The 230686-nt window shown below is 40.6% G+C and carries 171 protein-coding genes, 3 tRNA genes and 9 pseudogenes (1 of these 183 running past the window's edge); 132 read left to right on the forward strand and 51 right to left on the reverse strand.

Features of this window, described 5'->3' with window-relative positions:
* The 5 genes from GD631_RS11735 to GD631_RS11755 form a co-directional block, all read right to left on the reverse strand.
* On the reverse strand, positions 1 to 3018 hold the 5' portion of the coding sequence (locus GD631_RS11735; protein ID WP_143260381.1) for a SusC/RagA family TonB-linked outer membrane protein. The gene continues 135 nt to the left of window position 1, outside the view; only the first 3018 of its 3153 coding nucleotides appear in the window; its start codon is at positions 3016 to 3018; the stop codon falls past the left edge of the window.
* 19 nt (positions 3019 to 3037) lie between these two features.
* A complete protein-coding gene (locus GD631_RS11740) occupies positions 3038 to 5269 on the reverse strand; it encodes a surface glycan-binding family protein (RefSeq protein ID WP_143260382.1) in 2232 nt (743 codons plus the stop codon).
* 12 nt (positions 5270 to 5281) lie between these two features.
* Positions 5282 to 7420: a heparin-sulfate lyase HepC gene (gene hepC, locus GD631_RS11745; protein WP_143260383.1), complete on the reverse strand. Its 2139-nt coding sequence runs from the start codon at positions 7418 to 7420 to the stop codon at positions 5282 to 5284.
* Positions 7421 to 7989: 569 nt separating this feature from the next.
* On the reverse strand, positions 7990 to 12051 hold the full coding sequence (locus GD631_RS11750; protein WP_143260384.1) for a hybrid sensor histidine kinase/response regulator transcription factor: 4062 nt from the start codon (positions 12049 to 12051) through the stop codon (positions 7990 to 7992).
* 211 nt (positions 12052 to 12262) lie between these two features.
* On the reverse strand, positions 12263 to 13633 hold the full coding sequence (locus tag GD631_RS11755) for a TrpB-like pyridoxal phosphate-dependent enzyme (RefSeq protein WP_143260385.1): 1371 nt from the start codon (positions 13631 to 13633) through the stop codon (positions 12263 to 12265).
* 132 nt (positions 13634 to 13765) lie between these two features.
* Between GD631_RS11755 and GD631_RS11760 the strand changes: the two genes are divergently transcribed.
* The 4 genes from GD631_RS11760 (at position 13766) to GD631_RS11775 (ending at position 18392) form a co-directional block, all read left to right on the forward strand.
* Positions 13766 to 15595: a TrkH family potassium uptake protein gene (locus tag GD631_RS11760; protein WP_143260386.1), complete on the forward strand. Its 1830-nt coding sequence runs from the start codon at positions 13766 to 13768 to the stop codon at positions 15593 to 15595.
* 4 nt (positions 15596 to 15599) lie between these two features.
* Positions 15600 to 16286, forward strand: a complete 687-nt coding sequence (locus GD631_RS11765; protein ID WP_143260387.1) for a potassium channel family protein — start codon at positions 15600 to 15602, stop codon at positions 16284 to 16286.
* Between the two features lie 234 nt (positions 16287 to 16520).
* Complete coding sequence (locus GD631_RS11770) at positions 16521 to 17072, forward strand: DUF4738 domain-containing protein (protein ID WP_143260388.1); 552 nt, start codon at positions 16521 to 16523, stop codon at positions 17070 to 17072.
* Positions 17073 to 17195: 123 nt separating this feature from the next.
* Entirely contained in the window at positions 17196 to 18392 is a 1197-nt protein-coding gene (locus GD631_RS11775) for a heparin lyase I family protein (RefSeq protein WP_185911450.1), read from the forward strand.
* 105 nt (positions 18393 to 18497) lie between these two features.
* Here the strand turns inward: GD631_RS11775 and GD631_RS11780 are convergent, their stop codons facing one another.
* From GD631_RS11780 to GD631_RS11790, 3 genes are all read right to left on the reverse strand, one after another.
* Positions 18498 to 19274, reverse strand: a complete 777-nt coding sequence (locus GD631_RS11780; protein WP_143260389.1) for a DUF4373 domain-containing protein — start codon at positions 19272 to 19274, stop codon at positions 18498 to 18500.
* A 22-nt stretch (positions 19275 to 19296) separates the two neighbouring features.
* Complete coding sequence (locus tag GD631_RS11785) at positions 19297 to 19641, reverse strand: SH3 beta-barrel fold-containing protein (protein WP_143260390.1); 345 nt, start codon at positions 19639 to 19641, stop codon at positions 19297 to 19299.
* A 224-nt stretch (positions 19642 to 19865) separates the two neighbouring features.
* A complete protein-coding gene (locus GD631_RS11790; protein ID WP_143260391.1) occupies positions 19866 to 20267 on the reverse strand; it encodes a DUF4119 family protein in 402 nt (133 codons plus the stop codon).
* Positions 20268 to 20404: 137 nt separating this feature from the next.
* On the opposite strand from GD631_RS11790, the gene GD631_RS11795 reads away from it, so the two are divergent.
* The 20 genes and pseudogenes from GD631_RS11795 (at position 20405) to GD631_RS11890 (ending at position 41971) form a co-directional block, all read left to right on the forward strand.
* Positions 20405 to 21358 (forward strand): tyrosine-type DNA invertase cluster 3b, encoded by a 954-nt coding sequence (locus tag GD631_RS11795; RefSeq protein ID WP_280526307.1) that lies wholly within the window; start codon positions 20405 to 20407, stop codon positions 21356 to 21358.
* A gap of 346 nt (positions 21359 to 21704) precedes the next feature.
* Complete coding sequence (locus GD631_RS11800) at positions 21705 to 22301, forward strand: UpxY family transcription antiterminator (protein ID WP_008025447.1); 597 nt, start codon at positions 21705 to 21707, stop codon at positions 22299 to 22301.
* Positions 22279 to 24693 (forward strand): polysaccharide biosynthesis/export family protein, encoded by a 2415-nt coding sequence (locus tag GD631_RS11805; RefSeq protein WP_185911451.1) that lies wholly within the window; start codon positions 22279 to 22281, stop codon positions 24691 to 24693. Before GD631_RS11800 ends, GD631_RS11805 begins: the two co-directional genes overlap by 23 nt.
* Positions 24694 to 24708: 15 nt before the next feature.
* The gene (locus tag GD631_RS11810) at positions 24709 to 25842 is read left to right on the forward strand and encodes a Wzz/FepE/Etk N-terminal domain-containing protein (RefSeq protein WP_143257183.1); all 1134 of its coding nucleotides are present in this window, start codon (positions 24709 to 24711) and stop codon (positions 25840 to 25842) included.
* A 19-nt stretch (positions 25843 to 25861) separates the two neighbouring features.
* Entirely contained in the window at positions 25862 to 27274 is a 1413-nt protein-coding gene (locus tag GD631_RS11815; RefSeq protein ID WP_152287997.1) for an undecaprenyl-phosphate glucose phosphotransferase, read from the forward strand.
* Positions 27275 to 27332: 58 nt separating this feature from the next.
* Entirely contained in the window at positions 27333 to 28085 is a 753-nt protein-coding gene (gene kdsA, locus GD631_RS11820; protein ID WP_143257196.1) for a 3-deoxy-8-phosphooctulonate synthase, read from the forward strand.
* A complete protein-coding gene (locus tag GD631_RS11825) occupies positions 28082 to 29029 on the forward strand; it encodes a KpsF/GutQ family sugar-phosphate isomerase (protein ID WP_143257197.1) in 948 nt (315 codons plus the stop codon). Before kdsA ends, GD631_RS11825 begins: the two co-directional genes overlap by 4 nt.
* 13 nt (positions 29030 to 29042) lie before the next feature.
* Complete coding sequence (locus GD631_RS11830; protein ID WP_143257198.1) at positions 29043 to 29696, forward strand: acylneuraminate cytidylyltransferase family protein; 654 nt, start codon at positions 29043 to 29045, stop codon at positions 29694 to 29696.
* A gap of 119 nt (positions 29697 to 29815) precedes the next feature.
* Entirely contained in the window at positions 29816 to 31252 is a 1437-nt protein-coding gene (locus GD631_RS11835) for a lipopolysaccharide biosynthesis protein (RefSeq protein ID WP_143257199.1), read from the forward strand.
* Complete coding sequence (locus tag GD631_RS11840) at positions 31236 to 32084, forward strand: hypothetical protein (RefSeq protein WP_143257200.1); 849 nt, start codon at positions 31236 to 31238, stop codon at positions 32082 to 32084. The genes GD631_RS11835 and GD631_RS11840 overlap by 17 nt, the downstream gene beginning before the upstream one ends.
* Positions 32085 to 32219: 135 nt before the next feature.
* Positions 32220 to 33059: a hypothetical protein gene (locus GD631_RS11845; RefSeq protein WP_143257201.1), complete on the forward strand. Its 840-nt coding sequence runs from the start codon at positions 32220 to 32222 to the stop codon at positions 33057 to 33059.
* Between the two features lie 113 nt (positions 33060 to 33172).
* Positions 33173 to 33991: a glycosyltransferase family 2 protein gene (locus tag GD631_RS11850; RefSeq protein WP_143257202.1), complete on the forward strand. Its 819-nt coding sequence runs from the start codon at positions 33173 to 33175 to the stop codon at positions 33989 to 33991.
* Between the two features lie 13 nt (positions 33992 to 34004).
* Positions 34005 to 34826, forward strand: coding sequence for a glycosyltransferase family 2 protein (locus tag GD631_RS11855; RefSeq protein WP_143257203.1), 822 nt, complete (start codon positions 34005 to 34007; stop codon positions 34824 to 34826).
* Between the two features lie 7 nt (positions 34827 to 34833).
* Positions 34834 to 36177, forward strand: a complete 1344-nt coding sequence (locus GD631_RS11860) for an O-antigen ligase family protein (RefSeq protein WP_143257204.1) — start codon at positions 34834 to 34836, stop codon at positions 36175 to 36177.
* Positions 36178 to 36228: 51 nt separating this feature from the next.
* The gene (locus tag GD631_RS11865) at positions 36229 to 37050 is read left to right on the forward strand and encodes a hypothetical protein (RefSeq protein ID WP_143257205.1); all 822 of its coding nucleotides are present in this window, start codon (positions 36229 to 36231) and stop codon (positions 37048 to 37050) included.
* Position 37051: 1 nt separating this feature from the next.
* A complete protein-coding gene (locus GD631_RS11870; RefSeq protein WP_143257609.1) occupies positions 37052 to 37870 on the forward strand; it encodes a glycosyltransferase in 819 nt (272 codons plus the stop codon).
* Positions 37871 to 37874: 4 nt separating this feature from the next.
* Entirely contained in the window at positions 37875 to 38843 is a 969-nt protein-coding gene (locus GD631_RS11875; RefSeq protein WP_143257610.1) for an NAD-dependent epimerase/dehydratase family protein, read from the forward strand.
* Positions 38844 to 39478: 635 nt separating this feature from the next.
* Positions 39479 to 40825 (forward strand): annotated as a pseudogene (locus tag GD631_RS11880) (ATP-binding protein); the annotation flags it as partial.
* A gap of 161 nt (positions 40826 to 40986) precedes the next feature.
* Positions 40987 to 41433, forward strand: coding sequence for a PepSY-like domain-containing protein (locus GD631_RS11885; RefSeq protein ID WP_143257206.1), 447 nt, complete (start codon positions 40987 to 40989; stop codon positions 41431 to 41433).
* Positions 41434 to 41470: 37 nt separating this feature from the next.
* The gene (locus GD631_RS11890) at positions 41471 to 41971 is read left to right on the forward strand and encodes a PepSY-like domain-containing protein (protein WP_143257207.1); all 501 of its coding nucleotides are present in this window, start codon (positions 41471 to 41473) and stop codon (positions 41969 to 41971) included.
* Between the two features lie 64 nt (positions 41972 to 42035).
* On the opposite strand, the gene GD631_RS11895 is transcribed toward GD631_RS11890, so the two are convergent.
* The 3 genes from GD631_RS11895 to GD631_RS11905 all read right to left on the reverse strand — a co-directional run bounded on the left by GD631_RS11895 (position 42036) and on the right by GD631_RS11905 (position 46904).
* Positions 42036 to 43244, reverse strand: a complete 1209-nt coding sequence (locus GD631_RS11895) for an L-serine ammonia-lyase (protein WP_143257208.1) — start codon at positions 43242 to 43244, stop codon at positions 42036 to 42038.
* A 19-nt stretch (positions 43245 to 43263) separates the two neighbouring features.
* The gene (corA, locus tag GD631_RS11900) at positions 43264 to 44316 is read right to left on the reverse strand and encodes a magnesium/cobalt transporter CorA (protein ID WP_143257209.1); all 1053 of its coding nucleotides are present in this window, start codon (positions 44314 to 44316) and stop codon (positions 43264 to 43266) included.
* Positions 44317 to 44402: 86 nt separating this feature from the next.
* Entirely contained in the window at positions 44403 to 46904 is a 2502-nt protein-coding gene (locus GD631_RS11905) for an endonuclease MutS2 (protein WP_143257210.1), read from the reverse strand.
* A 134-nt stretch (positions 46905 to 47038) separates the two neighbouring features.
* Here GD631_RS11905 and GD631_RS11910 point away from each other — a divergent pair.
* The 11 genes and pseudogenes from GD631_RS11910 to GD631_RS11960 all read left to right on the forward strand — a co-directional run bounded on the left by GD631_RS11910 (position 47039) and on the right by GD631_RS11960 (position 58097).
* Positions 47039 to 47123, forward strand: a tRNA-Ser gene (locus GD631_RS11910).
* Positions 47124 to 47225: 102 nt separating this feature from the next.
* Entirely contained in the window at positions 47226 to 48161 is a 936-nt protein-coding gene (gene rlmF / locus GD631_RS11915) for a 23S rRNA (adenine(1618)-N(6))-methyltransferase RlmF (protein WP_143257211.1), read from the forward strand.
* A 5-nt stretch (positions 48162 to 48166) separates the two neighbouring features.
* Positions 48167 to 48442, forward strand: a pseudogene (locus GD631_RS11920) (YoaP domain-containing protein); the annotation flags it as partial.
* A gap of 214 nt (positions 48443 to 48656) precedes the next feature.
* The gene (locus GD631_RS11925) at positions 48657 to 50414 is read left to right on the forward strand and encodes a helix-turn-helix domain-containing protein (protein WP_143257611.1); all 1758 of its coding nucleotides are present in this window, start codon (positions 48657 to 48659) and stop codon (positions 50412 to 50414) included.
* A gap of 65 nt (positions 50415 to 50479) precedes the next feature.
* Positions 50480 to 50842: a DUF488 domain-containing protein gene (locus GD631_RS11930; RefSeq protein WP_143257212.1), complete on the forward strand. Its 363-nt coding sequence runs from the start codon at positions 50480 to 50482 to the stop codon at positions 50840 to 50842.
* A gap of 84 nt (positions 50843 to 50926) precedes the next feature.
* Positions 50927 to 52159 (forward strand): Cof-type HAD-IIB family hydrolase, encoded by a 1233-nt coding sequence (locus GD631_RS11935; RefSeq protein ID WP_143257213.1) that lies wholly within the window; start codon positions 50927 to 50929, stop codon positions 52157 to 52159.
* Positions 52156 to 53271, forward strand: a complete 1116-nt coding sequence (locus GD631_RS11940) for an isochorismate synthase (protein WP_143257214.1) — start codon at positions 52156 to 52158, stop codon at positions 53269 to 53271. Before GD631_RS11935 ends, GD631_RS11940 begins: the two co-directional genes overlap by 4 nt.
* 19 nt (positions 53272 to 53290) lie before the next feature.
* Complete coding sequence (menD, locus tag GD631_RS11945; protein ID WP_143257215.1) at positions 53291 to 54958, forward strand: 2-succinyl-5-enolpyruvyl-6-hydroxy-3-cyclohexene-1-carboxylic-acid synthase; 1668 nt, start codon at positions 53291 to 53293, stop codon at positions 54956 to 54958.
* Between the two features lie 3 nt (positions 54959 to 54961).
* The gene (menB, locus tag GD631_RS11950; protein ID WP_024986206.1) at positions 54962 to 55786 is read left to right on the forward strand and encodes a 1,4-dihydroxy-2-naphthoyl-CoA synthase; all 825 of its coding nucleotides are present in this window, start codon (positions 54962 to 54964) and stop codon (positions 55784 to 55786) included.
* 172 nt (positions 55787 to 55958) lie between these two features.
* On the forward strand, positions 55959 to 56984 hold the full coding sequence (locus GD631_RS11955; RefSeq protein ID WP_143257216.1) for an o-succinylbenzoate synthase: 1026 nt from the start codon (positions 55959 to 55961) through the stop codon (positions 56982 to 56984).
* 21 nt (positions 56985 to 57005) lie between these two features.
* Complete coding sequence (locus GD631_RS11960) at positions 57006 to 58097, forward strand: AMP-binding protein (protein ID WP_143257217.1); 1092 nt, start codon at positions 57006 to 57008, stop codon at positions 58095 to 58097.
* A 349-nt stretch (positions 58098 to 58446) separates the two neighbouring features.
* On the opposite strand, the gene GD631_RS11965 is transcribed toward GD631_RS11960, so the two are convergent.
* Positions 58447 to 59064, reverse strand: coding sequence for an RloB family protein (locus GD631_RS11965; RefSeq protein WP_143257218.1), 618 nt, complete (start codon positions 59062 to 59064; stop codon positions 58447 to 58449).
* Between the two features lie 9 nt (positions 59065 to 59073).
* Positions 59074 to 60261, reverse strand: coding sequence for an AAA family ATPase (locus GD631_RS11970; protein ID WP_143257219.1), 1188 nt, complete (start codon positions 60259 to 60261; stop codon positions 59074 to 59076).
* Between the two features lie 386 nt (positions 60262 to 60647).
* Between GD631_RS11970 and GD631_RS22335 the strand changes: the two are divergent.
* Positions 60648 to 60776: pseudogene (locus GD631_RS22335) on the forward strand (DNA-binding protein); the annotation flags it as partial.
* Between the two features lie 128 nt (positions 60777 to 60904).
* On the opposite strand, the gene GD631_RS11975 reads toward GD631_RS22335, so the two are convergent.
* Positions 60905 to 61468 carry an RNA polymerase sigma-70 factor gene (locus tag GD631_RS11975; protein WP_143257220.1) on the reverse strand — a complete coding sequence of 188 codons (564 nt, stop codon included), beginning with the start codon at positions 61466 to 61468 and terminating at the stop codon, positions 60905 to 60907.
* A 376-nt stretch (positions 61469 to 61844) separates the two neighbouring features.
* Between GD631_RS11975 and GD631_RS11980 the strand changes: the two genes are divergently transcribed.
* From GD631_RS11980 to GD631_RS12045, 14 genes are all read left to right on the forward strand, one after another.
* Positions 61845 to 63065, forward strand: coding sequence for an InlB B-repeat-containing protein (locus tag GD631_RS11980; RefSeq protein ID WP_244983328.1), 1221 nt, complete (start codon positions 61845 to 61847; stop codon positions 63063 to 63065).
* 172 nt (positions 63066 to 63237) lie between these two features.
* Entirely contained in the window at positions 63238 to 64158 is a 921-nt protein-coding gene (locus GD631_RS11985; protein ID WP_143257221.1) for a FecR family protein, read from the forward strand.
* A 253-nt stretch (positions 64159 to 64411) separates the two neighbouring features.
* Complete coding sequence (locus GD631_RS11990) at positions 64412 to 67732, forward strand: SusC/RagA family TonB-linked outer membrane protein (protein ID WP_143257222.1); 3321 nt, start codon at positions 64412 to 64414, stop codon at positions 67730 to 67732.
* A gap of 22 nt (positions 67733 to 67754) precedes the next feature.
* Positions 67755 to 69395, forward strand: a complete 1641-nt coding sequence (locus GD631_RS11995; RefSeq protein ID WP_143257613.1) for a SusD/RagB family nutrient-binding outer membrane lipoprotein — start codon at positions 67755 to 67757, stop codon at positions 69393 to 69395.
* Positions 69396 to 69430: 35 nt separating this feature from the next.
* Complete coding sequence (locus GD631_RS12000; protein ID WP_244983330.1) at positions 69431 to 70495, forward strand: glycoside hydrolase family 18; 1065 nt, start codon at positions 69431 to 69433, stop codon at positions 70493 to 70495.
* A 21-nt stretch (positions 70496 to 70516) separates the two neighbouring features.
* Positions 70517 to 71716 (forward strand): DUF1735 and LamG domain-containing protein, encoded by a 1200-nt coding sequence (locus GD631_RS12005; protein ID WP_143257224.1) that lies wholly within the window; start codon positions 70517 to 70519, stop codon positions 71714 to 71716.
* A 193-nt stretch (positions 71717 to 71909) separates the two neighbouring features.
* Positions 71910 to 72449, forward strand: coding sequence for an RNA polymerase sigma-70 factor (locus GD631_RS12010; protein ID WP_143257225.1), 540 nt, complete (start codon positions 71910 to 71912; stop codon positions 72447 to 72449).
* Between the two features lie 47 nt (positions 72450 to 72496).
* On the forward strand, positions 72497 to 73486 hold the full coding sequence (locus GD631_RS12015; protein WP_143257226.1) for a FecR family protein: 990 nt from the start codon (positions 72497 to 72499) through the stop codon (positions 73484 to 73486).
* 174 nt (positions 73487 to 73660) lie between these two features.
* Positions 73661 to 76966: a TonB-dependent receptor gene (locus GD631_RS12020; RefSeq protein ID WP_143257227.1), complete on the forward strand. Its 3306-nt coding sequence runs from the start codon at positions 73661 to 73663 to the stop codon at positions 76964 to 76966.
* Positions 76967 to 76988: 22 nt separating this feature from the next.
* On the forward strand, positions 76989 to 78590 hold the full coding sequence (locus GD631_RS12025; protein WP_143257228.1) for a RagB/SusD family nutrient uptake outer membrane protein: 1602 nt from the start codon (positions 76989 to 76991) through the stop codon (positions 78588 to 78590).
* A gap of 26 nt (positions 78591 to 78616) precedes the next feature.
* Complete coding sequence (locus GD631_RS12030) at positions 78617 to 79567, forward strand: glycoside hydrolase family 18 (protein ID WP_143257229.1); 951 nt, start codon at positions 78617 to 78619, stop codon at positions 79565 to 79567.
* 20 nt (positions 79568 to 79587) lie between these two features.
* A complete protein-coding gene (locus GD631_RS12035; RefSeq protein WP_185911452.1) occupies positions 79588 to 80712 on the forward strand; it encodes a DUF1735 and LamG domain-containing protein in 1125 nt (374 codons plus the stop codon).
* A 33-nt stretch (positions 80713 to 80745) separates the two neighbouring features.
* A complete protein-coding gene (locus GD631_RS12040) occupies positions 80746 to 81771 on the forward strand; it encodes an Ig-like domain-containing protein (RefSeq protein WP_143257231.1) in 1026 nt (341 codons plus the stop codon).
* Between the two features lie 98 nt (positions 81772 to 81869).
* Positions 81870 to 83435, forward strand: coding sequence for a sulfatase family protein (locus GD631_RS12045; RefSeq protein ID WP_143257232.1), 1566 nt, complete (start codon positions 81870 to 81872; stop codon positions 83433 to 83435).
* 95 nt (positions 83436 to 83530) lie between these two features.
* Here GD631_RS12045 and GD631_RS12050 read toward each other — a convergent pair whose 3' ends face one another.
* Positions 83531 to 84007, reverse strand: a complete 477-nt coding sequence (locus GD631_RS12050; protein ID WP_004314742.1) for a Dps family protein — start codon at positions 84005 to 84007, stop codon at positions 83531 to 83533.
* Between the two features lie 135 nt (positions 84008 to 84142).
* Here GD631_RS12050 and GD631_RS12055 point away from each other — a divergent pair, with 135 nt between their 5' ends.
* The gene (locus GD631_RS12055; protein ID WP_143257233.1) at positions 84143 to 85069 is read left to right on the forward strand and encodes a hydrogen peroxide-inducible genes activator; all 927 of its coding nucleotides are present in this window, start codon (positions 84143 to 84145) and stop codon (positions 85067 to 85069) included.
* Positions 85070 to 85087: 18 nt separating this feature from the next.
* Here the strand turns inward: GD631_RS12055 and GD631_RS22170 are convergent.
* Positions 85088 to 85203: pseudogene (locus GD631_RS22170) on the reverse strand (DMT family transporter); the annotation flags it as partial.
* Between the two features lie 11 nt (positions 85204 to 85214).
* Between GD631_RS22170 and GD631_RS12060 the strand changes: the two are divergent.
* A pseudogene (locus tag GD631_RS12060) lies at positions 85215 to 85355 on the forward strand (aquaporin); the annotation flags it as partial.
* A 126-nt stretch (positions 85356 to 85481) separates the two neighbouring features.
* Here the strand turns inward: GD631_RS12060 and GD631_RS12065 are convergent.
* On the reverse strand, positions 85482 to 86204 hold the full coding sequence (locus GD631_RS12065; protein ID WP_143257234.1) for a NigD1/NigD2 family lipoprotein: 723 nt from the start codon (positions 86202 to 86204) through the stop codon (positions 85482 to 85484).
* Positions 86205 to 86380: 176 nt separating this feature from the next.
* On the opposite strand from GD631_RS12065, the gene GD631_RS12070 reads away from it, so the two are divergent.
* The 10 genes from GD631_RS12070 (at position 86381) to GD631_RS12115 (ending at position 101534) form a co-directional block, all read left to right on the forward strand.
* Positions 86381 to 86929 (forward strand): RNA polymerase sigma factor, encoded by a 549-nt coding sequence (locus GD631_RS12070; RefSeq protein WP_143257235.1) that lies wholly within the window; start codon positions 86381 to 86383, stop codon positions 86927 to 86929.
* Between the two features lie 6 nt (positions 86930 to 86935).
* Positions 86936 to 88234 carry a porin family protein gene (locus GD631_RS12075; protein WP_143257236.1) on the forward strand — a complete coding sequence of 433 codons (1299 nt, stop codon included), beginning with the start codon at positions 86936 to 86938 and terminating at the stop codon, positions 88232 to 88234.
* Positions 88235 to 88446: 212 nt separating this feature from the next.
* Positions 88447 to 89043, forward strand: a complete 597-nt coding sequence (locus GD631_RS12080) for an RNA polymerase sigma-70 factor (RefSeq protein ID WP_143257237.1) — start codon at positions 88447 to 88449, stop codon at positions 89041 to 89043.
* 67 nt (positions 89044 to 89110) lie between these two features.
* Positions 89111 to 90073 carry a FecR family protein gene (locus GD631_RS12085; protein WP_143257238.1) on the forward strand — a complete coding sequence of 321 codons (963 nt, stop codon included), beginning with the start codon at positions 89111 to 89113 and terminating at the stop codon, positions 90071 to 90073.
* Between the two features lie 76 nt (positions 90074 to 90149).
* The gene (locus tag GD631_RS12090) at positions 90150 to 91709 is read left to right on the forward strand and encodes an ATP-binding protein (protein WP_143257239.1); all 1560 of its coding nucleotides are present in this window, start codon (positions 90150 to 90152) and stop codon (positions 91707 to 91709) included.
* Positions 91710 to 91879: 170 nt separating this feature from the next.
* Positions 91880 to 95299 (forward strand): TonB-dependent receptor, encoded by a 3420-nt coding sequence (locus GD631_RS12095; protein WP_143257240.1) that lies wholly within the window; start codon positions 91880 to 91882, stop codon positions 95297 to 95299.
* A 12-nt stretch (positions 95300 to 95311) separates the two neighbouring features.
* Positions 95312 to 96658: a RagB/SusD family nutrient uptake outer membrane protein gene (locus tag GD631_RS12100; protein WP_009041181.1), complete on the forward strand. Its 1347-nt coding sequence runs from the start codon at positions 95312 to 95314 to the stop codon at positions 96656 to 96658.
* A 21-nt stretch (positions 96659 to 96679) separates the two neighbouring features.
* Positions 96680 to 99211, forward strand: coding sequence for a glycerophosphodiester phosphodiesterase family protein (locus GD631_RS12105; protein ID WP_143257241.1), 2532 nt, complete (start codon positions 96680 to 96682; stop codon positions 99209 to 99211).
* 30 nt (positions 99212 to 99241) lie between these two features.
* Positions 99242 to 100162 carry a glycerophosphodiester phosphodiesterase family protein gene (locus GD631_RS12110; protein ID WP_185911642.1) on the forward strand — a complete coding sequence of 307 codons (921 nt, stop codon included), beginning with the start codon at positions 99242 to 99244 and terminating at the stop codon, positions 100160 to 100162.
* 16 nt (positions 100163 to 100178) lie between these two features.
* Positions 100179 to 101534, forward strand: coding sequence for an MFS transporter (locus GD631_RS12115; RefSeq protein WP_143257242.1), 1356 nt, complete (start codon positions 100179 to 100181; stop codon positions 101532 to 101534).
* Positions 101535 to 101670: 136 nt separating this feature from the next.
* Here the strand turns inward: GD631_RS12115 and GD631_RS12120 are convergent, their stop codons facing one another.
* Positions 101671 to 103239: an ATP-binding protein gene (locus GD631_RS12120; RefSeq protein WP_143257615.1), complete on the reverse strand. Its 1569-nt coding sequence runs from the start codon at positions 103237 to 103239 to the stop codon at positions 101671 to 101673.
* 232 nt (positions 103240 to 103471) lie between these two features.
* On the opposite strand from GD631_RS12120, the gene GD631_RS12125 reads away from it, so the two are divergent.
* The 11 genes from GD631_RS12125 (at position 103472) to GD631_RS12170 (ending at position 115408) form a co-directional block, all read left to right on the forward strand.
* Entirely contained in the window at positions 103472 to 104092 is a 621-nt protein-coding gene (locus GD631_RS12125; RefSeq protein ID WP_004315628.1) for an RNA polymerase sigma-70 factor, read from the forward strand.
* 127 nt (positions 104093 to 104219) lie between these two features.
* Positions 104220 to 105215 (forward strand): FecR family protein, encoded by a 996-nt coding sequence (locus GD631_RS12130; protein ID WP_143257243.1) that lies wholly within the window; start codon positions 104220 to 104222, stop codon positions 105213 to 105215.
* Positions 105216 to 105260: 45 nt separating this feature from the next.
* A complete protein-coding gene (locus GD631_RS12135) occupies positions 105261 to 108659 on the forward strand; it encodes a TonB-dependent receptor (RefSeq protein ID WP_143257244.1) in 3399 nt (1132 codons plus the stop codon).
* 15 nt (positions 108660 to 108674) lie between these two features.
* Positions 108675 to 110057, forward strand: a complete 1383-nt coding sequence (locus GD631_RS12140) for a RagB/SusD family nutrient uptake outer membrane protein (RefSeq protein ID WP_008770866.1) — start codon at positions 108675 to 108677, stop codon at positions 110055 to 110057.
* A 78-nt stretch (positions 110058 to 110135) separates the two neighbouring features.
* On the forward strand, positions 110136 to 111938 hold the full coding sequence (locus tag GD631_RS12145; protein WP_143257245.1) for a glycerophosphodiester phosphodiesterase family protein: 1803 nt from the start codon (positions 110136 to 110138) through the stop codon (positions 111936 to 111938).
* Between the two features lie 15 nt (positions 111939 to 111953).
* Positions 111954 to 112847 carry a glycerophosphodiester phosphodiesterase family protein gene (locus GD631_RS12150; protein ID WP_143257246.1) on the forward strand — a complete coding sequence of 298 codons (894 nt, stop codon included), beginning with the start codon at positions 111954 to 111956 and terminating at the stop codon, positions 112845 to 112847.
* 13 nt (positions 112848 to 112860) lie between these two features.
* Entirely contained in the window at positions 112861 to 114216 is a 1356-nt protein-coding gene (locus tag GD631_RS12155) for an MFS transporter (protein ID WP_143257247.1), read from the forward strand.
* 126 nt (positions 114217 to 114342) lie between these two features.
* Positions 114343 to 114477 (forward strand): hypothetical protein, encoded by a 135-nt coding sequence (locus tag GD631_RS22280; RefSeq protein WP_004302294.1) that lies wholly within the window; start codon positions 114343 to 114345, stop codon positions 114475 to 114477.
* A gap of 8 nt (positions 114478 to 114485) precedes the next feature.
* On the forward strand, positions 114486 to 114731 hold the full coding sequence (locus GD631_RS12160; protein ID WP_004315521.1) for a hypothetical protein: 246 nt from the start codon (positions 114486 to 114488) through the stop codon (positions 114729 to 114731).
* Between the two features lie 49 nt (positions 114732 to 114780).
* Positions 114781 to 115122 (forward strand): type II toxin-antitoxin system RelE/ParE family toxin, encoded by a 342-nt coding sequence (locus GD631_RS12165; RefSeq protein WP_143257248.1) that lies wholly within the window; start codon positions 114781 to 114783, stop codon positions 115120 to 115122.
* Positions 115103 to 115408, forward strand: coding sequence for a helix-turn-helix domain-containing protein (locus GD631_RS12170; protein ID WP_004325432.1), 306 nt, complete (start codon positions 115103 to 115105; stop codon positions 115406 to 115408). The genes GD631_RS12165 and GD631_RS12170 overlap by 20 nt, the downstream gene beginning before the upstream one ends.
* Before the next feature lie 237 nt (positions 115409 to 115645).
* Here the strand turns inward: GD631_RS12170 and GD631_RS12175 are convergent, their stop codons facing one another.
* A complete protein-coding gene (locus tag GD631_RS12175; protein ID WP_185911453.1) occupies positions 115646 to 117763 on the reverse strand; it encodes a virulence-associated E family protein in 2118 nt (705 codons plus the stop codon).
* An 87-nt stretch (positions 117764 to 117850) separates the two neighbouring features.
* Complete coding sequence (locus tag GD631_RS12180) at positions 117851 to 118081, reverse strand: DUF4248 domain-containing protein (protein WP_004305834.1); 231 nt, start codon at positions 118079 to 118081, stop codon at positions 117851 to 117853.
* Between the two features lie 193 nt (positions 118082 to 118274).
* On the opposite strand from GD631_RS12180, the gene GD631_RS12185 reads away from it, so the two are divergent.
* The 3 genes from GD631_RS12185 to GD631_RS12195 are packed head-to-tail and all read left to right on the forward strand — an operon-like array spanning position 118275 to position 119396.
* Complete coding sequence (locus GD631_RS12185; protein ID WP_004305836.1) at positions 118275 to 118778, forward strand: HU family DNA-binding protein; 504 nt, start codon at positions 118275 to 118277, stop codon at positions 118776 to 118778.
* The gene (locus GD631_RS12190) at positions 118775 to 118966 is read left to right on the forward strand and encodes a hypothetical protein (RefSeq protein ID WP_004302306.1); all 192 of its coding nucleotides are present in this window, start codon (positions 118775 to 118777) and stop codon (positions 118964 to 118966) included. The genes GD631_RS12185 and GD631_RS12190 overlap by 4 nt, the downstream gene beginning before the upstream one ends.
* On the forward strand, positions 118953 to 119396 hold the full coding sequence (locus tag GD631_RS12195; protein ID WP_004305837.1) for an N-acetylmuramoyl-L-alanine amidase: 444 nt from the start codon (positions 118953 to 118955) through the stop codon (positions 119394 to 119396). Before GD631_RS12190 ends, GD631_RS12195 begins: the two co-directional genes overlap by 14 nt.
* A gap of 27 nt (positions 119397 to 119423) precedes the next feature.
* Here the strand turns inward: GD631_RS12195 and pflA are convergent, their stop codons facing one another.
* Positions 119424 to 120152: a pyruvate formate-lyase-activating protein gene (gene pflA, locus GD631_RS12200; protein ID WP_143257249.1), complete on the reverse strand. Its 729-nt coding sequence runs from the start codon at positions 120150 to 120152 to the stop codon at positions 119424 to 119426.
* Between the two features lie 15 nt (positions 120153 to 120167).
* A complete protein-coding gene (gene pflB, locus GD631_RS12205) occupies positions 120168 to 122396 on the reverse strand; it encodes a formate C-acetyltransferase (RefSeq protein WP_004305839.1) in 2229 nt (742 codons plus the stop codon).
* Between the two features lie 240 nt (positions 122397 to 122636).
* Between pflB and GD631_RS12210 the strand changes: the two genes are divergently transcribed.
* A tRNA-Ser gene (locus GD631_RS12210) sits at positions 122637 to 122721 on the forward strand.
* A gap of 78 nt (positions 122722 to 122799) precedes the next feature.
* Positions 122800 to 122887: transfer RNA gene (locus GD631_RS12215), tRNA-Ser, on the forward strand.
* Between the two features lie 74 nt (positions 122888 to 122961).
* Here the strand turns inward: GD631_RS12215 and nuoE are convergent.
* From nuoE to nuoF, 3 genes are read right to left on the reverse strand one after another with little or no spacing between them, the layout of a single operon-like run.
* A complete protein-coding gene (gene nuoE / locus GD631_RS12220; protein ID WP_143257250.1) occupies positions 122962 to 123438 on the reverse strand; it encodes an NADH-quinone oxidoreductase subunit NuoE in 477 nt (158 codons plus the stop codon).
* Between the two features lie 19 nt (positions 123439 to 123457).
* On the reverse strand, positions 123458 to 125224 hold the full coding sequence (locus GD631_RS12225; protein WP_143257251.1) for an NADH-dependent [FeFe] hydrogenase, group A6: 1767 nt from the start codon (positions 125222 to 125224) through the stop codon (positions 123458 to 123460).
* An 11-nt stretch (positions 125225 to 125235) separates the two neighbouring features.
* Positions 125236 to 127143 (reverse strand): NADH-quinone oxidoreductase subunit NuoF, encoded by a 1908-nt coding sequence (gene nuoF, locus GD631_RS12230; RefSeq protein WP_143257252.1) that lies wholly within the window; start codon positions 127141 to 127143, stop codon positions 125236 to 125238.
* Between the two features lie 506 nt (positions 127144 to 127649).
* Between nuoF and GD631_RS12235 the strand changes: the two genes are divergently transcribed.
* From GD631_RS12235 to GD631_RS12250, 4 genes are all read left to right on the forward strand, one after another.
* Positions 127650 to 128195, forward strand: coding sequence for a DUF3575 domain-containing protein (locus GD631_RS12235; protein ID WP_143257617.1), 546 nt, complete (start codon positions 127650 to 127652; stop codon positions 128193 to 128195).
* A 31-nt stretch (positions 128196 to 128226) separates the two neighbouring features.
* The gene (locus GD631_RS12240) at positions 128227 to 130281 is read left to right on the forward strand and encodes a carboxypeptidase-like regulatory domain-containing protein (RefSeq protein ID WP_143257253.1); all 2055 of its coding nucleotides are present in this window, start codon (positions 128227 to 128229) and stop codon (positions 130279 to 130281) included.
* Positions 130282 to 130284: 3 nt separating this feature from the next.
* Complete coding sequence (locus GD631_RS12245) at positions 130285 to 132651, forward strand: hypothetical protein (RefSeq protein ID WP_143257254.1); 2367 nt, start codon at positions 130285 to 130287, stop codon at positions 132649 to 132651.
* 315 nt (positions 132652 to 132966) lie between these two features.
* Entirely contained in the window at positions 132967 to 133341 is a 375-nt protein-coding gene (locus GD631_RS12250) for a hypothetical protein (RefSeq protein WP_143257255.1), read from the forward strand.
* Between the two features lie 211 nt (positions 133342 to 133552).
* Here the strand turns inward: GD631_RS12250 and GD631_RS12255 are convergent, their stop codons facing one another.
* The 3 genes from GD631_RS12255 to GD631_RS12265 form a co-directional block, all read right to left on the reverse strand.
* Positions 133553 to 134398: a pilus assembly protein N-terminal domain-containing protein gene (locus tag GD631_RS12255; RefSeq protein WP_143257256.1), complete on the reverse strand. Its 846-nt coding sequence runs from the start codon at positions 134396 to 134398 to the stop codon at positions 133553 to 133555.
* Positions 134399 to 134475: 77 nt separating this feature from the next.
* Entirely contained in the window at positions 134476 to 135663 is a 1188-nt protein-coding gene (gene uxuA, locus GD631_RS12260; protein ID WP_143257257.1) for a mannonate dehydratase, read from the reverse strand.
* 34 nt (positions 135664 to 135697) lie between these two features.
* On the reverse strand, positions 135698 to 136513 hold the full coding sequence (locus GD631_RS12265; protein WP_143257258.1) for an SDR family oxidoreductase: 816 nt from the start codon (positions 136511 to 136513) through the stop codon (positions 135698 to 135700).
* 117 nt (positions 136514 to 136630) lie between these two features.
* Between GD631_RS12265 and GD631_RS12270 the strand changes: the two genes are divergently transcribed.
* Together GD631_RS12270 and GD631_RS12275 are read left to right on the forward strand one after the other, a co-directional pair.
* Positions 136631 to 137494: an AraC family transcriptional regulator gene (locus GD631_RS12270; protein ID WP_143257259.1), complete on the forward strand. Its 864-nt coding sequence runs from the start codon at positions 136631 to 136633 to the stop codon at positions 137492 to 137494.
* Positions 137493 to 137696, forward strand: a pseudogene (locus tag GD631_RS12275) (glycoside hydrolase family 97 C-terminal domain-containing protein); the annotation flags it as partial. The gene GD631_RS12270 and the pseudogene GD631_RS12275, both read left to right, overlap by 2 nt.
* A 75-nt stretch (positions 137697 to 137771) precedes the next feature.
* Here GD631_RS12275 and GD631_RS12280 read toward each other — a convergent pair.
* From GD631_RS12280 to GD631_RS12305, 6 genes are all read right to left on the reverse strand, one after another.
* Positions 137772 to 138155, reverse strand: a complete 384-nt coding sequence (locus GD631_RS12280; RefSeq protein WP_143257260.1) for a DUF3037 domain-containing protein — start codon at positions 138153 to 138155, stop codon at positions 137772 to 137774.
* Positions 138133 to 138915 (reverse strand): HipA family kinase, encoded by a 783-nt coding sequence (locus tag GD631_RS12285; RefSeq protein ID WP_143257261.1) that lies wholly within the window; start codon positions 138913 to 138915, stop codon positions 138133 to 138135. Before GD631_RS12285 ends, GD631_RS12280 begins: the two co-directional genes overlap by 23 nt.
* 482 nt (positions 138916 to 139397) lie before the next feature.
* Positions 139398 to 139871, reverse strand: a complete 474-nt coding sequence (locus GD631_RS12290; protein WP_185911454.1) for a copper resistance protein NlpE N-terminal domain-containing protein — start codon at positions 139869 to 139871, stop codon at positions 139398 to 139400.
* A gap of 57 nt (positions 139872 to 139928) precedes the next feature.
* Positions 139929 to 141221, reverse strand: coding sequence for a hemolysin family protein (locus tag GD631_RS12295; protein WP_143257262.1), 1293 nt, complete (start codon positions 141219 to 141221; stop codon positions 139929 to 139931).
* 232 nt (positions 141222 to 141453) lie between these two features.
* Positions 141454 to 142239 (reverse strand): M48 family metallopeptidase, encoded by a 786-nt coding sequence (locus tag GD631_RS12300; RefSeq protein WP_143257263.1) that lies wholly within the window; start codon positions 142237 to 142239, stop codon positions 141454 to 141456.
* 32 nt (positions 142240 to 142271) lie between these two features.
* Positions 142272 to 144650 carry a TonB-dependent receptor gene (locus GD631_RS12305; RefSeq protein ID WP_143257264.1) on the reverse strand — a complete coding sequence of 793 codons (2379 nt, stop codon included), beginning with the start codon at positions 144648 to 144650 and terminating at the stop codon, positions 142272 to 142274.
* A gap of 181 nt (positions 144651 to 144831) precedes the next feature.
* Between GD631_RS12305 and GD631_RS12310 the strand changes: the two genes are divergently transcribed.
* Both GD631_RS12310 and GD631_RS12315 read left to right on the forward strand, forming a co-directional pair.
* Positions 144832 to 145266 carry a putative signal transducing protein gene (locus GD631_RS12310; protein WP_143257265.1) on the forward strand — a complete coding sequence of 145 codons (435 nt, stop codon included), beginning with the start codon at positions 144832 to 144834 and terminating at the stop codon, positions 145264 to 145266.
* Between the two features lie 26 nt (positions 145267 to 145292).
* A complete protein-coding gene (locus GD631_RS12315; RefSeq protein WP_143257266.1) occupies positions 145293 to 146111 on the forward strand; it encodes an alpha/beta hydrolase in 819 nt (272 codons plus the stop codon).
* Between the two features lie 408 nt (positions 146112 to 146519).
* Here GD631_RS12315 and GD631_RS12320 read toward each other — a convergent pair whose 3' ends face one another.
* A complete protein-coding gene (locus GD631_RS12320) occupies positions 146520 to 147314 on the reverse strand; it encodes a DUF4595 domain-containing protein (RefSeq protein ID WP_143257267.1) in 795 nt (264 codons plus the stop codon).
* 6 nt (positions 147315 to 147320) lie between these two features.
* Entirely contained in the window at positions 147321 to 148802 is a 1482-nt protein-coding gene (locus tag GD631_RS12325) for a S41 family peptidase (RefSeq protein ID WP_143257268.1), read from the reverse strand.
* A 178-nt stretch (positions 148803 to 148980) separates the two neighbouring features.
* Between GD631_RS12325 and mnmA the strand changes: the two genes are divergently transcribed.
* The 3 genes from mnmA to GD631_RS12340 all read left to right on the forward strand — a co-directional run bounded on the left by mnmA (position 148981) and on the right by GD631_RS12340 (position 150722).
* Positions 148981 to 150048, forward strand: a complete 1068-nt coding sequence (mnmA, locus tag GD631_RS12330) for a tRNA 2-thiouridine(34) synthase MnmA (protein ID WP_143257269.1) — start codon at positions 148981 to 148983, stop codon at positions 150046 to 150048.
* Positions 150049 to 150136: 88 nt separating this feature from the next.
* Entirely contained in the window at positions 150137 to 150391 is a 255-nt protein-coding gene (locus GD631_RS12335; RefSeq protein WP_004316007.1) for a hypothetical protein, read from the forward strand.
* On the forward strand, positions 150381 to 150722 hold the full coding sequence (locus GD631_RS12340) for a type II toxin-antitoxin system RelE/ParE family toxin (protein ID WP_143257270.1): 342 nt from the start codon (positions 150381 to 150383) through the stop codon (positions 150720 to 150722). The genes GD631_RS12335 and GD631_RS12340 overlap by 11 nt, the downstream gene beginning before the upstream one ends.
* 70 nt (positions 150723 to 150792) lie before the next feature.
* On the opposite strand, the gene GD631_RS12345 is transcribed toward GD631_RS12340, so the two are convergent.
* The 7 genes from GD631_RS12345 to GD631_RS12375 all read right to left on the reverse strand — a co-directional run bounded on the left by GD631_RS12345 (position 150793) and on the right by GD631_RS12375 (position 163687).
* Complete coding sequence (locus GD631_RS12345) at positions 150793 to 151452, reverse strand: response regulator transcription factor (protein ID WP_143257271.1); 660 nt, start codon at positions 151450 to 151452, stop codon at positions 150793 to 150795.
* 88 nt (positions 151453 to 151540) lie between these two features.
* Positions 151541 to 152131: a DUF4251 domain-containing protein gene (locus GD631_RS12350; RefSeq protein ID WP_099146392.1), complete on the reverse strand. Its 591-nt coding sequence runs from the start codon at positions 152129 to 152131 to the stop codon at positions 151541 to 151543.
* A 67-nt stretch (positions 152132 to 152198) separates the two neighbouring features.
* Positions 152199 to 153626: a Na+/H+ antiporter NhaC gene (gene nhaC, locus GD631_RS12355; RefSeq protein ID WP_143257272.1), complete on the reverse strand. Its 1428-nt coding sequence runs from the start codon at positions 153624 to 153626 to the stop codon at positions 152199 to 152201.
* A gap of 154 nt (positions 153627 to 153780) precedes the next feature.
* Complete coding sequence (locus GD631_RS12360) at positions 153781 to 154215, reverse strand: hypothetical protein (protein WP_143257273.1); 435 nt, start codon at positions 154213 to 154215, stop codon at positions 153781 to 153783.
* Between the two features lie 45 nt (positions 154216 to 154260).
* Positions 154261 to 155436, reverse strand: coding sequence for an MFS transporter (locus GD631_RS12365; protein ID WP_143257274.1), 1176 nt, complete (start codon positions 155434 to 155436; stop codon positions 154261 to 154263).
* A 26-nt stretch (positions 155437 to 155462) separates the two neighbouring features.
* On the reverse strand, positions 155463 to 157907 hold the full coding sequence (gene pbpC / locus GD631_RS12370; RefSeq protein ID WP_185911455.1) for a penicillin-binding protein 1C: 2445 nt from the start codon (positions 157905 to 157907) through the stop codon (positions 155463 to 155465).
* A gap of 149 nt (positions 157908 to 158056) precedes the next feature.
* Positions 158057 to 163687: an alpha-2-macroglobulin family protein gene (locus tag GD631_RS12375; protein WP_143257275.1), complete on the reverse strand. Its 5631-nt coding sequence runs from the start codon at positions 163685 to 163687 to the stop codon at positions 158057 to 158059.
* 100 nt (positions 163688 to 163787) lie between these two features.
* On the opposite strand from GD631_RS12375, the gene bamJ reads away from it, so the two are divergent.
* Positions 163788 to 164189, forward strand: coding sequence for a BamJ family beta-barrel-assembly machinery protein (gene bamJ / locus GD631_RS12380; protein WP_143257276.1), 402 nt, complete (start codon positions 163788 to 163790; stop codon positions 164187 to 164189).
* Positions 164190 to 164206: 17 nt separating this feature from the next.
* Here the strand turns inward: bamJ and GD631_RS12385 are convergent.
* From GD631_RS12385 to GD631_RS12400, 5 genes and pseudogenes are all read right to left on the reverse strand, one after another.
* Positions 164207 to 164592, reverse strand: a pseudogene (locus GD631_RS12385) (LytTR family transcriptional regulator DNA-binding domain-containing protein).
* A gap of 52 nt (positions 164593 to 164644) precedes the next feature.
* Positions 164645 to 164758 (reverse strand): annotated as a pseudogene (locus GD631_RS22340) (AraC family transcriptional regulator); the annotation flags it as partial.
* A 128-nt stretch (positions 164759 to 164886) separates the two neighbouring features.
* Positions 164887 to 165249 carry a DUF1622 domain-containing protein gene (locus GD631_RS12390; protein ID WP_143257277.1) on the reverse strand — a complete coding sequence of 121 codons (363 nt, stop codon included), beginning with the start codon at positions 165247 to 165249 and terminating at the stop codon, positions 164887 to 164889.
* Between the two features lie 284 nt (positions 165250 to 165533).
* On the reverse strand, positions 165534 to 166544 hold the full coding sequence (locus GD631_RS12395) for a GGGtGRT protein (RefSeq protein WP_143257278.1): 1011 nt from the start codon (positions 166542 to 166544) through the stop codon (positions 165534 to 165536).
* Between the two features lie 19 nt (positions 166545 to 166563).
* On the reverse strand, positions 166564 to 167265 hold the full coding sequence (locus tag GD631_RS12400; RefSeq protein ID WP_007759112.1) for an iron-sulfur cluster assembly scaffold protein: 702 nt from the start codon (positions 167263 to 167265) through the stop codon (positions 166564 to 166566).
* Between the two features lie 237 nt (positions 167266 to 167502).
* Here GD631_RS12400 and GD631_RS12405 point away from each other — a divergent pair, with 237 nt between their 5' ends.
* The 23 genes from GD631_RS12405 (at position 167503) to GD631_RS12510 (ending at position 203835) form a co-directional block, all read left to right on the forward strand.
* Complete coding sequence (locus tag GD631_RS12405; RefSeq protein ID WP_143257279.1) at positions 167503 to 167901, forward strand: HsmA family protein; 399 nt, start codon at positions 167503 to 167505, stop codon at positions 167899 to 167901.
* A gap of 95 nt (positions 167902 to 167996) precedes the next feature.
* The gene (locus GD631_RS12410) at positions 167997 to 170558 is read left to right on the forward strand and encodes a Kelch repeat-containing protein (RefSeq protein WP_143257280.1); all 2562 of its coding nucleotides are present in this window, start codon (positions 167997 to 167999) and stop codon (positions 170556 to 170558) included.
* Between the two features lie 134 nt (positions 170559 to 170692).
* Entirely contained in the window at positions 170693 to 171757 is a 1065-nt protein-coding gene (locus tag GD631_RS12415; RefSeq protein WP_185911456.1) for a LamG domain-containing protein, read from the forward strand.
* A 23-nt stretch (positions 171758 to 171780) separates the two neighbouring features.
* Complete coding sequence (locus GD631_RS12420) at positions 171781 to 174771, forward strand: SusC/RagA family TonB-linked outer membrane protein (protein ID WP_143257281.1); 2991 nt, start codon at positions 171781 to 171783, stop codon at positions 174769 to 174771.
* A 14-nt stretch (positions 174772 to 174785) separates the two neighbouring features.
* Positions 174786 to 176429, forward strand: coding sequence for a RagB/SusD family nutrient uptake outer membrane protein (locus GD631_RS12425; RefSeq protein WP_143257282.1), 1644 nt, complete (start codon positions 174786 to 174788; stop codon positions 176427 to 176429).
* A gap of 18 nt (positions 176430 to 176447) precedes the next feature.
* Positions 176448 to 178352 carry a GxGYxYP domain-containing protein gene (locus tag GD631_RS12430; RefSeq protein ID WP_143257283.1) on the forward strand — a complete coding sequence of 635 codons (1905 nt, stop codon included), beginning with the start codon at positions 176448 to 176450 and terminating at the stop codon, positions 178350 to 178352.
* A gap of 101 nt (positions 178353 to 178453) precedes the next feature.
* The gene (locus tag GD631_RS12435; RefSeq protein ID WP_143257284.1) at positions 178454 to 180730 is read left to right on the forward strand and encodes a GH92 family glycosyl hydrolase; all 2277 of its coding nucleotides are present in this window, start codon (positions 178454 to 178456) and stop codon (positions 180728 to 180730) included.
* A gap of 147 nt (positions 180731 to 180877) precedes the next feature.
* The gene (locus GD631_RS12440; RefSeq protein ID WP_143257285.1) at positions 180878 to 181459 is read left to right on the forward strand and encodes an RNA polymerase sigma-70 factor; all 582 of its coding nucleotides are present in this window, start codon (positions 180878 to 180880) and stop codon (positions 181457 to 181459) included.
* 147 nt (positions 181460 to 181606) lie between these two features.
* Positions 181607 to 182575 (forward strand): FecR domain-containing protein, encoded by a 969-nt coding sequence (locus tag GD631_RS12445; RefSeq protein ID WP_143257286.1) that lies wholly within the window; start codon positions 181607 to 181609, stop codon positions 182573 to 182575.
* 197 nt (positions 182576 to 182772) lie between these two features.
* Positions 182773 to 186135, forward strand: a complete 3363-nt coding sequence (locus GD631_RS12450; protein WP_143257287.1) for a SusC/RagA family TonB-linked outer membrane protein — start codon at positions 182773 to 182775, stop codon at positions 186133 to 186135.
* A gap of 28 nt (positions 186136 to 186163) precedes the next feature.
* Positions 186164 to 187906, forward strand: a complete 1743-nt coding sequence (locus GD631_RS12455) for a RagB/SusD family nutrient uptake outer membrane protein (RefSeq protein ID WP_143257288.1) — start codon at positions 186164 to 186166, stop codon at positions 187904 to 187906.
* Between the two features lie 31 nt (positions 187907 to 187937).
* On the forward strand, positions 187938 to 188909 hold the full coding sequence (locus GD631_RS12460) for a BT_3987 domain-containing protein (protein WP_244983332.1): 972 nt from the start codon (positions 187938 to 187940) through the stop codon (positions 188907 to 188909).
* A gap of 17 nt (positions 188910 to 188926) precedes the next feature.
* Entirely contained in the window at positions 188927 to 190600 is a 1674-nt protein-coding gene (locus GD631_RS12465; RefSeq protein WP_143257289.1) for a GxGYxYP domain-containing protein, read from the forward strand.
* Positions 190601 to 190683: 83 nt separating this feature from the next.
* Positions 190684 to 192081, forward strand: coding sequence for an alpha-L-fucosidase (locus tag GD631_RS12470; protein ID WP_244983366.1), 1398 nt, complete (start codon positions 190684 to 190686; stop codon positions 192079 to 192081).
* A gap of 17 nt (positions 192082 to 192098) precedes the next feature.
* Positions 192099 to 195683 (forward strand): glycoside hydrolase family 2 TIM barrel-domain containing protein, encoded by a 3585-nt coding sequence (locus GD631_RS12475; protein ID WP_143257291.1) that lies wholly within the window; start codon positions 192099 to 192101, stop codon positions 195681 to 195683.
* Between the two features lie 571 nt (positions 195684 to 196254).
* A complete protein-coding gene (locus GD631_RS12480) occupies positions 196255 to 196755 on the forward strand; it encodes a DMP19 family protein (protein WP_008021714.1) in 501 nt (166 codons plus the stop codon).
* Positions 196756 to 196837: 82 nt separating this feature from the next.
* The gene (locus GD631_RS12485; RefSeq protein ID WP_143257292.1) at positions 196838 to 197602 is read left to right on the forward strand and encodes a hypothetical protein; all 765 of its coding nucleotides are present in this window, start codon (positions 196838 to 196840) and stop codon (positions 197600 to 197602) included.
* A gap of 32 nt (positions 197603 to 197634) precedes the next feature.
* Entirely contained in the window at positions 197635 to 198180 is a 546-nt protein-coding gene (locus GD631_RS12490) for a Yip1 family protein (protein ID WP_143257293.1), read from the forward strand.
* A gap of 9 nt (positions 198181 to 198189) precedes the next feature.
* Positions 198190 to 198642 carry an SsrA-binding protein gene (gene smpB, locus GD631_RS12495; protein WP_004310798.1) on the forward strand — a complete coding sequence of 151 codons (453 nt, stop codon included), beginning with the start codon at positions 198190 to 198192 and terminating at the stop codon, positions 198640 to 198642.
* An 86-nt stretch (positions 198643 to 198728) separates the two neighbouring features.
* A complete protein-coding gene (metH, locus tag GD631_RS12500; protein WP_143257294.1) occupies positions 198729 to 201476 on the forward strand; it encodes a methionine synthase in 2748 nt (915 codons plus the stop codon).
* 12 nt (positions 201477 to 201488) lie between these two features.
* A complete protein-coding gene (locus GD631_RS12505) occupies positions 201489 to 202091 on the forward strand; it encodes a nitroreductase family protein (RefSeq protein WP_143257295.1) in 603 nt (200 codons plus the stop codon).
* A gap of 68 nt (positions 202092 to 202159) precedes the next feature.
* Entirely contained in the window at positions 202160 to 202285 is a 126-nt protein-coding gene (locus GD631_RS22345; RefSeq protein WP_004296931.1) for a symporter small accessory protein, read from the forward strand.
* The gene (locus tag GD631_RS12510; protein ID WP_143257296.1) at positions 202282 to 203835 is read left to right on the forward strand and encodes a sodium:solute symporter family protein; all 1554 of its coding nucleotides are present in this window, start codon (positions 202282 to 202284) and stop codon (positions 203833 to 203835) included. Before GD631_RS22345 ends, GD631_RS12510 begins: the two co-directional genes overlap by 4 nt.
* A 57-nt stretch (positions 203836 to 203892) precedes the next feature.
* On the opposite strand, the gene GD631_RS12515 is transcribed toward GD631_RS12510, so the two are convergent.
* Both GD631_RS12515 and udk read right to left on the reverse strand, forming a co-directional pair.
* On the reverse strand, positions 203893 to 205284 hold the full coding sequence (locus GD631_RS12515; protein ID WP_143257297.1) for an MltF family protein: 1392 nt from the start codon (positions 205282 to 205284) through the stop codon (positions 203893 to 203895).
* A 44-nt stretch (positions 205285 to 205328) separates the two neighbouring features.
* Complete coding sequence (gene udk, locus GD631_RS12520) at positions 205329 to 205940, reverse strand: uridine kinase (RefSeq protein ID WP_032811829.1); 612 nt, start codon at positions 205938 to 205940, stop codon at positions 205329 to 205331.
* A 107-nt stretch (positions 205941 to 206047) separates the two neighbouring features.
* Here udk and GD631_RS12525 point away from each other — a divergent pair, with 107 nt between their 5' ends.
* The 11 genes from GD631_RS12525 (at position 206048) to GD631_RS12575 (ending at position 221562) form a co-directional block, all read left to right on the forward strand.
* Positions 206048 to 206347, forward strand: coding sequence for a Dabb family protein (locus tag GD631_RS12525; protein WP_008021731.1), 300 nt, complete (start codon positions 206048 to 206050; stop codon positions 206345 to 206347).
* Positions 206348 to 206362: 15 nt separating this feature from the next.
* Positions 206363 to 208417, forward strand: a complete 2055-nt coding sequence (locus GD631_RS12530; protein WP_185911457.1) for a protein-disulfide reductase DsbD family protein — start codon at positions 206363 to 206365, stop codon at positions 208415 to 208417.
* Between the two features lie 149 nt (positions 208418 to 208566).
* Positions 208567 to 209169, forward strand: a complete 603-nt coding sequence (locus GD631_RS12535) for an RNA polymerase sigma-70 factor (RefSeq protein WP_143257299.1) — start codon at positions 208567 to 208569, stop codon at positions 209167 to 209169.
* An 86-nt stretch (positions 209170 to 209255) separates the two neighbouring features.
* Positions 209256 to 210245, forward strand: a complete 990-nt coding sequence (locus GD631_RS12540) for a FecR family protein (RefSeq protein WP_185911458.1) — start codon at positions 209256 to 209258, stop codon at positions 210243 to 210245.
* 208 nt (positions 210246 to 210453) lie between these two features.
* Positions 210454 to 213897, forward strand: a complete 3444-nt coding sequence (locus tag GD631_RS12545; protein ID WP_143257301.1) for a TonB-dependent receptor — start codon at positions 210454 to 210456, stop codon at positions 213895 to 213897.
* Between the two features lie 23 nt (positions 213898 to 213920).
* Positions 213921 to 215312, forward strand: coding sequence for a RagB/SusD family nutrient uptake outer membrane protein (locus GD631_RS12550; RefSeq protein WP_143257302.1), 1392 nt, complete (start codon positions 213921 to 213923; stop codon positions 215310 to 215312).
* 27 nt (positions 215313 to 215339) lie between these two features.
* Positions 215340 to 217304, forward strand: coding sequence for an outer membrane protein assembly factor BamB family protein (locus GD631_RS12555; RefSeq protein WP_143257303.1), 1965 nt, complete (start codon positions 215340 to 215342; stop codon positions 217302 to 217304).
* Positions 217305 to 217310: 6 nt separating this feature from the next.
* Entirely contained in the window at positions 217311 to 218192 is an 882-nt protein-coding gene (locus GD631_RS12560) for a sugar phosphate isomerase/epimerase family protein (protein WP_143257304.1), read from the forward strand.
* Between the two features lies 1 nt (position 218193).
* Positions 218194 to 219252: an MBL fold metallo-hydrolase gene (locus GD631_RS12565; RefSeq protein ID WP_143257305.1), complete on the forward strand. Its 1059-nt coding sequence runs from the start codon at positions 218194 to 218196 to the stop codon at positions 219250 to 219252.
* 21 nt (positions 219253 to 219273) lie between these two features.
* Positions 219274 to 220173: a glycerophosphodiester phosphodiesterase family protein gene (locus GD631_RS12570; RefSeq protein ID WP_143257306.1), complete on the forward strand. Its 900-nt coding sequence runs from the start codon at positions 219274 to 219276 to the stop codon at positions 220171 to 220173.
* Positions 220174 to 220185: 12 nt separating this feature from the next.
* Positions 220186 to 221562 carry an MFS transporter gene (locus tag GD631_RS12575; RefSeq protein WP_143257307.1) on the forward strand — a complete coding sequence of 459 codons (1377 nt, stop codon included), beginning with the start codon at positions 220186 to 220188 and terminating at the stop codon, positions 221560 to 221562.
* A 137-nt stretch (positions 221563 to 221699) separates the two neighbouring features.
* Here GD631_RS12575 and GD631_RS22445 read toward each other — a convergent pair.
* Positions 221700 to 221780, reverse strand: a pseudogene (locus GD631_RS22445) (AAA family ATPase); the annotation flags it as partial.
* 142 nt (positions 221781 to 221922) lie between these two features.
* Here GD631_RS22445 and GD631_RS12580 point away from each other — a divergent pair.
* The 8 genes from GD631_RS12580 to GD631_RS12615 all read left to right on the forward strand — a co-directional run bounded on the left by GD631_RS12580 (position 221923) and on the right by GD631_RS12615 (position 230615).
* Complete coding sequence (locus tag GD631_RS12580) at positions 221923 to 222576, forward strand: DUF2490 domain-containing protein (protein ID WP_143257308.1); 654 nt, start codon at positions 221923 to 221925, stop codon at positions 222574 to 222576.
* Between the two features lie 325 nt (positions 222577 to 222901).
* Positions 222902 to 224806, forward strand: coding sequence for a fimbrillin family protein (locus GD631_RS12585; protein WP_143257309.1), 1905 nt, complete (start codon positions 222902 to 222904; stop codon positions 224804 to 224806).
* Positions 224807 to 224879: 73 nt separating this feature from the next.
* The gene (locus GD631_RS12590) at positions 224880 to 225371 is read left to right on the forward strand and encodes a PaaI family thioesterase (RefSeq protein ID WP_143257310.1); all 492 of its coding nucleotides are present in this window, start codon (positions 224880 to 224882) and stop codon (positions 225369 to 225371) included.
* A gap of 245 nt (positions 225372 to 225616) precedes the next feature.
* Positions 225617 to 226468, forward strand: a complete 852-nt coding sequence (gene hisG, locus GD631_RS12595) for an ATP phosphoribosyltransferase (RefSeq protein ID WP_143257311.1) — start codon at positions 225617 to 225619, stop codon at positions 226466 to 226468.
* An 82-nt stretch (positions 226469 to 226550) separates the two neighbouring features.
* Positions 226551 to 227840, forward strand: a complete 1290-nt coding sequence (hisD, locus tag GD631_RS12600; RefSeq protein ID WP_143257312.1) for a histidinol dehydrogenase — start codon at positions 226551 to 226553, stop codon at positions 227838 to 227840.
* Positions 227833 to 228897 carry a histidinol-phosphate transaminase gene (gene hisC / locus GD631_RS12605; RefSeq protein ID WP_317190149.1) on the forward strand — a complete coding sequence of 355 codons (1065 nt, stop codon included), beginning with the start codon at positions 227833 to 227835 and terminating at the stop codon, positions 228895 to 228897. Before hisD ends, hisC begins: the two co-directional genes overlap by 8 nt.
* 3 nt (positions 228898 to 228900) lie before the next feature.
* Entirely contained in the window at positions 228901 to 230025 is a 1125-nt protein-coding gene (gene hisB / locus GD631_RS12610) for a bifunctional histidinol-phosphatase/imidazoleglycerol-phosphate dehydratase HisB (RefSeq protein WP_143257314.1), read from the forward strand.
* Between the two features lie 29 nt (positions 230026 to 230054).
* Positions 230055 to 230615: a dual specificity protein phosphatase family protein gene (locus tag GD631_RS12615; RefSeq protein WP_143257315.1), complete on the forward strand. Its 561-nt coding sequence runs from the start codon at positions 230055 to 230057 to the stop codon at positions 230613 to 230615.
* Positions 230616 to 230686: the final 71 nt, after the last annotated feature.

A 230686-nucleotide genomic window follows, 5' to 3' on the forward strand; every position in this document is an offset into this window, starting at 1 on the left:
CAGGTTCTGTGCAGTACCATATATGCGAAGTTTAGATATATGGATTTTGTTAATCCATTTTTTCGGCAGACTGTATCCTAATGTCATGTTTTTCAGTCGTAGGAATGATCCGTCTTCTACGAAACGTGAGTATACGTCTCCCTTTACATAGCCTTTTGTTGAAGGTACCTTGTTAGATGCATTAGTCGGACTCCAACGATCTGCAACTTCTGCCAGCATATTGTAGCGTTGGTCTTGCGAACCGGTTGCGAACTGACGAGTTGCGTTGAATACATCATTACCATAGCTATATTGTAACATAAAGCTAAAGTCTATGCCTTTGAAACTAAAAGAGTTGGTGATACCTCCAAACCATTTTGGCATGGCATTACCGATGACTGTACGGTCAGCGGTAGTGATCTTTCCATCACCGTTTTGGTCTTTGTATTTTACTACGCCCGGAGCAGCTCCACCGTCATAACGTGTGTTGTTCGTAATACCCGGTTTCAAGATAAGCTTTCCTGTAGCGGCTGAAGTGTAGAAGTCGTCTACTTGATAAATGCCATCAAATTCATAACCGTAAATCAATCCTAATGATTCGCCTACTATGGCACGGTAGTCAGATTGAGTATAATTGGTTCTGTCAAAGTTTGAGTATGCTTCCGCATAATTGGCACCGGAAGATAAAGCTTTCAACTCATTGCGAATGAATGAAATATTGAAGTCTGTACTCCAGGTAAAATTACGATTTTGGATATTAGTGCTGTTAATAGCCAATTCGATACCACGATTCTGGATTTTACCAATATTCTGCATTTGTGATGAGAATCCGGTAACATACGCTAGGTTTTGCGCAAGTAGCAAGTCTTTGGTATTTTTGATGAAGAAGTCAGCTGTAACATTCAGACGATTATCAAAGAATCCAAGGTCAACACCCAGATTGGTGGTACTTGAGCCTTCCCATTTCAAATTTTTATTCTTCAGGTGAGATTGGGTCAGTACAGTGGACGTTGTGTTACCAATACCATATTTACTCTGTGTATAGAGGTCTAATGATAGGAAATTAGCAATACGGTCGTTACCTACAATACCCCATCCTAAACGAAGTTTCATGTTAGATACAAAAGGAAGATTCTGTTTCATGAATTTTTCTTCCGAGATACGCCATGCAGCGGAGAAAGCCGGGAAAAATCCCCATTTATTTTTGTATGAGAAAACAGTAGAACCATCCGCACGTACAGTAGCTGTCAGCATATATTTGTCGTTGAATGAATAATTTCCCCGCGCAAAAAATGATAACATGGTTTTATCTCCAAACGAGGTGTTTACTTTACTGGGAACTGCACCTAAACCTAGATTGTCATTACCGATATTATCTGAAGGGAAATTTTTTGCTTGTCCCAATAAGAATTCGGAACTTCTGTATGAGAGTTCTTCACCTAACATTATTTCATAGCGATGTTGCTTTATTTTTTCAACCCATGTTAATTGGTTATAATTGGTCCAACGTTTTTCGCGTCCCATCTGAGTCTCTCCATAAGGCATTTGACCATTGGTGTATGCCTGTCTTGTCTGAGTTTTATAGAATACATCTCTGCGAGTATTGGTTGTGTTGTATGTACCGGCTGTCTTAAATGTTAATTTCTTAGTGATTTTAGCAGTAAGAGACAAATTGGCACTCCACATTTCAGAACGCTTGTTGTCCGTCGTATTTTCAGCTTGTAAGATGGGGTTCACTTGTGCCAGACTTTCGCCTGTTTCCAGCATAGCCGGGTCAATTGCGCTAGCCAGTAATTCTTCATTGGTTTTAGCCAGACCTCCTGTAGGACGTGACCTTAATATCTGTCCTAACATATTGAAGCGTCCTCCATCACCGGAAGTTCCGGCACCTTCTTTCAATGTATTGGAATAATTGATAGTAGCATCGGCTGTAATATACTTATTAATCTTCTGATTGATACGAACTTTACCGGTTGTTTTAGTGAAACCACTATTTCTAAAAATACCGTTCTCTTTATAATGAGAGAAAGAAGCAGAGTATTTGGTGCCGTCATTACCTCCTGTTACGGAAATGTTATGATCTTGTGACCAGGTAGGACTGAAAGTTTCTCCTTGCCAATCTACTGATTCTACTCCAATATAGTCGTCCAAAGTACGATATTTGTAATATTCTCCTGTTTCGGGATTGATTTCATTGCGGTAATAACCGGGGATAAATTTAGTGTCCAGTTCTCCCTGTAGTTTTACAAATTCATAAGCGTTGAGCAGGTCCAATTGCTTGGTGATTTTACGGTAAGTAGCAGAACCATTGTAGCTGACTACAGGTCTACCTGCCTTACCTGATTTAGTGGTTACCATCACTACACCATTAGCTGCGCGTGCACCATAAATAGCTGATGAAGAAGCATCTTTTAGGATTTGAATAGATTCAATATCAGAGTTTGCCAAGTAGTCAATGTTGTCAACCTGGAAACCGTCAACAATGTAAAGGGGAGTAGCATCACCGTTTAATGTTCCTACACCACGAATCTTAATATCAAATCCTGCACCTGGAGTTCCGTCAGTTTGGGTAATTTGTACACCAGCTACCTGACCTCCTAAAGCTGCCATGACAGAACTACTTTTAAATTCTTCTATATCCTTGGCTGCAACAGAAGCTACGGAACCAGTCAAATCACTTTTTTTCATAGAACCATAACCTACTACGACAACTTCATCTAAAACAGCATTGTCCGGTTCCATTTTAATGTTTAACTTTTTATCTGTTTGAGCAATTTTTACTTCTTGATTTTTATAACCAATATAGCTGAATACCAGTGTCGAACCTTTTGAGGCTTGGATAGTAAAATTACCATCAAAATCTGTTGTCGCTCCAGTTTGAGTCCCTTTTACCATGACGGTAGCGCCAATCATAGGCATGTCCGTCTCGTCTACTACTACACCTTTGATATTTTGCGCTGAAACGTAGATTGTAGCTATGAGAGCTAAGAGGGTGAACCACCCTCTTTTGCTCATTGCTTTTGTAGATATATTGTACATAATTGTAATGTCTTTTAATTTAGAAATTTTCATCAAACCATATCAATAATGGGAATGCTCTTTTAGCAGTATTACCTAAATCAGCGGAGTTACCGGAAATTTCATAAGTCATTTGTCCGGTCATGATACCGTTTGCATATTGTCCTCCATCTTCATAAGTTGGGTCTCCATACCACTTATTCGGATTTATAGTAACAGCCCATCCTTTATTGGGGTCAACATAACCTAGGGCATTTGTTAACTTAGTATTTGCTTTTGTGTTCTCATAATATGACATTGGTGCTTTGGCTCCATAATTAGGTACTTTTGAACCGTAATAATTGCGCCATACCTGATTCATAAAATAGGTTGGATCAGCTGGAGTCATAGGTTCTGTGTTCTTGTTGTCTGTGCTGATAGCTCCTGATTTATGAGATTTAGGACCTTCTAAATTTTGATAACGGAATGAGCGGCGATAATCCAGCATAAATCGTGACATATCTGTTACTCCGACAATTGTAGGTTCTGTAGAAGTTCCTCCAGTTTTGGGGTTTACTTTGAATACAAATGGAGTATATTCTATTCTAATGGGGTTTGTATTAGGATTAAAGTCAAAAGCAACGAATGTTTTGAAAGTTCTTGCTAGATCACCTTCTCCGGCAGTGGCTTCTATTATAAGATAAGCCATAGGAGCATCACCTCCTTTGAAATTATCCGGCGAGAATCGAACTACACCTGTTGTCTCATCAATCATAGGATATCCTGTTTTATTCGGATCGTCTAAGTTGAATTTAGTGGCTATCTTCCACTTGAAAGCAATACCTTTACCATCTAAATTCGTTTCTGGAGTTAAAACTAAATTTCCTAACTCTGCTGCACTTCTAATACGGTATTGTGAAGCTTCTGTTGCCTTGTCTAATCCGAGGTTGTTACCATAATATACATACACTATATTATTAGGATTTGGGGTAACTGTTAATAAGAAAGTGGTGATAGTCGGATTTCCCTTGCTGTTATCAGCTTGTACCTTAACTTCATATTTTCCTTCTGGTATACTATTGCCTTTTTTCGCACTAATCTTACCATTACTTGGATTGATTGTCAATTGTCCTTCAAGTTTTGGGTCAAGGTTTACGAATGAATAGGTGACATAGTTTCCTTGCATTCCTTCTTTGGGTTGAGCTGATATAGGCGCATATTGTGCTATTTCTAAAGCTGCGTATTCAAATCCTGATATAGGAGTGATTTCATCAACTACTTGTATCGTGAATTTGGTTGGCATTTCTACTCCTTCCGGAGCGAATTTATTGGAAACTTTTACAGTAATTTCATAGTTTCCGGCTTCTGTGATACCATGTCCTTTAGCGATTGATATAACTCCGGTTGTTTCATTGATAGTTACTTTTCCTTCTGCTACTTCCGGATTAATGTTAGCTATACTGAACTTAGCTTCTTCTGTTGAACCTTCAATGACAGGTATTGGGCTGGTGTATTCAGTTTGTCCGTTTGTTTCGGACTCTTTTTCCATAATACCTTTATTGGCTGTATTGTACGTTACATCTATTGGCTTGGAAGTCAGATTGAATGTGATGGCATCAGCAAATATACCTTCTCCTGCTAAAGTAGTCAGTTTTAATGATACTTTGTGCAGACCCGGCTTCATCTTCTTTATTGTCTCTTCATCCGGATTAATAGAAATAACTCCACTTGTAGAGATTTTGAAGAATTCCTTTTCCGGACCTTCGGCTATTGCATAGCCGCTGATTGTGACGTGTTCGCCTTCTGTTACTACTTTTGCAGTAGCTTTTGATTCTCCGATTTCTTCAAAGTCGATTTCAATATAATCAGGTTCTACTTTAATTCCATCAGGAACGCTGGGTAACATTTTTACTTGTATGGCATCTTTGAATTCATGGTAGTTGCCATTACTATTACATCCTACGGAGATGGAATATAATCCTACCGGTAGATTATCAGAGTTAGCAATACGAACACTACCATCTTTACTGTCAATGATAAATGATTCGGATGTGTATGGTTCACCGTTAAGAGTGATTCCGGTGATAACGAAATCTGTTGGTTCACCTCCTGTATATGTGGGCTTTTCAATCACTGCAGTCATTGATGGGCCTATATCAGTGAGGCTGTAATAATAGATGGCAAAGCCAGTTGTGTTGGTAGTCTCTGTATCCGTGCATGAGAAGCCCGTAATAGTCAGGACTACTATAGATAAGATTGCCAGGAATCTAGAGGTTAGTTTTTTTAAATTCATAGTGTTATGATATTAGTTATTATTTTCTGGTATTGTATAGCTTAACTCATAAGGAGTACCATTTACCGTGACTTTGATTGCAACAGCTTTTCCTGTGTAACCTCCATCGGTAAATTCAGCATTAATTGTAGTACCTGTTGGATTGGAAGTCGGGTATATGACGGTAATAGCACGAATTGTTTCTCTATCTTTGTTCTTTCTAAGTGAAATTTTATATCCTAAACGATTTTCAATATTAACCACACCATGATCATTGGATACGTTGCTTTTAAAAGTTGCAGATGAATCATAATCTTCAGATGATGTATAAATAACAATATTGTTATTATCACTGTAGTTAGTATGTATGCCATGGGCTGCTTTGGAATTCGAATTGTCGAAAGTTATTTCATTTTCAGGTGCACAAAGATTGAAATTCAAATTGTATTTGCCTGTATTATACGCTTCTTCAGGATTTTTCATGTATAATTCATCAACAAGCACAAAGAACTCTTTGTTGACATGGAATACAGAACGTCTATGGGTTAGAGATGAATTTTCGTATGGTTCATTCTCTGTAACTATGTAATTTGTATTGTCTTGTGTTCCTTTATGGACATAATGACCTTCCATCTTATTGATATTTGTGGTCGTAATCGTCATTGTATTATGCCAGAAACTTTGGCTATATTTATCTCTGGCGGGATCACCACTATATGCATATACACCTGCATCAGGGAAGAAGTTACGTCCTTTATGGAATAAGCTGAATGTATTATTATCCGCTTGACAATGCCATTTCTTTTTAGGATTATAGTTGTTCTTTAAGATGAACATGGACACCTTACTAGGGTCTTGATCCCATCCATTACGTAGCATGTAATAACCGGAATATTCGTATGCTTTTAATGTATAAGTTGGTTTTTTACCTTCTTTACCTTGGGTAGCCATCCATTTCATACCTTCGTTGTCCGGAAACATCTGTGCATAGCGTGTGAAATTCTTTATCAACATACTCTTTTGCATACGTCCTGAACGAGTATCGTTAAAATTTTCTACAGAGTAGTTCGGATAAACTAAGTCCATCACAAATTCTGTTGCTTTACGTAAGGACGGCATATAATCGGCTGAAAAATAATGTGCTTTATTATTCTCCTTTGCCACTTCGTAGGCGTTATAGAAGTCTGAAATAGCACCTACATGATAACTCGGGTCAAGCTCATTTTGTATACCGTCGGGATTGAACTGTTCTTTTATTTGTTCATTTAATTTGCGGGTACCTTCTTCCACCCATTCTTCTGCTTTCTTTAGTTCCGGGAATAAAACACCAGCTAAAGTAAGTGAATATAACTGTGTTACTAATATATTACCTTCCGGTTTATAGAGTTTGCGGATGCTCTCCACCTGATCTACATACTGAGTGAGAAAGATGGATAACCATTCAGGAGTGAAATTGGCAGAATGTATATAATAGGTCATTAAATCAGCTTGTGAGCTAACTCGCTCTGCGATTTGTAATCCGGACCATGGAAAATATTCATCCTTAATAACTTCCGGACATGGATAATTTTTCATCCAGTCGGTGAAAACTTCTTTCCAAGACAATATGTATTTCTCGTCTTTAGTCATGTAATAAGCTTTAGCTTGAGGTATCATCCACTGATGACGATGACGCTGATATTTGAACTCATTATCTGTTATGCCGTCAACCTTTAAGTTCCAATTTATTGTTCCATCACTATTTTTGAAAGAATAGTAAGTATCTTTTGACTCGTCTCTAACTCCATCGGTTTCTCCCCTAGTTTCAGGGAAGTTCCTTACATAAAAACGATAGTCCAGAGCTTGATTTGCAATGTTTAGTTCCACTGCTGATGCTGTAGTTCCTAAAAGAGTTACATTCGGGTTTACTACATCTGTACGCATACGATAATAATCTAGTAATGCATTAGCAGCCAATTGATAGTTTCCTGCTTCATAGTACTGTTTTACTTTTTCTAGACCTTTATAATCCAGATTGATGACCTCAAATAGTTTTTTGTCAATTCCTTCACCTTCGTCGGGAAGAATCGTTTCTTTGTCGTTGTTGGGTTCTCCAATGATTAATTCATCTTTGTCGTCTGTGCAATTAGACAAAAAGAACATTGCGAATAAACAAATAAAGATGTTCTTCATACTTTATTAGGTTTTAATTATTAAAAGTTATATTTTACTGTTTGCAAATGTAATCTGTTTATTTAGAAATGCTAATCCATCTTGTTCACACTTTGTTCAAAAAATGATTTTTTGATATTAATATTGTTGAATCATATATTAATAATGTTTAGAAAAACGGTTTTTAGGCTGATATTAAGCTTTTTATACATCATAATGTAACCTTCATCCTATTACTAATTCATTTTGATACAGGAAGGAAACGGTACGGAGACGAACTGAACGCTAGTTGTCAATAATCAATAAGAGATAAGCTGTCTTAATACTGTGTTTAGTTTCTTACTCTTCTATAAATAATAATTAGCTCTACATTCTAGTTTGCGTTCCACTTAAGTCGAACGATAGAACCACTTAAGTTGAACTATCGCCCCACTTAAGTGGAACGCAAATTTATTAGGGAACTAAGAAAATAATAGCTCCAAGAAGAATTATTAAAAAGACTATTGCGCTAGATTAATCCTTGTAACTATGAATTTAGCTCAAAACCCTACTGAAAAAAAGAAAAGTACTGTCTTATACATTGGGGTTGTTTATCCTTTTGCTTTCTTAATATACTCCGTAGGCAAACATCCGAAATACTTTTTGAAACTCGTAGCAAAGTAAGACGGCGTATTAAATCCTACCATTGTGCTGACCTCTGCTATTGTATAGCGGCCATCCTTCAGTAATTTTGCCGCTTCATTGAAACGAATCTTGCGTATAAAGTCGATAGTCGATTCACCTGTGATGGCTTTCAATTTGAGATGCAGATTAGAACGGCTCATATTCATTTCTCTGGCGAACTCGTCGGTAGAGAATTCAATATTATCCATATTCTTTTCAACGATGGCTACGGCACGTTTCAACAAAGCTTCGTCCATGGCGTTGAACGTAATCTTTTCCGGTTCTACTTCCAGAGATTTGGAATATCGTTCAAGCATACGCCTGCGGGTACGCATCATGTTCTGTATCTTCGTAGTCAGGATAGCCAGCGAGAACGGTTTCGGGATATAATCATCTGCGCCCATTTGCAAGCCTTCCATCTGATCTTTGGTTTCGCTTTTGGCAGACAGGATGATCACAGGAATGTGACAGGTACGGATATTCTGTTTCACATTCTTGCACAGCTTGATTCCATCCATCACAGGCATCATGACATCAGTCACAATAATGTCCACTTCATTCTCTTTCAACTTTTCCAGGGCTTCTTCACCATTTCCGGCTTCCAGTGTATTGAAAAGTTCGGCAAGTCCGCTACTTAGGTAATGGCGGATTTCATTATTATCTTCTACGATAAGAATCGTACCACGTTTCTTGTCACCGGTTTCGATCGTTTCGTTTTCTACCTTTTCCGTATCAATGAAATACATTTCTTTCGAGTTGGTAGAATAAACCTGCTCTTCCTCATTTTTAGCGTCATTAGAAGCTAATTCGGAAGGTTTGTAGATGTTTATATCCTGTGGCAGATAAACAGAGAAAGTACTGCCTTTGCCTTCTTCACTGTCTAACTCAATATGTCCGTGATGCAGTTCCACCAAACGCTGTACCAATGACAGCCCGATGCCGCTTCCTACGTGCTCACTCTCTATCTGATAGAAACGTTCGAATATTTTTCCCTGCTTGTTGATAGGAATGCCAATGCCTGTATCACTAACTTGCAGCACCAGCCAGTTGTTTTCCTCTTTCAGCGTAACAGTAATGCTTTGCCCACTTTCTGTATATTTGAAAGCATTTGAAAGCAGGTTGTTAACGATCAGTTCCAGATAATTCGGATCGAAAAGTTCCTCTTTCTCTTCCAGCTCGGAGTGGAGAGTATAAGTAATCTTTTTGTGGCGTGCCAGTTTATCGTAGAACAAGAAATTATCCTGTATCAGTTGGTGCGCATTCTCTTTCTTTACTTTCAGCTCGAAAACCCCCAATTCGGCACGGCGATAATCCATCAATTGGTTGACAAGATGTAATAGACGATTGGCGTTGCGCTGGATATATTCCAGCTGGTTACGAGTCCAGCGATCACTAATCTTATTGATTATTTCTTGTAAAGGAGCTAAGATGAGAGTTAACGGCGTGCGAAGTTCATGCGAAATGTTGATGAAGAAACGCATCTTCATCTGATTGATTTCTTCTTGATGCTCCTTGTCCCTGCGTTCAAGTTCCAGTTCTGCTTCCATACTCTTACGCATCCAGAAGAAACGGAAGACGAAAGTGATAAAGCCAATAAAAGTGGCGAGGAAAATCATGATTGCCCACCAGGTCTTGTACCATATAGGGAGAACTATGATTTCCAACATCGTAGGTACGGTGTTCCATTTTCCGTCGCTATTGGCTGCTTTTACTAAAAAATGATAAGTGCCTTGTGGCAGGTTGGAGTAGGAGACAGTACGTTTGTCTGTCAGATAATACCACTCTTTGTCATATCCTTCCAATTTGTAAGCGAAAGTATTATGTTGTCCGGAAATATAATTGGATACTACAAATTCAATCGTGAAAGCAGTTTGCCATGATTTCAGGGTGATACTTTTTGTCTCATTGATATTCTTAGTCAGGATACCGGTTTCATCATCCGGACGAACTGTCTTGTTAAACAGTTGAAGTTTGGTGATAACTACCGGAGGCGTATAAGGGTTATCCAACAACAATTCCGGGCGGAAAGTAGTGATTCCGTTGATGCCTCCGAAATACATTTGACCACTTGAAGTACGACAGAACGAAGAAGTATTAAACTGATTACTCTGTAACCCGTCAGATTCCGTAAAATTACGGAACTTCTCTGTCTCCGGATTGAAACAGGAAATGCCACGGTTGGTACTTACCCAAAGACGTCCGAAAGTATCTTCCAGAATACCATATACCACATTGTTGGGTAAACCGCTAGCCGTAGTATATCGTTTGATTTTCTTCTCTTTCTCATTAAAACAGTAGAATCCTTCACGCGTACCTACCCAAATGATACCGTTGGTAGCCTCGTAAATGCAATTGGTAAACGTCTTTGTTACAGATGATTCCGGAAGAATAGGCGCCTTTTCTATCTCGATTCCTTCCTGCTGAAAGACAGATATACCTTCCTCGCCTCCGATCCAAAGCCGTTTATGGGAATCTCTGAACAGGATTGTGATTCGTTGTGAAGTAAATGGAGTACCGTCCTTTTCCTTATCAATGGTGGTAAAACTCCTTTTTTCCGGGTTAAAACTAACCAAAGCACTTAATGTCCCCAATAAGAGATTCCCTCCTTTGTCAGGAAGAATAGCATATACATTCTCATTAACCAACTGGCTGTTCATCTGATTAAAACTTTCCATTTTTCCGCTGTTTCGATGGAGAACAGTCAGTCCGCCGGCATGTGTACCTATATATACAAGTGATTTTTGTTCATCTACATATACGGCTTTGATATTGTTGGAACCAATACCGATTTCCCGTTCGTCTTCCTGTAAGATATAGTGCGTAAACTGTTGTGTCTTTGTATTATATAGATTCAAACCACCATCATTTGTTCCTATCCATAAATTCTTATCCTTATCTTCCGTAATGCAGCTGACTACGTTATCGCTTAAAGAATTCTTATAGGGAATACGCTGGATATTCTTAAATCTGTTGCGGATAGGATGATAATAGTTCAATCCCCCGAAATAGGTCCCAAGCCACATGCCTCCTTGCGAATCCATAAAAATACTGCGAACCGAACGTTGTGACAAACTACCGTTTTCTACCGGACTGCTACTGTAGGAAACGAAAGAATCGCTTCCTTCATGATAAATGTTTAGATCATTAAACGTTCCTATCCATAAGCGATTTTGCGAATCCAGTGCCAGAGAGCGGATATAATTGGAACTGATACTTTTAGGATTGGAAGAAGAATGATGGTAAGCCTTGACCTCTTTCGTTTTTGGATTGAGCAGAAGCAGGCCGGCTCCTTCGGTAGCTATCCATATACGGGTAGGAGATTGCTGCAAAATGGCCTGAATCTGTTTCGTTTCCGTTATCGGAGTAATCTTTTCCAGTTTCTTTTGAGGAATGGAATAGCTGTAAAGCCCGTCAACCGGGGTACCGATATAGATAATATCCCCCTGTCTGTAAAGAGCTGAAGCTATAAGCTTGTGCATAGCGGTACTAAAAGAATCGTCTACAAACTTGGATTCTTTAATATCGAACATGGTCAGACCTTCTTGTGTGCTTATAAGCAATTGTTCCGGTGAGATTTCTGCAATACCGTTGATTTGTTGCCGTTTGCCCTTTTTCTCATAGAAGAAATTTCTGAACTTGTCTTTTTCTTCGTCATAATATGACAAACCATCTCGCGTACCAATCCAGACACGTCCCTGACTGTCAGTCTTTACGATTCGTGAAATGTCATTAGCAATACTGTTCGGATCCTCTTCATTATGTTGATAAACTGTAAATGAATACCCGTCATACTTGTTTACTCCATCATAGGTAGCGAACCACATATTACCTCTTTGGTCCTGATCGATAGAGAATACGGTGCTTTGTGACAATCCTTCGTTAATAGAAATATAAGAGAAGTTAATTTGCTCCGGAACTTCAGAAAAAACGCAATTAACCCCTATACATAGAAAGAGTAGACAGATTGTTATTTTTTTAAGGCTGTTCATTATTAGTTCATAAGATTAATAATGGCATCAAAGATAGCAAAATCTTTTATATGGAGGTATTCAATAGAGAGAAAGTAAATATAGGGGATGAAAAAATACCACAGATTATACCGATTACCACAGATTTTTGTATCAACAATCTTCGAATTACAATTAAATCTGTGGTAATCGGCGTAATCTGTGGTGAAACTTGAAATTGGTAGGCAATTTATTATTTAGCTAAATCTCCTATTTCGTCTAAATTCTTTTGAATATCTTCGTCATTCAATGTATAATTCACCAGATCACCGGCCAAATACTTATCATAAGAAGCCATATCGATCAGACCATGTCCCGAAAGATTGAACAGAATCACTTTCTCTTCTCCTGTCTCCTTACATTTGTTAGCTTCGCGGATAGCCGCTGCAATAGCGTGGCTGGATTCGGGAGCCGGAATAATACCTTCAGACTGCGCAAACAGGCAACCGGCTTCGAAAGATTCCAGTTGCTGTATATCTACCGCTTCCATCAGATTGTCTTTGAGCAACTGTGAAACGATTACACCTGCGCCGTGATAACGAAGTCCACCGGCATGGATATGAGCCGGAGCAAAATTGTGTCCCAAAGTAAACATCGGCAGCAACGGAGTATATCCGGCTTCATCACCGAAGTCATACTGGAACTTACCACGTGTCAGTTTCGGACAAGAAGCTGGTTCGGCAGCAACGAAACGAGTCTTTTTTCCTTCCTGTATCGTGTGGCGCATGAACGGGAAAGAGATACCTCCGAAGTTGGAACCACCTCCGAAACAACCGATCACGATATCCGGATATTCGCCAGCCATTTCCATCTGTTTTTCAGCTTCCAGTCCGATAATAGTCTGGTGAAGAGTCACATGGCTAAGTACGGAACCGAGCGTATATTTACAGTTAGGAGTCATTTGTGCCAGTTCGATAGCTTCCGAAATAGCTGTTCCCAATGAACCCTGGTAATTGGGATGTTTAGTCAGAATATCTTTACCGGCACGGGTAGACATGGATGGAGAAGGAGTGACCTGTGCTCCGAAAGTCTGCATAATGCTGCGGCGGTATGGCTTTTGTTCATAACTGATCTTTACCTGATAAACGGCGGCTTCCAGACCGAAAACCTTGGCTGCATAAGAAAGAGCGGCTCCCCATTGTCCGGCACCGGTTTCAGTGGTAATGTTGGTCACTCCTTCTTCTTTGCAATAATAAGCTTGTGCCAATGCAGAGTTCAACTTATGCGAACCGATAGGGCTTACGCTTTCGTTCTTAAAATAGATATGAGCCGGAGTGCCGAGTGCTTTTTCCAAACCATAAGCACGGACCAGCGGAGTGCTGCGGTAGTACTTGTACATTTCACGCACTTCTTCCGGTATTTCGATCCATGCATCTGTCTGATTCAGCTCTTGATGACACAGCTCTTTTGCGAAAATCGGATATAAATCTTCTGCTTTCAGCGGTTGTTTGGTTCCCGGGTGCAACGGAGGCATAGGCTTGTTCACCATATCGGCCTGAATGTTGTACCAGTAATGTGGAATTTCTTCTTCCGGTAGGATATACCGTTTTCTTTTTTCACTCATAATATTGTAGTTTTTTAGTTTTCTGTTGCCAAAAGTAGTCAAATTTTTAATATTCAGAAAATTTTGTCAACAAAGAATCGTGTTTGATTGTTATTTTAATTAAGTTTGCACGACCCCGTTAAAAAAGATGATATGAAGATTTATCATAAGTTTTTATTGTATCAGAATAAACTGCTAAAACCCTATGTACGTATCTTGTTAGGGCTGGTAGAAGCACTCACCTATCTGGCTTCCTTATTATTGATTGTCGGAGTAGTATATGAACATGGCTTTCCCTTATCTATTGATGAAGTGGCGAATTTGCAGACATTGTATAAAACTGTCTGGATCATTTTTCTGATTGATGTAACTTTACATATCTCGCTGGAATACCGGAATACCAAAAAGCAATACCGGCGATTAGCCTGGATATTGAGCGGATTGTTATATCTCACTTTAGTACCCGTCATATTTCATCGTCCGGAAGAAGAAGGGGCCATTCTGCATATTTGGGAATTTCTGGATGGGAAGTTTTATCATCTCTTGTTATTGTTAGTCCTTTCTTTCCTCAATCTGTCCAATGGACTGGTGCGTCTATTGGGACGGCGTACCAATCCGTCTTTGATATTGGCAGTCAGTTTTATGGCTATTATTCTGATTGGAGCAGGTTTGTTGATGCTTCCGCGCTGTACGGTAAATGGCATCACTTGGGTAGACTCTTTGTTTACCGCTACCAGTGCCGTATGCGTTACAGGCTTGGTACCGGTAGATGTGTCCACTACATTCACCACTTCAGGGTTAGTTGTCATTATCCTGTTGATTCAGATTGGTGGATTGGGAGTGATGACATTAACCAGTTTCTTCGCCATGTTCTTTATGGGAAATACCTCCATCTACAATCAGCTCGTTGTGCGTGATATGGTTAGTTCCAATTCGTTAGGCTCTTTATTGTCTACCTTATTATATATATTAGGTTTCACCTTAGTGATTGAAGGGATCGGCATGCTTTCGATTTGGTTTAGTATTCACGGTACGTTGGGAATGACCCTGGAAGGAGAGTTAGGTTTTGCTGCTTTCCATTCTATTTCAGCTTTTTGTAATGCAGGCTTTTCTACGCTTTCCGGCAATTTAGGAAATCCGATGGTGATGACCAATCACAATTGGCTGTTTATTTCCGTTTCTCTACTGATAATCTTTGGTGGTATCGGTTTCCCCATCCTTGTCAATTTCAAGGATATTGTATTGTATCACTTCCGTCGTTTCTGGAAATTGATCCGTACCCGCAAATTGGAACGGCATAAAATGCAACACCTCTACAACCTGAATACGAAAATCGTGTTAATCATGACCTTTCTGCTTTTATTAATCGGCACATTGGCTATCGCAGCTTTTGAGTGGAATGCTTCCTTTGCCGGTATGCCTGTGGCAGACAAATGGACTCAAGCTTTCTTTAATGCCACTTGTCCGCGAACAGCCGGTTTCAGCAGTGTCGACCTGGCATCATTGAGTGTGCAGACATTATTGGTTTATCTATTTCTGATGTGGGTTGGCGGTGGCTCACAGTCCACGGCAGGTGGTGTGAAAGTGAATGCTTTTGCGGTCGTAGTTCTGAATCTTGTGGCCGTATTGCGTGGCACTGAACGAGTAGAAGTGTTCGGTAGAGAATTGTCTTACGATTCAATCCGGCGTTCCAATGCAACAGTAGTCATGTCATTGGGAGTCTTATTTATTTTTATTTTTACATTGAGCATACTCGAACCGGGTGTTTCCATTATGGCATTGACTTTCGAATGTGTCTCTGCGCTTAGTACCGTGGGATCCAGTCTGAATCTGACCCCTCATTTGTGCGACGCAAGCAAACTATTGGTGTCTTTGTTGATGTTTATTGGCCGTGTGGGGTTAATAACATTGATGTTGGGCATCGTCAAACAGAAAAAGAATACAAAATACCGTTATCCGAGTGATAACATCATAATAAACTAAAGATATGAAGTATATTATTATTGGTTTAGGAAATTACGGCCATGTGTTGGCGGAAGAATTGTCCGCCTTGGGACACGAGATTATAGGTGCGGATATTAGCGAAAGTCGTGTAGACTCTATCAAAGATAAGGTTGCTACTGCTTTTGTCATTGATGCCACTGACGAACAGTCATTATCAGTATTGCCATTGAATAATGTGGATATAGTCATTGTAGCGATTGGAGAGAATTTTGGTGCGTCGATACGTGTCGTTGCTCTGTTGAAGCAGAAAAAGGTTCCCCGTATCTTTGCCCGTGCTATTGATGCCGTACATAAAGCGGTGCTTGAAGCTTTTGATCTGGAACGAATTCTGACTCCGGAAGAAGATGCTGCCCGTAGCTTGGTACAACTGCTTGACTTCGGTACTAACATGGAAGGATTCCGCATCGATCAGGATTATTATGTTGTGAAGTTCACGGTTCCGAAGAAATTTGTAGGATATTTTGTGAATGAGTTAAACTTGGATGAAGAGTTTCATTTAAAAATGATAGGATTGAAACGGGCGAATAAGATCACTAACTGTCTGGGTATTTCTCTGACCGAGCTTCATGTGAAGAATGAATTACCGGGAAATGAGAAAGTGGAAGAAGGAGACGAATTGGTTTGCTACGGTAGATACCGCGATTTTCAAACTTTTTGGAAAGCTATTTAGCTGGAGTAGTTATAATATAAGTGTGAAAATAGATTCTTATTAAGTACAAGTGAGCAACTTTTGTAGTTAGTCATATATAGCAACCTACGGCCCATATACATTGCAGCTTAAATCCGTATTTGCCCTAAAAGTATTCCTTCTTTCCTGCAAATGTAGGAAAAATGTCGGTTACACTTGTAAATATCCCGCTCTTTTTGTTCCTTTGCCATCCATTTATAAACAGAAAACTTACGTATGAGAAAACTAATTTATTTGCTTTTGTTGCCGTTGGCGGTGGCTGTGACTGCATGTGGCGGTAAAAAAGGATCTTCAGATAATCAGTCGATGCTGACAAGAATAGACAGTATAGATGCTCACGGATTGCAACGTATGCAGACGTCTAAGAGCGAAACTAACTTTAAGTTCAAAGGAAAAGATTATCATTCCCTCGTTTCACGTACTCCGGACGAAAGTCTGCCTCATGTGACAAACGAGATGGGAGATACTTACGTCGACAATAAAATAGTGCTGCACCTGACACGCGGTAATGAAACGATATTGAACAAGACATTTACCAAAAATGATTTTTCATCCGTAGTCGATGCAAAATTTCTCTCGAAATCTATATTGGAAGGAATTGTATACGACAAGACCACTCCGCAGGGCATTGTGTATGCCGCAAGTGTTTGTTATCCGCAGACAGATTTGTATATGCCGCTTTCTATAACGATCACTGCCGATGGAAAAATGAGTATACAGAAAGTAGATATGCTTGAAGAAGATTTGAACGATGAAGCACCCAATTAAGCTTTTAGGAGGGTGTTGACAGCAAAATTACACAAATGTGAAAACATTTGAGACAAACGAAAGGCAGCCGATGAGGTTGCCTTTCGTATTTTTGCACCGTCAACAAACTTAATACCGAATAGAATGAAGAAAAGCATTTTTGTTATTTGCGTGCTGGCATCAGGATGCATGGCGATGGCTGAACAAGTCGAGAAACCCGGTCCGGCTATAGAAACACAGACTTTGGTGCCACTGACTGAGCGTGTAAATGTACAGGCAGATTCGGCATGTGTCAATCAGATTATAGATGGTTGCTGGGTAGCAGTCGGAGCTAAAAAAAAGCATGCCATTCAACGTGATTTCAACCTTATGTTCAACGGAAAGCCTTCTTATCGTTTTGAACTGAAAGAAGATGATAACACATTATCCGGATATGCAGCGGGGGAAACAAAAGGGCGTGCGGAATTTTCTTATTGTTATGCAACTTCCGATGATTTCAAAGGCAAACCAGCCGATACATATAAGAAAGCACAAATAATGAAAACTGTATATCATCATGGAAAAGGTATTTGTCCGCAAGGTGCTTCCCGCGATTATGAGTTTTCGGTATATATCCCTTCTACATTAGGCAGTGATGTCTCCACCATTTTTGCTCAATGGCATGGAATGCCGGATCGTACTTTGGTACAGACTCCACAGGGGGAAGTGAAGAAACTGACAGCTGATGAGTTCATGGAGTTGGACAAGACTACTATTTTTAAGAAAAACATGGGATACGAAAAGAAACCCAAGCTGGACAAGCAAGGTAATCCAGTGAAAGACAAACAAGGCAATCCCGTTTATCAAGCCGGAAAGGCCAACGGATGGCTGGTGGAACAAGGTGGCTATCCTCCATTGGCATTCGGATTTTCCGGCGGATGGTTTTATATCAAAGCTAACTCCGACCGTAAATGGCTGACAGATAAAGACGACCGTTGCAACGCAAATCCGGAAAAGACACCGGTTATGAAACCTGTGACATCTACATATAAAGCATCGACCATTGCTTACAAAATGCCTTTCGCCGATTTTCCGAAAGATTGTTGGATTACATTCCGTATTCATATCGATTGGACAGTTTATGGCAAAGAGGCGGAAACAATTGTGAAGCCGGGTATGCTCGATGTACAGATGGACTATCAGGAAAAAGGGAAAAAGGTTAATAAACACATTGTAGACAATGAGAAAATCATGATTGGACGTAACGACGATGATGGTTATTACTTTAAGTTCGGTATCTATCGCGTAGGTAATAGCACGAAGCCGGTATGTTACAATCTGGCAAACTATTCAGAGAGGTAATTAGTCAGAAGGTAGAAAGAGAGTGATATCCGGATGTCCGTTTAGTGAGCATCCGGATATTTTTTATTCTGCCCGTTGCGGGCATATTCTAACCGACCTGTTTCTTCATCGCTTGTTTGTCAGCGCGGCAATGATATACTTCCCCGGCGCGCCGATCTTGCTCCAGCTGGTACTGGAAAACAGCCTCCATACCTGCGTGCCCTTTCTTCCATAATCCGAGAGCCGTAGAATCGTCTGCTTCTCCTCCGGACTAGTCACTTTGTAGCGGTCCAGACTTTCAATCAGCCCGTTGATATTATGAGTAGCCTGATTGTATGCATACCCCGGAATTTCAAACGAAGCATCGCGTTTATCTTCTTCTTCAGAATATAGTTTAGTTTGGTTTAGTTTAGTTTGTCGAAAAATGTCATCATTTTCCGAACTCACCTTCACTTGAGTCGGCAAAATGTCTACATTTTCTTTGTTCAACTCGCCTTTTTGTCTACCATTTTTTTCTTTGGGCGCTAATAAATAGGGTAATTGGGAGTAATCAATTTTTCTCCGTACCGTAGCTTCCATCCAAACTTTCTGAATCTGTTCCGAAGTCAATACTCCGTATTGGTCGTACGTCTCTTTATGGAAAAATCTCTTTTCCAGCAGTAGTTCCACAATCTTTTCCACCATCTCCTCTTTAATGCCTTCTCCTATTTTGCGTGCAAAAATCAGATTTTGTTCTTTTCCCCAAGAGATATAGTATCCTTCTTTGTAGATTTTACAAAGCAATCTCAAAACGATATAAGAAGCTAACACTCCAAATTTGGCTTCTAACAATTCCATGACTTCTTCTTCGAAAAAGTTTGCAGATGTAGGGAAATAGGGTATCCCTTTATTAATCATACTCATCGTTCAAATTCTTTTATTAACGTTACACAATCGCTTTCCATTCAAGCAGGTTCCCGATCATAAATCTTCTCCATGCATGCTGTTCCGTACTCCAGTAGACAACCGATTCTTGTCTTGCCGTGTTTTTATACTCCCGATGAAAGAATTTTTCGTATCCTACCAATGTGCCTTTTTCCATGCAGAAGGTACCATCCTGTTTGTAAAAAGCGATCATGGCATTTCCATATTGCATGCGCTCTATCAGCTCTATACACCTTTGCGCAATTCTTTCCGCAGATTTTTCCGAAAATCCTTTTTCAGATACGATACGTCTTTTCCATACTAACTTACAAGATTCCATCTTACTTCTGTTGATTTTTCTTTTCATTGAAAAAATAATTAAAATTAAAAATACATGTTTAGTGAAGTGAGAATACTCCCTTAAAGATAGTGACGCTATGTTGTCAGTATAGTGACGCTATCCTTCTCTTATAGTGACGCCATCCCGACAGGATAGCGTCACCATTTTTCCGGGATATGATTCTCTGTTTCTAGCCGGTTAAAAACGGCGTCAAAAGTATAGCTTGCATTTCATCCGCACAATTATTTTTGTCAATACTTGTTTCTGGCCTTTTCTTTGGCCTGTCTTTCTTCCTCTTCCAGCTGCTCTCTTCTGGCTCTTCTAATGACGCATAATTCAGTCTCTATGCTGCTGACTTCCATAAGTTTATACCCACCATGTTTGTGTATGTATAAAATTTCTTTCTCATGGATATGCTCCGCCAGATCCTTGAGCTTTTTGGAGTAGTGGATATGAGCTTCCCCTTCTTCAAACTTCTGCAGATAGACCGTGAGTAAAGCGGTTGCATCTCCGGTGAGCCCGCCTCTTTCTTCCAGTTCATCTTTGCTAATGATTTCCACTCTCTGATGTCCTCTTCCATTCTTTTTCGGGTTTTGAACATTGTTCTTTACTTGTGTTTTAGATTCTCCGTGATTTGTCTTTTTGTTAGCCATGATTTGCTAATTTTTTAAGAGGTTAATAAAACTAAAAAATAATATCGCATTTGTCAAGTGTGCTCCAGGTCTGCCAAAAGATTTGTTCTTTTGTCGCTTGCCAAATGGTATAATATATAAAATAACTAGTGATGCAAATGATGAACAGAAATGGATTTAGCCGGTGTGCGGAATTCTACATCGGTCGTTTGCGGAAGGAGGGGAGACATTCTACTGCGCATGTCTACAAGAACGCGCTCTTCTCTTTCAGCAAATATTGCGGCACGTCTAACGTGTCGTTCAGACAGGTCACCCGTGAGCGTTTACGGCGTTACGGTCAGTATCTTTATGAGTGTGGCTTGAAGCCCAATACGATTTCTACGTATATGCGTATGCTTCGTAGTATCTATAACCGTGGAGTGGAAGCGGGCAGTGCGCCTTATGTTCCGCGACTGTTTCATGATGTCTATACAGGTGTGGATGTCCGCCAGAAAAAGGCTTTGCCTGCTACGGAATTGCATAAGCTTCTGTATGAGGATCCTAAATCGGAACGCTTACGTCGTACGCAAGCTATTGCTGCCCTGATGTTCCAATTTTGTGGAATGTCGTTCGCTGATTTAGCCCACCTGGAGAAATCGGCACTCGATCAGAACGTGTTGCGATACAACCGTATCAAGACCAAAACCCCGATGAGCGTGGAAGTGTTGAATACTGCAAAGGAAATGATTAACCAGCTCCGTAGCAAGGAAGATTCTCATCCTGACTGTCCGGATTATCTGTTTGATATTCTTCGTGGGGATAAAAAACGGACGGATGAAGGAGGTTATCGGGAATATCAGTCCGCTCTCCGTCGATTTAATAATTCTCTGAAGGACTTGGCAAGAGCTTTGCATTTGCAATCTCCTGTCACTTCCTATACGCTTCGTCATTCTTGGGCAACGACTGCGAAGTATCGGGGAGTCTCCATTGAAATGATTAGTGAATCATTGGGGCACAAATCTATAAAAACGACACAAATCTACTTGAAAGGCTTTGGACTAAAAGAACGTACAGAGGTAAATAAAGGGAATTTATCTTACGTTAGAAACTGCTGTGTAGGTGGTGTGAAATAGTAAAATGCTAATAATCAGAATTAAACTATGTGTATTACTTCTTAGGTAACGGAATTAAATTTGACGCAAAGATAGACAAAAACACGAATAGAAAGCAAATATTCCTCCACTTTTTTTCGTTTTATCTGAAACATAGAGCAAAAAACTATCCGAACATGAAATAACCTTATTTCCATGCTCTATACTTTTTATTGCCTAATCTCTAGATTTTTCCCGTTGAGTATTAGGCCTTTCCACATTCTACGCCTTTGTCATGTGCGTGATTTCTATTTTCATCATAATGTACGTTTCGTGTATGTGTTATCCGTTACCTAAGAAGTAACGGAATAACATGGGGTAAAAAAATATGATTTTAACGAAACCAAAATCAGTAAATGCCGGGCCTATTAGTGGGACAGGGGAAGGCGTAGCACACTCAAAACGCTGGTATGTAGCACTCGTTCGAATGCATCACGAGAAGAAAGTATCCGAGCGTTTGTCTAAGATGGGAATTGATTCATTTGTTCCCGTTCAGCAACAGATCCATCAATGGAGCGACCGTCGAAAGATGGTTGATACAGTCTTGCTTCCCATGATGGTTTTTGTTCATGTCAATCCAAAAGAGCGTATGGAAGTCCTGAGCTTCTCCACTGTCAGCCGTTATATGGTGATGCGTGGTGAAAGCACTCCTGCCGTTATTCCTGACGAGCAGATGGCTCGTTTCCGTTTCATGCTCGATTATTCCGAAGAAGCAGTCTGTATGAATGATACTCCACTGGCGCGTGGTGAGAAAGTTCGTGTGATTAAAGGTCCTTTGAGTGGCCTTGTCGGCGAACTCGTGACTGTCGGGGGGAAGAGTAAGATTGCCGTTCGTTTAAATATGCTTGGCTGTGCTTGTGTAGATATGCCAATCGGTTATGTAGAACCCACAAAGATTAGTAATGACGATACAAAAAAACTTTAACGTATTTCTATTCATTCTACTGTTAGGAGTTTTTTCTCCTTTGATGGCTCAAACTATGAGCGATTCTCAAGTATTGGAGTATGTCAAAGAGGGGATTAGACAAGGGAAAGAACAAAAACAATTAGCCTCAGAACTTGCACGTAAGGGCGTGACCAAGGAACAGGCTATGCGTGTGAAGCAGCTTTATGAGCAGCAGAACAACGTCAATGCTTCTACTGCAACGGGTACTGATGTCAATGAATCACGCCTTCGTGAGGAAATGAAGGAGAACACTTCCGATATGCTGGAAGACCATCCGAGCACCCAAGATCTTGCACGTGGCAATCAGGTTTTCGGACGTAACATCTTCAATACTCGTAACCTGACTTTTGAACCCAGTGTCAACATCGCCACCCCTTTAAATTACCGTCTCGGTCCGGGTGACGAAGTTATTATCGACATCTGGGGAGCCAGTCAGAACACTATCCGCCAACAGATTTCTCCTGATGGCACGATCAACATTCAGAAAATAGGTCCCGTCAACCTGAACGGCCTGACTATTGCTGAAGCCAATGACTATCTCAAAAAAACATTGAACAAGATATATAATGGTCTTAATAATACGAATGACCCTACTTCTGACATCCGTCTGACTTTGGGCAGCATCCGTACTATTCAGATTAATGTAATGGGTGAAGTAGTCCAGCCGGGTACTTACTCTCTGTCATCCTTTTCTACTGTGTTCCATGCGCTTTACCGTGCCGGTGGAGTCAGTGACATAGGAAGCCTTCGTAATGTGCAGCTGGTACGTAACGGTAAAAATATCGCCACAATTGACGTCTACCAATTTATCATGAAAGGAAACATTCAGGATGATGTTCGTCTGCAAGAAGGCGATGTTGTGATTGTTCCCGCTTATGACATATTGGTAAAGATCGACGGAAAAGTGAAACGTCCGATGCGCTTCGAAATGAAGAAGGATGAGAACTTATCTACTCTAATCAGTTATGCCGGTGGGTTTGACGCTGACGCCTATACCCGTTCACTGCGTGTCGTACGCCAGAACGGACAGGAGTATGAAGTGAACACTGTCAAAGACCTCGATTATAGTGTCTATAAAATGCGGAATGGTGATGTTGTGACCGCCGAGGCTATCCTTAACCGCTTTACTAATAAGCTTGAAATCCGTGGTGCCGTTTACCGTCCCGGTATCTACCAGCTAAACGGTAAACTGAATACCGTCCGCGAATTGGTGAACGAAGCCCAAGGCTTGACAGGTGATGCTTTCCTTAACCGTGCTGTCCTTTATCGTCAACGTGAGGACCTTACTACTGAAGTTATTCCTGTTGACATTAAATCCATCATGGATGGTACTTCTCAAAATATCATCCTGACGAAAAACGACATTCTTTATATTCCGAGTATCCATGATTTGGAAGATAGGGGAGATGTTGTAATCCACGGCGAAGTGGCCAAACCTGATTCTTATCCTTATGCGGATAATATGACCCTTGAAGATTTGATCATTCAGGCAGGTGGATTGCGTGAAGCCGCTTCTGTTGTTCGTGTGGATGTATCTCGTAGAATTAGGAATCCCCGTAGTACAGTGGATAACGATACTATCGGTCGGACGTATACATTTTCCCTGAAAGAAGGTTTTGTGATAGATGGCACACCGGGTTTCGTACTTCAGCCTTATGATGAGGTTTATGTACGTCGTAGTCCGGGTTATCAGGCCCAACAGAATGTAGTTGTTGAAGGTGAAATCCTGTTCGGAGGGTCTTATGCCATGACCAGTCGTGAAGAACGTCTTTCAGATTTGATCAATAAAGCGGGAGGCGCTACGAATTATGCCTATTTACGTGGTGCCAAGTTAACCCGTGTAGCTAATGCAAGTGAAAAGAAACGTATGGGTGATGTAATCCGCCTAATGAGCAGACAGTTGGGAGAAGCTATGATTGACTCTTTAGGTATCCGTGTAGAAGATTATTTTACAGTTGGAATTGATTTGGAAAAAGCACTGGCTAATCCTGGTAGTACAGCCGATATTGTCTTGCGTGAGGGTGACGTGATTTCCATTCCGAAGAACAATAATACAGTCACGATCAATGGTGCTGTGATGGTTCCTAATACAGTTTCTTATATGAAAGGTGAGAATATCGATTATTACTTGAATCAGGCCGGTGGTTATTCTGAGAATGCGAAGAAGAGTAAGAAGTTCATCGTTTACATGAATGGTCAGGTAACTAAGGTTAAGGGTAGTGGTAAGAAACAGATTGAACCTGGTTGTGAGATAATTGTACCTAGTAAGGCTAAGAAGAAAACTAATATAGGTAATATCTTGGGTTATGCTACTACATTTAGTTCATTGGGGATGATGGTGGCATCTATTGCTAATTTAATCAAGAAATAACGAATACCTTTATTTATGTCTACTTTGATGGAACAAGCATCTGAAAAGGAAACAAAACAGTTGCATAATAATCACAATGATGAGGAGATCGAAATTGATTTGATGGATCTTTTTCGTAAGGTTATAGGTATTCGTAAGAAAATCTATAAAGCTGCCGGTATTGGACTGATAATTGGTGTTATTGTTGCAATAAGTATCCCTAAGCAGTATACGGTTGAAGTTACCCTTTCTCCGGAAATGGGTAATAACAAAGGTGGTGGTTTATCCGGTTTGGCTGCTTCCTTTTTAGGAAGTGGAGTTTCTATGGGAGATGGTACTGATGCCTTGAATGCTTCCTTATCTGCTGATATTGCCTCTTCTACTCCTTTTTTACTGGAGCTTTCCGCAATGGATATACCGGTAACAAAGAATAAAGTCATGACATTGAACACCTATTTAGATGAAGAAACATCTCCCTGGTGGAGTTATGTAATCGGGTTTCCTGGAATGCTAATTGGTGGGGTAAAGTCTTTGTTTACTGAGGAAGGTGAAATTACATCTTTTGATAAAACAAGTCAGGGCGCAATTGAGCTTTCAAAGAAAGATTTGAGGAAAATTGAGACTCTGAAGAAAATGATAACTGCTTCTGTGGATAAGAAAACCTCAATGATTTCCGTTACTGCAACTTTTCAGAATCCTAAGGTTGCTGCAGCCGTAGCCGACTCTGTAGTTAAGAAGTTGCAGGAATATATAATAGACTATCGTACTTTCAAGGCGAAAGAAGATTGTATTTATTTGGAGAAACTTTTCAAAGAACGTCAGCAAGAATATTATGCAGCTCAGAAGAAATACGCAGACTATCTGGATTCTCATGATAATATAATTTTGCAGAGCGTTCGTGCCGAACAGGAACGCTTGCAGAATGATATGAGCCTTGCTTACCAGGTATACAGTCAGGTTGCCGGTCAGCTTCAGATTGCCAGAGCTAAAGTTCAGGAGGAGAAACCTGTATTTGCCATTGTAGAGCCTGCTGTTGTACCATTATATCCTTCGGGAACCAGTAGGAAAGTATATGTTTTAGCTTTTATTTTCCTATCAGTTTGTATTGTTATCTCTTGGAATCTATTCGGAAAAGATTTTCTGAATAAGTTCAAAGAAGTATGTGCCTAAAATCAATCTTTAATGTGATATGGTATCAACCACCAGTCAAATCAATAAATTTATAGAATTTGTAGCAGTTCTGGGAGATCTGATCATTCTGAACCTGGTATTGTTCTTTCTCCTTTTCTTTTGGGAGGAAGCTTTTGTTTCTTTACCTTTCTCTTGTAGAGTCTCATGGATGATGACTTCGTTAAGTCTTTGCTATCTGGCCTGTTCGGGCTCCCGTGGGAGGGTTTGGGATAGTCGGGGAATTCGTCCTGACCAACTTGTATTGCGCGTGTTGAAAAATATTATAGCTTTTTCCATCTTTTGGGCATGTATCATGACTTTTAGTGGAATCTCTATCTATTCTCCTCTTTTCTTTGTTGCATATTTCTCTTTTCTCTTTGTCATCTTAAGTATTTATCGCATTGTTATCCGTCATTTCCTGATAGTCTATTGTGCTAAGGGAAAGCATAGACGTTATGCTGTTTTTATAGGTGGAGGCAATAATATGCAGGTTTTGTATGAGGAGATGGAAAGTTCTCTGGCGTCTTCTCTATATGAAGTTGTGGGTTATTTTGATATTAAACCGAATGATGCTCTTTCTTCGCAATGTTCTTATTTGGGTAATCCTGATGGCTTTTCGGATTTTATGTCTGCACACCCGGGAATCAAACATGTTTTTTGTTCTCTGTCGATGGAGGAGGGACGTTATAATTTTTCTATTATGAATCATTGTGAAAACCATTTGCTATATTTTCATGGTGTTCCTAATGTTTGCAAAGGTTTTCCGCGTCGTATTTGGCACAGTATGGTTGGCAATATGCCTATCTTGAATTTGCGTTATGAGCCTTTGGGTAAGATGGAGAACCGTATCTTAAAACGGCTATTCGATATTATTTTTTCTAGTCTTTTTCTGGTTATAATTTTTCCTTTTGTTTATCTCATAGTGGGAAGTATTATAAAATTGACTTCTCCCGGTCCTGTATTCTTTAAGCAAATGCGTACGGGTTTGAATGGTGTGGATTTTGTGTGTTACAAATTCCGTTCTATGAAAGTGAATGATGAAGCCGACAGTAAACAGGCTACGGCTGATGATCCCCGTAAAACAAGATTTGGAGATTTCCTTCGTCGTTCTAATATTGACGAACTTCCCCAGTTTATCAATGTCTTTAAGGGTGATATGTCGATAGTAGGTCCCCGTCCTCACATGTTGGCTCATACGGAGACTTATGCCCGGTTGATTGATAAATATATGGTGCGGCACTTTATAAAACCTGGAGTAACCGGTTGGGCTCAAACACATGGTTTCCGTGGTGAAACAAGAGAACTTTTACAGATGGAGGAACGTGTTAAGGCTGATATTTGGTATATGGAGCACTGGACAATGCTGCTTGATATATATATCATTTATAAAACTGTGGCGAATGTGATTGTGGGGGAGAAGAATGCGTATTAAGAAGGTTGAAATATAGTATTGCTAGTTTTTTTAATTATAATAATATCACAAGCTTAACATGAAACCGTTTTTTATAGCAGGTCCTTGTGTCATTGAATCAATGGATGTACTACAAGAGGTAGCGGAAGAATTATTGCGGATACGTAAAAAGTATCAAGTACAAATTATTTTCAAATCATCTTTTGATAAAGCTAACAGGACATCTATTCATTCTTTTCGTGGTCCTGGGTTAGATAAAGGATTACAAATGCTTTCTGATATAAAGTCAAAATATGAATTGGAATTATTGACAGATATTCATGAGTCTTATCAAGCTATCCCTTGTGGAGAAGTGGTGGATGTATTGCAGATACCTGCTTTTCTTTGTCGTCAAACAGACTTGCTTATTGCTGCTGCAAAGACCGGAAAAATTGTAAATATAAAGAAGGCGCAATTCCTTTCTGGAGATGATATGCAGTATCCTGTGCAGAAGGTTCGTGAATCAGGAAATGATAATGTATGGTTAACAGAACGAGGTAATACTTACGGATACAATAACCTTGCAGTGGACTTTAGAAATATTTCGGATATGAAAAAGTATACCGATGCGGTTGTTATGGACTGTACTCATTCTGTGCAGCGTCCTGGTGCTGCTGGCGGTAAGACGGGAGGAAATAGAGAATTTGTGCCAGCTATGGCATTGGCAGCAAAGGCATTTGGAGCCGATGGTTATTTCTTTGAGGTTCATCCTGATCCTGAAAAAGCATTGAGTGATGGACCCAATATGCTTTATTTGGAAGATTTTGAAAATGTAGTTCGGTCATTATTATGAATAATATAAACCAGTATGCCGTTAAATGCTTTCAAGATGAGGCACAGGCAATATTAGACTTAATACCTCAACTAACAGACGATTTTTCTAGGTCTATAGACTTGATATACAATTGTCGTGGTCGTTTTATTATAACTGGAGTAGGAAAATCTGGGCATATTGGAGCTAAGATTGCAGCTACTCTTGCCAGTACAGGGACACCTTCTTTCTTTGTCAATCCTTTAGATGCGTATCACGGTGATCTTGGTATGTTTACTTCCGATGATGTTGTAATGGCGATTTCATATTCAGGTAATACTGATGAATTACTTCGTTTTATTCCATTATTATTAGAAAGACGTATTCCTATTATAGGAATGTCCGGAAATCCAAATTCTTTATTAGCTCAATATTCAAATTATCATTTGAACATTTCAGTAAATCATGAAGCTTGTCCTCTAAATCTAGCTCCAACTTCCTCGACTACAGCTACTTTGGCTATGGGTGATGCCATTGCATGCGCTTTGATGAGAATTCGTCATTTTAAAACTTCAGATTTCGCGCAGTTTCATCCAGGGGGTAGCTTGGGAAAGAGATTGTTATCTAAAGTTAAAGATTATATGGTGTCTACTAATCTTCCTATTGTTTCTCTTGAGAGTAAAGTAAGTGATACAATAATTGAAATTAGCAAGACTAAACAAGGAATAGCAGTTGCCATTCATGATAATAAAGTGGTAGGAGTTGTAACTGATGGTGATGTTCGTCGTGCTATGCAAGATAAAAAAGATATTTTCTTTTCATTAACTGTGAAAGAGATAATGAGTTGGAATCCTAAGACCATTACAGAGACAGCTAAACTATCGGAAGCAGAGGATTTGATGAGAAAGCATAATATACATTCTTTGATAGTTATTGATGAGAATAATCAGCTTTCGGGTATTATTGATGCTTTTTCTTGTTTATAAAATGTATTCAAATATGAAAATAGTCGCATTTGTTCCTATCCGTTTGAATAGCAAACGGGTAATTGGTAAAAATCTTAGGTTATTAGGTGGTAAACCATTGATGTGTTATATCCTTGATGTATTGGTTAAGGTGAAAAATATTAATGAAGTCTATGTATTCTGTAGTCAAGATGAAATAGTAAAATATCTTCCAATGGGAGTGAAATTCATAAAACGTCCTGAATATCTTGATCAAGATGAAACTTTAGGAAGAGATATTTATGAAGAATTTGTCAAGAATGTGGATGCTGATATTTATATATTAGCACATACAACTTCCCCCTTTATAAAACAGTCTACAATAGAGTTGGCACTTGATAAGATTGTTAATGGTGGTTATGATTCGGCATTTAGCTGTGAGAAAATTCAGACTTTTACTTGGTTTCAAGGGAAACCTTTAAATTATGATCTAAAGGAGATTCCTCGTACACAAGTTATAGAACCTATTTATGTTGAGACGAGTGCGTTTTTTATGTTTAAGCGTAATATATGGACTGAATATAAACAGCGTATTGGTTTTAATCCTTATATAGCACAGGTTGATAAAATTGAAGGTGTCGATATTGATTGGCCTGAGGATTTTGAATTTGCGGAGAAAATTTTGGAGGTATACGAGAAAAATGATTAATAAGTATCCTAATAATGAATGCTTAATTATCTTGGATATGCCATTCGCGAAAATAATATTATTTTAAAGGCATATTATAGTTTTGTATTATATAGGGGGATTTTTTGACTATTGGGCTAATGGGGAAATATTCACGATTAGGTAAAAATACAGTGTTAGTGTTCATAGGGAATGCTAGCTCAAAGTTGGTGGGATTACTGATGCTTCCATTTTACACAAGGTGTCTTTCTGTTGAAGATTATGGTACAACAGATATTATTAATGTATATGTTACCTTTTTATTGAGTATAGTGTCATGTTGCATTGCGGAGTCGATTTTTATTTTTCCTAAAGGGCAAACCTACGAGAAACAACGTGAGTTTTTATCATCTGGATTAGCATTTTTAATAATAGCATTTCTTGTCACAGGAATTATATTTGTAGGAGTGAGTATCGTGGCAGATTGTTATTCAATTGAAAATAGTTTTACTCAAAATATTTGGCTAATATATGCTCTGCTAATAGCCCAATTGTGTCAACAGTTATTTCAGCAATTTGCCCGTAGTATAGATCGTATAATGGTATTTAGTGTTGCTGGTATCGTACTTACTGCCAGTACAGCACTTTTTTCCTTTTCCTTGATTCCCCATTTGGGGGTAGTAGGGTTCGTTCTATCTTTAGTGTTGGCGAATTGGGCTACTACTGCTTATTCTCTGTTTTGTTCTACAGCATATCGCTTTATCTCATTGTCTGCAATTAGATGGGACCGATGTAGAGAAATGTTGAAATACTCTATTCCACTTATTCCTAATGGGATCATGTGGTGGTTGGTCAGTGCACTCAATCGTCCTATAATGGAAGCCAATCTTGGTATGCATGCTATTGGACTTTTTGCTGTTGCAAATAAATTTCCGGCTATTCTTACTATGTTATTTGCTGTATTTTCTACATCGTGGCAGATTTCAGTAATAGAGGAGTATGGGAAAGAGGGATTTAATGAATTTTATAATAAAGTATATAAGTATGTTGTCCTAATGCTTGTCCTATTGTTTATCATAATAACCTTATGTAGCAAAATGCTAATATATATTTTCGCTTCATCAGAATATATTGATGCTTGGATGTATATTCCAGTTTTGACATTGGGCGCTGTTTTTTCAGCTATTTCCAGTATGTCCGGTGCTGTTTTTTCAGCCGCTAAAACGAGTAAGTACTTCTTTTATTCTAGTGTATGGGGAGCAATGACAGCTGTGTTACTAAATTTTTTGCTTATACCATATATTAGTCTGATGGGAGCAACTATTAGTGTATTGTTATCCTTTGCTGCAATGGCGTTGAGTCGTGTTTTGTATAGCAGAAGGTACATTGAATTACGAAATAACTCTTCTTTATTAATTATGATATTACTATCTGTATTAATACTTGTTCTTACTATTTATTTATCATCAAATAGAGCCTTGTATTATGTATTTATACTATTGATAACAATTCTTATTCTATTAGTAAATAGAAATATATATGTGGATTTTAGAGTGATATATAATAAAATAAAAAAAATAAATGAAGAATTATATTAAACAAACTATATTCCTGCTGCTGTATATTTGTAATTTATTATCAAAAGGAGGATTTTGTGGACGATACTCATATAAAAAACGTTATTCCGGCAGTATGGTTATACTGGCTAATGGTCCTTCATTGAAAGAGGTGTTACCTGAGATAGGGGTAAAAAAGGAATTTGATAATGTGGAGTTTACTGTAATGAACTTCTTTGCTTTTGACTCTGCTTTTCTGAGAATAAGGCCTCGCTTCTATTGTCTTGCTGATCCTATGTATATTAGAGCTGATTCTCGGTATGAGGAAGTTAAAAAACTGTTTCTTTTTCTTCAGGAAAAAGTTGATTGGGATATGAATCTATATATACCGAAAGGGTTTGGGAAAAAGAATTTTCTGCGTTATTCTTCATTGACCAATCCTTACATTCATATAGTTACTGTAAATGCGACTATATATGAAGGGTTTGAATGTTGGAGGCACTGGTTGTATAAGAAGAACTTGGCAATGCCTCTTATTAGTACAGTTGCACAATTAGGAATATATGTAGCTATCAATAGCGGATTTCAGAATGTAAGTCTTTATGGTGTAGAACATAATATGATTTGTTCTTTGTTTGTAAATAGTGAGAATCAATTGTGCAATAGAATGGAGCACTTTTATGACCACTCTGTTGTGCTTAAGCCTATAATAAAAGCTGATACTAATGAGCAATTTAAAATAACTGATTATCTCACAGAAATGGGGGCATTGTTTCGAGGTCATGATTTGTTGGCAAATTATGCAAAATTGTTAGATGTAAGAGTAACTAACTGTACTACTGTATCAATGATTGATAGCTATGATAGAATATAATAGTATAACAGGAGGTTTGTTAGTAGCTAAAATGAAAAATATGGTCTATTTTTATTAGTGCTCAATTTAGACTTTAAAAGATGCAAGAATTATGTTGTGGATTAAATAAGCTGAGATTGAAATAATATTACTTATATGAAGAAACTAGTTTTACTTTCCTTTGCTAATTCTATTTATGCTCAGTCATTGGAACGTATAAAAACTGAAACAGAATGTTTCCCTTTCACTGAAAGATATTTTTATACTGAGTTGGATTTCCCTGAAGAATTTAGAAAAGAGCTTCATAATAAAAAATACAGGCGTGGATATGGATACTGGAGATGGAAATCATATTTGGTTAAAAAGACGTTAAATTCATTAAATGATAATGATATTATTATATGGACTGATGCAGGTAATTTTTGGAATATAAAAGGGAAAAAACGTTTTGAAGAATATCTGAATTTTGTAGAGAAAATAGAGTCTGGTATTGTGGTTTTTGAGCAACCTTTTTTAGAAAAAGATTATACAAAAGGCGATCTGCTGGAATATTTGGATGTTTATAAAAGTGATGAAATAGTCATGTCATTACAATTATGGGGGGGATGCTTTATTCTTCGGAAGACTCCTTGTTCTATTGCATTTGTAGAGGAGTGGGAGGCAGTTCACTCTAGCTGTTATGATTTAATAACTGATAAAAAATCAAATATAAGTAATCTTAATGGTTTTATAGAACATAGACATGATCAAAGCTCTTTCTCTGTTATAGTAAAGAAATATGTTCATTTAGCTATTCCTTATAATGAAGTTTATGATATTCGAAGTGGGTGGGAAAATATGAGTGCATTCCCGATTCAAGGAAAAAGACTTAGGCATAAAGATCGCACTTTGTGGAAGAAGATAAAAGAGTATTTATTATTACCATATAGATGTTTGTTAGGATTGTATTTAATTATATTTGAAAATATGTATTTTAAAAACAAATTTTGGTACTAAGGTTAACATTTAAATTTCCAGATGATTTCGTGAATGTCGAGTGAAGGAGTGTAATAATTTAGCTCGTTGCATTTGTCTTTTTAATATTATATATAGGATAAATTGGATAGTATATGAATTTACAAAATAGTCCATTAATAACTATTGTAACGGTATCATATAATGAAGTATCTACAATAGAACAAACAATTCTTTCTGTTATTAATCAAACGTATTCTAATATTGAATACATTATTATTGATGGAGGTAGTGTGGACGGAACGGTAGATATAATTAAAAAGTATGTAAGTAAAATAACTAGTTGGGTTAGTGAACCTGATAAGGGGATTTATGATGCTATGAATAAAGGGATTTTAAAAGCAAAAGGAAAATGGATAAACTTTATGAACTCTGGTGACTGCTTTTATAGTAATGATGTTGTAAGTCAGCTTTTTCTGGACAAAAAATATGATGACTGTTGTTCTGTAATTTATGGTGATAGAATTTCAGTTTATGAAAAGGCTAAATATTTACATAAGCCATCTCCTTTAAACGATTTTCCCAAAAGATTCCCAATTTTCCATCAATCAACATTTATATCTACGCCAGTAATGAAAGAAATTATGTATGACACAAATTTGAAAATTTGTGCTGATTATAATTTTTTTTATCAAAAATGGAAACAAGGGGATAATTTTACTTATGTAGAAAAAACTATTTCTGTATGTGAATGTGAAAATGGTGCATCTACGCTTTATAAGAATGATATGAAGCGGATAAAAGAGGATATGTTTATAAAATATGGCAGAGTGAATTTCTTGTGTAAGATAGTTTTGGTGAAAGTGCGATTTTTTTCGTTTATTAAGATTTTGTATTCTTCCGTATTTCCAAAATCTTTTGAGCGTAGGAAATATTTGTCACTCAATAGAAATCCTTATATGGTTAAACTGTAATAGTCTGAATAATATGCAGAAGAAAGTTTCTATTGTAGTTTGCTGCTATAATCAAGGGAAGTATTTATCTGAAGCTATAGAAAGTATATTGTTACAAACCTACAAGGAATGGGAATGTATAATAATAAATGATGGTTCAAGTGATGATACAGAAAAAATTTCTCTAGTTTATGAGAATAGGGATAGGCGTATTCATTACATATATCAAGAGAATCAAGGGGTTTGTAAGGCTAGAAATAATGCTATTGATGCTGCTCAAGGTGAGTATATACTTTGTTTGGATGCTGATGATAAAATATCTAACAATTATTTGGAATTAGCTGTGAAAGAATTAGATGATGATCCTGATGTTACTGTGGTTGCATGTGATTATCAATACTTTGGAAGAGATTTTAGAATAAAGAAGCTTGAACCATATTCAATTGAAAAACTCATGGGGCACAATTTATTTGTTAACTGTTCCATGTTTAGAAAATCAGATTTTATTCGTGTTAACGGATTTAATGAAAATATGGTCGCAGGACTTGAAGACTGGGATTTTTGGTTAAGCGTTTTAGAAGATGGTGGTAAAGTGAAATACTTGGATGGAGTTCATTTCTATTATCGAATTAAGCCAATGAAATATTCCAGAAATTATTCCACTAAGAAGAGGGAGAATTTTATTAAATTGAGGGAGCAGATGTGGAGAAATCATAAAGAATTATATTCGAATGTATATTCAACTCCTTATTATTCGGAAGAATATAGACAAATTGCGAATTCTATAGAATACAAAATAGGCAAGAAAGTATTTGCTATTTTTAGCTTTCTTATTAGCATACTAAAAATAAGATAAGGATCTTATGATTGGATATGTTTTTTATTTTATATATTTTGCATTGTCTTTTTATGTGTTAGTACCTTTTATCTGTAAAGGTAAATATATACATCTTTCAATGTTACCATTGCTTTTTTTTCCACATTTTAATACTACTTGTTTTTTAAAATTGGGATTGACCTTTTCATTTTTTGAAATTTATCTCTTTGTTTTTTCTTTCTTGATTTTGTTAACAGGCTTTAGTTTAAAAAATGTATTCCGATTGAATATATCTGGTAAAATCTTTGGCTTGTTTCTTATTATCTCTATTCTAAGCATTCTTATAGCACAATTTAGAATTGAGTTAGGCGATTTGAAACCGTCTACATTTTATAAGGAGTCACCGGTTGTTCGTAGTTTTATGTCATTAAATAGATTGTTTGTATATCCTGTATTATTGTCATATATTCGCTCTTTCTATATAAGGAAAAATGTTGATATACCTTTCTACTTTAAGAAATATTTGGCATACTCAGGGATTATTCCCTCTATTGCGGTTATATTGCAGGCTTGTGGAATAGAGTGCTTACTATTATTTAATAATCCTTCTTTTTCGGAAGGTGTGGAGTGGAAGTCTCCAGGCAGGCCATTTGGTTTGTCTTATGAAGCGTCTTTTTATGCATTTATGTGTTTGTTTTCTTTTGTGGGAGTTTATTATGCGGTTCGGGATAATGTAATTTCTGCTTTTAAAGGATATGTTTTATATGTCCTCTATGCTGTAGGGGTTCTTTTATGTATATCAAGAACTGGAATGCTTGTTTTTATTTGTTTTATATGTTTGAAGAATTGTTCGAAACTGAATTTTAAAAGAGTCGTTTTTGTATTGTTGATAATTGGATTGTTAAGTCAAATAAACTGGATGGGGTTTAATATGATGGATCGATTGGTATCTTCTTTTGATTTTGAAGCTGATAGATCTACGGTTGAAAGATGGGGATCGGCAGAAGGACTATTAAATTTAGCAATTCATAAGTCTTTGTTCTTGGGAGTAGGTATTTATAATTATTTTTACTATGTAATGCCGTATATTCCAAGTGAAATGTATCATTTAATGAATTATTCAAATTCGGACAAGGTTGTATCCTTCAATTTTATATTGCAATTGTGGGCAGAATGGGGAGGGATCCTCTTTTTGTTCTTTTTCTCTTTTGTATTTTACAAGTTATATAGGATAAGAAAGGATGGAGTAATGACTGATTGGTTTCTTTATTTTTTTATAATCTCTTTATCTGTTCAATTGATGAATTTTTCGTTACCTTTTTTGATATTGTTATATCATTCAAATTATAATGCTTCTTCGTTGGAGGAAAATTTTAAATTAAGAAATTGATATGTTATGTTGTCGACCTTAAGATTTTATTTACTTTTAATAGACGATATAGTGAAATATGTTTGTAAAATATTTCATATAAAAGACGAATTGTTAATAACAGGGCAAAAGCTTCGAAAGAATATAGAAGATGATACTGTTTATGTTTGTGTTCATGAATGGGGGGGGTATCCAATCATACGAAAAAAAACATTAAAAGATGGGAAGACTTTTACTTGTGGATTAAAAGCACAACTTATGCGATATGAAAAAGAGCGAAAGAGTAGGTTGGTCGATTTGACTGTAACAATGTCTGATAGTAATAAATGTAAGGATTTGGATTATATAAAAAAGCATTCAGATAATTTTATTGAAGTTTCAAATGTTGGAATGGATTTTAGTGGATATGCTTCATTTTATAAAAGAATAAGAGGAAACTTAAATTCTTATGTAATACTATCTAACAGTTCTGTAGATATATCTCAAGATATTTTTTTGGATGGATACATTAAGTATATGGAAGATAATCCGGATGTTGGTATTTTAGGAATATCATATTCTACCAAAATGTATCAGACTTTAATTCGTCGAAATTTTATGCCTCATATTCAAAGCTTCTTTCTATTTACAACGACAGATGTGTTAAATGAAATCGTTGAAAATAATCAAGGGCATTTTCCTGGTGAGAATGTCAGTAATAAGAGATTATTGATTCGTGAAGGAGAAATAGGCCTCTCTACTCTTGCATTAAACCTGGGATATAACTTGGCTGTTGTATTTCCAACTACAGGTAAGCCTTTTAAGTTTGTAAATCATTTACAATGGGACAAACCTTTGGGAGATATTCGATTGAAAATAGATTGTCCTAATAGAATAACTCCTATTAATGAATAATATGATTACAGTTTCTATTGTAACTTATAAAACGGATATAGAAGAGCTTTCGAAATGTATTCATTCATTAAGCACTCCTTTTGTATCAAAGATTTATATCATAGATAATTCAAAAGAAAAGTATATTGAAAATTTTTGTTTGAATTATGCTAATGTGGAATATATTGGTAGTGAAAATATGGGATATGGTGCAGGGCATAACCAAGCTTTGAGAAAAGTGCTTAATTCAAGTTCTATCTATCATCTAGTACTTAATTCAGATGTATATTTTGAGCCGGATGTATTGAAATGTTTGGCTGATTATATGGACTCAAATGAAGATGTGGCTCAAGTACAGCCTAATATTATATATCCCGATGGAAGAATACAATATACCTGTAGATTATTGCCTACGCCTGTTAATCTTATTTTTCGTAGGTTTTTGCCAAAGAAAATGATTGGTAAAATAGACGATCGATATTTGCTTAGATTTAATGATCATACCCAGGCTATGAATATACCTTATCACCAAGGTAGCTTTATGTTTTTCCGTACAGAGTGTTTTAACAAGGTAGGCTTATTTGATGAACGTTTCTTTATGTATCCTGAAGATATAGATATAACTCGACGTATGCATAAATATTATAAAACTATATTTTGGCCTGGAGTAACTGTTGTACATGCACATCGTGCTGCTTCTTATAAGAATAAGAAAATGCTTAAAATACACATGATTAATATGATTAAATATTTTAATAAATGGGGATGGGTATTTGATAAAGAGAGAAGGGATTGGAATAAGCAATTATTGAAAGAATTATCATATAATAAAAAACAATAGAATGATGTCCTATTTTATATTTGGCGGTTCCGGTTTTATCGGTACGCACCTTATTGCTCTAATTGATAATTTATATCCGGGTACAAAAATATACAATCTGGATATTGTGGAGAATAACCATGAAGGTAAATCTACATATATCAATTGTGATGTTCGTTCTGAAATAAATATTGATATTCCCGTTACTTCCGAAGACGTCATCTTTAACTTTGCAGCCGTTCATCGTACCCCGGGACATCCTGATCAGGCTTATTTTGAGACGAATATTCGTGGTGCAGAGAACGTATGTGCTTTTGCCGAGAAGTTCGGGATAAAGAAAATCGTTTTTACCAGTTCCATAGCTCCTTATGGTGCAGCTGAAGATTTGAAAACAGAAGAGACGCTTCCCACACCGAACACACCTTATGGAATTTCTAAATTAGTAGCTGAAAAAATACATACGATTTGGCAGACAAAAAGGCCGAACGAACGACAACTTACTATTGTTCGTCCAGGTGTGGTATTCGGTAAAGGGGAAAATGGTAACTTTACCCGTTTGTATTGGGGTATCCGTGGCGGTAAGTTTTTCTATCCGGGCCGTAAAGATACGATTAAAGCTTGTATTTATGTGAAAGAGTTGATTCGCTTTATGCTTTATCGTTTGGAGAATCATAATGAAGGAGTAGAGTTATATAACTGTACATATGAACCAGCTTTTACTATCGAGCAAATAGTAGAAACGATGAAAAAGGCGACGGGACTACAACGTACCATTGTCAAGGTGCCGGGAAGTCTTCTAATGACAGTTGCAAGTATTGTCGGTCCGTTAGGGGGAAAAGCTTTGGGTATTTGTCCTGCTCGTGTGAAGAAGTTAATGATTTCTACTAATATATGCGGAAAGAAACTGGCTGATTCGGGGTATAAGTTTCATTATACATTTGAAGAAGCTATTAAGGATTGGTATAGAGATAATGATAATAAGTATTTGAGATGATTTTTCTGAAACAATTTGGGTATATAAAATAAATGTTGAAAATGTTGAGATGTAATAAACACGTGAGTGTTTCGTATGTGAGATGAAAAAATGTAGGTCCCTAGCTTCATGCTGTAAAAAGCATGATTCTCCTACATTGTGGATTAGAAATAGCGCGACGGCGCATTTCTAATCTACGCCCTGACATCGGAGGTTAAAGCCGATGTGAATTTCCCACTATATCAACTGTCTGTGAAGATCGTTGATATTTTAAAATTGAAATCATAACTTTTTAAATAAAAGAATAGCTCATAGTGGGCTAAGAGGCGTAAAAAGGCTCGATAGTTACACAATGAGTACCAAAAAATATGTAGGTCCCTAGATTCATGATAAATTCATGAAATCCCTACATAATGCGGGTTGGAAAGAGTACGGCGGTATATTTCTAACTTAGCTCTCATATCGGTGTAAAAACTGATATGTATCTATATGTGAAATATGCCAGCTGTCTGTGAAGATCGTTGGCATATTGTTTTTAGGGGAGATATTGGTTAACTCTATCTTTTTGTCTGTTTAAGAAAAAATAATAATGTCTTGTATAATACCTGTTTTCGGATTTACTTGTTATCTTTGTGATGTATATATAATATATATATATGATTGATATGGAAAATTTGCAAAGATTATATCCTATCGGGATACAGACATTCTCGAAGATACGGGAGGGAAATTACCTCTATATTGATAAAACAGAATATGTTTACCGGATGACACATTCGGCTTCTGACTATATGTTTTTAAGTCGCCCACGGCGTTTTGGAAAGTCATTGCTCACTTCTACGTTACACAGTTATTTTTCCGGTCATAAAGAACTGTTCAGAGGGTTGGCTATTGAGAAGCTGGAGAAAGAATGGATGGAGTACCCGGTACTACATTTCGATATGAGTACCGCCAAACATGTAGATGAGGAACAGTTATTTCAAGAATTGAATTTGAAACTATTCAATTACGAAGAAATTTATGGAAGGTTAGAGGAGGAGATTAATCCCAATCAACGTTTGATGGGGTTGATAAAGCGTGCTTATCAACAAACAGGTAAGAAAGTGGTCGTACTTATCGACGAATATGATGCTCCTTTGCTGGATGTGGCGCATGAACGGGAAAATCTTGATGTATTGCGCAACATCATGCGCAACTTCTACAGTCCATTGAAAGCGTGTGATCCTTATCTGCGATATGTATTTCTGACTGGTATTACCAAATTCTCCCAACTCAGTATATTCAGCGAACTTAATAATATTGAGAATATTAGTATGGATGAACCTTATGCTGCCATCTGTGGTATTAGTGAGGATGAAATACGTTTTCAAATGAAAGAAGATGTGGAGGGATTGGCGAAGAAGTTGGAGGTTACTCCAGAAGAAGCTTTGATGAGGCTGAAAGAAAATTATGACGGGTATCACTTTACTTATCCGTCGCCTGACATATACAATCCATTCAGTCTGCTTACAGCTATGGAAAAAGGTAAGATTGGTTCTTATTGGTTTGGCAGTGGTACGCCTACATATCTGATAAAGATGCTGGATAAGTTTGGAGTAGAACCTTCCGAAATCGGGAAGAAAAAGGCCGCTGTAGAGGATTTTGATGCACCAACAGAAAGGATGACAAGCATTATCCCGTTGTTATATCAAAGTGGTTATATTACGATAAAGGACTATGATGAGGAATTGGACTTATATACATTGGATATCCCCAATAAAGAAGTAAGAATAGGCTTAATGAAAAGTCTTCTTCCATATTATGTTGCTAGTAAAGCACCGGAAACCAATACTATGGTGGCGTATCTTTCTCGAGATATCCGTAATGGGGATATAGATGCTGCATTGCGTCGTTTGCAAATGTTCTTGTCCACCATACCTCAGTGCGATAATACGAAATATGAGGGACATTATCAGCAGATATTTTATATCATATTCAGTTTATTGGGGTATTATGTGGAGGTATGAATGGCAGGCGGGGTTTATTAAATCCCGCCTGTTTTTTAGGATGGTTAAAGAATACAAAAAAAGAGCAAACTCATAATATTCCTAAATCTTTCTGGAATCTGTATCGTTATTTGTAGCATAGAATAAAGTATAGTATTAACGCTAAAAGAATAACGATCATGAAGAAAATTCTATCTCTACTTGTACTGGCTCTAGTAGCCGTGCAGTTTTCATTCGCAAAAGATGTGATAACTAAAGACATGAATCAGTTGCCGCTTCCGGCACGTAATTTTATCAATAGTAATTTTACAAAACCACAGGTTGCTCATATCAAAATTGATAAGGATATGATGGAATCTACCAAGTATGAAGTGTTATTGATGGATGGTACGGAAATTGATTTTGACAGTAAGGGAAACTGGGAAGAGGTAAGTGCAAAGAAAGGACAGACTGTTCCTGTTAGTATTGTTCCGGGATTTGCTGTCAACTACCTGAAAGCACATAATTTTGTGAATGAAGGAGTGACGAAAGTGGAACGTGACCGCAAAGGGTATGAGATTGAATTGTCTACCGGGCTTTCTTTCAAATTTGATAAGAAAGGAAAATTTATCAAGGCTGATGATTAACTAGTTGCAGTAAATAGACCTAAACAAAAAGATAACTATGTGGAGATTTAAGTTTAGCGCATGGGCAGTAGTGTTGCTTGTGACTGCCCTTTCTTTCGGCGCATGTGATAATGACGATGATGATACTTTTGTTCCGCCCAGTAATATTACGGAGGCCTTGAAACAGGTATATCCGGCTGCCCAGAATATAGAATGGGAGATGAAAGGTGCTTATTATGTAGCTGACTGTTGGGTGAGCAATGATGAATTGGAAGTCTGGTTTGATGCTAATGCCAACTGGGTGATGACAGAAAATGAACTGAACAGTATTGATCAGTTGGTGCCGGCTGTTTATACGGCTTTTATAGATTCTAAATATAACGCGTGGATAGTGACAGATGTATATGTGTTAACATTTCCACAGAATCCGATGGAATCTGTGATTCAGGTGAAACAAGGTAGCCAGCGCTACTCGCTTTATTTCACGCAGGATGGCGGATTGATACATGAGAAAGATATCAGTAATGGAGACGATACGAATTGGCCGCCAACTGAATAACTTTTAATCATAAAAATGACAACGGACTATTTCTATAAAAGGAATAGTCCGTTGTTTTTTATAATTACATTTGTTTGTAATCCTTGGCCAATCCTCCTTCACTTGTTTCTTTATAGAGTGATGGCAGGTCATGGCCGGTCTGTTTCATCACTTGCACTACTTTGTCGAAAGAGACGCGGTGCATACCATCGGTGAAGGCTGAATAAAGATTTGCGTCTAGCGCACGTGCAGCCGCATAGGCATTTCGTTCGATGCAGGGGATTTGCACTAATCCGCAGACTGGGTCGCAAGTCATTCCCAAATGGTGCTCCAAGCCCATTTCTGCTGCATACTCAATTTGTGCAGGACTGCCCCCGAACAATTGATTGGCGGCAGCCGAAGCCATTGCGCAGGCAACACCTACTTCTCCCTGACAACCTACTTCTGCTCCGGAAATGGATGCGTTGAATTTGACGATGTTGCCAAACAAGCCGGCAGTAGCTAACGCACGTAAAATGCGCATATCGCTAAAGTCACGGCTTTTTTGAAGATGATAAAGTACGGCAGGCATGACTCCGCAGGAACCACAGGTAGGAGCGGTTACTATTTTACCGCCGGAAGCATTTTCTTCACTTACTGCCAAAGCATAAGAGAAGACGAGTCCTCTGGATTGAAGGGATTGTTTGTATCCGGTAGCACGTATGTAATAAGTGGAAGCTTTCCGCCGGAGATTTAGTGGTCCGGGTAGTACGCCCTCAGCTTCGAGCCCACGATGAATGGCATCTTTCATGGTGCCCCATACTTCAGCCAGATAGTCCCATATATCTTCTTCCTCACATTCCTTTACATATTCCCAATAACTTTTTCCGGTATCTTCACACCATTGGAGTATTTCAGTCATGTTTTCCATACCATATACATCGGGGCTTTCGATGGTTGGATTGTCATTGTTTTCTGCTAGTGCACCGCCTCCGATGCTATAAACAGTCCAATTCTCCTGTACTTTATCGTTGTTATCCAGAGCCGCAAATGTCATTCCGTTCGGATGGAATGGTAGAAAGACTTTGGGTTGCCATACAATTTCTACCGGGGCAGTGGGTTGTAAGGTGTCTATAATGGCTACATCCGTCATGTGCCCTTTGCCTGTAGCAGCTAAACTGCCGTAAAGGGTTACTTTAAAAGATGCAGCATCCGGATGACGTTCCAGAAACATTTCGGCAGCTTTGCGCGGTCCCATAGTGTGGCTACTGGAAGGTCCTGTGCCTATCCTGTATAGCTCTTTAATCGATTTCATGGCTGATGATGTGTTTTTGTTAATACCATTTCTTTTTTCTGAAGTACAAATATACAATAATACCGATAATTGCCATTACAATCCAGGCAAATAAATACCCATATTGCCATTCGAGCTCGGGCATCCATTTGTAATTCATTCCCCATACTCCGACCAGAAATGTCAAAGGGATAAAGATGGTGGATACGATGGTTAACCTCTTCATGATGTCGTTCATACGTAAATCATTGTTGGAGATGTACAGATCGACTAATGAGGAAAGAGTTTCCCGGCAGATCTCAATGGTTTGTAATACAAATTGCAAATGGTCGTTCACATCATTGAAAAAGGCACGGTTCACTTTGTGAATGAGCTGGTTTTCTGCCCGCAGTAACTTTATATATTGTTCTTTTAGTGGAAGGATGGATTTTTTCATCAGCATATATTGGCGTCGTAATGACTGAATCTGAATACCAATGTCATCGCCGCTGGTGATGGTGAGCAGTTCTTCTTCCAAATCTTCGAGTGCGTCATCAATGGAAGAGATTGTTGAAATATAGTTTCCCATGATGCTGTTGAGCAGCACGCTAAGTAGATAATCGGTTTGGCGGCTGCGTATCTTCAGGACATCATTACGAAGGGCGGAACTGACATCATCGAAGAAGTCGGTTTCTTTTTCGAGGAAAGTAAGTACGTAGTTATTACCTAGAATGAGGCAGACTTGCTGTTGGAGCAACTCGTCCAGGTCGTTGTCTTCTTTATGTTCGTTGGGGTAGAATATTTTTAAGATCAGGACGATGTATTTGTCATGCTCTTCTATCTTGGTCGGATGATCCGCATTCAGTATATCTTGCAGGACTAGGAAGTCTATTTCAAAATGACTGCAAATTTCACGGATAGTCTCTGTATCTTTCATTCCGTGTATTTGTAGCCAATTGATCCGATCGCTGGTCAGTGTTCCCTTGATGGTTTGAAAGGTGTCATTAGCACTTTCCTGCATCTCGGTAGCGTTGTAAGTACAAAGATGTAAGTGGGTAGGAGTATGACTGTCTCCTGTGTAAATAAGCTTTTCGCTTAACAGATTATTCTTCATGCTTTATTCTCGTTTTAGAAAACCACTGTAACAAAGGTAGTGGTTTTCTAAATGAGAACAAGTTCTTTGGACGTTTTGTTTACAAGTTAATCAAAATCGACTACTGTGATTCCGGCACCGCCAAACTGCACATGTTCGTCGGCATAATGACTGACTCCTGGTACAGTGGCCAGATACTGGCGGATAAGTGTACGAAGTATTCCCGTTCCTGTGCCGTGAAGGATACGTACACGGTCCATACCGACTAATATGGCGTCATCGATAAAATAGGTGACTGCTTGCAGAGCTTCGTCTCCACGCATTCCACGTACATCAATGTCTTGTTTGAAGCTAAGCTTTTTTTCGTACATCTGATCGTGTGTCTGGCTACTGACAAAGGTACTTTTGGCGATTCCTTCCGTCTTGGGTGCATTATTGGTACGTTCCAGGCGGTCTATTTTTACGGTCGTTTTTATACTTCCAAAAACAACGGTCGCATTTTTACCACTGATTTCCATCACTTGACCGACACTTGTCTGTCCTTTGATTTTTACATTCTCACCTACTGCAATCGGTACTACTTTAGGAGCACTTGAAGGGGAAGAGACTACGGCTTTCGGCTCGTTTTTCTTATTTTTCTTCCGTTCTTGTTTCTCCTTTAGTTTCTTCATTTTCTGTGCAATCTTCTCTTCATGCTCTTTAGAAGCCAGCGCATCTAAAGAAGTTCGGAAGTCTGTCAGTTCCTGACGTGCCTGGCGTGTCTTTTCCTTTTCAGCTTGTGCTTCCTTGATTGTGCGTATTGTGTTTTCAATGCGTGCATTGGATTCCTGAAGCATCCGTTCCGCTTCTTCTTTTGCTTGCCGGATGATCTCTTTCCGTGATTTTTGCAATTCTTCCATTTCCGTTTGGTAACGGGTAATGGTTTCTTCCATGTGCTTTTCCCGTTGACGGATGGTTTGACGTTTTCCTTCCCAGTAACGCTTGTCGCGCACGATGTCCTGAAGGTATTTGTCGGCATTGATATATTCACTTCCTACGATTTCCGAAGCATCTGCAATGACATCTTCCGGCAACCCGATTTTTCGTGCGATTTCTACGGCAAACGAACTTCCGGGATTTCCGATTTGTAGCTGGAAAAGTGCTTGCATGAGATGGCGGTCGTAAAGCATGGCTCCGTTCACTACTCCTTCATGATCTTCGGCAAAATGTTTCAGATTCTGGTAGTGGGTGGTGATGACTCCGAATGTTCCTTTCTGGTTGAAACGTTTCAGGACGGCTTCGGCAATAGCACCTCCAATTTGCGGTTCCGTACCTCCACCGAACTCGTCAATCAGGATGAGGCTCCGTTCGTTGCAATTCTTCATCATGATTTTCATATTGGTCAGGTGAGAAGAGTAGGTACTCAAATCATCTTCAATAGATTGCTCATCACCAATATCGATAAAGATGCTGCTGAATATACCGGCGTGACTGCGTTCGTGCAAGGGGATGAGCATACCGCATTGCAACATATATTGCAGTAAACCGACTGTTTTCAGACAGACGGACTTGCCTCCGGCATTCGGACCGGATATAATAAGGATGCGTTGTTTTTGATTCAGTTCTATATCCAGTGGTACAACTTTCTTTCCATGTTTGGCAAGTGAGAGTTGTAGTAAAGGATGTACGGCCATTGTCCAGTCCAGTAATTGTTCATTCTCTACGGCAGGTTTCAGACTGTTGGTCTGTATGGCGAAATAGCTTTTCGCACGGATAAAATCTATTTCTGCCAGAAATTCGTATGATTGAAGAATTTCCGGGATAGACGGACGGAGCACGTTTGAAAACTCGGTAAGGATGCGAATGATTTCGCGCCGTTCGTCGCCTTCGAGTTCGCGAATACGGTTGTTGGCTTCTACGACTTCCGCCGGTTCTATAAACACTGTTTTTCCGCTGGCGGATTCATCGTGTACAATACCTTTGATTTTTCGTTTGAGTCCGGGTGCGACGGGGATCACCAAACGTCCGTCACGCATAGTGGGAGCTACGTCTTTATCTACGTATCCTTCGGATTGTGCGCTGCGTAGGATGCTGTTTAACGAGCGGGAAATATTTCCCATCGTACTGGCAAGCTCACGACGTATACGGGCTAATTCGGTGGAAGCATTATCCTTGATTTTTCCATATTTGTTAAGGATACCGTCTATTTTTCCTATCAGTTGAGGGAAAACAGCTATATCTCCTGCCAGTCGTTTCAGGCTGGGGTAGGGGGTGTCGTTCTCTTCTTCATCTTCATTTCGGTGGAGAAAGCGTACAATGTCGCGGATGGTTTCTAATGAACGGCGCAGGTCGAATAGTTCTTGCTCGTCCAGATACATTCCTTCTATCCGCACTCGCTTTAGTGAGGGACGGACGTCAAAGAAAAATTGATCGGGAAATCCGTCTTCTTCCTGGATGATGCGGACAAACTCTGTTACCTGGTTTAATTTCTCCTCAACTTCTTCATGTTGCTCCGAAAAGGTCATATCTGTGACTCTTTCTTCGCCTAAAGTGCTAAGACACTTATCTTTTAGTAACTGTCTGATCTGGTCGAATCCTATCTTTTGCTCAAAATTTTGAGGGTATATCATATCTTTGGTTCTTGCTAATGGACTGCAAAAATACGATTATTTCGCGAAAAAAATATCAGAATGTTTGCAGATTTAAAAATGATTCGTACCTTTGCACCGCTTTCAACGGAAAGCACTTCTGATAAAGGAGTTTTGGAGAGGTGGCAGAGTGGTCGATTGCGGCGGTCTTGAAAACCGTTGTACTGCGAGGTACCCGGGGTTCGAATCCCTGTCTCTCCGCTTTTAATCAATAAAAAAATCCCTGTAAAGTTATACTTTGCAGGGATTTTTTATTTTGTGTATGTGTATCAAAAATGGAAGATTCTCTGTATCTTTGCCGGCATGGCACAAAAAGGTGAGTTACATATAAGAAATAAACACAATGGTCAATACGATTTTCCGTTGTTGATAGAAAATTATCCTCCACTTAAGAAATTCGTATCACTTAATCCTCTGGGTGTACAAACTATAAACTTTTTTAATCCGCAAGCAGTAAAAGCTTTAAATAAAGCATTGTTAATCAGTTATTATGGCATTCGGTACTGGGATATACCGAAACAATACTTGTGTCCACCCATTCCCGGAAGAGCGGATTATATTCATTATATTGCCGATCTTATTCAGCCGGATAGGGTAGTGAAAGATTTGCAGGCAGAGGACGAGGATGTGAACGAACAGAAATCGAAATGCAGATGTCTGGATGTTGGGGTAGGCGCAAATTGTATTTATCCGATTATAGGGCACACAGAATATGGATGGACATTTGTGGGCAGTGATATTGATCCGGTTTCGATTGAGAATGCACGGAAGATAGTGACTTGCAACCCGGTATTGGCACATAAGATTGACTTGCGGCTTCAGAAAGACAGTCAGAAGATTTTTGAGGGAATTATCATGCCTGACGAATATTTTGATGTTACGATATGTAATCCTCCGTTTCATAGCTCTAGGGAGGAAGCGGAAGATGGGACCTTGCGTAAATTAAGTAGTCTGAAAGGTGTGAAGGTGAAAAAAGTACAATTAAATTTTGGCGGGAGTGCGAATGAACTTTGGTGTGAGGGTGGAGAAATCCGTTTTATACTGAATATGATTTCCGAGAGTCAGAAATATCAGAAGAACTGTGGATGGTTCACCAGCTTGGTTTCAAAGGAAAAGAATCTCGAAAAGCTATGTGCTAAATTGAAGTCTGTGAATGTATCGGAGTATAAGATTATCAGAATGCAGCAAGGAACTAAAAGCAGCAGAATACTAGCCTGGAGATTTTCTAATAATTCATAACAATCAGTGTATTGACTGGTGAGTGTCCCGACCGGGATGGAATAGTAGTGTATTATACTCATCGCTGTCCGTTTACTGAATTCCATGTTCGCGGTTCTTTGGTCAATGCAGCCAGGAGTAAAGATCTCCCATTAAAAATAATAAAATTAGAAACTATGGAACAGGCACAAAATGCGCCTACCCCAGCCACTATCTTTACTCTTTTTTATAATGGGAAGTTTGTTACGACCGATTTAAGCGTATGTATTGAAGGGCGGTTGGGAAAAGCTTTAAGCTTGTGATTTTATGAGAGAAATATTGATCAGGAATTAGAGATTGAATAATAAGGATGACTGTGTCTCGATAGTGAATAATAAAGACACAATCTGTGTCTTTACTCTTTTTACGATAGCTAATGTTTCTTATTTTAATTTTGCAAAATTAAAATGCGCCTTGCACTTTTTATAGAAAATACATACCTTTGGGTGCTAAATGATTAAACACGATAAGGAATTTATGCGTTTTTGGGTATGTATTTTTGTGCTTTTATTTGTACACAATCAATTTTCGAGGGCTGATAAAATAATAAATAATGATTCTCTATATACTGAAAAATATATCAGAAATATTTATATTTCCGATCCTAAACGTGCTTTAGAGTTATTAGACGAGGCAGAAAGCAAAAAGGCATTCTCTTTACGGCTGATTTACGAATTACGTAGTTTGTCATACCGTAATATGTATATGAATAAACTGGCTTTTATGTATGCCCGAAAGTCATATCTGCTTGACTCCATATCTCAAAGGGAACCGAAGCATATGTTGAAGATGACGGTTTTTATGGCTGAACTTTCATCTGTGATGAGTAAATATAATGAGAGTATGAGATATGCTCTTAATGGGATTACGCAGGCGCAGAAACTAAAAGATCGGGAAGCCGAAGCCAGGTTGCTTTTTTGTATAGGAGAGAATAATTGGAGGTTGTCATTAAAGGATGAGGCATACAAATATTTTGACCGTACTATTGAATTGTTGCGCGGTTCAAAGGATATGCGGGAGATGATGTTGCTTTCTTATTATTATGGGGCCGAAATGGGATTTCTAATGACTGACTCTCGTATCAAGGAAGCTTTGAGTCTTGCTTATGAACGTGAGAAACTTCTTAAAAAATTAGAGAAATTACCCCAAATTCCTGAAGGGTACGTGGATGGTCAATATAGTTACTTATATGCAAAATTGGCCTATATCTCCTGTCTTGAAAAGAAATATGTTCAGGCGGAACAATATTACCAGCAATATCAGGCATTGAAAGAATCTCAAACTCCGGACGGTAAAATGTATTCGATACCTTATTTAACCCTTTCCGGACAATATGAGAAAGTAATTGATAATTGCAGAGACTTCAAAGAACTGTTAAGGACACAACAAGATACCTTGAATGCTCAATATCTTACTATTCTAAATAAAGAAGTACAAGCTTATCTGGGTATGCATCGTTATAAAGAAGCGGCAGCGATACGCGAAACTATTATTGCGATAACAGATAGTATCAATAATAGAGACAAGGAAAATGCAGCATTGGAATTGAATGCGATGTATGGAGCTTCTGAAAAGGAGGAATATATTGCCGAACAAGCCTCTCAATTAAAGATAAGAAATATCTCACTCAGCTTTTTGATATGTATAATTGTACTTATCTTGTTTATACTGTGGCGTTTGTGGCGTTTCAACCATATTGTCGAGTATAAAAATAGGATGCTTGCCAAACTTATAAATGAAAAATTTGCCAACAGAAAAGACGGTAATCAGTTGTCGGAAGCGGATGAGCAATTGGCTATCTCATCGGATTTGGAGCCGGAACTGATTTCATCTGAAGAGCAGGAAGAACTTTTGGATGAAACAAATAAAGAAAGTGGGGAGGAAGAAGAGAATAAAAAGATATTTCAGGAGCTGAATGATATCGTTATTCAGAAACAGTTATATCTTTCTTCAGAATTGTCGAGAGAAGATCTGGCACAAATCGTACATCTGAATAACGCACGTTTTGCGAGGATGATAAGAGAATGTACCGGAACCAATTTCAATGGATATATCAATGAATTGCGCATTAATTATGCCATTGAACTGATGAAAAAGTATCCTAACTATACAATACGTGCCATAGCGGATGAGGCCGGATTTAATAGCACCCCGATTTTATACAGCCTTTTTAAGAAAAAGACGGGAATGACTCCTTACGAATTTAAAAAAGCACAGGATTCGTTACGAAATTGAATGGATTTCGCTAAACAATTTTCGCATTTTCCGGTTTATCTATTTATAATTAACTATAAATAGAAATGATACAGGTTAGGATAAAGCGGGTTTACGAAGATTTTTCAGAAACAGATGGTTACCGGGTACTGGTAGATAAACTATGGCCACGCGGCATGAAGAAAGAATGGCTGAAGTACGATTACTGGGCAAAAGATATTACACCGTCTTCCACATTACGGGGATGGTTTCATGAAGATATTCCCGGACATTGGGAAGATTTTGTCGTACAGTATCAGAAAGAACTCGATGCTTCTCCCGCAATGGCTGATTTTCTGACTCTTATCAAACCGCATCCGGTGATAACACTACTTTACGCTTCCAAAGAACCGGTGTATAATCATGCCCGTATCCTTCGCGATTATCTGGAAATGCGTCTGAAAGAGTGAAATTAAAGTAATTTTTATCTGTTTACGCTTTCTGTCGTTCACTCAATTTCCTACCTTTGTAATCTAAATCAAAATCGTGTAATCATGAAGTATAAATTATTGGTTCTTGATGTAGACGGAACACTCCTCAATGATGCGAAAGAAATTAGTAAACGTACATTGGCTGCCCTGTTGAAGGTTCAGCAAATGGGAGTACGTATTGTGCTGGCATCCGGCAGACCGACTTATGGCCTGATGCCGCTGGCCAAGATGCTCGAACTTGGAAACTATGGAGGTTTTATCCTTTCCTATAATGGCTGTCAGATTATCAATGCACAAAACGGGGAAATTCTGTTTGAACGTCGGATTAATCCCGAAATGTTGCCGTATCTGGAAAAGAAAGCCCGTAAAAACGGTTTTGCCTTATTCACTTATCATGATGATACGATCATAACGGATTCTCCTGAAAATGAACATATCCAAAATGAAGCCCGGTTGAATAACCTGCAAATAATCAAAGAAGAAGAATTTTCTGCTGCCATTGATTTTGCGCCTTGTAAGTGTATGCTGGTCAGCGATGATGAAGAAGCACTGCTTGGTCTGGAAGATCACTGGAAGAGAAGACTGAATGGAGCGTTGGACGTATTTCGTTCGGAGCCTTATTTTCTGGAAGTAGTTCCCTGCGCCATTGATAAAGCCAATTCTCTGGGTGCTTTGCTGGAGGTGCTGGATATGAAGCGCGAGGAAGTGATTGCTGTGGGCGACGGTGTGTGTGACGTAACAATGATTCAATTGGCCGGGCTGGGCGTAGCTATGGGACATTCACAAGACTCGGTGAAAGCCTGTGCCGATTATGTGACCGCTTCGAATGAGGAAGACGGAGTGGCCGTTGCAGTGGAGAAGGCTATCATAGCCGAAGTGCGTGCAGCCGAAATTCCCCTTGACCAACTGAATGCGCAGGCACGCCACGCATTGATGGGAAACTTGGGAATTCAATATACTTATGCTGACGAAGACCGTGTGGAAGCAACGATGCCGGTAGACCATCGTACCCGTCAGCCTTTTGGCATTTTGCATGGTGGAGCTACTCTTGCATTGGCGGAAACAGTTGCCGGACTTGGTTCAATGATTCTTTGCCAGCCGGACGAGATTGTAGTAGGAATGCAGGTCAGCGGAAACCATATATCTTCTGCACATGAAGGGGATACAGTGCGTGCAGTAGGAACCGTTGTACATAAAGGACGTTCCTCCCACGTATGGAATGTAGACGTGTTTACTTCAACAAACAAACTGGTGTCTTCCATACGGGTAGTGAACAGCGTGATGAAAAAGAGATGACCGACGAAGAAATAAGTAACTTGACAACTATTGATGCATTTATTCAGCGTAAACAGCCGTTTGCTGTTTACCGTATTCCCGGAGAGAAAGTTCCCCGTCTGTTGACGCAGGCGGAAGGAACGGTCCGCTTGATATACGATCTGAAAGAACTGAACGGACAGAGAGGATTTGTAATTGCTCCGTTTCAGGTGAGTGAGTCATGTCCGGTTGTATTGATTCAACCCGATCAGTGGGGACAGCCTTTACCGATGGATGATGATACGGAGGAAGACCGGGAGGTAGCGTTGTGCCTGCAAGGACAAGAATCATTTCTGACTTCTTCCACGGAGGAATATGCGGTATGCTTTCATACCTTTATAAATGCGTTACGTGACAGGACTTTTGATAAACTAGTGCTTTCCCGTCATCTTACAGTTGATAAAGTAGCTGATTTCTCTCCTTCGTCCATTTTTCGGGCGGCTTGTAAACGTTATATTCATTCGTATATATACTTATGTTATACTCCGCAGACAGGTATCTGGCTGGGAAGCACTCCCGAAATCATTTTATCGGGTGAGAAGGACGAATGGCATACGGTTGCGCTAGCCGGAACGCAGCCTTTACAAGATGGCAGACTACCGCAAGTGTGGGATGAAAAGAACCGGAAAGAACAGGATTATGTCACTTCTTATATCCGCCGTCAGCTTCTTTCACTGGATATCCATTCTACGGAGAACGGACCATTTCCTGCTTATGCCGGTGCTTTGTCACATTTAAAAACCGATTTCCGGTTCGCTTTGAAAGATAATAAAGGTTTGGGAGATCTTCTGAAAGTTTTGCATCCGACACCTGCCGTATGCGGCTTGCCGAAGGAAGAAGCCTATCAGTTTATTTTGCGGAACGAAGGTTACGACCGACGCTATTACTCTGGCTTTATCGGATGGCTTGATCCGGAAGGGCGAACAGACTTGTATGTAAACCTGCGCTGTATGCATATCGAAGATAAACAACTCACTCTTTATGCCGGCGGTGGATTATTGGCCTCTTCGGAATTGAATGACGAATGGCTGGAAACGGAGAAGAAGTTGCAAACTATCAAACGGCTGATTGCAGTGCCTCCTTTAAAATCATAAACTACTAATAATTATCATCATGTATACAGACAAGAAGAACATACTCCAGTTGGTTGCGTTGCTCGAGGCGCATGGGATTACTAAGGTTGTGTTGTGTCCGGGTAGTCGTAACACGCCCCTAGTGCATACTTTGTCTAATCATCCGAATTTTACCTGCTATCCGGTGACTGATGAACGGAGTGCCGGCTATTTTGCCATCGGTCTTGCGTTGAATGGTGGTAAGCCTGCAGCTGTCTGCTGCACTTCCGGTACTGCATTATTAAACCTTCATCCGGCTGTGGCAGAAGCATTTTATCAAAATGTTCCTCTGGTCATTATTTCTGCAGACCGTCCCGCTGCTTGGATCGGGCAGATGGATGGACAGACTGTACCACAACCGGGCGTATTTCAGACGTTGGTCAAGAAGTCGGTAAACCTTCCGGAGATTCATACGGAAGAAGATGAATGGTATTGCAATCGTCTGGTGAATGAAGCATTGCTGGAGACGAACCATCATGGAAAAGGACCGGTACATATCAATGTACCTATTTCTGAACCATTGTTCCAGTTTACGGTTGATTCGCTTCCTGAAGTGCGTGTCATTACCCGTTATCAGGGATTGAACGTCTACGATCGTGATTATAACGATTTGGTCGACCGGATGAATAAATACCAGAAGCGTATGATTATCATCGGTCAGATGAATCTTATCTACCTGTTTGAAAAAAGATATATCAAGTTATTATATAAACATTTTGCCTGGTTGACGGAACATATCGGCAACCAGACAGTTCCCGGTATTCCGGTAAAGAACTTCGATGCGGCGCTTTATGCCATGCCCGCAGAGAAGGTAGATCAGATGGTTCCAGAGTTGCTGATTACTTATGGGGGACATGTCGTTTCCAAACGATTGAAGAAGTTTCTCCGTCAGCATCCGCCTAAAGAACATTGGCACGTATCGCCGGACGGTGAGGTGGTCGATTTGTACGGCTCATTAACTACGGTGATCGAAATGGATCCGTTCGAGTTTTTGGAGAAGATAGCCAGTTTGCTGGACAATCGGACTCCTGAATATCCCCGTGTGTGGGAAAACTATTGCAAGATCATTCCCGAACCGGAGTTTGCTTATTCGGAAATGTCTGCCGTCGGTACGTTATTGAAAGCCTTGCCGGAGTCATGTGCCTTGCATCTGGCAAACAGTTCAGTGGTGCGTTATGCGCAATTATACTCAATTCCTTCTACGATTGAAGTTTGTTGCAATCGGGGAACAAGCGGCATTGAAGGCTCATTGTCTACTGCTGTCGGTTATGCGGCAGCTTCCGATAAACTGAACTTTATAGCTATCGGAGATTTGAGCTTCTTTTATGATATGAATGCGTTGTGGAATGTCAACGTTCGCTCCAATCTGCGTATCCTTTTGTTAAATAATGGAGGAGGAGAGATTTTCCATACCTTGCCGGGATTGGATATGTCGGGTACATCACATAAATTTATTGCGGCAGTCCATAAAACGTCGGCCAAAGGTTGGGCAGAGGAACGTGGATTCCTCTATCTGCAAGCGCAAAATGACGAAGAACTGGCTGAAGCGATGACAACTTTCACTCAACCGGAAGCTATGGAACAGCCTGTGCTCTTAGAGGTGTTTACCAACAAAAACAAGGACGCACGCATGTTGAAAAATTATTATCATCAATTAAAACAAAAATAGATTATGTCAACACAAAGAGAGTGGACAACCATTAGAGAATACGACGATATTCTTTTTGATTATTATAATGGAATTGCCCGTATCACGATTAACCGTGAGCGTTATCGGAATGCGTTTACTCCGACAACTACTGCTGAAATGAGTGACGCATTGCGCATCTGCCGTGAAGAAGCGGATATTGATGTGATTGTGATTACCGGAGCCGGTGATAAGGCATTCTGTTCGGGTGGCGACCAGAATGTGAAAGGACGTGGCGGATATATCGGAAAAGACGGTGTGCCTCGTCTTAGCGTATTGGATGTGCAAAAGCAGATTCGCAGCATCCCGAAACCGGTAATTGCTGCCGTGAACGGTTTTGCCATTGGCGGCGGACATGTACTTCATGTGGTATGTGATTTGTCCATTGCGTCGGAAAATGCCATTTTCGGTCAGACAGGTCCTCGTGTAGGTAGCTTTGATGCCGGATTCGGTGCGTCTTATCTGGCACGTGTAGTGGGGCAGAAGAAAGCACGCGAAATCTGGTTCCTCTGCCGGAAGTATAATGCACAAGAAGCATTGGATATGGGATTAGTGAATAAAGTAGTTCCCTTGGAGCAGTTGGAAGATGAATATGTGCAGTGGGCGGAAGAAATGATGCAGCTCAGTCCGTTGGCTTTACGTATGATTAAGGCCGGATTGAATGCCGAACTCGACGGTCAGGCAGGTATTCAGGAACTGGCAGGTGACGCAACATTGCTCTATTATCTGACAGATGAAGCACAGGAAGGGAAAAATGCGTTTTTGGAGAAACGTAAACCGAACTTCAAACAATATCCGAAATTTCCCTAAAATCGGTTTTACCACAGAGTACCACAGAGTTTGCTTTTTCTGCGCTTAATCCCGATTTTTCTGCAAAGCAAGACTGTGAGGAGAGAACGCTAGGAGAACTGCAAGAGATATAACTTACTAAAACTTCATGAGACTCTGCGTTATTCTGTGGTGAATTGAAAAATTATGCACGATGAACTGTAAAATAGAAATTATTCCCCAATTGCTCCATTTCAAGCAGCCTGCCGGAACTTCCCGGGGAACATATACCACGCGTAAAGTCTGGTATCTTCATTTCACCTCTCCTGACTTCCCTGGCAGAGTGGGAATAGGAGAGTGTGCACCTTTGCCCGCTTTAAGTTGTGACGATCTTCCTGATTACGAAGATATATTAGTGAAAGCCTGTCGGAAAGTAGAGAGGGAACAAGGTAGATTGGATATGGATGGCTTGTGTGACTATCCTTCAATTTTATTTGGTCTGGAAACAGCCATCCGGCATTTCTTTGCAGGAAACTGGGCTTTAAGTGATACGGCTTTCTCACGTGGAGAAGTTGGAATTCCGATTAACGGTCTTATCTGGATGGGAGATTTTCAGAACATGTTATCCCAGATTGAGAAAAAGATGGAAGCTGGGTTTCGCTGCATCAAGTTAAAGATAGGTGCCATCAATTTTGAAGAAGAACTGACATTACTGCGTCATATTCGTGCGCGTTATTCTTCCAAGGAAATAGAGTTGCGTGTAGATGCAAATGGTGCTTTTTCTCCGGTCGATGCAATGGAAAAACTGAAACGTCTGTCCGAACTTGATTTGCATTCCATCGAACAGCCGATCCGTGCCGGACAATGGGAGGAAATGGCCCGTCTTGCTTCCGAATCTCCGTTACCGATCGCTTTGGATGAAGAATTGATAGGATGCAACACGCTGGAAAAAAGGCAAGAACTGCTTTCAACAGTCCGTCCGCAATATATCGTTATAAAACCTTCCCTTCATGGAGGAATATGCGGAGGAGATGAATGGATTATCGAAGCAGAAAAGCAGCATATCGGCTGGTGGATTACTTCCGCACTAGAATCAAACATTGGTTTGAACGCTATTGCACAGTGGTGTGCAACATTCAGCAATCCGTTGCCGCAGGGACTGGGAACAGGGGCGCTCTTTACAGACAACGTGGAAGTGCCTCTTGAAATAAGAAAAGATTGTCTATGGTTTTGTAAATGATGGCATTTAAAGGATATTCCGATGGTATTTGATCGAAAACAACAATGCTTGTTACTGGAAGGAAAAGAATATACTTCTGAAGATATACGCCAATTGATAGCCGGAGGGGCGGAGGTTCATTCTCCTGCTCTATGGGATTTATATCTTTTCCTGAACGAATGGTTTAATGCTTCTCCCGTCATTACTGTCTACACGTCAGGCTCCACAGGTACACCTAAAGAATTGATTGTACGTAAAGATCAGATGATGCAAAGTGCGCGTCTGACTTGTGAGTTTCTGAATTTGAAAGAAGGTCAGTCGGCATTACTATGTATGAATCTTCGTTATATAGGTGCGATGATGGTGGTTGTGCGTTCGTTGGTTGCAGGTTTGAATTTGATTGTACGTCCTGCTTCCGGTCATCCTTTAGCGGATATAAAAGAACCTTTGGGATTTGTGGCAATGGTCCCATTGCAAGTTTATAACACATTGCAGATTCCCGAAGAAAAAGAGCGATTAAAACAAACGGATATTCTGATTATAGGAGGCGGAGCCGTTGATGAGGCTCTAGAGGCGGAGATCAAACATCTTCCGACCGCAGTCTATTCTACTTATGGCATGACTGAAACTTTATCTCATATTGCTCTCCGTCGTCTGAACGGAACATCAGCTTCTGAACATTATTATCCATTTTCTTCAGTAAAATTGTCTTTATCCGCAGAGAATACGTTAATCATTGATGCCCCTTTGGTATGTGACGGAACATTGCAAACCAATGATATTGCACGTATCTATCCCGATGGAAGTTTTATGATTCTAGGCCGGAAAGATAACGTTATCAATAGCGGTGGAATCAAGATTCAAGCAGAGGAAATAGAAAAAGTCCTTCGTCCGTTTATTCCTCTGCCGTTTGTTATCACTTCAGTTCCTGACCATCGTTTGGGGCAGGCAGTGACCTTATTGATAGCGGGGCAATTGGATACAAAAGAGATAGAAGATAAATTGCAGACAATATTAGAACCATATTACCGTCCCCGTTATATTTTGACAACAGATTGCATTCCGCAAACGAAAAACGGAAAAATTAGTCGTGCGGAATGCCGTGCTTTGGCATTACATATTTTGCAGCACTAATGTCGCTATTGCAGGCGATAATGTATTAGCTTCTCACTTCCTCTCTTAGAAGCAAGTTCCATGTTGGTTTTGGAACATTCTATGTTTCTTGATTTTCCTCTCATACCAATACAATTTCACGGAACAAGTCAACTATATTCGTAAAATAATTGATAGTAAAAAACTTAAAGTATGAAAGGATAGTCAGGATATGTGCCTGAGATTAAATATTCCATCACACATATCTTAAATTTTAAGAAATAATAATATTCACGTAAAAATTTCTACAAATCAGAAGATGTAGAAGCATTATAACTTTTGCCAGCCTATATTTATTATTGAATATAGGTTCTTACAAGGTTAAATCTGGCTATTTCTTCATCACCTCATGAAAGAATTCTGCCATTTCGCTATAAGTATGTTCACGTCCTTCTTTTGATTTAGATAATATCGATTTTTCAGAATTCCCAATTGCTTTATCAAGATCCCCTCCATTTGCAAGCAAGAAATTATGTAATCCTTTGCATTTTCTGCTCAAAAAATCTTCGGTCTTTTCATAACTACAAATTTGCTCCAATTCTTTCGCCAATTCATTGGAGTTATTGAATTGTTGAGTCGTATATTTGAAATGATATAAGAACCATATTTCCAAACAGCGCTCGTTCTCAAAAAAACGTATTAGACTTTCTGTTCCCTGCCGCTTCTTGATGATCATTTTTTGATGATATTTTGTCTTTAGTCTTAAATAATTCTCTCGATTACGCCCTTCTTTCTTATTATCCATGTCAATTAGACAGAATATCATGTTATATCCGTCATTAATACATTGTTCTATTCGACGTTCCAATTCAGCCATGCTAGTGGCATGGTTGGGAACAACTGGTTTCACTTGTGCATGAATAACACCTTCTAATGACTTCAAATAATACTTTTCAGTCGGCCCTTCACCAATAACAGCTATTGTTGTTTTTGTTTTCCGCGTTTTCATATCACTTTTTTAAAAAATGGAACCTAATTCCGGTTTTGCACCAAGTTTTCCTGTTCTATATGCCTTATAAAGAGATAGATTTTTGTGCAATCCAAATTCAGAAGCACAATAAAGTTCAGTAGAGGCATCTTCCTTTGATTTCTCAGTAAACCAAACCATATCCCGACGTATAAATTCTTCATCCAATAACTGCTGGTCTTGTGTCGTGAACAGTATTTGTGAATTGGCTGTATTCATCATAAAAGTCGTCAGAAAATGGAGCAAAAGATCATAATGCAAATTACTTTCTATTTCATCAAAACTATATATATGATCTTCACGTAACATATTGAACATACATTCCTGTAACTGAAAATAGCGTAATGTCCCCAATGATTGGTCAATAGAAGATAAAGTAAAATCAGATCCGTCTATGGTGTGATGAGTAAAAAAAACATCTTTGCCACTTTGCATTCTTGCTTCATTGTCAATACTTATATTAGAAATATTAAAATCAGCCTTTCGCATAGCCGATATAAAATAATCTTTTTTCTCTTTATTATCAATCAATTGCTGGGCAATATCCAAAAGAGTATTTCCCTTCATACCATGCACATACCGAACAATCCAGTTATAGGTATCACGGAATATCTTTGCATCTTCATTTAGAGATACTTTTGCGAAAGTAGACAGTACAGTATGATTATTCAAAGTATTGTCTACAATTGTTTTCTTACTTTTCAAATGCAAACCGACTGTACGACCAAATTCAATATCCGGTACTACATCTTCATGGACAAACTTCCGACTATAAAATAAAGATAATACTCCATTAGGAGCATATTCCATTTTTTCAGAAATGATATAGCGGTTATTATACTCCACTGAATAGTCGTATCGTACTTGCCCTATATAAAAGGACACGGACAATCGGGTATTTTTATCCTTATCCAAAGCAAACGGATAAAAAGGTATAGCCTGTAGCTTATTAGTATAGGGAGACACCAACATTCTCCATATTGTTTCATAGGCATAGAGAATATTACTTTTTCCGGAAGCATTAGCCCCATAAAGTATAAGCATACGATTTAACCGCATCCCCGGTTTGATTTCGACAGTCAATAACTCATGAGAGGTCTTGTCTTTGGTAGCCTCGAAAGATAACACCTGCTCTTTTCGTATTGACATGAAATTTTCTATACCAAGTTCTCTAATCATACATTCATCTTTTTATTTCGTAACTTTCCTACAAAAATAACAAATCATCTGCACAAAAGATACTTTTCTTGCTATTATTTCACTTTTTTATCTTTTGGAGTAATTTCTTATTATCACCAGTTGATTAATTCCATTCTTTATGAAAAGAGCTGACTTCCTGTGACAATAAGTGACACTATAACCTAAATCATACAAATACGCCCTATCTTGCGTCAAAATTATGGTGTAACTTAAAAGAATATCATTATTATGGAAGTCATTTACATTGAAACCAAGCTGTTTGAAAAGATGATGAATCAATTCAACGCTTTTACAAAACAAGTAGATTCGCTTTGTCAAAAAGTCGATGTCAAAAATCTTAGTGCATGAATGGATAGCTAAGATGCCAAACCCTAAGAGATAACGGTAAATTACTTTATTCACAAATCCAGCACAAGATTTTCTATAAGCCGGAAGATGTAGAGGCATTATTGACTTTTGTCGGGCTTCAACGGAAAGAGAAAATTTTAAAATAAAAAAATATAAATCAATAGGTCATGAAAGGAATTATAATGAAAGGCAACAAACAGGTTGTTGCTTTTTTCAAGGCATTGGACATTTTTGCATAGATAATGAGAAACAGTACAGAAAGAAACTATTCGAATTAGGTGCGAAAAAAGAATAAAAGAAACAGTGGCATATAGTCTTTCAGTTCATTCCGCAAAAGTTCCATGGTTTTTTGTTTGTACCGGTTGATGGATTTTACGCTAAGATTCATTTCTTCTGCAATTTCCACATGAGTTTTTCCCTCAAAGAAACTTTTTACAAAGACTGCACGATAGTTGTCGGGTAGTTTATTTAATGTTTCATACAACATTCTGTATAATTCGTCAAGTGTATATACACTATCCGGCTCTAATTCATAAATAGGTGTCTTCTTTTGTATATTTTCAGCATAACTCCATTCATATTCCTGGTGCTTCAGGAAGTTCAGACAATTGTTTTTCACGCACATTTTGATGTATCCCAATGCCGTGTCCGATTGTAGGTTAAAAGAATCCGTATCCATCTTGTCCCATAATGAAGTAAATACATCCGAAACAATATCTTGGCGTATATCCTTATCATCAATAAACCTTTTCGCATACAGGCAGAATGGGGCGTAGTATTCCTCATAAAGTTGTTTGAAAGCTTGTTCCTTGGTATGTTTAGAAGAAAATATTTTCATTATTTAGAGATTCTGTGTTTTCCATTCTGCTGCAAATATATAATAAGATACTTATCAAAGCCTAATTTTCTTGCTATTTTTTTGTTTCTCGGATAAGCATTGTTGCTTCATTTTATTTCAATTTGAAAAAAAATGGATTTGCTTGTCCCTTTTGGTTGAGGTCAGTTGTATTATTAGTGTTGTTAAACTTAAAAGAATAGCTTATGGAATTACATCTCAATTGAATTAATGCCATTAGATACCTTTGGCAATAGCCATTTTCCTCTTATTTTTTAGTCCGGGGTCTCGCAAATACTGGCGGACATTAGAAAAGGAGATTATTGGTAACGTTAAATCATTTAGTAATAAATTTATTAATCAACAAAAAGTTAGAAACATGAAGCGATTAAGGTTTTTATTTTTGACCGCAGTTTGTGCCATGTTCTTCTCGTGTGGAGAAGATGAAGATTATCAGAATTATTTAGTTACCGCATTTGCCGGCTATGGTGGTGCTGTTGTTACTGTTGACAAAGAGAAGGCGATGGCTGGTGAAATAGTAACTGTTGTGGCAACTCCGGACGAAGGCTTTCTGTTTAAAGAATGGAAAGTAAGAGTCGGTAATACAGTGATTGAGAACATACAAGCTAACCCTTCTACATTTACTATGCCTCAGGAAGATGTAGTGGTTGTAGCTACGTTTATGATAAGAAATGATGTACTTGAAAGGATTACCGATCCGGCATTAAAAGCTTATTGCCAGTCCAGAATGGATACGGAGCAGGAAATAGATGGGGTTATTTATCCAAAGTGGGATATGAATGGTAATGGTGTGCTTTCTCCTGACGAAGCGGCAGTGATAAAGGCAATTGATATCACTGGAGGTGTAAATGGGGGCAAGATAAAAAGTGTGGATGAACTAGTTGAATTTACAGGACTGGAAGTGTTGAAAGTTAGTGGAAATGAATTGACTACATTAAATGTAGCATGGTCTAAACTTGCAAAACTTGATTGTAGCCATAATAAATTGAGCAATTTGTCCGTAGGAAAAAGTGAAAATCTTAAAGAGTTATATTGTAACAGTAATCATTTGTCCTCATTGAAGTTGAAGGCTATGCTATATGAAGATGGTTTTATGCTTCATTGTGGTAACCAAACAACAATAGATGGAGAAGCTCGTACGGTTGAAGTGCTATTGTCTGAGGAACAAATAGCTTTTTGGGAAAGTAATCTGAAAAAACTGAATGAAAATGTAAATGTGGAAGTTCAAACTATGCCTAATACTGATGTCTATTTAACAATGACTGATGCATATAAATATTCATATGGCAGTTTGACGCTAATACTTTCGGATGATGATGGTAATCGTATACAATTAAGTTTGAAATTATCCGAGTTGCAACCGGGAGAATATTCTAAAGCCCAAATAAATAGTGCATATGTGACAGTGACAGGTGGGGGCAGTTATAGGAGTTTAGACTCTGACGATCCCGGTTCGTTTATTGTAAAATATAATGCAGTTAGTGATATTTATACTATAGAAGGGGTCTTAAACTTGCGTGCAAATGCATCGTATCCTTCTGTTAATATTGTAGGATTTGAATATACAGGACCGTTGTAGTCTATATTGACAGAGAAGAGAATGGAAAAATATTCGTAGATTTTCCTTATGTGTAGATTAAAGAGTCTACGGATGTTTTTTTCAGATTATTGAAAAATGATTGGCTTTTGATGTCCCTTTTCAATGAGTCGATTGTACTATTAATATAGTTGCAATTATAAAAAAAGAAAGTATGGAAAATAAGGATTGGGAAGTATCATTTCGAAAAGCACAGGCATTAGGCGATGATATTAGAGAACTAGAATCGATTGATGTATTAGCTTCTTATCGACAGTCTAAAGTTAAAATAAGAAGTCAGAAAAGGATGAAACGGTATAATCAGCTGATGCGTTGCGCTGCATTTTTGTCTGTACCTCTGTTGTTAGCTTCTTTGCTTTTCGGATATTTATATTTTGTAGAACCGGAAGAAGAGATAAGATATGCAGAAGTGACTTCTACAATGGGAACAGTGACACGTTATGAACTTCCGGATCATACTGTGGTATGGTTAAATTCCGGTACTACGTTACGTTATCCTACTATGTTCAAAAAAGATAATCGCAGTGTAGAACTGAGAGGAGAAGCCTATTTTGAAGTGGAAGCAGACCATAAACGTCCGTTTTGGGTTTATACGCCGAATGGCCTGAGGATATATGTTTATGGTACTAAATTCAACGTTGCAGCTTATGATGATGATGGTTATATAGAGACAGTGTTGGAAAAGGGTATGGTAAATGTCGTTACTCCCAATCATGAGACAATTATTTTAACTCCCGGTGACCAATTGCTATATGACAAACATACTTCGCGAATAGAGAAGGAGAAAGTTGATGTTTATGGAAAGGTGGCATGGAAAGAGGGGAAAATGATTTTCAGAAATGCTTCGTTGGAAGAAATATTAAAACGGCTGGAACGTCATTTTAATGTGGATATCGAATTCAATAATCATTCGGGAAAGACATATAATTATAGGGCTACCTTCCGAAATGAAACGTTGACACAGATATTGGACTATCTGGCAAAGTCGGCAAATCTGAAGTGGAAAATCCAAACGCCGGAACAGCAAGAGGATGATACACTTACGAAGACCAAAATAATAGTAAATTTATATTAGTAAATAACCTTTAAAAAAGACTATGTATGACGACACAGAATAGAGAATAAAAAAAGGAAGAAAGCTGCTGTCAACAGCTATCTTCCCCTCGTTTTTCAAGATTCACGGTACAGGGTCTCGCAAACGCTAACCGGAATCAAAACCTTAGTTCATTTAGTAATAAACTTTAGTCAGCTACAAATGTATGAAAAAAAATCATTCATTTATTGCATTATGCTTTAAATATGCTTTAAATCTAAAACTTCCTTTAGTTATGAGGATTAGTCTAACATTGCTTTTTGCAGTCGTATTGCAACTTTCTGCAGCAAATGGCTATGCCCAACGCATACGGGGTACCATTTCAATGAACAATGTATCTGTAGAACAGGTATTGAATAAGATAGAGGAAAGTTCGGATTATGTGTTCCTTTATAATGATAAGGCGATTCAGAAGGACCGCATTGTTTCAGTGAATAATAATTCCGGCAAGATACAGGACATTCTGGATGAAATATTCCGGGGTACTTCTATATCTTATACGGTGGTGGATAAACAAATTATTCTTTCCACGAAACCTTTCGTGCAGAAAACAATGGAAGATGCGACTATTCTGGTAAAAGGTATAGTAAAGGATGTGAATGGCGAACCTCTTATTGGAGTAAATGTAAAGGTAAAAGGTTCAAATATCGGTACAATTACAGATATTGACGGTAATTTTACGATTAGGACAAAGAAAGGGGATGTCCTCGAATTTTCTTATGTGGGATATACGGTTCAAAATGTAACAATTACGGGAAATGCGACTTTGAATATTGTACTTCAAGAAGACAATGCAGTGCTTGACGAAGTCGTTGTCACTGCATTGGGTATCAAGCGTTCGGACAAGGCGTTGAGTTATAATGTGCAGAAATTGGGCGATGCACAATTTATGTCTGTCAAGGAAGCCAGTGTGCCGAATGCGTTGAACGGTAAGGTGGCAGGTGTCACAATTAGCCAAGGGGCTTCCGGTATCGGTGGGTCCACAAAGGTGGTGATGCGTGGTAGCAAGTCTGTAAACGCGGAAGGAAACAATAATGCATTGTATGTGTTGGACGGTATACCGCTTCCCGACCTTTTCCCGCGGAGAGGGGCTACCTCTAATGCACAGTATGGAGGAGTGGACGAAGGTGACGGTATCTCCAATATCAATATGGAGGATATTGCGGAAGTGACTGTGTTGACAGGACCTTCGGCAGCTGCTCTTTATGGTGGTCAGGCTGCGAATGGAGTAATCATGTTGACCTCCAAACAAGGAGGACTGAAAGACGGAAAGCCTCGTATTTCATTCTCCCATTATTCCGATTTCTACCGACCGCTTCTTTTGCCGAAGTTGCAAAATACGTACGGAAGTCGTACGGATGAATTTTCCAGTTGGGGACCGAAGCTGGAGACTCCTGCGAATTATGATCCGGCAGATTTCTTTGACACAGGCATGAGTTTCTCTAACAGCATCGGGGCACAGTTGGGAACGGAGAATCATAAATCTTATATTTCTCTTTCTTCTTATAATGCCCGTGGGGTAGTTCATAATAATAATCTTGACCGCTACAACGTTTCCTATAATGGTACATATACCATTACGGAAAAACTTTCTTTGGGAGCTACTTTTATGTATACGAACAAGAAAGCGCAGAATATGCTTTCGCAAGGTGACTATTATAATCCGATTGTACCGATTTATCTGTTTCCTCGCGGTGATAATATAGATAAGTATAAATCATATGAACGTTACAGTGCAGACAGAGGATTCCCGGTTCAATTCTGGCCCTATGGCGACCAAAAGAGAAGTATCCAAAATCCGTATTGGATTACGCACCGTAATTTCAATATAAACCATAACGAGCGTTTTATTATTGGTGGAAGTTTGAAATATACGTTCAATGAATGGTTTAACATCAGTGCCCGTTTCCGTACGGACCGCGATAACAAGAAGAATGAAATCAAAAATTATGCTTCTACATTGCTGTTGCTGGCTTCCAGTTCGGATAAAGGCTCATATTTGTTGGCAACGGAAAAGAATATACAGGATTATGGAGATGTGATTGCCAATTTCCAGAAAACGGTATCGGACTGGGGATTTGTAGTCAATGCGGGTGCCAGCTTTAAGAATGCATCATTCGATTATACTGCCAACTCTAATAAACTGGAGTTTGGAGCGCCTCTTGCTAGCGTAGCCAATAAGTTTACATTGAACAACCTGACTCCGGAACCCCAATATCAGGAAGGTAAAAAGATGAAGTCGCAAGCTGTATTCTTCAGTGCTTCTGTGGATTGGAAAAGAAAAGTATTCTTGGATGTAACAGGACGTAACGAATGGACTTCGTTGCTTGCCAATACCAAAAACAAGAGTTTCTTCTATCCGTCGGTAGGTATGTCTTTTGTGTTGACAGAGTTCTTCAAAGTGCCGGAGAAAATATTGACGTTCTCCAAACTTCGTCTGTCGTATGCTAAGGTAGGAAATGTGCCGATGTCACTTGCCGGAATCACTATTCCGTCTTATCCGATTAGTCCGGGCGGTGGTGTAAGCATCAATCCCGACCTGCCTATCGACAATTTGAAATTTGAAAAGACACAGTCGTTTGAAATTGGTCTGAATGCCCGCTTCCTGAATAACAAGTTGGGATTAGACATAACATATTATAACGCTAACACCTACGACCAGTTGTTCAAGTTCAGAGCACCGGAAAGCAGCGGTTATGCCAACTTCTATGTGAATGCCGGTAAAGTAAACAATAAAGGTCTTGAGGCTTCCATTGATGCGGATTTGACATTCGGAGATTTCAATTATTCACCGAAACTTACGGTTACCTACAATAAAAACAAGATCGTGGAATTGGTGAGGAATATACCTAATCCGTTCACCGGAGCCGATATGAATGTTTCGCATTTCGACATGGGAGGGCTTTCTTATTCATTCCGCAACTATATAGATGAGGGCGGTTCTATCGGTGATATATATGTCAATTCAGTGAAGAAAGATGGAAACGGATATGTGTATGTGAATCCGAATACCTTGAGCATGATGGTGGACAATGAAAATCTGATATATGCAGGAAATACTAATCCGGATTGTTCGCTCGGATTTAACAATACGTTCAGCTATAAAGGTTTTACACTCTCATTTCTGATTGATGCCCGGATTGGCGGAAAAGTGGTTTCTGCCACACAAGCTGTTCTGGACTCTTTCGGTGCATCCGAACAGAGTGCGAAGGCACGTGACAATGGTGGTGTGCTTGTAAACGGAGTGCTGATGGATGCGGAAACTTACTATACTCAAATGGGAGCAGGTACAGGTGTATTGTCCAATTATGTATATGATGCTACCAATATACGTTTGAGAGAAGCTTCGCTTTCTTATCGTTTTAAACCTTTGTTTAAGAACTTTGTGAAAGATTTGACTCTGTCCGTGACCGGGCGTAATTTGTTTATGATTTACAATAAGGCTCCTTTCGACCCGCAGCTGACTTCCTCAGTGGGTACTTTCTATCAAGGTATAGATTACTTCATGATGCCGAGTCTAAGAAGCTTCGGTGTGAGTCTTAAATTTACATTATAATTAAATTAACAAACAGATGAAAATGATACTAAATAATAGATATTTCGGCAAAAGTCTGCTTCTGGTTTCTGCTTGTTCTTTGTGGATGTTAGGAGCTTGTACAGGAGATTTCATGGAGACAAATACCGATCCCAATGCTGTTACGGAAGAAGAGTTGGGATATGACAACTTGGGTACGGGCTCGATGATAACGCAGATGCAGTATCAAATGTATCCGTGCATTACAAAAGACCAAAATATAGATGTCAATAACTATCAGAAAATGTTCAGCCTTGCCGGAGACATTTTTTCCGGGCATCAGGGAGCTTCCAATATGTTTGACAGTAACGGAAGAAATAATACGACGTATGATATGTATCCCGACTGGTGTGCGGCAGCTTATACTGTGGCTTATCAGAATTATATGACTCCTTGGTATACCCTTTACACCAAAAGGAATATCAATCCTTCCACATTTGCAGTGGGACAGATTTTGAAAGTTTTCGGTATGCACCGCATCACGGATATGTATGGTCCGATTCCTTATAAAGATTTCGCACCAGCTTCCGATGTTCCGTTCACTTCACAGCAAGTCATTTATGAACAGTTTTTTAGCGAACTGGATGAAGCAATTGGGATATTGAAAGAATTCATCAAAGATAATCCCGGTGCCAAACCATTGGTAAGTTATGATAAGATTTATGGCGGGGATTTTGAAAAGTGGGTAAAATTTGCCAATTCTTTAAAGTTGCGCCTGGCTCTTCGTATCGTGTATGTAGACGCAAAGATGGCTCAACAGAGAGCTGAGGAAGCGATAAGAGAGGGTGTGTTTATTGATAATGAGGATAATGCCATGTTAAAAGTGGATGGTTCTGCAACGGTCAATCCTTTGTATATGATTTGTTACACTTACAATGACAGTCGTTTGGGAGCAACTATGGAGGGTTACTTGAAAGGGTATGAAGATCCTCGTCTGGATATTTGGTTTGCTAAATCAGAAGTTTCCGGATTTAAAGAATATAATGGAATCAGATGCGGCAGTATGTTCAATGGAAATGATTATAAGATATTTTCTAATCTGAATGTCTCTTCAAGTACCCCTATCCAGTTTATGAACGCTGCGGAAGTCTATTTTCTACGTGCGGAAGCTGCTTTGCGTGGATGGAATGCGGGGGGAGACGCAGAGACATTGTATGAAAATGGGATTGCGACTGCTTTCTCCCAACCGTTGGGGGCTACTCAAGCAAAAGCAGGAGATGCAAGTGCGTACATGAAACGGACCACTTTACCGAAAGGTTATGTTGACCCCAAGAATTCCAGTTATAGCGACAGTAGTACGGGACAAGTGTCTGTGAACTGGGCAGATGCTACTGATTTTGATGAAAAGCTGGAGAAAATTATAACTCAAAAGTGGATTGCTCTGTTCCCCGACGGACAAGAAGCATGGAGCGAGTTCAGAAGAACAGGATGTCCGAGAGTGATCCGGGTGGCTAGGAACAATAGTGGCGGGCGCATCGACACTAAAAAACAAGTGGCAAGATTGCCTTATCCTACCAACTTGTCGAAAGACTATCCCGATTTATACCAGGAAGCAGTGAATAATTCCGAATTGTTGGATGGCGCAGACAATGGCGGTACGAAACTTTGGTGGGATAAAAGAAGTGATAAACCTTATCAGAATTAAAAAATAGTGTGTAATCTTAATAGTTTTATATTGATATGAAAAACGATCGGATAATAAAAATTCTGTGTTGCATATTTATGGTGACTCAGATTATCGGATGTAGTGACTGGATAGAAGCTGAACCGACTATTTTGCCGGAAATGAAATATAAGGAATTGACACCGGAAGAAGAAGCTGCATTGATTGCTTACAAGAATTCGGATCATAAGATATTTTTTGCATGGATGAATTATAGTCCCGCTACTTCTTCTATGCAGACCCGGTTAAGAGGTATTCCTGACAGCCTTGACATCGTCTCATTCTTTACCGGATATGTGAATAATAAACAGAATCGGGAAGATGTGAAATTCCTTCAGGAACGGAGAGGTACCAAAGTATTGTTGACAATGTGGCCGGATAAATATTTTGCTACGACTGGAGAAGGGAGAGAGGACTTGGATTCGATGATAGTATATGCTGAGAATCTGGTTGATTCTATTTATACATGGGGATTGGACGGATTTGATTTGGATTATGAACCAAGTTTCGGTGGAGATAGTTATACCACAGAAATGATGCGTACTTTCATTGATGTAATGAGTAAATATTTGGGACCTAAGTGTGATGAGCAATATAAAGTGAATGGTAAACATAAATTGTTGGTTGTTGACGGACAGTGGAATGACGCTGAATATGCAGACCGTTTTGATTATTTTATCGGTCAGGCATATAATGCCAGTTCCGAAACTTCACTGAATAACAGATGTCAGGATGGATGGGAAGATTATGGAAAAGGATTTCCGAATGAAAAGAGGATCTTTTGTGAATGGGTGAGTCAGGTTGGCAATGCATTTGGACAAGGTGGGGTGAATTATAGATATAACAATGAATATATTCCAAGTTTATGGGGAATGGCTCATTATGCTGCTGAAAGTCCGAAGAACGTGGCAGGTTGTGGTGCGTATGTGTTGCAGTTTGGATATGCTGAAGGAAACCATTTGAATTTGCCTGTGCCACCTAATAATTACTATTATGCACGCCAGGCGATTCAGATTATGAATCCTGCTGGTAAAACAGTGGAAGATGAATCTGATGAAGTAGAGGATGAAGTTGAAGAATAACAATTATAAAGTTGTAAAGAAATGAAGAATTTATTCACAAAAAATAGATTGGCTGTTGCGTGCCTTTCATGCCTTGCCTTTATAGGAACGGCCTGCAATGAAAGCATAGATGTGGAAGCTGTGTATATCACCGCTGCTGAAAAAACTCCTATAACGACTTTTTCTGCAACGAATAATAACGATGAACTAGGAATAACAATTTCCAGTTCGTTGATTGCAAATTCAAATATAGAAGGTGAATTGATGATTGACAATTCGTTGGTGGAACGCTATAATAGTGATCATGGAGAGTCTTACAAGACTCTGCCGGAAGGTGCTTGTGTGTTGTCGAGCAGTTCTGTGTTGGTAGAAAGCGGCAAATATCGTTCCGAAGCGGTGAAACTAGTGGTAAAGGACATAGATGCCATACAGAAAGGCGTTAATTTCTTGTTACCTGTAAAATTGGTTAGTAAAAATAAGGATTATCCTAGTTTGCCGGGAAGTGATGTTTTATATGTCATAGTCAACAGGAAGTTACTTGTGAATGTTCCTAAGCTGAATGGACAGAATTATTTTAAGATAAACTTTAAGGATAATGATGTCAGCAGATTCCAGAATATGAGCGCATTTACTATCGAAACAAGAGTAAGTTTATGGGAATTCCCTAAATACTATGGTGGTAATCTAATGAGTATTATAGGTTTTCCTGTTGGAGAGAATGCAGAGAAAGGTACATGGATTTTTGTAGATGGAACTCCAGACCGTGTGGGAGGTGAAGGTGATGTGCCTGTCTTTATGTTTGCAACGAAAGGGTGGTCTGTGTATGCTGGTAAGTTGGGATATACACTCGAAAAGAATGCTTGGTATCATGTAGCCGGAGTATTTGAAAATAATACCCTGTCTTTGTACATTGATGGAATTTTGTTTGTACAAGCGGAATATGCAAATCCGATTTCATTGTCAGATAAGTTCTACATTGGAGCTGCACCGGGAGTGCAAAACGGTTTCTATTTGAAAGGTTCTGTGAGCGAAGCACGTTTTTGGACAAGGGCATTGTCTGCTTCCGAATTGAAGAATCCGCTTCATCGTTGTTTTGTAGAAGTTGACAGTGAAGGGTTGGAAGGCTACTGGAAGCTGGATGATATGAGTGACGAGTGTAAAGATTATACCGGACATGGTCATACTGCTGTAAAACAAGGAAGTGGCGCTATAGAATGGATGACTGAAGTACCTTGTCCTTGATTCTTCTAGTTTATTTGTAAGTTTGACTTAAATAAGAAACCGTGTTCAAAAGATTCTGAACACGGTTTCTTTATTTTAGATTCCTTTATTGTTTACTGGTAAATTTGTTTTTATTATTGCTATTATTTGTTTTTTTGTGCAAAAGCTTCTACTTTTGGCTTCCATAAAAAATGATAATAACCGAAAATCTCTGATGACACATATTGGTGAACAAGAAAAGAAGAAGAAATTCGAGCAATTTTTCATTCTTACTTTTCCGAAGGTAAAAGCTTTTGCATGGAAGATTTTGCGTTCGGAAGAAGATGCTGAAGATATTGCCCAGGATATATTTGTCAAACTGTGGGATAATCCGGAAATCTGGGAAAACAAAGAAACATGGGATAGTTATATCTATACGATGGCTCGTAATCAGATCTATAACTTTTTGAAGCATCAGTCCGTAGAACTTAGTTATCAGGAGAAGCTGTTGCAGGAAGATTCTCCCTCTTTTGAATTTGACATATACGACAAGCTTTATGCAAAGGAACTGCAACTTCTGATAAAACTTACTTTAGATAATATGCCGGAGCAACGTAGAAAGGTTTTCTCTATGAGCCGGCAAGACGGAATGAGTAATCAGGAAATTGCTGATAGACTGCAACTTTCTATTCGTACAGTGGAGCGCCACATTTATCTTGCACTACAAGAATTAAAAAAAGTCATCTTAATTGCATTTTTTTTCTATTTCAGTTGAGTAGTCCGTTTTAGCAAGTTGTCTATATTATATAAGGCAAATCTAAAATGAAGAATTATATTCAAAAAATTATCAATGTATTCACTGCTTCCGAGCATAGTGGGAATGTAACCAAAGAAGTACATCAATGGTTATTGGATGAAGAACATGCTGACGAAAAAGATGCTGCATTGAATACATTATGGAACGAAACAGAAGGAAAAGTTGATGCAGGCACATGGACTTCTTTAGAGAATGTATATCATAAAGTCGGAGTATCTGCCGGCACTAAAAAGCAATATCGGTTGTTTCCCTGGAAATATGCGGCAGCAGTCGCTGTGTTTGTTGTATCAGTGTCCGGTACATTTTGGTTAACAAAGAATACGTTTAAAGAGAAAACGGTTGCAATGATCGAACAATATATTCCTGATGGAAAAACACATGAGTTTGAATTACCGGATGGTAGTCGGGTATATGTGAATTCTGGTACATTATTGCTTTATCCGGATGCGTTTAAAGGGGATACCCGTACTGTTTATCTGATAGGTGAAGCTGATTTCAAGGTTAAGAAGAATCCGGATAAGCCCTTTATTGTGCGATCTGCAAATATGTCTGTTACGGCTTTGGGTACTGAATTTAATGTGTCAGCTTATCCTGAAGATCCGGAGATGGTTGCTACTTTGATTCAGGGTAAGGTAAAAGTCGGCTATGAACAGTCGGATAATTCTTATATTTTGAGGCCAGGACAGCAGGTCGTTTATAATCGAAAGACAGCTCAAAGTAAAGTAGCAGATGCGAATTTGGAAGATGTAACTGCTTGGCAAAGAGGACAGATTATATTTCGTGGGAGTACTATGGAAGAAATCTTGTTGACTTTGGAAAGGCGCTTTGATATTACTTTCCAATATAATACGAATTTGTTTACTAACGATGAATATAATTTTAGCTTTAGCAAGAATACAGATATTGGAGAAGTGATGGAAGTGATAAAAGAAGTAACAGGAAAGTTCACTTACAAAATAGATAAGAATATTTGCTACATGAAAACAGTAGAATAGAATAAAAAACTTGATTGTTTAACCTTAAAAAATATCATTATGTAAAAAAGTATCCGGAAATAGGATGCCGCCTAGTTCCGGATATGAAATAAGTTTTTTAGTATTAAAAAGTAAAATACTTAACTTTTGATGGAATTAATATTATGAGTTTAACACTAAAAACGCTACGAAGATATGAATTTATATCTAAAAACAGCTAAAAGTACACTAATTATTTGCTGCTTGTTTATACTACAAACAGCAGTATTTGCCCAAAGTAATATTCGTATTACTATAAAAAATGCAGAAATCACTTTGCAGAATGCACTAATCGAAGTTGAAAAACAATCCAAATTATCTGTTGCTTATAATCAGTCTCAACTTTCAGATAAGCGACAATTATCCTTGAATATTGTCAATCAACCACTAGAAGCCGCTCTAAATACAATTTTGAAAGGAACCGGATTTTCTTATAAATTGACTGATAAGTACATCATGATTGTTCCTGAGAAAAAGGAAACGAACTCTCAGACTACAAAGACTGTAAAAGGAAAAATTGTTGATGAGAAGGGAGAACCTTTGATTGGCGTGAATGTAGCAGTGGATGGTACTAATACTGGTACCATCACCGATTTGGATGGAAATTTCTCTATGTCAGTTTTGGCTAATTCTACTTTGAAAGTATCTTATATTGGATATGCCACTCAGTTAATAGCCGTTTCCGGAAAGGATTTTTATAGTATAACCATGCGTCCGGATAATGAAGTGTTGGATGAGGTGGTCGTTACTGCTTTGGGTATCAAACGCGAAGTAAAATCATTGACCTATAATGTACAAGAAATGAAAGCTGCCGATCTTACTACTGTAAAGGATGCTAGCTTCATGAATAGCCTGGCAGGTAAGATTGCCGGTGTGACTATTAATCAAAGTGCGTCCGGTATTGGTGGTTCCACCCGTGTTGTGATGCGTGGTTTGAAATCTATAACGAATGACAACAATGCTTTATATGTAATCGACGGTATTCCTATGGCTTCTATGCGTTCTAATCAGGAAAAAAGCTTTTATGAGAATGCCGATGGAGGAGATAGTGATGGGATTTCCAGTATAAATCCGGATGATATCGAGTCAATGTCCGTATTGACGGGTGCGGCGGCTGCAGCTCTTTATGGTTCGCAGGGTGCCAATGGTGTTGTGCTGATTACAACAAAAAAAGGAGAAGAAGGGAAATTGAGAATTAATTACTCCAACGATACTCAGTTTATGAGTCCGTTGGTAATGCCTGAATTTCAAACAACTTATGGATCGGTGGAAGGTGAATTTGCCAGTTGGGGAGCTAAAAAGGATGCCACATGGGAACCTAAAGATTTCTTTCAAACAGGGTTCACAGAAACGAACTCGTTAGGTTTGTCCGCAGGTAATGACCGCAATCAGACTTATTTTTCAGCAGCATCGACTAATGCGCGCGGTATTATACCTAATAATACTTATAACCGGTATAATTTTACCTTGCGTAATACCACTGAATTAATAAAAGATAAATTGACATTGGACATGAGTGCTTCTTATGTGATCACCAATGACAATAATATGATGTCTCAGGGGCAGTACCATAATCCTCTTGTGGCGTTATACCTTATGCCCAGAGGGGATGATTTGAATAAGTATAAAGTATATGAACGTTATAATAGTGAGAAATATTATGATGTGCAATACTGGCCTTATGGTAATCAGGGAATGGCAATCGAAAATCCGTATTGGATTGTAAATCGTGAGAATATGAGTAATCATAAATCACGTTATATGTTCTCGGCAAATTTGAATTATAAGGTGTTTGACTGGATGAATGTTGTTGGCCGTATGCGTATAGATAATAGCAATGACACCTATGAACGTAAAATTGCGGCCTCTTCCGACCAATTGTTTGCATCAGAGTATGGTAATTATATGAATATGAAGTCGGGATATAAAAATACCTACGGTGATGTTATGGCCCAAGTTAACAAGCGTTGGGAGAATTGGGGAATTACAGCAAACCTAGGTGCCAGTTTCAATCATCAAACCTATGAAATGACGAATTATGAAGGGCATCTGGCGAGTGTTCCTAACTTTTTCTCTTTTAACAATATAAGTAAGAATGGTGCAAATACTAAGGCCGAACAGGGCGGATATATAGATAATAATCAGGCCGTGTTTGCAACTTTCCAATTAGGATATAAGAGTTGGGCATATCTGGATTTGACTGCCCGTAATGACTGGTTCTCTACTCTCGCTAATACTGATAATGAGAGAAGCGGGTTCTTTTATCCGTCGGTAGGGGTATCGGCAGTTGTTAGTGAGATTGTTGATTTGTCAAAAGCATATATCTCCTTTTTAAAAGTCAGAGCTTCATATAGTGAAGTTGGTAATCCTCCGATGCGACAGATTACGATGCCTACATATACTATAAAAGATGGTGTTGTCAATACCTCTTCAAGATTATTGAATCCTGACCTGAAACCTGAACGTACAAAATCGGTAGAGGTAGGTATGAACCTGAAAATGTTTCAGAATTTGCTGAATATTGATCTTACCTATTATAATAGTAATACCTACAACCAGTTTATTAATTATACCATGCCGCCAAGTACAGGTTACAGTGATTATATGCTGAATGGCGGTAAGGTAAACAACTGGGGGATTGAGGCTCGTTTGGGTATCAATACCAATCTTGGGCCTGTGAAATGGAATTCAAATCTGACTTTCACAATGAATCGTAATAAGGTTGTCTATCTGTTGCCTGGTGGTGCTACCAACCCAATTACAGGAGAACCTATTTCCATTACAGAAATAGAGCCTTTCAATCCTCAAGGAAGCTATAAGATGATAGTGAAAGAGGGAGGTACTTTGAGTGATATTTATGTGACAGGGTTGAAGATGGACTATTTGGGCAATATCAAAGTTGACGCGAATACCGGTGCTATTGAAGCTGATCCGAACACCTGGATAAAAGCCGGTAGTGCGGCACCCCGATTCAATTGGGGATGGAACAACAGTTTTAGTTGGAAAGGAATTAATCTTAGTTTCTTGATTGATGCTCGTATCGGTGGAGTAGGTGTTTCGGCTACACAAGCTAAGATGGATTATTATGGAACTTCTAAAACATCGGCTATAGCACGTGATAATGGTGGAGTAAACCTTAATAGCGGTCGGGTGACTGCAAAAGATTATTATAATGTGCTCGGTAATGGTTCGACCGGAGTCCTGTCAAACTACGTCTATAGTATGACGAATGTACGGCTTAGAGAAGCGACTTTAGGATATACTTTCCCGACAAAATGGTTTGGTAACCAGATACAAAATCTGACAGTGTCGCTCATTGGCAAAAATCTATTCATGTTCCACAATAAGGCACCTTTTGATCCGGAGTTATCTGCTTCTACGGGTACATATTATCAAGGGTTTGATTATTTTATGCAACCAAGTGTACGTAGCATTGGGTTTAGTGTGAAATTCCAATATTAATTAACCAGAAAGGAATAATACAATGAAAAGATTAGGAAAAATAAGACGTATAGTATGTACATTGGGAGTAGCTATGATGATTACTTCATGTACTGATAATTATAAAGAATGGAATACCAACCCTACTGAAGTTCCTGAAGACATGTTAGTCGGATTGATGAAAATCGGTAACTTCTTTCCTGCTATGCAGATGGACGTAATACCTACCAGTGATGTCGATGCTAATCAGTTTCAACGTGCTCAAAATTTGTGTGGGGATATGCATTCCGGTTATATGACTCCGATCGGTACGTGGGGGACGAGCTCTGCAGTTCATTATAATTTGCGATATGACAAATGGAATGATGTTGCTTTTGAAGTGGCATTTACTAATGTGATGCCGGCCTGGAAACAGATCCGGGATAATGGCAAGGAGGAATTCCCGGAGGCTTATGCGGTTGCGCAGATATTGAAGGTGGCAACTATGCATCGAGTAACAGATATATACGGACCTTTGCCTTATTTGCAATATGGTCACGGGGGATTAGAAACTCCTTATGATTCGCAGGAAGATATCTATAAATCTTTTTTTATAGACTTGGATGAAGCAATAGCAGAGTTGCAGAATTATATTGCTATCCATCCGGGAAGTAAACCTTTAAATAAATATGACCTGGTATATGGTGGTGATTTTACTAAATGGTTGAAGTTCGCAAATTCCTTAAAACTACGTTTGGCTATGCGCACATATTATGTGAATGGATTTGAGGTGAATGGAAAAACTTCACGGAAATTAGCCGAAGAAGCAGTAAAAGACGGAGTTATTACAGAAAATGCTGAAAATGCTTTGTTGCAATCCGGAAACGGAATCTCGGTATTCCATCCGTTGAAAATTTGTTGGGACAATTATTCGGATGTACGTATGGGAGCTGATATTGAGTCTATAATGAAGGGATATAACGATCCCCGTCTTTCTAAATATTTTCAGGAATCAGAATATGGAGACGCCAGTGATAAATTTCATGGTGCCCGGTTGGGAGTCAATGTTACGGACAAGAAAAATTATGTCAAGTTGTCTTCTCCGAATATATTTGCCGAAAGCCCCGTTCAATGGATGTGTGCAGCGGAAATTTATTTTTTGCGTGCAGAAGGAAAACTCCATGGCTGGAATATGGGTGGTGAAGTTGAAGAACTGTATAAGGCAGGTATCACGAAATCTTTTGAACAATGGGGAGTTGCTTTAGGTGATTATTTGACAAGAGGTGATACGTATAAACCTGTACGGTTTACTGCGCCATCGGGAACATTGGGTAGTGTGGCCGCAGCATCAACGATTACCATTGCATGGAATGAAAATGATGTGGCGGATAAGAAGCTGGAACGTATTATTACGCAAAAGTGGATTGCCATGTTTCCGGAAGGACAAGAAGCTTGGAGTGAATATCGTCGCACCGGTTATCCCAAGTTGTTTGATTTGTATGGTACGAATGCTAGTGCAGGGCAGGTAGATAAGTCCGGTCCCCGTCGTATTCCATTCCCATCTACAGAGTATGATACAAATACAACGGAGGTCAATAAAGCCGTGACTGATTTTCTTGGTGGTAATGACTATGGAAATGTAAAGTTGTGGTGGGATAAGAAATAATTAATCACGTATTTAATTTTATTATTATGAATAAAATAATTAATAGAATCTTTTGTTTTTTCGTATTGGCTATAATTATAATAGCATGTGATACAGAAATAGAAAATATTCCACTTCAAAAGCCTGTAGTGCGCGATGCTCAATATTACGAAAATTTGAGAGCTTATAAAAAGTCCAAACATCAGTTGGCTTTTGGATGGTTCGGAGGTTGGAAAGCAACCGGAACGTCTCCGGTAAAATATTTGCGTAACTTGCCCGATAGTGTAGATGTGGTATCTATTTGGGGAACTTGGCATAGTTTGACCCCTGCACAGATTGAAGACTTGAAATATGTGCAAGAAGTATACGGTACCAAGGTGACATTTACTATCTTTTCCCATAATATGGCTAACTTTCCCGGTAACTTTGAAAATGTAGCGGAAAATATTCCAGCCGTAGCAAAGGCTGTGGCTGACAGTGTTTTCAAATATGGATATGATGGGGTTGACTTTGACCATGAGTGTAGTGGAAGTGATTTATTCAATAAGGCAGTGAATATGACTACTCTATTGAGAGAAATGCGTGCTAATCTGGGAGAAGACAAGCTTATTTGTGTAGATGGATTCATTGAAAAAATCACAGAAGAAGGATGGCAATATGCTGATTATGCAGTTGCGCAGGCATATGGTACTTCCAGACCGTCCTCACTGCAAAGTAGGTTTAATACAGTGAGTAAATATATTGCTCCGGAGCGCTTTATAGCTACGGAAAATTTTGAAAGTTATTGGTCAACGGGAGGAGTTGACTACGCTGATCCGGAACTGGGCACTATTCCTTCTTTGATTGGAATGGCACGTTGGCAGCCGGAAAATATAACGGAAAATCAACATAAAGGAGGAGTGGGAAGTTATCATATGGAATATGAGTACAACCATACGGATATTGAATATAAATATCTTCGTGAAGCTATTCAGATAATGAATCCTGCAAAGAAATAATGTCTAAAAAGAAAAAAGATATGAAGGTAAAATACATATTATTGACTATATTTTGGGTAGGCATCCTGTCAGCCTGTACAAATGCGGAAACATTTAAAGATGTTTTATACTTTACCGGTACGGAAGATTCTCCTGCTGTTAAGTATACTATAGATGGACCGACTGAAATCGGAGTGACGGTTTCAGCTTCTTGCCAGACTATGAGTGATCAATCTATAAGAATCAAAGTAGATCCGGATAAATTGGAAGGCTATAACGCGCTGTACGGGAAAAAATATAAAATTGTCCCGACCGAGGATTATATGTTATCCAATAATGAGATTATGTTGAAAGCTGGTGGGAACATTTCAGAACAATTAATCTTTTCTTTATTGAGGACTACAAATTTAGAAGAGGGAGTCACTTATTGTGTACCTTTGACTATCACGGATGTAACTGGAGATATGCCTGTTTTAGAGTCTTCCCGGACAATGTTTCTTGTATTGAATCAGGTGATGATTGTCAATGCCGCTACTCTTTCTCGCACTAATATGCAACTTCCTTTTGAAAGTGAACCTTCATTGGCAAGTGTTCCGCAGGTGACAATGGAAGCAAGGGTTAAGGTTAATAAGTTTGCTACGGCTAGTCCCTATATTAGTACTGTAATAGGAGTAGAAGAGGAGTTCTTATTGCGATTTGGAGATGTTACTATTAAGCCGAATCAAATACAATTGGCAGGTGGCGGTTACCCCGTAACGGGAAAAACAGAATTTGAAGTTGACAAATGGTATCATCTTGCCGTTGTATTTGATGGTTCCAGTATTAAGCTTTATGTTAACGGTGAATTGGACGGACAAGTAGATGCGCCACGTGGACCTATTACTCTATGCGGAAATACCGATAAACGTAGATTCTGTATTGGTTCCTCGTTGAATTCCCGCTTTTTGGATGGCTCCATAAGTGAAGTCCGTGTATGGAAGAAAGCTCTGACGCAGAATGAGATTCAGAATAATATGTGTTATATTTCTCCGGATTATTATCAGGATATGATTGCTTATTGGAGATTTAATGAAGGAGAAGGTTCGGTAATCAAAGACTGGACTGGTAATGGCTGGGACATTAATAAGACTCTTAGTTGGACAGAAGGAGTACGTTGTCCCGAATAGAAAATCAACCAATCAATTAATAATTAGGCAAGTATGAAAAAACAATTACTATATTTAATGTTTGCTATGACTGCTATATGTGCGGCTTGTAGTGATGATGACGAAATCTATCAGGCGGAGGCGGTGAAGAATCCTGTTACTGGAGTTTCTGTTGAAAATGAATTAATGACCGAAGAAGGAGTTATTACGCTTGAGGGATTAGGAACTACCACCACCTTGCATGTGAGTGTTATTCCGGACAATGCTGGCAATTTGGAGGAATACTCTTTCAGATTTGGCTCGAGCAATGTGGAAGTTTTTACTGTAGATCGGGAAGGGGTAATTACGAGTGTTGCTTCAGGTGAGGCAGAACTGACTGTTACATTGGTGGATAACGCAAATGTGGTGAGGTTTCAGTCCAAATATAGAGTAGCTGTAGATTATGTGGTGAAGGTTGAGGAAATCATTGTGGCTGGTGGATTTGAGAGTTTGAGCCTGAAAGTAGGTGATACTTTCGATTTGAATGCTAATCTCACCGTATTACCGGATAATGCGGCTGATAAATCTGTCTCTTATAATTTGAAAGAAGGAAATGAAGTCATTTCATTGGATAATGGCATAATTGAAGCTCTTGGAACGGGTGTTGCGGTTATTGAGATAATAGCGAATGATGATAGCGGAGTTTCCAAAGAACTTACGATAGAGGTAAAAGATGCATCTGATATAGATGTGCATTTCAAATTCACAACGGCACAGTGCCAGTCTATGGAGGGTAATTTGGTGCTGATTCTTATGGATGAGCCTGGTAATATGGCAGCGATTTTAATCAAGCAGTCGGCTTTACTTCCAGGAGAATATTCTAAAGCTCAAATAGATGAGATTTCATATGTGAACTTAAAAGCGTCAGACCTTGGTAACAATAGAAACTTTGATACTGATAACCCAGGTTCGTTTACTATCCAGTATGATGAAACGACTCGGATTTATACTATTCAAGGGGCGCTTAATTTACCGGCGAGTCTCCCACATCCCGCAATTACTATGGGCTTTGAATATACTGGTTACATAAATATACGATAGATTGTATATAAGTAGGACTTTGCTCTCGTTACAGATATCCTGTAGCGAGGGCTGTTCCAAATAAGCAGAAGTTTTTTTGATAAAATAAAAATAATACAATGAATAAAATCTTTTCACTGACTGTGTTGGGGGTATTGGCTGCATACTCGAATGGAAAAGCTTGGGCGCAAAAGAATACAGAAAATGAACGTCCCAATATTCTTTTTATTCTAAGCGATGACCATACCTCTCAAGCATGGGGAATTTATGGAGGAATATTAGCCGATTATGTGCAAAATCCTAATATTCGCCGTTTAGCTTCCGAAGGAGTGGTGCTGGATAATTGTTTTTGTACAAATTCAATTTCTTCACCCAGTCGGGCTTCCATTCTTACAGGGGCATATAGCCATAAGAACGGAGTATATACATTAGCCGATTCATTGGATACTTCGTTGCCTACGATTGCGACAATATTGAAGCAGGCCGGATATCAGACCGCTTTGGTAGGCAAATGGCATTTGAAGTCACAGCCACAAGGATTTGATTATTATTCAATCTTTCACGATCAAGGTGTATATCGTGATCCCTTATTTATCAATAGTACTGATCCTTGGCCCGGTAATCGTAATTTTGGTGAGTGTATACAAGGTTTTTCGACAGATATTGTGGCAGATAAAGCAATTGAATGGATGAAAAACAGGGAGGATAAACAGCCGTTCCTGATGTGTTGCCATTTCAAGGCTACCCATGAACCGTATGATTATCCAATCAGAATGGAACATTTGTATGATGGGGTTGTTTTCCCTGAACCGGAGAACCTGATGGATTGGGGTCCCGAGACTAATGGAAGAGGTTTTGTCGGGCAAAAGTTAGAAGAAATAGGAAGACGGTGGGAATTAGCTTCTGCTGATCCTGACAAATGGTGGTGTCGTTATCCAGGATTGCCGTTTACTACTAAAGGGATGCAGCATGCAGCCGCCCGTAAAGCCATATATCAAAAATACATTAGAGATTATTTGCGTTGTGGAGCAACAGTAGACGATAATATAGGCAAACTGTTGTATGCCTTGGAGGATATGGGAATAGCCGATAATACAATTGTAGTATATGTTTCTGATCAAGGCTATTTCTTAGGAGAACATGGGTTCTTTGATAAGCGTATGTTTTATGAGGAAGCCGCCCGTATGCCTTTTGTTATTCGTTATCCTAAAAAACTTCCAGCTGGAAAGAGAGTGAAAGATTTAATCTTGAATATTGATTTTGCTCCCACTTTAGCCCAGTTTGCAGGAATAAACTCGTTCGAAGGAATGCAAGGACATAGTTTTGTCGATAATCTTTGTGGGCGGACACCGGAAAACTGGCGTAAGAGTTTTTACTATCGTTACTGGACACATCACACCATTCGTCCTGCACATATGGGAATCCGTAACGAACGTTATAAACTGATTTTTTACTATGGCGATCCATTGGATATGACAGACGGGCAGGAAGCTTCTACTAAACCAGTGTGGGATTTTTATGATTTACTGAAAGATGCGGAAGAAAATCATAATGTGTATAATGAGAAAGAATATGCTCCTGTCATTAAACAAATGAAAAAAGAAATGATCAAACTACGTATGGAAGTAGAAGATACAGATGGAAAATATCCACAAATGCAGAAGCTTTTTGACGAATCATTTTGATCCCGGAGAGAAGAAAAGAACACCAAAAGAGAGAATATTCCTTTAAGGGAAATATCCTCTCTTTCTCGCTTAAAAGCCTAAACCTTTTATCTTGATTACTTGCTATTATAAGCAGTCAACATCCAAACTAGTTTTTCCTGTTCTTTCAGATAATCACTCATCATGGAAACGGTCACTTCATCTCCGGCTTGAGAAGCGATAGACAGAATTTTACGTTCTTCACCGATCAGATAACTGATACTCTGAAGGATATTGTTCAGTGCCTGTTCGCCGTTGCTCACCTTATCTACTTCACTGATATTCGCCACTTTCAGATAATCGCTGAATTTGTTGGCAGGAGTACCGCCCAACATCAAGATACGTTCTGCAATTTCATCCACCTTTTCGGCAGTGTCATCGTACATTTTTTCGAATTGGCTGTGGAGAACAAAGAAATCATGTCCTTTGATATTCCAGTGGAAACCGCGGAGATTGGTGTAATACACTTGGAAGTCTGCTAATAGTTGTTGCAAAGATGCCACTACGTTGTTTGCTCCCGATTCGTTCAGTTTGATAAATTCTAAAGTTTTCATATTCTTTATTTTTAATGATTTATACTTGTTTTCTTTTTTTCTGTACTGCAAAGATAAGGCGGAAAATGCTTGTTGTCAAACTGAAAATTTCTATCTTTGCATAGATGAAATCTATAACTTAATATGATTTGATAGATGACGATACAACAATTAGAATATATACTAGCCGTAGATCAGTTCAGGCATTTCGCACGGGCAGCCGAATATTGCCGTGTGACGCAACCCACTTTGAGTGCCATGATTCAGAAGCTGGAAGATGAATTGGGAGTAAAATTGTTCGATAGAACGGTACAACCTGTTTGTCCGACCCCCATCGGGCAGAAAGTGATAAATCAGGCTCGTGTGATTCTAGCACAGGCGGCTCAAGTAAAAGAAATCATCAGTGAAGATAAGCAGTCATTATCAGGTGTGTTCCGTTTGGGAGTATTGCCAACTATCGCTCCTTATTTGCTTCCTCGCTTTTTCCCTCAACTGATGGAGAAATATCCCGAACTGGATATTCGTGTCACGGAAATGAAAACACAGGATATTCAGCAGGCTTTGCATGCCGGTGATTTGGATGCAGGGATTATTGCCAGTAAATTAGAAGACACATTCTTGACGGAAGAAACTCTTTTCTATGAGCAATTTTATGCTTATGTATCACGGAAAGAACCCTCATTCAAACATGACGTTATCCGCACTTCCGATATAACCGGTGAACATCTTTGGCTTTTGGACGAAGGACATTGTTTTCGTGACCAACTTGTCCGTTTCTGTCAGATGGAAGCGGTGAAGGTTAGTCAGATGGCTTATCGTTTGGGAAGCATGGAAACCTTTATGAGAATGGTAGAAAGTGGAAAAGGAATCACTTTTATTCCCGAACTGGCAGTAACTCAATTGACGGAAGAACAGCGACAATTAGTACGTCCGTTTGCTATCCCCCGACCGACGCGGCAGGTGGTGCTGGTGACAAATAGAGATTTCATTCGTCACAGTTTGCTATGTGTTCTGAAAGAGGAAATAAAAGCAGCGGTCCCCAAAGAAATGCTTACTTTGCAGTCCATACAATGTTTGCTATAATAAATAGGAGATTGAGAGGATTCCGGAGAAATTCATAGGAGTGAAGTCATAGCTCGATCCTTGCTTGATAAATGCGTTTACGATGTGCTCCATGTGGTAGAGGCAAATATGATATAAAAAAGTCCTTTGTTCATTTTATTGGCTTGTCTTTGCTTTCATTTTTGTATTAGTGGTGCTCGGCTCTACCGATTCGAAGAGGGGAGCGGGCAATCTGGCAGGACTTGCCACCGGTTTGACTCTTGTATTGGTACATATTGTATGTATTCCCATCACAGGGACTTCCCTTTATAAGAATAACTTCTTATATAAAGATAAAAGGGCGGCAGTTTCACAACTACCGCCCTCTTTTGCGTAATTAATATATTATATTAAAAAAGAGTGTGTTTTGCACATTTACATTAGATTTATAATCTTAGGGAAATTTTACTTCATAAGTTTTCGGTCCGCCATAGATCGTATTGACACGAATTCTTAATCCTTTTTTCCCTTCCATCCGGTCTTTAATCTTATCCAGTTTGAAAGATACATATCCTTCGCCTAAGCTTTGAGGATAATCACCTTCACTGTTATGACGGAATTCCAGATTGATATATTCGTCCTCCGCATTGTCCTCGTCAGTAGTGGGAGCAGACTCTTCTTTGTCGTTGATCACCAGATTCAGGAAATGTTTTTTATCTTCACTATGCGTTCCATAATATTGGAATTCAATCGTCAGATATTTATTATCCTTATTGATCCACATATAAGTCGTGTTGATCTTGTCATCTCCGACTTTTTCTTCGTCATTGTCATCTTCACCCATCGTGATGATGTCTTTAGTTAAGATTGGATTGATACCTCTCACCTGAATATTATGGTCGTATCCATTCACAGGCTCTTCCAGCTCGTTAAATATCACAAAAGCTCGTTGTCCTTCCACCCAATCTTTATTATTCCATCCTTGCGCATTACTGGGATACATCTTTTTCCCGTCATCCAAAGTGAAATAAAATTCCTTGCTATCCTGGCTAATCATATTGATGGTACTGATAACCAGAAGATCGGACGGGTTGTCATCGTTGTCCAAACATGACTGGAGAATCGGCATTGTAGTCATAATAGCAAAGATAAAGGCAATGAATTTCAATTTCTTCATATACTTACTTAGGTTTTAGATTATATAAAATGGTTCCTTTGTATTGTGAAAATGCAGTGGGATAGAAAATATTGCATTTGAATCTGTTAAAGAAACAAAAGTGATAAAAGAGTTGTTCTCTCTATGCAGTATTTCTATCTTTGCTGCATTTATAAGTTAAACACGTGTATAAGAGAATGGAAGAATTAGAGTTGTCGGAACAATGCAGGCTAGGCAATAACCAAGCTCGCAAAGAACTGTATGAGCAGTATGCGGGACGTCTGTTTGGCATCTGTCTTCGTTATACCGGCGACCGTGATACGGCCCAGGATCTGCTTCACGACGGTTTTTTAAAGATATTCGATTCCTTCGACAAGTTCACCTGGAGGGGTGAAGGCTCCCTGCGGGCTTGGATGGAAAGGGTGATGGTCAACACAACTTTGCAATATCTCCGGAAAAATGATGTAATCAATCAGTCGGCACCATTAGAAGAGTTGCCTGAAGAATATGAAGAACCGGACGCTTCTGATGTAGAAGCTATTCCACAGAAAGTGTTGATGCAGTTTATAGAAGAACTACCTGCCGGATATCGTACAGTGTTTAATCTTTATACATTCGAAGACAAATCGCATAAAGAAATCGCACAGGAATTAGGTATTAATGAAAAATCTTCGGCTTCGCAACTATTTCGTGCGAAGAGTGTATTGGCAAAAAGAGTAAAAGAATGGATAATGCATAATGGATAGATAGAGATGGAAGAGAAAGAATTGTGGATGAATAAGTTGAAGGAGAAGCTCGCGGATTATTCCGAGCCGGTGCCTGCTTCCGGTTGGGAACAACTGGAGAAAGAACTTATGCCTCCTGTGGAGAAGAAAATATATCCTTATCGAAAATGGATGATGGCTGCTGCGGCTGTTATATTGTTAGCTGTCGTTTCGTCAGTAAGTCTGTATTTTCTGGGGACACCGGCTGCGGATGAAATACGTCATATAAAAACTCCGGCATTGGCATCTACACCCGATGCGTTGCCGGGTGTGCAACAGCCGGATGTGCAGGGCACTTCCGTAGAACCTGTTTTGCGACCTGTGGCTCGTGAAGACCGTTTGGCGAAAATTGATAAGAATTTTACAGAACAGAAAACAAATGCAGAGCAATCTGCAATAGAAAATAACAACGAACCTGTAACAGGGAATGAAAATAATCCTGTGATTGAGGAAGACCAGACGCTCAAAGGCGAGACGGAGCAGACGAAAAATGGAGCCAAACAGGTAGACAGTGAAAATGTGGGTCAGGCTACGCAGTCACAGGATACCGAACGGTCGAACAACAGGCCGCGTCGCCCTTCCGGCAGAGACAAGCTGCATATTCCGGCAGAAAAAAGAGCATCTCAAAAAGGAACATGGTCCATGGGACTCTCGGTAGGAAATTCGGGCGGAGCATCCACAGAAGTCGGTGCCGGCTCTCATGCTTATATGTCTCGTGTGAGTATGCTTTCTGTTTCCAACGGTTTGATGGAGATACCTAACGATCAGACATTGGTTTTTGAAGATGGAGTGCCTTATCTGCGTCAGGCAAAACAAGTGGTTGACATTAAGCACCATCAGCCTATTTCTTTCGGATTGTCCGTCCGTAAAGGGCTGGCAAAAGGATTTTCTCTCGAAACGGGATTGACTTACACGTTGCTTTCTTCGGATGCGAAACTGGCGGGTGAAAATCAGCAGATAGAGCAAAAACTGCATTATGTCGGTATTCCGCTGCGTGCCAACTGGAATTTTCTTGATAAAAAATTCGTTACTCTCTACGTTTCCGGTGGAGGTATGGTAGAGAAATGTGTTTATGGAAAGCTCGGTTCCGAGAAAGAAACTGTGAAACCTCTGCAATTCTCGGTATCCGGTGCGGTAGGTGCACAGGTGAACGCAACGAAACGTCTGGGTATCTACGTAGAACCCGGTGTTGCTTATTTTTTCAATGACGGTTCGGATATGCAGACCATACGTAAAGAGAATCCGTTTAATTTCAATATACAGGCTGGTATCCGCCTGACTTATTAATGAGAACTACCTTACTGAACATAGTGACGGTATCCGTTCAAGATAGCGTCACTATCCTGATTAGATAGCGTCACTATCCTGACCGGATGGCGTCACTATCCTGATATTAGTATCTTTTTCCTCATAAAAATCGGATAATTGAGAAAATATTAATAATATTGTCACCTGTTAATGGTCTATGGTTGCATACCTTTGTTGCAAAATTCTAAGCTATGGTGAATTTTACAGATGAAAAACATTTATTAATTGATTTAAAAGACGGTTCTTTTCAAGCATTTGAAAGATTGTATAATATGTACAGCGGTAAACTGTACAATTTCATTATGCGGCTTTCTTCCGGCAATCAATATATGGCTGAAGAAGTAGTGCAATCCACTTTTATCCGTATATGGGAAGTGCGTGAGAAAGTCGATACCAACGCTTCGTTTATTTCTTTTCTTTGTACGATAGCTAAGAATTTACTGATGAATATGTATCAGCGTCAGACCGTTGAATATGTTTACAATGAATATCTGCTGAAAAGCGGACTAGACTGTGATTCGCAGACGGAAGATACTATTGATCTCCGTTTCTTAAACGATTATATCGACTCATTAGCAGAAGAATTGCCGGCACAGCGAAAGAAAATATTTATCCTCAGTAAGCGTCAGAACTATACGAATAAGGAAATAGCCGAAATGATGGGAATTTCTGAAAGTACAGTTGCTACACAATTATCTTTGGCGGTGAAGTTTATGCGTGAGCAGTTGATGAAGCATTATGATAAGGTAATTGCACTTCTGATCGCCTTTTTTGTTAATGAAATGTAATTGTAATACACGTTTTTGGATAGTAGATAGGATGAAAATGTATACTTGTAAATAAGTAGGAAAGAAGATGGATAAGATATATTATAAAGAACTGATTGAGAAGTATTTCGACGGAAATATAACGGATGCTGAAATAAAAGAGCTCTCCGATTGGATAAAGAACGACCGCCATTTACAAAACTGGTGGGAAGAAGAATTTTCCAAATCGGATGCTGATATTAATCCGATGCTGCGTGACGAACTATTTGCCCGAATCAAAGAAGAGACACAAGGAAAAGAGAAAACAAGAACTGTTCGCATGAATCCTTGGAAATGGGCTGCCGCCATCGTTTTACCCATTTGTATTGCCTTCTTCACCTACTATCTTATAGATTCTTCGCAAACAATGGGAGCTCCCTTTATAGTAAAAGCCGATAAAGGAGATAAAGCAACCATTGAATTGCCGGATGGAACGAATGTCGTTCTCAATTCAGCTTCACAATTAAGCTATCTGAATAACTTCGGAGAAAATGTACGTCGTGTGCAACTGAATGGTGAAGCCTATTTCAAAGTAGCTCATGATGAAAAGCACGCCTTTATAGTACAGGTAGGCGATTTGGAAGTGAAAGTACTCGGTACTTCTTTTAATGTATCTGCCTATGAAGATGCTAAAGACGTGACAGTCGTTCTTTTGGAAGGAAAAGTAGGGGTTTATGCGCAGAAAACATCGCATATCATGAAGCCCGGCGACAAAATAGAATATAATAAAGCCACTCATAAGATAACAGCCACTCAAGTACACCCGAGTGACTACATTGAATGGACGAAAGGAAATATCTATTTTGAGAAAGAATCTTTGGAAAATATAATGAAAACCCTTTCACGCATTTATGACGTAGAGATTCGTTTCGACTCCAATAAACTACCTAATGAATATTTCACCGGAACCATTCCGGGAGGCGGTATACAGAATGCGCTGAATATTCTGATGCTTACTTCACCTTTCTATTATGAAATGGACGGTTCGGTGATTGTCTTGAAGGAGAAATAAGTGGAACTTTCATTGAGTATCTTTGTTTATTCATTGAATAACGTCTATATTTGTGGTACACTAATTTGAAGATGCAATGAATATATTAGAGCGTAAATTGCCGATAGGGATACAGACATTTGAAAAGATGCGTGCAGAGGGGTGTTTGTATGTGGATAAAACAGCCATTATATATCAGATAGCAGCTACTAAAGTGCCTTATTTCCTTAGTCGTCCCCGTCGTTTTGGCAAAAGTCTGTTAATTTCTACTTTTGAGGCCTACTTTCAAGGTCGTAAAGACCTTTTTGAAGGCTTGGCAATTGAAAAGTTAGAGACGAAGTGGGAGCAATATCCGGTTCTACATCTTGATTTGAATGCGAAAAAATATGAGACGGCGGCAGATTTGGTCGCCATGCTAAACCAGTATTTGGAGAAATGGGAAGCCGTATATGGTGATGAGAAGAAAGACCGTAGTCCTGAAGAACGTTTTAGTTATATCATTGAGCAAGCCTACCTGAAAACAGGAAAAGGAGTTGTGGTATTGGTTGATGAGTATGATAAACCTTTGCTGCAAGCCCTTTTAGATGAGAACCTGTTGGATGAATACCGTCGTATTCTGAAAGCCTTTTATGGTGTACTGAAAAGTTCCGACCGCTATCTTCGGTTTATATTCTTGACAGGAGTCACAAAATTCGCCCAGGTAAGTGTATTCAGTGATTTGAATCAACTGAATGATATAAGTATGAAAATTCCTTATGCCAATATTTGTGGTATTACTAAAAAGGAGTTAGTATCCACATTTACTCCCGAGTTGGAGCGGTTGGCAGAAGTGCAGGAGATGTCTTTTGAAGATACTGTCGATAAAATGACGGCGATGTACGATGGCTATCACTTTACATATAGCGAAGATGGATTGTTTAACCCCTTCAGTGTCCTCAATGTCTTTGATGGATTAATGTTTGATAATTACTGGTTTCAGACCGGTACTCCTACCTATCTTGTAGACCTACTGAAACAAAGTGATTATGATTTACGTTTGCTGATAGATGGCTTGGAAGTAGGAAGTTCCGGATTTGCCGAATACCGTGCAGAGACAAAGAATCCCCTTCCGATGATCTACCAAAGTGGTTATCTGACAATTAAAAACTTTGATAAATCATTGAACCTATATACGCTAGGTTTTCCGAATGATGAGGTCAAATATGGCTTTCTTAAATTCCTGATCCCCTATTATACACCCATCTCTTCTGATGAAACGGATTTTAATGCAGTTAAGTTTGTCCGTGAACTTCAGTCGGGCGACGTTCATTCCTTTATGGAACGTATGAAATCATTCTTTGCCGACATTCCCTACGAATTGAACACAAAGACCGAACGGCATTATCAGGTTATCTTTTATCTCGTCTTTAAGTTGATGGGACAATATGTAGATGCAGAAGTCCGTAGCGCAAAAGGTCGTGCCGATGCCGTGGTGAAAACGAAAGACCGTATTTATGTATTTGAGTTTAAACTGGAAGGAACAGTAGACGAAGCTCTGAAACAAATAGATGAAAAAGGATATTTGTTACCTTACCGGACAGACGGGCGTGAGCTAGTAAAAGTGGGAGTTTCCTTTAATGCTGAAGAACGTAATATTGGTGAATACAAAGTAATATAATCGTTTATTGAGTAAAATATAGAATAGAGCCATTCCGGAGCCCACTACTTAGGAATGGTTTTTTTGTTCTCTGAATTGAATAAGTTAACGAGAGTTAAAGTCTGATAGGCGATTGGACGAGTGAGTATAGTAGTCTGTATACCTATCAAACAACTTAAAAGTTTTGATATATGAAGCACAAAACAACCTTTGAAAAGCTCCCTCAAGCAAATGCAGGGAGAAGTAAGAACTGGAAAACACTGCGGGCTATCTGTCTGCTATTGTTTTTAAGCGTTTCTTTCACCGCTTATTCCCAAATAACAGTGAATGTGAAAGACATCTCTTTAAGGGCCTCGTTAAAGAAAATCGAGCAAGTAAGCAATTACAAATTCTTCTATAATGAAAGCCTTCCGGAGCTAAATCAAAAAGTATCGTTAAATGTGAAAGATGCAACGATTGAACAAACCATGCAACAACTTTTGGGTAAAATGGAGTTAACCTACAAGAAAGAGCAAGAGAATGTCATTGTATTGATTCGTAAAGCCCAGGACAAATCGATAACTAAAAAAATAACAGGTACTGTTGTCGATGAAAAAGGCGAACCAGTCATTGGTGCCAGTATTGTGATAAAAGGTGAGTCGCACGGAACGATTACAGATTTTGATGGAAAGTTCACATTAGCAGACGTACCGGAAAAGGGAATATTGACCGTCTCTTATATCGGTTATAAAACAGTTGACCTTTCTGCCACAGGGCAGACATTCGTAAAAGTTGTACTTCAGGAAGACAGTAAAATGATAGACGAGGTTGTTGTTGTCGGCTATGGAGTCCAGTCACAAAAGCTGGTCACTACTTCTATCAGTAAAGTAAAGATGGAAAATATAGATCAGGGTAATGACTATAATCCGATTAAAATGCTGCAAGGACGTGTAGCGGGTGTGAATATCTCCTCTGCATCAGGAACTCCGGGAGAAGCACCGAATGTCACCGTTCGTGGTATCGGTTCCGTTAGTGGGGGAAGCTCGCCGCTTTATGTGGTCGACGGTATCCCCAGCGAAAAATATCCTAATCTGAATCCGAATGACATTGAAAGTATGGAAGTCTTGAAAGACGCTTCCGCCGCTGCCATCTATGGTTCGCGTGCCAATGCCGGAGTTGTGTTGATAACGACCAAATCAGGTCAGCAAGGTAAGACGAAGATAGAGGTGTCCGGTCGTTACGGATTCGCTTATTTGGCCAGCGACATTGAAATGGCCAATTCGATGGAATATATGAATACGATGCAAGCCGCTATTGATAATTACAATGTGCAAATGGGAGCTAACCTTCAATTGTATGTTCCTTCTCAAATTCAAGAAACCAATTGGGTGAAAGAAATATCAAGAAAAAACTCGAAAACAGGTACCGGCTCTATCAGCATTTCCGGTGGAAATGAAAAGACCACCTTCTTTGCTTCTTTAGGCGCTAATACTCAAGAAGGATATTTGAATAAGAGCAGCTATGACCAGTATAATATGCGTGCCAAATTCACACATAAAATAAACAACCTGTTCAAACTGAATATGAATCTGGCAGGTTCGGCCAGCCGTTCAGACTTATTGGAAGAAACGAGTACCAGCTTGAAAGTACTTCGTACAGCTCGTGAGGAGCAGCCCTGGTATTCACCTTATAAAGAAGACGGAACATCTTATAAAGTGAACGGGACAGATATTTTGCGCCACAATCCGGTGATGCTGATTAATGAAGAAGACTGGGTAGCTAAGAAATATCAACTGTCTGGTGTGTTCAGCATAGACGTAACTCCTTTCAAAGGATTTAAGTACACACCGACAGTAAGCGTATATGGTATTTTGGACAACACATCTAAAAAATTGTCGGACAAGCATGATGCCCGTAAAAATAGCAGTGGTTGGGGAGCATTAGCCGAACAAAAAGACCAGAGTTTCCGCTATGTGATAGATAATATATTCTCTTACAACAATGAATGGAATAAACTAATTTACTCCGTCATGTTGGGACATTCGTTTGAGAAATACACTTATGAACAATTCGGGGCAAAGAGTGATAACTATGCTAACGGCGCATTTCCTTCCTCCAACTTTGATTTAATCAATGCAGGTCCTAATATTTACGCCGGAAATATTAGTTATACCTCTTATGCCTTAGAATCCTATTTCGGACGAATCGCTTTGAATTGGGACAATAAATACATACTGAATGCTTCTTTGCGTAGTGATGGTTCTTCCCGCTTTGCGAAGAACAAGAGATATGGCTATTTCCCTTCTGCTTCTTTTGCGTGGCGTGCCTCCAATGAGGAATTTTTCCCAAAAAACAAATACGTCAATGATGCAAAGTTAAGATTAAGCTGGGGTATGACAGGTAGCATGGCAGGAGTGAGTAATTATGCTCCGTTATCACTGATTAGTGCGGGCGGTGCTTCTTACAACGGTTCTGCCGGATTCCAGATTTCGCAGGATGCCCGTGCCTTGACTTGGGAGAAAGCCAGCCAGTTTAATATCGGATTTGATATAGAAATGTTTCAGTCTCGCCTGACTTTAAACATAGATATGTTCTATCAAAAGACTACCGACCTGCTGTTTAAGAAACCAGTCAATGCAACCACCGGATATACCACATTACAGTCCAATATCGGCTCATTAGAGAATAAAGGACTTGAGTTGGCTTTGAGTGGTAAAATCTTCACCGGAAAGTTTAAATGGGATTTGGGTGGTAACATTTCTTTTGTAAAGAACAAATTGCTTTCTCTCATCGAAGGAAATGATATGTATATTGTTCCCAGCAGCGGTAGTAACCTTTTAGGAGGTTCGATGCATGCGTTGATTAACGGACAGCCTATCAGTACATTCTATATGTTAAAGATGGAAGGTATCTACCAGCGTGACGACGAAGTGCCTGCGAAACTGTATGCGAAAGGAGTCCGTGCCGGTGACGTGAAATATTTCGATTATAATGAAGACGGAGATATATCTGACGCCGACCGAATGAATGTAGGAAAAGCCATTCCTGATTTTTACGGTGGTATTACCTCCAACTTCTCTTACAAAGGTTTCGATTTATCATTGTTCGGACAATTCTCGGTAGGTGGTAAAGTGATGTCGGCATGGCGGGGAGTGAACGGTTCCGAAGGTACTGACCATTTAGGATTGGCGCTGTCCAATGTAAAAGTAAACGACCGTGGCGAATCCGTCGAGCAATACTTTAATGTAAGCAAAGAAGTAGCTAACGGATACTGGCGTGGAGAGGGCACAAGCAACACGATCCCTCGTCCTGTAAGAATAGGAGCACATACCGGGTATGATTATGACTATAACGTGCAAACTTCAACACGTTATTTGGAAGATGCTTCCTATTTTAAACTGAAAACTGTGACTTTGGGTTACACTTTGCCAGAATCAGTCGTTAAGAAACTCCGCATGAACTCATTAAGAGTCTACGTTTCGGCTGATAATCTACTCACTCTCACCAAGTATTCCGGTTATGATCCCGAAACATCATTTTCCGGTAGCCCGGGAGACTCAAATTATGGAGTTGACTTCGGGTTGCAACCTGTATTACGAACATTTATTTTTGGTCTGAATCTAAACTTTTAAAAATATAGATGTATGAAACGATACTATACTATAATCAACTATTTGCTATGTAGCATTTGCCTTTTGTGGATGACGGGTTGTTCAGGTATACTGGATGATATGCGGCCTAAAGATCAGATACCTCAAGATATGTTGAGTGAATCCGATTTGGAAAAGTTATTGAATGGAGTGTATGCCGAAATGGAAGAACTGGTATTCAAATTTTATATGGATGGTGATGTAAAAGGCGAGAATTTCAAGGCAGGTCCCGGATTTTCCATGAACGACCCCATGTTGATGGCTCCTAGTTCTAAAGAAGTTTTGAGCCAGTGGCAGAAATGTTTCACAGCCTTGAAGCAAGTTAATTTCTTGGTCGAAACATACGAAGCGTCATCTAATAAAGAGAGTCAGGTTGTGAAGCAGACAGGAGGGACCGGATACTACTTCAGAGCTTTGATTTATTATCATTTGGTCACTCGCTGGGGAGGAGTTCCTATCTTGCGTAAGCGCACTTACGACGTCGTTCCCATTTCCCCCGAAACCGAAGTGTGGAGTTTTATAAAAGAAGACTTGGCTAAAGCAGAAGGATTACTGTCTGATTTCACCGATCGTTTTTATGTGTCTCTTAGTGCTTGTGATGCGCTTCATGCCAAAGTATGTTTGTCCTTGAAAGACTATACAAATGCCGCAGCTTATGCCGACAAAGTGATTACAAAATCAAATTTCGCATTGAGTACTACATCAGTTGAGTATGCCCAAGCGTTTGTCTCTAATAGCAGTAGCAAAGAACTGGTCTTTGCGTTAGCCAATAAGCGTAGTACAAGTTTGCTGTTATTCTACCAGACGGTCAATGACATCGATCCGACTTGGGATTACTCTCCTTCTACCGAATGTTACAGTCATCTTTATGATGATACCGCCGTAAAGTCAAAGGATATACGGGCAAAGGCAGTATTTGGCGCAGATAATAGCCGTATTATTAAATTCCCGAATGGAAGTACCGGTCAGTTTGTTACCAATGAACAACCGTCACAAACCCCGATTGTGGTTACCCGTGTGGCGGAAATGTATCTGATTAAAGCGGAAGCATTGGGAGCAGTCAATGGGTTGGCTACATTAAAAGAATTTATGAACAAACGTTATGCAACCGTCTTGTTGCCTTCGAATATGACTGATATAGAGTTTCAGAATCAAATACTTGATGAGCGTCACCGCGAGTTGTATGCAGAAGGTCAACGATGGTATGATTTGAAGCGAACCAACCGTTTGGACTTGTTTTCTTCCTTGAACGGTAGAAACTACCTGATGTATTATCCTGTTCCCCAGTCGGAACGCGATTTGGCGGGAGAGGAAAATTACCCTCAAAATGAAGGCTATTAATTATCTTAGAAAGAACAAAGTATGAAGAATATAAAAATAGTAACAACGTTTTTTATCTGCTTGCTGCTACTTTCAGCATGCTCGGATGATTGGAAGGAAAATGCGCTGACAGCTAAATTTACTTTTGACAAGACAACCTACTATGTAGGCGAAGAAGTCAGTATCACGAATGAGACAGTAGGCGGAGAAGGTAATTATACCTGCCAATGGGATTTAGGGAATGGAGAGACTTCAACAGAAGTTGCTCCTAAAGTGACTTACGAAACGAATGGGGCATATACAGTGACTTTGCACGTGAAAGACAGCAAAGGAAATTATGCAATGGCTCATAAATTATTGACGATTGAAGCTGAACCTCTGCCCGAAGTCGGCAATGTGAAACTGAAATGGGTGGGTGCCCACGTATTGGGCGAAATCCGTTCTACGGCTCCGGCAGTCAGTGATGATAATAATGTATATATGACTTCCAATGACCATTATTTGCGGAAATTCTCGGCCGCTACCGGTGAGCAATTGTGGGAGTTCGACTTATGGACATCGGCTGACGGTGATTCTCCGTCCGGTAATACGCATACCACTCCAAGCATTGATACGGATGGTACTGTGTATGTAGGAACAGGTGACACAAGTGGCAAAGTAGGGCGCGTATATGCCATCAATCCTGATGGAACAAAGAAATGGGTAGTTGCCGGAGATGCTGAAAAAGGATTTTGGAATAAAGGACAGGCTTCTACGCCTCGTATTAATTATCTGACTTGTGCGATTGGAGAGAATCATATCTATATGGGTAATGGCGGCTCTACGGGATCTGTGCTTGCTGTCGATAAGAATACCGGTTACAGAGTAGGTTATGTGGCAAACGCAGACAATTCTGGAGGTCCGTCGGGGGGAGTATCTGCCGGAATAGCATTGGCGAACAACACATTAATTTGGGCTGGTGGAAAGAACGGCTTATTCGGCGCGTCGGCGTCTGTGCTGAATACAGGTGGTAATGTGATGTGGGCATGGCAAATATATAGTTCGGGAAATGATAAGCCTTCAGAAAACATGAATGCTTCCGTAGCTGTGGATGCAGCCGGCACTATATACGGAATTGCCACCTTCCCGAGTATAGGAAGCAGTGCGTTTGCTATTGGAAGCGACGGGGTTGAGAAATGGCGTACTTCGTTAGGAAATGTAGGAACACTAGACCAAGGGGGTGTTGTGATAGGCTTGGACGGAAGTATCATTGTAACGGTAAAACGTGCTCCGGGTGAAGCCACAGGAGGAATCGTTGCATTATCTCCTAATGGAGTTGTTCAATGGCATTACGGTGTGCCGGAAGACGTCAGTGGATGTGCGGCAATCGATCAGGCCGGAAATATTCATTTTGGAACACAATCCGGTAATTATTATATCATTAAACCCGAATCCTCGGAAGAACAGCTAATCTTGAAAAAAGACTTGGCCGCACTGATTAGCGAGAGCGATTCTCCTTTAAAAGATAACTGGGAAGCGGGTATCGGAAAAATCTGGAGTTCGCCTACAATCGGACCGGATGGAACGATCTATATTGGCGTTACTCACACGGTAGATCCGTCGAAGAGTGTCCTGGTAGCTTTGGAAGATGAAGGTATAACCGGATGTGCAGCTTCGGCATGGCCGATGAAAGGGAAAGACAGCCGCCACACCAGCGCACAGTTGGGAGGATCGGGGGAGAATCCGGGTGGCGAACCGGGCGGGCAATTGCCTATTACAGGAAATCTGAAGACCGATTTAAAGAATTTATTTGATGATAGTTCCTATAAGGTCTGGCTTTGTGCCCATCGGGCGAACACGCAGAAAGGTATAGCCGACGGCATACCGGAGAATTCATTAACTTCCATAGAGTATGCAATCAATGCAGGAGTAGAAATGATCGAACTTGATGCACGTCCCACCTCTGATGGAATATTGGTGCTGATGCACGATAATACGATCGACAGAACCACTAACGGAAGCGGTGCGGTAGGAGATTATTCTTATCAGCAATTACAGCAGCTCTATCTTAAAGATGCAGCAGGGAATCTGACAAACGAACGAATCCCCACTTTAGAGGACGCATTGAAGAAAGGCAAAGGAAAGGTTTATTTTAACTTGGATATAGTCAACAAGAACGTTGCCGTAGCGACAATGGTGGCATTACTTAAAAAACTCGACATGGAAAACGAAGTCCTGCTTTATGTTTCAAACAACCGTAATTATGCATACGATTTGAAAGCGGCGAACAGCGCTCTGTTACTGCATCCGATGGCAAAAGCTTCAGATGATATTACCTATTTTGCTTCATCTTACACGGACAATGTGCAGATGATGCAACTTTCCACTTCGGATGCTCTTGCGGGAGCGATGACGGAAGACATTAAATCCAAAGGTTGGCTTTTATTCTCCAATATCGTAGGAGCGAATGATACGAACATGTTGTCGGACAACTATTCGGGGCTGGTAGGCATGATAAACAAACGTATTAATGTCGTACAGACTGATTATGCCGAATTAGCTGCCAAGTATTTAAAATCCAAAAAGTATAGATAATCCCCCAAAGTATAGATGATAAAAATGAATATGAAAAACTACCTGATAATAGGAATTATTTTGCTGTTTCCTTTCCGCTTGTTTGCAGATGAACCGGTGAAGGCAATTTACGCAAAGATTACGAATCCTGATAATAAAGAAGTAACCGTAGTCGCCCACCGGGCGGATTGGCGCTTTGCACCTGAAAATTCGCTGGCAGCAATAGAGAGTTCTATCCGGTTGGGAGCCGACGTCGTGGAGCTGGACGTTCAGAAAACCAAAGACGGACAGTTGATCCTTATGCATGATAAGACCTTGGATAGAACGACCACCGGAAAAGGTAAGGTTGCCGAGTGGACACTGGATTCTATCCGGACACTCCGTTTGAAGAATGGCGCTGCTTTGAGAACCAAACATCGTGTGCCTACATTGGAGGAAGCATTATTGACGGCCAAAGGGCGCGTTATGGTAAATTTGGATAAGGCTTATCCGATATTCGATGAGATTTTCCCCATTTTGGAGAAAACCGGAACCGTTGAACAGATCATCATGAAGGGGTCAAAGCCTGTTGCAGAAGTGAAAAAGGATTTGGGAAAATATTTAGACCGGATCATATATATGCCAATCGTACATTTGGATCGACCGGGAGCTATGCAGCAAATAGATGATTTCATGAAAGAACTTCACCCGGTAGCCTTCGAATTGTTGTTCGAATCGGATACTTGTCAATTCCCCAAACAAGTGAGGACGAAGCTGGAAGGAAAAAGTAAAATTTGGTATAATACCCTTTGGGATACGATGGCAGGCGGACATGATGACGACAAATCATTGGAAAACCCGGATGAAGGATATGGATATTTGATAGATAAACTTGGAGCAACAATTATCCAGACCGATCGTACTGCTTATTTACTGGAATACTTGCAAGCCCGTAAGAAACGTAATGAGCATAAGATAGACGCCTTTCATTAATATGTAAACTTCGGTTATGTCATTTAAAATATTGGATTTTTATAAAATCTCTTCCCCGCTAGCCGGGGGAGAGACTGATTCAGAAGATTCTTCCCGCTTTAAGCGCATCCGTTGGGCTACATTTTTGTCGGCTACTACCGGATATGGCATTTACTATGTTTGTCGCCTTAGCATGAACGTAGTGCGCAAGCCAATTGTAGAGGAGGGAGTATTTTCCGAAACGCAATTAGGAATCATCGGTTCCTGTCTGTTTTTTGTGTATGCAGTGGGTAAGTTGACGAATGGTTTTCTTGCTGACCGTAGTAATGTTCGGCGTTTTATGTCTACTGGGTTATTGTGTTCCGCTTTGATAAATTTATGTTTAGGTTTCACTAGCTCCTTTTATGCTTTTGTTTTACTTTGGGGATTGAATGGTTGGTTTCAGTCAATGGGAGCAGCATCCGGAGTGGTTTCGCTCACTCGGTGGTACAGTAGTAAAGAACGGGGAACTTTTTACGGCTTTTGGTCTGCTAGTCATAATTTGGGTGAAGCATTAACCTTTATTTCCATAGCCTTGTTAGTCAGTTGGATGGGATGGAGGTATGGGATGATTGGAGCTGGCATTATTGGGATATTAGGTTTCTTTATGATGCTTGTCTTTATGCGTGATACGCCACAGAGTCAGGGATTCTTGTTGAACAAAAATTCTTCATCTGTGGATTCCCATTCTTTGTCTGGTAAACAAACGGAAGATTTTAACAAAGCACAAAAGGCTGTCTTGAAGAATCCTGCAATTTGGATTTTGGCTCTGTCCAGTGCATTTATGTATATTAGCCGCTATGCGGTAAATAGTTGGGGTGTTTTCTATCTGGAAGCTCAAAAGGGATATTCTACGTTGGATGCCAGTTTTATAATATCAATCAGTTCTATCTGTGGAATCATTGGCACGGTATTTTCCGGTATCATTTCCGATAAAATGTTTTCCGGCAGTCGTAATATTCCAGCTTTAGTATTTGGGTTGATGAATGTAATAGCACTTTGTTTGTTTCTCTTAGTTCCGGGAGCTCATTTTTGGATAGACGTGTTGGCAATGGTACTTTTCGGTTTAGGTATCGGAGTTTTGATCTGTTTTCTGGGTGGTTTGATGGCAGTGGATATTGCTCCCCGTAATGCTTCGGGTGCTGCATTGGGAGTAGTTGGTATTGCCAGCTACATCGGAGCCGGATTGCAGGACGTGATGAGCGGTATTCTGATAGAAGGGCAAAAAACAGTTCAGAATGGAGTAGATGTTTATGACTTTACTTATATCAATTGGTTTTGGATTGGTGCTGCTTTGCTTTCGGTGTTGTTTGCTTTGCTGGTGTGGAATGCAAAATCAAAAGAAGTAGATTAGTTATAAAGATGTATTAGGTTAGATGGACAATGCTTGTCCTATATGGGATGACAAACATTTGTTTTCGAGGTATTAGTTGCCATTCCGGGAAGTACGCTATACAATCATAGCTTTTCTTCCCGGAATGGTTTTTTATTTAATTATTCATTTCTACCAGCCAGCGACTTAAGTTTCTGCTTTCGGCACTAAACTCAACGCCTACCTTTACAATTTCTCTATGATCTGCTTTATAAGAAATTAAATACCCTTTATCTTCAATTTGTTTAAGTGCTTCCTCGGCAGTACCATTCAGCTTAAATTCAAATACATAAATGTATTTAGGTGTTTTTACCACAGCATCGGCACGACCACGTGAACTACGGACTTCCGCTTCCGTAAACTGTCCCATCAGTTTGAAAATCAAATAGAAAATAACCTGATAATGCCGTTCCGTTTGATCATTCAATTCATAAGGTATATCGGTGAAAAAGGCTTCCATACGGGTGAGGAAAGCGTCGTAATCACCTTTCTCTAATTCATCAATAAACTTTCCAATATAAAATCCTTGGTCGTTATTCTTCATTGGAGTATAGAACGGAATAAGGAAATTGATGAATCCATAGCGTACCTCATCATTAGGAAAATCCAATAGATAATTATTAAATCGCCTGTCGTAGTCTTTAATCGTCAAATATCCGCTTTGATAAATCAGTGGAATTGGATTATTGGCATCCACCCTATACTCTGCAAAAGAAGAAACAGGGGCTTCGATACCATTTAATAATGTACGTAAATCATATTCACTTTTTTGCAGAAGTTCAACCAGAAACGTAGGTGTACCAGTTTGAAACCAGTAACTGCCTAGTTCCAGTTTACTGAAAGCATTCAACACACTGAACGGATTAAATACTCCTTCACCATCCTGATGAAAATGATAGCCGTCGTAATTGCGTTTCATTGCTGTGACTACTTCTTCCGGCAACAGATGATTTTTACGACCGAAGGTTTCTATTTCAGGATCGAAAGTACTGGTTAGTTCCTCATGGGTGATGCCGCAAAGTGTTGCATAAGAGTAGTCAAGACTGATGTCATTCAACTGGTTCAGATCGCTGAATACACTGACTTGCGAAAACTTGGTTACTCCGGTAAGAAATACAAATCGCAAATAACGGTCGGTGCTTTTCAGAACTCCATAGAAAGCTTTCAGCATCTGACGATATTCTTCGAGTAATTCCAAATTGTTGATAGCTTGCAAAAGAGGTTTATCATATTCATCGACCAGTACAACCACTTGGTGTCCTGTTCGTAAAAAAGCCTGTTCTATGACATAACTGAAACGTTCTTCCGGACTGCGATCTCTTTTCTCGTCACCGTAGACAGCTTCCCATTTTTCAAGATACTGATTCAGCATTGCTATCAGGTCTGCTGCCGTCTCATACTTCCGGGCGTTTAAGTCAAGATGTAGAACGGGATGCTGCTCCCATTTTGTTTCCAGCTTTTCAATAGCCAAACCCTCGAAGAGGTCTTTGCGCCCTTGAAAATAGGCTTCAAAAGTAGAAAGAAGCAGACTCTTGCCGAAACGTCTGGGGCGACTGAGGAAATAAGGTTTTCCTGTTGAGATGATTCGCCATACCAATTCCGTCTTATCCACATATAGATAATTATTTCTTCGGATATCCTCAAAGGTCTGTATTCCAATAGGAAGTTTACGCATCAAGTCATACATATTCGGTTCTTTAGCTGTTATACACATCAAAGGTAATCATTATTTCGAAATAATGATGAATGAACACTTTAAAAACGGGATATATCTGATATATATCATCTTTCTCCTTATATATTTGTTGCTTGCGTAACAAAAAGATTCCCCAAAATGCGGATAAGTGGAAAAATATTAATAATATTGTCATCCGATATTTTACATCTTTGTTATACTTTTGTTCTTAAAATGCGACACTATGATTGAATTTTCAGATGAGAAATTCTTATTGGATGAAATAAAAAAAGGAAATAATCAAGCTTTTGAATATCTTTTTAAGACCTACTATCCTCGTTTGCGTGGCTATGCTATTCGTTTTGTTGAAGATGAAGAAACGGCTCGTGATATTATTCAAGAGTGCTTCTTGCGTTTCTGGGAGAAGCGGGCATTGCTGTCGGCAGTATCGGTCACATCTTTGCTTTTTGCGATGGTGCGTAATGGATGCTTGAATTACTTGAAGCATCTTTCGATTGTTGAGAAACATCAGATTGAATATCTTGCATCTGTTGATGGAGAAGAACGGCTCTACTATTCCGATTTCGCATTAGATGCCGAACATAAACTGCTGTATGACGAGCTGCAGGAACAGATCAACATTGTCATTGGGCAATTGCCTGAACGCTCCCGCGAGATATTCCTGATGAGCCGTTTCAAAGGACTGAAGAATCGTGAAATAGCAGACAAACTTCAAATATCGACCACGGCAGTTGAAAAACACATTGCCAAAGCATTGCAGTGCTTCTCTAAACACTTCAAAGACAAGTATCCGGTAGATATTTATATTATAATTATTGCCTGGGTTATTATGAATAATAAATAAAATGGAAAAGATAAACCATTGAAAATTAGGGCAAAAAAGCAGGAAACGAAAAATTCCTGCTTTTTTATTTCTATCGGTGGTTGGGTAAAAGAAATAATAGTTGTTACATCTTATAGAAAGTGAAATTATGGAAGAAAAGAAAAACATTCGTGAGTTAGCTATTCAGTATTTCGAAGGAAGAATCCTGCGCAAAGACGAGAAACTGTTGTTTGAGTATGTCGGGCAAAGCGAAGAAAATCGTGCGACATTCAGACAATGGGAAAAGGAGTGGATTGCATCAGGCATTTCAGATTCCGGAACAATCGGAGAATGGGAAATTTTGCAGCGCAAGATTCGCACTCAAGAAGCTATTATCCCGATGCTTACTGTTTCAAAATTCCGGTCATCCGTATGGCGGCAAGTTGCTGCGGTTGCGGCTATCGTGATTCTGACCATAGGAGGCACCATAGGTATTTGGCAGATTTCTTCCTCATTAAAGCCGGAGACGTATTTTGTATGCGAAACTCCTTATGGAGAGAAGAGTAAAGTCGTTCTTTCTGATGGGACAGTCGTTTGGCTTAATGCAGGTTCCACACTGAAGTATTCGAACAAGTTTAATACGGCCAATCGTAAAGTCGAATTGAACGGTGAGGGATATTTTGAAGTCACAAAGAAGGAGGGAACCACTTTCATCGTACAGACACATGGATATGACGTAGTCGTAAAAGGAACGAAGTTCGATGTATCCGCATATGCGGACGATCCGTTTATTTCCACCACTCTGCTCGAAGGTTCGGTCGAGTTGAATTATAAGGGGACTCCGGTTATGATGTCTCCTGGTGAATCAATAAGATTGAATGTAGAAACCGGGAAATTTGTCCGTACCCAAGTAAATGCCTCACAATCAAAAGCGTGGGCGGAGAATCGTATAGAATTTGATCATATTACATTAAAAGAACTAGTCACAAAACTATCCCGGCAATATGATGTGAATATTCGATTGGAATCGGAGTCGATAGGCGATAAGACTTTCCGTATTTCTCTGCGAAACAGAGAAACGATAGGAGAGGTGATGACTGCTTTGCAGGAGATCATCCCGATAACCATCGAACGTATAGACAAGGATATATATATCAGAGAATAATTTCTATTTAGTAACAACTATTATTAAATTAAATCAGGAAGAACTATGAACAACCGAAAGAACTTATTACGGTTACTTCTTTTCGTTTCATTGAGCTTTGTTGCAGTAATTTTAAATGGTCAAACAGTGAGTAAGACATTTAAAAATGAAGCTTTGAAAACGGTATTGAAAGAAGTGGAAAAACAAACCGGACTATCTGTTATTTATAAAACAGACGAGGTAAATGAGAACAAGATGATTACGGCAACATTTAAAAACACTCCAATAAATACTGTTTTGGATAAAATCCTTGATGAAGGATTAACTTATAAACTGCAGAATAAAATGATTGTAATTTCTAAAAGTAACCAACAAAAGCAATCAAAAAGTGGAGAGAAAAAGAAAATTTCCGGAACGGTTGTAGACGAAAATGGTACTCCTATTATTGGAGCAAGTGTCCAGATTAAAGGTGAAGCGCAAGGAACAATTACCGACTTTGATGGTAAATTTGTTTTGTCAGATGTGCCGGAAAAATCGCTATTGACTATTTCTTATATCGGATATTCGACAATAGACATTGCTGTTACTGATGAGAAACTTTCAAAGATAACCATGATAGAAGATAGTAAGTTGATTGACGAAGTTGTAGTAGTAGGTTATGGAAGCATGAGAAAGCAGGATGTCACTACTTCCATTGCAAGAGTAGGGGGGAAAGACTTGAAAGACATGCCTGTTACAGGATTTGACCAGGCTATTGTTGGTAAAATGGCTGGTGTTCAAGTAACTCAGACTTCTGGAAAACCTAACAGTGGTGCTACTATTCGCGTGAGAGGTACAGGTACTATTACAGCAGGGGCAGAGCCGCTATATGTGGTGGATGGAGTACCATTGGAAAGAGCTTCAAGTGCTTTGGAAACTGTTGATATGAATGATGTGGAATCGATTGAAATATTAAAGGATGCTTCTTCGGCAGCAATTTATGGCTCACGTGGAGCAAATGGTGTTGTAATGATTACTACCAAAAAAGGGGCGAGTGGAAAAGCGAAAGTCAGTTATAATGGTTCTGTTGGTTTTCAAGCGCTTTCAAAAAAGATAGATATGTTAGACGCTTATGAATTTGCAGCATTTGCACGTGACGGGCATAATGGTTCGTATTTAACCTCTTATCCTGACGCTAGTCCTGATGACCCTAATGAAGTACGAAAAAAATCTTACGACAAGATTCCACCTGAGTTATTTCCATATTTAGAAGGACAGAAAGGGCTAACAAATACAGATTGGCAAGATGCATTATATCGTACGGCTCCTATTACAAAGCATTCCATTTCTATAAGTGGTGGTGGGGAAAAGACAAAATTCTTTATTTCTGGAAGCTATTTAAATCAATCGGGTATCATTGTGAATTCGGGTTATGAAAGGTTTGGTGCTCGTCTCAATTTCACTTATAAAAGTGATAAAGTGGAATTAGGTGTTAATTTTTCACCGTCTTATTCGATAGAGGACAGAGTGGATAGTGATAATAATAAAGGAGTGGTAATTAATGCATTAATGATGCCACCTGTATGGCCGGTATATAATGAGGACGGTTCATATAATTATATGGGAAACGGATTTTGGAAAATAGGTACTGACTATCAGCATAATGCTGTTTTAAATCCTGTCGCAATGGTTAATCTGACAAAAGATCAGGTGACTCATGCTAATTTATTAGGTAACTTCTATTTTCAGTGGGAGATAATTAAAGGTTTGAAGTATAAGTTTTCAGCTGCCACTAATTATAATTATTTTTATAATGAGTATTATCGTTCGTCCGAATTGCCGTTACAGGGAGAGAAGTATTTTCAATCACCATCAAACCCCGTAGCTAAATCCAGTGGAACGTACTATTTGAACTGGCTTATAGAAAATACTTTAAATTATCAAAAGAACTTCAATGGTCATAATTTAAATGCTATCATTGGATTTACAGCTCAAAAAGATATGATGAAGAAGCATTCTGTACAAGCTACGGATTTTGTGAATGATTTAGTGCAGAATGTAGCCGGAGGAATTGTTTCTACAGGTGGAGCAGATTCACAGGCGTGGGCATTGGCTTCTTTCTTGGCACGGGCACAATATGATTATAAAGGAAAATATTTATTGAGTGCCGCTATACGTTCAGATGGTTCGTCTCGTTTCGGGAAGAATAATCGTTGGGGATATTTTCCGTCAGTCTCTGTTGGATGGCGTATCATTTCTGAAGATTTCATGAAAAATCTTCCTTGGGTTAGTAATCTGAAATTACGTGCTAGTTATGGTATATCCGGTAACTTTAATATTGGAAATTATGAACATATTGCTATGTTGAAATATAATCAATATGTATTGGGCACGGGTGAAGGTAGTTTAGTATCAGGTTTGCGTCCGTCGCAGATTTCAAATGATGATTTAGGATGGGAAAAAACTCGGATGTACAATGTCGGATTAGACATCGGTTTATTTGACGAACGATTGACATTTGAATTTGATATGTATCAAAGTAATACCTACGATCTATTGTTAGACGTACCTATCCCTCAGATTACGGGATTTTCAGATATGCGCAAGAATATTGGTGAAGTACGTAATCGTGGTGTTGAATTTACGATAGGTACCCATCACAATTGGAGTGGGTTCAGATGGGATGCAAGTTTCAATATTGCTGCCAATAGGAACAAAGTTCTTAAACTTGGACCCGAAGATGCTCCGATCATCACATCTGCGGGTGTTAGCCACGCATATTTTAAAACAGAAGTAGGTCAGCCTATCGGCAATTACTTTTTGTTGGTTCAGGATGGAGTATTCAAGAATCAGGCAGAGCTAGATGCATATCCACACTTCTCAAATGCAAAAGTCGGTGATTTCAAATTTGTAGACGTTGATGGAAACGGTGAAATGGATTTGGATGATGACCGCGCAATTGTTGGCAATTATATGCCGAAGTTTACATATGGATTTATGAGTTCATTTGCATATAAAGGGATAGATTTGTCATTCAACTTGCAAGGTGTTCAGGGAAATAAAATTCTTAATCTACAAAGGCGTTATATAGCTAATATGGAGGGAAATGTAAACAGTATGGTCATTGCTTTAGACCGTTTTCAATCAGTGGAAAATCCGGGTAACGGACAGGTGAACAGAGCAAACCGTAAGTCAACCGGTAACAATTCACGCACATCTACATGGCATTTGGAAGATGGTTCTTATCTTAGAATGCAAAATATTACTTTAGGATATACATTGCCTAAGAATTTTGTACAAAAGTTCGGATTAACATCATTGAGACTTTATTTTTCCGGTCAGAATTTATTTACGATAACCAATTACTCCGGTTATAATCCGGAAGTAAGTAACTATAATTCTAATGGTTCCTTGACTCCTGGTGTGGATTATGGATCATATCCGTTATCTAAGACTTATTCGTTTGGTTTGAATGTTAGCTTTTAATAAATACATGAAATTATGAAGAATAAATTATTGATAGTATGTGCATTTTTCTGTTTGAGTTCTTGTGAGGGCTTCTTAGATTTGTCGCCGGAATCTCAGCCTAATGCTAAAGAATTTTATGTAACTGAAAATGATTTTAATAGTGCGGTAATGGCGTGTTACCAGTCGCTTCGGAATTATCCGACAATCGTTCTTGATGTATTGGAGTATCGTTCGGATAATATGTTTATGCCAAGTTTTACGTCCGGTTCTCAAGATAAATATGAAATCAACCATTTTCAAGATAACAAGACAAATAGTTTGATTGCTGATATTTGGGAGAAATCGTACAGTGCAATAAGTTGTTGTAATGTGATGATAGATCACATTCAGAATGCAACAATCAATGCCGACAAGAAATTACAATTTGAGGCGGAAGCCCGTTTCATTCGTGCATTTCATTATTTTAATTTGGTGCGTCTCTTTGGTGGAGTGCCATTGGTTGTGCATGAACTTTCCGATGGAGAGGCCTTGAAGATGCCTCGGGAAAGCGTAGGCAAAGTTTATGAGCAGATTGAATCCGATCTGATATTTGCTTTACAGTTACCCGATACTTATGATAAATCAGATTTAGGGCGGGTGACATCTAATGCGGCTGAAGCTCTTCTTGCAAAAACTTATCTGACAAATAAGAAATATAATGATGCAAAGACTCATTTAAATAATATCATAATCACAGAGAAATATGATTTGCTTACTGATATAAAGGATGTTTTTGATGTGAATAATGAGATGAATAAAGAGATCTTGTTTGCCATTAAATATAGTAAAACATTGATTGACGGTGGTCATGGAATGTGGTTAAGTCTATCGGATGTAACATTGGGCCATTTTAGTGACGTCCTGAAAGGAGCCTATAATAGTGATGATGCGCGTGCAGGATTGTTGGAGTACAAAAAGAGTGGTTCTGTTTATTTACCGATGAAATATTATGATATTCAGGATGTATCTACTAAAGATGTTGGAAATGATTTTATCGTTTTGCGATATGCAGATATTCTTTTGATGTATGCGGAGGTATTGAACGAAGAATCTTTTGATACGGATATTAACTCAAAGAACAGCGGTTTTTATTATCTGAATAAAGTACGTGATAGAGCAGGGCTACCAAATCTGACATCCTTGGAAGTACCTTCACAATCAGACTTTAAAAAAGCTGTTTTGAACGAAAGATATTTGGAATTTCCATTAGAAGGAAATCGTTGGTTCGATTTAATTAGAACAGGAACGGCAAAAGAGGTCATAAAGGCCGCTTATGATATAGATATTCCGGATTATAGATTGATTTTCCCGATTCCTAGTGCAGAAGTTGAGAAGGTGAATAATCCTAATATACTTCCACAAAATCCTCAATATTAGAAAACTCACTATGTTATATTGGAATATATAGATAAGATAGTTATTTATATATTCCGATATAATTGAAATGGCTGAAACATGATAAATAGAAAATTAGTTGTTTTTGTGAGCTTTTGTATTCTGAGCATTAGTTCATTTGCTCAGACCAGATTAGACAGTATTCGCAATAAACTGTTTGCTCCTGAAAACAAGAATGTATTAGTAGCTTCTCATAGAGGTGATTGGCGAAATGCTTGCGAGAATTCCATAGAGGCAATAGAGAATGCAGTAAAAATGGGGGTAGACATTGTAGAAGTTGATTTGGCAAGAACGAAAGATGGACACTTGATATTAATGCATGATTCTAAGTTGGACCGGACAACGACCGGCAAAGGACTGGTTGCAGATCATACGCTGGCAGAAATTAAAGCACTTCAATTGCGAAATGGTTGTCATATAAAAACTATTTATAAAGTACCGACTTTAGAAGAGGCACTACTGTTTGCTAAAGGTAGAGTGATGCTTAATTTGGACAAAGCTTTTGATTATTTTGATCAGGTTTATACCCTATTGGAGAAGACAGGAACGACCGATATGGTAATAATGAAAAGCGATGTTCCGGCAGATTATGTGAAAAAGAACTATGGGAAATATCTAAAAAAGGTCGTCTTTATGCCAAAGATTAATTTGGACGATAAAAATGCAATGCAGCGTTTGGATGACTATTTACAAATAATAAATCCTGTGGCGGTAGAGTTCAAATTTGCATCTGATTTGAACAGATTACCCTATGAAGTAAAAAATGCGATGAAAGGGCGAGCACGAATTTGGTATAATACTTTGTGGAATACCCATGCAGGCGGTCACGATGATGATTGCTCTTTAGTTGATCCGGATGAAGGTTATGGCTATTTGATAGATTCGCTCGGGGCTTCCATATTGCAAACAGACAGACCTGCATATTTAATAAATTATTTGAAAAAGAAAGAATTGAAAAAGAAATGGGAATGTATTGAAAATTGGGATTACCTTTCCGTAGAGAATGAATGGACAATGCAAACAAGTCCTAATTTTGATGTAGAAGAAGTATTCTTGAAAGGTAAGCATACTCCCGCTACAAATGAAGATGGGATAATTGTAACTCCCTATTTTGCAGCAGTCATTGATGGCGCTACGGCAAAATCGGAATTGGAGATTGATGGAAAAAAAACGGGGCGTATAGCGATGGAACTGGTCATTGAGGCGATACGCGATTTCCCTAAAGATATTGATGCGAATGAAGCTCTGAAAAGGATAACAGAGAAAATACATTCTTTTTATGTTCAGCATCGTTTATTGGAAGAGTTGAAGAAAACACCTGGTAGTCGTTTAACTGCCAATGGAGTGATTTATAGTTATGAAAAGAATGAAATATGGCAGATCGGGGACTGTCAGTGTCTTTTTGGTAATACTTACTCTTCAAATGAAAAGGAAATTGACGCTATAATGGCTAATGCGCGTGCGGTAGTAAATGAAATAGCTTTGTTAAACGGTGCTACGCCGGATGATTTATTGAACAATGATCCAGGTCGTAATTTTATTTATCGTTTTCTCCAGCAGCAGGCTATACTTCAAAACAATCCTGATAAAAATCAACCGTATTCTTTTCCGGTTTTTGATGGTTTTCCCATTAATATGCATCAGGTACGTATTTTCTCCATAGGAAATCATACACAGATAGTCTTATCGTCTGATGGCTATCCTTGTTTGTTCCCGACTTTGAGGGAATCGGAATGTTATTTGATGGATATTTTGGAGAATGATCCTCTTTGTATGCGCCAATATAAAAGTACTAAAGGTATAAAGAAGGGAAATTACTCCTTTGACGATAGAGCTTATTTAAAAATCAGAATCAATAGATAAAAATACTGAAACAATATGAGAAAGTTATTCATTTTTAGTTTGTTGCTCATTACTATTTCGGGGATAAATGCTCAGAATAGAAAGTTACGTGCGAATTTGTTAGATAAAAATAATCATTCGGTGATGGTGGTTTCTCATCGTGGTGATTGGAGAAATGCACCGGAAAATTCTTTGCAAGCAATACAAAATTGTATTGATATGGGAGTTGATATGGTCGAAGTTGACTTGAAGAAAACGAAAGACGGACATCTCATTGTGATGCATGATCAAACAATTGATCGCACAACAACAGGAAAAGGGAAACCGGAAAATTACACTTTGGAAGAATTGCGGCGTTTTCGTCTAAAAAATGGAGCAGCTCACAAGACTACTCATCTTATTCCTACTTTAGAAGAAGTCATGTTATTATGTAAGGGCAAAATATTAGTCAATATTGATAAAGGGTATGATTATTTTAAAGAGGCTTATTGTATTCTGGAAAAAACAGGAACGGTTGACCAATGTGTTATCAAAGCTGGACTTCCTTATGAACAAGTAAAAGTGGAGAACGGGGAAGTATTGGATAAAGTGATTTTTATGCCAGTGATAAATTTAAATAAGGAAGATGCTGAAAAAATAATAGACAGTTATCAGAAACATTTGAAACCGATAGCTTATGAATTAGTCTTTGATAATGATGAAAAAGAGACTCTTCGATTGATTCAGAAAGTGCGTGATAGTGGCGCAAGGCTTTTTGTTAATTCTTTGTGGCCTAAACTATGTGGCGGCCATGATGACGACCGTGCAGTAGAACTTCATCAGCCGGATGAAAGTTGGGGGTGGATAATTGACCAGGGAGCCAAGCTAATTCAAACAGACCGTCCAGCCTTATTATTGGAGTATCTACGTAAAAAGAAACTTCACGACTAAACGCACTTCCTTCATGTTGAAACAACTAATCAATTTTTACAAGGTCTCGGTGAAGAGACCTTGTAACGGAGAAGCTTTGTCTTCATCCGATGCCCGCCGTTTGAAGTTTCTGAAATGGTCTACCTTCCTTTCTGCGACTTTTGGTTACGGTATGTATTATGTGTGCCGTCTTAGTCTGAATGTTGTAAAGAAACCTATTGTAGATGAAGGCATTTTTTCGGAAACAGAGTTAGGCATCATAGGTTCCGTATTGTTCTTCACCTATGCGATCGGGAAATTCACGAACGGTTTCCTTGCCGACCGTAGCAATATCAACCGTTTTATGACTACCGGTTTATTGGTAACCGCTTTGGTTAACCTCTGTCTCGGTTTTACTAATTCTTTTATCCTGTTCGCTATCCTTTGGGGGATTAGCGGCTGGTTTCAGTCTATGGGAGCAGCATCCTGTGTAGTAGGGCTTTCCCGTTGGTTTACGGACAAAGAGCGTGGTTCATACTATGGCTTTTGGTCTGCGAGCCATAATATCGGCGAAGCGTTGACTTTTCTGATAATAGCCTCAATTGTCAGCGTGTTGGGTTGGCGGTATGGTTTCTTTGGAGCCGGTATAGTGGGATTGATAGGAGCGTTGATTGTCTGGAAGTTCTTCCATGATACTCCCGAAAGCATGGGGTTCCCTTCGGTGAATGTTCCCAAAAAGAAAAAAGAAATGAGTGAAACAGAAATGGCTGATTTTAATAAGGCACAGCGTCAGGTATTACTGATGCCTGCCATTTGGATACTGGCTCTTTCGAGTGCTTTTATGTATATCAGCCGCTACGCTATCAATAGTTGGGGTGTTTTTTATTTGGAAGCCCAAAAGGGTTACTCCACATTGGATGCCAGTTTTATCATTTCTATTTGTCCGGTCTGTGGCATAATCGGTACTATGTTTTCCGGTGTTATTTCTGATAAGTTATTTGGTGGACGTCGCAATGTTCCTGCGTTAATTTTCGGATTGATGAATGTGTTTGCTCTCTGTTTGTTTCTCTTAGTTCCGGGAGCTCATTTTTGGATAGACGTGTTGGCAATGGTACTTTTCGGTTTAGGTATCGGAGTTTTGATCTGTTTTCTGGGTGGTTTGATGGCAGTGGATATTGCTCCCCGTAATGCTTCGGGTGCTGCATTGGGAGTAGTAGGTATTGCCAGCTACATCGGAGCCGGATTGCAGGACGTGATGAGCGGTATTCTGATAGAAGGGCAAAAGACTGTTCAGAATGGAGTAGATGTTTATGACTTCACGTATATCAATTGGTTTTGGATTGGTGCTGCTTTGCTTTCGGTGTTGTTTGCTTTGCTGGTATGGAATGCAAAATCAAAAGAAGTGGATTAAAGTGAGTACATTAGGTTAGAATATAAGTCTTTGTTTTCAAGGTATTAGACACCATTCCGGGAAGTAAGTAATGATTGCTTATCTTTCTGGAATGGCTTTTTTATAATCAATTAAATAAAAAGTTTTATGGAAAATTCATTGAATGATGAATTATTGTGTTCATTGAAAGATGAACTTCGTGAAGTAACCGCACAAATCAATGTGCATAGTGAAAAATTAATGGATCTGCTCGACCAAAAAAAAGAATCGTCGGTCAACTGACTCGAGAGGTGTCGCATCTCACGCCTGTCATCATCGAGTATCGGGGAAATCCGAAGCAATATGTCTCTGTTGTGCTCGATGCCATCAATCTGGGTAGGTTGACGTATGACGGAGTAGCAAATTGCGAACAGACTTTTCGTGCGTTAGCAAGCGTTGTAGATGTGATAAGCCCTAAGAATGGGAAAACGCTTAGTGTAGAGACGCTGGTGTCTTATGAGAAGAAAAAGCGTGCCGGAGAATTTGAGGAAAAATAATATAAAATAAAAAGATGATTGTTGTATAGTTGAACAACAATTCGTATATTTGCAGTATGAAAAGAGAAATAATAGCGCATATAAAGGATATTTCAAAGAGTTCTTTGATAGTCTGGATACTGGCACCCAAGATAAGATATTATATGTGTTAATGCTATTGCAAACGCAGGACAGAATACCTTTGAAGTTTATGAAGTTGATAGAAGAAGGACTTTATGAACTTCGTATTGAGTACCAGAGTAATATATATAGAATATTCTTTTGTTTCGATGAAGGACGTATTGTGATACTCTTTAACGGATTCCAAAAGAAAACAGAAAAGACCCCAAAGAAAGAAATTGAAAAAGCAAAGATATTAAGAAAGGAGTATTATGGAAGCAAAAACAAATGAGGAATTCTTTAACGTCAGCGCATTAATAGATGAGCGTTTTGGTAAGGAAGGAACTGTTACTCGTGCGGAAGCAGAAGAAAAAGCGTATGCTTTCTACACCGGGCAAATTATCGAAGACGCAAGGAAAAAGGCTAAGATTACTCAAGCAGAGTTAGCCCGGCGTATCGGTTCCGACCGTTCTTATATTTCAAGAGTGGAAAGTGGTCAGACAGAACCTAAGGTTTCTACCTTCTATCGCATCATGAATGCGTTAGGTTGTAGGATCGAATTTTCGATGTCTTTATAAGAAGCGATTAAAAAAACATGGTGGGAAATTTGAAAAAGATAACTGTCTTTTTCAAATTTCCCACCGTTTTTTTGAGGAAGAAAAAGGAAAAGGTGAGGGTAGGTGAGGGTCAATTTCTAACATTCGTATTTTTTTTTAGAAGAAAATAGAAGAATAGAAATAAGAAATATAAAAATGAAAAGTTGCAAAAGTACCCTCACCAACCCTCACCTTTTTGCGTGCGAAGGAGATGAAATCTTATTCATATAGCCTGTTTGATTTCACCTGTTCCGTATCAATAATGAATACAGTGTATCTTCTCCCGTTTTTTCCCTTATGAAATTCGAAGCCGTGTTTGGACATCACTTTTCCCAGTTGGGCTTTGGTTCCGTGAGAATATTGATACCCCGTCCGTTCGCGAATCAATTCCGCAATTTCAGTGACCGTCAGATAATGCACCTTTTCGAAACGTTCCGGTTTGCGGATATGTGTCAACACCAGTTCTTCTTCCGGTGAGTGGAAAATGAAATCCTCGTTGTTCTCTTCAATCCGTGAGTTTTCCGACTGGGTGAACCAATACTGATACCCCGGCTTGTTGAGCAGATACTTGATTTGTGCATACAACTGCGCGTAGTTTATTTTGATAAACTCCATCGAGTCGACATGAAAGCAGAGAAAACGGCGGTTACCTGTGGTGTCGTGAAGCACTTCCTGGTAATTGCATGTGCCGGCAAAAGAAGCCGTGTGAGGAAAGTTCTGCGAACGCCGCGCGTATGGCAGGCGGATGCTGATTACTTTGCGGGTAACCAAATCCTTGAAGATATTCAGTTCCCGTCCGCTCATCCCTTCAAACTCATCCAGATTGATAAGCATTGCTTGCGCTATTTTGGCCAGATCATCCTTGTTGCTCGGGTTGATAAGACCGGTAGAAAGATAGGCGCGCAATTCGGGCGGCAGCAGGTTGTTGATAAACGTAGTCTTTCCGATGTTCTGTATTTCGCTGCAAAGCAACAAAACAGTGTGGTTCACCACATCGTCTTGTGTGGCGGCAGCGCACATTCCCACCAGATAACGTTCCAGACATTCTACCCAAAATTTCTGGTGACTAGTATGCACGCTGTTGGCAAGGATACCGATATAATCCGTTCCGTCCCATTCAGGCAGCGAGTCTAAATACTCGCGAATAGGATGGTAGGTGATGCTGAAGTCGGAGTAGATCAGATTCTGAATCGTCTTGACGGTGCACGAATAGCCTAGTTCGTTCATCTCCATCCAAATGCTGTTTTCCATCATTTCGTCGAGAATATGGAAAGGTTCCGGTTGCTCCGTGTCCGTTTTCCTTCTGCGATATTCCATGATATGAAGCACTTCGTTGTAGCGTGTATCATAATTTTCTTTGATATGTTGCTCAATCTGTAACATTCGCTTCTGCGTACTATTCAGCTTGCGGGTGTCGAATTCCTCGTTGTGTCCGTAAGCACTCCCGATCAGTGCGTCCATTTCATCCGCGGGAAGATCTGTGAACTGGCTCTTGATAAAAGCTGCCGCCTCTTCCTGGGGGACGCCGTAGCGATTGTACATACAAGCCAGGCAATGCAGGTAGTTGTTCCGGTTGCCGGTGACGTACTTTTCGGATTTATTGTGATAATAGTTCAGAGTCACCATTAAGGAAGCGTGCGAGGAATGGTAGTTGAGTGCCACTTGTTCGGTGAGGGGATTGTTGTCTGGTGCTGTCGTCTTTTTCTTTTTGCCGGATGCCCTTTTCTTCTTTTGAGACTTGAAGAACATCGGTGGCTGTTCCACGATGACAGCTGTGGCATCGGGATTGAAATAAATATCCGGATCGTAAGAGAACAGGCAAGTGCGGCTGACATCCTGCCCGGAAGTGTCGACCTCAACTCCGCAGAGCTGGGCATAAAAGGAAGCGATTTTGTGATAAGCGGCATGATGGAAATCTTCAATTTCCTGAATCGTTTCGGGCAATGTCCCGTCCGTCCGGCATACACGTACCACGATTTTCAGTCCCATTCCTTTGGGACTGATGAAGGCGATGCGGGTGTGGGCACACTTTTTTGCCAGTGCGAGGATGCGTGCCAATACTTCCTGTGTCTGATGGTCGATGTCTACCACGATGTATCCCAGATACTTGACGAGAGTTGCGTTTGAACGTCCTCCCCGGTAGTTGGCTGAAAAGGTGATTTCCGGTAGTTCTATTTTCTTTTCGTTAGCTGCTTTCTCGCCTTGTTCCGCGAAGATTCGGCGCACGTCCTCCACTGTTTCCCGGTATGTGCCGTTGCTGATGGCCGATACGATTTCTTCTTCTGTCATTTCGGCTATGACGCGGTAAAAGTCTTGAAAGATGGTAAAATGATCCATGTTGGTTTGTTCTTTTTAATTTGCGGTTGCAAAGAAATTTGTTTGTAAAATAATAGAATGGAACTTTTCGTTTTTTCGATTAAGTTCCTAGGGTTCTCCCAAATAGCGTATGATCGTTGCCACCTGCCGGGGAGAGAGAAGGCGGTTGCGGGCACGATAGCCTTCTTGTTCGAGTTCTTGCAGGAGCGGAAGGTTGTAGACAATCCAACGACGTAGTATTTGTAAGGCTACTTTGAGGCATACGTTGGGGTTGTAAAGATGAGCTAGTTCCGACTTTTTATAAGTGCGGATATGAAACGGCTGATCCGGATAATACATGATGAATGATGTTTGGTTTATGCTATAAAGTTACTGAAAATTAATGATTTATTAAAAGAATAACGTCATTATTATTCATAGAATATCAGGAGACTTCGTTGGGGAATCCGGAGGGTGAAAAATGTGTTATCTTTATGTCGTTAACAAATAGGGAACGCGTTCGAAATGTGTGAAATCTTAAAATTATTTTATTATGGCAATGACAGTAACTTATTCAGTAGTGCCGCGCAAGAATCCTGCCAAAAAGGATGAGTCGGCAAAGTATTACGCGCAGGCACAGGCTTCGGGGGAGTTGGATTTTGAAGAGTTGTGCGAGGGAATCACCAGTCGGTCTACCTGTACGGAGACAGATGTGCGTGCCGCCATTTCGGGTATTCTTTATGAGGCGAAGCGTGCGTTGAAAGCGGGAAGAATAGTCCGGCTGGGTGATTTGGGCAGTTTGCAGATCGGGTTGAACAGTGAAGGAGCTGTGTCGGTCAAGGAGTTTTCAAGTTCGCTGATTACGGCTGCCCATATTATTTTCCGTCCCGGAAAGACGTTGGCGGACATCACGAAGATTCTTAGCTATCAGCAGGTAACGACGCGTGCGGTGGCTCAAACGGGCGGTAGCGGCAATGAAGGAGAAGACGATGACAAAGGTTCCGGTGGCGGTTCAGACGGTGGTGGAAGCGGAGAAGCTCCGGATCCGGCAGCATGATAACTTTAATATTAGATCAAATGAAAGAAATTGTAACTAAGATTTTGGATGTAATCATGTTCCTTGTGCCTTTCTTCGGAAAAAGAAAGCGGAACAGAATTGTGAGAGAGGTGCGCTTCAATGCTACCCATAAGGAAGTGTGTAATGTGAAAACGACGGAAAGGGAAAAGGACGATGAGAAAGATTAGTCTGATTGTGATTCACTGCTCTGCTACCCGTGTCGATCGCGACTTCACGGCGAAGGATGTGGACACTGCCCATCGCTTTCGGGGCTTTTCGTGTTGGGGGTATCATTATTACGTTCGCAAGTCGGGACAGATAGAGCCGATGAGGGATGAAGATACGGTGGGTGCTCATGCACGCGGTTTTAATGCGATTAGTTTAGGGGTGTGCTATGAAGGCGGGCTGGATGAGAACGGAAAGGCAGCGGATACACGTACTTCCCGCCAGAAAGAGGCGATGCATCGTCTGGTAAGTGAGTTGCTGCAGCGTTATCCGGATGCAAAGGTGGTCGGTCACCGGGACTTGAGCCCTGACACTAATTATAATGGAATTGTTGACCCTTGGGAGCGGATCAAAGAGTGTCCCTGTTTCGAGGCGAAAGCAGAGACATGGTGATTTTTATCCTATTTATTACTGTGGTGGTTAATTGACCACCACAGTAGTGAAATACTCTTTAAATACCTCCGCGGCTTTTTCAAGTTGTTCGGGGGTATTTTCTTTTACGTCTTTCAGCTTGTATTCTTGCTCCATCGCTTCATACTTATGTACGCCTAGTGTATGATAAGGCAGGATTTCCACTCGTTGAATCATCTTGTACTTTCCCAAGGCCTCTCCCAGTTGGCGGATGTCTTCCTCGAAATCGCTGTATCCGGGCACTAATACATAACGCAGCCAGAAAGGTTTCTCGTTTTCTTCCAGCCATGCTGCCGTGCGGATGGTTTGTTCGTTACTTCTTCCGGTCAGTGCCTGATGGCGTGCCGGATTGAACTCTTTAATATCCAGCAATACAAGATCCGTCAGTTTGAAAAGTTCTTCTACTTCTTCGTTCCAGATACCTCCGTTGCTGTCTATGCACACGTGTATTCCCTTTTCTTTCAGTTCACGCACTAGAGGAACCAGTGCTTTGGCCTGAAACGTAGGTTCTCCTCCGGAGAAAGTGACTCCTCCGCGTTTCCCGAAAAAAGGACGTTGGCTCATAGCCATGCGGACAATCTCTTCCGGTGGGGTAGGTGTACCTCCTTTTCCGGCTATTGTGTCGGGGTTGGCACAATACAGGCAGCGGAAATTGCATCCTTGAAGAAAAACGACGAGCCGTAAGCCCGGCCCGTCGAATGTTCCCATACTTTCGTATGAATGTACGTTTATTGTCATATTGAGTAGATCTGATTACATACGTTCGTGGAAGCTACGGCTGATTACTTCCAATTGATGTTCGCGGCTCAACTTCACGAAGTTTACGGCATAACCGGAAACACGGATGGTGAGTTGCGGATATTTTTCCGGATGTTCCATGGCGTCGTAAAGCATCTCACGGTTCAGTACGTTCACGTTCAGGTGGTGAGCGCCTTTGGTGAAGTAACCATCCATCATTGTCACCAGATTTTCTACGCGATCTTCTTCAGTAGCTCCCAGTGATTTCGGAACGATGGAGAAGGTGTTGCTGATACCGTCTTGTGAGTCGCGGTAACGTAATTTCGCTACGGAACTCAAAGAGGCGATAGCACCGTTCTTGTCACGTCCGTGCATCGGGTTGGCTCCCGGAGCAAAAGCGACACCTTTGGCGCGTCCGTCGGGAGTAGCACCTGTCTTCTTGCCATACATCACGTTGGAAGTGATGGTGAGCAAAGACAGAGTAGGACGGGCATTTTTGTAAACCGGAAGTTTCTTCAATTCTTCGCTGAAGAAATAGACCAGGTCAACACCCAGGTGGTCTACCTTGTCGTTGTCATTACCGAAGCAAGGGAACTCACCTTGAATATCGAAGCCTTCTGTCAGACCGATGTCGTTGCGGCGTGCAGTCACTTTGGCATATTTGATGGCCGACAGTGAATCGAGGGCGATAGAAAGTCCGGCTACACCGTAAGCAAGATTGATGCGTGGGTTGGTATCTACAAGAGCCATTTGGGCTTTTTCGTAGTAATACTTATCATGCATATAATGGATGATGTTCATCGCTTCGTTGTAAACACGGGCGATTTCCGTCAATACCTTCTTGTAGTTGCTCATTACTTCTTCGAAGTTGAGGACATCACTTGTCAGTACGGGGATGTTTTTCACCATTACCGTACCGGTGTTTTCGCAACGTCCGCCGTTGATGGCAAGCAACAGGGCTTTTGCCAGGTTGCAACGTGCGCCGAAGAACTGGATTTGTTTTCCGATTTCCTGATAAGATACGCAACAGGCGATTCCGTAGTCGTCAGACTGGCGTACTTCACGCATCAGGTCGTCGTTTTCATATTGGATGGAAGAAGTGTCGATGGATACTTTTGCGCAGAATTCTTTGAATCCTTCCGGCAGTTCCGGGCTCCACAGTACAGTCAGGTTCGGTTCCGGTGAAGGGCCGAGGTTGTAGAGTGTTTGCAGGAAGCGGAAAGAAGTCTTTGTCACCTTGGTGCGTCCGTCGTTGAGGCGTCCGCCCAGAGATTCGGTTACCCATGTCGGGTCGCCGGCAAAGATATCGTTGTAAGATTGCATACGCAGGTGGCGCACCATACGCAGTTTGATGACAAACTGGTCGATCAGCTCCTGTGCGAAAGATTCTGTGATGGTTCCTTTGCTCAATTCATATTCCATATAAATGTCGAGGAACGAAGAAACGTTACCCAGTGACATGGCAGCACCGTCTTGTTCTTTTACGGCAGCAAGGTAAGCCATGTACACCCATTGTACTGCTTCTTGTGCGGTGTAGGCAGGACGGCTCAAGTCGAGTCCGTAGTATTCGCCCATTACCTTCATGTCCTTCAGTGCCTTGATTTGCTCTGCCACTTCTTCGCGCAGGCGGATGCGGGCTTCGGTCATCGGACCGGTAAGGTTACGCAAATCTTCTTTTTTAGCTTCAATCAGTCGGTCGATACCGTAAAGAGCCATACGGCGGTAGTCGCCGATGATACGTCCGCGGGCATAGTTGTCAGGAAGTCCGGTGAGGAATCCCAGAGAACGGAACGAACGGATTTCTTCGGTGTATACGTCAAATACTCCGTCATTGTGAGTTTTGCGGTAGTGAGTGAAGATATCTTTTACGCGGTCGTCTACTTCCACACCGTTTTCGTGGCAGGCTTTGCTCACCACGTTGATACCTCCGAAAGGTTTGATTGCACGTTTCAGAAGTTCATCTGTTTGCAGACCGACGATCAGTTCGTTTTCTTTGTCGATATATCCGGCTTTATGAGAAGTGATGGTTGAGACGGTGACATTATCCAGTGAGCGTACTCCGTTATTGGCTCTTTCTTCTGCCAGTGCTTCGAGGCAGCGATTCCATACAGCTTTTGTGCGTTCGGTAGGTCCTTCGAGAAAAGAAGCATCTCCATAATACGGAGTGATGTTGTGACTAACGAAATCTCTTACGTTGATTTCTGTGCTCCAGAGACCGTCTTTAAAGATCTTATTTAATTCCATAAATGATAAAATTAGAGGTTGTAGTTATCCTTTTCTTTAGAGCGCACAAAGTTACAACGTTTTTTCATATAATCAGCATAAATATGCTCCATTTTATGCTTTTCAACATAAAATACCTAGATATTGCTATTCTTTGGAAATGATATTCGTGATTTTTTTTGTGAAAACTCTTGTAAGTTTAAAATATATTCGTACCTTTGCACCGCTTTTAACGAAAAGCACTTCTGAAAAGGAAGTTTTGGAGAGGTGGCAGAGTGGTCGATTGCGGCGGTCTTGAAAACCGTTGTACTGCGAGGTACCCGGGGTTCGAATCCCTGTCTCTCCGCTAGGATAGCAGCTTTTAAGCTGCTATTTCTTTTGTGGAAAATATATTTCCATTGTCTGTTTCTTTATTGGAAAATAAGGAGAGGTGCTCGAGTGGTTGAAGAGGCACGCCTGGAAAGCGTGTATACCCCTAAAGGGTATCACGAGTTCGAATCTCGTTCTCTCCGCTTTTTTTGTTTAGAAAATGTTTGAAAGTGGCTGCTTTGAAAAATCAAGGCAGCCACTTTTTTATTCCGGACATTTATTCCAACTCCTCGATAATCTTCTTCACATCTATCGGTTGCAATCTTCCGTACACTTTCTCGCCAATCATCACCACCGGAGCCAGTCCGCAGGCACCTACGCAGCGCAGGCAGTCCAATGAGAATTTTCCATCCGGTGTAGTTTCGCCGACTTCGATGCCTAGTACGCGTTTGAATTCTTCGAGCAACTTCTCGGAGCCGCGCACGTAACATGCCGTACCCATGCAGACGGAAATGGGATGTTTTCCTTTCGGAGTCATGGTGAAGAAGGTATAGAAGGTGACCACTCCGTATACTTTCGATACGGGGATTCTTAGTTTGGAAGCGATGATGCGTTGCATCTCTTCGGGCAGGTAGCCGTGCAGGTGTTGCGCTTCGTGCAAAATATTGATTAGTTCGCCCGGGTTGTTTCCGTGCTTGTCGCAAATCGTTCGGACTTGTTCTGCCACATCGCAGGCTAATTTTATTTCTGACATAATCCTTTTGGTTTAAAAGTTAATCAATCGCTTTGTTGAAATAATGTGTATGCAGGAGCGTTTCCGATTTTTCACCCAGCGGTTTGCCGAGATATTCTTCGTACAAGGTCTTGATGTACGGATTTTCGTGTGATTTGCGCAAAGGTTTGTTGGCGTCTTCGCGGTAGAGGGCGTTGGCGCGTGCATACAATATTTCCGAGTTGCCGTGATGCAACGGCTGTCCGCCCCCTCCGATACAGCCTCCGGGGCAAGCCATAATTTCGATTACATGATATTCGTTGTGCCCGTTCCGTATATCTTCCAGTAGATGGCGGGCGTTGCCTAGTCCGTGTGCGATGCCTACTTTTAATTCAAATCCGTTTAGGTTGATGGTAGCACGCCGGACACCGCTAAGTCCGCGTACTTGTTCAAAATTCACATTTTTCAGAGGTTCTCCGGTATAAATTTCATAAACAGAACGGAGGGCGGCTTCCATTACACCACCTGTCGTACCGAAGATAACGCCGGCACCGGTCGACTCACCCATCGGATTGTCAAACGGGCTGTCCAATACCAGCGGGAAACCGATATTGGCTCGTTTAATCAGTCGTGCCAGTTCGCGGGTGGAAATAGAATAATCTACGTCAGGAATACCGTTCACTTTAAATTCATCGCGGGCACACTCGTACTTCTTTGCCAGACAGGGCATGATCGATACGACTACCAGCTTTTCTCTGGGAATTCCCATTTTTTCTGCCCAATAAGATTTGGCGATAGAACCGAACATCTGTTGCGGTGAACGGGCGGTGGATGGAATGTCCAGCATATCCGGGAAGTGATGTTCGAAGAAGTTTACCCATGCCGGACAACAGGAAGTCAGGATAGGTAACCGTACGGACTTATCTCCGTTGAGATAGCGCGTCAGACGGTTCAGTATCTCCGATCCTTCTTCCATAATGGTGAGGTCGGCGGCAAAGTCAGTATCAAATACGTAGTCGAATCCCAGTTCACGCAGGGCATAAACCATTTTTCCGGTTACCAGTGTGCCGGGAGGAAAACCAAATTCTTCACCCAAGGCAGCACGTACGGCAGGGGCTGTTTGCACAATCACCACTTTATCCGGGTCGGCTAAGTCATCGAGCAGACGGTTCGTATAATCGCGTTCGGTCAGTGCGCCTACCGGACAGACAGCTACGCATTGTCCGCAATAAGTACATTCACTTTCCGTCATCATTTTATCAAAGGCAGGGGCTATCGTCGTGTTGAATCCGCGACGGATGGCACTGAGCGCACCGACTGTCTGAACATCATTGCAGACACTTTCGCAGCGGCGGCAGAAAATACATTTATCCATGTTGCGAACGATGGAAGCAGTGATTTCCCGTTTGCGGGGAGAGAGCTCGCCTCCATTGAAAGGCATTTCGCGGATATTAAAGCGTAGCGCTAATGTCTGAAGTTCGCAATTGCCACATTTGGGGCAGGTGAGACAGTCGTTGGGATGATCCGATAGGATAAGTTCGGCTACCACTTTGCGTGCGTTCATCACACGTAGCGTACTGGTTTTCACTACCATTCCTTCCGTGCAACGGGTAGCGCAGGCAGGAGCCAGATTGCGGCGTCCTATTACCTCGACCACGCAGATGCGGCAGGAAGCAGGATTGTTCTTTATGCAGGTGCCTTTCAGGTCGATGTGACACAAAGTAGGTATGTTGATGCCGATTTTCGTGGCGGCTTCAAGGATGGTACTTCCTTCGGGAACGGTGATGAAATGACCGTCTATCTGGAGGGTGATTTGTTTATCTTCCATAGTAATCGATTTTAGCAGACAAGAATAGCGTTGAATTTGCAGCGTGCCATGCACATGCCGCACTTGATACATTTATCGGGGGCAATGACATGTGGCTTGCGTACTAGCCCGCTGATAGCATCCGCCGGACAGTTTTTGGCGCATAGATGACAGCCAATGCAACGTTCCGGACTGATGGTATACGTTAATAGTGATTTACATTGCTTGGCGCGACAAGTCTTATCCCGCACGTGCTCCATATATTCATCGTAGAAGTTATCCAATGTAGATAAAACGGGATTTGGAGAGGTTTGTCCCAGTCCGCAGAGAGCCGTATCTTTGATGACTTGTCCCAAAGTGGCAAGTGTGTCCAGGTCTTTTTCTGTGCCTTTTCCTTCTGTAATCTTGTTCAGTAGTTCCAGCAGACGTTTGTTTCCAATGCGGCAAGGTGTGCATTTCCCACAGGACTCTTCCACTGTAAAATCCAGATAAAAGCGGGCTACGGATACCATGCAGTCGTCCTCATCCATGACAATCATCCCTCCGGACCCCATCATGGAACCGGCCGAGAGAAGGTTGTCAAAGTCAATGGGAGTGTCCAGATGTTTTTCTGTCAGACAGCCGCCTGACGGTCCTCCTGTTTGTACAGCTTTGAATTTCTTTCCGCCTTTGATACCTCCTCCGATTTCGTAGATTACTTCCCGAAGAGTGGTTCCCATCGGCACTTCGATCAGCCCGACATTATTAATCTTTCCTGCAAGAGCAAACACTTTGGTTCCTTTGGAACGTTCTGTGCCAATCGTTGCAAACCAGTCGGCTCCTTTGGTCAGGATAATGGGAATATTGGCAAGTGTTTCCACATTATTCACATTGGTTGGTTTTCCCAGATAACCGGATTCGGCAGGGAAGGGAGGTTTCAGAGTCGGTTCCCCCCGTTTTCCTTCCATCGAATGAATAAGGGCAGTTTCTTCTCCGCAGACAAAAGCTCCGGCTCCGTAACGTATTTCTATGTCGAAACTGAAATCTGTCCCTAAGATATGTTCCCCCAATAGTCCGTATTCGCGTGCCTGATTGATCGCTGTCTTCAGTCGGTTGATGGCTAGCGGATATTCCGCACGGATATATACCAGTCCTTTGGTGGAACCGATGGAATAACCGCAGACACACATCGCTTCTACAATCGAATGTGGGTCTCCCTCCATAATGGAACGATCCATGAATGCACCGGGATCTCCTTCATCAGCGTTACAAACCACGTATTTGACATCTGACTCTTGTTTGTTGGCAAATTCCCATTTCAGCCCCGTCGGGAAACCGCCACCGCCACGTCCGCGAAGTCCCGAACGTTTGATAATATCAATAACGTCCGTCGGCTGTTTGTTAAGCAGGCAATCGGCCAATGCAAAGTATCCTTCACGGGCGATATACTCTTCAATATTTTCGGGATCGATAAAACCGCAGTTACGCAATGCGATGCGGAGTTGTTTCCGGTAGAAATCCATGTGCTTGGAGTCGCTGACAGTATGTTCCGTTTTAGGATCTACATACAGCAACCGTCCGATTCTTCGTCCTCCGATGATATGCTCGTTGATGATTTCTTCCGCATCTTCGGGAGTGACTTGGGTGTAAAAGGTATTATCGGGGATAATTTTCACGATAGGACCTTTTTCACAGAAGCCGAAACAGCCTACGGTGATGACTTCTACTTTGTCGGTGATTTCGTTCTTTTGGATGGCTTTTAGAAGATTATCTGTAATGCCCTGGCTGGAAGATGCCTTACAGCCTGTACCACCGCAGATCAGAATCTGAAGATGTTGTGCGCCGGATGCCAGTCCGTAACACTTTTCAGTCACCTTTTCATTACTTTCTTCGCGCAATGAAAGATTGTGCTCTGCTCTCTTCCTGATTGTTGCCAAATCATGGATAGATAAAATTTTCATAAGTATCAGAATTGTTAGTCGGTTTTTTGCAAATATAGCTCTTTGTTCGAATAAATGCAGTTTTTGAGCAAATAAAATAGCTCTTTATGAAGGTAATTAGGTAAATAATTCTCTATCTTCGTATTTAATAGGTAGTAAACCTAAACTGTTTTCCTGCTTCGGCGGAACCGGGAAAGGATATTATGTAGATGTATTCCGGAGCCGGAAAGAGCGGGGAGGGGATAAGATGCATGATTATTTCTATCTTCTGTTCCTTGTATAGTGGTTATTAATGGCAAGAAGATAAAATCAGGAATAACATCGCGACTTACGTTATTATCTGTCTGATTAAAATGATTCTGAATGAAAAAAAGCAATAAAAAAACGTATTCAAACGTTTTAAATGCCATATTTTTTCTAAATTTGCGGCTTTCTGTCTGATGCTTAAGAGAAACAGACAGAAAGCCCTTTTTATGGGTAAGTATTAGTGGGAAATATTTAGTGGGAAATAAATTATGATGTATGTAATGCGGAATGGTTGCAGGCTAGGGGTTGTGCTATCATTTCTGTTATTATCTTGCGGTGTACATGTACATGCGCAACGTGTAGCTGTCAAAACAAATGCATTGGGATGGCTGACAGCTAGTCCGAATATCGAAGCGGAGTTTATTTTGGGTCGCCATGTCTCCTTAAATATGGGAGTAGCTGGGAATCCGATCAGTACAGACAATTTTAAAACGACTTTCACGCATTTTCAGCCGGAAGTACGTTATTGGCTAAATCGTCCGATGGTGAGCCATTTTCTTGGTGTCACCGCTTTCGTGAATAATTTTAATATGATGGTAAAGGATGTGTATCACAAAGGAGATGCATATGCTGCCGGTTTGACCTATGGATATGCATGGGTTCTCGGAGAGCATTGGAACATCGAGGCAACAGCCGGAATAGGTGTGATGCGTTACCGTCAGTTTAAGTATGATAAGGGTACTCCAAAACCGGAAGTAGTCAATGATAGCAAGACTACTATTGCGCCTGTTAAACTGGGAGTGTCCTTTGTTTATATTATCCGATGAATAGAACGAACATTAGTTAGCCGAAAAAAGAATGAAAGTCAATTTAAAACGTGATAGATTAATGGGAATACTTGGCATGGTGATGCTGGTATCTTGCATGAGTGTATCTGCGCAACGTATCCGCGTACAGGGACACATCACCAATCCGCAAGGCAAAAGTGTCCCGAATGTGAATGTATTGAATCCTGCAAATGATGAACGCATAGAAATGTCCGACGAAGATGGCCGATACAGTGTATTGGTTGAGAAAAACGGTTCATTGAAGTTTACGTGTGTCGGTTATGAGGATAAGACGGTGAAAGTGGATGGAAAACAGATTCTCAATGTCGTATTGAGAGATGCTGTGATCGAATTGGATGAAGTAACGATTACTTCCAAGATAAAGGATAAAGTGGTTCCCGAACCTACGGACATTGAAATCAAAGGAAACTATTTCCATCTGAAAACCCGTGTCCCGGTGCCGAAGGAAATGTTTAATTCGCATCGCCGCCTGGTATTGCAACCTTCCATTTATGATGTGACATTAAAGAGACGACTGTTGATGCGTCCTGTGGTTTTCGACGGAGGCACGTACAATACAACACAACGCCGGATGTACGATTATGAGATAGAAAAAGATCCTTTGCATGAATATATTCAGGTAAAAACAACTTCTTCCCGCAAAGGAGACATCATAGCTTACCATGATTCGATTTATATAGAGTATCTGCAACATGATTACCGGGCGGATGTGCATCTTGCCATGGAGAATTATCGGAATATAATTTATCGTGATTCTTTCTCCATTGCACGGGGAACAGTCAATCCGCTACGTTTCTTGGAATATAAATTTTCCGCTTTCAATCTGACGGATGAGAAATACCTTCCGAAACCAGTGATGCAGTTGAGGGACACTAAAGGAGAAGTGAATCTGACATTCGTTGTAGGTAAAGCCAATCTGGATGATAAAAATCCACGGAATCAAGTGGAGCTGAATCGTTTGAATCAGGAATTGCGTAGCATTGAAACGAATCCGGATGCTTCTTTAAAGAGCTTCCATATAACGGGCGTTGCTTCACCGGACGGCTCTTATGAGTCGAATTTAAAACTGGCCAAGTTACGTACAGATAAAGCATTGGAACGTATCTTGTCGCAATTAGATCCCGGAACACGTAAACTTTTGGAAGTAAAATCTGATGCATCGGTTGCTTCCTGGAAAGAAGTGGTGCAGTTGCTGAAAAAAGATTCAAAACAAGATTTGGCCAAAAGTGTGGAAGAGTTAATCAAACAATATGAGGCTACTCCGTACCGATTGAATCATGCGTTGAAAACGAAACCTTTCTATAAAGAGATAGCCGAAATGTATCTGCCCAAATTAAGAAAAGTGCAATACACATACGGATATTCCATTTTCCGTTCTCTGACGGACGAGGAAATCAGACAACTCTATAAGAAGAATCCGCAAGAACTGACCCGGTTTGAGTTTTACCGTATGATTGCAACTGCAAAGGATCTGAATGAAAAAGAGAAATATTGCAGAGAAGCACTTGAAATCTATGATAACTTTACGTATGCAGCCAATGAACTGGCGGTAGCAACTATACAGAAAGAGGCACCGGATTCGAGAATTCTTGAACCTTTCGTCAGCAAGTCAGCACCTTCCGAATTATTATCTAACCAAGCCATAGCTTTGCTGCACGAAGGAAAATATACGAAAGCCGATTCCATATTGACTTTAGTTCCGGAAGAGACTGTATCTGGCGACTTATTAGCTATTGTTCAGGCAATGGCCGGCTATTATAATGATGCTTTTGAAAAAGTGGCGGCTACCAGTCCTTTCAACGAAATAGTAATGTTGCTGGCAATGAAGAAGAATCAGGAAGCCTGGGATAAAATCTCGGCAATGGAGGTGAAGACAGCCCGCGAATATTATATAAAAGCGATTGCTGCCAATCGTATGGAGAAAGTGGGTGATGCTATTATGAGTATTGAGAAAGCTTTGGAGCTTGATCCTTCCTTATTGGAGACTGCGAGAGTTGATGGTGACATTATTGACTTGTTGCCCGAAGAGCAAAAAATAAAGAATGATAATACAACGAAAGAGTAAACGATGAATATCCTCAAAATCAAAAATAAATATGTGGCGGTGGTATCATTCATGATGCTTGCTGTCACCTTGCAGGCACAAGATTACGGTGCATTGAAGTATATGTTGCAAAAGAGACCTGCCTATGAGAAATTTGAAAGCAACAAATTCAATGAACATCTTTTTTTCTCTGCCGGAATAGGGCCATATAGCTTGTTGACAAGCGGAAGCAGTCAGGATGGACCGGGAATGATGGCTCATCTTTTTATGGGAAAATGGATCACTCCCGTTCATGGCCTTCGGTTGGGTGTGAATATGGGGTATTTACCGTCAAAGATATATACTTCTAAGATAAAGATAGGCGGAGGTAGCTTGGATTATATGTTGAATATGTCTTCTCTTGCATTTGGTTATGATGAACACCGGCGTTTTGAATTGTTGGGTATCGCAGGGATAGAGGCTGGTTATTCGAAGGTCAATGATAATAGTGAACGTGCCGGTAATTATCCGGGGCTGAAAGGGGGGAGCGATCTTTACTACGGTGCTCATTTCGGTTTACAGGGAAATGTGCGTCTTGCTCCTACATTGGATTTATTTATAGAGCCGCGGATCGGATGGTATAATGACGGTTTCGCGCATACGGAAAGTTGGAGAAACTATAAGATGGGAGGTTCGGTTCTGGTAGGTCTCACCTATATGCCTGCTGCTCCGATGGGTACTAAGGTTCATTTTGACGATTTCGATAACAGTTCGTTCCTGAATCATATGTTCATCTCTTTATCCGGTGGTATCAGTACGTTGAAGGTTCCGGGAATTAAGAATACGGTTAAGGGATTGGGACCCCAGTTCTCTGCCGGAATCGGTAAATGGTTCAGTCGCTCTTCCGGTTTACGTTTGTCCGGGACGGTGGGGCTTTGTGATACTCCTTCCGGCAGTGAGAGCGGCTACTTCAAACATGTAGATTTACATGCAGACTATATGTTGAATATCAATAACATTCTTTGGGGATATGACGAGGACAGGTTATTTACTTTGATGGGTATTGCCGGTGTGAATTTGTCAGGAACAAAAGGAGTTGAAAAAACAGCCAAGTACGCTCCGGGTGTAGGAGTAGGTGTACAAGGAAGTTTCCGTCTCAATCGTTCTGTTGATTTGTTTGTAGAACCTCGTCTCAACGTTTATCATAAGAGATATGCAGGCGGCTGTGGAGTCGGTGGAAATACAGATCAACTTGGAGAATTGAATGTTGGGTTGACTTACCATACCATTGATCGTGCTGCCCGTCCGAAGAACCAATTTTCAAGTAACCATATAGGAGATAATGTATTTATGACTTCGGGAATCGGTATGCAACTGTTCTTGAATAAAACCAATCTTGAGAAAGTTAGTTCATGGGGACCGCAAGTCTCTGCTTCCATAGGTAAATGGTTTAGTCCTTATTCCGGTCTGCGTCTGGTAGGTACGGGAGGCTTTTTTACCAATTATGTAGTTCCTGGCAATGTGGAAGGCGGCAAGCTTAGACATGTCAGTGTCAGTGGAGGTCTTGACTATCTGTGGAATGTGACTTCCGCCATGAGCGGATACAATCCCGACCGTATCTTTGAATTAATCGGTTTGGTGGGTGTCAACCTTGCTTATACTTCCAAATCAGATCACCAATTCCAACCGGGTGTTAACGCAGGCATACAGGGGCTATGGCACGTGAATGATTTTCTAGGTCTGTATATTGAGCCACAGGTTCGACTGTATGGAGATAAATTCATCGAAGGCAATTTGGGCTTTATGCAGAAAGATGTAATGGTGGCTATCAATGCCGGATTGCATTATCGTTTTGTTCCTTATTCAAAAGTAGCCAATCGTAGTGAATTTAGTAAGGATGACAAACGTTACTTCGTCTCCGGAGCATTGGGCGTAGGCAGTCTGTTAGTAGCTAATAAAGAACTGATTAAGAATATGGGGGTAGAAGCTAAAGGGAGTATTGGTAAATGGTACACTCCGTTATCTGCATGGCGGGTAAACGGAACGATTATGTACAAAGCAAAAACACCATCAAAAATGAATCTCCATTATGCCGGTTTAGGTATGGATTATATGATGAGCCTGGCTACCCTCGCAAAAGGGTATAGTCCCGATCATGTGATAGATGTTGTTCCTTTTGTGGGAGTTACCGCTGGTTTGGTACGTCGTAAAGGAGAATTCAAAGCGGTGCCGGGACTGGATGCCGGTGTACAGTTTAAATTAAGAGTAGCATCTTCTTTGTATCTGTATGCCGAACCTAAAGTCGGTATCCGTACAGATACTTATGACGGGATCAAACAAGGCAGACCTGATCGTGTCGCATCTATGATGGGAGGATTTTTATACCGGTTTAAGATGCCTACTTTCGAATAAAGCTTATCGGAAATTCAAATATAAGAGGGTTGTACAATCTTGAATCCTACTAAACAATGAAGAAAATGAATCTATTGTCCGGTTATGTGGGATTAATTTGTACGAGACTAAAGCGTGATTATCCGGGTTATAAAGAGACGTTTGGGATGTAACTTAAGCGGTATGTAGAAGAGCATGAAAAAAGAATGATGAAAAAAGTCAGACTGTAATATAATTTATTACTTTTGCAACAATTTGCTATATTCTATAGTCTGTCTAATGGGTATAGTATCGCAGACTTTTAAATTTTAATCTTTAATTTTTAATTGATATTATATGAAAGTATTAGTTTTTATTTCATTGGTTGGAAGTTTGTTGTTGGCTTCTTGTGGAGGTAGTAGTTCGAAAGGGAACGCAAATACTCAAGAAGTGAATCCGGCAGATACAATTTATTTAGGTGATTTGCGTGAGAAGTTTGAGGGAGATAGTATTTTCTTTAAAATTGTTGCTCCAGATCTGATGTTGATGGATTATCAGTATTTGTGGGCTGTAACAGAATCGGAAGCGATCGAGAAAGGCTTGACAAAAGAATACTATAAACGTGTGAAGAAAGAAATCACCGATACGAATGAAGCTATCAAAAGAGGTGTGATGAAAGGGGCGAATGTAAAACGTATACCGGATTTCCAAGTATCTCAGGAAAACAAATAATGAATCTTTCCGGATGAAAGCTTTCATCCATGCAAATATTAAGAACAGGGGAGTCGCCCAATGTAACGGCATCCCCTTTTTTATTGTTGTGACGGTTAGATTTTGTATTAAAAAACTTCAGTCTATAGCTGGAAACTCTAGTTTCTACGTAGGAAAATCATTACTTCATATTAGATTGTAGTGTTTGCGAAAAGATTTGGCGTTTTACAACCTATCGTAAAGGAGTGAATGAACCTATATAAATGCGTTCTATTTTCAGGGAGGTGGCGTTTATTCCGAATAGGCCTGTCACATCTGATTTGTAATCTTCAGTCACATCTTCCACTAACCAATAAGGAATTGGACCAAGGTCTCGTGTGGTGATACTCTTTGAAGTATCGGGACGTTCGGGAAGTTTAAATTTGCAGTCATACTCTTTACCATTGATTGTAATTTGGAATGTAGTGCCTGACTCTGATGTGGAGCGGGAGAAACTTCCTTCTATTTCCGGAGTATTTTCTTTACCGGTAACAATTGTCACTTTACCACTACTTTTTTGGTCATAAGAGAAAGCTATTCCTCCTGTAGCTTGTATATCTGCTTCATCCTTTATCTTTTCTATTACCGCTTCTAGTTTTTCTTTTTGTTGTTCATTCAACAGGCTTTCATCTATTCCTATGATTCTTGCTTCCACTGAATTTACTGAAAAAGATTGTTTGCCGTTAACGACCTTTAGCCCTATTTTTATGATTCTTCCATCAGCGTCTTTTACCATCAATGACGTGCTGCCCAGTTTTAGAGAGCTGATCCGAATATCATTATTCTCGTCTACATAAGCTGTTGCTATTTGCCCATCGGCTATTTCCGCTGTATAAGGAGCTACGCCACCCTTAATTCCCAATTTTGTTCCTCCCGTGATTGACAAACTGGCTTCACTAATAGGAGGTTCTGGATTGAGCATCACTTCCCAGTATTCAAACAGGTAAAAATCGTCAGCTTCGTCGCTGCATGAATAAAATACAGGAAGGGAGCATAGTAGAATAAATAGTAGACAGAGCCTTGTAGTTTTTGCTTTCATTATATTCTTCTTTTTTATTTCTTCACAAAAGTAAAGCTCCTTTCCTGTATTTCAAAGTATATTGATGAAAAATAAGGCTAAAACTTTATTTTACGCTGTTTCTCATCATCCACTACGGCCATCATTCCTTCTACCTGCGCTAAAGCCAGCATACGTCCATGGAAAGAATAACCGGCATTGTAACCTTTATCTTCATCTCCCAGCATCATTCGTCCGTGATCCACACGCATAGGGAGTCCCGGATTCTCATTTTCAAAAATGCGGATGAGATCAATCAGATGTCCTCTTCCTGATAGATGAGAACTTTCGATGAAGTTTCCGCCCGGCATGGCCTCTGTACTGCGCAGATGAACGAAATGGGTTCTTCCTGCAAACTTTTTCGCCAATTCACGAGTGTCATTGTGTGTGCCTGCGCTAAGGGAACCTGCACAGAAAGTCAAACCATTATGCGGATTGTCTACGGCATTCAGGAACCAGGCTATATCTTCTTCATTGGTGACAATACGGGGTAGGCCGAGAACCTGGAATGGAGGATCATCCGGGTGTACACACATATTGATACCATATTCATCGCATACAGGCATAATTGCTGAAAGGAAGTAACACATATTTGCTCGCAAAGCGTCCCGATCTATTTCTTTATATAAACCTAACAGACGTTTGAATATGGCAACCGGATTTTTATCTCCTTCTTTGATATTGCCGTTCACAAATCCTTGTGTCTTGACAATAATGGTATCAATCAAATCATCCTTTTCGGTCTCTGTAATTACTTTGTCCAGTTCGGCAACTTTATGCAGCTCTTCTTCCGTGTAGTCTTTTTCAGCTCCTTCACGTTCCAGTATTTTGATGTCGAAGTAAGCGAAACGAATACGGTCGTAGTAAAGCGAACTGGTACCATCCGGCCAAGGGTGCTGTAAATCCGTGCGTATCCAGTCGATTACCGGCATGAAATTGTAACAGACAGTTTTTACTCCGCATTTACCCAGGTTAGCAAGACTTACTTTATAGTTTTCAATCAACTGCTCACGCTCCGTACCTGCATACTTGATGGCCTCACAAACCGGAAGGCTTTCTACGACCGACCAACGCAATCCATACGATTCAATATACGACTTCAAATCGTTGATTGCTTCTACTGTCCAAATTTCTCCGTTCGGTACGTCATGTAATGCGGTGACAATTCCTTCAACACCTATCTGACGGAGCATCGGCAAGGTGATTTTATCTTTCTTGCCGAACCATCTCCATGTTTTTTCCATCATAGCGTTTGAATAAATTAAAAATGAGAGATTAAAATTAAACGCCGCTGAATGCGCTGAAACCACCATCGATAGGCAACATAGCTCCGGTTACGAAACTGGCGGCTTCACTGCACAGGAATTGTACGGCACCATTCAATTCTTTGATGTCACCGAAACGATTCATCGGAGTCTTGGCTAATACCTTTTTACTTCTGTCGGTCAATGAACCATCCGGGTTGATAAGTACACGACGGTTCTGGTCGCCGATAAAGAATCCCGGAGCGATAGCATTTACACGAATACCATCACCATATTTCAGTGCCATTTCGCTTGCCAGCCATTGGGTGAAGTTGGCTACCGCCGTTTTAGCAGCCGAGTAACCCGGCACACGGGTGATAGCGCTGTAAGCAGCCATAGAAGATACATTGATGATGCATCCTTTCTTTTGTTTTGCCATTACCTTGCCGAATATCATAGACGGATAAACCGTACCGTTCATATTCAGATTAGTTACTTTTTCCCAACAAGAGATGTCCATATCATAGAAGTGCTGATCCGGTTCGAGAGTGGCTCCCGGCATATTTCCACCGGCAATGTTCAATAGAATATCAATCTGTCCCCATTTGGCGACGATTTCTTCCGCTACCTTTTCAAGGCTGTCAATATCCAGTACGTTACCGATGATACCGATAACATCTTCTCCATATTGTTTCAGTTCTGCTACGCGATTGTCCAGTTGTTCCTGACGAATGTCAATAGCTACAACTTTTGCTCCCTGCTGTACAAAGTGTTGGGCAATATTTCCACCCAGTACACCACCTGCTCCGGTAATAACAGCTACTTTACCGGCAATACTAAATAATTCGTTCATGGCTTTATGATTATTATAAGAATGATTGCAAAAGTAGTGGGTTTTTAAATATTGTATGATGCGTATCTTTGCAAGATATTTACTTATCTTTGCAAAGTTAAGATTGATGGAGGTAATATGAAGAAGATAATGAATGAGAAGTTGACTATTTCGTCCTCCAATCCTGTCCGTGCCCGCTTTTATGACTATCCACGGTTTACTTATCCGTGGCATTTTCATAGTGAATATGAAATTATTTACGTGGAAGAGGGGGAAGGGGATTGCCTGGTGGGCGATAGTATTATATCTTACTCAAAAGGAGATCTGATTCTTTTCGGGTCGGAGCTTCCTCATAGTATGCAGACACCTCCCTGTCAGGATGAACTTCCGGAGTTGAAGGTGAAAGGAGTCAACATTCAGTTTGAAAAAGATTTTATGCATTATTCTATTTCCCAATACTCACAGTTTATTCCGATTAAAAACCTTCTGGAAGATGCTTGCAGAGGAATCCGGTTCACTGTAAAGCGTTCAAAGAAAATTCTTGGATTATTAAAGCAGATTCCTTCTGCAAAAGGAGCCGAACAGATTATTCTGCTGCTTTCATTATTACAGGTGATGGCAACAGATACTAACAGGAAATACCTGACGACTTCTCATTACACTCCTTCTCCTTCCGTCATGAGGAATGAAAGGATGGAAAAAGTAATAGCTTATCTCAATAAGCATTATACCGAATCTGTCGGACTGAACGAAATCGCCTCTTATACGGCAATGAATCCTTCCGCTTTTTGTCGTTATTTTAAAGAGAATACGGGCAAGACATTCAAGGAGTATGTGCTTGAGATGCGTATCGGTTATGCATGCAAATTGTTGAGCAATAGTATGATGAGCGTATCTCAAATCAGTGCGACTTGCGGGTTCGAGTCTCCTGTACACTTTAACCGCACATTCAAAAAAGTAACAGGAATGACTCCTACTTTGTATAGGGAGCAAATGGAATGAGTTTTCTACTGTGACATTGACAACGGATCTTCTGGAACCGGGAAAGAAATATCTGCTTCATCTCTACGAGGATGATGACAAACTGAATGCACGGACGAAAGTACGTACCACTCATAAGAAAATAGAAGCAGGTGATAAGCTTGTATTGAAGTTAAAGGCAAGCGGTGGGGCTGCATTACATTTTATTCCGATTGCAAAGTGAAGTATCTACATTTCTGGTTTATTCGGTAAACATAGAAAATTATGACTTGGTGCTTTAGCTCATTCAATAAAAGAGCTAAAGCACTAGTTCCTTGAACAGTCTTTCCAAAGTATTATCCAAATCTTCAGAGAATCCCGGATGGGGACGGGATACCTGAATACAGGAACTTTTTACCGCGGTCAGCCATCGGAAACGATCCGGAATATCCATATTGGCAATAACTCCTCCTTCCTTATTTCCCTGGCAAATTTTGTCGAAGACTTTCAGCCCTTCTTTCAGGCAATTAATGTCCAATTCGGAAGAGAACAGTTTCAGTTTGTTTTCATCTATTGTATAAAGAGATTTGAGATATTTGCGCCGTTTGGAAAACAGTACAATACCTACATTAATAAATTCCTCACGTTCTACTTTAGGAACGAAACGGATAACTGCGTATTCATATAAGTGCCTTTCTTGCATTTTGCGCTTCATTTACAAATATTTCGGAATGCTTGATCCTTTCTTCTAAAAATTGAATATAAACATCTCTCAAGTCTTGCGGAGTTTCCTGTCCTTCCGTCCAGTTCAACCAGTCATCGGGGATGGCATTGACTATCTCCCGTATCTTTTCATCGGTAAGTAGTTTCTTGAATGTTGCATCTACTTCTTCCAACTGATCGGCAAATGGCAAAAGTACGTGATCTTTTATTTGTACGAACGGACTAAGTGCGTGTTTCTGCCAATTCGTCCACGAATGATGGAAATAAAGGGAAGCTCCATGGTCGATTAACCACAATTCTTTATGCCACATCAGCATATTCGTATTCTTGATTGTACGGTCTACATTGGTCAATAATGCATCCAGCCATACAATTTGCGAAGCAATTTTACCGTCCACCTTATGCACAACAGGGTCGAACGTCAATGAACCGGATAGAAAATGCAAGCCCAGATTTAATCCACGGCTCCATTGCAGTAAATCCTGTATTTCTTCGTCCGCTTCCGTCCGTCCGAATGCCTCATCCAGATTCAAAAATATAATTTCCGGAACTCTGAATCCCAGTGTACGGGCAATTTCTCCCCCTATCAATTCGGCGATAAGGGCTTTAGTCCCATGTCCTGCTCCTCTGAATTTTACGACATATTTGAATTCATCATCCGCTTCAGCCAAAGCCGGCAATGATCCTCCTTCCCGCAAGGGAAGAATATATCTTGTTACGTTTGCTGTACGTAAATCCATATAACTCCTTTCTTAAATTGAGAATAAAGATACAACGTTTTTATGGAATAGTCAGTGAAAGGCTTCCTATAATAATAGTTTTTTTGTATTTTTCAGTTGAGTATATTTTCTCTTTGCTGCGTATTATATAGAGCAATGATAAATGAATTAAACATGAAACTACTTCGATTTTTGCGGTTTGGAATAATGTCTGTTATTCTGCTACCCGGTAGTATGGCTGCGGAATGGTGGAAGAACAGCCAAAGAAGAGTAACTTTCCGACTTATTATCACTGAAATCTATTTTATACTCATATCCCTTTCGTATATATAAGTAAATAGGTCAGTAAATAGATTGTTTTGAAATCAGAGATAGGATTCAGTTTTAAAAGTGATTAGTTTTATATAAGGTAGAAAGAACCTGTTACGATAAAAAGGAAAAGCTCTGTAAGAACGAAGGGTTCTATACAGAGCTTTTTTTACTGGTTAGGGTTAGGCTTATTATTATTTTACCTTGATGATGTCATAATTCAGATCGCTGACAGCTTCTTGCAAGCTATCGTTCACCAAACGAAGAGTGGTGTCATTAACAATCACGAAATACATCGGAGCTTCACCATCTTTCGGAGTTAATTTTACAGCTGTAACAGGTTTTTTGTTCACTACCTTGTGTACAGTCTCTTGTTTTCCTTTTGAAGTGAAAGTCTTGTTTTGTCCTTGACCTTCAGCGTCGAGGTAAGTCATATCCAGTGTATACGCAGTATCCACACCGTCAGTTGCAGCGTTCAGGGTCAGTACATAGTCAATACCCGGACCGTCGGCAGCAGGAAGAGTACCTTCATAAACTTCAGTCAATTCGGTAATCGGAGTCATAGCAAGAGCTAGACTGTCTGCTTGTGCCTCTGCGGCTTTGTTTGCTTTTGATTGGCATGATGCCAAAGCAGCTACGACTGCTGCTAACATAATTACTTTTTTCATCGTTAAGTGCTTTAAGTTAATATAAATATAGTGAGCTATTGCTCGTTTTTTGCTATCCTATTCTTGTTCCTCATCCCGTTTGATGACAAGCAGTTTGTCTACTCGTCCGCGGTCCATATCCACCACTTCGAATTGCAGATTCTTGTAGGTGAAGATGTCTCCTGCTTTCGGGATGCGACCAATCAGGAACATGGCCAGTCCACCCAGAGTGGTGAAGTCTTCCGATTCCAGATCTTCGTAGGATAGGATACCCATTTCCTCCATGAAGTCGTCGATATTCATTGAAGCTTCCACCAGCATTGAACCATCCTGCCTTGTGACGATTTCTTCTTCTTCCATTTCATCCTCTTCAAGGATATCTCCGAAGATACTTTCGGTCAGGTCGTGCAGTGTGATAATACCTTCTGTGCTGCCATACTCGTTAACAACAACTCCGAACTTGTTTTTGTTCTTCTTAAATAGCTCTAAAACTTTATTTGCATACAAACTTTCCGGAATAAAGAGGGGGGGACGGGCAATTTCGCGTAAGTTAAACTCCTTTTTATTGCCTACCATCAGGATAATATCCTTTACCGAAACAACACCGATAATCTCGTCTTTCCGTTCGTCTACCAGCAGATATTTACTGTAATGTTCTTCTTCGATAATCTTCATCACTTTTTCCTGTACATCATCAGGGTGAAGGATAATAAGATCTCTGCGGTGTGTCATCAGTTCGTTGGCGCGTTTATCAGAGAAACGGAACACGTCGCGTATCATTTCTGTTTCCTCTTTGTCAATCACACCCTGCTCCGAACTTTGGTGCAGAATCATTTTGATTTCCTCCTGCGTCATGGGGCGTTCTTCGCTTTTCAGACCGATAAGTTTGTTCAGTAACCGGGTAGAGACACTTAGCAACCATACAAAAGGATAAGAAACCTTCGTCAGCAGAATCATGACCGGGCTGAACAAAGTGGCGTATCGCTCCGGATTACTAAGAGCAATGGATTTAGGAACCAGCTCTCCGATTATCAGAGAAAGATAGGTGATAATTGCTACGGTAGTAATCATTGCCAGGTTGCGTGCATAAGCTTCTGCGCCCGGAATGAGAGAAAAGAAAGGAACGAGATCGTCGGCAATAGCCACACCACCATACGCACCGGATACGATACCGATCAGCGTGATACCAATCTGAATGGTAGATAAGAACTTTTCCGGTTCTTCCAATTGTTTTAAAACTCCACGGGCTGATTTGTTACCTTTTGCGACAAGTGTTTCAAGACGTGCTTTGCTGGATGATACCAACGCAATTTCATACATGGCAAAAATGCCATTCAGTATAAGTAAGAAAAGTATGATAAGAAATTCCATAAATGGATTAAAATGGTTATTGCTTCGAAATTATATAAAAAAAGAATACTCTCTGTATATATTAATGATAATTAGGTAAAATTGTTTGCTTCGCTATGTCGGTATTTTACAAAAAAGGAGGAGAATATGCGGATAAATTAAGGCATTTGAATATAGGTTGTATTGATAAATATTCAGGAGGGTACCCTTTTCGGATACCCTCCTGGTAGTAATTATACGAAAGTATTGTTCCTTACTTCTTGGCGTAGCTGTCTGCTTTGGCTTTTGTACGTTCAATACGCTTTTGAGTGTCCGGATGTGAAGAGAACATTCTTTGTGCATAGGATGCTTTAGGAGCATCTTTTGCAAGTTCTGCTAATTTACTCAAGGCATTTGCCATTGCATACGGGTCGATACCGTTTTTTACGCAGAATTCAACACCGTAATCATCGGCTTCATTTTCTTGCTTTTGTGAGAATTGTGCACCGGCAAGAGCTTCCGCCATAGCTCCTAGTTCGGAGTCTGTCAGTTTGGCAACTTTGTCGTTGGCTGCACCTGCCGCGTTTTTCACAGCTGATCGTAGGTAGGCATTTTTCATAGCGTCTTTGGAATCAGTGTGAACCACATGACCGATTTCATGACCTACCACTGCCATAACTTCTTCGTCCGTCATAACATCCATCAGACCAGCGCAGATACGTACACTACCGTCACCGCAGGCAAAGGCGTTTACGTCTACCACTTCATATACACCAAAGTTTAGTTTCAGTCCGTCCACTTCTTTGATGTGTCCGGTCAGTTTCTCCAGACGTTTGCCATATTCGGTATCAGGTTTTGTCAATGGATTATGAGTGTCCATCCATGCCATATATTCCTTACTCATATTAGCAATGTCCGCATCAGATAACGTAACGGCTGATACTACATCTTTACCTGCTTGTAAAGCTTTTCCTAAATTAATCTTCTTGCCGAATTGTGCAGAAGCTGTCATTCCCATGCCTAACAAGACGAAGGCAATCATTACAATTTCTCTTTTCATACTCTTTTCTAGTTTAATATTTAATGCATAAATTAATACTCAAATGTGATTCCTAATGTAGGGAGTAGTGTCCCGCTCGATTGCTTGATACTTTTCATCTTATAATGCTGATTGTCGGCAGGAGCTTCCGGATTCTCTATGATGCCGGTGCTCATCAGTACATCCTGCTGTTTCAGTTTGCTTGCCGTGATATTTTGCAAATCAAGATAGAATCCCAGCATACAATGCTTCAGATAAAATGTCTTGTCGATGCGGAGGTCTACCTGCGCAAAGGCCGGAAGTCGTTCCTTATTGTATTTCGAATAGTCGTAATATGCTTTGCCTTGTGCATCCCAGGCGGATACCAAGGATGACTTTTCTTCATCATAAGGTGTATAAGGAGCACCACCGATGCAACTGACTTTCATGCCGACACTCCATTGGTGGGGCAGATTGTAAGTTCCTCGTAAATTGAAAATATACCGGTTATCCCATGCGGATGCAATGTATTCGCTCTCTTTGTTGTTGCGGTATTCACTTTTAAAGATGGTAAAGGAGGAAGCCAGATTCAGTTTCTTGGCGATCAGCCACTTTACCAGAATTTCCGCGCCATACGAACGTCCTTGAGCAGTAGAAGTCAGCAATTCATTGCCAATCACTCCATAGTCATTTCCTTTGCAGGTAAGAGGAATACCGTCTACAACGGAAAGCGGAATTTTATCATAGTCTTTATAGAATCCTTCGATGGAGACTTCGAACGTATCTCCTTTGCGCCAACTAATGCCCAGACTTTCCTGGCTGACTTTCATATAGCGCAGATTGTATTTGTTGACATACATTCCGTTATTATCTTTAAAACCGAGTGCCGTGTAAGGAGGCAATTGATAATAAAGTCCTGCATTTCCGCTTACGAACCAATGCTCGGCAAGTTGGTAGGAAAGTGATATGCGGGGAGAAAGTTGGTCGGAGAGTGACTTCATGGCAGACGAATAATTGTTGGCATCAGCTCTCAATCCCAGGGAAGCTGTGAAACGTTCGTCCATCGAAGAGTAGCTGATAGTGCCGAAAAGTCCCCAACGCGTCATTCCCAAATAGGTGTGGTAATCAAACGTTTGTGCCTGATTGGTATATGCCTTTTGAAAGGTGGTGTTGGTATATTGACTATAATCCAGGTTTACTCCGAGATTGACTTTCCAGTTGCGGAAAGAAGATTTGTTTTCGAAACGGAATTTCGTTTCCTGTTCGGCAGAACGGAGGCGGAGCATCAGATTCTCCGGAATGCTTTCATCATTCTGACGATATTTGGTATTGCGGTTGTTCAGATAACTGTGGCTGACTATTACCGATTGCACATGCGGACCTGCATAATGGCGATATACGGCACCTAAGGTAAACGTTTCCTGCTTGATTTTCGGCAGGTAACTAAGGATATATTCATTGTCTTCGCTATCTGCTTTCGTATTCAGCCGCATATTATCGATTCCCCCAAGTCCCAATATCGTCAGTTCGTTCTGTTCGTTGAACCGGGTTTTCAACTTGAATTGCGCGTCGGTGAAAGTCGGCAGGAAAGGCAGGTCGAGCATATCAAACAGGAATTGCAGATAAGATTGACGCACAGATACCAGATAGGAGGTTTTCTTTCCAATATGTCCGTTGGAGGCCAGAGAGACTTCGGATGCTCCGAGGGTAGCTTTTAGTGAGTTATGCTCCATATCTCCGTCACGCAATTTGAAATCAAGCACGGAGCTAAGCGCGTTCCCTCTATCAGTGGGGAAAGCACCGGTGTAGAAATTCACTTCACGTATCAGGTCGGCATTAAGGATTCCCACCGGACCGCCGGATGCTCCTTGCGTGCTGAAGTGATTGATATTGGGAATTTCCACTCCGTCCAGATAGAAACGGTTTTCAGAAGGAGAGCCACCGCGTACAATCAGGTCATTGCGGTAGCCGATAGGAGAGAAGGCAACTCCCGGGTAAGACTGTACAATCCGCGAAATATCCCGGTTGGCTCCCGGACTCTTTTCTATTTCCTGCAATCCGATGATGCGCAGGCTGACCGGGCTTTCCTGGTCGCGCCGGAAAGGAGAAGCGGTGACGGTTACTCCTGCGAGTTCGGTCAGGTTTTCTTCCATTTCTATCGAAATGTTCAGATCTTTGGTAGATAAGATATATTCGGGAGTAGTGACACTTTTGTAGCCGATGGCTGTTGCTTGCAAACGGTAGATGCCGGGAGGCACTTGTTCGATAGTGAAATGCCCTTCCGCATTGGTGACGCCACCTTTGTTCAGCCCAAGAATCATAACGTTAATGAATTCTAATGGCTGACGGCTGTTTTTTTCAATCACTATCCCCTTAATTTGATGTACAGGTTGTGCCTGTAACAGGGAAAGCAGGATGTTGGAAAATAGTAGCAGTGTCAACAGTTTTTTCATGTGATTGCAAATTGTCGCTGCGAAAGTACAAAAAAAGTATTAAATAATGATACCTTCCGTGAATAAAAATAGAATCACTTCTAATTTGGTTCGTTTTACCTATTGATAAAGTTAGCCGTATTTTGTTTCACATTTCATTTTTATATCTTATTTTTGTGGGGCATATTAAAACAGATTCCTGATGAAGACTGTAAAATTGATAACTTGTAATGATGCGATGAAGGCACATATCCTTCAGGGAGCATTGGAGAATGAAGGCATCGAGTCTATTCTGCACAATGAGAATTTCTCTACTTTGTATAAAAGTTGCGTGAGTAGTATAGCAGGGGTGGATATATTGGTGGCAGATGAAGACTACGAGAATGCTGTCCAAGTGTTGAAGGATAACGATAGTTGGCCGGAAGAGTTGACGCTTTGTCCGTACTGCGGTTCATCGGACATCCAGTTGGTGTTGAGAAAAGGAAAGCGCTGGCGTGCGGTGGGTGCTGCTATCATTTCTGCATTGATGGTCATTCCTCCGGGAGATAACCACTGGAACTATACTTGTAAACAGTGTCATAAAACCTTTGAAATGCCGGTTTCTAAATTTAATCCTCCAGCTGAAACAGAGGAATAACTATATCTAACTATTTATAACACACAATGAAAAAGAAAAAACTTCTATTAATTGCCTTTCTTTTAATTTGGGTAGCTCCATCCTTTGCTGCCAAAGTAGATACTTTATTAATTAAAAGCTCTTCCATGAATAAGGAAGTGCAAGTAGTGGTGGTAACGCCGGATGCTGCGTTGGGAAAGAAAGCTGTGGCTTGTCCCACCATTTATTTACTGCACGGTTACGGTGGAAATGCTAAAACCTGGATTGGCATTAAACCTAATCTTCCTCAAATTGCGGACGAAAAAGGAATCATATTCGTTTGTCCGGATGGAAAGAATAGCTGGTACTGGGACAGTCCGGTCAACCCGTCTTTCCGCTATGAAACTTTTATTTCGTCGGAGCTGGTGAAGTATATCGACGAACATTACAAGACGATTGCCGATCGCAAGGGACGTGCCATCACCGGATTGAGTATGGGTGGACACGGAGCGATGTGGAATGCAATCCGTCATAAAGATACGTTTGGTGCCGGTGGAAGCACAAGCGGAGGGATGGATATTCGTCCGTTCCCGAAAAACTGGGATATGTCCAAGCAGTTGGGAGAATATGAATCGAATAAGGAGGTATGGGATAATCACACCGTTATCAACCAGATTGATAAGATAGAGAATGGCGATTTGGCTATCATTGTCGATTGTGGAGAAGGAGATTTCTTCCTGAATGTGAATAAGGATTTGCATAACCGCCTGTTGGAAAGAAAGATCGATCATGATTTTATTACCCGCCCGGGAGCGCATAATGGACAGTATTGGAATAACTCCATTGATTATCAGATTCTGTTCTTTAATAAGTTTTTCAAGAAATAAAACCGGGAATACTTGACTTTGGCTTTTCAATGTTGTATCTTTGGTACAGAATCATAAAATAGATTGAGGTTAAACTACGATAGAAGGAGGGAGCGGAAGCTTTCTCCTTTTTTGTTGTACCTTGGGGAGGCGTGAGCTTTAGCCGGGCTTATAAAGGGGATGAAACCGGAGATTAACGTGTTTTATACCGTAGCTTTATAAAAATTAGACGGTGCGTTACGACTCATTAAACGCTGCGTTAGGAGAAGTAAGAGCCTTTGTTAGGTAAAATCAGAGCCTTTGTTTCGGAATAAACAAAGTTGAGGCATGAAAAGCGCCTTTGTAGGTTAAGAATCTATAATTCTGCTCTTGACAGAAATAGAGTGATTATGCTGCTTTAAAAGAGAATTCGATGTTCGGAATGAAAGATTATTCGAAAGAAACCGAAATGTTGCGTGTGTATGGATAATAGCTGACCTGTCCTCTGGCATAGGTCGTCTGACAAATCATCTTGGATGGATTTCCTTTTTTATCAAACTCGTACGAATAGCCTGTCTTTTCATCGTTACTTCCTGCAGGATAACTGCGTATGGTGAAATGGCGCGGGTCTTTACCCAATAATCCTGCGTAAAGAGCTTCAATATGGAATGTCAGAGGGTGTATTTCTAATAAACCGAGGCAGGGCAAATGGTATGTCGAACTTTCTTCTCCCGGTTCATAAATGAACTTGTTTTCAAGGCCGTTCATCTTGGAACTGATAGAAGTTATATCTCCGTTTTCGTATGTAAGTGATGTTGATGAATATTCTGCATCGCCAATATTCTCGACAATTCCGGTTAAGTATCCTTCTGCAGAGTAAGAAAATTGATAAATACGATTTTGTGAAGACAAACTGTATACACATTGACTGGCATAGCCTTCGCTATTTAATGTATATACTAAAGTGAGATAGTCAGTGGTAACTGTTACCTGATTATCAGAGTAGCTCAAATTTACTTCGTTACTGATTTCTTCTCCGAAATAACGTTGTTTTATAATATGTTGAATCAGACGCTCGCCATCGAACATAAACTCCTCTATTCTATCTACAGGGTTCGAATCGTTCTTGACGGTTTCATTGAAAATCATAGCCCATTGCCCTTTATCCTCTACTGTGCCCTTTTCGTCATCATCCGAACAACTGAATGTCAGTATTGCCAGCAATAAAATAGCTACTTTTTTCATCCTTTCTTATTTTAATCGTAATCCGTTACTACTAAAACGTCTACTTGCCGGACTTATTACGCTTTTCTCTATCTTGAATTGCGCTTTTGTCGTCTCTTCGGTGTTTTCATCTTCTTTTGGCGGAAAACTTCCATCTATTACACCGAGAGCTACTTTCAACAGTCTCTCATCTTTATTGCCGAATGGCAGAAACTCGCTATAATTGGTTATTCCATCAATGATTGTCTCACTGACTTTAAGATCTGTAGCAGGTGATATAGAGCCGTAGGTATCATGATTAGAATCATAAACCGTGCAGACTGCCGGGTTGATTGACCATAGAAATTCTTCATTAATGAATTGCTCCGTTGCTACATTTTGTCCTTTAGTAGCACCACCAATGGCTACGACGGGATAGCTATCTTTTAGATAAAGGCTTCTGATTAACATTTCCGGAGCTCCAGCTGTTGTGCTACTCGTAATGACAAACAGACCGGGGAGGTTTAAGTTAGTTCCTCCCTTTAATACTTCACCATCAAAGTGGATGGTAGCATCTTTGTCTCTGTTTTTATCATTATATTCGAGATAAGCCATTGGGGCATTTGAGTCATATCGTTCCCCTGAAGTTAAAATTGTACCTAACAATTGAACACAATCCAATGAACCTCCGGCGTTGTAACGTAGGTCAAGTATAACATATTTCACACCTGCTGTTTTGAATTCTTGTGAAACTTGGCGTAGTTCGTTATTGTATTTTTCTGGATCACTGCTGGTTCCGGCTGTGAAGCTATTGTACATGAGATAACCGACTTCGATTTCTTGACCATTCTCTTTTGCCGGAAGTACTGTATACTTATGTACCGGATTATCTTCAACGACTCGTGCTGCAGGTAGTTTTAGGGTTTTACCGTTAGGCACTACTTTGTACACATATTCTGTTTCTCCTTCTCCTCCTTCTTCCGTATCGGCTTTTGTTTTATCTTCCTCTTCTACCACAGGAACTTCTTTCCATACCCCCATCACCAAATCTCGGGCTGGGATTCCTTGTAGCAGTTGAGTCTCATATTTTTTGCTGATATAAGAAGTGTCCACTTTCATAATCCAGTCTCCACGCACCAATCCGGCGTCTGCCGCTGGTGAACCGGGAATTACATAAGTAATCAGAGCATTATAAGCTGTATCGATATCCGCACTTCTAACCAGTGAATAATCAAATCCATAAGTGGGTAGCGGAGTCTCCATCACAGAGTCCACAAACGAATAGCTGTCGTTTTTTGATTTTACTTTGGATAAGAACGAGGCAGGTTCCAGAAACAGATTCACATCATCGTAGGAAGGTAGATCTTGATACCACAGATAGTTCTGTTGCATAATGTCCAGCATCCATGTATCTAGTGCAGTTTGATGGGCATACTCCGGCCAGCGGTCGACACCACAGGAGAAGAAACCACTGATAGATACAAGGATCAGGGCAGGTATGAGGATTATCTTTCTTAATTTCGTCATCATAAAAAGCTTTTTACTGTGCAAATGTAGGAAATACTTTGCTTATCTACCACATTTATGGTATAAAAATGCCTTCAATATGTGATTGGCTGTTAGAGAATCTTGCCTTATCTTTGTGACATCAAAGTTTTCGACAGGTATTAGCTTAAATATAGAAAGTTATTAATAGACGATTTCATTCATGGAGATAGCTGCATTATTATCAGGAGGTGTTGACAGTTCGGTTGTCGTACATCTCCTTTGTGAGCAAGGATATAAGCCTACTCTTTTTTATATTAAGATAGGTAGGGACGGAGCGGAATATATGGACTGTTCGGCAGAGGAGGATATTGAATTATCTACTGCTACGGCACGTAAATACGGTCTGTCTTTGGAAGTGGTGGACCTGCATCAGGAGTATTGGGAAAACGTAGCGGCGTATGCCATTGATAAAGTCCGGCAGGGATTGACACCGAATCCGGACGTGATGTGTAATAAACTTATCAAATTCGGCTGCTTTGAACAGCGTGTCGGGAAAGATTTCGACTTTACGGCAACCGGTCACTATGCCACCACCTTGCAATGTGATGGTAAAACTTGGCTGGGCACAGCAAAAGATCCCGTGAAAGATCAGACAGACTTTCTCGCCCAGATTGATTACCTGCAAGTTTCCAAGCTCATGTTTCCCATTGGAGGGTTGATGAAGCAGGAGGTACGTGAGATTGCAAACCGTGCCGGATTGCCTAGTGCCAAAAGGAAAGACAGTCAGGGGATTTGTTTTCTCGGAAAGATAAACTACAATGATTTCGTTCGTCGTTTTTTAGGAGAAAAGGAAGGGGCGATTGTTGAACTGGAAACCGGAAAGAAAGTGGGTACACATCGAGGCTATTGGTTCCACACAATTGGTCAGCGGAAAGGGCTCGGATTGAGTGGAGGTCCCTGGTTTGTAGTCAAGAAGGATATTGAGGAAAATACTATCTACGTATCCCGTGGATATGGTGTAGAGACGCAATACGGTTATGAATTCCGGATGCATGATTTCCATTTCATTACTGATAATCCTTGGAAAGGTCAGGAGAAGGAGATAGACATTACTTTCAAGATTCGTCACACTCCCGAATTTACAAAAGGAAAACTGATACAGGAAGGGGAGAAGCTGTTTCACATCTTGTCGTTCGAAAAGTTGCAAGGCATTGCTCCGGGACAGTTTGGGGTGATTTATGATGAAGAAGTAAAAGTTTGTGTGGGGAGCGGTGAAATCATCTGTTAAATAGTTTATTTTGATTGGTGAAGATTGGATTATCAGGAGATTTTTCACTACTTTTGTTTCGTAGAATATAAATAAAGGAGGATTGCTTATGACAACGATGGAATTGAAAAGTCTGAAGATGGATTTGGTGGAGGAACTCCTGAGTTTGAATGACAAAGAGATGCTCAATCGAGTGAAGAACTATTTGAAACGACTGAAAAAAATGGAAGCTGAAAAAGAAGAGGAAGAAATCACGAAAGAAGAAGTTCTAGCAGGGATTGACGCCGGACTGAAAGAGGTAAAACTTTCAATGGAAGGTAAGTTGGAGGTAAAGACCGCAAGAGAGTTCATTAATGAATTATGAAATTATAGTTAAGCCGACATTTCAGCGGGAGGCTAAAAGGCTGGCGAAACACTATTCCTCTTTTAAGGAGGATTTTGTTTCATTGATTGATAATTTAGAACAGAATCCTCTGCTAGGAACGGACTTGGGACATGGACTGCGCAAAGTTCGTATGAAAATAACTTCAAAAGGAAAAGGTAAAAGTGGAGGAGCAAGGGTTATAACATTTACTTTAGTCGTTTCTCAACAAGATGCAGTTTTGAATCTTCTCTATATTTATGATAAAGCAGATAGAGCGTCTATATCAGAAAAGGAAATAGAACAACTTCTGAAACAGAATGGATTGAAATAGAATAGAGAAAGGCACTGTTCACTAGTTTGTGCTAATAGGATGTGTAGGGTAATTCTTATAAGGCGGCATCTCAGATGTAATATTCCGCTAAATCCACAATCCCAGCCCTCATCGCATATTTAGTAGCTTCATGTACATTATTTACTCCCAATTTGCGAAAGATATTCTTACGATGACTGTTTATCGTATGGAAACTAAGATTTTTCTCTGCTGCAATCTCTTTCGTCGTTTTCCCCAATGCAATTTCTTTTAGGATATTCTTCTCCGTTTGTGTCAATAGATGATCGTCTACGCTTGAGGCAGCCAGCGGAGAAGAAGCGCCCGAAAGCAACAGATTGCTGACATGATTGCAAATATACCGTTGTTTGCGGGTGGCACATTGAATAGCGGTCATGATTTCTTCTTTTGAGTTATCTTTCATCACTACCCCGAAAGCCATACTGCTGAACAGTACCTGGCGGAGAAAGTTCAGGCTAAGTTCGTCAGAGAATAGAATCCAGTCGGCTTCCTTGAATCTTTCCTGCAAGACAATCAATTCATCCGCCCCGGCGAAATTGAACAATGTATAATCCAATACAATCACCGCTTGCGGATACAATCGTAGCTGCTGAATCAGTTCAGCCTTGCTATCAGCTTCTAAAAGGAGGGACACTTCCTTTTGTTTACTTAGCAGGAACATCATTCCCGCCTTACTGATATCCTGATTGTCTGCGATGATAAATTCTCTCATAAGCAATGATGAATAAAAAAACTCCGCTACAAATGTACGCATTTTGCACGATTTGTAGCGGAGTTATGATAAGATTCTTGTATCCGGATTACCAGGAACGTCCTTTGAAGATATTTGACTGGTCAAGCGGAACGATATTTCCGTTCAATGTCAGGTTGTTGTTGCTGAAGTTCGGGCTGATGCTAACCGAAGCTGTATTGTTTCCGCTACTCATATTGATGAATATTTGAGCGGAGATGCCGATACCCTGAACGCTGAATGAACAGTTCACATTTCCTTTTTTGTCGATATTCATCTTCATATCCGAAGAATTACCATCTACTGTAACACCACCGATTCCGTTAGGACCTGGGTAAGGAGTGTTGAAAGCAGTCTGTACGGTGGCTCTGTTGCCATTCATCAAGACGAAGTTGGTGTTTGAAGTAACAAAAGCACTCATACCGTTGCGGAAGACCACCTGATTAGCTTCCAATACAAATTGCTTGTTCTTCAAAGCCTGTACAGCTTGTTGGTAGGCTACCATGTCCTGCACCTCTTCTTCGGCACGGAGTTTCGCTCTTTCTGCATCTCTTTCGGCTTTTCTTTCTGCGCGGCGTGCTGCTGCGTTACTTTCCTGTGCGTACATCATTGTGCTTGCACTCATTAATACTAATGCTACTAATGCAATAAACTTTTTCATAACTTTTTTTTGTTTAGGTTTAATACGTTGTTCGTTTATTGCAAAAACAAAGTGTATGCCAGATTGTTCACGAACGTCTTGCAATTTTATATCCGATGGCTGCCACAGTGATACTCATTAAGGGACTGATAATGTTGAAAAAACAATAAGGAAGATACACAAGTGTGGGTACACTCAAGATGGTAGCTTGTGTCATTCCGCAACTATTCCACGGAATCAATACAGATGTAACGGTTACTGAATCTTCCGTCGTACGGCTTAGTAAGCAACTTTCATACCCTTTCTTGGTGTAAATATCGCGAAACATATTTCCCGTCAGAATGATACTGATATACTGGTCGGCAGTTGTCAGATTAAGAAACAGGCCGGAGCAGACTGTCGCGCCAACCACGCTGACTGTTTTCTTCATGAAGCGGACGAAGATGGAAGTGATACTTCCCAGCATACCGCTTGCTGTCATTGCTCCGCCAAAACACATAGCGCATAGAATCAGCCAAATCGTATTCATCATTCCCGCCATACCACGTGTGGCGATTAAATCTGTCAGAACGGCATTGTCTGTATGTAAATTTGTCGCTCCATAAACAGTCATCATCAGTCCTTTGAACAAAGAATCGAATCCGGAAACGGCAACTCCGGAAATTTCCTGCAACAACTCCGGTTGAAATATCAAAGCAAAGACACCAGCCAGCAGGGTAGACAGGAACAGCGTTACGATAGAGGGCACTTTCCGTGCTATCAGTATTCCGGTTACAACAGGAACTATCAACAACCACGGGGTGATATGAAACTTTTCATTCAAAGCGGTTGCCACCTCCGCAATATGTTGTGTATTGCTGGCATCATGGGAGAGTCCTGCCACTGTGAAAATAATCAACGTGATGATAAGAGACGGTACCGTAGTAATCATCATATAACGAATGTGACGGAACAGGGGAGTGTCTGTGATGGAAGATGCCAAGATAGTGGTTTCGGATAAAGGAGATATTTTATCTCCGAAGTATGCCCCCGAAATGATAGCTCCGGCAATCCATCCATCTTCAAAGCCTTGGGCCTTTCCGATACCCATCAATGCGATACCGATAGTGGCAATGGTAGTCCACGAACTTCCGGTCATTACAGAAACCAATGCGCAGATGATGCAAGTTGACGCCAGGAAGAAACTGGGGTGGATGATTTGCATCCCATAATAGATTAAAGTCGGCACTACTCCGCTAATCATCCAGATGCCACTCAACGCACCGATTATCAACAGAATAATGATGGCTGTTGCCACTCCGGCAATATTGTTAGTGATGGCGAGCTCGTAATCTTTCCAGGGAATCTTATAAAACACCATACCGATCAGGATACAAATAGCTGTAGTGGTAAGCAGTGACACTTGACTTCCGCCGCTTAGGGCATCACTGCCAAAGGTGCGGATAGTGGCAAACAATAATAACACTAGTACAATGATCGGTATCAACGATACGAGGGGAGAGGGAGCTTTCTTCATCTTGATTCTTATAACCTTTTATTTATTTTCCGGCTACTGTTTGTTGATAGCCGCACAAAGATACAACAAAAAACAATGAAATCTTTTGCTTCAAAACATCAGGTAATAAAAATTATTAGATGTTTATATTTGATTGGAATATGTAGGAGACGACTCAACTGGCAAAAGTCTTGCGTCTGATCCACCAGTAACGGATGAAAAGCACCCCAGTCAGGATGAGGGCGATGGATAATCCGGTATAGAAAACTGAAATGAATGTTTCGGGCAGGAGGTGGAAGCTACGAATGGTGATTCCCAGGGAAATCATGAATATCATTGTAATCCAGCTTTTCACATCGAAAAAGGAGAACGGGCAATTCCGGTGTTCTTTCTTTTGCTCGATTCGCTGGGTATGTTTGTAGTAGAGTCTTCTGAAAACCAATACGAAGAATAATAAGAAAACCACGGTAGCTTCTCCTATTTTGAACATCCAATCTTGGGAAGTGTTTAACCAAGTCACAATCCCTATTCGCAGAATATTGGCACCGGCTATAATCCAGACAGTGCCGGCTGTGATAAGTAAGATTTGTCTGTTAACTCCGTATTTCATTGGCGTTTTTTTGTAATAAACGGTTTGACCGTTTGTTTTGTTGACTCATTTCTTGTAGAAAATCGTAATTAATAAAGAAATCCCGGTTAAAACGACTCCGATACTGATAACTCCGTGCCAGCCATATAGTTGCCAGAAGCTGCCTGCCAGAAATGTTCCCATAGAACCACCGATAAAGTAAGTAGTCATGAAAACTGTATTAATGCGGTTCGAAGCACGCGGATTCAGTTCGAAGATACTTGTCTGGTTACTTAGCTGAATACATTGCATTCCTATGTCGATGATGATGATTCCGGCGATGATGCCGACAAAGGTGTTTTCGCCGACGAAGAACAACAACCATGCAAAGAGAATCAAGCCGCAGCCGATAAAGTTGAAGCGGCGTACGCCTACTCGTTTTACGTATCTTCCTACAAAAGAAGCAGTCAGTGCTCCTGCCACTCCGCAGAGTCCCAGCATACCGATTACGTCGCTGTTGGCGAAGAATGGAGCTTGTCCCATTTTAAAAGCCAGACAGGACCACATGGCGAGGAGAGAACCGAAATTCAGTGCCGCCCGAATCGAATAAATGCGTAGTTGCGGATATTCTTTCACTAAGGCTAACAGAGATTTCATCAGGTCGCTATATTTTCCCTGGAAGTTGGTTTGAATATCAGGAAGGACTTTTAATACAACAATCGCGCAGATAAACATCATGCCTGCAGCGATGTGATACATTTCCCGCCAGCCAATCAGTTCACCGATAAATCCGCTGACGACACGTGAAGCCAGAATACCGGTCAATAGTCCTGATAAGACAATTCCTACGTTTCTGCCTTTGTGTTCCGGACGGGAAAACTGGGCGGCTATGGGAATGAATATCTGTGGAATCATGGAACAGACTCCTGTGAGGAATGAAGCGATGAGTATCAGATGGAAACTGCGTGTCAGGGCAATCGTCAACAGGGAGAATATCAGGACGATGAAATTGACAAGGATGATTTTCTTTCGTTGATATAAGTCGCCTAAAGGGGTGATGAACAACAGTCCTGCCGCATAGCCTATTTGTGTGACCATGGCAATCAGGTTAGTTCTGAACTCTGATATGCCAAGTTCATGGCGTATCATATTTAGCAGTGGTTGGATATAATAGATGTTGGCTACCGAGACACCTGCCACAATAGCAAGTGTCCAGAGGATGGATGCCGGTAGTCCTCCGTTTTCTTTTAATGGCTGTTTCATGCGGCAAAGATAATAAAATAAGATGTTTATTCGATGAAGAAAGTAGTGGAAACTGTGTTACCCTCTCCATCTACTGCCGTCAGGGAATGTTTGCCGGGAGCGGGTTGCAGGGAAATTTTGTGGAAATCCTGTGTTTGTGTCTGATAAGTGTCGTCAAGATGCCAGAAAATAATCGCATTGGGATTGCTATGTGCTAGTTCGACTGTGATAAACCCTTTACTGCCGTCCAATTGTTTGGGCAACTTGATATGGGCGTTCATCGGAGGGTAGATGAACTGCATGGATTGGAAAGCATCTTCTCCACAACCGGCTTTGAAAGGTGGCAGTGGTTTATATTCCGGATGGTGTTGCTTATAGTACCACTCCCATACGGGTGGCAGGGCAAACCATGATTTCTGAATGGTAGGCTCCGTATTTGCACAGTTTTCATAGATGCGGTGGTTTTCGTCAGCGGATAGTGTGACGAGATGGTGGTAAGGACAAGCCTCCGTCCTTAATCCGGCGGGAAGAATTAATACGGTATCAGTTTCTTCACAGAAACGTCCTTTCAGATGACCGGACTGGCGGCATATTTCTGCATCAACGAAAACGCCTGTGGGACGCTCGAACCATGGTGAAGAAGGGAGATAGCTGAATATGTCGAATAATACGGGGCCGGCTGTTTGTGCACCGACCAATCCGGGCTTTCCTTCTCCGGTTGCATTGCCTACCCATACGCCTACTGCATAACGCGGAGTCACACCCACTGCCCATGCATCACGGAATCCGTAGCTGGTTCCGGTTTTCCATGCGATGGTCTGCATGGATGGAATTGATTTCCAGTCAATCTCTTCGGGGCGGTTGACTTCTGTTAAGGCGGAGAGGGTGAGCCAGGCTGCTCCTGCTTTAGCCGAACCAGTCTCTTCCGAACCCTCTTCTATAGAGAGAGGACTGGAGTTACTTTGTTCTCGTTTTTCCTGCTCGTTATGATTGCTTTTATGATTACGATTTATTTGCTCTGCATTGCTACTTGTTTGCTCTATGCCTTCTGTTTCCAGCAGTATCTGTGCCCCCTTTCTTTGAGAGACATTCGGAGAAACACTGTTGTTGGAAAGGCTCCGTCCCATTTGCGCGTAGGCATTCGTTACATCCCATAATGTTGCTTCTGCACCTCCTAAAATCAGTGACAAACCATAATGGGATGCTGCCCGATTGATAGTCTTGAATCCCATCTGTTGCAACAAATGGTGAAACTTGGGTACTCCATATCTTTGTAACATGGTTACAGCCGGAATATTCAATGAACGTGCAAGGGCTTCGGAAGCGGGGACGGCTCCTTCAAACTGCATACTGAAGTTTTGAGGAGTAAAGCCGTTGATATTAACCGGTACATCCGGCAACAGCATTTTCGGCAATAAACTTCCTTCCTGTAACATGGCATTGTAGAGAAAGGGCTTTAAAATACTGCCTGTACTTCTGGGAGCTTGGATTATATCTACCTGGCTTCCTCCTTGTTTATGGTCGAAATGTACATTTCCGCAGTATGCTACCACTTGATTGGTGGGAATGTCGATAACTAAAATTGCCAGGTTGCGGATATCACTTCGATTAAACTCATTGCTCCACCGTTCTGCCAAACTTTCTATGTGGGTTTGTATCCCTCTGTCAATAGTTGAACGGGTATATAGCCCGTTTCTTTCCTGATAGAAACGACTGACTAGGTGGGGAGCTATTTGAGGAAGCGGGTGTGGCTCGTCGGGTAACGGTTCGCTGACAGCTAATTCGTAGGTAGACGCATCGATAATCTCTTCTTCAAGAAGTTGCTTTAATAAACGGTCGCGTTTGGAAAGCAGTGTCTTCCGTCCTTTGGATAGATGAATCATGGCAGGGGCATTGGGCAGGACAGCCAGCATAGCCGATTCCGCCCATGATAAATCTTCGGCAGCATGACCGAAGTAACGCCAGGCAGCAGCATCCAATCCTACAACATTTCCTCCGAATGGTGCATGAGAGACATACATGGATAAGATTTCTTCTTTGGAAGCCCGAAATTCCAGACGGGTAGCCCATATCATTTCAACGACTTTCTCTCCGAGTGTTCTGGGTTTGTTCCGGGCGAGACGGATGGTTTGCATGGTAAGGGTGCTGCCTCCGCTTACGACACGTTTGTTCTTTAAATTTTGGTAGAGCGCCCTTCCGGTAGCTAACGGATTAACTCCCCAGTGGTGATAAAAATGTTTGTCTTCAAAGGTAATGAGGCATTGCTTGATTTTTTCGGGTGTTGTCTTTCGGGGAGGAAACCGCCATTGACCGTCCGAGGCGATGCGTGCTCCCAATAATTCTTCATTTCGATCAGTCACAACGGTGGAGTAGGGTACATGAAACAGTTGCTGGGGAAGGCAAAAGATATACCCTATCATCAAAAGAGCAATGCTTATTGTCATTACTTTCTTAGTGACAGATAATCGTTTGAAGAATTTTATAGGATTCATTTAAATATTAAAAGCTAAGAGACATATCTTTGTGACAAATGATTAAGTACGAAATAATAAGGTGCGAAATAATTTGGCACGGCTTACACGAATTACGCGGTTTAAGTGAACGAGTAGAACCGTGAAATCCGTGTAATCCGTGCCTAAAATTATCGACTGACAGTGGTTCTTCCTGCTTTGCTTCTTGCCTGTACGTTTACATCATACATCGCTTCACATTGAACGGCAGGGAGAATAAAGTTACCTGCATAGGTGGCTTGTAACCTGACAGTGAATACCTTCGTTTCACCACGGCGCAGATTGAAATAGGTCAACACCCTGTCATCGCGTATATCCTGATAGCTGTACTTGCTGACTGATTTACCGGAGCCGTCGGGTGCTACGTTTTCCGTTTCGGGAGCAACCATTCTTTCATTGTATATTTCCCAACCGGACGGTATGATATGCGTCAGTGCCAGATTAGTGTAATCGGAAGTACCGCTGATATTGGATATCGAGGTGATAGCCATAAAATCAGTTCCCTGTATGATGTCATTGACAGAGAGCGGCGTACCGTTCAGGTTGGCATATCTTATATCCATGCGGAGGTTATCGCTGATAGCCGGTAACGTATCGTTTAGTAACTGCGTACGTGTGATAAGGTCTACGCTAAGCGCTCCCTTTCCTTGATTCTTCACAGAAACAGTGCCGGATTTTGGAGTGGTAGCGATCTCTTTTTCAAATACAGCTTTGGCTGATTTTACAGCCGGTTGCTGTTTGTCATTCCATGACCACACAAAATCCAGTGTGCCTGATAACTTTTCTGCCAGACGTCCCATTGCCATCAGAGCAAAAGCGGTAGATTGTGTACTGAACCAATCCTCTTGTGACAGATTTTTAGAAACGACTTTCGCTTGTCGCAAAGCATCCCGTTCCCGGTTCATCAGGATGAGTGTTTCCAAAATCATTGCTTCATCACGGTCGGAAGATCCATAAATCTGATTCATGGAAGAGTAAGGGTTCACCGTTGTTTCTACATTATACACAAGTTCTTCAGCCGGTTTCATCTTTCCGGTCAGTGCATAGGCGGCTGCCAGTCTCCATTTGGCTTGAATAGATAATCCGGTCTGTTCTTTCATTCGGTTCATAGCTCCATATTCCGGTACTCCTGCCAATGCAAGGGTATATAAACGGAAGGCCTGTTGCAATTCCGACTGCCATTGCTGCCAGCCACTTGCCTCCTGCGGCATACGCCAGTTTTGTGCGGCAGCACGTTGGAAGCGCTTCCACTTGTTCAGTACGTTCGCATGAACGGCATATCCTTTTTCTTGTGCCAGCGTCAGGAACATTCCTGCATAAGAACTGATCCATTCGTCAGCAACAGCATTGCCCGGCCAATATACAAATCCACCGTTGGGGAGCTGGCGACCATAAATCTGCCGGATGGCTTCCTGTACATTCGTCTTTATCTTTTCGGCTTCCGTCTTATCTATCGTTTTGAATTGAGCGACAAACAGAAGAGGCAGGGCCTTGGAAGTCAACTGTTCCGTGCAATGATGCTGATAATTGTATAAGAAGTCGAACCGACGGCTGATATCTACCGAAGGTATGCGGGATACTTCCAGCTTGATCTGATTGTTTGCAGAAGAACTACTTAGGTTGTATGACAATTCTTTGCTTTGCCCGGCTTCTATCCATTGACTGTTGCGCAGGGTAACTATTGGATTCGGATTGCGTACGTCTATTTCAATGGTTTCTTTGGTTTGTTGTCCGCCGCCATTTGCTGTCAGGTGGATCGTAGCCTTTCCGGTTTTGCTGCCTGTTTTTAAGGTAAAGAAGACAAGCTGGTCTCCCGGTTGGGTGAATTTGAGCGATTGTTGGTTAGCTCCTACAATCTGTACTCCTCCACCGGATGCCTGAAGGGATACAGTCACATTCTTCACTTGATTCTCCATCGCAAAGATATTGACCGGAACGGTAATTTCTTCCTGAATACTAAGCACGCGGGGCAAAGTAGACAACATCATCAATGGAGTCCGTACGAAGGCAGTCTTTTCCGCATTGCCATAAGCACCGTCCTGTCCGGCAACCACCATGGCACGTACCGAACCTACATACATCGGAAGTTTCAATGTATGCGTCTGGCTCTTTCCTTTTCCCAGATAGAAAGGGCCTATAAACTTGACTACTGGTTTAAAACGGTTTGCTTTAGCATCGGCAGGTTTCAACGTAGCGTCTCCCCCTGTGCTGAAAAGCGAACTGTAGCTTCCGGAAGAAGCTCCCAATACATTATCATACATATCCCATGTCCGGATGCCAAGCGCTTCGCGTGAATAGAAATCATTCCATGGGTCCGGGGTCTTGAAGTTGGTAAGATCCAATAAACCGTCGTCTACAATCGCCAATGTATAAGTCATCGGTTTACCGCTCTTTTCGCTGACGGTTACGTTGAAGTTGGTTTCCGGGCGTAACACTTCCGGCATCTGTATCTGCGGTTGCAGCACTGTCTTACTGTTAGTGACAAATACCGGAACAACACCGTACATACGGATAGGCAGGTCGTTGACTGTTTGCGCATGAGGTTGTAACAGACTGATATGCAAATATACGTTCGGAGTCATCTCCGGTGTAATCTTGAATGTATACTTCGTATCTCCTCCGTTGGAGACTTCTATCCATTCTTGATGTAGTACAGTCGAACCGTTTTCGATGGATACCAGTGCACGTCCTCCCGCTGCCGCAGGAATAATGGCTGTGGCTGTCTCTCCAATTTCATAAGAATCTTTGTTCAGAGAGAAAGCAAGCATCTTGATGCCGCTGGGATCTGTTTTGCTCGAACGTCCGCGCCATTCCGGCCAGTCTACATAAACAGTTCCTCCGGTGGCATGTCCACTCTCTTTGTCTTTCACATAAACCAAATATCGTCCCCACGACGGATAATCGACGCGGAACTTGAAGGATGTTTTTCCGCCTCTTGTCTGTAAGTTGCCGCTGGCAACAGGTGTGATGGAACTGTTGTTGATGTATGTACCAAAAGATTCACCACTGTTCTCCCACCACCAGCTCCAGCCGATGCGGTATATCTTGTATTCCAGATTAGTACGGTTCACTAACTGTCCCTGCGTGTTTACAGTCACGATGTCAAATACGTGGTCTTTGTCCGTTTCAATATATTTGCCTTTCGGCTGGTTCAGGTTGATACCGACGTAAGATGTGAATGGCGAGAACGGGATTGTTTGAGTGTAGATGCTGGCATCTCCTCCCGGTTCGAATACACGGGTAGTGAATGTTGCATTCAACATACCCGGTGCTTCGGTTGCGGTCGGAACTTTCAGTGTGACGCTGGCTTTTCCTTCCGCATCCAGTGTACCGTCAAATACATCTGTTTTGATAGTCGTGAAATCCGTAGCCGGATTATTGAAGATATATTGTCCGTAATTCTTAAACTGTGTATTCACTTTAGATAAAGACATTTCTATTTTAGCTTTCAATCTGGAGGCAGTGGCTCCTGTCAACCAGGTTGAAGTGAGTGGGGCGTAGACATCTTTGTCCGTAGCTTGAATAACCTTCGGCAATATCAGGTTTATTTTCAAGCGGTTGGGCTTTATGGTTTCGATGCGCAACCCTTTGTGGAAGGTGGTTCCACCTACCTTAATATATGCATTCCAGAGTCCGGTCGGATCTGTTGCCTGTGTCGGAACGTCGAATGTATAAAATCCGTTCATTCCTTGCGTTGAAATCATTTTGGTGTAGAACTGTCCTCTCGGATTGTATATTTCCAGTGCTACGGGATGCTTGTCGGGGATTCTCTTTTCGCGGTCCTCCAATATAAAGGAGATGTGCAGCGTGTCTCCCGGTCGCCATACCCCTCTTTCGCCATATATGAATCCTTTCAATCCCTTTTGAATATCTTTTCCTCCCACGTCGAATCTACTGACAGACTGTTCTTCACCGTCTACGACACGGACATACGCCTTTTGCTTTTCCGATTCCGCCACGATAATGAAAGGCACGCCCTTCGGAGTGATTTCAACGAATCCATCTCCATTAGTTTCTCCCTTTCCTATGGGCTGTAACTGGAAGTTATATGCTGTTACTTGTGCTTTCCCTATCGGTTTGGTGTCCAAAATATTGCTTACGGCAATCCATAGTTTGTTCAGTGAATTCCGTTTTACAATCATTCCCAGGTTGGAAGCAAATACATTACAGGCGGCTATACGGTCTGAATTCATATAATAAGATGGATGACAAGGATTGTCGCGTTCTGTCCATCGATATACGCTCCAATCCATTGTTCCTCCGTTGTAATAATAGTAAGCTTCGGGCGTATTCCAGATGGCTTCATCTTCTTCAGACAAGACACTTCCGCTTACTTTGGTCAGTCCGTCGGATGTGTTACTGCCGGCGAATTTTATATTCTGATTCTCGCTTCCCCCACAAGGATAAGCGGAGTATTCCTGACGGAATGAAAGTATGACACGGTATATGGCACCCGGCTCCTGATGAATCAACCCGGCAAGATCTATTGAGTAATCCCCCCAATGATGAATGTCTTTGGAAGCATCTTTGGCAAGCCACAATGTTTTTTTGTAAACCAGTCTTCCCGAGCGGCGTAGTTCATTGGCCGAGGCGAGCGAATTGGTTTGCATAAACATCAATACATTATTCTCGAAGACGCGGATCACGCTCAAATCCACAGCATATAGATTGACTGCCCTGAAAGGAATAATCAGACTTTTCGAATCGGGCAGGATAGCGGCGGAGGTAGACATTTCTACCTGTGGTTTCAGACTTACTTCACTGAACGAAATTGTATGAGAAGTCCCCAGCGCTTTACCTTGACTGTCTTTGACCCCTTCATGGATATTCAACGTCAGTTTGTTCTGTGTGTTTGCTTCAAAATAGATGAAGACTCTGTTCTCACTGATTTGGAAGACAGATGAAGAGACTTCCGGAATCTCAATCAGTCCTTTTAAATCCTGGGTAGTGGATAAAGGAGCGGAGAAAACAATCTCAATTCCGTTTTCCGGTTGTTCAATGCGTTCGGCAGACATAAAACGGAAGCAATCCTTAGCCGGTATCAGCACTTCTTCGCTTTGTTTGCGGTCGATGCCAGCCGGGTTACCATTGGCTGTAATGGTCAATGGGTAATCATCTGCTTCTCTGGGTATTTGTCTGATGCTAAACTGATACCGGGTAAGGTTGTCTGTCGCGGTGACTTCTACCGGATAACTCTTCTTGCCATCGCTGGCAGTCAGCATCTTTTCCACTTCCTTTTTTTTCACTACATCGCTGAAGCGTATTTCTCCTTTAATATTTATTTCATCCGGTTGGGTAGCTGTAATTGGTAACGACTCCAACTGCAAAGTGAAGTTACGTTCCTGCACACGGAATGAGAAGTTGAACTCTTTTAGTTTTTTGTCCACTTCGATGAAGTCTCCAAGCCGGAAAGTTCCTTCGTAGAGCGTTCCCGGTTTCAATGTTCCTTCTTCTGGCACAAACTCAATGGTGTTGTTGCTTACCCAATATGCTTTTCCTTTTAATGAAGGGGAAAAGCTGAACGGATTGTTTTTTAACTCACTGTTCAGATCCACCATAGGTTGGTCATGAGTCAACTCTATGCGTATGGTGGAATTCTGTGAAATAACTCCTCCCGTATACGCATTTACATACGGTGCATAATCGGCAGAAGGAATGATGTCTTTTTGAGTACGTGTGCATGAATATAGGCCCACAGTCATCATGATAAGTAGGAGTAGTCCGGTAGCACTAATGCTACGTGTAGTCTTTGTTAGTCCCATAGCGATGAGTTTTTTTATAGTTCAACAAACAAATATACAGTTTTTATGCTAAATCCTTTGTTATTCTGATTATTTTTGCAAGTTCTTAATCAATTTATTTATGGGGAAAAAGAAAGAATACAAAGAGGCCAATCGGCGATTTCTGAAAAACCTGTCTTTTCAGGAAGGCGTTTTTGCGTTGCCGTGTGGAATTTATTACAAAGTTTTGGAGACTGGCGAAGGTACGATTTCTCCGGGTGCGCGGAGTATCGTTACCGTGCATTATAAAGGAAGTCTGATTGATGGCCGGGTATTTGATAATTCTTATGAACGTACTTGTCCCGATGCCTTACGTCTTAGTGATGTAATAGAAGGGTGGCAGGTAGCACTTCAGAGAATGCACGTTGGAGATAAATGGGTAATCTATATACCTTATGCAATGGGATACGGTATTAAATCGTTTGATTCTATTCCTGCTTACTCAACATTGATATTTGAAGTGGAACTGCTTGGAGTTGCATAGAGGTGAGCTATATACAATTAGATGCATGGATATTTTTCTTTTAGCTTCTTCATAAAAGAATTGCTTACTTGTAAAAGTTCCATCTCGTTAAATGGAGGCAGCAATATGCAACTGTTGTCTTCAATCGAAGCCAGATAGCCTATATTGATAATGTATGACTGGCTAATTTGGATCAGATAGGGATGCAGACTCAATATTTTTTGTGAGTTTGTATTTCTTTTTAGTGCTAAGATATGATTGTTATTTAATACAGCTTCCCATAGTTTGCTTTTGGAGTTATATCGGAAATAGCCAATCTGTTCTAAATGGATTAGTTGTAAGTTTCCGGTTATTGTAGTATATAAGAAGATGTTTTTTCTTGATCTTTTTCAACGTTGATGTGATTGCAATTATCAATATTCATATTTTGTTTATCTTAGTATATGATTAATTTGTTGATGATGTTGACATCGTGATATTCCCCAATATAATTTCGGATAATTGTCTTTGGCGCGTATGATAAGAATGATGCCTATGATTAAAGCTATCAGATCGAGTGTAAGTTCAATAGACAAGTGTATTATTCCCATATTTTTGACGTGTTTCTATTCTTTGCAGTATATGCGTAGGTATTTTCTTTTGCAAAGGTAGCCAAAAATAGAGATATCCGGTAATAAAAACATGCAGCTTTGGAGAAACTTAGTAATGCTGACCTTTCTTATACTTCCTTTATTTCCTTAGATGAACCATCTTCTGCCAGTTCTTTAATCTCTTTATTCAAAAACACAGAAAGTACAGTTCTTACTACAACAACTCCACCCAAGATCGCCAGTTCATCCAAAGTAGGATCAACTACAGTTTTCAGTATGTCGGATGCGATTAGAAATTCCAGTCCCAGTAAGAGATAACTGCCGAAATCCGCCCTAAGCTGCCGGATATTATTAATAGTATAAGTTCCGTTGAACCGTTTTATCTCATTGCGCAGGAAGGCTACAAAACCAACGAGCACACCATAGGTCACAATCAGTAGACTGATGACACTGATGATAGTGGCGAGTGTATTTAAGAATGTGAGTAGCATTGTTGTATAATGTTTAGTATCTGTTATATAAACAATCGAAGTTATATAATAGTTCTCAAATGGATCTTTCGTTAGGATTGAGTTCTTAATCTAATATCATAAATAAATGGATAAAGAACATATTTCAAGAAATGCTTTTTGCAATCTATGGCTTTTTAGATAATAATAATGGGCCACGATGTCTTATAATAAATATAGAATGGAAACGCTATTCCAAAAGTTTTTGTTTAAAAAAAATAGGAGAGTGCTGTATTAAGCACTCTCCTTGTATATGAAGTAATAAATTACTTACTCAAAGCCTGAGCTACGTCTACAGCACAAGCTACTGTACAACCTACCATCGGGTTGTTACCAATTCCCAAGAATCCCATCATTTCTACGTGAGCAGGAACTGATGAAGAACCAGCGAACTGAGCGTCTGAGTGCATACGACCCATTGTGTCTGTCATACCGTATGAAGCAGGACCTGCAGCCATGTTATCCGGGTGAAGAGTACGGCCTGTACCACCACCGGAAGCTACAGAGAAATATGGTTTGCCAGCAAGAACACGTTCTTTCTTGTAAGTACCTGCAACTGGATGTTGGAAACGAGTCGGGTTAGTAGAGTTACCTGTGATAGATACGTCTACACCTTCTTTCCACATGATAGCTACACCTTCGCGAACGTCGTCAGCACCATAACATTTTACTTTTGCACGAGGACCGTCAGAGTAAGCGATTTCGCGAACAACTTTCAGTTCACCTGTAAAGTAATCAAATTGAGTCTGAACGTATGTAAAGCCGTTGATACGGGAGATGATCTGAGCAGCGTCTTTTCCAAGACCGTTCAAGATACAACGCAACGGTTCTTTACGTACTTTGTCTGCTTTGGCAGCGATTTTGATAGCACCTTCAGCAGCAGCGAAAGATTCGTGACCTGCCAGGAAAGCGAAACATTTAGTTTCTTCGCGTAGCAACATAGCAGCGAGGTTACCATGGCCGATACCAACCTTACGGTCGTCAGCTACAGAGCCCGGGATGCAGAATGCTTGCAGACCGATACCGATAGCTTCAGCAGCTTCAGCAGCATTTGTGCAGTTTTTCTTAAGAGCAATAGCAGTACCTACTACATAAGCCCATTTTGCGTTTTCAAAACAGATAGGCTGAGTTTCTTCACACGTTTTATAAGGATCAAGTCCGGCAGCTTCGCAGATAGCGTTAGCTTCTTCGATGTCTTTGATGCCGTTAGTGTTCAAGGCTTCAATGATACCTTTGATACGACGGTCTTGGCTTTCGAATTTTACTTCTCTAATCATAGTTTCTTTCCTCCTTATATTATTCGTGACGTGGATCAATAGATTTAACTGCTCCCTGTTCTGCTGTTACGCGTCCATAAGTACCTGTAACTTTCTTCAAAGCTTCGTTAGCATCAGTACCTTTCTTGATTTCGTCCATGAACTTACCCATGTGTACGAATTCGTATCCGCAGATTTCGTCGTTCTTGTCCAAGAAGATTTGTTTGATATAACCTTCTGCCATTTCAAGGTAACGAGGACCTTTAGCCAAAGTACCATAAAGAGTACCTACCTGGCTACGCAGACCTTTACCCAAGTCTTCCAAACCTGCGCCGATAATCAAACCACCTTCAGAGAAAGCTGATTGAGTACGTCCGTATACGATTTGCAAGAAAAGTTCGCGCATTGCTGTGTTGATGGCGTCGCAAACAAGGTCAGTGTTCAATGCTTCAAGGATCGTTTTTCCCGGAAGAATTTCAGCAGCCATAGCTGCAGAGTGAGTCATACCGGAACATCCGATAGTTTCAACTAAAGCTTCCTGAATGATACCTTCTTTAACGTTCAGTGTCAGTTTACAAGCACCTTGTTGAGGAGCGCACCAACCGATACCGTGTGTCAAACCAGAAATATCAACGATTTCTTTAGATTTTACCCATTTGCCTTCTTCGGGTATGGGAGCCGGTCCGTGGTTAGGACCCTTCTTTACAACACACATGTGTTCCACTTCGTGTGAATAAGTCATAATTAGCTCTTTTTTTAGTGATATAATTAAAAATACGTAGTCACGATTCTCTAAATCGCCCACAAAGGTAGTCGATTTATTTGTTTCTGCAAATCGCCTTTTATTACTTTTTTGTGAAAAGGAACAAATCTGTTTACGTTTTTTCGTCGTTTGTAAAGTCGGGATTGCATTTGTGAAAGATTGAGACCGGGAGAACTATCTATCTTGTGCTTTGTTGTTATTAGAAAATGAAAATTTATGGAACTAAATCAGATAGATATACATTATTTAATAGCGGCAATTTGTGTTATTTCATCTGCGCTTGTGTTTTATACGATAGGTGTTTGGGGAGAACGTCTTCAAAGGAAATTAAAGTTTTGGCATATCATTTTCTTTCTTCTCGGGTTGCTGGCCGATACAGTTGGCACAAGCCTGATGGAGCATATTGCCGAACTGACTCATCTGCATGACGAAATGCATACGGTGACAGGGGTAATTGCTATTCTTCTGATGTTTGTACATGCTTTATGGGCGATATGGACCTATGTGAAGGGAACACCTATAGAAAAGAGGCATTTTAATCGTTTCAGTATTGTGGTTTGGTGCATTTGGCTTATACCTTATTTAATAGGTGTTTATTTGGGGATGCGATTATAATTTACATAATTCATGTCTTGTATTGATTCTTTTGATTTGCTTAGTGTGGTTATTTAAAATAATACTGTATATTTGTGATAACAAATCGAAAGACTATGATACGACGTAGGCTCCGCCTCTTATACCTTTTAACTGGAATGACCTTGTCTGCTTATTCGCAAGGATTGTTATTTCAGGCTAATGATAAACAAATCAAAGAAAGAACTTCTCTTCAGATATTTCAGGAAGAGAAGATACCCTGTTTTACAAAAAACTTTCAGTTAAGTTTCGAACTTTCCATTCGTGATTTTGATACTTTTGGATATGTGTTTTTACTAAAGGAAAATCGGGGGAAAACCAAATATAGCTTTACATATACATATCTGGATAGTGAAAATAGTACATTTAAATTTAATACTGATGGGAAGGAAAATCATTATTCTTTGAATCTGCGGAATGATGCATTAGCTTATCAGTGGATCCCTGTCTCTTTTACATTCGATTTACAACACGACTTGCTAACAATTCGTATCGGAGATTATGAAAAGAAAATCACTTCTTTAGGATTGAAAGATACTTTTTGTCCGCATTTGTTTTTTGGACGTTATGACTATATTTTGGATATGCCCACCTTTGCTATCCGTAATTTGAAACTAGAGGGTGATAAAAAATATTCGTATATATTTCCACTGAATGAGAATGAAGGAGAAGAAGTACATACTTCTACTGGAGATGTGTTGGGTACGGTTGTAAATCCTGTGTGGCTCATTAACGGTTCATATCATTGGGATAAACTTTTTGAATATTCTTTCCAGACTCCTTCTGGGATTACTTTTGAACCGGACAGTCAAAGGTTGATTCTTTTTAGTCAGGATTCACTCCTTACTTTTAATCTGTTGAAACGTCAGCTACAAAAATATTCTTATGCCAATAAGCTTCCTGTTAAAATGCAGTTAGCTACTCATTTCATGAATACGACGGATGGCAAACTTTATGTTTATGAATTGAATAACCTGCCGTTAGGAGATGCTACTGTGGCAGCTCTTGACCTGGGTAAACGGAAGTGGAGGCAGACTGGAATAGCAGCTTTACCAGTACAGCTACATCATCATGATGGTTTTTGGGATGAAACAGTTGGGAAATATCTTGTTTTTGGCGGTTTTGGAAATAAACGTTTTAATAATACATTTTTGGAATATGATATTGAAGCTGACCGATGGGATACCCTTTCATATTCCGGTGACCCGATTATTCCTCGTTATTTTTCCGGCATGGCAGTAAATAAAAATCGAGAACACGTCTATATCTTTGGAGGAATGGGAAATGAATCTGGTGAACAGAGCGTAGGTCGAAATTATCTCCATGATCTTTATTTGCTTGACAGAAAACAACAGTCTGTTCAACGTTTGTGGCAGAAAACTCCGGAGTATCGCTGGGTTGTGGCTCGAGATATGATACTAACGCCTGATGAAAAATATATCTACGCCTTGTGTTATCCCGAATATCTTTCAGAAACCTATTTACAGCTTTATCGTTTGACTATTGATGATGGAACTATAAAAATCCTGGGAGATTCAATTCCGATGCGTTCGGAAGAAATTATGACGAATGCTAACCTTTATTATAATTCACTGACGCATGAATATTATTGCACGACTACAGAATTTGATAAAAAGGGGCATACAGTGATTCGGACCTATGTGTTGTCTGCTCCTCCAGTTTCTTTGGATGAAGTCCGCTCTTACAATTCAAAGTCTTCTTTTGATATTCGCTGGTTATGGATAATAGTAGGAGTTATATTGTTTTTGGGAGGTTATTTGATTGTCCGAAGGAGGCGAAGGAGACAGGCTGATGTGATTCCGGTACAATCGTCCGTGTCATCAGCCGAGAAAAGGAAACCGAATATCCTCATATCTGGAAAAGAAACTTTCTCTAAAAAAGATTTTGAATCATCAATCGTTCGTCCGAATGCCGTTTATTTATTTGGACCCTTTACAGTGATTGACCGGAATGGGCGGGATATTACACATTTGTTCAGTTCCCGTTTACGGCAGGTTTTCATTTATATATTGCTTCATAGCACCCATAATGGCGTCCTGTCTGCTTCATTAAATGAAGTATTTTGGTCTGATAAGCCTGACGATAAAGTTAAAAATCTGAAAGGAGTAACGATTAATCAAATACGCAAGAATCTGACCGCACTGGATGGAGTGGAACTTGTATATGATAAAGGATATTTCAGATTGGTATTTACAGACTGTTACTGTGATTATTTCCGCTTCCGTACTTTGAAGAATGTTGAAGAGGTGGAAAATGAATTAGGCGTTTTACTGATGCGTGGCAAATTTCTTGATGGTTTGGATGTCGGAATGATGGATCATTTCAAACAAAAGATAGAAGAATTCTTGTCTTCCTTTTTACCCTTGGAAATTGAACGTTTGTATCAGGAACATAAGTATGATGCTGTCATTCGTTTTTGCAATGTGCTTTTCCGGGTAGATCCGGTTAATGAGTTGGCATTGGCATATTGTATGCATGCACTTAATAATACGGGTTCGTCACAAGAGGCAATTCTTCAATATTCTTTGTTTGTTCGTGAGTATAAACAAATGATGAATGAAGAGTATTCAATTTCATATGTAGAACTAATGAGTAAAAATCCCCCTTTTCATCGATAAAAAGCTAGTTGGTTAATGATAATTATTCACTTATTAATCCGCTATTAACCCACCACTAATAAGTTGCTTAACCTCGCTACATTATGTTTGCAGCGATGTTATTCACTTATTGTTTTATTTAAAACCTAATACGTATGAGAACAAGATTCTTAATGAAACTTTGTTTATTCGGTTTGTTGGTTTGGTGTATCAGCTCGTGCAAGAGCGATAATGGCGATTCGGTGCGGCCCGTTGCACTTGAATGCATGTATGCACATCTGACTGACATGACGAACATGCTTGATACCGCAAAGATTGGTACAAGTGACGGAACTTTTCCTTTGGCAAATGCTCAAAACTTACAAAAGGCTGTTGAAGAATTACAAATCGGTATCTCTAAAGGTATGGCAGGATACTTTGTATTACAGTATGAAATAGATAACTACTGTATCGCGGCTGAAAAAGCTATTGCCGAATTTCAGGATTCTTATCAACAAACATTACAACCGGGTACTCCCGCTGAACTGAAAATATTCGGTATTGATGGAAAGGGGCGTATTGAATTTGGCTCAGATCCGGCCTATGGTGGTGGCAACACATTCACGGTTGAAAGCTGGATGAAATATGATGCCGGCTTCTTTGAGTCGGGAATTGGTAGTTTCCTTTCCACTTTTGACGGAAATCAACCGAACGAGGGATGGATGATCAACTTTTTAGGTTCTAATCTTCGTACAACTATCGGTATGGGACCACAGGAAGGTCGCGTATTGGAAGAAGGACGTGCATATCCTGATAATTTCGGTAAGTGGAATCATGTTGTGACGGTATGGAACAGTACTCTTTCGGAAGGTCAGTTGAAGATGTATGTTAATGGCGAATTATTCTTTAGTAAGACCAATGATGTGAAGAATGATGCTGGAGTATTACAAAACTATATGCCTAACACCCGTAACCAAAATATGTGGGCATTTCAGGAACCGACTGATAACTCACGTTGTATGACCGGATTCATTAAGAAGTTCCGTATGTGGAGTACTGCAAAATCAGCTGATGAAATAAAATCATTGATGAACTCGGATGTGACGGGGACAGAAAGCGGACTGGTGTGTGCATGGGATTTTACAACGGTGGCTGAAGATGTAACCAATATCCCTGATAAGACAGGAAAACATGTTGCAAAAATTGTAGGTAACTACAAGTGGTTTAAAGTTGAGAACTAACCTTAAATATACAGATGGAAAGTATGAAAAATAATATAATAAAAATAAGATCTTTCTTTTTCCTGCTTCTTGTGTTATGCGGGTGGGGAAGTGTACAAGCACAGCAAATGCTTACTGTGAAGGGTGTAGTGGTGGACGCATTAAAAGAACCACTTCCCGGGGCTAGTGTTCAGGTAGTAGGAATGTCTACCGGTACGGTAACCGATTTAGATGGTAACTTTAATATTCAGGTTCCGAAAGGAAAAACGATAGCTATTTCTTTTATAGGATATGTGACGCAGGAACTGACTGTAAATCAAAATCAGACAAATCTTACTATTCAGTTGAAAGACGACTCCAAACAGTTGAACGAAGTAGTTGTAATTGGTTATGGAACAGTAGAAAAGAAAGATTTGACCGGTTCTATTCAATCTGTGACTAGCAAAGAATTAAGCAAACTGGTAACTACTGATGTCACAGAAACACTGAACGGACGTGTAGGAGGTGTGCTTGTGAATAAGACATCCAATCGTCCCGGTTCGGATACAAAAATAGAAATTCGCGGTATTAACTCGTTCAATTTCTCAAATGAACCTTTGTACGTGATTGACGGTGTACCTTCTCAAACAGGAATGCGTCATTTGAACTCTGCCGATATTGAATCTATCGACATATTGAAAGACGCATCTTCCAGTGCTATCTATGGTTCTCGTGGTGCAAACGGTGTTGTGATTATCACTACTAAAGGAGCTAACAAACGTCAGGGATTTAATATTGATTATTCGGGATATGTCGGTTTCAAGACACCTACCCGTATTCCTGAAATGATTGGTAATATGGGTAACGGTTTGGAATATGTAGACTATCGTACCGCTTTGTGGAAGAAAAAATATGGGGATGCTTCATTAAGCCGTCCGGATTTTCTGACAGATGACGAGAAACGTCGTATTAAGTATGGCGAATATTATGATTGGTTGCGCGAATTATCGCAGAATGCATTGACTACCAGTCACTCTATTTCCACCACTGGAGGTACGGACAAACTGTCTTTTTCTTTTGGCTTGGGATATTTGAAAGATGATGGTATGATAGGTGATGAAAGTTTTGAACGTATCACAGCTAATATAGGGTTAGAATATCGTTTCTCAGATAAGTTCAAGACTGGTGTTAATAGCTATGTTTCTTTGAATAATACCAATGAAGGAGCGAATGATGCATTGGTTAATGCATACTTCCTACCACCGACAGTAAGTCCTTATGATAAGGATGGAAGCTACTTGTTTAATTGCCAACCGACTTCCAGTAAGATCAATCCGTTTGTTCAGATAGAAAACAATAAGAGAGAGAAGGAAGCTAATTATACTAACTTCTCCGGTTATCTGGAATATCAACCGATAAAAGGATTGAGCTTTAAGTCACAGATTGCCGTTCAGTACGATTCGGATGTTTATGGAGAATGGGTAGGTACAATGACACAAGCCAAAGGAGGACTTAATGCACCGGAAGCTTACCGGAAGGAAGGACGGAATATGAACTGGGTGTGGGATAATATCATTACTTATGATAAAACCTGGAAGAATATCCATCGTTTGAATGTTATCGGTTTATATAGTGCGCAGAAGGAAACTCATAAAGGTTCAGAAATGCGGGGAGATGGTTTGCCTTATAATTCGGACTGGCATGCAATTGAGACTGCTGAAGAAATCCGTGATGTAAAAAGCTACTATTGGGAATCATCCATGCTTTCTTTCATGGGACGTGCTAATTACACATTGCTGGATCGTTACTTGTTTACTATAACAGGACGCTACGATGGAACTTCCCGTTTGGCTACCGGTAATCAATGGGGATTTATGCCATCGGCTGCTATTGGTTGGCAGATGAAAAATGAGAACTTCCTGAAAGATGTAGACTGGCTGAATAGTTTGAAACTTCGTGTTAGCTGGGGTAGATCGGGAAACAATAGCATCGACCATGATATTACTTGGACAAAGCTGGATCTGGCACACTATATCTATGGGGGAAAAGGTGAAAATGCGTTTGGATTAGGTGACCGGAAAGGTAACAAAAATCTTCGTTGGGAAATGACCTCAGAATGGAATTATGGTATTGACTTCGGTTTCCTGAATAATCGAATTAATGGTACAATTGATGTTTATAACCGTACTACCAAGGATTTGATTTTCGCCCGTTCGGTAGGTAGCCTTAATGGTTATGGCTCTATTCTTGAAAATGTGGGAACATCATCCAATAAAGGTGTAGAAATAGGTTTGAACACAGTAAATATTTCTACTAAAGACTTTACTTGGAAAACAAACCTGACTTTCTCTCTAAACCGTAACAAGATTGTAGATCTATATGGTGATAAAAAGGATGATTTAGCCAACCGCTGGTTTATCGGTCAACCGATGAAAGTGATTTATGATTTAGAAAAGGTTGGAATCTGGCAAATAGAAGATAAGGAACTGGCAGCTAAATATGGGCAGGTGCCGGGACATATTCGTGTAGCTGATTTGGATGATAATTATGTAATTGATGAGCGCGACTATAAAGTACTCGGTACTCCGTCGCCCGATTGGACAGCAGGTATGACCAATACCTTTGCCTACAAGAATTGGGATTTATCTTTCTATATGTATGCTCGTATCGGTGGTATTTATAATGATGACTTCACTTATATGTTTACTGCATGGGATAATGAACATTGGAATAAATTAAATGTAAACTACTGGACTCCGGAGAATCGTAGTAACGAGTACCAACAAATCGGCGCACAATCCTATCATACTCAGGTATTAGGTAAGATTTCCGGTTCATTCCTGAAAATACAGAATATCACCTTAGGTTATACCCTTCCGGAAACATGGATGAAGAAAATGAAAATGAAAAATGCGCGTGCTTACATCAATGTTCAGAATCCGTTTACATTTACCGACTATCTCGGCCCGGATCCGGAAACGATTGGTGAAGATGTATACAAATCATTATCGCTCTATCCGATGACCTTTACTTTTGGAGTGAATTTAACCTTCTAAATACTTGAAACCTTATGAAACGAGTAAAAAAACAAATTAAATATTTAGCACTGTTGGCAATATGTTTGCTAAGTGGTTGCTCTGATTTTCTGGATAGTTATAACCCTTCGGCAGTGACAGATGATTTCTATAATACCAAAGAAGGGCAGCGGAAGTTGTTAACTGATATTAATGCACGTTATCGTGATGTCTTTAACACGGGTGAGTTGCAGTATTATGGAACAGATATCTATATGGCAATTTCGGAAGAACCGGCAGAGCGTATGTTTAACGGTTATGACAAGACTTTTAATTCAACAGCTCCCATCGTAGGCGATTACTGGAAAGTTCTCTATAAGATTGTGCAGGAAAGCAATATTCTGTTGAATCGCTGTACGCCGGATATTGCAGGAAGCGATTATACTTCGCTGACTGCACAAGCCCGTTTCTTCCGGGCGATGGCTTACTACTATTTGGTAGAAACATTCGGTCCTGTGCCTTTGCTCACCGAAGAGAACACAAATGTTATCCAGCAGGCGGAGCGTACCGGTGAACAGGCTATCTATACTTTTATCATTACCGAATTAAATGATATAAAAGATAAACTGGATATGACCACTATTTCGGCCGGAAAGGTAACTAATGCAGCGGTAATACACTTCTTAGGAAAAATGTATCTGACACGCGCTTATAAATCGTTTGCCGAAGCGGATGATTTTTCTAATGCGGCAATGACCTTCGATTTGTTGGTAGAGAATCCGGCTTCAGGTTATGCCTTGCAGGAAAATTATGCAGCTTTGTTTGATGAAAACAATCAGGCCAATTCAGAAGTGATCTGGGCTATTCAGTATGGACTGGATAAGAATTATCGGGGTAGCGGAAATCCGCAACAGGCACAATTTGGATTTAATATTGTTGCATTGGAACCGGATTTGTTTATCAAGAACCAGAACGATTATTCTAATATTTCCCGTAAATACTGGGTGAATCCCAAAGCGCATGAACTTTATACAGATCCGGAAGCAGATACTCGTTATGATGTGACTTTCAAACGTGAATATTACATAAACAACCCTGATAATGCTGATTATGGCAAGTTAGGAATCTATTTTCCCCGTTGGAACGATAAATCGGGCATGAGTAATAATGCGAAGAAGTTTTATCCATTCAAGCAAGATGATGAATATGTGTGGTATCCGCAATCTACAGCACTTCCTGTATTGGAAACGGCTTCAGACCGTATGCCGATGGTACAGAAGTTTAGTGATACTAAGATACAGTGGGGGGAAGGCGGTTCTCGTGAAGATGTCATTTTCCGTTTGGGAGATACTTACCTTTTGTGTGCTGAAGCTTATCTGGGTGCCGGAAACAAAAAACTAGCTTTGGAGCGTATCAACAGTATACGTAAACGTGCTGCTAAAGATGCGGCTGCTTATGAGGCAATGAAATTGACGGATCTGGATATAAACGTTATTATGGATGAGCGTGCTCGCGAATTAATGGGAGAACACGATCGTTGGTTTGATCTGAAACGTACTCAAACATTATTGACGCGCGTACCTGTGTACAATCCGTTTGTGGTGAAATATGATAATTTGAATGAAAATCATTTGGTACGTCCCATTCCACAAGATGAACGGAATAAGGTAGACGGATTATCGCAGAATGAAGGTTATTGATTAATAGTTAACTAACAAATGAAAGAATTAATGATGAAAACAACTATATGTGGTGCCGCACTGCTGTTGAGCCTTACGATGGCTAGCTGTGAAGTGTACGAATCACCGGAAATCAATCAGGGGTTGAATGAAGAAAATAACACGTCCCTTTATGCAGATGCCTATGACCCGATCAGTAATGTAGGGCAATACTATATGCCCGAAATGAAAGTGAAGCCGAAAAAATACTGGAACTGTGTGGAAGTAGTGACGGTAGGCAGTCGCAACGAATTGGGGCAGACGGATAAGATGCGCGGATTGCAGTATCACCTGCTGTGCCAGTCATTGGCAGGATTGACCAACCGTGCCGTGGAACAGGGAAAAAGCGAAATAGCCGTATGGCTGCACGATCACGGTGGCAGTGACTCTTATAAACTCTCCGAACAAGCGCTTAAAGATATGGGTATTCATGAACAGGGAAGGCAGAGCGGATTGGAGCTGGCGCGTAATGATTATGGCCCATCTGATGGAGTAACTATTCAGTTAAAAGGAATGTTCGATGGATATGTTTTAACGGATATTGAGAATAATCCGGAGAGTGGAGTGGTAGCTTCCGTAGCTTCTCATGTTTATAATTCAATAATCGTAGATGTTCGTGATAAAGAATATTATGAAGAAGCCGGATACACCATGAAGTATGATGCAAGAAGCAAAACTACTGCTCAAGCATGGGCTGAGTTCAAAGATAAGTGTAGCAATAAAGCGTTGGTAATCATGCCCGTTCAGACCGGTGAGTTGCGTGAGTTTGCCATCAAGAACGAGTTTTTCGTGCTCAACCTCAATAAGCGTCAGGGCAGTTCGCTTGGCGGACAAAATACAGCATTGCTGAAAGAAATTTTAGCATGGTTGGAACCGAATGCTCCTGTTTTTGGATGGGAACAAGGAGTGAGCGAAGATGCTTTTGTTGATTTGGTTTCCAAGAGCGGACATCCAATGATTCCTTGTGACTGGAGTTACAATCATTCGTTGACTTCTTTACTCTATTCTCAACGACAAAAATCTACATTGGCACATGTTAAGAATCCGCAGTTTCTTGATTATACAAAGAAAAAGAATTTCGTTTCCTTTTTCCTTTCAGATGGTGACAACATACAATGGATGATGAATGACTTCAAAGATTTTTATAATGCGCCAGAATCGGAAGAAGTACGAATGACGTATGGTATGGCAGCTTCGGTACTTCCAATGATGGCACCGGCACAATTTGATAATCTGTTGAGCCAGCAAAAACCAAATTGTTCTATTTTGGAAATGTTGGGAGGTGGTTACTATTATGTAGACAACTATAGCGAGAATGGCGATCGGGCGAAGAATCTGAAAGTTGTAGCCGAACGTTTGTCCGCTCATATGCGTCAACACCGCGTGAAACTTTTGGGAGTGATGGCTATGAATGTGAAATCTGAAGCTGCTAAAGAAGCATTTCAGGCTTATGTAGATGCGAATGATCAGTTGGAAGGTATCGTGGCACTTCAGTATAGCCCTTACGCAGGTGGTGAAGGAGATGTTATCTGGGTAACAAATAAGGCGGGCTATGATATTCCGGTTATTACAGTGAAATATTCTTTATGGAATTTCGGTAACCGGAACACAGAACGTGAAGGAACCCCTGCATATATTGCCGGAAAGTTGAAACAGGAAGCACAACAGGAAAGTTTTTCTGTAGTATGTGTACACGCATGGAGTAATTTCTCAGATCATGGAAAAACAGAAGATCCGTTGATAGAGAACCAATCCGGTGATATCCGTGGAGCTGGAGCGGCTAAACTCTGTGCAGGACATCTGAATGATACTTTTGAAGTGGTAAATATGCAGGAACTGGTATGGCGTTTACGCATGAGCCAGCGTCCGGAACAGACCAAGAAGTATCTGACTGAAGTATTTTAATTAATCTGGTTTTCACAAGCTTTTTGCATAGCTTTTCCTTTTTAGTATAAAATGGCAGTCATGTGGAAAGCTTGTGAAACTTAAGCAAACAACAATAGATCATGGTTACAAGATTGTTTTTCTTATCAATTTGTCTTCCTTTTCTGCTCACTTCGTGCCAGCAGTCAAAGAAGGCTGTAGAGTTCGTAGACTACGTGAATCCTCTGATGGGTACCGAGTCTACTTTTGCATTTTCGCACGGTAATACTTATCCTGCCGTAGCGGTGCCTTGGGGAATGAATTTCTGGAGTCCGCAGACGGGAGAGAATGGTAGCGGATGGATGTATATGTATACTGACAGCCTGATGCGAGGTTTCAGACAAACGCATCAACCCAGTCCCTGGATAAATGACTATGGTACATTCTCCATAATGCCACTTGCCGGGGAACTCAAAATGAGTCATAAAGAGCGTCAGGTCCCTTTCTCTCATGAACAGGAGAAGGCGACTCCTTACAACTACAGTGTCACGTTCAAGAATGGTTTGCAAACCTCTCTTTCAGCTACTTCCCGTGGAGCTGTATTGGAAGTTTCTTTCCCCGAGAAGCAAGGTCAGTATGTAGTAGTGGATGCTTACAGTGGGGGGAGTTCAATAACGATTGATCCGGAAAAACGAAGGGTAAAGGGAGCGTCACGTTATAATAATGGAGGTGTACCCGATAGCTTCGCTAATTATTTTATGATGGAATTTAGTCATCCTGTCATAGAATACGGCACGTACAATGGAGATACTTTGTTGCATCATCAAACTGATGTTGCAGCCGATTATACTTGTGCATATCTGAAATTTGATGTTCCGGCAGGGGAAAAGTTGACTATACGCACAGCTTCTTCTTTTATCAGTCCTGAACAGGCCGTCATTAATTTTAATCGTGAAGTTGCTGATGCCGATGTGAAACTCGTCAGTAACAAAGCCCGTGAGCAGTGGAATACCTACTTGGGACGTGTAGACGCAGAAGGAGGGACGGACGAACAACTTCGTACTTTCTATTCCTGTTTGTATCGGACATTACTCTTTCCGCGTGAATTCTATGAATTTGATTCACAGGGAAATCCTGTTTATTATAGTCCTTATGACGGTAATGTACATGATGGTTATATGTATACTGATAATGGTTTCTGGGATACGTTCCGTGCGGTTCATCCATTATTCACGTTACTTTATCCGGAAGTTTCGGAGCGTGTCACTCAATCTATTATTAATGCTTACAATGAAAGTGGCTTTATGCCGGAGTGGGCTAGTCCCGGTCACCGCGGTTGTATGATTGGTAATAATTCTATATCTTTATTGGTAGATGCATGGATGAAAGGTATTCGGACAGTAGATGCGGAGAAAGCACTGGAAGCAATGATTCATCAGACACAAGCCCGTCATGCAGAAATTGCTTCTGTTGGGCGTGATGGTTTTGAATATTATGACAAACTTGGTTATGTACCTTATCCGGAAATACCTGAAGCTACAGCCAAAACATTAGAATATGCCTATGCAGACTGGTGTATAGCCCGTTTTGCCGAATCATTGGGCAAACAAGATATTGCAGACAAATATTATCAGAAAGCCCAAAACTACCGTAATCTTTATTATCCGGAACATGGCTTTATGTGGACGAAAAATGCTAAAGGCGAATGGCGTGATAACTTTGATGCGACGGAATGGGGAGGTCCTTTTACTGAAGGAAGCTCCTGGCATTGGACATGGAGTGTATTCCACGACCCGGAAGGTCTGTCGCAATTGATGGGTGGACATGAACCGATGAGTGCTCGTCTTGACTCTATGTTTGTAGCCCCGAACACTTACAATTATGGAACTTATGGTTTTGTTATCCACGAAATAGCTGAAATGGTTGCTTTAAATATGGGGCAATACGCACATGGTAATCAGCCGATACAGCATGGCATTTATTTGTATGATTATATCGGTCAGCCTTGGAAGGCGCAGTATCATCTTCGGGAGGTGATGGATAAACTTTACAACTCCGGAAGCAAAGGTTATTGTGGAGATGAAGATAACGGACAAACATCAGCTTGGTATGTGTTTTCTGCAATGGGCTTTTATCCGGTTTGCCCTGGAATGCCTGAATATGCGGTAGGCTCTCCGTTATTTAACAAAGTAACCCTTCACCTTCCTGAAGGTAAGACTTTTGTCGTTTCGGCAAAAGATAATGCGGCGGATCGTCCCTATATAAAGAAAGCTTTGTTGAATGGGAAAGAATACACCCACAACTATTTAACGCATGATGAACTGAAGCAAGGTGGCGAACTAACTCTGTCGATGGATAGTGTGCCGAATTTGCGGCGAGGTACCCAACCGACAGATTTACCCTATTCTTATTCCAAATAGTTTCAGGAGGTTTTAGTTCCTTTTTATTGACCGATACAGAAAGAATCCGGAAGGACTTGATCTGTATCGGTCCTATTATAGGAATTTATTAATAGGCTTTGTCTTTGCTATTTCTTTTGTTACCTTTGTGGAGCTAATACGAGATTTATGATACATTCTTTAAATTCTTCCGACTCTAAAACGGCGCAAAAGCTTTTTTCTAAGCTTTATGTTTCTTATTATGCCCGTTTAGTGCGTTTTGCTTCTCTTTATGTGGGGGCTATGGGAGATGCAGAGAATATAGTGCAAGATTTCTTTCTTTATTTGTGGGAGCGCAAAGAAATTCTTCAGGAGCTTCAACACCCCGATGCATATCTTTTTTCCGCTGTCAAGCACCGCTGTCTGAATTTCCTTCGTTCACAACTTTCTGTGGTAGACCGCAGACAACCACTTTCTGATATTATAGAGCAGGAATTTAAATTGAAGCTCTACAGTTTGCAATTACTCGATGACACTCAAATGTCAATAGATGAAGTAGAAAAACATATCTACCGTGCTATTAACAATTTGCCGGAACGTTGCCGGGAAATATTTGTTATGAGCAAACTAAAAGGAATGAAATACCGTGAAATAGCTGAATCGCTTGGTATTTCGCAGAATACGGTGGAAGGACAAATGGCTATTGCATTAAAAAAACTCCGTGAAGAATTACGCCATTGCATGCCTTTATTGCTTTTATTTGGAATCTAAAATACTCCCTCTGCTCATTTATTGAGAATGGCGAACTCCTCCTTTCTATAATCTATATTTATTCTCTTTTTATTTTTCTCTGATTTTTTTCATTTTCTTTTGGTGGTAAATTCAAGTTACTGTGTCTTCTTATTAAAAGTGTGCAATATGATGGACGAGAAATGGGATAAATACTTTTTCGGAGAATTGACCGAAGAGGAAAAACGGGAACTTTTTCAGAAATTGGAAAAAGATGAAACGATGAAGCGGGAATTTGCAGAAATGCAGAATATCGTTGGTCTGTCCGGGTTATTACCTAGAGAAGATGATTCTTTGAAAGGAGAACGAAATCTGGAAGCATTAATGAGTCGTCAGGAGAAAAAGCTAAAACGAAAACGAGTATTTCAAATCATACGTTATGCGGCTTCGGCTGCTGCTATGATTGCTCTGACATGGATGCTTGCCTGGTACATGTTTGTTGGTTCGGAGACTCCTTCTTTTACGGAGATTACAGTTCCGAAGGGACAACGGGTGCATTTAATTCTGCCGGATGGCAGTGAAGCATGGCTTAGTTCTCTTTCTACTTTGAAATGGCCTTCTGTTTTCTCTTCTGATGCGCGTACTGTGGAGTTGAATGGAGAAGGTTTTTTCACAGTGACAAAAGATGCTTCCCGACCTTTTACAGTACAGACAAAGAAATATGATGTAAGAGTGCTTGGAACGGAATTTAACGTATATGCTTATAGTAGTAGTGAGAAGTTTGAGACTGACCTGCTTTCAGGTAAAGTGAGAGTAAGCTCTAATGATGACCCCGAAGAAATAGTCAATTTGTTGCCTAATGAAAAAGTCTCTTTGGTAGATGGAAAACTGATTAAGTCTTCTTCTTCTTTTGGAGGCAAACAATATCGTGAACAAGGAATCTATGACTTTGAAGAGTTGACTTTAGGTGAAGTGCTGGAAAGATTGGAACAATGGTATGATATCAGTTTTACAGTGGATGACCCGTCTCTGATGAGTAAGATTATTTCCGGTAAGTTCCGGCAAAGTGATCAGATTGAAACTATTCTGAAAGCGATTAGCCGTGCCGATTTATTTAAGTATAAGATAGTGTCACAGCGAGAAATAACCATATATTAATAATCTGATTAAAAATTTAATGCCTATGTAACACAACGGAAGTAGAATAAAATGAAAGTAAATAGACATCAAAACGAGGGATGAAAAGGGGGAAAGTGTTGCACCACCTTCCCCAATTCCTCGGCTATTAATACTTTCTCTGTTTCACATTTTTGTGAACCTAAAATAAAGTACTAACAAAATCACTTAGCAAAGTTATGAAAAAAATCTTTTCACTGCTTGCTTTGGTCCTGTTTATTAACCTTTTTACATATCAGGTCCAGGCACAGACAGCAGTTGTGAATATCAATAAGACTTCAGTTTCGCTAAAAGAACTGATTCGCGAAGTCGAAAAACAGACCGGATATTTATTTGTCTACGGAAAAGACATCAATATCGAACAGAAAGTAAAGATCAATGCACAGAATAAACAGGTAAAAGCATTACTTGAAAACGTATTGCCACAAATCGGGTTGACGTATGAGTACGCCGATAATTATATCTCATTGAAAAAGACGCAGATAGAGAAGAAGTCAATAGGTAAAAAAATAATAGTCAAAGGAACCGTAACGGACAAGAGTGGCGAGCCGATTATCGGGGCCAACATCATGGAGCAGGGAAGTGCTTCCAATGGTACAATTACAGATATTGATGGTAAGTTTACTCTATCCTTGCCTTCCAATGGGGTTTTAGCGGTGACGTATGTAGGTTTTTCTACAAAGAACGTTCCGGTGAATAATCAGAATTCCATTCGGATTGTGATGGAGGAAGATTCTGAAGTTCTGGAAGAAGTGGTGGTTGTGGCATACGGTACACAGAAGAAAATATCTTCTACAGCTGCCGTATCGAGCATGAAGACAAAGGATGTAGCACAAAAACCGGTTATTAATATTTCTAATAGTTTGGCTGGTCGTATGGCAGGGGTCATTGCGAAGCAAGGATCAGGAGAACCCGGGGCAGATGGTTCTGATTTGAGAATCCGTGGTGTGGCTACATTAGGAAACCAGTCTCCGTTGGTAGTAGTGGATGGAGTTCCTCGTGACTTCTCACGTATCGATCCGAATATGATTGAAGATATTACTATTTTGAAAGATGCAGCTGCCGTGGCTCCTTATGGTATGGCAGGTGCCAATGGGGTAGTTTTGGTAACAACAAAGAAGGGGAAAAGCGGTGCTCCAGTACTTTCGTATAATGGCTATATCGGATTCCAGAACCCAACCCGCATCACGGATCAGGTTAACTCGTATGAATATGCTTTGATGAAAAACGAAGCGGCTATGAATGCCGGTTATCCTAATTATTATGCCTACTCGCAGCATGATCTGGAAATGTATAGGAAGACTTGTGCCGGAGATCCGGACGCAGATCCGGACCGCTATCCTAATAGTAATGGTTTGCGTGATTTGGTACAAAATAATTCTGTAATTACTAATCACAACTTGCAACTTTCCGGTGGTAGTGATAAATTCCAGTATTATGTATCTTTAGGATATTCCTATCAGGAAGGAATGTGGAGTACTACCGATTACCAACGGTTCAATGTCTTGGCTAATTTAAGCGTAGATGCTACCAAATACACGAAAATCAATTTAAGTCTGGGAGGATGGCACGAAAAGAAAAACTATCCGGGTGCCGATACAGGTGACATCATGTATCAAGCCTATCGTACACCTCCTGTTTCGGCTATTCAGTATTCGAATGGGTTATGGGGACAATATGTAGGTAAGTCACTTTTCGGACTGACTTATCATAGCGGATACCGTCAGGAACCAGCCGATCAATTGAATACTTCTCTCTCCGTAGAACAGCAACTTCCTTTCATTAAGGGATTAAGCATCAAAGGAGTCATTAACTATGATCCGTATCGTGTGAAGAAAAAGAAATATATGACTCCGATACCTGTTTATACGTTGGATGCTTCACAAACTCCTTATCAATACATGGAAGGTTTTCAGGGACCGGAAAAACCGAACCTGGAACAATCGTTTGAAGAAAGCGTGAGTATGACTTATCAGGGAATGATCAATTATTCAAGAACTTTTGGCAAACATACAGTTACAGGCTTGGGAGTAATTGAAGCACGCGAAAAAAATGTATGGAATATGAACGCCAAACGTTTGAACTATAACATTAATATTGATGAAATCAATGCAGGAAGCAGTGATCCTGCGGATATTAGCAATGGTGGTACTTCATGGAAAGAACGTCAGGTTGGTTATGCGTTTCGTTTGGGATACAATTATGACAACCGTTATATGGCAGAAGTTTCCGGACGTTATGACGGACACTACTATTTTGCTCCCGGCAAGCGTTTTGGTTTCTTTCCTGCCTTCTCATTGGGATGGAACTTACGAGAAGAATCCTTCATGAAGGATATAGAATGGATGGATAAATTGAAATTGCGTCTTTCTTACGGTGAATCCGGAAACTTGGCTGGTAGCTCATATCAGTATATGAGTGATTACGGATTCGGAAATGCAGTTAACTTAGGTGGAGTGCCCACAATGGGTATGTGGGAGAACCTGCAAGGAAATCCGAATATCACATGGGAAAAAGCTAAAAAGTTTGACTTCGGAGTAGAGTTTTCTATACTGAATGGAATACTTTCTTTGGAAGCTGATTATTTCTATGAGAAACGTTCGAACATGTTGATGGCACCGAATGCACTGGTTCCGGCAGAATATGGTATTCCTTTGTCACAAGTGAATGCAGGCCGTATGCACAATCAGGGTATTGACTTGTCTCTGAATTTCAATAAACGTATCAATAAAGACTGGATGATCAGCGCAAAAGGTACTTTTACTTTTGCACGGAATATTTTGGATGAAGTATTTGAAACAGAAGCTACCTTCAATAATCCGAATCGTCGCAGAACGGGGCGTCCTGACGGAACGATGTACGGATATAATGCACTGGGCTATTTCACTTATGATGATTTTAATCCTGATGGTTCATTGAAGGCAGGTATTGCTACACAACCTTGGGGACAGGTTTATCCGGGTGATTTGCGTTATGAAGATTTAAGTGGTCCTAATGGAGTGCCTGATGGTAAGATTGACGAGCACGACCAAACAGTGATTGGTTATTCTAACTGGGCGCCTGAAATTATTTTCGGTTTGGCTCCTACGGTACAATGGAAAAATTTCGATCTGAATGCATTGATTCAGGGGGCTACCCGTACAAGTATTTCATTAGGTGAGACGTTGGTAATGCCGTTCTTTGATTCCGGTTCGGCTACTAAGTTACAATTCAAAGATCACTGGACTCCGGATAATACCGATGCACCATATCCTCGTCTAACTAGTGAAGTAACAGTAAATAATCATCGTCAGCCTTCTTCCTGGTGGGTACGTGATGCTACTTATATCCGTTTGAAGAGTATTGAGATTGGTTATACCTTGCCTCGTTCCGCATTGAATTTCATCGGTATCAGTTCTGCTCGTGTATATGCTTCCGGACAGAATCTTTGGACATGGACACCATTTATGAAAGAGTTGATTGACCCGGAAGCTAAATCAGCTAATGGTAAATACTATATGCAACAGGCTGTATATGCTTTTGGTCTGAATATTACTTTTTAATTAGTTAACCATCATAAAAAGATAGAATATGAGAATGCATAATATAATAAAAACAGTTTGTCTGGCAGGTTCATTGGCTTTCCTGTCTGCTTGTGAAGACTGGCTTGAGATAGAACCGAAAGATCGCTTTAGTGATACAACGGTTTGGGGATCAGAAGACAATGCTGATATGTTTCTGAATGACATTTATAATCAGTTGCCCCACTTGAATAATGAAACACAGAACTTGGATCAATATTCGGATAACTCATACGTAGGAGCGGAATGGATGAATGCTCGTACAACAATTTATACCGGAGCATTATCTCCTACCAGTTGGATACCTGGTCCATGGGATATGTGGAAATGGGGGCGTCAGAATAATGACGATGCCAAAGGACAGTATGAACGTATCCGTTCTTGTAACCTTTTCATTACGAAAGTGAGTGAGTCCGATTTCTCGGCAGACTATAAGAAAGAACGATTGGCAGAAGCGCGTTTCCTACGTGCCTGGTTCTATCATTATCTGTGGATGGCTTACGGTGGAGTACCTATCATCACAGAAGTATTGGATAATAATGTAAGCAGTGATATTTTCTATCCTCGTGAGACGGCACAGAAGACTTTTGAATTTATCGATAAAGAATTGGATGAGATTAAAGACGATCTTCCTCCACGCCGTAGCGGTTCGGATTTAGGTCGTGCTTCCAAAGGAGCAATTCTGACATTGAAAGGATGGGTCGAATTATTCCATGCTAGCGAACTGCGTAATCCGGGCAAAGATAAAAAACGTTGGGAAGCAGCTGCAGCTACTTTAAAAGATGTGATTGATTTGCAAGTTTACCATCTGCAACCGACTATTCTGGATCTTTGGACAGAGGCCACTAACAATAATGATGAAGTTATCTTTGATTTTCAGATGTCTAAGCAGAATGGCGGACGTCGTGAAGGGCTGTTCGGTCCTGTATTTGTAAAGGGGGTGCAGTCTAGTTGGGGAAATATGCAACCTACACAGGAGTTGGTAGATGATTATTGTATGGCAAACGGATTGCCTATCACTGATCCTGCGTCTGGTTATGATAAAAATCAACCATACAAAAATCGTGAAAAACGCTTCTATCAAAGTATTCTGTATGATGGATCAATGTGGCAGGGTGAAGAGATCATTACCCGTGTAGGGGTGGGAAGCCCGAATGAGATTGACACCTCTTCGGATAGTGATGTTACGAATACAGGATATTATACTCGTAAGACGCTTGACGAATCTGTGAATGGAGCTGATAATCTGCAAATGAGCAACGGGATGGCAAATTATATTTTCTTCCGTTATGCAGATGTGTTGTTGATGTATGCAGAAGCTTCTTTGGAAGCTGGAGACAAACCGACTGCCATCGAATATTTGGATATGGTGAGAACTCGCGGAGAGAATATGCCTTCTATTGAAGATACTTATCCGCAGGGAATCACAGAAAATCAGTTGCGGGAAATTATTCGTAGGGATCGTCGTATCGAACTGGCATTTGAAGATAAACGCTGGTGGGATATTATTCGCTGGAAGATTTGTGACGGTGAAAACGGAGTGATGAATAAACCGATTGGGGGTATGAAGATAGAAGATACTGATGGAGATGGTGTTTGGGAATACAATTACCATGAAGTTGGCAAACGTACATTCTTACCACGTATGTACTACCAGCCCATTCCGCAGTATGTGATAGATAAGAATCCGGTGATCCGCGAGCAAAACGGTGGTGAAGACGGATGGGTAAACGGGCAGAATCCTGGATATTAATAAAGATTGTAAACCTTGAAAGATTATTCGTATGAAACTAAATAGATTTGTCATGGCAGCAAGTGCGATGTTTTGTTCGTTAGCCTTGCTGAGTGGATGTAGTGATGATGATGTTTGTAAAGTATATATCCCGGAAGCCAGAGCTTTACAAATTAAGAACTTCGACTTGGGCGAAGAATTAAAAGAAGTATTTCATGTGGCTGTAACTGCCAGTGACTATGTGACTCGTTCCGGTAAGGAAGTGGCGGGAGACGTAAGGGTACAGCTCATGATAGACGAGGCCAAAGTGCAGGAATATAACTCTTTGTGTGGTACTGATTATCCTTTGCTTCCTTCCGATTGCTATACAGTGACAACGGAAGCGGTAATTCCGGCAGGAGAGAGTTCTTCTGCTGATCTGGTACTCACAGTAAATGCACAGGGTAAAATTCAGCCATTTGATTCTTATCTCTTACCGGTTACTATTGCTTCAGTGGATGGCGCACAGGCTGATAATGTTCAGCAAACAGTATATTATTTGTTGAGCGGTGCGGAAGACGTATGGGCAATGCCATTGGCTGACCGTAGCGCATGGCAGGTGGTAGAAGTTTCTTCGGAAGAAACGAGTGGCGAAGGATCGGATAACGGTCATGCTATTCATGCTTTCGACGGACTGAAAGGAACTTTTTGGCATACACAATGGAAAGGTACTGAACCCCAGCCACCGCACCATATTGTGGTAGATATGGGACAGGAGGTGAAGATGTTAGGTTTCCAGTATGTCTCCAGGGATCATGGTGAAGCATGGCCACAGGAAATGACGATGGAAACCAGTCTGGATGGTTCGAAGTGGGAAGCTGCAGGTACTTACAGTGATCTTCCTGCCGGAGCAAAAGAAGAATTCCGTTCCTATTTCCCGGGATTTAAGCAGGCACGTTATTTCCGTCTGACCATTACTGCCGTATATAGTGGAAAATGGGCTACGGCTGTGGCAGAGATTAATGCGATTTCTATTATTAAGTAATAGAAAAGACGATTATCATGAGAAAATACATTTATATACTTTTGACATTCTGTCTTTTGGTTTCCTGCATGGAAGATCCGACAGCAGGTGTAGTTGTACCTAAATATACCCCATCTACCGAGAAACCCGAAGAACCGGGTGAAGAACCCGGGGATGATCTTATCGACCCTGCAGAACCTCTTACCAGAGGATTTATACATCTGAAAGGGCGGGAACTGAAATCTTTGAACTCTATTTCCATCACAGGACTTAATGATGGCGAAAAAGTTATTCTTTCCACTTTGGCAGGACTTGCAGCGAGAGTGACTGGCGATCAGGTTTACATCAATGAGGGAGGTCCTTCTTCCGTATGGTTAAAGCAGATGCAGAATAAATACGGAATTCCAGTAAAGACTTATAATGCTTTGGCACCATTGGTACAGCACTATGTAGAATCCGGAGTAATCAAAGGATACATTGTTTATACACCCTATTCGGAAGGAAATTCCCATTCTATCAATGTAGCGACTTCTTTGTGTGGTTTGCTAAGAGGAATTGCAGTACCGGAATCTCAAGTGGATAAAGTAAAGGCAATGGGGGTGACAACCGAACTAATGGATGTGAGGTCTTATGATGAAAAATGGTTGTACGAAAATTATAAAGATCAGTTGGACAAGAGCCTGGCAGCCGATATGAAGCCGGAAATCTTCCACCATTTGCGCGATTATATCACAATGACTAATGCCTTTGCTTTTTATGATTACAATGCGCACAGTGATTGGTCATGGCGTACTTCTATTCTGAAAGATCTGGATAAAGGAGCTTATTGTTTCGGTTATTATGATCGGGATGAATGGGGCATGGTGAATAATGCTTCCGGGCTGGGTGTTTCTATGTTACCGACAGACCAGGCGGCTAACCTCGCCACATTGAGTAGTATTTACGATACGACAGGTTTGAAACAACGTCCTGCAACCAAAGAAGTGACTACCGAAGAAAATGTACATTATGTGACATTCCTTGTCAGTGACGGTGATAATATTGCATTTAACCTTTGGGGGCAACAAGGATATATGGACCATGACCTGCACGGACAGTTCCCACTCGGATATACCATTTCACCTTCTTTGTATGACTTGGCTCCGGCTGCTTTGCGCTGGTATTATGAGAACAGTAAAGAAGGCGACTATTTTGTGGCGGGACCGAGTGGCAGCAGCTATATATTCCCGAGTAAGATGCCGGATGCCGACTTGGATGATTATCTGACTAAGTTGAATGAATATGTCGATAAATCAGGTCTGAATATCTGTAACATCTTGGATCAGGGCATTATGAATAATCCAAAAATATACAACAAGTATCTGGCGCAGCCTAATATCGATGCAATCTTCTATACAGGATATGGGGAAAAAGGAGATGGAAGAATCAAATTTTCAGATAATGGAAAGCCTGTGATTGAACAGAGAAGTGTATTATGGAAGGAAATTGACGGAGGATCCAACAGAGGTGAAGAGGCGTCTGTAATATCCCAGATTAACAGTCGTTCTGCCAATCCGCATAGTGCAGATGGATATACTTTTGTGTTTGTGCATTGTTGGACAAAGGATCAGCAAAGTATCAAAACAGTCATTGATGGGTTGAACAGTAATGTACGTGTTGTCCCTGTGGATCAATTCGTGCAACTGGTAAAACAGAACCTGGGCCCTAAATAAATGAACCTATTAATAAGTAATTTATTATGAAGATAAAACTATTATTAGCATCGGCAGCAACTGCAATCAGCTCTTTGTCAGGGATGGCTCAACAGGCACCCGCTCCTTACGGACTGGTTCCGAGTGCCCGTCAACTGGAATGGTACAACCGCGAAATGATTGCTTTCTTTCACTTCGGTATCAATACGTTTGAGGAGTATGTGAACGAAGGGGATGGAAAGGCAAGTACAGCTATCTTTAATCCCACAGCCCTGGATTGCAGGCAGTGGATGCAAACTTTAAAAGCAGCGGGGATTCCCGCTGCTATTCTGACAGCCAAACATGCCGACGGCTTTTGTCTGTGGCCTAGCAAGTACACGGATTATAGTGTGAAGAATGCGACCTGGAAAAACGGTAAAGGAGATGTAGTCCGCGAGTTTGTTGATGCTTGCGAAGAGTATGGATTGAAGGCAGGGATCTATCTGGGACCTCACGACCGCCACGAACATCTTTCACCTTTATATACAACCGAACGTTATAAGGAATATTATGCCCGCCAACTCGATGAACTGATGAGTAATTACGGCAAGATATGGGAAACATGGTGGGACGGTGCCGGAGCTGACGAATTGACAACACCTGTTTATCATCATTGGTATAAGATTGTTCGTGAAAAGCAACCGGATTGCGTCATCTTCGGTACAAAGAATTCATATCCTTTTGCTGATGTCCGATGGATGGGAAATGAAGCAGGAGAGGCAGGTGATCCTTGTTGGGCAATTACCGACTCGGTCGCTATTCGTGATGAGGCGCAGTATTATAAAGGTTTGAATGAGGGTATTTTGGAGGGAGATGCCTATGTGCCGGCAGAAACAGATGTTTCGATTCGCCCCAGTTGGTTCTATCATGCCGAGGAAGACACTCGTGTGAAAAGTGTTCGTGAACTTTGGGATATTTATTGCACTTCTGTCGGACGCAATAGTGTATTACTACTGAATTTCCCACCCGATAGACGTGGTTTGATTCATCCGACCGATTCACTACATGCAGCTTTGTTGAAACAGGGAATTGATGAGACTTTCGGTACGAATTTATTGAGCGGGGCCAAAGTAAAGGCCACTAATGTACGGGGGAGAAAGTTTGCTCCGGAGAACATGCTGGATCGTGAGAAAGAAACTTATTTTGCAGGAAAGGATGGGAAGACAAAAGCAGATGTAATTTTTTCTTTGCCAAAGAGTATTGAGTTTGATTGCCTGATGATTGAGGAAGTGATTGAATTGGGACATCGAACGACAAAATGGAGCGTGGAATATTCCGTTGACGGCAAAAACTGGATCGCTATTCCGGAAGCAACAAACAAGCAGGCTATTGGTCATAAATGGATTGTACGTTTCGCGCCAGTGAAAGCAAGTCAGGTACGTTTGCGTATTCAGGATGGTAAGGCTTGTCCGGCTATTCATACATTTGGCGTATATAAACAGGCATCTGTTTTCAAATCATAATATAATTAGACTATTAAATGATGCAACGATTAAAAATCTTGGGAAGTGCGCTGATTGCACTGTCGTTTTCTGTCTCTACGGTTGTAGCGCAGCAGTTTGATCCGAAGCAAGGGTATGAAATCCATACAGTCAACGGGCTTGCGCTGGACAATCAGGAGAGTTTGGATACAAATACGAAAGTGTTTATTAGTAAAAGAGAGGCGGACAAAGAGTCGCAGGTTTGGAACCTGATTCCATGTGAGCAAGAGGGATGCTATATAATAGCCAGTCCCTTGACTCAAATGAATATTGACAATAGTGGTAAAGGGAAAGTAAATTGTTCCGTCATTCAATGGTCGGCCGATTCTAAAAATCCGAACCAACAGTGGAAAGTGACCGCTTTGCCGAATGGGAATTATATATTCACGAACGTTGCGACTGGCTATAACTTGGGATTCCCTGATGCGGGACTGGTTGGTGAACCTGTTTTTCAATTAGAGCCGGATGCGTCAAAAAGTAACCAGCAATGGCAGATCCGGAAATCAAACCTGAAAGTAGTGGCGGAGGCCTTAAAGGCAAAAAGTGACAATGACTGGGAGAATGAACGTATCTATGCGATCAACAAAGAAGAAGGCAGAGCTACATTCATTCCGTTTGCCTGCCTGGAAGAAATGAAAAAAGATCCTGCCTATACACGTCCGTGGGAGCGTACGCGGTCTTCCCGTTATCTGCTGTTGAACGGAAACTGGAAGTTCAACTGGGTGAAACAGCCCTCCGAACGTCCGGTTGACTTCTATAAAACGAATTATGATGTTTCCGGCTGGAAAGAAATACCAGTTCCTTCCAATTGGGAAATGCATGGATATGGTACACCTATTTATACGAACATCACTTATCCTATTCGTAACAATCCTCCTTTTATTCAGGGACAGCGTGGTTATACTGTGGAGAAAGAACCGAATGCGGTAGGATCTTACCGCCGGGAATTTACTCTTCCTACCGACTGGAAAGACAAGGAAGTATTTATCCATTTCGATGGGATTTATAGTGCTGCTTATGTGTGGATCAACGGAAAGAAGGTGGGTTACTCCCAGGGTTCTAGCAATGATGCCGAATTTCGTATCACTCCTTATGTGAAAGCGGGTAAAAATACGGTTGCCGTAGAAGTTTATCGCTGGTGTGACGGCAGTTTCCTTGAAGATCAGGATATGTTTCGTCTAAGTGGCATCCATCGGGACGTTTATCTGGTGGCTAGTCCGAAGCTTCGCCTGCGTGATGTTCACCTGACATCACAGATAAGCGACCGTTTGGATATGGCTGAATTGAAGGTAAAAGCCGATGTGCGTAATTATGGAAAGAAGATTCAGGATGCGACTTTGCGTGTTTCTTTATTGAGTCCTGAAGGAGAGTCTTTACGCTCATTCGCCATACCGGCCGGACAGATAAGCGGTGGGCAGGAAAATGTTTGTAAAGGTACGACTACGATTCGCGATCCGCAGTTGTGGAGTGCAGAGACTCCTTATCTGTACACCGTTAATCTGGAGTTGCTTGACGCTGCCGGGAATGTGCTTGAAGCAACTAGCCAGCAATATGGATTCCGTAAAATAGAAATACGGAATAATAAGGTATATATCAATAATGCATTGGTGCTTTTCAAAGGTGCCAACCGTCACGATATACATCCGCAGTTCGGCAAAGCAGTTCCGGTGGAAAGTATGATTGAAGATATTCTTCTTTTTAAACGCTTCAACCTTAATACTATCCGTACCAGTCATTATCCGAACGATCCGAAGATGTATGCGTTGTATGATTATTACGGTTTGTATGTAATGGATGAGGCTGACATTGAGTGTCATGGCAATATGTCTTTGTCCACTCGTGAAAGCTGGGAAGGTGCTTACGTCGACCGTATGGTACGCATGGTGGAACGGGATAAGAATCATCCTTCGGTTATCTTTTGGTCGATGGGGAATGAGTCGGGCGGAGGCCGTAATTTTGAGGCTACCTATCGTGCGGCTAAGGCAATAGACGACCGATATATCCATTATGAAGGAATGAATGATATTGCCGATATGGATTCTCGTATGTATCCTTCGATTGAAGGTATGATTGAACAGGACGAGCAACCTCGTAACAAACCTTATTTCCTCTGTGAATATGCTCATGCAATGGGTAATGCGATAGGTAACCTCGAAGAATATTGGGATTATATCGAATTTCATTCGAAACGTATGATTGGCGGATGCATCTGGGACTGGGTGGATCAGGGTATCAATATGCCGGGCCAACCTGCCGATCATTATTACTTTGGAGGCAGCTTCGGTGACCGTCCTAATGACAATGATTTCTGTTGTAACGGAATCGTGACGGCTGATCGTCAGATTACTCCGAAATTATGGGAAGTGAAGAAAGTGTACCAGTATTTAACATTGGAACCGAATGGGGAAAACAGTATTGGCGTGCGTAACCGTTACGCTTTTCTGAATCTGCATGACTTTAACTTGCGTTATGTGATTCTTAAAGATGGTGTGCCGGTAGCAGAAGAAGAGTTCAGTTTGCCTGATGGTAGACCGGGAGAGCATCGTGCCGTGCAAATACCTTATTCCCGTTATCTCACTCCGGAAGGTGAATATTACCTGAATCTTGAAGTGAAACTGAAGAAAGATTGTGTATGGGCAAAAGCCGGACATATCGTAGCTACCGAACAGCTTTTACTTCAGAAATCTCCGACCTCCGGATTGCAATCGGTGGCAATTCCTGCTTCAACGAAAGAAGCTCCGTTTAAGGTAGTGGAAGAGGAGAAGCGTTATTTGTTCTTCCGTAGCCCCGGTGTGGAAATAACTTTTGATAAAAAAGCCGGAAAACTGACCGGAGTTCGTTACAATGGGAAGAATATGCTCCATTTACGTGAGGGATGGTCATTGAATACGTTCCGTTTTATCAATAATGATGTTCGTAAATGGCAGGATACAAAGACGGAAGTGCTTGATTTCGACTGGAAATGGTCGGATGATAATCAATCGGCGGTTGTAACCATTCAGTTGGAAGAACTTATCGGAAATATAAAGGTTCCTCATACACTGGTTTACCGCTTGTATGGCAATGGTGAAATAGACGTGAATGTTTCTTTTGCAACGAACGAAGATTTTAATCTTCCCCGTCTCTCATTGCAGGCTCTATTCTCTCCTTCGTTGGAGCAGTTGGAGTGGTACGGAAGAGGTCCGATAGAAAATTATCAGGATCGGAAGAATGCAGCATATATTGGTAAATATCAATCTACTGTCAATGACATGAAAGAGAAGTATGTCCGTTCTCAATCTATGGGAGAACGTTGTGATACCCGTTGGTTGACATTGACTGATAAAGAAGGCAAAGGTATCAAGATAACATCTGCCGATACATTTGATTTCAGTGCTTTACACTATACAGACAAAGATTTGTTTGATATAAAATATGGACATGATTTGGCGGATATTTATCGTGCGGAAGTGGTATTGAATTTGGATTGCATACAACGTGGATTGGGTAATGCGAGTTGTGGACCGGGTCCCCGTCCTGAGTATGAGATACAGAAAAACACCGTTTATAGATATGCTTTCCGCATGTCTCCTTTTACTAAGTAAGTAAAGAATAGCAGGATAACACAATCATATATTTTAAAGAAAGAGCAAGCAGTTGAGTCTTATAAAAGATGAATCTGCTTGCTCTTTTGTGTATATGGGAACTGGTTTGCATGTATGATAAGCGGTCTGAATAGAACTTGATAAAACTGTCTTAGTAAGCATTTGGCTTTAATATCTTATCGGCTGACTCTAGTCGTCCTATTAGACGACTATTGTTGGCTAATAGGACGACTAGAGTTGGCTAGGTAGCCAACTGAAGTCGGCTGTTGTTGAACAAATATTTCCTATTCGGAATATATACACTATTTGCCTGTTTCTATAATATGGCAAATAGTAGCTCTCACTGTATTGTTAGACTGTAAAATACATATCTTGTGAAGGGGTGAATAGAGGTGAATACTGTATTTAATATGAATCGTTCACCGGAAACGTCTGTAAATGAGATGATATGGACTGTGTGAAGAACGTGGAGGACGGATAATGAAGTTAAGATTGGCAAGATTATGGAGGGATTATTACTGGATGTAGAATAAAATTCGTAGCTTTGCTGCATCATTATATAAAGAAGATTATGATCGAAGTTGTAGAATCAGCCTTACAAAAGGCTGCGGGTGAAGGAATGGATGAATTTATCCAGGCGTTTACAGATAAATATAAAGAGGTAATCGGTGGTGAATTGACTGCGGAGACAATGCCTTTGCTGACGGGAGAACAACATTCTTTGCTGGCTTATCAGATTTTTCGTGATGAGATGATGGTTGGTGGGTTCTGCCAATTGATTCAGAATGGCTATGGTGGTTATATCTTTGATAATCCGTTTGCGAAAGTGATGCGTTTGTGGGGAGCGGAAGAGTTTTCGAAATTAGTTTATAAGGCTAAGAAAATCTTTGATGCCAACCGGAAAGATTTGGAAAAGGAACGGACGGATGATGAATTTATGGCTATGTACGAGCAATATGAAGCTTTTGATGAGTTGGAAGAAGCCTATTTAGAGATGGAAGAACAAGTCACAGCATTGATTGCAAGCTACGTAGATGATCATTTGGAACTTTTTGCAAAAATAATAAAGTAATGGATGCAGTATTTTTTAAGTACTTGCATTTATTAATTATGAATTAGAATTTATATCTTTGCAAAATCTAAAAAATATGTTTATGAAACAAGTGAAATTTTTCTTGGTGGCTTTGATGGCTGTGGTTATGGGTATGTCAGTTACTTCTTGTATGAATGGAGATGATAACCACAATGTTACAATGACTGTTCCTGTTAAGTATAATTTTGGATCATTTCTGATGGGGGATGCAACTACGAAGTTGGTTCCAACTACAGAATTGGGCTTCTTGGATGGAAATATGTATATAATTTCATGCCAATATGACCAATCACAGGTGACAGCAAACAGCACTAGCATACCAGTTACTTTGCTAACTACTCCGCTTTGTATTGACCCTAAAGACAATGAGAGATTAAGCGCAACTAAATCAGAGCCTACTAATCCTCTTTATTCATTGGATAAGCAACAGTCAAGTCTGGTATATTATGACAAAAATACGATTGTTTTGACAATGCCATATTGGGTGAAAGTTACCAATTCCAGTGTTGAAGAATCAGAAGTAAAAAAACACTCATTTATTCTTTACTATAATCCTGATGAAATAAAGAGTACTGATACAAAGTTGAATTTATATATTAGTCATCGTGTAAGTGATGAAGAAGGTGAGAGTGTGACTCGTTCTAATTTTACATATGCATATAGAGCATATTCAATTAGTTCAGCTCTTAATGCGTTTAGTAGTAAAACAGAAGGTAAGTTACCGAAATATCTGGTGTTGAAAGCTCAAACCAATAATTCGAAAGATGAGTTGAAAGAAGAGAATGGAGAAACTTCGGTTGAATATGATTACGCATTTACAGAATAACATTGAACTACAAAGAACTATTTAACATAGCAATGAAATTGATTTCCTCTCCGGCCAAGGCCTGGGAGGAAATTTCTATGGAAGAGGATAGGCGAAAAGTATATATGGCTTTTGTCTATCCTATGATTGGTTTATGCGGTCTGTCCGTATTCGTCGGTTCATTATTGACGAATGGATGGGGAGGTCCGCAAAGTTTCCAGATAGCTATGACCAATTGTTGCGCCGTAGCTGTAGCCCTGTTCGGTGGCTATTTTCTGGCAGCTTATGCCATAAATGAAATGGGAACAAGGATGTTTGGCATGCATAGCAATATGCCGTTGACGCAACAGTTTGCAGGATATGCATTGGTTGTGCCTTTCCTGCTTCAGATAGTAACCGGACTATTACCTGATTTTAGAATTATTGCTTGGTTGCTGCAGTTCTACATCGTCTATGTGGTATGGGAGGGAGTTCCTGTACTGATGGGAGTAGAAGAAAAACAACGATTAAAATACACCCTTTTGTCGTCTGCATTGTTAATACTATGTCCGGTGGTGATACAGATCGTGTTTAATAGACTGACGGCTATACTTAATTAATGAGTAAAGATGAAACAACCTCCTGTAAATATAAAGAATAAACGGGCTACGTTTGATTACGAGCTGATAGATACCTACACAGCAGGTATCGTATTGACCGGTACGGAAATAAAGTCCATTCGTTTGGGAAAAGCCAGTCTGGTAGATACGTTTTGCTATTTTACGAAAGGCGAATTGTGGGTGAAGAATATGCACATTGCCGAATATTTCTATGGATCGTACAATAACCATACGGCACGTAGAGAGAGGAAGTTGTTGCTTAGTAAAAAAGAATTGGAGAAACTTCAGCGGGAGATGAAAAATCCCGGCTTTACGATTGTTCCTGTACGCTTGTTTATCAATGAAAAAGGTTTGGCGAAACTAGTCGTCGCTTTGGCGAAAGGTAAGAAAGAATATGATAAACGAGAATCTATAAAGGAGAAAGATGATCGTAGAGATATGGCAAGAATGTTCAAACGGTAAGTAAACCGCAATAAGATAACGCCGGACTGCGAAGAGTCTGGCAGAAGATGGCAGAGTCGGTAATTAGGTATTAATGTGATAGGGTAATGAAAAAGACAATTTCTCAAGTTGTATCCGAGCGCATCCTTATTCTGGATGGAGCAATGGGGACAATGATTCAACAATATAACCTCAAGGAAGAAGATTTTCGTGGTGAACGGTTTGCGCATATTCCCGGACAGTTGAAAGGGAATAACGACTTATTGTGTCTCACACGTCCCGACGTGATTCAGGATATTCATCGTAAATACCTGGAAGCAGGCGCGGATATCATCGAGACCAATACATTCAGTTCGACTACAGTTTCTATGGCTGATTATCACGTAGAAGAATACGTGCGTGAGATGAATCTGGCTGCCGTAAAACTAGCCCGTGACCTTGCCGACGAGTATACTGCAAAGAATCCCGATAAACCGCGTTTTGTAGCCGGCTCTGTAGGCCCAACCAATAAGACCTGCTCTATGAGCCCGGACGTGAACAATCCGGCTTATCGTGCTTTGAGTTACGACGAACTGGCTGCATCCTATCAGCAACAGATGGAAGCAATGCTTGAAGGTGGCGTAGACGCCATTCTGATCGAAACAATCTTTGATACCCTGAATGCCAAAGCTGCTATTTTTGCAGCCGAACAGGCAATGAAAGCAATGGGTGTCGAAGTCCCTGTCATGTTATCTGTAACGGTGTCTGATATTGGCGGACGAACATTGTCCGGTCAGACATTGGACGCATTTCTTGCTTCTGTGCAACATGCCAATATCTTTTCTGTCGGCTTGAACTGTTCATTCGGTGCCCGTCAGTTGAAACCATTCTTGGAACAACTGGCAGCTCGTGCACCTTATTATATTAGTGCCTATCCGAATGCCGGATTACCGAATAGCCTAGGTAAGTATGACCAGACACCTGCCGATATGGCTCACGAAGTGAGAGAATATATCGAAGAAGGACTAATCAATATCATTGGTGGCTGTTGTGGAACGACAGATGCCTATATTGCCGAATATCCCGCCCTCGTGAAGGGTGCTAAACCACACGTCCCTGCTCTTGCGCCGGATTGTATGTGGCTTTCCGGACTTGAACTATTGGAAGTCAAACCGGAAATTAACTTTGTAAATGTCGGTGAACGTTGCAACGTAGCCGGTTCTCGTAAGTTTCTCCGTCTGGTAAACGAAAAGAAATATGATGAAGCCCTCTCCATCGCCCGTCAACAAGTGGAAGACGGTGCCTTGGTGATTGACGTCAATATGGACGACGGACTGTTGGACGCAAAAACAGAGATGACTACTTTCCTGAATCTTATCATGTCCGAACCGGAAATAGCCCGTGTTCCGGTAATGATTGACTCTTCCAAATGGGAAGTGATTGAAGCCGGCTTGAAATGTCTGCAAGGAAAGTCAATCGTTAACTCCATTTCTCTGAAAGAAGGTGAGGAGGTTTTCCTCGAACATGCCCGTATCATCCGTCAATATGGAGCTGCAGCCGTCGTAATGGCTTTTGACGAGAAAGGTCAGGCAGATACAGCCGCTCGTAAGATAGAGGTTTGCGAACGGGCTTACCGTCTTTTGGTAGATAAAGTAGGCTTTAATCCTCATGATATTATTTTTGACCCCAACGTACTTGCCGTAGCCACAGGGATTGAAGAACATAATAACTATGCTGTAGATTTTATTGAAGCTACTGCATGGATCAAAAAGAACCTTCCGGGTGCTCATATTAGCGGAGGAGTCAGTAATCTTTCTTTCTCTTTCCGTGGCAACAATTATATCCGTGAGGCGATGCACGCTGTATTCCTTTATCATGCCATTCAGCAAGGAATGGACATGGGGATTGTGAATCCGGGTACTTCCGTGTTATATAGTGATATTCCGACCGATGTATTGGAAAAGATAGAAGATGTCGTCTTGAATCGTCGTCCGGACGCAGCGGAACGTCTGATAGAATTGGCGGAGTCTCTGAAAGCAACTATGAGCGGAACTGCCGGACAACCAGCCGTCAAACAAGATGCGTGGAGAGAAGAATCCGTTCAGGAACGCTTGAAATATGCCTTGATGAAAGGAATTGGAGATTTCCTTGAACAGGATTTGGCGGAAGCATTGCCGCTTTATGATAAAGCAGTTGATGTGATTGAAGGGCCGTTGATGGATGGAATGAATTATGTAGGCGAGTTGTTTGGTGCCGGTAAAATGTTTCTTCCCCAGGTTGTGAAGACTGCCCGTACGATGAAAAAAGCCGTAGCTATCCTGCAACCGATTATCGAATCGGAAAAAGTGGAAGGAAGCGCTGCGGCTGGAAAAGTGTTGCTGGCAACTGTAAAGGGAGATGTGCACGATATCGGAAAAAATATTGTAGCGGTAGTGATGGCTTGCAATGGTTATGATATTGTAGACTTGGGAGTGATGGTGCCGGCGGAAACCATTGTGCAGCGTGCTGTTGAAGAAAAAGTGGATATGATCGGATTGAGTGGCTTGATTACTCCCTCTTTGGAAGAAATGGCGCATGTGGCTTTGGAACTCGAAAAAGCAGGACTGGATATTCCTCTTCTGATTGGTGGGGCTACTACATCGAAAATGCATACGGCATTGAAGATTGCTCCTGTCTATCACGCTCCGGTGGTACATCTGAAAGATGCTTCTCAGAATGCAAGTGTTGCTTCTAAATTGTTGAATCCACAGTTGAAAGCTGAATTGGTGAATGAACTGAATAGCGAATACGAGGCACTTCGTGAAAAAAGCGGTCTGCTGAAACGTGAAACTGTTTCATTGGAAGAGGCGCAGAAAAATAAGTTGAATCTGTTTTAAATAGTATCACTAATGAAAAAGATTTTCTCTTTTTTATGTCTGATTGCGGCAATAGTTGTTGCTATGAGTGCATGTTCTTCTGCCAAAGAAGAAAAAGGAACGTCCGGAATCGGAAATGCTGCTTTGGATAATATCTTCGCGCGTAAAAGTGTGCGTGCTTATCTGAATAAGGGAGTGGAGAAAGAGAAAATAGACTTGATGCTTCGTGCCGGAATGGCTGCACCTTCGGGCAAAGATGTCCGTCCTTGGGAGTTTATAGTAGTATCCGATCGTGCCAAACTGGATTCAATGGCTGCTGCGCTTCCTTATGCAAAGATGTTAACCCAGGCCCGTAACGCTATCATCGTTTGCGGAGATTCTGTACGTTCGTCTTATTGGTATTTGGATTGTTCAGCAGCAGCGCAAAATATTCTGCTGGCTGCCGAAAGTCTGGGACTGGGGGCTGTATGGACAGCTGCCTATCCTTATGAAGACCGTATGCAAGTAGTACGCAAATATACTAATCTACCTGATAACATTCTTCCGCTTTGTGTCATTCCTTTCGGCTACCCGGCTACAAAAGAGAACCCGAAACAGAAATTTGACGAGAAAAAGATACATTATAATCAGTATTAGTAAGCAAAAGTTTTGTCTTTTCAATAATTTCCTTACATTTGCAACGCTAATTAAAATCTGATACGCAAATGTTTGGAATAGACGACCCTTTTATAATTCTGCCTTACCTTCTTTCGGTGGTATGTGTGATCTTTGCTGCCTGGTTTGGGCTGAAGTATTGGAATAAGGACGACGAAAAAGACGAAACTCGATGAATACATTTACACTCGGCTTGATTGTGATAGGATATCTCCTGTCACTAGCTTACCTCGGCTTTCTGGGATATAAGAAAACAACGAACACCAGCGACTATCTGGTAGGCGGACGTCAGATGAATCCTATTGTTATGGCACTTTCTTACGGTGCTACGTTTATCTCCGCATCGGCTATTGTAGGTTTTGGAGGAGTGGCGGCGGCTTTCGGAATGGGGATTCAATGGCTCTGTTTCCTGAATATGTTTATCGGAGTTGTCATTGCTTTCATCTTTTTCGGTTTGCGCACCCGGCGTATGGGAGCAAAGCTGAATGTGAGCACTTTCCCCCAATTATTAGGCCGTCATTTCCGTTCCCGTAATATACAGGTATTTGTTGCTGCTGTTATTTTTGTCGGAATGCCACTTTATGCAGCAGTCGTGATGAAAGGGGGAGCTGTATTTATCGAACAGATTTTTCAGATTGATTTCAATATCTCTTTGTTGATATTTACATTGGTCATTGCCGCTTATGTTATTGCAGGCGGTATGAAAGGAGTCATGTATACAGATGCTTTACAGGCAGTTATCATGTTTGCTTGTATGCTGTTTCTATTATTCTCTCTATACCAGGTGCTCGGTATGGGTTTTACTGAAGCGAATAAAGAGTTGACTGCCATTGCTCCGTTAGTCCCGGAAAAATTCAAAGCATTAGGACATCAGGGATGGACTACAATGCCTGTTACAGGTTCACCGCAATGGTATTCACTTGTAACTTCCCTTATTTTGGGAGTAGGAATCGGATGTCTTGCGCAACCCCAGCTGGTGGTTCGTTTTATGACTGTCGAGAGTGGCAAACAATTAAATCGCGGTGTATTTATCGGTTGTTTCTTTTTGATTATAACAGTAGGAGCTATCTATCATGCCGGAGCTTTGAGTAACCTTTTCTTCCTGAAAACAGAAGGAGCGGTTGCTACCGAAGTAGTGCAGGATATCGATAAGATTATTCCATATTTTATTAATAAAGCGATGCCCGACTGGTTTGCCGCACTCTTTATGTTGTGCATCCTTTCAGCCAGTATGTCTACACTAAGCTCACAGTTTCATACGATGGGGGCTTCGGTAGGTTCTGATATTTATGGAACTTATAAACCCCGTTCGCGGAATAAACTAACCAATGTGATTCGTCTGGGAGTATTGTTTTCTATCCTGGTCAGCTACATAATCTGTTATATGTTGCCTCATGATATTATTGCCCGTGGAACTTCTATTTTTATGGGGATTTGTGCGGCAGCTTTCCTTCCGTCCTATTTCTGTGCATTATATTGGAAGAAAGCTACTAAGCAAGGTGTCATGGCAAGTCTTTGGGTCGGAACAATCGGTAGCCTGTTTGCTCTTGTGTTTCTTCATCAGAAAGAATCTGCGGCATTGGGTATCTGCAAAGCATTATTTGGACGGGATGTGTTGATTACCACTTATCCTTTTCCGGTGATTGACCCTATATTGTTTGCCTTACCATTATCTGTATTGGCTATCATCATAATCAGCTTAATGACCTGTAAAAATAAGTATTAAGTATTAACCGTAGCCTTTGGTATGCTTATTCGCATGGCATAATATTTAATACTTATCTCATGCTTTTATTTTCTTCTTGTAGGATTCGTAGCGCGACATGATATCACGGACGAAATTGTAAGTCTCAATACCACGGAAATATCCGTTTTTGCAGACAGGATCGGTAAAGTATTCTTCATTGCTTTTGAGCAGGATGAAGTTTTCTACATTATCTTTCCATACCAGTTTGTTCTTCCCGTATTTTTCGGCTAGTGCCATGGCATCGTATATATGTCCCAAGCCGGCATTATAAGATGCCAGAATGAAGTTGAGTCGTTCCTGTTTGTCGGGAATCATACTGAAACTGCGGTCGGTGGCGGCGATATATTTAATAGCCGCTTTCACACTTTCCTCCGGATTCTGCTCCTTGCCGGGAGGTACTCCCATTGCCCGGGCGGTGGCGGGCATTAACTGCATCAGTCCTTTGGCACCAGCCCAGGAAACAGCTGTGGTATCGAAATTAGATTCCGTATAGGCCAGTGACGCCAGCATACGCCAATCCCATCCGATATCTTTGGAATACTTTCTGAATAAATCATCATAATGAGATATTTTTCCCTCTTTCAATGAAAGGATAGGAGAGTGGGGCATCATTTTACTATTCTCAAAATAACGTTTCATACTGGCAGTGTAGGCAGGAGAAGTCATATTTTCCTGATGCCATTTAGTAGCGGCGGCTGCCAGTTCGGGACTGTCTTTTCGCACTGCCCATGAAGACCGTTGATCGAAACTGATAGACAGATCGATATTTAAATTAGGATAATAGGTCTTATTCAGTTTTGCTAAATCGTTGTCGGCCACCGTATACGGAATTTTTCCTTGCGCCACTTGTGTTATCAGATCTTCAATGGTTGTACTGTCATTGGTTACTTCATGAATCCGGATGCCGCCTCCTAATTCGCTGTTCAGATTGACGAGGCGGTCATAATATTTTCCCGGCTTTACATATATATCTTTTCCTACCAGTTCGGTTACGTCTTCTAATGGTTTCTGTTTTCCTCTTCCTTGCTGAACAATCACCTGATGAGTGATGACATCTTCACCACAATAAAGAAGACTGTCTTTCCATTCTTTGGTGATAGGCAGATTATAGGCAATCATATCTCCTTCACCTGCCAGTAATTTTTGGATCATTTCGTCAACACTGTTGGCTACTTCAATTCTAAGCTTTAATCCCAGACTTTTGGCAAACTGCTCGCTAAGTTCATACTGGAATCCCATTTCTTGTCCCCGGTAAATAAAATAGGAAGTAGAGCTATATAATGTCAATACAACCAGTTCTCCACTATCTTTTATTTGTGGAAGATCACGTGTGGATTCATCCGTTGTATTATGTTGCTTGTTCCGGCATCCGAACACACAACAGAGCAATACAAGGAATAAAGGGATAATCAGTGTCTTGACATTCATACCTGACATTTTGCTTTTAACTCTCAACTCTCCATTCTCCACTCTCAACTTTTCAAGTGTTTCTTGATGTACATAGTCAGTATATCGATAGCTACCTTATTACTGCCGCCTTCCGGTACAATGAGGTCGGCATATCGTTTGCAAGGTTCGATAAATTGCAGGTGCATAGGCTTTAAAACCCGTGTATAGCGTTCCATTACAGCTTCGGCAGTACGTCCGCGTTCAATAACATCTCTTTGGATAACACGTATCAGGCGTTCGTCGGGATCGGCATCTACAAAAATTTTGAGGTCCATCATATTGCGCAGCTTTTTATCACATAAGGCAAGGATTCCTTCAATGATAACCACTTCACGAGGTTCGATATGAATCGTTTCGGGCTGGCGCGTACAAGTGAGATAAGAATAGGTAGGCTGTTCGATGCTATTTCCATCTTTCAGCATCATGACATGTTTGGAAAGTAGACTCCATTCAAAAGCATCGGGATGGTCAAAATTGATATTCTGGCGTTCTTCAACCGGGACATGACTACTGTCTTTGTAGTATGAATCCTGTGGTAAGAGTACTACTTCTCCTGCGGGGAGGCTTTCTATAATTTTCCGTACGACGGTGGTCTTTCCGGAGCCCGTTCCGCCTGCTATTCCTATAATTAACATCTCTTTAAATGTATATTTGAACCAAATAGAGTATTTTTGCATTACTATTAATGCAATATTGCATTAACATGACAAATATAGAAACAATTCATTAAAATAACAACGTAATGGTAAAACACATTGTATTATTTAAGTTAAAAGACGAAGTTCCTGCTGAAGAGAAACTGGTAGTCATGACTAAATTCAAGGAAGCGATAGAAGCTCTTCCTGCTAAAATTTCTGTCATTCGCAAAGTGGAAGTCGGATTGAATATGAATCCTGGTGAAACATGGAATATTGCGCTTTACAGTGAGTTTGATACACTAGAAGATGTGAAATACTACGCAACACATCCCGACCATGTAGCTGCCGGCAAGATTCTGGCTGAAACGAAGGAAAGTCGTGCATGTGTAGACTATGAATTATAAACCTAAAAAATAAAGATGAGAAAAATAATCTCTTTCCTGCTTTTAAGCTTTGTTGTATATGCATTGCAAGCGCAGATCAAAGATCCGGTAAAGTTTAAAACAGAGCTGACCTCTCTCTCCGATACGGAGGCAGAGGTGGTGTTTACAGCTGCCATTGATAATGGTTGGCATGTTTATTCTACCGACCTGGGAGATGGCGGTCCTATTTCTGCAACATTTAATGTTGATAATAAATCGGGTGTCGAGCTTGTTGGTAAACTGAAGCCTGTGGGCAAAGAAGTATCTACTTTCGATAAATTGTTCGAAATGAAGGTACGTTATTTCGAGAATACAGCAAAGTTTGTGCAGAAAGTGAAATTTACGGGTGGAGCTTACGAGATAGAAGGTTATCTGGAATATGGAGCTTGTGATGACGAGAGTTGTCTGCCTCCTACTCAAGTGCCATTCAAGTTTTCGGGAGTAGCGAAAGCCGGAAATGCTGCCGCAGCGAAAACAGAACAACCGAAGCAAAAGGTAGCGGAAAAAGAAGCTGCGACTCCTGTTGTCGCGAAAGACTCTTCTGCTATGATGGAGTTGGTTCCTGCAACTACAACGGAAGCTGTCACGGATATTCAGCCGGCAGTTGCTTCCAGTGAACTTTGGAAACCCGTTATCAGTGATCTGCAAGCATTAGGAGAAGAGCACGGTCAGGAGGATATGTCCTGGATATATATATTCATTACAGGGTTCCTTGGAGGGTTATTGGCTTTGTTCACTCCTTGTGTGTGGCCGATTATTCCGATGACAGTCAGCTTTTTTCTGAAACGTAGTAAAGACAAAAAGAAAGGAATTCGTGATGCGTGGACGTATGGTGCATCTATCGTCGTGATTTATGTAGCATTAGGTTTGGCCATCACGTTGATTTTCGGTGCCAGCGCATTAAACGCTTTGTCTACTAATGCTATTTTCAACATTCTCTTCTTCCTGATGCTGGTGATTTTTGCCGCTTCATTCTTTGGAGCGTTTGAAATCAGACTACCTTCGAAGTGGGGAAACGCAGTAGATAGCAAAGCGGAATCTACGACTGGATTACTGAGTATTTTCCTGATGGCTTTCACGCTTTCACTGGTATCTTTCTCTTGTACGGGGCCGATTATCGGGTTCCTGCTGGTACAGGTATCTACCACAGGAAGTGTGGTTGCTCCGGCAATCGGTATGTTGGGATTTGCCATTGCTTTGGCATTGCCATTTACACTTTTCGCCCTGTTCCCGTCTTGGCTGAAATCTATGCCAAAGTCCGGCGGATGGATGAATGTAATCAAAGTAACGCTGGGTTTCCTCGAATTGGCGTTTGCGCTTAAATTCTTGTCGGTAGCTGATTTGGCTTACGGTTGGAGACTGCTTGACCGCGAAACATTCCTGGCTCTGTGGATTGTAATCTTTGCTTTGCTTGGATTCTATCTGTTGGGTAAGATCAAGTTTCCGCATGATGACGATGATAATAAGGTGGGAGTCACCCGCTTCTTTATGGCATTAATTTCTTTTGCGTTCGCCGTATATATGGTTCCCGGTTTGTGGGGAGCACCATTAAAGGCCGTATCTGCATTTGCTCCACCTATGCAGACGCAAGACTTCAATTTGTATAAGAATGAGGTACATGCGAAATTCGATGATTATGATTTAGGAATGGAATATGCCCGTCTGAACGGAAAGCCCGTCATGCTCGATTTTACCGGATATGGTTGCGTAAACTGTCGTAAGATGGAAGCAGCAGTGTGGACTGATCCGAAAGTGAGTGATTTGATTAATAACGATTACGTACTGATTACTCTCTATGTGGATAATAAGACTCCGTTGACAGAACCCGTAAAGATAATCGAGAATGGAACAGAACGTACTTTGCGTACTGTCGGCGATAAATGGAGCTATCTGCAACGTGTGAAATTCGGAGCCAACGCCCAGCCTTTCTATGTATTGCTGGACAATCAGGGCAAGCCGTTGAATAAGTCGTATGCTTATAATGAAGATATTCCTAAGTATATCGAATTCTTGCAGACCGGCTTGGAGAATTATAAGAAAGAGAAAAATTAATATCTTTGATAAGGCACTGTCTTGAATGATAAATGAAATAAAAGCGGTCTCATCTTTTCGGTGAGATCGCTTTTATTTTTTTATTTCAGAAAAAATACATACGTTTGTAACATCATAACAATACCTTTGTGCCCAAAAATAAAGAAAATATGTACGCAACAGACACTCTTGTAAATGAACGGGAATTGGTTCTCCGTCTGATAGACGGAGATGAAGAGGCCTTTTGCGAACTTTATGCCGCTTACAAGAATCGTTTGCTCTACTTCGCCCTGAAGTTCGTCAAATCGCGTGAATTTGCTGAAGATATTTTTCAGGATGCATTTACGGTAGTCTGGCAAACTCGTCGTTTCATCAATCCCGAAGCCTCTTTTTCTTCCTACCTTTATACCATCGTACGTAATCGTATTCTGAATCAGTTGCGTGACATGGCTAATGAAGATCAGCTGAAAGAACAGATTCTTTCTCAAGCGATCGATTCAACTAACGAAACCAATAACCATATTTTGCTCAATGATTTGAAAGAGATTATTGACCGTGCATTGGAACAATTGACACCCCGTCAACGGGAAGTGTTCAAAATGAGCCGTGAGCTACAGATGTCTCATAAAGAAATAGCCGAAGCATTGGGTGTCTCTGTTCATACTGTACAGGAGCATATTTCAGTCTCTCTGAAAGTGATTCGCTCTTATCTGACTAAATATTCAAGTACATCGGCTGATATACTTTTGATTCTATTTTGTTTGAATTTATAATAAATGTTAATCACACCCTAGTTCTTTCTTACTTTTGTGTATTACTTATACAAAGGGAAGGAAATTAATATCCTTATTTTGAATGCGTGATGAAAGATACTAAAACAGAAAAAGATAAATTGCATCGTTACTTGGATGATTTTTATACCCGGGAAGAGGCTTCGCAATTTTTGCAAAGTATAAAAGATACAGAAAACCAAGATTTATTGGATGAACTGGCAGCAGAGGTTTGGGAAGAATCCGGAAACTTGCAGCCAGCTACTGATTTGGAACGGGAAAAATATAAGAGAGAGGCACGTCAATTATTGAAACGTATTGAACACAAAAAACGTACCTGGTTCCGCCGGGTGTCTGTGGTGGCGGTTAGTACGGCGGCTGTCATAGTCATTATAATAGGGAGTGTCAACTTTTTTCGGTATATGAATGAACTGCAAGTCACACTTGCCGAAGTTACCACTTCTTTTGGTGAGAAAAGACAAGTGACTTTGCCGGATGGAACTCTTTTGGTATTGAATTCTTGTTCTCAAGTGCGTTATCCGGATCGTTTTGTGGGAGATAGCCGTGAAATAGAACTTGAAGGTGAGGGATATTTCCGTGTTGCTCGTAATGAAAAGATGCCATTTATTGTAAAGACGAAGCGGCTGGATGTTCAGGTGTTAGGTACCCGGTTTGACGTTAAATCTTATTCAACGGATGAAATTGTATCTGTGAGTGTGGAGAGTGGTAAGGTGCAGGTTGATTTGCCGGAAGCGATGATGAGGCTGATTGCAAAAGAACAGGTGCTTATCAATACAGTTTCCGGAGAATATAGCAAGAAAACAGAAGATAGGGGAGTGGCCGTCTGGATGAAAGGAGGTTTACGTTTCTACAGTACACCGATTCGGGATGTGGCAAAAGAACTGGAACGTGTATATAATTGCCGGATTACTTTTGCTCCCGGTCAGGATTTCAACAACTTGATTACCGGTGAGCACGATAATAAGAGTCTGGAGGCCGTGCTTAAATCCATCGAATTTATCAGCGGTGATATCAAATATAAGAAAGAAGGCATTAATGTCCTTCTTTATAAAGAATGAGATGAAGAATAGATAATGTTCAACCTTTAAAAGAATAATAGATGAAAACAGCCCCTTCATGAACCTCCCTAAAATGATAGAAGCACTCCAAAGGAATGCTCCTATCCGCAATCCGGACGGATATTCATAAGCTTCGACCCAAATGAATAACGTATCGCGCATTGCTCGTTTTTAATAACTTTAGTCAATTACTAAAACGCACAAATTTATGAATAATCTTCTTATTTGTAAAGGGATAAGTAAAAATAGCTATTCGTTTTTAGCTTTTTTACTATTCACCTTCATTTTAATTGTTCCGGCTGCTGCCCAAACATTGAAAGAGCATGATATAACGCTTCGCGTGCAAAATGAGCCGGTAGAAAGTGTTTTCAATAAAATCAGCAAACAGACTAATTTTAAATTTCTCTATGACCAGGAGACAGTGAACAAAGCTCCGAGAGTTTCTTTCGACATTAAAAATGCTTCATTAAAACAGATTCTGGGGGAGATAACTACCCAGGCCAAACTTTATTTCAATAGGACTGATCATACAATTGCTGTCAGCAAACAGCCGCTTAAAAAGGAAGAAACAGCTCAACGTACACGCACTATCCAAGGAATTGTTGCAGATGATAAAGGAGAACCGGTGATTGGTGCCAGTGTTCAGATTAAAGGGGAAGGCAGTGGTACCATTACCGATATTGACGGGCGTTATTCAATCATGAATGTACCGGAATCTGCCACACTGACTATTTCTTATATCGGATATAAAACAGTGAATATCCCTGCAAAAGATAAGAATACGGCAAAAATCACGTTGGTGGAAGATAGTAAGATGATCGATGAAGTAGTCGTGGTAGGCTATGGCGTTCAGAGAAAAAGCGATGTTTCTACTTCTATTTCTTCCGTGAAAGCCGAACAAATAGCAGAAGTTTCCGCTTCCGATTTTCGTCAGGCGTTGGCAGGAAAAATGCCGGGAGTACAGGTGACGCAGCCTAGTGGTGATCCGGAAGGAAGCGTAAGTATCCGTGTTCGTGGTATCAGCACAGTGAATGCAGGTAGTGATCCTCTCTATATTATCGATGGTGTACCGGTGGAACGTGGGTTTGCTAATTTGAATAATAATGATGTTGAATCTGTAGAAGTTTTGAAAGATGCTTCTTCGGCAGCTATTTATGGTAGTCGTGGATCGAATGGTGTAATTATTATTACGACCAAACAAGGGCAGTCGGAGAAGATGAAAGTGCAGTATGATGGATATTATGGTATCCAGAGTGTTTCGAAGAAACTTTCAATGATGAATGCATATCAGTTTGCCGAATTTGCAAAAGATGGGCATGATAACGCCTATCTGGATGCCAATCCCGGTGGATCACCGGATGATCCGAATGGAATGCGTCCTAACTCATGGGAACGTATCCCCACCGAACTTTTTCCTTATCTGAATGGGGACAAGGGACTGACCGATACGGATTGGCAAGATGCTATTTTTCGTACTGCGGCTACTACCAGCCACAATCTTTCTATTTCCGGCAGAGGAAAAACAGTTGGTTATTTTATTTCAGCCAACTATTATGATAAAGAAGGTATTATCATTAATTCCGATTTTAAGAAATATAGTATGCGTATGAATTTGGACGGGAAATATAAAAGGCTGAAATTTGGTCTGAATTTTTCTCCTTCTTATTCTACTTCCAACCGGGTAGATGCTTCCGGGTCCAATGGTATTGTGCAATCGGCCTTGATGATGCCTCCGGTATGGCCGGTGTATAATGCGGACGGAAGTTATAATTATCAGGGAAACGGATATTGGAGAATTGGAAATGACTATCAGCACAATGCCGTATTAAATCCGGTAGCCATGGCAAACCTGCAATCGGATGTTGTAGACCGTATGGCTATTGTAGGAAAAGTCTTTGCGGAATTGGAGTTATATAAAGGACTAACCTATAACATTTCTTTTGGTGGTGATTATTATGGTTCGCATAACGATCAATACCGTTCATCGGAACTTCCGTTATTGGGACAGAAATATTATGATGTGAAGTCGAATCCTACTGCATACAGTTCATCCGGTTTTTACTTCAACTGGTTGGTTGAGAATAAAATCAATTATAATACGACAATCAAAGATGCTCATTCTATCAATGTCGTTTTAGTGCAATCGGCTCAAAAAGAAACATATAAAGGGGATAATGTGACGGCTACCGATTTCCCGAATGACTACATACAAACAATTTCCGGAGGTACGGTAACGAAAGGTTCATCTGATAAAACACAGTGGACAATTGCTTCTTATCTGGCGCGTATACAGTATAGTTATAAAGGTAAGTATATGGCTTCTGCAGCGATCCGTGCGGACGGTTCTTCCCGTTTCGGAAAAAACAACCGCTGGGGATATTTCCCTTCTGCTTCTTTTGCGTGGAGAATAAGTGGAGAAGACTTTTTCACGAAAGCAAAATTTCTGTCGTTTGTCGATGACTTGAAGCTTAGAGCCAGTTATGGAGTTACCGGCAATTTCCAGATTGGTAATTATGACCACCTGTCTCTGATGGCTTCCGATAACTATATACTCGGTACAGGTAATGGCCAGTTGGTGAATGGATATAAGCCTAGTACCATAAAGAATGAGGATTTGAGTTGGGAAAAGAATGCGATGGTGAATGTGGGTATCGACTTACAAATGTTCAAAGGATTGTTGGGGCTGACTGTGGATTATTATAATACCAACACTTCTAATATGTTGTTGAACGTACCTGTTCCTCATCTGACCGGATATAGCACTGCATTGATGAATATCGGTAAAGTAAACAATCGGGGATGGGAAATCGCATTGACCTCACAGAAGAATATAACGAAAGATTTCGGTTATTCATTCAATGCCAATTATGCTACGAATACAAATGAAGTAAAAGCACTGGGGCCGGGTAATGCTCCTATCATATCTACCGGTAGTGTAGATCATGCGTATTACATAACGAAAGTTGGTGAACCTATCGGTTGTTATTATCTGTTGGTGCAGGATGGCATTTTCTCCAATGAAGAAGAATTGAAGAAGTATCCTCATTTCAGCAATACCAAACCTGGAGATTTCCGGTTTGTGGATGTAGATGGAGACGGTGTAATGGACTTGGATAAAGACCGTACGATAGTAGGTAACTATATGCCTGATTTCACCTATGGATTCGGTGGAAAAGTATGGTTTAAGGGATTTGATCTTGATTTTAATTTCCAGGGAGTATATGGTAATGAGATTCTGAACTTGAATCGCCGATACATTGATAATCTGGAAGGCAATACCAATGGTACTACCATCGCCTTGAATCGTTGGAAGAGTCCGGAAGATCCGGGAAACGGTCAGGTGAATCGTGCCAATCGTAAATCAAAAGGTTATAATGGACGTACGTCAACCTGGCATTTGGAAGATGGTTCTTATCTACGGTTGCAGAATGTGACACTGGGATATACTTTGCCGAAGAATCTGACCCAGCGCTTTTTTGTAGAAAAGTTGAGAGTATACGTTTCCGGACAAAATCTCTGGACTTCAACTAATTATAGCGGATATAATCCGGAAGTGAATGCCCGGCCGACTAATTCTCTTTCACCGGGTGAGGACTATGGAACTTATCCATTGGCTAAAACATTCTTATTCGGATTGAATATAACTCTTTAATCATCCTTTAAAATACACGTTGTATGAAAAAATATAAACTAATACTATTCTTGTCAGCTGCTTTTTTATCAGTTGCCTGTACAGATAGTTTCTTCGATTTGGAACCAAGTAGCAGTGTGCCTACCGATAAGGTATATAAGACAGCAGACGATTTTAATGTAGCTGTGATGGGATGTTACTCTAAATTGCAGACGCAGGTTTCTTATTTTACGGAGTGTTGCGAATATCGGAGTGATAATTTGACATTGAGCGCACCTACTGCCGGAACGCAGGACCGTTATGATATTGATCAGTTTGCAGATAAAGCTTCTAACGGCATTCTGGAAGATGCTTGGGCGAATTTTAATAACGGAGTCTATCGTTGTAATCTTATATTAGATAGGATTGATGAAGCCAACTTTGACGCTACTCTGAAAAAACAATATAAAGGAGAAGCCCTTTTCATTCGTGCACTTACCTATTTTAATATGTACCGTCTGTGGGGAGGAATACCGATGACTAATAAAGTAGTGACAGTGGCCGAAGCTCTAAAAATCGGGCGTAGTTCAGACCAACAGGTTTATGATTTCCTTGTCGGTGATTTGAATCAGGTTATTAATGAAAGTATGTTGCCGTCTTCTTATACAAGTACGGATATGGGACGAGTGACTTCCGGTGCTGCAATGGCACTGCTTGGCAAGATTTACCTCACCTTCCATAAATGGACGGAAGCTCGCAATGTATTATCTCAATTAATAGGTAAGTATTCTTTGATGACTACTCCGGACCAGGTTTTTGATGTAAATAATAAAATGAATGATGAGATTATTTTTGCTGTTCGTTTTAATAAAGATGTTGAAGGAGAAGGGCATGGATACTGGTTCTCTATCATTAACCTGACCGATGATACCAATCAGACAAAGGCGCTGAAAGAATGTTATAAAGACGGGGATAAGCGCAAAGATTTGATTACTTATGTAAAGGTGGAAGATAAAGTCTGTGTCATGAATAAATTTAAGGATGTCAAGAGTGCGACTTATAACACTGTTGGTAATGACCAGGTTATTCTCCGTTATGCCGATGTCTTGTTGATGTATGCGGAAGCTTTGAATGAAATCAGTTACAGTAATTTGCAGAATTCAGAAGCCCTGGTTGCTTTGAATGCCGTACATACCCGTGCCGGCTTGTCTCCGATTCTGATTACGGAATTACCCGATCAGGATAGTTTCCGTAATGCGATTATGCTGGAACGTCAACAGGAATTTCCTTATGAGGGACAGCGTTGGTTTGATTTGGTACGTATGGGAGGTGCTAAGGAGGCCATGAAAGCAGAAGGACATATTATTCAGGATTACCAGTTCCTGTATCCTATTCCCAAAACGGAATTGGAAAGAATAAACAACACAGAATTGTTGTGGCAGAATACGGGATATTAATAGGGTTAAACTAAAAGAATTCAGACAATGAAAAAAATAATATATAGCTTGTTGTTTATTCTTACAGTAGTTTTTACTGCTTGTGAAGAAGATCTGCCAAAAGCGAGTTTCGATTTATATGAACTGAAGTCACTGGCGGCAACAGCCGGAGATATGAATGTGACTCTTTCTTGGGAGGCATACGAAAATGCCCGGCCTAATGAATATTTGATTCTTTGGACTTCCGGATCGTCAGATGCGGAAGGAGGTGAGATGACTGTGGATGCAAAAACAATGACTGCCACAATCAATAATCTGGTGAATGATGTTGCTTACACTTTTTCTGTACAGCCTCGTTATACAGGAGGACTGGCCAGTAAAACGACCGCTGCCTGTACGCCGAAGAATGCAAGATACCCGATTTCTGGTCTGACGGCAGCAGCCGGCAATGAAAGAGTACGTTTGAGATGGACAAAACCTGCCAGTGAACGTTTTACCCGTTATCAGGTTACTGTTAATCCGGGCAATCAGATTATCAATCTGGATGATACTTCATTGGAAGAATACATTGTTGACGGGCTGACTAACGATCAGGAATATACGTTCAATATAGTCTGTGTCTATCCCACAGGCAATTCTATTCCGGTGGAAACTTCAGCTACTCCGGGATTGATCTATCCTATTCTTGCCAATACGGAACTGGTCGTGTGGGAACCTTGCGCCTTTGCTTATAACGATATGTATTTTATGGCAGGTGAAGTGAAATCGGTAAGCTGGGATTTTGGTGATGGTACGACATCAGGAGAAAACAACCCTGTACATGCATTTGCTACTACCGGAACTTATACAGTAGCTGTTACGGTGACTTATGTAAATAACACGACCGAGTCGGGTAGTCTGGCTGTTACAGTCGGCAATTATAAATGGAATTCTGTCGATTTGAACTTTGGCGGACTTACCGGATATGTAAAGACTTCCAATCCGGTGTTCTCTCCGGATGGAAAAACAATGTACATCCCAACATCTACTCCTGCAGGGCATTTATTTGCTATTGATGTAGTGAGCGGTGAATTCAAATGGGTGTTTGCTATCAGTAAGATAACGTATGGTGGAGGTGCGTTGGTGGCTCCTGATGGTACCATATACCAGTGTGTAAAAAATGCTACTATTAATAATGTATATGCAATAAATCCGAACGGGACTCAAAAGTGGGCGGCTAAATTGGATGCTGCGGTAGGTGCTTTTCCTGCATTGTCTGTCGATGGTGTTCTCTATTGTCTTACCAATAAGAGTACGTTGTATGCTCTCGATGCATCCAGTGGCGTTATAAAATGGCAACAATCCCTTGACGGAGCAATAGGTAGTGCGGTAGCTATTGATAAAGCCGGAAATGTTTATGCGGGTACAAGTGCTGCTATTTATGCTTTTAAACCGAATAAGGATCAGATATGGAAATTGGAAGAAGTAAATGTGACAGAACAGGCTACGTTTGCTTTGAAAGATCAGATGCTTTATGCGACGTTGAAAGGAGGCGGACTTGTTGCTGTCGATATGACAAACGGGACAAAGAAATGGACATATCCGACCACGAAAGGAGATGCCTATTTCCCGATTGTAGATAAAAATGGTAATATCTATTTTACGGAGAAAGGATCGCAAACAGTTCATGCTGTGAATGCCGGCGGGGCTAAAATCTGGGAGAAAAATGTAGGCAACAATTTGAATTACAGTGGAGGTGCCTTGAGTACGGATGGTATTCTTTATATAGGTACTCAATCGAATAACAAAGTATTGGGACTTGATACCACTAATGGAAACATCGTCTTTGAAGAGACTGTAGGACAACAAGTCATGGCAGCTGTTACTATTGGTCCGGACAAACGGCTTTATTGTGGTACGATCGGATCTGGTAATATCGGTGCTGTCAAAGCGTTTGCTGTCAATAAGACTTTGGAGACAGACTCTTGGAGTATTCGTGGGGGTGATATTCAAGGTACAAACCGTCAAAAGTAAGTGATAATGAGAATCTCGGTTTTTATTGTATTTATAGTAATGACAATGGGCTTATATGCACAGAAATATAAAGTAGGTACTACTACGGCTTTGTGGAAAGTACCTGCTTCCACAGATTTTTTTCAAGCTCGGTCTGTGGGGGTAGAGTATGTTGAGGTGGCATTTAACCAGTGTTATAGAGGCGTTCCGGCAGATGAGGTCATTCCTCGTGTTCGGGATATGAAAGCAAAAATTGATAGTGCCGGTATCAAAGTCTGGTCTATACATCTTCCTTTTTCCCGAACGCTGGATATATCGGTTCTCGATGAAAAGAAAAGGAAAGAAAATGTAGATTTTATGGCGGAGATGATTGAACAGTGTGCTCAATTTCAACCGAAATGTTTAGTTCTGCATCCAAGTTCCGAACCGATTGACGACAGTATTCGGGCACAAAGAATAGCCAATGCTTCCAGGTCTATCGCTTATCTGAAGAAGTATGCGGATCAGATAGGAGCACAGTTATGTATAGAGAATCTGCCGCGGACTTGTCTGGGAAATACTCCTGAAGAACTTTGGGAGATTATCAAAAACATTCCCGGTGTGAAGGTTTGTTTTGATACCAATCATTATACAAAAGGAACGACGGAACATTTTGTAGAAACCATTGGTGAACGTATTGGCACCATACATGCTTCGGATTTTGATTTTGTCAACGAGTACCACTGGCTTCCTACGCAAGGCGATATTAAGTGGGGAAAGTTAATGCACGCACTCGAAGGAGTCGGTTATGAAGGAGTTTTCATGTATGAAGCGACTAAAGATCATGAAAACCATGACACACGTCCAACACCGGAACGGGTCGTTGAAACTTTCAATAAAATAATTAATGATTATAAAACATTGAAATAAGATGGATATAATAAGAAAAATACAATATTTATTGTTTTGCCTTTTGGCAATAGGTTTTGTTGCTTGCAATGATGATGATGACAACAGCACCGAAACAGGGCATGAAGGAATCCTTACTCAATTGGCAGAGGAAGTGGATGCCACAGCACAACAGTTGTGGAGTTCTTCTCCTTTGATTGTCAATGCCGGACGTACTACTGCTTTGACCAAAATTCAGGGGTATGCGGATAAATGTAAAGATGATTATTTCATCAGTTATCTGAATGGTTTCGACCAGGCAAGTACAAGTATGGAAAAGTGTGATCCTATTATCTATTTTTATCGGAGCGCATTTGACCGTGTGATGGATGGAATTAAAAGTTCAAAAGTGGAAAATGGTACGGCAGAGATTTGGGCACTCTATAATATGGGATATGTGGTTAAGACTCCGTCAGGATGTTTTGCTATAGACATTTCTCATCGTTGGGCAAAAGAACTGGCGCCTTATATTGATTTTCTCTGCGTCACTCATAAGCATTCTGATCATTATAACAATGATCTGATTCAGGCTATGTTTGATTTAGGCAAACCGGTATTGTCCAACTACCTGAAGGATACGACATATCCTTATACCGCAAAAGGAGATAAAGATTATGAAATAGGAAAATTCAAGATTAAAACTTGTATCACCGATCACAACAATTCCGGATTATCTAATTTTGTGACTGTATTCTCAATTGATTGCGGTGAAGATACCGGCAACTTCGTCTTTATGCATGTAGGAGACTCCAACTATAAACCGGAACAATATACGAATCTGGCTTCTCATGTGAATGTACTGATACCACGTTACGCTCCCAATGCACTGACTGAAAATAATATTCTAGGTTCGGGTGCGGGACAGGTAGAGCCGGATTATGTCTTGTTGTCACATATTCTGGAGCTGGCTCATGCTGGTGTTGACGAATCGAGATGGTCGTTGGATATGGCACTCGAACGGGCTTCGAAGATTAACTGTGAACAGACCTATGTACCAATGTGGGGAGAAAAAATGGTCTGGAAAAACAATAAATTGAATTAAAATACTTAATGTTTGCACTTTATGAAACGGATATGTAACTTTATACTTCTTCTATGTTTGGTACAACTGGCTGTTGCCCAAAATAGAATAACTGAAATCAGAGAAAACCTGTTAGGAAATCATCCTGATAAAATATTGGTTGTATCACATCGGGCCGACTGGCGTAATGCTCCGGAAAACTCATTGCAAGGGATACAAAATTGCATTGATATGGGAGTTGATATGGTAGAGATCGATTTGAAAAGAACCAAAGACGGACATTTGGTAGTGATGCATGATAAAACAATCAATCGCACCATGAGCGGAAAAGGGCTGGTCGAAGATTATACATTAGCGGAATTGAAAGCCATGCGTCTAAAAAACGGGGTAGCTTGTAAAACAAGACATCAGATTCCTACATTGGAGGAAGTCATGTTGCTCTGCAAAGGTAAGATAATGGTAAATATTGATAAGGGCTATGATTATTTTCAGGAGGCTTATGCCGTACTCGAGAAGACAGGAACAGTCGACCAGTGTGTCATCAAAGCCGGGCTTCCTTATGAACAAGTGAAAATTGAAAATGGTGCTGTGTTGGATAAAGTAATTTTTATGCCTATTGTACAGTTGCACAAAGAAGGAGCTGAAGCTGTTATTGACAGTTACCAGACTCACATGAAGCCTGCAGCTTATGAGTTAGTATTTGATAATGATAGTCCGGAGGTTCTTAACTTGATAAAGAAGGTGCGTGATACAGGTTCTAACTTGTTTATTAATTCTCTTTGGCCCGAACTGTGCGGTGGTCATGATGATGACCGTGCAGTAGAACTTCATCAACCGGATGAAAGCTGGGGATGGATTATTAATCATGGAGCAAAACTAATTCAAACCGATCGTCCTGCCCTCTTATTGGAGTATCTACGCAAAAAGAAGCTTCACGACTAAATAGACTTTCTCATGTTGAAACAACTTATAAACTTTTACAAGGTCTCTTCACCGAGACCTTGTAACGGGGAAGTTTTGTCTTCATCCGACTCACAGTATCTTCATTCCGATGCCCGTCGCCTGAAATACTTGAAATGGTCTACTTTCCTTTCAGCTACTTTCGGTTACGGTATGTACTACGTTTGCCGTCTTAGCCTGAATGTCGTGAAGAAGCCCATCGTAGATGAAGGAATTTTCTCTGAAACAGAACTAGGAATCATTGGCTCTGTACTTTTCTTTACTTATGCCATTGGGAAATTCACGAATGGTTTCCTTGCCGACCGTAGTAATATCAATCGCTTTATGACTACCGGCTTATTGGTTACAGCTTTGGTCAACCTTTGCTTAGGTTTTACTAATTCTTTCCTCTTGTTCGCTATACTTTGGGGGATCAGCGGCTGGTTTCAGTCTATGGGAGCCGCATCTTGTGTGGTAGGCCTTTCCCGTTGGTTCACGGATAAGGAACGGGGGTCCTACTATGGATTCTGGTCTGCCAGCCACAATATTGGTGAAGCGTTGACCTTTCTGATTATTGCCTCCATCGTCAGTGTGCTGGGCTGGCGTTACGGTTTCTTCGGGGCGGGTGTCGTGGGCTTGATTGGCGCATTGATTGTCTGGAAGTTCTTCCATGACACTCCCGAAAGTCTGGGCTTTCCTCCTGTGAATGCACCCAAAGAGAAAAAAGAGATGAGTTTCATAGAAACGGCTGATTTCAATAAGGCGCAGCGACAAGTCCTATTGATGCCCGCTATTTGGATACTGGCTCTATCGAGTGCTTTTATGTATATCAGTCGCTATGCGATCAATAGTTGGGGTGTCTTCTATTTAGAGGCCCAAAAGGGTTACTCCACATTGGATGCCAGTTTTATTATTTCTATCTGTCCGGTCTGTGGAATTATCGGTACCATGTTTTCGGGAGTCATTTCTGATAAGCTGTTTGGCGGTCGTCGTAATGTGCCTGCACTGATATTCGGATTGATGAATGTTTTTGCGCTTTGCCTGTTTCTGTTGGTTCCGGGTGTACACTTCTGGATAGATGTGCTTGCCATGGTTCTTTTCGGGTTGGGTATCGGAGTTCTCATTTGTTTTCTGGGTGGTTTGATGGCAGTCGATATTGCCCCTCGTAATGCTTCCGGCGCAGCATTGGGAGTGGTGGGCATTGCCAGTTACATTGGAGCCGGTTTGCAGGATGTGATGAGTGGTGTTTTGATAGAGGGTCAGAAGACGGTTCAGAACGGAGTCGATGTTTATGATTTCACATATATCAATTGGTTCTGGATTGGGGCTGCTCTGCTTTCGGTACTCTTTGCATTATTGGTTTGGAATGCAAAATCAAAAAAAACAGATTAGTTTCTGATATATTAGGTTAGATTGAAAAACACTTGTTTTCCAAAGAGGATAACAAGTGTTTATTTTCAATGGTGTCGGTTTTTATTTCGGGAAGTTCGTTGTTGCGATTCTTCCCGAAATGTTTTTATCATTCAATTATCTACATAAAGATAATTCCCCCTTCGTATTCCTTCAAATGTTTGTATTCCAATAGGAAGTTTACGCATTAAGTTGTCCATATCCGATGGTTTTAGAGTTATACGATATGCAAATGAGAATTTAGGCAGAATACAAACATTGTCTTTTCAGAATAAATTCAGTTTTATGCCTTTCTTTTGCCGGAGATAATTTATTACCTTTGTAACTTTAATCCGATAATCAATGAGTAGAATAATATTAAATACTAAGATTTGGCTGTTTGTGTTGTTGCTTGGAATGTCGTTTTCCGCATGGGCACAAAGTGATGATTTAAATACATGGACTAAATTCAAGGTAAATCATAAGATAGATTCCCGTTTCTCGGTTTCTGGTGATTTGGAGTTGCGCATGAAAGATGATGTAAGCCGGTTGGATCGTTGGGGATTGACTGTTGGCGGAAGTTATCGCCCTTGTTCTTTTTTGAATCTGGGGGTGGGATATGAGACCCATCTTCGGAATCTGGGTGACTCAGACTGGAAATTGAGACATCGTTATCATATATCTGCCATTGCCAGCTTTCGTTATCAATGGTTGAAAGTGTCTTTGCGGGAGCGATTTCAGCAGACTTTTGACCGTGGTGATTCTGAAACTTGTCTACGTTCTCGTTTGAAGTTATCCTATGCTCCTACAAAAGGAATCGTTTCTCCTTATTTTTCTGTTGAAATTTATCAAAGTCTGGATGATACTTCTTTTTGGAGAGCAGACCGTATGCGCTATCGTCCCGGAGTGGAGATTGCTTTAGCCAAACGTTGGTCATTGGATGCATTTTATTGTTATCAATATGCATCTTCGCAAGGCAAACACATTGCCGGAATAGAAGTGGGGTATTCTTTTTGAAATAAATGACGAATAGTAAATAATAACTAATGCTAATATAATAATGTGGAGTTCAGAATGTCTTGTATTTGCATGTATAATGTAAATGGCTGATTAGGTGGCTTCTATATAAAAGGTTAATCTTTTTAAAGGAAAATATTTCTTTTCTTAACTATAATGTGTATTTTCGCTTCTACATTTCAAACTGTAATGTGGAAATTTAAGATTCTACAGTTGCAACAGACGTGTTGTATGGTTTTTCATAACCGAAAGTGAATACTTCCTCTTATGGCATTCTTTCTGCCCAATCAAGAATTTCTTTTTTTTGAACTAATAGAAAAACAAAATGAAAACATGCCATAGCCTATTTGTGGGAGTAGGTTCTTTTATCCTTTGTTGTACTATGTTTACTGCTTGTGTAAACCATATTTCGGAGGAAGAAGGGGAAATCGTTAATAATGGAGATATTCCATTGAAATTTGTTGCCAACATTCATGAGATTATGAATACCCGTGTAGTAAATAATAGTTTTGGAGAAGGAGATGAAGTGGGGTTATTTGCACTTGCAGGAACCACTACAATGCAAGAAGAACGTTATGCAGATAATCTTTATTTTGTGCGTTCATCTACTGGAGAGTTTGTTTCTGATGAATCGGTTTACTATCCGGATGATGGAGTTGCATTAAATTTAATCAGTTATTATCCATATCAGAATAGTGGGGTAGCAATGGGGGAAAGTTTCATGCAAGTGACCGTTGCAACAACTCAAGATAACCCGGATGATTATTCTCATTCGGATTTTCTAGTTGCTTTAAAAGGAGATGTATTTGCCAGTAAAGATGCTGTTGCTCTATCCTATAACCATCAGTTCTTTCGCATGAAAATAATTCTTGTTCCCGGAGAGGGGGAAAGTGTAGAAGAAATGTTGTCTGTTAAACCGACGCTTTCGGTCAGTGGCTTTTATACAAAGGCTGTTTATGATTTTCAGCAACAAATATTTTCTGCCTATTCAGAAGAGGAAGATATTACTCCTGCAGGAGAATGGGAGATTAGAGACGGACGATTAGTAGGAAAAGAGCTTATTTTGATTCCTCAAGAAGCTAGTGAAGGATATCAATACATAATGTTGAAAGCAGCTGGTAAGTCATATATCAGTTTATTACCACCTACTTTACAATTAAAAAGTGGGAAGCAACGAGAACTGGAGATCGTGTTTGTATCAGCCGAAGATGTATTGATGGGCAAAGTGAACGGAGAAATAGGGGATTGGGATGGAACAGAAGTGGACCATACCGAATCAGGCATTTTGCATGAATATATAGATGTATCGAAACTGACTTTTGAAAAATCGAATGTGTATAAAGTGATACATTTGGGAAAACAAGTAGCCGAAATATGTAAAGAGTATCTTGTTACTCCGGATTTTTCTTCTCAAGCGATTGTTGCTTATTCCATGAAAGAAGACGGTAGCGTTAATTTATCTCAAGGAACTGTGGTACAGTTATTAGGAAAATTAGGGAAAGTGAATGGTGGAGGTGTATCATGGAATGTGGAGGATCACTCATTGGAATATAGTGGAGGAGCTCTGCCGGTTCGTAATAAGGTGTATGTACTGGCAGATGGAACAATCTCCTTGTCAGTAACACTGGCAGATAATGTGTTACCAGTTTTGGCACAGGAAGATATCGTTCGTGATGTTCGTGGAGGAATCATTCATAATTATCCGTTAGTGAAGATTGGAACTCAATATTGGATGCGGGATAATTTGGAGGCTTCTTTGTATACAGATGGTGAAATGCTTCCCAAAGTGGATGCGGTGACGGCGAATACAGTCGGATATTTGCAGTCTGCTGCGGAATATTATTTTTATACCGCTAATATCGCTCTTTCAGGTAAAATCTTGCCAGCTCATTGGAGTATACCGAATTGGGAAGACTGGAATATCCTAAAAGAGTATCTGAAAGGAGATGCTTCGTTGCTGAAATCAGGAACTTGGCTGCCTTTAAAATCCGAAGAGCTAATACAACCAGTAACTAATTTATCCGGTTTTAATGGAATGCCTGTGGGAATGTACGTAGGAGCTTTTCAAGCAGATTATGAGAAAAAACATCTCGCATATTGGACATTGGACAATACAAATACCGCTATCGACACTAAAGTCTTTTATCTGAAAAGTAATACAAATATCATAGAAGAATCTAATGCTGGTGTTGATACAAAAGCTTTTGCTATTCGTTGCATACGAAAGTAAATCGGTGAAAAGGGATTGTCTTTTTCATAAATTGCTTATATTTGGGAAATAAAACTAAATAAAAGAGAGAACTATGAAGAAGATAATAAATCCCTGGAAGGGGTTGGAGGGGTACAACTGCTTTGGTTGTGCTCCCAATAATGAAGCTGGAGTAAAAATGGAATTTTATGAGGACGGTGACGAAGTGGTGAGCATTTGGAAGCCACGTCCCGAATATCAAGGCTGGATTGACACTTTGCATGGCGGTATTCAAGCAGTTTTGATGGATGAAATCTGTGCGTGGGTGGTGCTTCGTAAACTACAAACGACCGGAGTGACTTCGAAGATGGAAACCCGTTACCGGAAATCTGTTGATACCAAAGATTCTCATATAGTACTGCGTGCCTCTATTAAGGAGGTAAAACGGAACATTGTTATTATTGAAGCGAAGTTATATAATAAGGATGGAGAAGTATGCACGGAATCTGTTTGTACCTACTTTACTTTCTCGAAAGAAAAGTCGAAAGACGAAATGCATTTTTCGAAATGTGATGTAGAACCGGAGGAGATACTGCCTTTAATTTGAAATAAAAACTCAAGTTTTTGTGATAAATGTTTGGTGGTTTCAAACAAATGCTTTACTTTTGTCGCAGTTAATATAAGAAATATGAAATATACAACTACACATCATCATCATCATTTTCCTAACGAATAATCGGTGGGCGTGGATGATATTGTGTATAACTATATAAACGATAACTAAGGCTTGCCGAATACGGTAAGCCTTTTTTATTTCTCAACGCATATTATAATTAAAAATTAAATAAAGTCATGTTAAGAATCGCAGTACAAGCCAAAGGACGTCTCTTCGAAGAGACTATGGCACTTTTAGGAGAGTCGGATATTAAGTTGAGCACCACGAAACGTACCTTATTGGTGCAGTCTTCCAATTTCCCTATTGAAGTTTTATTTCTTCGTGATGACGATATTCCGCAGACAGTGGCTACTGGTGTAGCAGACTTGGGAATTGTCGGTGAAAACGAATTTATGGAAAAGGAAGAAGATGCGGAAATCATCAAACGTTTGGGATTCAGTAAATGCCGCCTTTCACTGGCTATGCCGAAAGATCTTGAATATCCTGGTTTGTCATGGTTTGATGGTAAGAAGATCGCTACTTCCTATCCGGTTATTCTTCGCAACTTCTTGAAGAAAAATGGTGTAAATGCTGAAATTCACGTGATTACCGGTTCCGTGGAAGTTTCTCCGGGAATTGGATTGGCTGATGCTATTTTTGATATTGTAAGCTCCGGTTCTACGTTGGTGAGTAACCGATTGAAAGAAGTAGAAGTCGTAATGAAGTCGGAAGCGTTGTTGATTGGCAACAAGAACATGAGTGACGAGAAAAAAGAAGTGCTTGAAGAACTGCTGTTCCGCATGAATGCAGTAAAAACAGCCGAAGATAAAAAATATGTATTGATGAATGCTCCGAAAGATAAACTGGAAGAAATCATTGCTGTATTGCCGGGTATGAAGAGTCCTACGGTGATGCCGTTGGCACAGGAAGGCTGGTGCTCTGTTCATACAGTACTTGATGAAAAACGTTTTTGGGAAATCATTGGAAAACTGAAAGGACTGGGAGCGGAAGGTATTTTGGTACTGCCAATTGAAAAGATGATTGTATAAATATATATAGGCACGGATTATACAGATAATGTAGTCGCTAATCCCAGGTATCGTGTAATCCGTGCCTAATAAGATATAAACTATGAAATTGATTAAATACCCCTCAAAAGAACAGTGGACGGAACTTTTGGAACGTCCGGCACTGAATACGGAAAATTTGTTCGACACTGTTCGTACTATTATAAATAAGGTAAGGGCAGAAGGTGACAAAGCTGTATTGGAATATGAAGCTACTTTTGATAAAGTGACTCTGTCCGCACTTGCTGTGACTCCTGAAGAAATACAGGTTGCCGGAACATTGGTAAGCGATGAACTGAAAGCAGCCATCTCCCTGGCAAAACAGAATATTGAAACATTCCACGCTTCCCAACGTTTTGTCGGAAAGAAGGTAGAAACAATGAACGGTGTGACTTGCTGGCAGAAATCAGTGGGAATCGAAAAGGTCGGGTTATATATTCCGGGTGGAACAGCACCGCTTTTCTCAACTGTATTAATGTTGGCTGTTCCGGCTAAGATTGCAGGCTGCAAAGAAATCATACTTTGCACACCTCCCGATAAAAATGGAAACATTCATCCGGCTATTCTTTTTGCAGCCCAACTGGCAGGTGTCAGCAAAATATTCAAAGCAGGTGGAGTACAGGCTATTGCATCTATGGCTTATGGAACGGAGAGTGTACCTAAAGTATATAAGATATTTGGCCCGGGCAATCAATATGTGACAGCTGCCAAACAGTTGGTAAGTCTGCGTGATGTAGCTATTGATATGCCCGCCGGTCCTTCAGAAGTGGAAGTGTTGGCTGATGCCTTTGCTAATCCGGTTTTCGTTGCGGCGGATCTCTTGTCACAAGCAGAACATGGAATAGATAGCCAAGCTATATTGATTACCACTTCCGAAAAACTTTTGGTAGAAGTAATGGCAGAAGTAGACCGTCAATTAGCCGAATTGCCCCGTCGTGAAATTGCTGCCAAATCATTGGAGAATAGTAAACTGATTTTGGTAAAGGATTTGGATGAAGCATTGGAACTGACTAACGCATATGCGCCGGAACACTTAATTATAGAAACGGAACACTACATGGAAGTAGCAGAGCGTGTGACAAATGCCGGTTCTGTCTTCCTTGGATCGTTAACTCCCGAAAGTGCCGGTGACTATGCTTCAGGTACGAACCATACCCTGCCGACCAACGGTTATGCCAAAGCATATAGTGGCGTTAGTTTGGATAGTTTTATCCGCAAGATTACGTTCCAGGAAATTCTCCCGGAAGGAATAAAGGCCATTGGTCCCGCTATTGAAGAGATGGCGGCTAATGAACATCTGGATGCGCATAAAAATGCGGTTACAGTTCGTCTCAAAGTAATTCAAAATTCATAACTTAAAATTTAAAGAAGTGAAATCATTACAAGAATTAACCCGGCCGAATATCTGGAAATTAAAGCCATACTCTTCGGCACGTGATGAATATAAAGGAGCCACCGCTTCTGTTTTTCTGGATGCAAATGAAAATCCGTACAATACGCCTCACAACCGTTATCCGGACCCTATGCAATGTGAATTGAAAGCATTGTTATCGAAAATCAAGAAAGTATCTCCCGAACATATTTTTCTCGGAAACGGCAGTGATGAAGCCATCGACTTAGTCTTTCGTGCTTTCTGTGAACCGGGTAAAGACAATGTAGTAGCTATCGATCCTACTTACGGAATGTATCAGGTCTGTGCCGATGTGAACGATGTAGAATATCGAAAAGTATTGTTAGATGATAACTTCCAGTTCTCCGCTGACAAATTGCTGGCAGCTACTGACGAGCATACCAAACTTATTTTCCTTTGCTCACCTAATAATCCGACGGGAAATGATTTGCTCCGTTCTGAAATAGAAAAGGTTCTTTACCAATTTGAAGGATTGGTAATGTTGGATGAGGCTTACAATGATTTCTCGCAAGCTTCGTCTTTCCTCGAAGAGTTGGATAAATATCCCAATCTCGTCGTATTCCAGACATTCTCTAAAGCTTGGGGATGTGCAGCTATTCGTTTGGGAATGGCTTTTGCTTCCAAAGAGATTATTGACATCCTTAGTAAAATCAAATATCCCTATAATGTCAACCAATTAACCCAACAACAGGCTATTTCCATGTTGCATAAACATTATGAGATAGAGCGCTGGGTGAAAACGTTGAAGGAAGAACGTGACTATCTGGAAGCGGAATTTGAAAAGCTTCCATGTACTATTAAACTGTTCCCGTCTGATGCGAATTTCTTTTTGGTAAAAGTGACAGATGCCGTGAAAATCTACAATTTTTTGGTCGGTGAAGGAATTATTGTGCGTAATCGCCATAACATTTCACTTTGCTGCAACTGTTTACGTGTGACTGTCGGTACCCGTGTAGAGAATAATACACTATTAGCCACCCTTAAAAAATACCAGGGATAATTTATGAAGAAGAAAGTGTTATTTATAGATAGAGATGGCACGTTGGTGATCGAACCTCCTGTAGATTACCAACTCGACTCATTGGAGAAACTGGAATTCTACCCGAAAGTATTTCGTAATTTAGGTTTTATCCGCAGCAAACTCGATTTTGAATTTGTGATGGTCACTAATCAGGATGGATTGGGTACATCTTCTTTTCCGGAAGAAACGTTTTGGCCTGCCCATAATCTGATGCTTAAAACATTGGAAGGAGAGGGGATTACTTTTGACGAGATTCTGATAGACCGTAGTTTTCCTGAAGATAATGCGCCCACCCGCAAACCACGTACCGGAATGTTGACGAAGTATCTGAATAATCCGGAATATGATCTTGCCGGGAGTTTTGTAATAGGTGATCGTCCTACGGATGTAGAACTAGCCAAGAATCTGGGTTGCCGGGCAATTTATCTGCAAAATTCAGCCGAAACCTTGAAAGAAAAAGGATTGGAAGAATTCTGCACCCTTGCAACGACTGACTGGGATCAGATAGCCGAGTTCCTTTTTGCCGGAGAGAGGAAAGCAGAAGTACGTCGTACAACGAAAGAAACGGATATTTATGTGGCTTTGAATCTGGATGGAAACGGTACTTGTGATATCTCTACGGGCCTTGGCTTTTTTGATCATATGCTTGAGCAGATTGGAAAACATTCTGGTATGGATCTGACGATTCATGTAAAGGGAGATCTGGAAGTGGATGAACATCATACAATTGAAGATACTGCTATTGCATTGGGTGAATGCATTTACCAGGCTTTAGGTAATAAACGTGGAATTGAACGTTATGGTTATGCTTTACCAATGGATGATTGTCTTTGTCAGGTTTGTCTGGACTTTGGTGGTCGTCCCTGGCTGGTTTGGGATGCCGAATTCAAGCGTGAGAAGATAGGAGAGATGCCAACGGAAATGTTTCTCCATTTCTTTAAGTCACTAAGTGATGCAGCAAAGATGAATTTGAACATCAAGGCGGAAGGACAGAATGAACATCATAAGATAGAAGGAATTTTTAAAGCCCTCGCCCGTGCTTTGAAAATGGCAATCAAGAGAGATATCTACCATTTTGAACTTCCATCCAGTAAGGGTGTTCTTTAATGGAGGGTAGAATCATATTCATGTTGCTTATGCAAAAAAGAATCCTATTATGCTTATTGGTGATAGTCTTATCTGTTTCTCTTTTCGGTCAAAATCAGAAAGCGGATAAGATTATTTTGCCCGATAGTGATTTAACAAATTTGTATAAAATAGATTCGGGTGTATATCGTTCGGAGCAACCTTCAAAGGAGGATTTTAAAGCTTTAGAAAAGTATGGTATTGGAGAAGTACTTAATCTACGGAACAGACATAGTGATAATGATGAAGCCAAAGGAACAAGTATAAAGCTTCACCGTGTAAAAACCAAAGCTCATTCAATTAGCGAAAAGGAATTGATACAAGCATTACGCATTATTAAAAATCGTAAAGCGCCTATTGTTTTCCATTGTCACCACGGTTCTGATCGTACAGGGGCTGTTTGTGCGTTTTATCGCATCGTTTTTCAAAATGTTTCGAAAGAAGATGCTATCCATGAAATGACAGAAGGAGGCTATGGCTTTCATCGAATTTATAAGAATATTATTAGAAGAATTAAGGAAGCCAATGTGGAACAAATAAGAGAAGAAGTAATGGCGGGCGGAGCGCTATAATATGCCAGTCTTTGCCACCGCATTGGCACAACCATGCCATACCGTTGGCACAGTTGTGACAATGCGGTGGC

It is taken from the genome of Bacteroides luhongzhouii (genome assembly GCF_009193295.2).
In the GTDB taxonomy this organism is placed as follows: domain Bacteria; phylum Bacteroidota; class Bacteroidia; order Bacteroidales; family Bacteroidaceae; genus Bacteroides; species Bacteroides luhongzhouii.

What these genes read in the sequence shown, in the direction of transcription:
- GD631_RS12360 (WP_143257273.1), bottom strand. Translation starts at nt 154,215, where the DNA reads ATGAAATACGGAGTTAACAGACAAATCTTACTTATCACAGCCGGCACT.
- GD631_RS11815 (WP_152287997.1), top strand. Translation starts at nt 25,862, where the DNA reads ATGGTATCAACCACCAGTCAAATCAATAAATTTATAGAATTTGTAGCA.
- pflA (WP_143257249.1), bottom strand. Translation starts at nt 120,152, where the DNA reads ATGACAATAAACGTACATTCATACGAAAGTATGGGAACATTCGACGGG.
- GD631_RS12290 (WP_185911454.1), bottom strand. Translation starts at nt 139,871, where the DNA reads ATGAAAAAAGTAATTATGTTAGCAGCAGTCGTAGCTGCTTTGGCATCA.
- GD631_RS12110 (WP_185911642.1), top strand. Translation starts at nt 99,242, where the DNA reads ATGAAAAACTACCTGATAATAGGAATTATTTTGCTGTTTCCTTTCCGC.
- GD631_RS12180 (WP_004305834.1), bottom strand. Translation starts at nt 118,081, where the DNA reads ATGTATTATCCGGATCAGCCGTTTCATATCCGCACTTATAAAAAGTCG.
- GD631_RS11905 (WP_143257210.1), bottom strand. Translation starts at nt 46,904, where the DNA reads ATGATATACCCTCAAAATTTTGAGCAAAAGATAGGATTCGACCAGATC.
- GD631_RS11805 (WP_185911451.1), top strand. Translation starts at nt 22,279, where the DNA reads ATGACGATACAAAAAAACTTTAACGTATTTCTATTCATTCTACTGTTA.
- GD631_RS12430 (WP_143257283.1), top strand. Translation starts at nt 176,448, where the DNA reads ATGAAAGAATTAATGATGAAAACAACTATATGTGGTGCCGCACTGCTG.
- GD631_RS22345 (WP_004296931.1), top strand. Translation starts at nt 202,160, where the DNA reads ATGTTTGGAATAGACGACCCTTTTATAATTCTGCCTTACCTTCTTTCG.
- GD631_RS11940 (WP_143257214.1), top strand. Translation starts at nt 52,156, where the DNA reads ATGACCGACGAAGAAATAAGTAACTTGACAACTATTGATGCATTTATT.
- GD631_RS11750 (WP_143260384.1), bottom strand. Translation starts at nt 12,051, where the DNA reads ATGAACAGCCTTAAAAAAATAACAATCTGTCTACTCTTTCTATGTATA.
- GD631_RS12440 (WP_143257285.1), top strand. Translation starts at nt 180,878, where the DNA reads ATGATACATTCTTTAAATTCTTCCGACTCTAAAACGGCGCAAAAGCTT.
- GD631_RS12405 (WP_143257279.1), top strand. Translation starts at nt 167,503, where the DNA reads ATGGAACTAAATCAGATAGATATACATTATTTAATAGCGGCAATTTGT.
- nhaC (WP_143257272.1), bottom strand. Translation starts at nt 153,626, where the DNA reads ATGAAGAAAGCTCCCTCTCCCCTCGTATCGTTGATACCGATCATTGTA.
- mnmA (WP_143257269.1), top strand. Translation starts at nt 148,981, where the DNA reads ATGGAGATAGCTGCATTATTATCAGGAGGTGTTGACAGTTCGGTTGTC.
- uxuA (WP_143257257.1), bottom strand. Translation starts at nt 135,663, where the DNA reads ATGATGGAAAAAACATGGAGATGGTTCGGCAAGAAAGATAAAATCACC.
- hisB (WP_143257314.1), top strand. Translation starts at nt 228,901, where the DNA reads ATGAAGAAGAAAGTGTTATTTATAGATAGAGATGGCACGTTGGTGATC.
- GD631_RS12585 (WP_143257309.1), top strand. Translation starts at nt 222,902, where the DNA reads ATGAAAACATGCCATAGCCTATTTGTGGGAGTAGGTTCTTTTATCCTT.
- GD631_RS12090 (WP_143257239.1), top strand. Translation starts at nt 90,150, where the DNA reads ATGAATATATTAGAGCGTAAATTGCCGATAGGGATACAGACATTTGAA.
- GD631_RS12195 (WP_004305837.1), top strand. Translation starts at nt 118,953, where the DNA reads ATGAGAAAGATTAGTCTGATTGTGATTCACTGCTCTGCTACCCGTGTC.
- GD631_RS11970 (WP_143257219.1), bottom strand. Translation starts at nt 60,261, where the DNA reads ATGATTAGAGAACTTGGTATAGAAAATTTCATGTCAATACGAAAAGAG.
- GD631_RS12045 (WP_143257232.1), top strand. Translation starts at nt 81,870, where the DNA reads ATGAATAAAATCTTTTCACTGACTGTGTTGGGGGTATTGGCTGCATAC.
- GD631_RS12530 (WP_185911457.1), top strand. Translation starts at nt 206,363, where the DNA reads ATGAGAAAAATAATCTCTTTCCTGCTTTTAAGCTTTGTTGTATATGCA.
- GD631_RS12125 (WP_004315628.1), top strand. Translation starts at nt 103,472, where the DNA reads ATGATTGAATTTTCAGATGAGAAATTCTTATTGGATGAAATAAAAAAA.
- GD631_RS11895 (WP_143257208.1), bottom strand. Translation starts at nt 43,244, where the DNA reads ATGAAATCGATTAAAGAGCTATACAGGATAGGCACAGGACCTTCCAGT.
- GD631_RS12255 (WP_143257256.1), bottom strand. Translation starts at nt 134,398, where the DNA reads ATGAAAGCAAAAACTACAAGGCTCTGTCTACTATTTATTCTACTATGC.
- GD631_RS12155 (WP_143257247.1), top strand. Translation starts at nt 112,861, where the DNA reads ATGTTGAAACAACTAATCAATTTTTACAAGGTCTCGGTGAAGAGACCT.
- GD631_RS11935 (WP_143257213.1), top strand. Translation starts at nt 50,927, where the DNA reads ATGAAGTATAAATTATTGGTTCTTGATGTAGACGGAACACTCCTCAAT.
- GD631_RS11860 (WP_143257204.1), top strand. Translation starts at nt 34,834, where the DNA reads ATGATTGGATATGTTTTTTATTTTATATATTTTGCATTGTCTTTTTAT.
- GD631_RS12480 (WP_008021714.1), top strand. Translation starts at nt 196,255, where the DNA reads ATGATCGAAGTTGTAGAATCAGCCTTACAAAAGGCTGCGGGTGAAGGA.
- GD631_RS12515 (WP_143257297.1), bottom strand. Translation starts at nt 205,284, where the DNA reads ATGAATGTCAAGACACTGATTATCCCTTTATTCCTTGTATTGCTCTGT.
- GD631_RS12415 (WP_185911456.1), top strand. Translation starts at nt 170,693, where the DNA reads ATGAGAACAAGATTCTTAATGAAACTTTGTTTATTCGGTTTGTTGGTT.
- smpB (WP_004310798.1), top strand. Translation starts at nt 198,190, where the DNA reads ATGAAACAACCTCCTGTAAATATAAAGAATAAACGGGCTACGTTTGAT.
- GD631_RS11980 (WP_244983328.1), top strand. Translation starts at nt 61,845, where the DNA reads ATGAAGCGATTAAGGTTTTTATTTTTGACCGCAGTTTGTGCCATGTTC.
- GD631_RS12420 (WP_143257281.1), top strand. Translation starts at nt 171,781, where the DNA reads ATGAAAAATAATATAATAAAAATAAGATCTTTCTTTTTCCTGCTTCTT.
- GD631_RS12085 (WP_143257238.1), top strand. Translation starts at nt 89,111, where the DNA reads ATGGATAAGATATATTATAAAGAACTGATTGAGAAGTATTTCGACGGA.
- GD631_RS11775 (WP_185911450.1), top strand. Translation starts at nt 17,196, where the DNA reads ATGAAGAAAAGCATTTTTGTTATTTGCGTGCTGGCATCAGGATGCATG.
- GD631_RS12455 (WP_143257288.1), top strand. Translation starts at nt 186,164, where the DNA reads ATGAGAATGCATAATATAATAAAAACAGTTTGTCTGGCAGGTTCATTG.
- GD631_RS11870 (WP_143257609.1), top strand. Translation starts at nt 37,052, where the DNA reads ATGATTACAGTTTCTATTGTAACTTATAAAACGGATATAGAAGAGCTT.
- GD631_RS12615 (WP_143257315.1), top strand. Translation starts at nt 230,055, where the DNA reads ATGCAAAAAAGAATCCTATTATGCTTATTGGTGATAGTCTTATCTGTT.
- GD631_RS11765 (WP_143260387.1), top strand. Translation starts at nt 15,600, where the DNA reads ATGAAGTATATTATTATTGGTTTAGGAAATTACGGCCATGTGTTGGCG.
- nuoF (WP_143257252.1), bottom strand. Translation starts at nt 127,143, where the DNA reads ATGAAAATTTTATCTATCCATGATTTGGCAACAATCAGGAAGAGAGCA.
- GD631_RS11835 (WP_143257199.1), top strand. Translation starts at nt 29,816, where the DNA reads ATGGGGAAATATTCACGATTAGGTAAAAATACAGTGTTAGTGTTCATA.
- GD631_RS11990 (WP_143257222.1), top strand. Translation starts at nt 64,412, where the DNA reads ATGAGGATTAGTCTAACATTGCTTTTTGCAGTCGTATTGCAACTTTCT.
- GD631_RS12375 (WP_143257275.1), bottom strand. Translation starts at nt 163,687, where the DNA reads ATGGGACTAACAAAGACTACACGTAGCATTAGTGCTACCGGACTACTC.
- GD631_RS12005 (WP_143257224.1), top strand. Translation starts at nt 70,517, where the DNA reads ATGAAGAATTTATTCACAAAAAATAGATTGGCTGTTGCGTGCCTTTCA.
- GD631_RS12190 (WP_004302306.1), top strand. Translation starts at nt 118,775, where the DNA reads ATGATAACTTTAATATTAGATCAAATGAAAGAAATTGTAACTAAGATT.
- GD631_RS12035 (WP_185911452.1), top strand. Translation starts at nt 79,588, where the DNA reads ATGAAGGTAAAATACATATTATTGACTATATTTTGGGTAGGCATCCTG.
- GD631_RS11780 (WP_143260389.1), bottom strand. Translation starts at nt 19,274, where the DNA reads ATGAGTATGATTAATAAAGGGATACCCTATTTCCCTACATCTGCAAAC.
- GD631_RS12080 (WP_143257237.1), top strand. Translation starts at nt 88,447, where the DNA reads ATGGTGAATTTTACAGATGAAAAACATTTATTAATTGATTTAAAAGAC.
- GD631_RS12115 (WP_143257242.1), top strand. Translation starts at nt 100,179, where the DNA reads ATGTCATTTAAAATATTGGATTTTTATAAAATCTCTTCCCCGCTAGCC.
- GD631_RS12170 (WP_004325432.1), top strand. Translation starts at nt 115,103, where the DNA reads ATGGAAGCAAAAACAAATGAGGAATTCTTTAACGTCAGCGCATTAATA.
- GD631_RS12175 (WP_185911453.1), bottom strand. Translation starts at nt 117,763, where the DNA reads ATGGATCATTTTACCATCTTTCAAGACTTTTACCGCGTCATAGCCGAA.
- GD631_RS12245 (WP_143257254.1), top strand. Translation starts at nt 130,285, where the DNA reads ATGAATATCCTCAAAATCAAAAATAAATATGTGGCGGTGGTATCATTC.
- GD631_RS11965 (WP_143257218.1), bottom strand. Translation starts at nt 59,064, where the DNA reads ATGAAAACGCGGAAAACAAAAACAACAATAGCTGTTATTGGTGAAGGG.
- GD631_RS12340 (WP_143257270.1), top strand. Translation starts at nt 150,381, where the DNA reads ATGAATTATGAAATTATAGTTAAGCCGACATTTCAGCGGGAGGCTAAA.
- GD631_RS22280 (WP_004302294.1), top strand. Translation starts at nt 114,343, where the DNA reads ATGGAAAATTCATTGAATGATGAATTATTGTGTTCATTGAAAGATGAA.
- GD631_RS12525 (WP_008021731.1), top strand. Translation starts at nt 206,048, where the DNA reads ATGGTAAAACACATTGTATTATTTAAGTTAAAAGACGAAGTTCCTGCT.
- GD631_RS12015 (WP_143257226.1), top strand. Translation starts at nt 72,497, where the DNA reads ATGAAGAATTATATTCAAAAAATTATCAATGTATTCACTGCTTCCGAG.
- GD631_RS12400 (WP_007759112.1), bottom strand. Translation starts at nt 167,265, where the DNA reads ATGACTTATTCACACGAAGTGGAACACATGTGTGTTGTAAAGAAGGGT.
- GD631_RS12040 (WP_143257231.1), top strand. Translation starts at nt 80,746, where the DNA reads ATGAAAAAACAATTACTATATTTAATGTTTGCTATGACTGCTATATGT.
- GD631_RS11955 (WP_143257216.1), top strand. Translation starts at nt 55,959, where the DNA reads ATGAACTGTAAAATAGAAATTATTCCCCAATTGCTCCATTTCAAGCAG.
- GD631_RS12240 (WP_143257253.1), top strand. Translation starts at nt 128,227, where the DNA reads ATGAAAGTCAATTTAAAACGTGATAGATTAATGGGAATACTTGGCATG.
- GD631_RS12020 (WP_143257227.1), top strand. Translation starts at nt 73,661, where the DNA reads ATGAATTTATATCTAAAAACAGCTAAAAGTACACTAATTATTTGCTGC.
- GD631_RS12505 (WP_143257295.1), top strand. Translation starts at nt 201,489, where the DNA reads ATGAAAAAGATTTTCTCTTTTTTATGTCTGATTGCGGCAATAGTTGTT.
- GD631_RS11960 (WP_143257217.1), top strand. Translation starts at nt 57,006, where the DNA reads ATGGTATTTGATCGAAAACAACAATGCTTGTTACTGGAAGGAAAAGAA.
- hepC (WP_143260383.1), bottom strand. Translation starts at nt 7,420, where the DNA reads ATGAAGAACATCTTTATTTGTTTATTCGCAATGTTCTTTTTGTCTAAT.
- GD631_RS12225 (WP_143257251.1), bottom strand. Translation starts at nt 125,224, where the DNA reads ATGGAAGATAAACAAATCACCCTCCAGATAGACGGTCATTTCATCACC.
- GD631_RS11740 (WP_143260382.1), bottom strand. Translation starts at nt 5,269, where the DNA reads ATGAATTTAAAAAAACTAACCTCTAGATTCCTGGCAATCTTATCTATA.
- GD631_RS12410 (WP_143257280.1), top strand. Translation starts at nt 167,997, where the DNA reads ATGATACGACGTAGGCTCCGCCTCTTATACCTTTTAACTGGAATGACC.
- GD631_RS12390 (WP_143257277.1), bottom strand. Translation starts at nt 165,249, where the DNA reads ATGCTACTCACATTCTTAAATACACTCGCCACTATCATCAGTGTCATC.
- bamJ (WP_143257276.1), top strand. Translation starts at nt 163,788, where the DNA reads ATGGGGAAAAAGAAAGAATACAAAGAGGCCAATCGGCGATTTCTGAAA.
- GD631_RS11795 (WP_280526307.1), top strand. Translation starts at nt 20,405, where the DNA reads ATGATGAACAGAAATGGATTTAGCCGGTGTGCGGAATTCTACATCGGT.
- GD631_RS12350 (WP_099146392.1), bottom strand. Translation starts at nt 152,131, where the DNA reads ATGAAAAAGTTTATTGCATTAGTAGCATTAGTATTAATGAGTGCAAGC.
- GD631_RS12490 (WP_143257293.1), top strand. Translation starts at nt 197,635, where the DNA reads ATGAAATTGATTTCCTCTCCGGCCAAGGCCTGGGAGGAAATTTCTATG.
- GD631_RS11845 (WP_143257201.1), top strand. Translation starts at nt 32,220, where the DNA reads ATGAAGAAACTAGTTTTACTTTCCTTTGCTAATTCTATTTATGCTCAG.
- GD631_RS12120 (WP_143257615.1), bottom strand. Translation starts at nt 103,239, where the DNA reads ATGTATGACTTGATGCGTAAACTTCCTATTGGAATACAGACCTTTGAG.
- GD631_RS12140 (WP_008770866.1), top strand. Translation starts at nt 108,675, where the DNA reads ATGAAGAATAAATTATTGATAGTATGTGCATTTTTCTGTTTGAGTTCT.
- pflB (WP_004305839.1), bottom strand. Translation starts at nt 122,396, where the DNA reads ATGGAATTAAATAAGATCTTTAAAGACGGTCTCTGGAGCACAGAAATC.
- GD631_RS12320 (WP_143257267.1), bottom strand. Translation starts at nt 147,314, where the DNA reads ATGAAAAAAGTAGCTATTTTATTGCTGGCAATACTGACATTCAGTTGT.
- GD631_RS12070 (WP_143257235.1), top strand. Translation starts at nt 86,381, where the DNA reads ATGGAAGAATTAGAGTTGTCGGAACAATGCAGGCTAGGCAATAACCAA.
- GD631_RS12235 (WP_143257617.1), top strand. Translation starts at nt 127,650, where the DNA reads ATGCGGAATGGTTGCAGGCTAGGGGTTGTGCTATCATTTCTGTTATTA.
- GD631_RS11800 (WP_008025447.1), top strand. Translation starts at nt 21,705, where the DNA reads ATGATTTTAACGAAACCAAAATCAGTAAATGCCGGGCCTATTAGTGGG.
- GD631_RS12065 (WP_143257234.1), bottom strand. Translation starts at nt 86,204, where the DNA reads ATGAAGAAATTGAAATTCATTGCCTTTATCTTTGCTATTATGACTACA.
- GD631_RS11985 (WP_143257221.1), top strand. Translation starts at nt 63,238, where the DNA reads ATGGAAAATAAGGATTGGGAAGTATCATTTCGAAAAGCACAGGCATTA.
- GD631_RS12280 (WP_143257260.1), bottom strand. Translation starts at nt 138,155, where the DNA reads ATGCAAGAAAGGCACTTATATGAATACGCAGTTATCCGTTTCGTTCCT.
- GD631_RS12325 (WP_143257268.1), bottom strand. Translation starts at nt 148,802, where the DNA reads ATGATGACGAAATTAAGAAAGATAATCCTCATACCTGCCCTGATCCTT.
- GD631_RS12295 (WP_143257262.1), bottom strand. Translation starts at nt 141,221, where the DNA reads ATGGAATTTCTTATCATACTTTTCTTACTTATACTGAATGGCATTTTT.
- GD631_RS12055 (WP_143257233.1), top strand. Translation starts at nt 84,143, where the DNA reads ATGACGATACAACAATTAGAATATATACTAGCCGTAGATCAGTTCAGG.
- GD631_RS12425 (WP_143257282.1), top strand. Translation starts at nt 174,786, where the DNA reads ATGAAACGAGTAAAAAAACAAATTAAATATTTAGCACTGTTGGCAATA.
- GD631_RS11850 (WP_143257202.1), top strand. Translation starts at nt 33,173, where the DNA reads ATGAATTTACAAAATAGTCCATTAATAACTATTGTAACGGTATCATAT.
- GD631_RS12550 (WP_143257302.1), top strand. Translation starts at nt 213,921, where the DNA reads ATGAAAAAATATAAACTAATACTATTCTTGTCAGCTGCTTTTTTATCA.
- GD631_RS12460 (WP_244983332.1), top strand. Translation starts at nt 187,938, where the DNA reads ATGAAACTAAATAGATTTGTCATGGCAGCAAGTGCGATGTTTTGTTCG.
- hisD (WP_143257312.1), top strand. Translation starts at nt 226,551, where the DNA reads ATGAAATTGATTAAATACCCCTCAAAAGAACAGTGGACGGAACTTTTG.
- GD631_RS12580 (WP_143257308.1), top strand. Translation starts at nt 221,923, where the DNA reads ATGAGTAGAATAATATTAAATACTAAGATTTGGCTGTTTGTGTTGTTG.
- GD631_RS12100 (WP_009041181.1), top strand. Translation starts at nt 95,312, where the DNA reads ATGAAACGATACTATACTATAATCAACTATTTGCTATGTAGCATTTGC.
- GD631_RS11760 (WP_143260386.1), top strand. Translation starts at nt 13,766, where the DNA reads ATGAAGATTTATCATAAGTTTTTATTGTATCAGAATAAACTGCTAAAA.
- GD631_RS11885 (WP_143257206.1), top strand. Translation starts at nt 40,987, where the DNA reads ATGAAGAAAATTCTATCTCTACTTGTACTGGCTCTAGTAGCCGTGCAG.
- GD631_RS11785 (WP_143260390.1), bottom strand. Translation starts at nt 19,641, where the DNA reads ATGAAAAGAAAAATCAACAGAAGTAAGATGGAATCTTGTAAGTTAGTA.
- GD631_RS11770 (WP_143260388.1), top strand. Translation starts at nt 16,521, where the DNA reads ATGAGAAAACTAATTTATTTGCTTTTGTTGCCGTTGGCGGTGGCTGTG.
- GD631_RS12025 (WP_143257228.1), top strand. Translation starts at nt 76,989, where the DNA reads ATGAAAAGATTAGGAAAAATAAGACGTATAGTATGTACATTGGGAGTA.
- GD631_RS12300 (WP_143257263.1), bottom strand. Translation starts at nt 142,239, where the DNA reads ATGAAAAGAGAAATTGTAATGATTGCCTTCGTCTTGTTAGGCATGGGA.
- GD631_RS12075 (WP_143257236.1), top strand. Translation starts at nt 86,936, where the DNA reads ATGGAAGAGAAAGAATTGTGGATGAATAAGTTGAAGGAGAAGCTCGCG.
- GD631_RS12000 (WP_244983330.1), top strand. Translation starts at nt 69,431, where the DNA reads ATGAAAAACGATCGGATAATAAAAATTCTGTGTTGCATATTTATGGTG.
- GD631_RS12105 (WP_143257241.1), top strand. Translation starts at nt 96,680, where the DNA reads ATGAAGAATATAAAAATAGTAACAACGTTTTTTATCTGCTTGCTGCTA.
- GD631_RS12335 (WP_004316007.1), top strand. Translation starts at nt 150,137, where the DNA reads ATGACAACGATGGAATTGAAAAGTCTGAAGATGGATTTGGTGGAGGAA.
- GD631_RS11995 (WP_143257613.1), top strand. Translation starts at nt 67,755, where the DNA reads ATGATACTAAATAATAGATATTTCGGCAAAAGTCTGCTTCTGGTTTCT.
- GD631_RS11930 (WP_143257212.1), top strand. Translation starts at nt 50,480, where the DNA reads ATGATACAGGTTAGGATAAAGCGGGTTTACGAAGATTTTTCAGAAACA.
- GD631_RS12535 (WP_143257299.1), top strand. Translation starts at nt 208,567, where the DNA reads ATGTACGCAACAGACACTCTTGTAAATGAACGGGAATTGGTTCTCCGT.
- GD631_RS11755 (WP_143260385.1), bottom strand. Translation starts at nt 13,633, where the DNA reads ATGAGTGAAAAAAGAAAACGGTATATCCTACCGGAAGAAGAAATTCCA.
- GD631_RS12150 (WP_143257246.1), top strand. Translation starts at nt 111,954, where the DNA reads ATGAGAAAGTTATTCATTTTTAGTTTGTTGCTCATTACTATTTCGGGG.
- GD631_RS12470 (WP_244983366.1), top strand. Translation starts at nt 190,684, where the DNA reads ATGGCTCAACAGGCACCCGCTCCTTACGGACTGGTTCCGAGTGCCCGT.
- GD631_RS11825 (WP_143257197.1), top strand. Translation starts at nt 28,082, where the DNA reads ATGAATAATATAAACCAGTATGCCGTTAAATGCTTTCAAGATGAGGCA.
- pbpC (WP_185911455.1), bottom strand. Translation starts at nt 157,907, where the DNA reads ATGAATCCTATAAAATTCTTCAAACGATTATCTGTCACTAAGAAAGTA.
- GD631_RS12315 (WP_143257266.1), top strand. Translation starts at nt 145,293, where the DNA reads ATGAAAAAGAAAAAACTTCTATTAATTGCCTTTCTTTTAATTTGGGTA.
- GD631_RS12450 (WP_143257287.1), top strand. Translation starts at nt 182,773, where the DNA reads ATGAAAAAAATCTTTTCACTGCTTGCTTTGGTCCTGTTTATTAACCTT.
- GD631_RS11925 (WP_143257611.1), top strand. Translation starts at nt 48,657, where the DNA reads ATGCGTTTTTGGGTATGTATTTTTGTGCTTTTATTTGTACACAATCAA.
- metH (WP_143257294.1), top strand. Translation starts at nt 198,729, where the DNA reads ATGAAAAAGACAATTTCTCAAGTTGTATCCGAGCGCATCCTTATTCTG.
- GD631_RS12030 (WP_143257229.1), top strand. Translation starts at nt 78,617, where the DNA reads ATGAATAAAATAATTAATAGAATCTTTTGTTTTTTCGTATTGGCTATA.
- corA (WP_143257209.1), bottom strand. Translation starts at nt 44,316, where the DNA reads ATGAAGAATAATCTGTTAAGCGAAAAGCTTATTTACACAGGAGACAGT.
- GD631_RS11875 (WP_143257610.1), top strand. Translation starts at nt 37,875, where the DNA reads ATGTCCTATTTTATATTTGGCGGTTCCGGTTTTATCGGTACGCACCTT.
- GD631_RS12095 (WP_143257240.1), top strand. Translation starts at nt 91,880, where the DNA reads ATGAAGCACAAAACAACCTTTGAAAAGCTCCCTCAAGCAAATGCAGGG.
- GD631_RS12435 (WP_143257284.1), top strand. Translation starts at nt 178,454, where the DNA reads ATGGTTACAAGATTGTTTTTCTTATCAATTTGTCTTCCTTTTCTGCTC.
- GD631_RS12265 (WP_143257258.1), bottom strand. Translation starts at nt 136,513, where the DNA reads ATGAACGAATTATTTAGTATTGCCGGTAAAGTAGCTGTTATTACCGGA.
- GD631_RS12250 (WP_143257255.1), top strand. Translation starts at nt 132,967, where the DNA reads ATGAAAGTATTAGTTTTTATTTCATTGGTTGGAAGTTTGTTGTTGGCT.
- nuoE (WP_143257250.1), bottom strand. Translation starts at nt 123,438, where the DNA reads ATGTCAGAAATAAAATTAGCCTGCGATGTGGCAGAACAAGTCCGAACG.
- GD631_RS12135 (WP_143257244.1), top strand. Translation starts at nt 105,261, where the DNA reads ATGAACAACCGAAAGAACTTATTACGGTTACTTCTTTTCGTTTCATTG.
- rlmF (WP_143257211.1), top strand. Translation starts at nt 47,226, where the DNA reads ATGGCACAAAAAGGTGAGTTACATATAAGAAATAAACACAATGGTCAA.
- GD631_RS12575 (WP_143257307.1), top strand. Translation starts at nt 220,186, where the DNA reads ATGTTGAAACAACTTATAAACTTTTACAAGGTCTCTTCACCGAGACCT.
- GD631_RS11840 (WP_143257200.1), top strand. Translation starts at nt 31,236, where the DNA reads ATGAAGAATTATATTAAACAAACTATATTCCTGCTGCTGTATATTTGT.
- GD631_RS12365 (WP_143257274.1), bottom strand. Translation starts at nt 155,436, where the DNA reads ATGAAACAGCCATTAAAAGAAAACGGAGGACTACCGGCATCCATCCTC.
- GD631_RS11790 (WP_143260391.1), bottom strand. Translation starts at nt 20,267, where the DNA reads ATGGCTAACAAAAAGACAAATCACGGAGAATCTAAAACACAAGTAAAG.
- menD (WP_143257215.1), top strand. Translation starts at nt 53,291, where the DNA reads ATGTATACAGACAAGAAGAACATACTCCAGTTGGTTGCGTTGCTCGAG.
- GD631_RS11830 (WP_143257198.1), top strand. Translation starts at nt 29,043, where the DNA reads ATGAAAATAGTCGCATTTGTTCCTATCCGTTTGAATAGCAAACGGGTA.
- GD631_RS11810 (WP_143257183.1), top strand. Translation starts at nt 24,709, where the DNA reads ATGTCTACTTTGATGGAACAAGCATCTGAAAAGGAAACAAAACAGTTG.
- GD631_RS12310 (WP_143257265.1), top strand. Translation starts at nt 144,832, where the DNA reads ATGAAGACTGTAAAATTGATAACTTGTAATGATGCGATGAAGGCACAT.
- GD631_RS12475 (WP_143257291.1), top strand. Translation starts at nt 192,099, where the DNA reads ATGATGCAACGATTAAAAATCTTGGGAAGTGCGCTGATTGCACTGTCG.
- GD631_RS12485 (WP_143257292.1), top strand. Translation starts at nt 196,838, where the DNA reads ATGAAACAAGTGAAATTTTTCTTGGTGGCTTTGATGGCTGTGGTTATG.
- GD631_RS12590 (WP_143257310.1), top strand. Translation starts at nt 224,880, where the DNA reads ATGAAGAAGATAATAAATCCCTGGAAGGGGTTGGAGGGGTACAACTGC.
- GD631_RS12130 (WP_143257243.1), top strand. Translation starts at nt 104,220, where the DNA reads ATGGAAGAAAAGAAAAACATTCGTGAGTTAGCTATTCAGTATTTCGAA.
- GD631_RS12445 (WP_143257286.1), top strand. Translation starts at nt 181,607, where the DNA reads ATGATGGACGAGAAATGGGATAAATACTTTTTCGGAGAATTGACCGAA.
- GD631_RS12010 (WP_143257225.1), top strand. Translation starts at nt 71,910, where the DNA reads ATGACACATATTGGTGAACAAGAAAAGAAGAAGAAATTCGAGCAATTT.
- GD631_RS12270 (WP_143257259.1), top strand. Translation starts at nt 136,631, where the DNA reads ATGAAGAAGATAATGAATGAGAAGTTGACTATTTCGTCCTCCAATCCT.
- GD631_RS12345 (WP_143257271.1), bottom strand. Translation starts at nt 151,452, where the DNA reads ATGAGAGAATTTATCATCGCAGACAATCAGGATATCAGTAAGGCGGGA.
- GD631_RS12465 (WP_143257289.1), top strand. Translation starts at nt 188,927, where the DNA reads ATGAGAAAATACATTTATATACTTTTGACATTCTGTCTTTTGGTTTCC.
- GD631_RS12395 (WP_143257278.1), bottom strand. Translation starts at nt 166,544, where the DNA reads ATGATTAGAGAAGTAAAATTCGAAAGCCAAGACCGTCGTATCAAAGGT.
- GD631_RS12565 (WP_143257305.1), top strand. Translation starts at nt 218,194, where the DNA reads ATGGATATAATAAGAAAAATACAATATTTATTGTTTTGCCTTTTGGCA.
- menB (WP_024986206.1), top strand. Translation starts at nt 54,962, where the DNA reads ATGTCAACACAAAGAGAGTGGACAACCATTAGAGAATACGACGATATT.
- GD631_RS12185 (WP_004305836.1), top strand. Translation starts at nt 118,275, where the DNA reads ATGGCAATGACAGTAACTTATTCAGTAGTGCCGCGCAAGAATCCTGCC.
- GD631_RS12560 (WP_143257304.1), top strand. Translation starts at nt 217,311, where the DNA reads ATGAGAATCTCGGTTTTTATTGTATTTATAGTAATGACAATGGGCTTA.
- GD631_RS12570 (WP_143257306.1), top strand. Translation starts at nt 219,274, where the DNA reads ATGAAACGGATATGTAACTTTATACTTCTTCTATGTTTGGTACAACTG.
- GD631_RS11855 (WP_143257203.1), top strand. Translation starts at nt 34,005, where the DNA reads ATGCAGAAGAAAGTTTCTATTGTAGTTTGCTGCTATAATCAAGGGAAG.
- kdsA (WP_143257196.1), top strand. Translation starts at nt 27,333, where the DNA reads ATGAAACCGTTTTTTATAGCAGGTCCTTGTGTCATTGAATCAATGGAT.
- GD631_RS12555 (WP_143257303.1), top strand. Translation starts at nt 215,340, where the DNA reads ATGAAAAAAATAATATATAGCTTGTTGTTTATTCTTACAGTAGTTTTT.
- udk (WP_032811829.1), bottom strand. Translation starts at nt 205,940, where the DNA reads ATGTTAATTATAGGAATAGCAGGCGGAACGGGCTCCGGAAAGACCACC.
- GD631_RS12305 (WP_143257264.1), bottom strand. Translation starts at nt 144,650, where the DNA reads ATGAAAAAACTGTTGACACTGCTACTATTTTCCAACATCCTGCTTTCC.
- GD631_RS12545 (WP_143257301.1), top strand. Translation starts at nt 210,454, where the DNA reads ATGAATAATCTTCTTATTTGTAAAGGGATAAGTAAAAATAGCTATTCG.
- GD631_RS12285 (WP_143257261.1), bottom strand. Translation starts at nt 138,915, where the DNA reads ATGGATTTACGTACAGCAAACGTAACAAGATATATTCTTCCCTTGCGG.
- GD631_RS11890 (WP_143257207.1), top strand. Translation starts at nt 41,471, where the DNA reads ATGTGGAGATTTAAGTTTAGCGCATGGGCAGTAGTGTTGCTTGTGACT.
- GD631_RS12145 (WP_143257245.1), top strand. Translation starts at nt 110,136, where the DNA reads ATGATAAATAGAAAATTAGTTGTTTTTGTGAGCTTTTGTATTCTGAGC.
- GD631_RS12510 (WP_143257296.1), top strand. Translation starts at nt 202,282, where the DNA reads ATGAATACATTTACACTCGGCTTGATTGTGATAGGATATCTCCTGTCA.
- GD631_RS11975 (WP_143257220.1), bottom strand. Translation starts at nt 61,468, where the DNA reads ATGAAAATATTTTCTTCTAAACATACCAAGGAACAAGCTTTCAAACAA.
- hisG (WP_143257311.1), top strand. Translation starts at nt 225,617, where the DNA reads ATGTTAAGAATCGCAGTACAAGCCAAAGGACGTCTCTTCGAAGAGACT.
- GD631_RS12050 (WP_004314742.1), bottom strand. Translation starts at nt 84,007, where the DNA reads ATGAAAACTTTAGAATTTATCAAACTGAACGAATCGGGAGCAAACAAC.